The organism is Fructobacillus sp. ESL1117 (assembly GCF_058508565.1).
In genome coordinates this window covers 5,001-235,686 of record NZ_CP196385.1, presented here as the reverse complement: position 1 = coordinate 235,686, position 230,686 = coordinate 5,001, and the positions used below count along the sequence as shown (strand labels likewise).

Genomic DNA, 230,686 nt, shown 5'->3' with positions numbered 1-230,686 from the left:
TATTTGGCTGCACGCCATCATAGTTTTTACCAAAAGCATGGTTATGATCATAAATTTTAACATTTTCACCAATCAAGACGTTGTCACCAATTGTAATCAACTCTCTTGCATTATACGAGGGAGACTAATTCACTTCCGATATGATCTACTAATGATTTTAACTAGCCACAAATCTGTCTCCAGAGTAAATAATGGCATCATTTAATTCGTCAGCCTCCTTTTTCTGGGCGTTACCATCTGCGGCTTTAGTATCCAAACTGCCTCAATAGTGCATGATTAGCTTACCGCCAAAACCAAAAGCGGATAACTTTCCTTCCTAATTTAATTCAAGTCATAACTTTACCTATACACAAAGAAGAGCAAACGGAAAAAACGTTTGCTCTTCTTTTAAACTGCTTTAAATTAACGAAAAAAATCGAAGTTTTAATCAACTACACTTCTGATCATAAAGACTAATACTGTTTAAATATCAACTCTAATGACCTCTACTACCTGGTATCTGGCAAAGTTCAAATTAAAAATAATAATTTTATACTGAATTAAAACAAGTGCTTAAAAAATTTACCAATACTATCGAATACTGCTGAAACCGTATGGCCAATTGCAGCCAGCGCATGGCCAATTGCAGCCAGCGCATGGCCAATAGACTTTCCAACCGCACTAAATCCCTTAGCAATCGAATTGCCAATGTTGTTCAAAAATTTACCGACATGACCGACCGCTGAATTATCATGAGTATTCTTCGAATTATCATTTGAAGAATGATTTCCCTTCCCATCAGACGCTTTCGGTGCTTTTGAATTAGAAGTTGCTTCTTTTGTAGCATTATTAGTTTGTCCAGCAGTTGCTATGCTAGTAGCTGCTGACTGTGCTGCAGAAGTAGAATTTTTTCCAATTGGATTGTTAGCCACTATTGTTGACGCTTGGGAAGAAGAACGCCGAAGAATGGCTGAATCAACAGCCAAATTAGATTCATTAACATAGGTAGCAACATTACTATTACCACTAGTTATGGTACCGCCATTATCTGACGGCGCCGGTGTTGTTGTTGTCCCACCACCATTATTAGTGATTCCGCCATTATCTGACGGTACTGTTGGCGTTGTTGTTCCACCACCGTTATTAGTGGTGCCGCCGTTATCTGACGGTGCCGTTGGCGTTGTTGTTCCACCACCGTTATTAGTGGTGCCGCCGTTATCTGACGGTACCGTTGGCGTTGTTGTTCCACCGCCGTTATTAGTGGTACCGCCGTTATCTGACGGTGCCGTTGGTGTTGTTGTTCCACCACCATTATTAGTGGTGCCACCGTTATCTGACGGTGCCGTTGGCGTTGTTGTCCCACCACCGTTATTAGTGGTGCCGCCGTTATCTGACGGTACCGTTGGCGTTGTTGTTCCACCGCCGTTATTAGTGGTACCGCCGTTATCTGACGGTGCCGTTGGTGTTGTTCCACCACCATTATTAGTGGTGCCACCGTTATCTGACGGTGCCGTTGGCGTTGTTGTCCCACCACCGTTATTAGTGGTGCCGCCGTTATCTGACGGTGCCGTTGGCGTTGTTGTTCCACCACCGTTATTAGTGGTTCCGCCATTATCTGACGGTGCCGTTGGCGTTGTTGTCCCACCACCGTTATTAGTGGTGCCGCCGTTATCTGACGGTACCGTTGGCGTTGTTGTCCCACCACCATTAGACAAATTTCGAAGCAAAACACCTTCTGCTGTAAATTCGTAAAGTTGACCATCAATAGTTTGTAGGCCAGTCAGTGCATTTCCAGATCCAGGAGCAAAATAGTATTTCTGGTTATTAACCGTCTGCCAAGCTCCCTTAATTTGAGCACCTCCTGGTGAACTAAAGTATTGAATATTACCATCGATTGTATATAAACCAATCACAGGTAAACTATTATACTTCAAAATGAACTTTTGATTGCCGGCCGAATCAGTAATGTAATACCCATCAACAGTACTAGTTAGTGTATTTTGTAATACGATACTTTGGCCCGTTTGACCACTATATCTCAAATTTCCATTCGAATCTAACCAAGTATGGTTCTGCAATTCAATCCCATTCGACAAAAAGAAATACTTAATACCATTGATTTCTTGTTCGCCCGTCACCATATATCCATCGGTATTGAAATAATACCAATTACCGTCACGATCTTGAATAAAGCTATCCTTTGCTTGATAACCACTTAGTGAATAATAAACAATACCACCAGCAACTTTGTTAAATCCCGAAAGTGATTCCTGATTAAGCAACTGTTTCGGTAAGAACGCTGTGCCAGTTTGACTGATATTCAAATATTGGTTGCTAGACCAATCTTTTAAGGTGAAATAAGCACCACGACCTAGAATATTTGTACCATTCAAATATTTGGCTGACCATTGTGTTATTTTTTGGCTACCATCAATTGGAACACCGGTGGAGATTTGATTTTTTTCAAATAATTCAGGATAACGATTTTTTAAATCAGATAGGAAGGCCCCTCCGTATTTGGATTGATAATCAGAACCACTACTTTTGGTATTCGTAATATAAACCAAATTATTAAAAGTAGAATCAGTCAAAGGATTACCGTATTCATCAGTCCTAGTAACTGTTGTCGCTTCCTGTCCTGGCAAATTATAGACCTGGTTAGGCACCCAATCAGCCATTGCCTGTAAGCCTACCTGATGCAATGCTTCAATAGCCGAACGCAGTTGTTCAGCTGTACCGTATTTGGTGGGGTTTAGTGTGCCATCAGCATTGTCAAATCCCAAATCATAACGATCACTAAATGCATAACCATTTTTTACAATCGAGTCTAAGAAGCTTGCATCAGTACTTGAACGGTATTGAGGTGCAAATTCAAAACTAGTAATCCCCCAAGATTTGAATAAGTCAGCATTTGCCGCAATTTTAGCATTAGCAAATTCATCAATTTTTGTAGGCAGTGCTTGAAAGTTTGAAAAGCCTTCATAAACAACATTTGAATCTAATGCAGCATTTGAATGAAATGTTTTTCCATCAGTTGATGCTGACGTATCCGAACTAGTTCGAGCATCTTGATCAGCTGCTGCACCAACTGGCACCCAGACCGCCAAGTAGCCAGAAACTTGTGGGTCGCTGACACCGTAAATCCAAGATGAATCAAATACTAAATCACCATTTTCATTCGTCATCATAGTTGGTGCACTATCATCAGAATTATAAATTTGCAAACCATCTTTGGTTGAAAGCAAAGATGCTCGGAACAATTGATTTTTATGAGCGGCGCCCATATGCAAAACTACTTGTTCATTTTGCCCTAATTGAAGGTCCGGGTTGTTACTTATAATCACCCCCATACCATCCGTATGATTCGTGCTATCCTGATCAGTCTCATTAAGTAATCCCTGACCGAAACGAACGGTAGTTAAAACATCATTATGATTAATTGGCTGTTTAGTCAATGTGTCTACTACACCAACAGACGTTGTTTGACCACCCGCAACATACTTAATGCGATCCTTCAAAAGAGTCGTAATCGCATTATAATATGGTGTTTGTTCAGCCATGTACTGACCATCTTCTTGATATAAATCACCATAATAAACCCGCGGAACCGTGTCTTTATTTGTTAATAACATTGCATAACTAGCTGGAATGTTATACAAGGCATATTTTTTAACGGTTGACTCTTGATCTGCACGAAAAACTTCAAAAGCAGCTTTTAACTGACTGTCCGTTGGCATTAAACCGTTCGAGCCTGGATACAAGTCATTAATAATTTGAGCAATAATTGTCTGTGATTGACTATCATGTGACCGAACAAATGAATAATTTGGGACCACTTGATTTTCGGTATTATTAACCTCGCGATTAATGTTGTACCATGCTAAGAAGCGATCCATTCCAGCACGATTGTTTGGGTCTTTAGACAATGAAAACAGCAGTTGGACTTGAGACTTAAAGTCCATTGTTAATTGGTTACTACCCTGTTCACCAACATAATTGAAATCGTCATAACTCCAATCTTCCATAATCGAAAGATGCTTATTTGCTGACTGATCACTTTGGTTAGTACCATAGGCACTTTTCATGTAGTCGGCTGCAATCTGTAATAAATCAGCATCTACATTATCAACAGCATCAATCCGAATGCTATCGAAGTTGGCGTTACTATTATTGGCTGTAATTGTGCCAAAATTCATTAAATAATGTAACCAATTTAATTGTTCAGCTTGGACAACTGGATTGGAATTATCAATATCATTTGCTAGTAAAAACTCATAACCACCATTGGGATTGGCTCCTTCTGAATTAACAGCAGAAGTTTCGGGTGACTCATTTGTTTTACTGTTTACTCTAGAAGAATCCACATTATTTTGATTGGTTGGATTGCGATTCAAGTAACGATAATCAGAATTTGTATCCGGTGTTATATTGCTATTTTGATAAGCTAAGGTTCCGCCTTGAAAACCGGTACTGGGCATTTCACTGATTATATTCCAATTGGGCTGAGTAATAATAAACTGAGAAACTAGTTGTTTCAGCCAGTCCGTTGACTGATCACTACTAATTTTTTGCTCAATGGCTACCTGAATTTGATTAGCAGCCTGATTTAGCTCTTCTTGCGAATTTTTTAAAACGTTGACTGGATCACCCTGACCAATATGATTGCTTAACATAAAATTAATATAAGCTGCCTCAGTCTTAGCATCCGGCCACCAAGTCATCAATAGTGGACGACGATCATTGGTAGTTGATGATACCCATGTTTTTCCTTCTTGCAAAATATCTTTTGGTTGATACCACGAATTAGCAGTGATAAACCCATCAGTATTATCAATATCCTGGCGGTCAATTGCCGCAATTTGATTATGAACTGAAAATTCATTATTTTGTGAATTCAAGCCAATTGCAAATTGTTGTTGATTAGCAATAGTGGCATGACCATCAATTGCATCAAAAATATATTCAACACCATTAATCAAAACAGCAGAATCGCCACCTTTTTTCATAACGCCTGATGGTGCAAAATAGTAAGTTTTTCCATCAATGTTCTGTAATCCAGTTACATTCTTACCGGTTTGATCAAAATAATAAGTCGATCCATCATAATTGGTCACAAAGCCATTCTTAACTAATTTGAATTGCTGATCAAATCCAAATAACAAACCATCTACGTTTTGTGTCCCCGTAATAGCATTTCCTGAATTAGCTGCAAAATAATATGTGTCAGAACCAATCGTCTTTAATGTTCCCTTGACTTGCGCAGTGGTAGTTGGATCAAAGTATTGCAAATGCCCGTCAATCGTTTGTAATCCAACTACTGATTGACCAGTGGCATTTACAACAAAATGCTGCCGACCATCACTATCAGTTATATAGTGTCCATCTGTCCCGCCAGTCCAAACAGTTTTATTGATTGCATCCGTTACTGATTGAGTATTTGTTGTCTGCTGGGTATTGACATCATCAGCATGGGCAACGTTAGTGCCAATCGTTACAGCAATACTTCCTGCTAATGCAGCGACCCAAATCTTACCAGATTTGTACATTTTCTTTCTCATTTTAACCTCTTACATAAGTAAATATTTATTTTTAACTAATACCAACCAACAAAGTAAACATAATTACATAAAAAGGCTAGATTATCGTTGATTAAAAAAAATCTGAAAAACCGATAATCTAGCCTCAACAGTATTCAAAGAGCTTTGCAGTTTGTGATTTATTAATGAATATAAATTATTTTGAATAACTTATAGACCAACTGGCTGACTCATTTGTTCTCTAGTTCGCTCACCACTATTAGCATCATAATATGACCAGGTCTTATCTCCATTTTGGACCCATGCCCCTTTAATCTGGATTCCCTTTTCATCAAAATACAGTATCTGATTGTTAACTGTCTGTTGGCCGGTTAATCGAGCACCTGTTTTTTGATCATAATAAGACCAGGTATGATCTTGATTTTCAACCCAGTTTCCCTTCACTTGAATACCATTTAAATCAAAATAATACGTTTTATTATCGATTGTTTGCACACCAGTCAAGCGCTTACCTGTATCTAAGTCATAATACGAATTCGTACCATCAGGATTTTGGACCCAACTATTGAACTTAATTGAGCCAATCGATTGAGCATTTCCAACTTTTTCACCACTAGCCACGGAATAGTATGACCACGTATGATCCTGATTTTCAGCCCAGTTTCCCTTAATTTGGATACCGTTTTGATTAAAATACAGAGATTGATTGTTGATTTCTTGACTGCCGGTCACACGTTCACCATTCAAAGCATCATAATATGACCAAGAGCCATCACTATTTTCAACCCATGCTCCTCGAGCCTGAATGCCATCAGCATTGAAATGATAATATCGCTGATTGATCACCTGATCACCAGTTAAACGATTACCATTATTAGCATCATAGTATGACCAGGTGTTATCATCATTCTTGACCCAATTTCCTTTCACCTGAATGCCATCGTCATTAAAGTATACATGTTGCTGGTTAATCACTTGCTGACCAGTTAGTCGTACTCCTGTATTTGCGTCATAATAAGACCAGGTAGAATCGGCATTTTCAACCCAACGGCCTTTAACTTGAACGCCGTTATCTGTAAATAACAAGTGTTGATTGTCAATGATTTGAGCACCAGTTAATTTTTGACCATTGTTAGTGCCATAATATGACCAAGTTAAATCAGGATTTTGAATCCAGAAATTAAGATGTTGATTATCCATTGTTTGGCTAGTAGCTAAACACTCACCACTATTAATGTCGTAATATGACCAAGTATGGTCGCCATTATCAACCCAATTTCCTTTAACTTGAACACCATTTTTATCAAAATAAAGATGTTGACCATTAACAGTTTGTGCCCCTGTCAACCGATCACCACTATTTTCATCGTAGTATGACCAGGTTCCATCACCATTGCCGACCCAGGCACCTTTTATTTGAATACCATTATCATTAAAGTATAAATGTTGATGATTAATCAATTGCGCTCCAGTAACCCGTTGACCATTGGTAGCGTAATATGACCATGTTTTATCAGGATTTTCAACCCAACCCTCTAGGCGCTGCTGCAAATCAACTGGCACAGACTGAATTAACTGACCACTTTTTGCATCATAGTACGACCGATAGCCATCTACACGATTAACCCATTGCCCTTTAATTTGAACCCCATTTTCGTCAAAATATAATTCTTGTCCATCAATTTTTTGCTGGCCAAGCAAACGCTCACCAGTGTTTTTATCATAGTAAGACCAAGTTTCATCAGGATTTTCTGCAAATCCTCCTTTAACTTGAATACCATCATGGTTAAAGTAAACTTTCTGGCCATTGATTACCTGATTACCCGTCAATCGGTTTCCTGTCTTCACATCATTGTAAGACCAGGTACCATCACCGTTATCAATCCAACCAGTGGCTGTATAAATCAGAGATTTTGGAAGCGTTGTATCTGTTCCCGACAATTTGAAGTAAGCGTCGTTGCTCCAGTCCTTAAGAACATAGCCCATTCCACGACCCAAAATATTGGTACCGTTCATATATTTAGCTGACCACTGCTTAATCAATTCGTTAGAGGGAATTTCCGACATGTTTTTTTGTCCAATCAATCCGTCAACTTGATAATAATCGTAAGTTTGTGACTTGAATAGGTCAGGATACTTTTCTTTTAGTTCGTTTAAGAATTCTCCACCATACTTTTTCTGATATTCTCCCCCACCAACTGTGTTGGTAACATAAAGTTGTGTTGCGAATGGCAAATCAACGTTATTACCATAAACATTTGTTCGAGAAGCAGCTGTCACTTCTTCACCAGGTAAATTATAAATTTGGTTGTATACCATATCAGCCATTACCTGCATTCCAGATGCATGTAGTGCTTTAATAGCATTTCTTAAATCTTCATCAGTTCCATATTTAGTTGGTGCACCGAATCCCATATCATATCGATCAGAAAAGGCATAACCATTATCAATAGTTGAATCCAAAAATGTATGGTCTTCCGATGATCGGTATTGAGGTGCCATTTCAAAGTCCGTCACTCCCCAATCAACAAATTGTTGCGCATTTTTAGCAATTACCACATTTGTCATTTCATCATGATTGGTTGGTGCTGGTTGAAAGTTAGAAAAGCCTTCGTAAATCAAGTTTGAATAGAGAGCATCATTTCCATGAAAAACGGTATTATCAGTATTTTCACTAGTTGAAGGCTCAACTCGTACATCTTGATTTTCATCAGCACCAACAGGAACCCATACAGCAAGGTAGCCAGAAACCTGTGGGTTCAAGGTCCCAACAATTTTTGTATTAGCTTGACCGTTAATATCTTGATTTGAAAAAGTCAAGATTCCATTGTCATCCGTATATACAACTGGTGCATTTTCATCACTATCGTAAGTTTGAACGCCATCACTTGTCGTCAAAATTAATGGACGATAAGCCTGATTTTTATGAGCAGCACCCATATCCAAGGTAACTGTTTGGCCATCAGCAACCTTGACAGAAGAATCATTTCCAACAATGACACCGATACCTTCCGTTCGAGTTTCATTATCACCGGAATCTTGAACCGTTGATGCTCCCTTACCGAATCGAACACTCTTTAACAGTCCATTACTATCAACGCTCATCGTTTGGCCACCAGAAACGTACTTCTTTCGAGCCTCCATCAAAGACGTAATGGAATCATAATACATACTTTTATTTTGCATGTATTGACCATCGTCTTGATACAAATCACCATAATAAATTCTAGGAACTGTTTGAGCATTCGTTAACATTAGAGCATATGCACTAGGAACGTTGTATGCATTATATTTTTTGATGGTTGCTTTTTGATCATTATAGTATGTCTCTAAAGCAGTTTTATACTGATCCGTGGTGAAATTTGTCCAATCCGCCCCAGTTGAATCCCGAAGTGCATCACGAATTTGGTCTTGTATTCCGTTATCATGAGCGTGAACAAATGAATAATTAGGAATACTTGACTTAGTAGTATCTGAATGATCAGATACTAAAACGCCATGGTCATACTCCTGAATTAAATTAGAAAGAGAATTATTTTTTCCTGGACCATTAAATAATGATGATTGAATGTTTGATACAAATGGTGCTGTAATTAACCCATTGCCATCAATAGCTGTAGGACCACTAATATTGATTCCGCCTTCAACAATTGACAAGTGTTTATTTGCATTAAAATCGCTTTTAGTCAATTTATACAATAAACGTAAGTAATCAAACGTACGTTTATTAATATCATTGCCAATATTCATAACCGCATCAATTCTAATTCCATCAAAATTGGCATCACTATCATTATTTGTGATAGTTCCAAAATTCAAGACATAATGTAACCAATTTAAATCTTCAGCCTGAACAGCAGGATTGGAATTATCAACATCATTAGCCAGCAAAAATTCAAAGACATTATCAGCATTTCGATAATCTGAATTAGTCTGAGGAGTTAAAACACTATTACCGTATTTCAAGTAGCCATTTTGGAACCATTGATCTCCACCTTGCCCAGGGTATTCTGAATCAGAATTCCAAATAAATTGCTGCTTAACAAATGAAGGATGACTATCATCGCCACCAAATAGCAACGTATTTAACCAGTCTGTACTACCTTCTGACTTAATTCGCTTTTCAATGGCAATTTGTGCCTGAAAAGCGGCTTGATTTAAAATCGCCTGGTCCGTAAAAAGGCTATATTGAACCGTACTTGATAGCAAATTATTATTTTGCATGAATGTTAGATAATTAACTTCAACATTTTTATTAGGCCACCAATTCATAATGAAAGGACGGTATTCCCCCTCATTTGATGCTCGCCAGTTTTCACCATTATCTAAAATATACTTTGGTCGGTACCAAGTATCAGCCGTTAAAAAGCCATCAACTGTATTTGTATAATCTTTTGTATCGGTGCTATTAACTGCATTTTGCTGACTAGCCTCAGTTTTCGAGACACTATCGCTATTCGTAAACAAATAGGTTCCAATACCGCTATCATTAAAATAATAAGTAGCCCCATTTGTAACCACTTGTTTACTTTTTGCTTGTTCTCCCGTTGTTGGATCAAAATAAGTTAATTGTCCGTTGGTGCTAACCAAACCGCGTTTTGGACTATCATCTTGCTTTTGAGCAACACTGTCAACTGTACTAATGAGGTTGCCCTTTCCAGCATCAAAATAGTAGTTAACCCCGCCTAAATAGACTGATCCACCTTTCAGCTGAGCTCCCGTTATTTCATCAAAATATTGAATGTTTCCATTAATATTTTGCAGACCCCGAGCATAGCCGCCTGTACTAAGCTTATAAGCCCAAACAGTATTTCCATTCACACTGTCTTGGCAATAGGTACCACCATTTTGCGCAGTGATTTGATGTCCCTCACCTGAACCCGCATCAAAATAGTAAGCAACACCACTAATGTTTATAATTTTGCCTTTAACCTGCGTACCATCATCAAAATTAAAATACCGAAGTTGTCCTTGACTATCCTTATATAAGCCCATTATTGGAGCATTATTGACAAAGTATTTCCATGATTGTCCACTATCAGCAGTCACATATGTTCCATTAACCGGGAAATCTTTAACAAAACTAGCCTCCGATTGCGAAATTTCATCTGCCGACGGGTTAATTGAATTACCAGAACCAGCAGTTAAAAAAGCAGCGATTGCCACACCAGCAAAGAGCCAATTTTTTCCGGATTTATACATCTTTTTTCTCATCATTTAACCTTATACCCTCGCAGTTCACGAATAATTTCTTAACAAAAATCATTTTTTCACTTGTGACAAAGATATCATAACAAGGCATTAAAAATTTTTCTATAAAAAGCGCTATTTATTAATATAAAAAATTTTAAATTAATTTAATTTAAGTTTTATATTCATTTAATATACAATTTGTTGCTAAAATGCAATAAATTATTTCAAAAAGTTTATTCTATTCTAACTATTTAAGGGGTATTTTTCTTTTTCTGCACAAAAAAAGCCAAAACCGCTTTCAGCCTTGGCTTTTACATATTATCTATTTAAGGAGCTAGCGGGATTTGAACCCGCACACCGCCATAAGACGGCTCGACGGATTTCGAGTCCGCTGCAGTACCAGATTGTGCCATAGCTCCAAAATAATAGTGACATGAAGGTTGGTCCATGCCACTACGAGTATTTGTTTGTTTCAGATGATGCTTAAAGGCTTACTTACGACGCTTAGCAGCCTTTTCACGCTCAGCAGTGTTCAAGATGGCCTTACGGATTCGAACGTTTTCTGGCGTTACTTCAACGTATTCGTCATCATTCAAGAATTCCATTGATGCTTCCAAGTTCATCTCACGTGGAGTTTTGATTGAAGCAGTTTGGTCCTTGTTTGAAGAACGAACGTTTGATTGTGGCTTCATCTTTGTCACGTTGACAGAGATGTCGTTATCACGAGCATTCATACCGACAACCATTCCTTCATAGACGTCAACACCGGCGCCAACAAACATTTGACCACGATCTTCAACACCCATGATGGCGTAGTTAGTTGTTTGCCCTTGGTTGATTGAGACCAAGGCACCATTACGACGGCCTGGTTCCCAATTCTTAACCATTGGACGGTATTCAGCAAATGTGTGGTTATAGATACCATAACCGTGAGTAGCTGTCATAAATTCAGTGGCGTAACCAATCAAACCACGTGAAGGTGCCATATAAGTCAAACGAGTTTGACCGTTTCCGACAGCTTCCATATTTTGCATTTCACCCTTACGTTGGTTCAATGAGTCGATCACAGTTGATGAATATTCATCTGGTGTATCGATCTGGATTGATTCGTAAGGTTCAGTGGTTTGACCATCTTCCTCACGGAAAATAACTTGTGGACGTGAAGCTTGCAATTCGAAGCCTTCACGACGCATGTTTTCAATCAAGATGGAAAGGTGCAATTCACCACGTCCTGAGACCAACCAAGCACCAGCCTGGTCAGTGTCTTCAACACGCAAAGAAACATCAGTATGCAATTCGCGCAACAAACGATCTTCGATTTGGCGAGCGGTCACGAACTTCCCTTCACGACCAGCAAAGGGGCTGTCGTTTTGACGGAAAGTCATTTGCAATGTTGGTTCATCGATACGAAGCAATGGCAATTCATCGTGATGAGCTGGGTCAACAACTGTTTCACCGACTGAGATGTCTTCCATACCAGAAACGGCGATCAAATCACCGGCCTTTGCTTCTTGGATTTCAACTTGATCCAAAGCGATGAAACCAGAAAGCTTTGTAACACGGAAGTTTTGCGATGTACCGTCAAGCTTCAAAACATCAACGTTGTCACCAACTTTGATTGTTCCACGCTTAACACGACCGATACCAATACGACCAACGAAGTCATTATAGTCCAACATGGCAACTTGGAATTGCAATGGTTCGTCTGAGTTATCAACTGGAGCAGGAATCGTTTCGAAAACCGTCTTAAAGATTGGTTCCATTGTATGTTCTTGCTTTGAAACATCTGGATCAAATGAAGATGTTCCGTTCATTGCTGAAGCAAAGATAACCGGGAAGTCCAAGTCATCTTCATCAGCACCCAATTCAATGAACAAGTCCAAAACTTCATCAACGACTTCTTCGGGGCGGGCACCTGGTCGGTCAACCTTGTTAACAATCACGATTGGTGTCAAGTGTTGTTCAAAGGCCTTCTTCAAAACGAACCGAGTCTGAGGCATGGTTCCTTCAAAGGCATCAACGACGAGCAAAACCCCGTCAACCATTCCCATGATTCGTTCAACTTCTCCACCGAAATCGGCGTGGCCAGGGGTATCCAAGATGTTGATCTGCTTGTCGCCAACGCGAACGGCAGTGTTCTTAGACAAGATCGTGATTCCACGTTCTTTTTCAATATCGTTGGTATCCATCACACGGTCACCCAAAGATTCTTCCTTACGGGCGTCCAATGTGTCAGACTGCTTTAACAGTTCGTTGACCAACGTCGTCTTTCCGTGATCGACGTGGGCAATAATAGCGATATTACGAATATCTTCGCGAAGATTTGCCAATTTTATGTGCTCCTTTATCTTTGCTACTCACAAGAAAGACTAGGGATTGTCTCCCTAGTCTTTCACTATCTTGACTGACTCGCGATACGTCTTGGTTGTAGCGATTAATACTGTGTTTGATGATAGCATATTTAGCGGCCTTCCGTCAAGTGATTTGACCACGTAACGAAGCGTTTCGGCTAAGACCCGACCGGCTGCTAAATCCCATGGAGATAGCTTAGAGAAATACCCTGTTGCCTGTTGTAGCAACAAACGACTAAAGGAAATCCCAGCCGAACCCAAAACCCTATAAGCTAAGGCTTCAGAGGCAATGGTTGCATAGGGTTTTTCCCCGCAAATTAGGCGGCGACCGGATACAATCAAAATCGATTCTGCTAGTCCCAGGTCTGCTACCGGTGCTAATTTTTGGTCATTAACGAAGGCACCAATTGTCGGACCGCCATGGAAGACCTGATTGGTCATCACTTTGGCAATCCAGCCCAGTTTTGGCTCACCGTCAATATAAAGGGCCACCATAATGGCAAAATCAGTCTTTTCATGGACAAAATTCAGTGTGCCATCAATCGGGTCGATAAACCAGACATGACCAGCCATGGTTTCAGGTCGTTGCAGGTCCCCCTCTTCAGCCACAAATTGAGCATCGGAATCGATTGACCGAATATGGTCAAGCAACCATGCCTGGTTGGTGGTATCCAGGTTAGTAACGAGGTTGCGAAAATCGCCCTCTTTTTCACCAACGTGTAAATCTTGGTTCTTAGTTTCTCTGGCATCACGACCCAGTTCGACCAACCAGCGTCGCACTGTTTGATCAACCTGGATTAATTGATTGTTCGTCCACTCAGTCATTGACCAAAACCCGCCTAACTGGTTTTTCAGTCAGCTTCAGCGTCTGATAGATTGACCGACCAGTTTGTTGTTCAAAATCACGGTCAAAAGCCTTTTGTTCTGATTTTGATGGAATAACCGTCAAAAACTGGCGGTAAGCCGTTAAGAGGTATTCACGATCACAACCACCCTCATAAACCTGCAAAACGGCGTCAATCAAATTTGAAACCGCGATGATATCGTCCTGATTCCAATTGCCGTCAATTGGAAGCTGGTATTGCTCTGCCATAGAAAATCCTTTCAAATGCAAGATGAACATATCATCTACATTCTAACAAGCTTTCACTCCCCTTGCCAGCAAAGACGACTGATTTAACAAGCAACTTCCAAGCCCAACCAACGAAAAAAAAGGAAAGTCGAAGAGCAAAAGCCCGTTATCAACTGATTTCTGCTATACTAAAAGTTGATAAATTGTAAGTAGGAGTTAACCAACATGACAATTCGTTTCACCATGGACAAAATTACGCGAGACGGTGATCCCGTTCTACGTGACCAGGCTAAGGAAGTTCCTTTCCCACTCAGTCCTGAGCACCAACAACTCGCCAAAGATATGATGACTTACTTAGAAGTCTCACAAGACGAGGAAGAAAATGAAAAGTACGGTCTGCGCCCTGGCGTTGGCCTGGCTGCTCCACAAGTGGGGGAATCTTTGCAAATGACGGCCATCTTGATCCCATCTGCCGACCCAGCCGAAGATGTCGAAGACAAGCCATTCTTCAAAGGTGTTGTTTTTAACCCGGTCATTGTGTCTGAAACAGTTGGACGAGCTGCATTGGAAACCGGGGAAGGCTGCCTCTCAGTTGACGAGGATGTTCCTGGCTTTGTCCCCAGGTCAAAGAAGATTACCGTTCGCTACCAAGACGAATCTGGTCAAACTTTGACAAAGACACTGCGCAACTACCCTGCCATCGTCTTCCAGCATGAAATTGACCACTTACATGGTAAATTGTACTACGACCACATCAATCGTCAAGATCCATGGCACGTGGACGATTCAACAAAATACCTATAAAAGTAATGATCAATCAAAAAAGCCGACTCATCTGAGCCGGCTTTTTTTGATTGATCAAATTAAGACTAAAGATAGCTTAACTGCTTTTAAATTGTCTTATTTATCAAAAATTGATTTCTTCTTAGAAACCTTAGACCCCGAAGCATTAGCAAAGGCCTCTAGGGCAGCTTTCTGGTCCTTATTCAGTTTTGTTGGAACCACAACGTTGACCACAACGAATTGGTCGCCATAGCCGTTACCATGCAAACGGGCAACGCCCTCGCCCCCTAAGCGGAAACGACGTCCATTTTGCGTTCCAGCTGGAATCTTCAACTTAACTTCACCGTGAACGGTCTTAACGGGAATTTCAGCCCCCAAAGCCGCCGTGATAAAGTCAATATCTTGTTGAAGATAGATATCCGAGCCATCACGTTCAAAACCGTCCTTTGAAGCCGCAACGGAGAAGACCACGTACAAATCACCCTGCGGACCACCATTAACGCCGTCTTCACCTTGGCCAGACAAACGCATCTGCTGACCACTTTCAACGCCGGCAGGCACCTTTACCTTAACTTCGTGTTGTGAACGATCAGCCTGTGAACGCGTATACTTAACGTTCTTTTCAGTTCCAAAAACGGCTTCCTCAAAGGTCAAATGCATCCGATACTGGAGGTCGCGACCTTTCCGTGGTGCATTTGGATCCTGAAATCCACCACCAAACATCTGAGAGAAGATATCACCCAAATCAGAAAAGTCACCAAAACCACCTTGGGCACCACCAAAGCCGCCTTGACCTCCAAAGCCACCCTGGGCCCCAGCAGCACCATATTGGTCATACTGCTGGCGCTTTTGTGGATCACCGAGTATCTCAAAGGCTTCTTGCACTTCCTTATACTTATCTTCTGCCCCTGGTTCATGGTTCAAATCAGGGTGGTACTTCTTTGAAAGTTTGCGGTATGCTTTTTTAATTTCATCTTGACTAGCTGTTTTAGAAACTCCAAGACGATCGTAAAATTCAGTATTATTCACAAGCGGACTCCTTTGATTCAAATATGTACGGACCAAGCCATAGCCGGTCCATTTTATCAGTTTTCACTGGCAAAGAAAAGATTACTTCTTGTCATCTGGGTTAACTTCTTCGAAGTCACCATCAACTGTGTTGTCATCCTTTTGAGCACCTTCGGCACCACCCTGTGCTTCCTGGGCTTGTTGTGCTTGCTGGTACAACTTTGTTGCCAATTCAGTAGCTACCTTTTGCAAGTCGTCTGTCTTGGCCTTCAAATCAGTCAAGTCAGCGTCTTCAGCAGCAGCAGCTTCCTTAGCCTTCTTCAAGGCATCCAAGGCCTCTTGTGTTGGCTTTTTATCATCATCTGACAACTTGTCGCCAACTTCTTCCAAGGTCTTTTCAGTCTGGAAAATCAATTGGTCAGCGTTGTTACGCGTTTCAACCGCTTCCTTTTTCTTGTTGTCGGCTTCTTCGTTTGCCTTGGCGTCGTTCATCATCTTTTCGATTTCTTCGTCAGACAAACCACCGGCAGCTTGGATGGTGATCTTTTGTTCCTTTTGCGTTCCCAAATCCTTAGCAGAAACATTAACGATACCGTTACGATCAATGTCAAAGGTCACTTCGATTTGTGGGACGCCACGCTTTGCGGCAGGAATGTCAGACAATTGGAACCGACCCAAAGTCTTGTTGTCAGCAGCCATTGAACGTTCCCCTTGCAAAACGTGAATATCAACAGCTGGCTGATTGTCTTCTGCAGTTGAAAAGACTTGTGACTTTGAAGTTGGAATAGTCGTGTTACGATCAATCAACTTTGTGAAGACACCACCCATGGTTTCAATACCAAGTGACAAAGGTGTAACATCCAACAAAACAACGTCCTTAACATCCCCAGTAATCACACCACCTTGAACGGCGGCACCCAAGGCAACGGCTTCATCAGGGTTGATTGAGTGGTTTGGTTCCTTGCCAGTCATCTTCTTCACTGACTCTTGGACAGCAGGAATACGAGTTGAACCACCATTCAAAATCACTTCATCGATGTCATTAAAGGACAATCCCGCATCCTTCAAGGCGTTCATTACAGGAGCTTCGGCCTTCTTAACCAAATCAGCTGTCAATTCGTTAAACTTTGCCCGAGTCAAAGAAGTTTGCAAGTGCAAAGGTCCCTGGTCACCAGAAGCGATAAATGGCAAGTCAATTTGTGCTTCAGTTGCTGAAGACAAAGTCTTCTTAGCAGTTTCAGCGGCATCCTTCAATCGTTGCAAGGCCAACTTGTCTTGCTTCAAGTCGATGCCGTTTTCCTTCTTAAATTCGTCAGCCAAGTAATCGATAATCTTGGCATCGAAGTCATCACCACCAAGGTGTGTGTCACCGTTTGTTGACAAAACTTCAAAGACACCATCACCTAATTCAAGGACAGAAACATCAAATGTTCCGCCACCAAGGTCATAAACCAAGATTTTTTCATCCTTGTCTAACTTATCCATTCCATAAGCTAATGAGGCGGCTGTTGGCTCGTTGATGATTCGTTCAACTTCCAAACCAGCAATCTTACCAGCATCCTTGGTAGCTTGACGTTGGGCATCGTTAAAGTATGCAGGAACTGTAATAACAGCCTTGTCAACTTTTTCACCCAAGTAGTCTTCTGCATAGCCCTTGATATACTGCAAAATCATGGCTGAGATTTCTTGTGGTGTGTAGTCCTTACCATCAACGGTTACCTTGTAACCTTCTTCGCCCATGTGAGACTTAATTGATGAAATAGTGTCCGGATTTGTGATTGCTTGACGCTTTGCAACATCACCAACCTGGGTTTCCCCATTCTTAAAGGACACAACTGAAGGTGTCGTCCGACCACCATCAGGGTTCGTAATAATTTTTGGCTTGCCACCTTCCAAAACGGCAACAGCTGAGTTAGTAGTTCCTAAATCAATTCCGATAATTTTTGACATAGTATATCGACCCTTCCTATTTTTTAAATCATATTCTTAAACTTTTTAAGGTGTGGTGCCAAAGGGCTGAGTCACCAGATATTTACTGTTTAATATTATTGTGCAACCGCGACCATTGCTGGACGAATTACTCGATCTTGAAGGACATAGCCCTTTTGCAAGACTGTCGCCACTTGATCGGCCTTAATCTTACCTTCTGCTGGCACGGATTGAACACCCTGCATCGTATTTGGATCAAAGTCATCACCTACTTGACCGACCTCTTGAATGCCGTTGGTTGTCAACGCCTGCTTCAAAGTCTTTAAAGTGATTTCAACACCCTTGTGAATTTGTGCCACCTGGTCGTCATCTCCCACTTCAACAGCAAGGGCGCGCTCCAAGTTATCAACCACTGGCAAGATGGCTTCGGCTAATTTCTGACCATCATACTTGCGAATATTTTGAATTTCGCGAGCATTACGACTTTGGATGTTTTGAATTTCAGCCTGAGCGCGAAGTAATTCATCATCTTTTTTCTCAAGGGCTGCTTGCAAATCAGCTAATGGATCCACTGCTGGTTCCTCTTCTGATTTTGCTTGCGACTCTTCTGATTTGTCCTTTGCTTCTTCTTGAGTTTGGTCAGCGTCAGCAAACTCCTTTGCCTCTGTTGCTTCCTCAAAATCAGCTTGCTTCAAATCTTTTTCATCTTCAGACTTCGCCACGGGCGTTCCTCCTTTTGGTTAAACATATTCAAGTAATTTTGTATCTAATGCCTTGGCAAAGGTTGATAGTAACCTAGCAACCTTGGCATATGGCATCCGAATCGGACCTACTAATGCAATCACCCCGCCAGCATCGCCACCGACCGAAAACGGTGCGGCAAGAATAGCGTAGTCCTGCAAAAGAGATGTTGGCAACTCTTGACCCAAGCGAATCGTCACCGATTGTTTTTGTGTCACAGCCAATTGGCGCACCACCTCAGGCGAGTCAAACAACTCCAAGACCGACCGGGCTTCCTTCAGGTTCAAGTAGGCATCATCGGCAACCTCTAAGAGATTGAACCGACCACCAATGTGGACCTGCTCTTCAACTGACCGAGCCAAAACTTCGCCAAAGAGCTGCAGGAAGGCCGCTGGACTTTCAACATTCCGTGAAAGCGTAACCGGTAATTCCTCTGAGTTCATTAACGAAAGGACCTCTTGAACTGGTCTGCCGACCATTTGTGCATTGATATAGGCCACCATATCCGTTAAGGACGAGACGCTCATTTCCTTTGGTAGGCGAAAAGTTTGTGAAGTCACCTTGCCATCAGAAGTTGCCAGGACAGCCAAAACCTGCTGGCGTTCCAATTGAATCAACTGGAAGGACGAGATTTTTAGGTTAATGGCCTTTGGCTTTAGCACCAAGGCCGTTAGCCCCGTCATCTTTGCCAATTGTCGAGCTGTTTGGCCAAGTAAATCATCCAATTCGTGGAAATTACCACGAATTTGTTGAGCAATTAGCGCAACATCTTGTTTTGAAACTTGGTCGGCCACCATTAAGTGATCAAGGTAGTAACGGTAACCAGCCTTCGATGGAATTCGACCAGCGGAGGTATGAAGCTTCTTAATCAAATCGGCTTCCTCTAAAAAGCTCATCTCATTGCGAATCGTTGCTGGTGAAAATTCCAAGTTCAACTGGTCATGTAAGGTCTTAGACCCGACCGCTCGGGCGGTCTGGGTATATTCATAAATAATCGCCGCCAAAATTAATTGCTGTCGATCAGTTAGCATTAACCCAAACCTCCCTGCAATTTTGTTTAGCACTCAAAACTCTTAACTGCTAACAACTATATTATACAAAATATCAGAAAAAATGCAAACCCTTTTTAGCACTCTTTGTAAAAGAGTGCTAATTTTAGATAAAATCCCCTTCTATCAGGCTTACCAACAAATACTGTTATAGCAAAAAAAAGCAGATTAAAATTAATCTGCTTTTTCTTGAAAGTATTCACGTGTATTTTGTTGATCAATCAGCAACTGATCAATTAAACCTTCGGCGGAGTTGAACTTCACTTCATTTCGCAACTTTGCATACCACTGAACCTTCACCGGTTCCCCGTAAACTTCATCAGCAAAGTCAAAGAGGTTAATTTCCACCGTCACCGGCCGGTTTGGTTCAAAGGTTACATTACGGCCAATAGAGGCCATGCCGTCAACCCAGCGACCATCAACATAGGCGCTGACAGCATAGACACCGATACCAGGAAGAAATTCAACTTCTGGCGTCCAGATATTAATCGTTGGGAAGCCCAAGGTCCGTCCCCGTGCATCCCCATGAACAATCAGCCCGGTCGTCTCGTGGACACGGCCAAGACTTTTTGTTACGGCAGGCATGTCACCTGCTGCTAAGGCCAATCGAATCTGGCGCGAGGCCACCTTAGCAGCCGATTGGCCGAGAGTCTTTTTGGCAACGGTCAGAACATTAAAGCGACCAGCGGCAAATTCGGGCAAGTGGGCCATGTCAGCTTGGTATTCCTTCCTGCCATAGCGATGGTCAAAGCCCGCAACCACCGTATGAACCTGGAGGGGCAAGAGGATTTCTTTAATAAATTCTTCTGGATGAAGGGCCGAAAGGTGTGATGTCAATTGGAGGCAGTACACCCGATCAACGCCCAGCTTTCCAAGCAGCTGAACCTTCTGGTCCAATGGTGTTAAATCGTGCCAGGGTTGAGGCAGCTTTTTAAACACTAATCCCGGATAGGGACTATAGGTCAAAACGGCCAGTGGTAGTCCGTTTTCGTGCGCCACCCGCGCAGCTTCCTGGATTACCTTTTGGTGACCCAAATGGACCCCGTCAAAAAAGCCCATTGCCAGTACTTGCTTGCTAGTCAACTGGGGCAATTCTTTTAGTGGATAATGCAAAGATATTAATTCAGTCATGGGCATATTATAGCAGAGTTTTTACCAATACAATCACTTTGCTTCTTTCAATTTTGGGCAAAGAAGTAACGCGACCGCCAAACATTTTGGTCAGTATCAAAAGCGTAGACTGCCAGCAACCGGTCTTGGTCATATACTTGATAGTAACCAACATCATTTTGTGGCCAAGCACTGGCCGGAATTTTTTGACCATTCTTAACCGCAAAGATCTCCTCTTGGGTCAGCAACTTCTTTGGCCAAGTCAAAACGGACTCAAGTGAATGCACTTGGGTTACAATTTCAGGATAGTCCATCGCCAATAAGTCATCAAGCAAAACAGCCTGATCGATGGTAAAACCAGACCCAGCTGTCCGCTTCAAAGCCGTCATCGTCGCTGGCAATCCTAATTTTTGACCAAGGTCATAGGCTAAAGTCCGAATATAAGTTCCCTTTGAAACTTGAGCTAAGAAGTCCATTTGCTGGTAAGGTTGCCCCTCAACCCAGGTTAACGGACTAGTCTGGTCGAAGCGGTAAATCGTCGCCTCCCGCTTAGGCAGCTCAACCTTTTCTCCCGCTCGCGCATATTCATAGAGGCGCTTCCCGTTGACCTTGACCGCCGAATAAATTGGTGGAATCTGGATAATGTCCCCGGTCAAATCAGCTCGAGCGGTGTTGAGCTGACTCTGGTCAATGGCCGCTGTCAAAGGCTGCTGCACAACAACCGCCCCATCAGCATCCTGGCTCTCCGTTGCATAGCCAAAGGTAACCGTACCCGTATAGGTTTTTGGCCGACTTTGCAAAAGGTCAATTAACTTGGTTGCCTTCCCTAAGGCGACCACCAAAACGCCCTCGACGTTTGGATCCAAGGTCCCCGCGTGGCCAATTTTTTTCTGTCCGGTTATCCGCCGTAATCTCGCAACCACACCAAAGGAGGTCATTTCCTTTGGCTTATTGACGACCAGCAGACCGGATAGTTCGGGGTGTTTTTCTATTGCCATCATTGTGGCCTCCATTTGTGCAATTAAAAAACCGACCAAAGCACGAAATGATTTGAACCCCAAAATTTATCCAAATTTCGAGGTTCATCAGCAAAAGTGTCTTTTTAGTCGGTTCTTATTTTACCGATTTGCCCGGACCTTTTCAATGTAGTCCCGCAATTTTGCAAAGCCAATTTCTAATTGGTCTTGAGCCGTTGCATAAGAAATCCGGATATAAGCGTTCGCCTCTTTAAAGTGCGAGAATGCTACTCCAGGAATGACTGCAACCTTGCCTTCTGCGGCTAATTTTTCAGCAAAACTCCATCCATCCGTGCCAAAATCGGCCGGTATCTTAGCAAAGAGGTAAAAGGCTCCTTCAGGATCAACAACATCAAAACCAAGATCCTCTAAGGCCTGCTTGGCAAAGTCGCGCCGGTCTTGGTAACTTTCCTTCATATAATCCAACTCTGCTCGCGTCATCTGCAAGGCTGCTTCTGCTCCATCTTCAATAAAGGTTGGTACAGAGTAGGTCAAAGAGCCATGAACCTTTTGAATATATTGCATCACACTCGCCGGACCCAAAATAAAGCCAAAGCGGTACCCCGTCATGGCGTGCGACTTGGAAAGACCGTTAACCACTAGTGTTTGTTCTGGCAACAACTTACCAATCGAGTAATGATCACGACCATAAGTTAATTCAGAATAAATTTCATCAGAAATGACCCAAATTTGATGCTTCTTAAAACAAGCAGCCAGTTCCCCCAACTCTTCCTTTGAGTAAGTAACACCAGTTGGATTATTTGGATAGTTCAAGAGAATGGCACGAACTGGGACCGTTACTTGGGCCAACGCTTCATCAACAAGTGCTGGCGTCAATTTAAATTTATTTTTGGCTGTATCAATCGGTACCGCAACACCATCGGCCAGGCTCAACGAAGCAAAGTAAGAACCATAGGCTGGCTCTGGAATCAGCAATCCCTCACCTTTAGCAAGCAATGTTTTAAAGATTGCTTGCATGGCTTCCGTTACACCAACAGTCACGACAACATTATCAATACTTGGATAATCAAGGTCGTAACGATCCTTCATATAATCGAGAATTGCCTTACGGACCGCAGGTTCTCCCTGGGAATTGCCATAATGAGAACGATTGTTATTAATGGCGGTAATCGTGGCCTCCTTGACAACAGCTGGTGTATCAAAACCCGGCTCTCCAAAGGTCAAAAAGGTTAAGTCCTCAATTCCTGAAACTTGTTGTTGGAAGCCCAACAATTTATCGGGGGCGATTGAAACAACCGCCTGGTTGACTGGTAAAAGTGGTTCTGTCATTTTCCTGGTTCCTTTCGTCTTGCTGGTGAAAGCAGCCATTCGCATGGCATCCATCGCACACTTCAGTTTACACGAAAATGAATTTTTTTGAAAGTTTTTATGGCATGTTTATGAGATTTTTACTCATTTATCCTTTATAACTTAACACAAAAAGGAACTTGTCAATCAAGTTCCTCTTTGGTGTTTATATTTCGCCATGGTAGGGTCCGTCTCATCGATGGCAAAAACTGATTTTTTAATGAAAACCAAGGACTAATCCGCCAAGGCCTCCATATCTTCTGACAACGCCTCAGCAGTTGCTTGGGCTGCCCGTTGTTTGTCTACATATTTTTTTAGGCGCTGAAGACCTTCTTGCAATTGTGCCATATCGGCCGCGTAAGAAATCCGGATAAACTTCTGTGCTTCTTCAAAGAAGGAGAAACCGGCGCCGGGAATGACTGAAACCTTGGCCTGATGAGCTAAGTCTGTCGCGAAGGCCCAGCCATTTACACCCAAATCAGCTGGCAACTTGGCAAAGAGGTAAAAGGCTCCCATTGGCGCAACCAGTTCGAAGCCTAAATCTTCTAAGAACTTCTTAGCGTAGTCACGACGCCTTTGGTATTCAACCTTCATAAAGCTCAAGTCTTCCTTTGGAATTTGCAAGGCAGCAACCGCGCCGTCTTGGATAAAGGTTGGCACAGCAAAGACCAAGGGACCGTGCACCTTTTGAATTTGCTGGATTAATGTGCTTGGCCCCAGGATAAAGCCGAGTCGATAACCCGTCATGGCGTGCGACTTTGACAAACCGTTTACAACGATCGTTTGGTCAGGTAAGAGCTTGCCCATTGAATAGTGATCACCCTCATAAGTCAATTCTGAATAAATTTCGTCTGAAATCACCCAGAGGTCATGACGCTTGAAAGCTTCTGCTAGCTCTTCCAGCTCTGATTTTGTGTAAGTAACCCCGGTTGGATTATTAGGATAGTTAAAGAGAATGGCATGCACGTCCTCTTTCGTCTGAGCCATTGTTTCGTCAATCAAGGCGGGTGTCAATTTATAAGCGGTCTTAGCCGTGTCAATTGGAACAGCCGTGCCACCGGCCAAACTCAAAGCCGAGAAATAAGACCCATAGGCTGGGTCTGGAATCAAGAGGCCCTGACCAGGTGCAAGCAAGGTCTTAAAGATTGATTGCATCGCCTCTGTGACCCCAACAGTTACAATCACGTTATCAATACTTGGGTAATGAAGGTCATAGCGATCGGCCATATAGTCTAAGATAGCTGAGCGGAGCTTTGGCTCTCCCTGTGAATCACCATAGTGGGACCGGTCTTCCTCGATGGCTTGAATCGTTGCTTTCTTTACCGGCGCGGGCGTCGCAAAACCAGGTTCTCCAAAGGTTAACGAGACCAACCCTTCAATATTAGCAACGGAGTGTTGGAAGTCTAATAACTTGTCGGGTGTCAAGCTTAAAACAGCATTGTTTAATGGTTTTGGCATGGTGAAATCCTTTCAACTAATTCATTTTCCAAGTGGACCAACAACGGTCTTTCTTCTTAGTTTCTTAGTCTACACAAAGTGCTTGGCTTTTCATAGGTGATCAACATGAAACTATTGTAAGTTATCATGATTTTTAATCACTTTCTACTAGTCAGCGTAACAAAAGTGCATACAAAGAAAATAAAATTGCCTGTACTGGCGGATGCAAACATATTTTTTTAGCGTAGCATGCCCGCTGAAGTTGATTTTGCAAAGCAAACAAAAAAGGACCCGCTCATCGCAAGTCCTTTTTCAATCAAGTTTCCTTGACCTTAATCCTTCTTATGCAAGCCGCGAATCAACTCTTCAATATGATCACCATACTGAATTGAGTTATCCAAGACGAAATGCAATTCCGGAATTTTATAAACAGTTAGCCGCGCGCCTAATTCACGGCGAATCAAGCCTGAGGCGGCTTCTAAGCCAGCTTGAGCCTTTTTCCGATCCGAGGCGTAGTCTGACAAAATTGAGTAGTAAATCGTGGCGATTTGCAGGTCACCGGATACTTCCACAGAAGTTACCGTTACATCCTGAACTCGCGGATCATTCACTCGCTTTAAAATCAGATCAGTCACGTCTTTTTGAATTTCCTGGGCCAAACGCCCAGCGCGTTGTGCATTTGCCATCAAGACCTCCCATCAGTAAAGCTTACTTAGGCTTTACTTCTTCCATGATGTAAGCTTCGACTGCATCACCCGGTTGAATATCGTTGAACTTGTTGACAGTGAAACCAAATTCATAACCGAACTTCACTTCGTTAACCGCATCCTTACCACGTTGCAAAGAAGCTAATTGACCATCGTACATAACCGTGCCGTTGCGGATAATGCGAACCTTTGAATCCTTGGTGATCTTACCTTCCTCAACACTGGCACCAGCAATGGTACCAACCTTAGAAAACTTGAAGAGCTCCTTAACAACGATTTGGCCAATAACCTTTTCTTCATAGACGGGTTCAAGTTGGCCCTTCATTGCGGCCGTCACATCATCAATGGCGTCATAGATAACTGAGTAGAAACGCATATCAATTTTATCGTTATTAGCCTGCGACTTAGCAAACGGTGTTGGTCGAACATTGAAGCCTAAAATAATGGCACCAGAAGCTTCCGCCAAAGAAACATCTGATTCGTTGATTGCACCAACAGCAGAATGAACAACATCTACTCGAACGCCATCAACTTCAATCTTCTTCAATGAACCAGTCAAGGCTTCAACAGAGCCCTGGACATCGGCCTTCACAATCACTGGCACTGTCTTCATGGCCTTTTCAGCCATCGTGTTAAACAAAGTATCCAATGTAACAACAGAACCGGCATTACGGACTTCTTCACGAGCACGCTTTGCACGTTCTTCACCAGCGGCACGGGCAGTCTTTTCATCCGCCATGACGATAAAGCGGTCACCAGCCAAAGGCACTTCGTTCAAACCAGTGATTTGAACAGGTGTTGCTGGCTTAGCAGCAGCAATGTCTTGTCCCTTTTCGTTGGTCATCGTTCGAACACGACCATAGGTGTTTCCAACAACGATTGGATCACCCACATGGAGCGTTCCTTGTTGAATCAAAACAGTGGAAACAGGACCGCGGCCCTTATCCAAACGAGCTTCGATAACCGAACCACGAGCAGGTTGTGTTGGGTCAGCCTTCAATTCCAAAACATCAGCTTCCAACAAAATCATTTCCAGCAATTGGTCAACGTTTTGACCAAACTTAGCTGAAATCTGAACGAAGATGGTATCGCCACCATACTCTTCAGGAACCAAATCATAGGCCATCAACTCGTTCATGACTTGATCAGGGTTAGCCCCTTCCTTATCAATCTTGTTGACAGCAACAATCACCGGCGTACCAGCTGCCTTAGCATGGTTAATCGCTTCGATTGTCTGTGGTTGCACACCATCATCAGCAGCAACAACCAAAACCGTGATATCCGTCACGTTGGCACCACGAGCACGCATTTCCGTAAAGGCCGCGTGACCAGGAGTATCCAAGAAGGTAATTAACTTATCGTTCAAACGCGCTTGGTAGGCACCAATATGCTGCGTGATTCCGCCAGCTTCGCCAGCAGTCACGTTGGTCTTACGCAAGTAATCCAACAAAGTCGTCTTACCGTGATCAACGTGTCCCATGATGGTCACGACCGGCGCACGCGGTTCTAAGGCCTCTTCGTTAATCGTTTCATCATCGAAGAAGCGGTCGATGTCAGCTACATCCTCTTCTTCTTTTTGCTGAGCTTCAATGCCGTAATCAGCTGCCAAAACTTCAATGGTATCTTCATCCAATGATTGGTTTTGGTTCGTCACAACACCTAGTAAGAACAACTTCTTAATAATTTCAGTAGCGTCACGGTGCAAAAGCTTAGCCAAGTCCTGTACGTTCATGCCGACCTTGTATTCCAAAACTGCTGGCAATGGTTGTTCCTTACGAACGGTCACTGGCTTCTTTGGTGCTTGCTTAGCAGCAATTCGACGAGCCTTCTTTGAGCCATGTGGCTTGTCATTACGGCGTGGTGTTTGTTGACCAGTACCGTTAGTATTGCGCTTGCGCGTGTTATTTCGAGCAGAATTATTGCCTGAAGCAAGCGAACCACCAAAGCGGCCTTGGCCTGAATTGGCTTCCGTCTTAGCACCTGCAGCCGCTGGCTTCTTTGCTTCAACTGCAGGCTTTTTTGCTTCAACTGGTTTCTTAGCAGCTGGCTTTTTCTTTGCCTGTTGCTTTGCTTCTTGGACCTTCTTGTTTTCAGAAACGTATTCCTTCAAACTGTCATCTTTTTGAGCAGAATAGTTAATCTGCCCTTCCCGTGGCTTGGTTGACCATGACTTCTTTTCACGAATCATTGGCCGACCGGTATTATTGCTGCGGTTTTTGTTATTATTGCGACGATTTCCGCCCTGACCCTGCTGGCCATTACTTGGGCGATTGTTATTGTTGCTGCGGCGGTGTTGCTGACCACCTTCTTGTGTCTTTGGACGAGGCTGGTTTGAATTTTGCAGCTTAGCTTCATCTGATAATTTAGCGGCATGCCGACGCTGAGAAGCAGGCAATTCTTTTCGTTCTGGTACTGCCTGTTTGCGGGTCGGCCGGTTGGATCCTGAAAACTTTTTTTCTTCTGCCATTAATTCCGCTCCTTTTCTTCGAGTAATTGTTTGATTTTTTTCGCAAAGCCATTATTGGTAATCGCCATAATCGACCGATTTAAGCCAATTGCTTGGCTTAATTCATCCTTGGTGAAATCTTCAACCAAGGTCACCTGATAAAAGCTGGTTTTGTCCCGAAATTTCTTTTGCTGGCTGACACCACCATCTTTTGGGAAAAAGGCAACCTTCGCCTTTTGTCCTTGAATCGCAGTTAACGTGTCGTTGGTCCCGTAAACAAGACTTTTAGACATACGCGCCAAACCAAGTAAGTGTAAGACTTGTTCTTCTTCACTTTTCATTTTCAAATAACTCTTTTCGGGCTTGCTGATGGTCAACATAAGCAAAGAGTTCTTCATAAAAAGCCGGATCAATTGGCATTGAAAAGGCCTTTTCAAAGACGCGCTTTTCCTTTGCTTCCTTAGCAACCTCACGGTTTAAGGAAATATAGGCACCGCGACCGTTTTGTTTACCAGAGGGATCTAAGAAGACCTCCCCTTCCTTATTTTTAACGACCCGGACCAGGTCCTTTTTGGCAAACATTTCGCCAGTCACGATATCTTTTCTTAAGGGAACCTTCCGTGTTTTCATGAAAGAACCTCCTCTAATACTTAGTCTTCTTGGTCTGTTGCTGCCTGGTTGTCATCTGCTAGTTCAACAAGTGCCTGGTCAGCAATATCAGCCGTTTGGTTTGCTTCTGCCTTTTCAACTGCTAAGTCGCCGGCTTCACTTTCAGCTTTAATATCAATCTTAAAGCCAGTCAAACGGGCGGCCAAACGAGCGTTTTGCCCCTTCTTACCAATGGCCAATGACAATTGGTCGTCTGGTACAATCACAGTGACAGATTGCTCGTTGTTGGCATCAAAAATCACGTCCGTTACTTCGGCTGGGTTCAATGCATTGGCAATGTACTGGGCCTCGTCTTCCACCCACTCCACGATATCCATATGCTCGCCGCCCAATTCAGTCACAACGGCTTGCACACGAGCACCACGTTGTCCAACTAAGGCACCAACAGGGTCCAAATCAGCATCGTGCGTGTAAACAGCAATTTTTGAGCGATCACCTGCTTCACGGGCAATGGAAACAATTTCTACTGTACCATCATAAACTTCTGGTACTTCTTGTTCAAACAAACGTTTGACCAAATCAGGAGCCGTCCGTGAAACAAAGATTTGTGGTCCCTTTAAGGAATTATCAACCTTGTTTACCAAAACCTTGATGCGATCACGCATGCGGTAGGTTTCATTTGGCATTTGGTCACCCTGCGTCATCACGGCTTCCTGCTTACCTGGCAACATCACATACAAGAAACGGCTGTCTTGACGCTCAACCTCACCAGTGATGATTTCATCTTGATAATCTTGGTACTTATCATAAATTGCTTGACGAGTTGCCTCGCGCATTTTCTGCACGATCACCTGCTTAGCTGCCTGGGCAGCCATCCGGCCGAAATCCTTTGGTGTCACATCGAAACGAATTTCATCACCTGGTTCGTAGGCCTTGTTAATTTCCAAGGCTTCTGTCAAAGGGATTTCAGTATCGGGGTCGACCAAGTCGTCATCCAAAACAACCAGCTTGACCTGCTTAATGGTCATTTGGCCCTTCTTATCATCAAAAGTTGCTTCAACATTTTGAGCCGCGTTGTACTGTTTCTTGTAAGCGGCCTTCAAAGCATTTTCCAAAGCTTCTACAACAACCGCGCGGTCGATTCCACGTTCTTGTTCTAAGGCATCTAAGGCTTGTACTAATTCTTTACTCATTTGCTTTCTCCACTTTCAATTAGTTTAAAATTGAACGGCCACAATGGCTTTGGCAATTTCATCAAAGGTAACATCCAACTTTGCTTGATCACTTTGTAGTGACAAACCGTTTTCATTTAAATCAGTGATTTGACCGGTCCATTGCTTTTGACCATCCTTGGCCGCAAATAAAGCAACGGTCACTGCTAAATCGCCATCCTTCGCCCAGGCAAAGTGCCAAGGTTCAGCCAGGCTGCGGTCCATCCCAGGAGAAGCAATGTCTAACATATACTCACCCGGAACCGGATCAACTGCTACATCATCCAAGGCTTCGTTGACCAGCTGAGTAAACTCAGTAATCTGCGCCATGGAAATGTTTTGGTGGTCTGGTAAATCAACTAATACTTCGACTGTTTTTTGTCCACCAACCTTCTTGATGTTTAAATCCCAGAGCAAAAGTCCCTGTTTTTCAATGATCGGATTTAAAATTTCAAGCAAGGCTTGATTCTTTGCCTGTGCCATCCAAACTCCTTTTTAGTTTTCTGCCATAAAAAATGAGCCGGTCAAATCCCCCTGACCCGCTCATTTACAACCTCTATGTAAATTAACTTACCCATATCATAGCTGATTTTATTAGAAAAAGCAAGGCAGACACAAAAAAACCACAGCAAAGCTGTGGTTGAAAGGGTATTAAATTCTTACCAAGAAGCCTTACGAACACCAGGAATCTGGCCCTTGTGTGCTAATTGACGGAAGTTCAAACGTGACATACCAAATTCACGCATGTAACCGTGTGGGCGACCATCAATTTGGTCACGGTTGTGAAGACGAACAGGTGATGAATCCTTTGGCAAAGCTGCCAATCCGATGTAATCACCAGCAGCCTTCAAAGCAGCACGCTTGTCAGCGTACTTTGCTACCAAAGCTTCACGTTGCTTTGCCTTTGCAATCTTTGATTTCTTAGCCATTACTTGATCTCCTTGAATGTTACCACTTTACGAAGTTTTGGTGAGTACTTCTTCAACTCCAAACGGTCAGGCGTATTACGACGGTTCTTTGACGTCAAGTAAATACGCTCCCCAGTTTCATCATTGCCTAATACAACATGAATACGCATATTCCCTGCTCCTCGAATGTTAGATTTTTTTATAAAAATTATTTGCTTGTCAATACAAAATAATATTATACATAGAATTTAGACGGCTGTAAAGCCCATTTCTTAGATTTATCGAAATAATTCTAAGCTTAGAATTGACCTTGCAATGGTGGGACCACTTGCTTTTTACGGGAAACAACTCCTGGCAAGTCAATCACATCATTTTCAAGCTTGGCACCAAAGGCAGCCTCGATGGCTTCTGGAGCATCTCCAACATAAAGACCCTTTGAGTTTGAGTTCAAAATATCTGTAATTACAAACAAGAAGTCTTCATAGCCAGCGGCCTTGATTGCCTTTTCTAGGCCTTCCTTACGAGCCAAAACGTCGTCAATATCAACCGTATTAACCTGGCCAATGCGAAATTCATGTGAACCCATGGTAAAGGACTTGGCATCCCCTTCCAACAATTCTTCATCTGTCCGCGTTGACAAATCGGTACCAGCCTTCAACATCGCCAAACCATAGCCATCCAAGTCTTCGATACCAGCAATCTTAGCAAGTTCTGGCAAGGCCTTACGATCAACATCCGTTGTCGTTGGGCTCTTCAACAGTAAAGTATCTGAAATCAAACCAGAGGCCAACATTCCGGCGACCTTAGCAGGAATCGTTAAACCAGCTTGCAAGTATTCATAGTACAAAATTGTTGAAACAGAACCCCATGGCTTAGCCGTGATATACAACGGGGTGGCATTTTCAAAAGCAAACTTGTGATGATCGTAGATACCATAAACCTGGACGTCAGCCAAATTATCAACTGACTGTGCCGCTTCGTTGTGGTCAACCAAAACAACCTCTGCTGTTTGGGCCTTGTCAATAATTGGCAAAGCCGTCAAGCCAAAGTAATCCAACGCAAATTGCGTTTCGGCGTTAGGCTTTCCTTGCGCAACGGCTTGGGTTTCCAAACCTTGCTGTGCCAACAAATCAGCAGCACCCATTGCAGAAGCAACGGTGTCAGTATCTGGGTTCTTATGTCCAAAAACTTGAATCTTTGCCATGTCTTTTCACTCCTCTAGTGCCAATTCTTTTGGCAACTGTCAATACTTAGATTGTAACCCGAATGGGTTACATTTGACTAGTCATTTTCCTTTAAATTCAAAGGGAAAATAGCTGTCGCTTGCCCATCGCTCTTCACATCCAATAAAGCCTGACCATTGCTAGTCCGACTCGCTAATGAATGATCAGCTAATTGGATATCAAAGTCCTTTAAGTGGTCGGTTTCAATCCGCAAAGCCCCCTGGTTCGGATCAACAGCTGTCGCAGCAGCAATTTCATAAGAAACGGTCTTCCGTGGACTAAGCACTTGCAAGCCCTTGTTAGCTCGGTGGCCAAGGGTTATGTCGTCTAACAAGCTATACTTAAAGGTTCCCTGATTTGTTACCAAGGCCAAAAACTTATCTTGTGGTGCCAAGGCTAATACCGTAACCACGGTATCACCCTCGGTTAACTTGATGGCCTTCACCCCGGCGGTCCGAGCACCAACGACTGGCACATCGGCCAATTCAAAGCGCAGGGCCAAGCCAGTCTTTGCCAACACTAAGGCTTCTTTCTGATTGGTGACCAGCGCTGCTGTGACTACCCGTGCCGCTTCTGTTTTCAGTTTCATCACAGTTGCTGATTTCTTCTTGTAGGACTTTGGCACAAGGTCCTTAAGTAAACTCTGCTTGATAAAGCCATCATTGGAAGCAAGTAAGAAGGCTTGGTTGCTATCCGTTTCTGCAACCACATAGGCCTGGATAATACTTTCCTGGCTATCCCAGTTCGACAGCGCCTGCGAGAAGTGTTCTCCTGGTTCCTTCCACCTGTACTCCGCCAACTCATAAATTGGTCGGTAAATCAGGTTCCCAAAGTTCGTAAACATCAGCAAATGTTGGGTTGTGTTGGCCGTTTGATTCAAGACAACGGCGTCATCTTCGGCTAAGCCGTTTTCGGCAGCAGAGGCCTTGTAAGAACGCAATGATGACCGCTTCGCATAACCATTCTTTGAAACCAAGATGCGGACATCTTCATCTGGTACTGTCACTGCTGTGTCGATTACCAACGATTGGATTTCTTCTTCGATTTCCGTCAAGCGTGGGCTGGCATATTCCTTGGTGATGGCCTTCAATTCAGTGCGGATCACATCATGAAGCGCTTCTTCTTCATTCAGGATCTTTTCCAACATAGCAATCTTTTCAGCTAATGCCTTGTGTTCCTCTTCTAGCTGGGTCACATCAGTATTAGTCAACCGATATAACTGCAAAGCCACAATCGCTTCAGCCTGTTCCTTGGTGAATCGGTACTCCTTCACCAAGTTCTCCGTCGCATCCTTGCGGTTCTTCGAAGAGCGAATCGTTGCCACGACTTCATCGAGGATGGACAACATTCGAATCAGCCCCTCCACAATGTGTTGGCGGGCCTTGGCCTTTTTCAAGTCATAGGCTGACCGCTTGCGAACAACTTCTTTACGGAAGTCCAAAAAAGCGGTCAAACCGTCCTTCAAAGTCACTAAAACAGGACGTTGGTCATGAATGGCGACCATGTTGAAATTATACGAAATCTGCAAGTCCGTCTTCTTAAAGAGGTAGGTCAAGATTCCATCGGCCGAAGCATCCTTGGCCAACTCGATCACAATTGACATCCCCTCGCGGTCAGATTCGTCACGAACTTCAATAATGCCGGCAACTTCTTTGTTGGCACGAATCGCATCAATCTTAGCGACCAAGTTCGATTTCACGACTTCATACGGCAACTCCGTCACTTCAATCTTTTTCTTGCCACCCTTTAGACTAGAAACTGCCGTCTTCGCCCGGACAACAACCCGCCCTCGACCGGTCTTATAAGCCTGCTTAATGCCGTCGATTCCTTGAATAATCCCACCCGTTGGGAAATCAGGTCCCTTAACGTATCGCATCAAAGCTGACAATGGCGCATCGGGATGATCGAGCAAGTAAACCAACGCTTGGTTGATTTCCTTTAAGTTATGAGGGGGAATATCGGTCGCATAACCAGCCGAAATGCCAGTTGCTCCGTTGACGAAGAGATTTGGTACTCGAGATGGGAGTACCGTCGGCTCGTAGGTCGTATCATCAAAATTTAAGACCATTTCAACCGTATCCTGAGCTAAGTCTTTCAGAATTTCACCGGATAACTTCGTTAACCGCGACTCGGTATACCGCATCGCAGCGGCTGGGTCATTATCAACTGACCCGTTATTTCCGTTCATATCAATTAATGGTTCGCGGACCTTCCAATCCTGGGACAAGCGAACCATGGCCTCATAGATTGAGGAATCCCCGTGGGGGTGGAAGTTTCCCATCACGTTTCCGACTGATTTAGCCGACTTACGATATGGGTGGTCATAGGTATTTGAATCCTGGTCCATGGCGTACAAAATCCGTCGTTGAACCGGTTTGAGACCATCACGGATATCCGGAAGGGCACGTTCCTGGATGATATATTTTGAATATCGGCCAAAGCGCTCACCCATCACGGCTTCCAATGAAAGCTCAGTAATGCGGTCTGCCATACTGACAATCCCCACCTTTCTAAATTAGTTATTAAAACAAGTCTAAGTTCTCAACATGGTCTGCTGTTTTGCTTGCTGGGTTATCAGCCTTTTTTTTAGCTGCTTTTCCCTTAGCAACAATGACCTGGTCATTTTGTTCATCATCGGTACGATTATGACCAGCAATTGCCTGTTCGAAGACTTGGGCATTTGCTTCGTCACCACCGGCAACGTTATCCAAAATTGAGCCGTCTTCTTCCAGAGTAAACTGAACGTTGCTTTCAATCCATTGGCGCCGAGGGTCAACCTTATCACCCATCAACGTTGTGACCCGCTTTTCAGCCAAAACAGCGTCATCAATCTTAACCCGAATCAGTGTCCGCGATTCAGGGTCCATCGTTGTTTCCCAGAGTAATGGTGCATTCATTTCGCCCAAGCCCTTAAAACGAGTTAATTCGTACTTCACCTTAGCGGCTGCTGTGATTGTTGCCAATTCATCATTGGTCCATGCAAAAGAATCTTCCTTCTTGCCACGGTACTTCACTCGGTAAAGTGGTGGTAAGGCAATGTAGACACGCCCGGCCTCAATCAAAGGCCGCATGTACTTATAAAAGAAAGTCAGCAACAGGGTTTGAATGTGGGCCCCATCATCATCGGCATCGGTCATAATAATAATCTTATCAAAGGCCGCATTTTTAATATTAAAATCAGGGCCGACTCCGCCACCAATTGCATAAATCAGAGTCGAAAGTTCCTCATTTTTTAAGATGTCCGCCAATTTCGCCTTTTGGGTGTTTAAGACCTTACCACGCAAGGGCAAAATTGCCTGGAACTTACGATCCCGGCCTTGCTTAGCAGAGCCACCGGCTGAATCACCCTCAACTAAAAACAGTTCGTTCTTATCAGCGTTCTTTGACTGGGCTGGTGCTAACTTACCAGACAATAAACGGTCACGCTTACCTTTGGACTTACCTGTCCGGGATTCCTCACGGGCCTTACGAGCAGCCTCACGGGCTTCGCGAGCACGGAGTGCCTTACGGACAATCTTTTGACCAAAGTCACCGTTTTCCAGCAAAAAGCGCGACAGGGTTTCATTAACCACCCCATCCACAGCTGCCCGGGCCTCGGTTGTTCCTAATTTATCCTTTGTCTGTCCTTCAAATTGCAAAATTTCTTCTGGGACACGCAAAGAAATCACGGCCGACAATCCTTCTCTGACGTCTGAGCCTTCAAGGTTCTTATCCTTTTCCTTTAAGAGGTTAACCCGGCGGGCATACTCATTAAAGGCCTTAGTCCAGGCCGACCGAAAACCAACCTCGTGGGTTCCACCGTCCTGTGTCCGCACATTGTTAACAAAGGACAGCAGGGTTTCAGAGTAGCCATCGTTATATTGGGCAGCAACGTCGACCAAAATACCATCAGCTGTTCCCTCAAAGGTCATCACTGGACCTAAGCCCTCTTTTTCCTCATTTAAAAACTGAACAAAAGACTGCAGACCATGGTCATAGTGGTAAACTTCTTCGCGAACGGGCGTTACCCGCTTATCGGTCAGGGTAAACTTGACCCCTGACATCAAAAAGGCCGACTCTCGTAGGCGTTCAGCCAAAGTATCAAACTTAAAGACAGTGGTTGAAAAAATGCTTGCGTCCGGTTTAAACGTCACCGTTGTCCCGGTATGGTCCTTAGTGGGGCCTAAATCAATCAGGGTGCCAACTGGGTGGCCCCCATTTTCAAAACTTTCTTCAAAGCGGTGGCCATCGCGAACGATTGTCACCTTCAGATGTTCCGACAAGGCGTTCACAACAGAGGAACCAACACCGTGCAGGCCACCAGAAGTGGCATAACCACCCTGGCCAAACTTTCCACCAGCATGGAGAACCGTCAAAATCACTTCGGGCGTTGGTTTTCCAGAAGAGTGCATTCCAACCGGCATGCCACGGCCAAAATCACGAACAGTAATGGCATTATTTTCTTCAATTGTCACCGCAATATCGTTTCCGAAGTTCCCTAGGGCCTCATCAACGGCGTTGTCAACAATTTCATACACCAAATGATGGAGTCCACGTCCATCAGTCGATCCGATATACATACCGGGGCGTTTCCGAACTGCCTCCAATCCTTCTAAAATTTTAATTGAATCTGAGTCGTAGTGTGTTTGCTTTGCCACGGTCTTCTTCCTTCTCGTCATTTCGTCTAAGATAATGTATTCTGTTCAGTTAAAACAAGTAATGCTATTATCTTAGACAATCAATAATTATCATAGATTAAAATTTACAAACTGACAATAGGAAAAAAGAAAAGTTCTAAAGCCTAAAAACCAACCAAATCCCACCCGTCCTTTTCCCCTAGGGTTTCTCAGAAAAATTTAACCAGGAAAAATAAAATCCTATGGTAAAATGTAACGTGCTGTTTCTTTTTAGAAAAAAGGAGTTTTAAAAACTATGTTAAAAATCGCTTTCATCCTGGTCTTGGCCTATCTCTTAGGGTCAATGGTTCCAGGATATTGGTTAGGTAAGGTCTTTTACCATAAAGACATCCGAACCGAGGGCTCTGGTAACATCGGGACCACCAATGCCTTTCGAATTCTGGGCCCCGTTCCGGGAACGATTGTCTTATGTTTAGACATTCTTAAGGGCGCTTTGGCAGCGTCTTTGCCAGCACTCTTTGGCTGGCAGCACGTCAATGTGATGCTTGTTGGCCTTTTTGCTATCTTGGGACATACCTTCTCAATTTGGATTGGCTTCAAGGGTGGCAAGGCCGTGGCAGTGTCAGCCGGTGTCTTATCCGTTTATAATACCCCACTCTTTTTGATGGTTTGTACCATCTTTGTTACCTGCCTAATTCTCTTCTCCATGGTTTCGGTGGCCTCCATGGTCGGCTTTACCTTCGCCACTTGCATGTCCGTCTTTTACTATCACGATTGGATTTTATCGATTGTCGCCATCACCTTAACGATTTTTGTTTTCTACCGCCACCGTAAAAACATCGGTCGCATCTTTACGGGAACAGAATCAACGATTCCCTTCGGCCTGGTTTACTGGTTAAAGGCCCGTTAAAAATCAGTTTCCCTTAAAACTAAAAGGACGCCCTGCTCAGTACATCAAGACTGGCAGGACGTCCTTTTAACGTCTAATCATTTAACTGATAAGTAGCTGAATCACAATAGCCATTGACTAAGAACCAGCGGCCTCGAAAACCAACCATAGCAACTAGCAGCACTTCAATGGATTGTTCGCTTCACATCATAAACCGAGTGATCTGCTAACAAAGCATCGATTATGCCATTCAATTGAGCTAAGTTCGCTACTCCAATTGATGCTTGAACCTGCACCATGCCCCCCTTGGTTACATGTCCGTTGATTTCTTTGATAAAGCGAGTCTTGGCATTCAAAGACCGCAAAATGGCATTCAAAATACCCGGTTCATTTTCGGCATGAATGGTTAAATCAGCAGTGTAATCTGGTCGTTGACCATTGACATCTGCCCAAATAACATCCACCAATCGCTGACCCTTTTGCTGAGCTGCATGAATGTTTGGACAATCAAAACGATGGACGGCAATGCCCCGCCCTTGGGATATATAGCCCATCACGGGATCCCCCGGCACTGGTGTACAGCAACCAGACAAACGAACTAAAAGGTTATCAACTCCGGCAATGACCACGTCGGACTGCTTATCGCGGTCACGACTTTTTTGCTTCGGCACCTGAGGTTCCTTTTTAATAGCCTGGCCATCTTCCAATAAGCTTTTTTGCAGTTCTTCGGCATCCGCCGCCTCACGTTCTTCACGAACATGACGGGTCAGTTCCTTGGCAACTGCTAATCTTGAAATATCACCATAGCCAACAGCGGCCAACAAATCTTCACGAGTACCGGCCTGCATCGTTTCCGCCACGGCCGCAATTTGTTCATCGGTTACGAAACCAACTGGGTTAAAGTGCATTTCAAAAAGTGCACGTGAGATGGCTTCAAGGCCATTTTCAATATTATCGGCTCGGTCTTGCGACTTCAAGAAGTGCTTAATCTTGTGTCGCGCCTTACGCGTTGAAACCAAATCCAACCAGTCTCTTGAAGGACTCGCATTAGGGCCGGTCAAGATTTCCATAATGTCGCCATTTTGAATTTTGTAGTCCAATGGAACAATGCGGCCATTGGCCTTGGCCCCGGTCGTTTTAGTTCCCAAATTAGAGTGAATAGCAAAGGCCATGTCCAAAGGGCCGGCACCTTTTGGCAATTCATAAACATCGCCTGCGGGTGAAAAGGCATAAACCCGGTCAACGAAGAGATCGGCTTGAACCGAATCCATAAAGTCCTGGGCATCCGTTGCCGATTCCTGCAATTCCAAAATCCCCTGAATCACGTTCAAAGCCCGTTCGCTTTGGTCCTTGACATCGGCTGATTGGTTAGAAGTTCCGCCATGTTGCTTATAAGCCCAGTGGGCCGCAACCCCGAATTCAGCGACTTGGTGCATCGCATGGGTTCTGATTTGCACTTCCAAAGGTCTGCCAGAAGGACCAATCACCGTTGTATGCAACGACTGGTAGCCATTTGGCTTTGGCAAGGCAATATAATCCTTGAAACGTCCTGGAATTGGTGTCCAATGCGCATGAATAGCACCCAAAACGGCATAGGTATCAGGAATTGAGTTAGTTAAAACTCGAATAGCTGAAAGGTCATAAATTTCGCCAAATGACTTATGTTTGTCAACTAATTTGCGATAAATTGAATAAATATGCTTTGGCCGTCCATAAACGACAACATTTTGCAAACCGAGGTCATGAATACTGTCTTCAATCTTATCAACAGCGATTTGGATGGCCTTTAACCGTTCCTCACGCTTCATATCCATTTGACCAGCAATTTGATGGTAGGCGTCTGGTTCCAAAACTGCCAAGGAAAGGTCTTCCAATTCCCATTTAATTGCCGAAATTCCAAGTCGGTCAGCCAAAGGCGCATAAATTGAAAGCGTCTCATGGGCAATCCGGCGTTGCTTATCAGGGCGCAAAGCATCGAGGGTGCGCATATTGTGCAACCGATCGGCTAATTTGACGATAATGACCCGAATATCCTTTGCCATTGCTAAAAGTAACTTGCGATGGTTTTCGGCAAGTTGAACCTTGGAATCCTGGTACTTAATTTTTGAAATTTTGGTCACACCATCGACAATACGGCCGACAACAGGATCAAAGTGCTCCGTCACATCTTCCAAACTAACTGGTGTGTCTTCTACAATATCATGCAAAAAACCAGCCACAATTGTTGCTTCATCCATCTTTAACTCGGCCAAAATACCAGCAACTTGGATTGGATGAATAATGTAAGGTTCGCCAGAATGACGCCTTTGTTGGGCATGCAAATTCTTAGCCCAATCATAGGCCGCTTGCACCTTGACAACCTGGTCATCCGGCATGTAAGCCCTGACCATTTCCATGACATCATTGGCAGTGTATTCCTTGTACTTGGTCATTGAAAAAGACCTTCCTTTAAATCAAGATTACCCAGCAGCGGCCTGAGTTAGCTAAATGAAAAAAAGAACAATAGCTGTCCTTCTTTTTGGAAACGTGTTTAGGTATTCCCTATTATAAAATACTTTAACCTGGCAAACAAGCCTTTAGCCAGGAATCCAAACGATTGACCTGCTTGCTACCACCAATTAAAATCAGCATCATAATCATGGCCCATAAAGCCAATGAAAACAGCACTTGTCGCTACTCGACGGTCCCCATTCCACTAATTTTCGAACATTTAAAATAGCAGTATCTTTACATTTTTCACGAAATCGTCATCTGCCTTTCGTGCAAGTCTTTTTAAAAAGGAGTAAACTACTAGATTAGCAGATTATCAATTTTGACAGTCAAGGAGGTAATATATGACTGAATCTGATCGAGAAACACCTGATCAAGCGATTAACTGGCAACGAAATATTTGGATTGTTTGGCTCGCCGTTTTTATGACCGGCGTCGCTTTTTCTGAAGTCTTGCCATTTATGCCCTTGTACATCGATACATTGGGCCACTTTTCCAAATCAGAATTGACTTTTTACTCCGGTGCGGCTTTTGCCATCAACTTTTTAGTGACCGCTGTCGTCTCACCCATTTGGGGGCGAGTCGCCGATAAAAAAGGCCGCAAATTAATGATGATGCGGGCCGCCCTTGGCCTGGCAATTTCCCTCTTTTTAATGGGTTTTGCCCAAAACGTCTTTGAACTACTGGCTTTGCGAGCTTTACAGGGGGCATTAGGTGGCTTTGTGTCAAATGCCAACGCCCTCATTGCCACCCAGACACCTAAGGAAAAAGTAGGTCGTTCATTAGGAATTATCGTCACTGGCTTTACTGGTGGCCAGTTAATTGGTCCACTTTTCGGTGGTGCCATGGCTTCGGTCGTTTCTTACCAAACGCTCTTCCATATTACTGGTTTGATTCTGTTAATCGTTTTCTTCTTTATTTGGTTCTTGGTCGAAGAACGGCCAGTTGCTACAGGTCAAGAAGAAAATCCTGTCATCAAGGTTAGTTGGAAGACACTCCCCAAAAAAACACTCTTGGTCTCCCTGTTCTTGACCACCATGTTGATTCAAACCGTCAATATGTCGATTAACCCAATCGTGTCCCTCTTTGTTCGCGAAGTCGTGCACAACCAGGGCAGCGTCACCTTTATCGCTGGAATCGTGGCCGCTATGCCTGGTTTGGCCACAGTGATCTTTGCCCCAGTCTTTGGTCGCTTGGGTGATAAAATTGGGACCAAGTACCTGATTCAAGCCGGTTTCGTCATGGCCGTCTTCGCTTTTATCCCAACAGCTTTCGTTACTTCCGTCATCGGATTAATCCTCCTACGTTTTGCGGTTGGCATTTCGGATTCGACAATGTTACCCGCAATTCAAACATTGTTAACCAAGAATTCACCGGCCGGCATGGTTTCTCGGATTTTCTCCTATAACCAATCCTTCCAAGCAGTTGGATCCGTAATGGGCCCAATGCTAGGAGCTGCTATCGCCAACATCTTTGATTACCGTGCCATCTTTATTGTTTCAGCGGGCATCGTTGCCCTTAACGGCTTGCTTTTCTTCTTTAATGTCAACCGCAAGTATGACTTAAATTAACTTTTTTCAACCAGCAAAAAAGGCTGCCGAATCATTTTCGATTCAGTAGCCTTTTTATTGTCCTTCATTTTATTCTTGAAAATCAGCTGGGACAACCATCATTTCACTAGTAAACCGACCCATCGGCTGATAGTTGTGACGGTTTTTGAAAGCTAACGGTGCCGTTTTAATTAAAACGACCTTCTGATTTTTTTCGGTCAAAAAGATTTGTCCAGGACCGACAACCTGACCTTTCGTGTGTTTACCGATTCGCCAGGGGTGCAGTTTTTGACCGTGTTTGACTTGGTAATCACCAGACTTACCCTCAGTGACCATTACCCCATAAAGGATTTCAGTTGGATACTGATTACTTTTGCCCATCGCTATTCTCGCTTTCATACGGGACTACCTTGGCGCCCATTTCAAAGCGAGTTAAATCAATAGCTTTATCGGGGTGCAAGTGTAAGTCAAAGTCTGTATTTTTTGCTGCCATCGCCAATTTAGCCGTTTCATGCTGGCCCTTAATAGCAGCTAGGTATTGGCGGTCAGCTTCATTTAGCTGCCCAACCCAAGCTCGCACAATCATCCGGCCCAATGGAATGCCCAAAACCTTAGTCAGGTAAGCAATATGTCCGTATGGCATTGGCCGCAGCCAAGTATCCACGCGTAAGTCAGGCAAAGGAATTTTGCTGACCCAAGCATCCAAGTCGACGCGCCAAATAATTTGATACAGACCTGGACTCGCTAATACCAATCCATCCAGAAGAGCCGGATCAATCGCTTGGTCGAGAATGCGAACTTCACCAGGTCGGTGCTGCGTTACGACCAATGGGTGCTTTTCTTCGCCATCATAGAAGAAATTCAAGCTAAACTCCGATTGATGCTTTTCGGGTCCGCTCGGATGATGCTTTTCTTTCGGGAAAACAATCACGTGTTGACCCATTGCCTGCAATGCTTCAATCAATTTTTTACGATTACCTGGAACCAAAATAGCATGAGGTTGTTCCTTATCAACCACCGACATGACATCCGAAACTTCAAGAGGTTCCAAATACTGTTTATCTGACAGGTGTGGCAACAGAGTTGGATCCGCCGCATTGTTGTTCATGATAATCGTTTGATAATCCAATCGATGCAACTCGGACAGCGTCACGCTGGTCATATAACCAGCTGATGCCCCGTCCCCCATTCGAAAGGCCCCTGGCCCAATAATCAAAACCGACTGGGCGCAAATTGGTTCGGACTCATTTTCTTCTTCAAAGGTGGCAAAGAATTGCCGTGCATGCTCGGGAAATTCACCAGCAGATGGCTCCAAGGCCTTATAAGTTGGCTGGATATTATTTTGTCGCGCTAAGGTACGAATTGCTTGAAAATCAGTTTGCCAAAAACGGGCAATCAGGCCATCCGAAAGGCCAAATTTCTTCGCTCGTCGTAGTGCATCGGCATCAATTTTATCCTGGTCAACCGACCGCTCAATGTCGATTAGACGATTCAGTTGGTAAAAGTAAAACTCATCAATATTAGTTAATTCAGCCAGTTCATCGACTTCATAACCACGACGTAAGGCCTCAATTAAGAGCAAAACTCGGTTATCTTGCGGATGAATCAACTGTTGAATCAGTTCATCATCCGAGACATCGGCCATATATTTTGGGGAAAACGACCGGTTATTGAAGTGGGCCGAACGAATGGCCTTTTCCATCGCTTCCACAAATGTTCGACCAAATCCCAAAGCCGACCCAACTGATTTTTGCACTGAATTCAATTGACGATTAACTTTAATGCCCATCGCTTCCAGGTCACCAAAGGAGAAAACCGGCAACTTAACGACAATATGGTCCATCACCGGCTCCATAATCGCCGTTTTTTCATGGAAGGCATTTGGCAAATAGACCTCGGTAATTTTCTTGCCCATGGCCAGCTGCGCTGCTACCAGCATCACAGGATAACCGGTCATCACAGCCATCCGGTTCGCCAAATGATCAAGATAAGGCGAAACCTTAATTACATAAATTTCACCCGTCTTTTCATCAAGAGCAAACTGAACGTGTAACACACCACGAAGGCCAATTAAGTCAGCAATCGCAAAGGCTTGAATTCGCATTTGCTGCAAAATTTGATCGGAGACCGTCAAAACCGGCGCAACTGAGAGTGAGTCGGCCGTATGAATGCCAATTGGATCCATATCTTCAGAGGCTCCGACCTGAAGACAGTTACCATCACGGTCACGAACAACCAAGACAGAGACTTCTTTGAGACCATTAATTGCCTTAGCAATCAGCACCTCGTTAGTTAATGATTGACCCATGACCCGGTTAACAACGCGGTCAAAGTCATCCAAGCGCTCAACAATTTGTCTCGTCGTGCCCTGAACTGGGTTGTGTGCCCGAATGACCAAGGGCAATTCCAAATCGCGCAACATTTCATTCGCTTCTTCTTGGTTTTGCACCACGGCCGAGGCGGTAACACTTAGGCCTATTTCCTCAATTCGGTCAAAGAGTAAAGTCCCATCGTTAACCTCGTGCAGTTCGCTAGCCGCTAAACCAAGCGTTTGTGGCAAAACACCATCTGCTTCACGCCACTCAGAAACAACCTGGTCCCATAAACGCAACGCCCGCACACCACCAAAAAGCGGCATCACACCATCAATCTTTTGAGACTTAATAATTTTCTTTACGTTTTGGACAGTCAAAGTCCGTAAAAATCCGGTAGCCGCTGGTGATTCCAGGGCCAACGAATAGGGATTATCATCCAAAACTGTCACTGTATAACCAAGGCCATTTAAAATTGGCAAAACTTGGTAAATTGCGGCATCACTTTCGCCTTGGAGGCCAAAGTCTGTTTCGCCACCACCGATAAAAAGTACTTTTTTAACCGGCGTTTCAACTATTTTTTTGTACATAATCTGCTACCGTTTCAAAAAAATCCGCAAAGATTCCGTTGGCTTCAAGAGGACCAGGTGCCCCATCCGGAAAGAATTGCACAGAAAAGGCTGGATTGTCGCGCAAACGAATTCCTTGGATTGATCCATCAACCAGATCGCGGTGGGTCACAAAGAGTTTCTTGCCATCTAGTGAATGCTCATCAATCACATAGCCACGCCCCTGCCGGGCATAAAAAAGCTGTTGCGAGATAATTTCTTGGATCGGATGATTCATACCATGGTATTCAGCCGGTAAGGCTTGAATTTCAGCCCCATTGGCCAATGCCAGGAGCTCGTGTCCAAGACCAAGACCTAACAAAGGCATTTTCGTCTGTAAGACTCGAATCAAAGTCAGGACCGAATCAGGCAAATCCTCGGGATTACCAGGACCAGTTGATAAAATAATACCATCGGGGTCCAGTGTCAACACTTCATCAACCGTTGTTGTATAGGGCAGGACCGTCACATTGGCATCGTAGTCACCAAGGACTCGCAGAATCCCGTGTTTTAAACCAAAATCAATCACAATAATGTGAAAACCATGGCCAGGGTTGGCATAGGCCTTCGGGGTAGCCGTGTTTTGAACCTGTTTGTTTGTCAACACGGTGGCCACCAACTGGTCAACTGCGTGGTCATCGACAACATCAACAATTGTCGCTTTTTGCGGGCCCGTTTCGCGAAGGTGGCGGATTAACTTACGCGTATCGACCTCATACAGTCCCGGAATATTATGATGCTGCAAAAAGCGGTCCAGGTTCATCCGCCGCTGCCGATTAGTGGATACTTCCGCCAAATCGTGAACAACTACACCACGAATTTTGGGTGTAGTCGACTCATAGGCCTCCGCATGAATGCCATCGGCGCCAACAACTGGCATCGCAAAGACAATCATTTGCCCATCATAAATTGGATTTGTAATTGTTTCCTGATAGCCGGAGGTAGCGGTATCAAAAATAATCTCGCCAAAGGTTGTCGCTGGTGCGCCAAAGCCTTGGCCAGAGAAAACCGTTCCATCCTCTAAAATTAGGTGCCGTTCCATACTTTTTCTCTCATTATCTACTATTTTCGAAAAAATCAGGTTCTCTCCAGCCCTGATTTTCAAAGGCACGACGAACTAACTTGTCCTAATGGACAATTTCAACCGAGTCTTCCCCATCAAATTCCTTGACTTTTACCTTAATTTTTTCATTTTGGGCAGTTGGGATGTTTTTACCAACGAAATCAGCCCGGATTGGCAATTCGCGGTGACCGCGGTCAACCAAAACTGCCAAAGCAATCGCCTGAGGACGTCCAATTTGAATCAAAGCATCCAAAGCAGCACGAGTGGTCCGACCGGTAAAGAGCACGTCATCAACCAAGACAATGTTTTGATTGGCAATGTTGAGTTTTTCAGCTGGGTCCAAGCCCAAATCATCACCACTGTCCAGGTGATCATCACGGTAATTAGTGACATCAATCGCCATCACAGGAATTTGAACCTGTTCCAGTTGTTCCAAGCGGTCAGCAATCCGGTGGGCCAAGTACTCGCCACGAGTCTTAATCCCCACTAAAATGAGATTTTGACCACCCTTATTCCGTTCCAAAATTTCGTAAGTGATTCGAGTCAATGCTCGTTGCATCGAATCCTGGTCTAACACTACTTTATTTGCCATGTTTCGTCCTTTCTGTCGGGCCTATTAACACGATTAACTGATTTTTTCACCGATTATAAACCTTGGTTTTCACGCAATTCTTGCAATACCTGGTCAAACAGAGCCGGTAGTGCTGAATCAAATCGGAGTTCTTCTTGTGTCTTTGGTTGGGTCAGCACAAGCGTTTTTGCGTGAAGAAGCTGACCTGGTAATTTGATATTAAAAATCTTGTCCTGGTGACCATAAACACTATCGCCAACAACGGGATGACCAATGTAAGCCAGGTGCACCCGAATTTGATGCGTTCGACCGGTCTCTAATGCTAATTCTAACAGTGTATAACCGCCAAAACGCTCAATCACCTTGAAATGAGTCACGGCCTCACGGCCATCTCCAATCACGGCTTGTTTCTTACGATCCTTAGGATGACGACCGATTGGTGCATCAATCGTTCCTTCATTTTCCTCAAAGTTGCCCTTGACCAACGCATAGTAAATTCTTTGCGTTTTATGAGCCTTTAATTCAGCAGCTAAGGCATGGTGGGCTTGGTCATTTTTGGCCACCATCAGCAAACCAGAGGTATCACGATCAATCCGGTGAACAATACCAGGACGGAATTCACCGTTAATTGTTGATAAGGGGGCATGGTAGAGTAAAGCGTTCACCAAGGTTCCCCCAGAATGGCCTGGCGCTGGGTGGACAACCATCCCTTGCGGCTTATTCACAACCAATAAATCATCGTCTTCGTATACAATATCAAGGGGAATATTTTCTGCCTCAAGTGCCGTTTCTTTCACCGCTGGCGGGTTAATGCTAACAACATCGCCCTGCTTGACCACATAAGACCGTTTCACGGCTTGATGATTGACTAATACGAGTCCTGCTTTAATCCAGTTAGCCAGTGTTGACCGCGAATATGGTAGTTTTGCCTGTCCCAAAACGGCATCTAATCGGCCCTGTTCTTGATCAATTGTCAATGTGACCAGTGTTGTTTCAGCCATTTAGGCCATTCCTTTCAGCGCTTGCGCCATTCTCTTCGAAAGGTGATAGGCCCGTGGCCGACCGCCAATGACAATAATGAGTGCCTTTTGGTCAAAAAACCAATTAACTGCTGAGTCATTCAGGTTAATGACTTGTTTTTTCATCATCCAGGCACTACTAATCGTTAAGGTTTGATTTTCAAGTATGACTTTGCGTCCCAAAAAAGTCCATAGGCCAATCAAAATCATAAAAATGGTATAGGTTACCCACCACCAATTAATATTATAGAAAAGCTCACTAGCCCAAATAGGACTAATGATTAAAACGGATAGCCACATAATCCAAGCAATATTGGACCAGTCTGCCTTCGGTTGGTAAAAACCGCGAATAATACGCATGAAACGTTCTCCTTGTTCCGTATCTAAACATCTATTATTTTACCATTTACTGGTGCATTCTGGTATTGTTAGAATTGAAGAAAAGTCCCAGAAAGGATAAAAATGTGATTCGTTTAGCAATCGATGCTGCTTTCCAAAAGGACAGCCACCATGCCAGTGCTGGTCTTGTTCTCGTTCAAAATGGTCAACAATACCAAAAAAAAGTTCGCTTAGCGGACTGTGAGGATAACCACCAAGCTGAATTTTTAGCTTTACTTTGGGCAATTAAATCAGAATTAGCCATCCTCCAAGCCAGCCAACTTGTTGAAATCGTTTCGGATTCAAAAATTTTAGTCAGTTCCATGCAAAAAGGCTATGCCAAACACTACCAAAAAGAAGTCGATTTAATTTTAGCCCTCTTACCCAATCCTGATTTAACCTTTTACACATGGGTTGCAGATCGAAAAAATCAGGGGCCCCACTATCTGGCCCTCCAGGCCCTACAAGATTAAGGACACTATTAGTTTAAAAAAGTGAATTTAAGCCAAGATTATAGCTCAAAAAAACCGCCAATCAGCTGATTGACGGCTTTTTCTTTAATCATTAATAAGTAGTTGGTAGGCAAAGCGCTTTGTTGAAATATGTTCTGCTTCAAGCATATCAACTGAACCACGCTTTTCAAAGCCATTATTGGCAATCACCTTTTGCATAGGGAGATTCCCCGGATGGGTATCGATGCGAAAATCGCGGGCACCCCGTGCATAAAAGAATGAAATTAACGCCGTGAAAAAACGTGGTGTTAGTCGCTGGCCACGGAACTTATCCGACATCGCTACCCGATGGAGTGAGGCATAGTCGTGTTCGTGACCACTATCGGCCCAACTACCCTCTTTAATATCCGTGTAGAGTGGATCTTCCCCTTCAAAGGCAGCAGCGTATCCTGCCACCTCATCACCGACTACTAAGACAAAACCCTGTTGCGCATCCAAATCAGCTTGGATTGTCGCTTCATTCGGGTAATCGGATTGCCACTGGTCAATCCCCTGCTCCTTTAAATAACCTTTGGCGGTCTGCAAAATCGCAACGATTTCAGAGACATCACGAGCCTGTGCTCGTCGCATAAATACTGCTGGCATATGCGTAATATCGCGTACTAATATCAGTACGCTACTCCTTTCCAAATGTCATCAGGCATCAATTATAGCACAACAAATTTGGAAATAAAGTCTCTGAAAACAGATTTCTTGATGAATTTTTGCATGAACATTGCTAAACAAAAAAGCTCGATTACTCTGTGACTAATCGATCTTTTCTGTCCGGCTCCTCAAAAGACTTTTTCATTCAAAAACACAAATTTCAATCTAATTGCGTGAATTTTTTAATTTTATCGCAAACTGTGCCAATTACCCAATGTCATCGGGCTGTTTTTTGGTCAAACCAAATCCTGTTAAGACAGTTAACCAAACGGTCAAAATAAGTGCTTTCACCGACTGACGATTATTCACCTGCTGATTCGTTTGTGGTAAAACGCTAACCAAATTGGATTGGCTGAAGCTGCTACCAATTTCATTATTTGGAACTGGTAAGTCATTGTTATGAATCACCGGCTCCTGCTTTTGCGGGCTTTCACTGACATTGGTTTTTGTATCGTTATTTTCTGGAAAACCAAGGGGCAACTGTTTAGTTTGAGCAGTGACTTTTGTTTCTTCAACTGGCTGCAGCACTGAGGAAACCGGCTTTTGATCATTCCTTTTCACCAATGCCACCATGCTTTTCTTAGAGCTGCCTATTAGGTCGGCTGCTATCACCACTCCGCCAACTCTAGTGACCTTAGTGCCATCTTTAACAGGACTAATAGCCAACTTGGTGAGAGGAACCTTAGAATTAGTAGTTGCTTTAATCGCATCCAAAATAGCCTTTACAGTCTCATCAAGGTCTTGTTGGTTTTTTGCCTGGCTAATTTGCTGGTGCGCATGTGCAAGTATTTTTTGTAGTTGAGCCATAGCTGCTTCCTGTTCTTGTTGATTGGCCTTCAGGGCTGATCCAATGGTTGCTTGCTGCTTGTCACCTGCCTGATCAACTTGTCGCTCAGCTGCCTGAATTGCTGCTTGATCCGAGCGCTTTTCAGTCGCCACTGGTAGCGTTAAAGTATTCATCATCTGCCAGAATTTTGTTAATTGCTCAGCTAAATCCTGGACAGTCTTTGCCTGGACGACTGCTTGGTGAGCCTGCGCTAAGATGGCCCGTAACTGAGTGACAAGAGTTTGATAGGTTAATTTAACTGGTCTTGGTAGCAAGTCAATTTCCGCCTGCTTCTTTGCACCAGCCCAGTCAATTTGACGATGTGCTTGTTCCCGTATTTCACGCTCAAGCGTTAATGCGCTTGGCGCGGCAATCGAGACCAAGTCAGCCAAAGTTTCTCCCTGAATCTGATCAACTGCAGTATTCGTCTTGGCACCATTCAGCCGTTTCTTAGCAATAGTAATCACCTGATCAATGCGGTTTATTTGTTGCTGCAAATTAACCGGATCAACATTTTCAATCGCATTAAACTGCTTCTTCAAACCATCTCCAACAACTTGGATTACACTTTCAGCACGGTTAACTTCATTAACATCAATTGTCTGGAAAGAACGTAGCAGATTTGGTTGATTAACCGTTCCAATAGCCTCCAAGGCACTCTGTTTAATCGCTATCAGACCAGCATTCACCACAGCTTCATCTAATTTTTGCTTGGCCCGTTGAACGATTCGATCAATCGTGGCGGCTTGCTTTGCTACTGACTTAGCATCGACACCTGGCAACTTTTCAAAAATCTGTTTTTGCTCATTTGCTTTTTGGTGAAGATTATCCTTAGCTTTCTGCCGATCTGCCTTCGTCGGCTGCCGGAAAACCCATTGTATTTGTGGTGATTGAACCTTCTGAATCGCGTTCTTAATGCTTTGAACCACTTCCTTTAATTGGCGATGATTCTTGGCCAAGTTAATCGCCACCAGACCATCCTGGACAGCCCGGCTCACTACTTGCTGTTGCTGAGCTAACGCGGTTGGATCGACGCCTATAATTTGCCCAAAGTCCTGCATCCGGTTTTCCCCTGTCGCAGTTACATCTTGGCTCGCAGTTTGAATTTCATCTTTATTAACCGCTTGATCCTGCCAATTTTGCTGTGGCTGTTTTATATGGTTAACATCCTGCACCGCCTTGTTGAGAAGTACATGCAGATCGTGAACAGTTTCTACCTGATCAACTAAAGCCGAGTAACGCTGCACTATGTCCGCTAACAGTTCCTTTTGTATCATCAAACTTGATTGATCGACACCATCCAATTTTGCAAAATAATCAACCTTTTCTTTAGCTGCTAACAGTAATGTCTGCTTCGCATCTACTTTTTGATTTGCCCTAGCTAAACGGTATTCTGAGGCGATACTTGGCTGGGCTACTGACTGTATATCAGCTAAACTTTGCTTAACTGCTGCATCAAATTGATAGCGTACTTTGGCCTGCTGCATTAATGACTGGCCTGTCCGCAAAACATCAGCTAGTTGTTCCAACTGCTGTTTCAAGCTCTGCTGATCAACGTGCTCGATGGCCCAAAAATCTGCCCGCTTTGACTGGCTAGCAGCGGTAATTTTTTGCTCTGCCACGGCTCGCTCCCGGTCTGTCACTAGTTGATAAGCCGATAGCAAAACTGGATCGGCAACTAAATCAATCTTAGCCAACACCTGCTTTTGTACCGTCGTTAACTCTTGATTCACCTTAACTTGAGCTAAGTTCTTGTTGACTTGATCAAGGATGTGATCAATTTGCTGTTGCTGTTGCTCGAGGCTATCTGGGTCAACCTGGGCAATCTTAGCAAATCGTTCCTGCTTAGCACGGCCATATTGAATCAACATCTTTTCAATATCGATTTTATCAGCCACACTAACTGGTTGATAAGCCAACTTTAACGTTGGTTCGGCTACTTGACCCAAAGCACCTAATCCTGCTTGCAGAGCGGTATGCAACTGTCCTTGGTTTTCAACCGCTGACAGCATCAAAACTGCTGCCTTTCGAGCAGCTTTTAAAGCCGCCATTTGGCCCTTGTAACTATTAGGAACCACATTTTGCAGGCCAACAAAATATTTTTGTTTTTTCAAAAAGGCCTGATTGACAATGGCCAATGCTTGCTTCCGGTCAGCTTTGACAACTGGCCGGAATTCTACTTGAATAACCGGTTGGGCGACGTCTTGAATCCCCTGCAATCCAGTCACAAAGGCCCGGTTTAAATCAAACTTCGTCTTAGCCTCGGCAACTAAGTCCTTTGCTTGTGCCAAGGCTTGATCAATAGCCTGCTGTTGTTGGCTGAAACTTTCTTGGTCAACATGGACAATCGCAGTAAACTGGTCCTTTTTCAAAGTAGCTTGGTGTACCAGAATATCATCAAAAGCGGCTTTCTCATCCTGACTAACTGGTTGAAAAAGCGGGTGTAAGCCAGGTTGACTGATACGGGTAATCGCTTGCTCAGCATGGCTAAGCACCTGATTCAATGCCCCCTTCGTCGTCGCTTCGTCAATACTTTTTTTGCCTTGCTCACTAGCTTGGTTCAATAACTGCAATTGCTGGGTCAGGCTAGTTTGATCCACATGATTAATTTGACGGAAGGATTGTTGACACTTAGCCACAATCTGATTCAAATAATCCTTAGCCAACTTTTTGTCTGTAATTGAGGCTGGCTGAAGTTCTTCCAGAACATGTGGTGGTGCAATTTGACGAATTGCTGCCAGTCCCTGTTGGCAAGCAGTTTTCAGTTCCCCATCAGTCCGGGACTGATCGACGCTGTGATTGGCAAGTGCTTGCTCTTGGTCAACTAAAAGTTGCTGTTGGGCCAAACTTTCAGGATCAACTCCCACCAAAGCTGCAAATTTTTGTTTTTGATTCTCAGCGGCAATTTTCAATTGATTCTTGGCATCTGCTTGATCACTGACTTCAACTTGACGGTAACCAATTGTCTTCAGCGGATCAGCCACTTGATCAAAGTGCATTAATGTTGTCGCCAATTTTTGACGAAGGTCCTTCTTGTTTTTCGCACCTAACAGCAATTCCTGACCATTCGTTCTATTTTTTTCAATCAAGCTGACCTGCAGTGACAAATTCACTGGATCAACATGATCAATAGCTGTAAAAGTAGCTTTTTTGTTATTAGCTGCTTGATTTAGGACAAGAAAGGCTTGGTTTCGATCAGCTAAAGTGACTGGTTGGTAATCAAATTCTAATACTGGCCCGGCAACCTTAGCAAGCAACTCGAAGCCAGTCTTGACCGCCCGTTCGACTTCTCCTTGAACCGCTGCTCGAATAATGGCTAGCTGCGTTTGTGCAACGGTTTTTTGTACTGCTTCCACTTGCCGTTGAACACTCTTTTGTTCGCCGTGCTTGACAGCAAAAATAGCTTGTTTTTTAGCCTGACCAGCATAATTAATCGCCTGTTGTGCTAAATAACGGTTCATATCAGTAACCGGTTGGTAGTCTTTTTGAATTGACGGCTTTTTAACCCTTTGAATACGGTCAAGGTTAGTCGCCAAAGTCTTTCGGAAGCTGGCATTGGTTTTTGCTTGTTGCAATTCCTGTAATCCTGTTGCTAAAACCGAGTCAAGAACTAATTTCTGAGCCTCTAATCTCTCTTGATCAACATGGTTAATGGCTGCAAAATCAGCTTTTTTCTCTGTACAAGCATTTTGCAAGGTCCGTTGACCCAACAGGCGTTCTTCTGACGTAACCGGCTGGTATTGATTTAAAATTTTTGGCACTGCAACTAAATTAAGCGCCTTAGCTCCTTTATTGTAGGCATTCCGGATGTCTTTTTGAATCATTGATTGATTCAATTCGATTGTCGTGGCTTTCATAATGGTGTCTAACAGTTGCATTTGCTTAACCAAACTCATTGGATCAACATGCAAAATCTGCTTAAACTGCTTCTGCTTAGCTGAAACAATGTCTAAAAGTTTGCTATAAGCCTGACTCACAGCCTGAACATTGACCTCTTGGTAATCAAATTCCACCACTGGTTTGGCGACCGCCCTCACTGCGGTTAATGCCTGCTCGCTAGCCTTAGCAAAATCTCCCTTTGTCTTTGCTTGGTTAATCAATTGAGTTCCGGCTTTGAGAACCTCATCTAGAACCGACAGTTGTTGGTCCAGACTTTTTTGATCAACATGAGCAATTTTTTTGAAAGAGTCACGCTGACGTTGAGCTGCTTGCTCTAAGAAGGCAACTGATTGAGTTTTCTCAGCTGCTGTTACCTTCTGCAGCTCTCTTTGAATTGTTGGCTTGGCAACCGCGCGAATAGATTGGCAGATTCCTTGAAAACTCTGCTCAAATTCGCGGTTAGTTTCTGCCTGTTTTAATTGCACGATACCATTCGAAATTACCCGCTCCAATTCAGCTTGCTGTTTTGCCAGACTTCTTTGATCAACACCAATAATTTGATTGAAGAACTCGCTTTTTTCTTGCCCAATCTGTTGCAAAACCGCAAGCGCGTGACGAACGTCATTTGGACTAACTGGCTGATAATCAATCAACTTAGCTGGATTAGCGACCGCATTGATTTCTTTGAACGCGTTAACCATTATGCTAACTAGTTCCCGGTTTGTTTGAGCCTGCTGCAAAGAAATCATTGCTTTTTTCACTAGTTGATCAACAAAGTTGATCTGCTGATTTAAACTATCAGGTTCAACGTGCACTACTTTCTTAAAAAGTTGCTTTTTTTGTTGACCAGCAGCTGCCACTGCATCAATGGCACGTTGACGATCAGTTGCTGCAACTGCTTGAAATTCTTTGATTAGCTGTGGCTGTGCAACCCCGTCAATTGCCCGCAATGCTCTGTCGAGTGCTTGCTGCAATTCTCGCTTAATTTGTGCTGCACGGATAGCCATTAAGCCCCGGTTAATTTCCTCAGTCACCAACTTCTCTTGTCTGCGCAGACTCACTGAGTCTGTATGGGCAATTTCGCGAAACCGTTTTTTGGTCCCCCACCCCTTTTCTTGAAGAGCCACAACTGCAATCTTTACTTCATCAGGACTGACTGGTTGATAATCAATTTGCAATTCAGGCTTGGCCACATCATCAATGGCCTGTAGGCCATCCGCCAATGACCGAGCTAAGTCAGCTACTGTTTGAGCTTGACTGACCTGTTGCCGATAAACGGTTACTTCATGGTCAACCCTTTTTTCTTGTTCGTGTAAACTTTGTTGGTTAACATGAACAATCGCAGCAAATTCCTGTTTCTTTTTTTGCCCAGCCTGTACCAAAGTCAACCGAGCGTCCTCCTTGCTGGCTTGACTGACAAAAATTGCTCGCAATGCTTCGACATTTCGTAGTAAAACACGACGCACTGCTGGCACATCGGGCGCAAGACCAATCTCATTCTTTCCAGTCTGAGCAACTACTCCTACCTTGGCGAGCAAAGCTCGCTTTTGCTCTTGATTAAGCCTCTGGGCATTATTAATGCCGACCTTCGTTGAAAGTGCCTCTTGGTCAAGCTGTTGGTAAGCTAAATCACGATTTGTATTGAGTAATGCTGGAGGCAATGGTTGGTTTTGCGTTGCCTGATTTTGAATGACCATTAATTGGTCAAGGTGGTCTTTTTGCACCAGCTGAATTTCAGTAGTTGTTTGACCTTGGTCTAATTTCTGGTTGGCATCACTTACCACTGTTTGAATTTTTTGACCATAGTCAGCAGTCACTTGATCCAATAATTTTGGTTTCAAATGCTGAATCAAACTAAAGAGGTATTCTCCCTGCTTTTTGATTGTGGCAAAAGCAGCGCGCCGCTGACTATCTAGCGGTGATTGCTGGTCGAGATTTTCCTGAAAAACCGTTAATTGTGTTGGCCTCAATGGAATTGTTTCACCGTTGTTCAATGTCATTTCGCCGTGATAGTAAACCGTAAATGGACGATTATAAATAGCAAAATCCTGCCGGCTAGTTTTTTGACCCGCCGGATCCACTGACCGTACCAAACGGATCGATTGTACATTTTTACTGGGGTGAAAACCCTGATCATCGAGCAACACCTGGTGATCAAAATAGTCAATTACTCGGTCAAACCGCCCTGCTTGATCATAAAAATTTTGCCCATTCGACAATTTGATAACGCGGTGGTCAAGGTCTTGACCAGGAAGAACTTGTTCTTGGTGTGGAACTTCTGCCCATTCTTCAGAATGCCCAGCTACTTTCTTTGTATTCAAAACTTTTTCTTTATCAAAGAGTGAAATATAGGCCCGCCATGTTGGTACCTTTGATAAAGGTAACGGATGGACAGTTTTTTGATCGGCCCGTCGCAGTGCGATATCACGACCCAAATCCCCATTTTCACCATAATCATGGCTCGAGCGAGCAAGCATATCATTACTATCCATTAGGTTTAAAGACAGAAAAGCATGACCAGATTCTTGTGGGGGTAGCTGGTGTCGCGTCAAAATTTTATATGGACTATCGTCAGCATAAAGCTCCATATCCGCCAGCTGTTGCTGGTGTTGACCATCGGCATTGTAACGTTTTTTCATTTCTTGACTACTCATATTACCGGAGTAACGGTTTAAATCGAAGTTCAAGTAGCCATAAGCGCTACCCTGAATATTGCCAGCCCATGACAGTGTTTCCATAAAGAACTTCGTCAGTAAAATTTTTGCCTCAGTCACCGCACCGCTATAGTGATTCAATTCATCACCTCGAACCAGTAAGTAGAGTGCATTGGGATCCTCTTGATCGTTGACCTTGGTTGCTTTTGGATAAATTGTAATTGGATAAAACGGGCTATCTGAATTTTTAAAGGACAAATTAGTGCCGTATTTTTCATTTAGCTGACTAACTGTATTCCCTAAGACCAAATCGACAATAGAACCAATATTCCCACTAACTGGCAAGCCCAAACCTTGCGACAAAATTTTGCTCAACCCTGGGATCGTACTGACTAACCGGTCAATGCCTAATGTTGCATTAAAATTCATTTCCGCCGCAAAACGGCTACTGTCTAAGTTAAGGGTCTTCAGAAATTCATTTGGATCAACACCAGCTGGTACCGCTACACGTAAGTAAACTCCGTATTGACCCTGGTCGTAGTTATTTGTCAACTTATCATGAACCATACCAACACTGAGAACATTGGCAACGGCACTGAGGGTTGCCTGCAACATTTTATAATAACGTTCCGGATTTAAAGATGACTCATTTGAAGAATAAATATTGGCTGTTAATGGCATGCCGCCGCCCAAGACAAGAGCATTTTGATTTGGGAAATAACTCGTTCTCGATGCTTTCTGCTCTTCACCAAGTAATGACCTGACTTGATCCGTTAATTTTTGGGTATATGAGTCATCAACCATTAATCGCATTTGGGAAACATTCGAGTAGTCATTTTTAGCACTGCCCAACCCCAGTAACGAATTGTCTGGTTCACCAAAAATCATCTGGCCAGCTTTAGCAATGTGACGCTGGTCACTGTCTAACACGGCATCTCCACCGCCATTTAAATTCGGTTCGCTTGTTTTTAAAGATCTGACTAATTTTTCATAAGCATCAGTTGTTTGCTCATACAATGAAAGTAATGGTTGCTTGGCTAAATTAGTTTCTCCTAAGTCCTTTTCCTGATCTTTTGTATTGGATGGCTTTTGGTTCTGCTCTGGTCCTTGTTTATCTGACTCCAGTTCTATCTTATCCGTACTTTTTGTCGTAGCGGTTGCCCCTAAGGTTCTTCCCGGACCCTGGTGACGACTCTCAGGAAGACGTTGATCAAAGAGAAAATTAGTATGATCATCATTACCTTCAGCAGGCTCTTGGTTCTTTTGATTACTTTCTGTTCCGGAAACATTCATCCCCAAGTCAGCTTGATTCCAATCCTTCTTGGCAGCTTCCGGATACTTTTTTTGCTCCCGATTGTCATTGACTTGAATATTTTGTGCCGTCCGAACTTCTGCAGCATGGCCGTTAATTTGGTAATGGCCATCTACCACAGTTAAAACACTCGAAACGAAGATAGTCGATGCTACCAACCAGGCGTGCCGCGATTGATAGATTGTATACTTGTTATTGATATCCATTATTTGCTATTCCTTTACTTTATTTGCTTTTATTACAATTTGATTATATAAGCAGTTTGTATAAAATACAAATTGATAAAAGAAAGCGTTTTCTTTTAAAATATTAAAACAAAACTTTTGTTATCGTCTTGTTGGCATCCATAGTTAAGGAAGTCAGTCACTTAATTTTTATTTTTTATTAATTTAAATGAAGAAAATTAAAAAATAACAACAAAAAAAAGATTGTCATCTGACAATCTTTTTCACGGATTCTTTATTCTGATTTGGAATACTCTACTTTTTTTCAGCTTTCTTAGCCCAATACTGGAAGTAATCAACCCGCAACTGCCCGTTAAACAGTTTGCGCTTTTTCGTTGCTTTTTGGCCAAACACTTTTTCAAATGATAAATCAGAAGTTAAAATATACTTCGACCAGTAAGGCAAACGACTATAAACCGCTCCCATTTGCTGATAGAGACCCTCGGCTTCTTCGAGTTCCCCGAGTCGTTGACCGTATGGTGGGTTTGCTACTAAGACACCACGCTCTTCTTTTGTTTGCCAATCACCAGCAGCAAGGGTTTCAAAAGTAATGTCTTGCGACAAACCGGCATGCTTAGCGTTTTCTTGGGCAATTTTAACCATTCTCGGATCAATATCATAGCCGAAAATATTCAATGGCGTGTCGTAATCGGCCTGTTCTTCGGCCTCATCCCGAATCGTATCCGAAAGGCTATGATCAAACCAATCCATCTTTTCGATATCAAAGTCACGAGTCAGACCTGGTGCTAAGTTACGACCAATCAAAGCAGCCTCAATTGGAATTGTTCCAGAACCACAAGTTGGATCGACAAAGGGCAAGTCCTTCTTCCAATTGGTCAGGAGCACTAAGGCCGCTGCAAAGTTTTCCTTCAACGGTGCTGGTCCCTTTTCAACTCGGTAACCACGCTTAAAAAGCGACGGTCCGGTTGTATCCAAAGTCAACATGACTTCATCTTTAGTCACCATAACTTCCAATTGTGCAAAAAAGCCGGTTTCTGGCAGACGAGTTCGAACGTGAAAGGCTTCCTGCAAGCGGGAGACAATCGCTTTTTTCGTAATTGACTGGACATCTGGCACCGAGTGCAAGGCTGATTTTTGTGAACGACCGGCGACAGGAAATTCCGAATCATAATTGAGGTAATCTTCCATTGGCAAAGCTTTGATCCCCTCGAAAAGATCATCAAAAGTTGTCGCATGAAAGGAACCAATCACAATTTTCACTCGGTCGGCGGTCCGGAGCCATAAATTAGCCCGTAAAATATCGGCCTGAGTCCCTTCAAAGAAAACTCGGTAATTTTCAACCTGAACATCAAAGCCCAGGTCTTTTAATTCTTGGCCTAAGACAGACTCTAAGCCCGCTGCAACTGTTGCCATTAAACGATATTTCTTTTCCATCATTTTCCTTTTATAATATAAATACTATGATAATCAGTGAATTCTTTGCCCTGACAACTTACCTACCAAATCAAACCGAAGTGTTTGGCCAAGTCAAAGACGACCGCGACCAAATCAGGCCCTTAGCGCAATTACGCTTTTTCAACCAACAAAGCGAAGTCGCCTTCGTTGCTGGGAAAAAACCACTGACGCTTGGACAATTGCAAACGAGACTGAGTCAAGTCAGCCCAAAAACAAAACTTGTTTGTCTGGTCGACCAGACTGGTCCCAGGCCACTATTAGGCTTTCACCAGGATAACCTCGGTCGCTTAATTTTACAATAAAACCGACCGATTCTCAGCCTGTCCATTCGTTTTCAACCATTTAGAGGTCATCTAACTTATTAGAGGTCATCTAACTTAAAGCTTGGCACAATTGGTTGCTTTTTTTCAGGTTGATTTTGGCCCTGACCATTGGCAGGTCTTGCTTGATAAACCACACCACGACGCTTTTCTTTAGCAATTTGGACCGCCTGGGGCGAAGTTAAATTATCACGTTGCCAATTCACCAGAATAGCCTCAATATAACGCAAACTCCGAGCATTGTTGGCTACTGCTTCTTGAATCGCCAAGACCATCATGTTTGGATCGAAATGATCTTGGTCAAACCACTGAGCCACCGTTTGCATTTCCAATGGTGACAGATTGCGGCCAAATTCGCCCTGTAAAATCCGAACCACTTCTTGACGACTTTTTTCACCGGCCGAAACAACATTATTGGCTGGTCTAAGCCCCTGACCATTGAGCAGGCGTTCGTAAAGTGGTAAGAAATCATAAATTTCGCCCTGACGTCCTTGACCGACAACCTTCATTAAGCCTCGATCAACCATTGACATGAGCCGACTCACAACGGTTTTTTCTGTGGCCTTCATTATCCGGGCAACTACCTTCGGATCGGCCTGGTCACCTTGATCTTGAAGGCGTTTAACCTGCAAAAAAAGGACCAAGTCATCATTATCAAAACCCAAATCTTGATAATGCACTAATAAAGCGTTTTCAAGATTAGTGCTCCCAGCCTGCAAGAAGGCCTGTAATTTATTGTCCATCAAACCCTCCTCGTCAATCGTGACAAAAGCGCCCAAGAAACCCTTGGGCGCTTTTTTGTCTACTTTATGGACGCAAACGATGCGTCATCCGTGGAAATGGAATGGCTTCACGAATATGTTCTTCGCCAGTCACGAAGGTTACCATTCGTTCCAAACCAAGACCAAAACCTGAATGTGGTACAGAACCATATCTGCGCAAGTCTAAATACCAACCGTACTCATCCATGTCCAAACCTTCTTTTTCAATCTGAGCCTTCAAATAGTCGTAGTCAGTATCACGTTCCGATCCACCGATGATTTCACCATAGCCTTCTGGCGCCAACAAATCAGCGGAAATGACCACGTCATCACGATCTGGATGGCGCTTCATGTAAAAGGCCTTGATTGCCTTGGGAAAGTTGACAATAAAGACGGGCTTTTGAAAGTGGTTGGCCAAGAATGTTTCTTCAGGTGAACCAAAGTCAACACCCCATTCCACGTCAAAATCGTTTTCTTGCAACAACTTAATCGCATCATCATACGAAACACGTGGGAATGGTAACTGCGTATAAGAACGCAACAAGTCCTTGTCACGATTTAACAAGTCCAATTCCTGTTCATTTCTTTCCAAAACCTTTTCAATCAAGAAAGCAACATAGCGTTCCTGCAATTCCAAGGATTCATCCTGGTGCATAAAGGCCATTTCAGGCTCAATCATCCAGAATTCTGTTAAGTGGCGACGTGTCTTTGACTTTTCGGCACGAAAGGCAGGTCCAAAAGTAAAGACCCTTGAGAAGGCCATGGCACCCGCTTCAGCATACAACTGTCCCGTTTGTGATAGATAAGCTGATTGACCAAAGTAATCTGTCTCAAACAATTCGGTTGTTCCTTCAGGGGCAGACCCTGTCAGCAAAGGAGCATCCAACTTAATGAAACCTTCCTGGTTAAAGAATTCGTAAGTTGCTGCAATCAAGGTATTGCGGATTTTTAATGTGGCAAATGGCTTGATGTGGCGCAAGTAAAGGTGGCGTTCATCAAATAAAAATTCCGTACCATGTTCCTTGGGTGTGATTGGGTAATCATGGCTCTCACCAATGACTTCTAAGCCAGTAATGCTAATTTCGTAGCCAAATGATGACCGATCGTCTGCATGAATCTCACCGGTCACATACAATGATGTTTCCTGTTTCAAATCCTTGGCTAAATTAAACAATTCCTCTGAAACGTCAGCCTTGGCAACCACACCCTGGAAAAAAGCAGTTCCGTCACGCAATTGCAAAAAGGCCATCTTTCCTGACCCACGCTTTTGCCGTAACCAAGCACCAATTTTTACTGTTTGGCCGACATACTTCGGTGCATCAACAATTTGGATTGTTGGAATCGTTGTTTCACTCATAAATTATTCGGGCTAATGCCCGACTCCTCACATTTTACTTATTAACTTTATTATGATAAAAATTTTGACAGCCGTCAACTAGGACAAAAAACTACTGAACAAAAGCCATGATGCGGTCGAGGGCTTCATTAATTGTTTCTTGGTCTTGCGCATATGATAGGCGCAAATAGCCCGGCATTCCAAAACCTTCACCGGCCGGAATAGCAACGTGGGCCTGTTTTAAGAGCGTAGTAGCAAAATCAAGCGTTGACTTTAGGCCCAATTTGTCCAAAAGGTCTTGATCAACCTTAAAAAATAGGTAAAAGGCTCCTTCTGGTTTTTGCGCAACAGACAATCCTGGGATAGCTATCAGCTTAGCATATGTTTCATTTAAGCGACTTTCAAAGGTAGCCCGCATATCCTCAACCATCTTTTGGTCAACTGTTAGGGCAGCCAAGGCAGCGTATTGACTAACGGCGGCTGGATTAGAAGTCATATGACCCAAAAGCTTATTCATTTCGGCAATGATTTTTTCATCGGCAATTGTCCAACCAATACGCCAACCGGTCATCGAATAGGACTTTGAAACCCCATCGACAATAATCAAGCGCGAATTCTTGATTTTTTTCAAAGCTAAAGCTGAAGTAAACGTCTGCCCATTGTAAACCAATTGACCATAAATTTCATCAGACAAGAGGAAACTATCGTGAGCATCAGCCCAGTCCAAAAGAGCCAACACTTCGGCTCGGCTATAAACCTGCCCAGTTGGATTTGCAGGATTATTCAGGATAATCAACTTGACGGGTCCGGCTACATCATCGAGGTCTGCTGGCGTCAACTTCATCGCTGCCGTCTTAGGCTTCACGGTTGTGGCAACCCCACCCGCCAAACGAACCTGTTCAACGTAAGAAACCCAATAGGGTTCGGGCATGACAACTTGGTCACCAGGATTTAAGAGTACCTGCATGATCGTGTACAAAGACAACTTGGCACCGGAAGTAACCGTCACCTGGTTAGCCGACAAGGCCTGGCCCGTTTTCTTAGTTGTTTGTTCAGCAATGGCCTCTCTTAATGGCAAAATACCACCAACGGGCGTATAGAAAGAAGTTTGGCCGCCTTTGATAGCTGCAATCGCCGCTTCACTAATGGCCTTTGGCGTCGTAAAATCAGGCTCCCCAACACCAAGGTTAATCACGTCAATTCCTGCGGCCGCCATCTGCTTCGCCTGTTTAGAAACGGCCAATGTGGCTGAGGGTTGGACGGCTTGAGTCCGTTTTGAAAAATCACTTGCTTGCAACATCATTTTCTCCCTAAATTCCATTAATTGCCCGATAAACGGTGCCGGTCTTGTAATCCATTGTCAAATAGTTCATGTCACCATTTTGGCTCTCGTAGCTGATTTCCCAGACCAAAGTCTTTTGGTAAAGTGACAAGTTAGCCGAGTAAACCTTTTTTGGATTGTACTTGGCCTTAATCCGCTTTAATAAATCAGTCCGTGACAGGCCATTGCCAAAATCAAAAGTGGTCACAGTACCATGCTGCCCCTGAACGAGCGCCACCTTTTGTTGCCCAGCACTATCCTGACCAAGAACGGCATAAACCATGCCATTGCGATCATCCACCGTGACATTATGTAGGTTGGTCAATGCGGTTTTTTGGCTAACCGTTTTTTGCACATTTGATTCAGCCTTGGCCATTGGCTGTAACGCCATGTAGGCGTAAGCATAAATAGCACCGGCTACAATCAGGAAAATTGTCACCAAGACGATTAAAAATTTAACCCAAGAAAACCGTTTGGGCCGGGCCATTCTGACTCGTAAGTTATCGTGAACTTCCATAAAAATTCTTTCTCCGATTTGTCATAACTATTGTTTATTATAGCAAAAAAATAGCCAAGAAATTGGATAATATCCGAGCTCATGGCTATTTAATCGTTATTCTGCTGGTGAAAGTTCAGTTGCTTCCTTAACAGTCTTGGCATAAGCAATGACTCGTTGCATTGCCTCTTCTAATTTTTCAGTCGAAGTTGCGTAAGAAATACGAATATGCCCCTCTCCCCCAGTGCCAAAGACGGAACCTGGTATCGTCCCCACCTGAGCCTTTTCACCTAATTCATAAACGAAGGCTTCGTCATCTTGTGGTAAAAAATCAGGAATCTTAGCAAAAATATAAAAGGCGCCCTTTGGTGTTGGTGCCGTAAAGCCAGCCTCCTGCAAGCCAGCGAGGACAATGTCGCGGCGCTTTTGATAGGTATCGCGCATTTTCTTTGGCGCGTCTTTAGCTACCGTTAAGGCAGCCAGAGCACCAGCCATCATTGGTCCTGGTGCCGTCGTCACAACACCGGAATGCGCCAGGCCAACCATCTTCATCAAGGCCTTTGGACCGGCAATAAAACCAACCCGGTATCCAGTCATCGCATGTGACTTGGACAAGCCACTAATCAAGATCGTTTGTTCAGGAATATATCTTGTAATCGACTGGTGTGTCTGGCCATAGGTCAACTCAGCATAAATTTCATCCGACAAAACCAAGACGTCCGTCTTCTTGATAGCTGCAGCAAGTTCCTGGAGCTCTTTTTCATCATAGGTAACACCCGTTGGGTTACCAGGAAAGTTCAACACCAATCCCTTTGCTTCGGGGTGTTCTTGAATTGCCTTTTCAAACATTTCAGCCGTAAACAAGTAGGAAGGTGCCGTGTTGATTTCGACCACCTTCAAGCCAAGACGCAAGGCTTCAGCTTGGTAAAAGCAAAATGTTGGTGTTGGTACTAAAATCGTTTCGCCGCGGTTAAAGAGTGCGGACAATGAATCATAAATGGCTTCTGAAGCTCCGATAGTCACTGAAATTTCACTTTTTGGCTCATAAATCGGGCCAGACAAGCGTTCATGAATATAATCAGAAATGGCTTGACGTAAGGCTAAAGTTCCTTGTGAAGGCGCATAATGGGAGTCGTTATCATCAACTGCTTTTTTAACGGCTTCTTTGACGACATCCGGAACAGCAAAATCAGGCTCACCAAGGGTGAGTTTGATGATATCTGGAACTGCTGACAACTTAATGTCAACTGCTCTGATGGCCGCCGGTGGCACGATATCGAACAATTGGTTATACTGCTTCGACAAACTTTCTTTGACTTGAACCATGAAAACCACTCCTATTCTAAACAAATTTTTTTACATTGCTTTGCACAATTCTACCATATTATTAGAAAAAAATTAGAGAACTTTATCTAAACCAATCTCTAGTCCAAAAATTTCATTGACATTTCGAATCGAACGAGCAACACCAGTCATGAAAGACGAACGATTATTAGTTGATTGCTTTATTGTTAATGTTTCTCCAGCAGAACCAAAGACAACTGTTTCTTCGGCTAAGATACCTGGCAAACGCATCGCATGAATTGGCACTCCCTGACCTTGGTCACCACGGGCCAAGGCAGCCGAATGTGGAATAGCAGGTTCTTTTTGACGGGCAGAAACAATCAGATCAGCAGTCGCCTTTGCCGTCCCAGATGGTGCATCAACCTTATCCTCATGGTGAGCCTCGATAATTTCGGCAGCGGGCAAATATTTAGCCGCTTGGCCGGCAAATTGCATTAATAAGACTGCCGTCATTGAAAAATTAGGAACAACCAATGCCGATTGGTCGTTTTCCAAAGCCAACGCCCGTAATTTTTCCAAATCGTCTGCCTGTAAGCCAGACGTGCCCATCACCAAGTCAAAACCATGAGTTAAGGCGTATTGGCCATTTTCAAAGGCAGCTGCTGGATTGGTCACGTCAACCCAAACATCGGCACTGACATCAATGGCTGATAAGTCAGTAAAGGTTGGCACAGTCCTTGCTTGCTTTTGCGACTGTTGGTCCAATGCTTTTTTCGTCGTTAAGCGACCAGCCAATGAAAAATCGGCTTGTCCTTCAATCAGTTCTTCAATTGACTGACCCATTTTTCCTTGGGCTCCTGCGAGAAAGACGGTTTTCATGCGATAACTCCTTGTCGGCCTAATACGGCTTCTACTTCTGCTGTTTGCTGCTCAGTCAAAGGCAGCAATGGTAAACGTAACTGATTTTCAACCAAGCCCTGCTTAGCTAAGATGGCCTTCACAGGACTTGGCGATGGATGAGAGAACAAAACGTTCATCTTCGGCGTCAAAAAACGTTGATACTGACCTGCCAAGGCCACATCACCAGCCTCAAGAGCCGTAAAGAGCGCCTGCATTTCCCGGCCATAAAGGTGGGAGGCAACTGAAATTGTCCCGGCACAACCAACGGCCTTCGCTGCCAATGTTTGGCTATCTTCGCCAGTGTAAACGGCAAAGTCCTCTGGCGCTTGATTGACCAAAACGGCCAAATCGTCGATCGAAGTCACTTGCTTCACCGCATTAATATTTGGGTGATGGGCTAAGAACAAGACGGAATCATTTGTCATCGAAACGCTTGACCGACCAGGGATGTTATACAACATCAATGGTACTTGGCTGGCATTGGCAATTGCCGTGAAGTGGGCAATCATGCCATCCTGATCAGGCTTATTGTAGTAAGGCGTAACCGCTAAAATACCAGTCACACCCTCAATTTGGCTTGCAATTTCGGCTAAAGCCACAGACTCTGTCGTATTATTTGTGCCAACATTGGCAATCACAGGTCCTCGACCGTCCACGTACTGGGCAAAGTGACGGTATAAGGAAAGCCGTTCTTCCGTCGTTAACGTAGGTGACTCACCGGTCGTACCACCGATAACAAAGCCCTCCGTTCCTTCATTCAATAACTTGTCCGTTAAACGGTCCAAGGCCTCATAGTCAATTTCATTCTGACTGGTAAATGGGGTAATTAATGCGGTAATTAAATTTGCTGTCATCATCAAAAGCCATCCTCTCTCATCTCTAGCTATAGCGACTGCTTGCATCTCTTTAATCATTTTTTAACTGGCAAGCTGAAAAATCAGTTTACCTAGGTATTAGCTACTGGGCCATTTGCTGGTTAAAATAAGCAACCATCGCTTGAACACCAGCATTTATAGCTCGTTCATCGGGATTTAACCGGGCATCATGGAGGCTGTGTTCGGGATCTCCAACCCCAAGCCAAAACATCGTGCCTGGAAACTGCTGGAGTAAGAAGCCAAAGTCTTCGCCAGTCATTGCTGGTTGTGCTTCAACAAAGTCAACTTCCGGATTTTCTTCCATGAAAGCCATCAAGGCTGCCGTGGTCTTTGGATTATTTTCAACCGGATAGTAACCACCCTGAATGAGTTCCAAATTCATTTGAACATCACAGGCCGCGGCAATTCCCTCCGCAATCGCGCGGACCCGTTTTTGCATCAGCTCCAAGTCTGTTTGGGTAAAGGCCCGAATTGTGCCGGCCAACTTAGCTTCACCAGCAATAACGTTGCCAATGGTACCAGCGTGAAAGGAACCAATCGTCACGACCCCACCATGGATCGGATTAACATTACGGGAAACCACGGTTTGCACCTGATTGACAAAGGAGCAAGCGGCAAGCAAAGCATCCTTTGCTTGCTGTGGATAAGCCGCGTGACCACCCTGGCCAACAACTTGTAGATGAATCTCCGTTGTTCCAGCAAAGAGCGTCCCCATTTTGGTCGCAATCTGACCGGCAGGCAAAGCTGGCTGGTCATGCAAAGCGTAGAGCTCATCCGGTTTAAAATCACCCGTGAGCGCACCGGCTTCATACAAACGTTTACCCCCAGCCTCGGATTCCTCAGCCGGCTGAAAGATAAAAATGAGATTATCTTTCGGCTGATTTTTCGCAAAGTAAGCCAAAATTCCCAGTGCAACCGTCATATGAATATCGTGGCCACAGGCATGCATCACACCTGGATGCTTTGAAGCAAAGGGTAAGCCCGTTTCTTCCTTAATGGGTAAGGCATCAATATCAGCCCGGTAACCGATTGTTTTTTGCGGATGCGTCCCTGCTAAGCGAACTAGCAAGGCCGTTTCAACTTCCGGCACCTCTTTGATTGTTAAGAAGTCACTGGCAAAGGTGGCAATTGTTTTTTTCAAATATTGTTGCGTTTGCACCTCGTGCAAGGCCAACTCTGGAATGGCGTGTAAGTCACGCCGAACCTTCACTAAATTAATGGTTGAATCGGACATCAAAGCCTCCCTTTCATGGACCATGAAACTATCTCTCTAATCGGCTAAGGCGCGCGGCCAGCTCCCAGACCTTTGCAGCATCCCCCTTGTTTACAAATCGCGTAAGGCAGCAACCAAGGCCGTCTTTTGCTCAGTTTGAGCATCAATTTGCTTAATGACCCTAGCCGGTACACCGGCAACAACGGTTTTTTCAGGCACGTCTTCTGTCACGATCGCACCGGCGGCCACAACCGCTCCGGCACCAACTTGAACCCCTTCAATGACCACTGCGTTGGCACCAATCAAAGCCCCATCACCAACACGAACAGGTTCTGCTGAAGCAGGTTCAATCACACCCGCTAAGACGGCACCGGCACCAATGTGGCAGTTCCGGCCAACTTCAGCTCGGCCACCTAAGACAGCGCCCATATCAATCATTGAGCCGGCACCAATTTTGGCACCAATATTAATTATTGCCCCCATCATGACGACAACCTGGTCATCAATTTGAACTCGGTCACGAATCAAAGCTCCTGGTTCAATCCGGGCATTCAAGTGTTGAGTGTTCAACAGCGGCACCCCGGAGTTACGGGCAATTAATTCAACATGGTAGTCAGTAATGGCTGCTTGGTTGTCGTCCAAAATTGTTTGGATAACTTGCATATCACCAAAGACACTGCCAGTCTTCTCTCCAATAAAGGCTTGTACATCATTTGGCCATGTAATTTGAGTCAAATCACCCGCTAAGGTCACCTTGGCCGGTGTCTTCTTTTGAGAAGTTGCCAGATAGTTAATAATCGCTGCTGTGTCCATTTCAGTCATGTTTTGTTTTCCTTTTCCGGTTATTTTCTTTTTATTTAAATCCCATTGTTTCTTTCAGCCAAGCAAGGCGGGTTAATAAAATTAAGCATGCCCTACATACGCTTTTTTACCACTTACCAGGTAATTGGTAAGGCCGGTCATGGCTGGTTAAATCAGCTAGACTTTCGCCCCTAACTACCAGTTGTGAAAGGCCGTTTTCAACAAAAACCACGGCCGGTACAGGATTGCGGTTGTAACGAGAAGCCATGGAATAACCATAAGCACCTGTATTCAAAACAGCTACCAAGTCGCCTGGCTCAGTGACGGGCAACTCCTGGTCCTGAATCAAGACATCGCCTGACTCACAATACTTACCAACTAAGCGAACATGTTCTGCCGGCTTTCCGTGAACATTGTTGGCCAAGACTGCCTGGTAGTCGGCTTGGTAAAGAGCCGGACGAATGTTATCACCCATCCCCCCATCAACAGCCAAGTAAGTCCGAACACCCGGGATATCCTTTCGTGAACCGACGGTGTACAAACTGTAACCGGCCGGTCCGGCAATTGATCGACCCGGTTCAATCCAAATATCTGGTTGACGCATGCCCTTTTGAGCCGTTTGTTCCTGAACGCTGTTCAGCAATGCCAAAACGAGCTCTTCTGGTAAACGTGGCTGATCAGCATCCGTATAGGCGATTCCAAAGCCACCACCAAGGTCCAATACTTCTGGTTGGTAATCCCAAGAAGCACACAGGTCAACTAATTTCTGGCCGGCCAATTCAAAACCGTCTTCTTCAAAAATCTGAGAACCAATATGAGCCGATAAACCAAGGAGGTGCAAGCTTTGATCATTTTCAGCCAATTCATATGCCCGCTTAGCTTGACCGGATTCCAAATCAAAGCCAAACTTAGAATCAACTTGACCGGTTTGAATGTAATCGTGAGTGTGGGCTGAGACTCCTGGAACCACACGCAAGATGACGTTTTGCTGTCCCTTTCGGTCCGCCATTACCTGATGTAAAAGATCAAGTTCCAAAAAATTATCAATAATAATCGTGCCGACTCCGGATTCAACAGCAAAGGTTAAGTCAGAAAGTGACTTGTTATTCCCGTTATAGGAAACATTGTCCATCGGAAAACCCGCAGCCACCGCTGTAAAAATTTCACCGGCGGAAACCAGGTCTAGGTGCAGACCTTCTTCAGCAACCACCTGATACATTGCCTGACAAGCAAATGCTTTTGAAGCGTAGGCAACGGCTCCTTTTTGATCAGCTTGGTCAAAGGCCTTCTTAAAGGCGCGCATCTGCTTACGCATGGTCAATACGTCATAAACGTACAATGGCGTTTGATATTCCTTGGCCAAATCAGTGGCTAACACGCCACCAATGATGAGCTGGTCTTGGTCATTTACTTGCAAGTGGTTTGACATAAGAATCTTTCCTTCTTTTCTTTTTTCAATCAAAATATTATTAGGTGAAGCCTAGAGGTTTAATCAACCAGGTACCGTGCTAAGCGGTCTTGGAAGCCAATCGTGATTTCCCATGGATCAATTTCACAATAGTGGGAAAAAGCAATCAGCGTGTTTTCCTGGTCCCGATTTTTACCAATAAAAGTCACCTTAGTTCCAACCGGGACAGGTTCTTCAAGAGCAATCATTAGTTGGTCCATGGCTAACTTACCAACAATTGGCGCCTTTTGGCCATTAACCAAAACCTCAAAGCCAACAGCTTCTCTGGGTAGACCATCACCATAGCCGATTGGCAAAGTTGCAATCCATTGATCCTTGGTGGTTTGATAAGTAGCACCATAGGAAACGGAAGCACCGGCCGGCAGTTGTTTAATCATCACAACCTCGGATTCAAGCGTCAAGACCGGTTCTAGGTAGTTGTCAGGCTTTAGCACCCCTTCGGAGGGCTCGATACCATAGACCGAAGTCCCTGCTCGAATGACATCCATTGGCATCTGGTCAACCCGGTATAAGGCTGCAGCCGAATTAGCCAAGTGGACCATCGGTGGCATTGGCAGACCATCAGTGAGCTCGTGCCAAGTTGCCAACTGACCTTCAAAATATGTTGTGTCAACAGCATCAGCCGTGGCAAAGTGGGTCATAATGCCCTGGTAAAGTAAGAAATCAGCATCTTGTACATCGTCGATTGCTGCACTCAATTCTTCCCGGTCACGAAAACCAATCCGTCCCATGCCCGTATCAACCGCCAAGTTAACCGGAAGTTTAGGACCGCCAAGACGCAAATTTGCTTCGGCCCGTTTCAACGTTTCACGATCAGCAACTGTGGCAATAATTTGGTAATCGGCCATTAGTTGGGCAAAGTCAGGAGACGTGAGGCCCAAAACCAAGATTGGTTGGCAAAAGCCGGCTTTACGTAAGGCAATTGCCTCATCCATCACAGCCACCGCAAGGCCATCGGCACCGCCTTCAACGGCAGCCTGACTCATTTCTAACAAACCAAAGCCATAAGCATTGGCCTTCACCGTCATGAAAATAAAGTTGGCGTGACTACTTTCACGCATGACTTGCAAATTTTTGGCCACCGCTGCCTTTGAAATCAATAAACGACTTGGACGGTGATTAGCGACAACCATGTTAGCCTCCTTAGGCAATAAAAAAATCCAAACAACGGGGGTTCATCCCTGTCGTTTGGATTATTGTCTAAAAATAGTCACAAAAAAAACAGTTGAATAGCTCCCCGCTGCATTAGCAGCGACAGTCCAATAGCTCTTAACTATTGGCCCAGCAAAATGGCTTTAACCCCATCAGCTTCGGCAACCGCCCCTTTCACGAACATTGTTCGGTACTCTTGTTGGTTGCGACCTCTATTACTTATTAAGTTGCCATTAATATACATGAGATTTTTTCTCATGTCAACACTCCTAACAAAATAAATTATCTTTTTAACAAAAAAGACAGCCGAAAATGGCTGTCTTTTCTTAGTTTTATGAAAGATTTTTTTGATAAAAGTTCGCCTTTACCCGTTTATACCGACTATTAACAGTTGCCAATCGATCCGAAAGCGCCTTAACCTGGTCCTGGTTAAAAGAAGCAAGTAAAACGGACTTTTCTTGTTTTTGAAGGGCAATCAATAGTGGGGTGAGCGTGGTGACATCAACCCAGCGATGGGCCTGCGAAATCACGGCCACTGCCGGCACTTGCAAGCTTTGTTGCCAAATAGCCGACAAATATTCTGGCAGGACAATCAAAATCGACCGGGCCTCTTGACTGCTTTGCCGGACGGCCTTAATGAGGGGAGAAGAAAGGTCCTGAGCATAAACAACGTAGTCATCACCATACCGATCTGATAACTTATAATACCAATGCTTCAAAGCGGCATGATCCTCAACAATCAGAACTATGTGTTGAACCTTGGCTAAAATCAGCTGTCCAATTTGCTGGTCTTCGTTTCGGCTCGTGGTCAGCACCGTCGTTAATTGGTTATCCGTCGTCCCCTCGAATTCACTTTTTTCAGGCAAGAGAGCTCCTGGCGTCTGAGCGAGGAACGTTGCTAAATCATCCGGTAAATAAGACGAAACAACGAGGACTTTGTCGACCTGCTTTAAGAAATATTTTTGGTAAAGCAAGTCGTTCTTGACTTCAAAAATCAAGTTTTGAACAGCCGGTTCCTTTTGGAGATGCCACGAAATATGGGCCAGATATTCCTGGTGCGCCGATAACCAAGACAGTTTGGCTAATTTAGCCGTCAAATCAGCTTGTGTTAATTTGTGGTGAAAATTAGCTTCGGCTGCCAAATCAACTAAGTCCAACAAGCGATTCAAGACCGCCTTACCGGTTTTCACCAGACCAATTTCTTCCGCTTGGCCATCAATCTTGTTGCTGGCCTCTTCCCAGTTGTGAAGGGCTACTTTCCACTGGCCCTGGGTCTTCTTCGGTAGACTAGCAGCCAAATCAGCTAAGCGGGCTACTTGGTCTTGGTAGAAGCTCAAGGGCAACGTCAGACCAAAGCCCTCTTGAATAGCAGTCAAAAGCGCAATTGGCTTTTCCAGTATGGCTACGGGCCGATCCTGGTACTGGCTTGCCCTTTCCAGATTTTCCGAAGTGGCAAAAAATGCCGCAAAGGTCAAAAGAACAACATTCGCACGGGCCGCCTTGTCAAAGGCTTTGACAAAGGCCGGACCAGTTTCATCAGAACGAACGGCTGCTAAGCCAGGCTGATTTTGCACACCCTTTGGCAAGTCCACGAGGGCCAAGTCGGCACTTTCGGATAACCAAACGAGGACTCGTGCTTGCCAAAAGATACCGCCTTGCTTTTTAGCCGCCTCCAAAACTTTTTGAAACTTTTTCTCGTCCAGATAATCTCGTGGCGCATAGAGTTTTGCAATCGACAAGTTGGCTCCAGGTAGCCGATCCTGCAATTCTGCTAAAATGGTCTCCTGGTGGTTCAAGAGCGTAATGTCGTGAGCCAGTAGGTAGGTCGCTTGTTGGCGATTTTGATAAAAGAGTGGCAATAGATACGACAACGTTTTCCGAACTTCTGGTGGTGTTGTTAACTGCCAAACCGCTCGTTTCCGCTGCTGCAAAAAGCGCTGCACCTGGTCCATCACCTGACTCTGGTCTTTTTCGACCGCAAAACTAGGCCCTAAAGCGGCAGCTTTATCAGAAAGCGTCTTGGGATAAAGCAAGTTACCAGCCGGTTTGTTCCGGTTGGTAACTTTTTGGTGACCGGACTGGCGGCCCAAGTTCTCTATGCGTTCGGCTAAAAATTCCGGAGCCGAGGACCGGTCCTTCATGGCCATAGCCAAGAAATCCTGGCTTTGACGCAACAGGTTCCAATCCACACTCAAAAGTTCCTTCTTCGTCTTGTCAGGTAGGCCCTGCGCCTTGTGCCAAAGCGAGAGCATCAGATACGCCGTGGCCTCTGCATCAGCGTTGGCTCGGTGAGCCTGAACAAGAGGCAAATCGAGGTACTTTGTCAAATCAGACAAGCGATAGCCTGGGGCCGTTGGGTAAAGAATTTGGGCTAGTTGAACAGTATCGATTGCCATTAGGTCCAGTTCAGGCAAACCAACCCGGGCAAATTCGGCATTCAAATAAGGGTAATCAAAGTTCACGTTATGGGCAACAAAAACCTGATCCTTTAATAACCCGCGCAAAGAGGGAGCAAGTTCCTCAAAGAAGGGTGCATCCCGCACATCTTTTTGACTGATATGGGTTAATTGTTGAATTTTTTTATCGATTGTTTGTCCTGGATTCACGAATGAATCGAAGTGTTCGACAATCTTTTTATTTTTTACAAAGGTCATCCCGATTTGAATAATCCGCCCTCCTTTTTCAACGGAGGGGTTAGTGGTTTCCAAATCGACAATCACAAAGGCGGCTGATTTTTTCATCAGGACTCCTTTCTCATCTCGAGACCAAGACATAATTGGGCCCAAAACTGTCTTTTTTAGACCTAAATTTCATTTTGCTCTAGTAGTTATTTTACACTACTTAGCCCAGTGCGGTACAATATTAGCAGTAATTGGAGTCTTTTATATGGAAAAAAATCATGCCGGCTTTGGCCACTCACACGCCAAAGCCATTCTCATCGGCGACCATGCCGTTGTTTACCAACAACCGGCCGTTGCCATCCCCCTGTTAAATCTCGAAGTGACCGCCAGTGTGCAAGCGATTGCTAGCGGCCAAACGGTTATTTTAGGTGACCAAGCCTTTGACATTGCCAACCTTGGTGCTGATTTAGAAGGCTTACGCCAGTTAATAGTTGCCTTACTGGCCAACCTCGTCGAACCTGACCAGCCCTTCTTATTAGAGGTGCAATCACTCATCCCCCAAGAGCGGGGCTTTGGTGCTTCAGCCGCCCTGGCAACTGCCATTACCCGGGCCTTCTTTGATTGGACCGGGCAAGGCTTGAGCCAGGACCAACTGAATTTTTATACGAATTTAGCTGAAAGTATTTCCCACGGTTCACCTTCCGGCATTGATGCGGCCACAGTCTCGGCCGTTGAGCCCGTCTGGTTTCATCAGCAACAAATCGATTCCTTCCAGACAAATTTGGAAGCAACCCTTGTCCTTGCAGACACTGGCGTTCGTGGTCAAACTGTTCGAGCCGTTAATATCGTTAAGGACCAGCTCAAGAAAAATTATGAACCAACCTGGGGAGCCATTAACCATCTCGGACAGCTAGCTTTCTTGGTCAAAGAAGCTTTGGCCAATAACGATCCCAAAACTTTGGGCCAGCTCTTTACCGACGCCCACAAGGACCTACAAACCCTTCAAGTTTCACACCCCAAGCTCGATACCCTCGTCAATGCCGCACTAGCGGCAGACGCACTGGGTGCCAAATTAACCGGGTCTGGCATTGGTGGGGCCATGTTTGCTCTGGCAAAAAATAACGACCATGCACAAAAAATTGCGACCGCTCTCAAGCGGGCTGGTGCCAAGGAAACTTGGATTCAACCGCTGTCAGCAGCCCATTAAAAATCAGATTAAGGTCCCTCCTTGCTCAACTGCGTTTTTTCAAAACAAATAAGCACGGACCGTTTTTTAACTACTGATAAACCACTAATAAATTTAAATTTTACCAAGGAAAGCACTGTGACCGATAAAACAACTACTGCCAAAGCGCACACCAATATTGCTCTCATCAAATACTGGGGCAAAAAAGATAAGATACTCAACCTACCAACCACCTCATCATTGTCATTAACCCTGGATGAATTTTACACTGAGACCATGGTTACGGCCGGTAAAGAAGATACGTTGTTGATTAACAACATGATGCAGGACCCAACTCGGATCCACAACTTTCTCGACTTTTTACGTGAGGAAATTGAGGACTTTGGTCCCCTCACGGTTGTTTCCAAGAATACTGTTCCGACAGCTGCGGGTCTCGCCTCTTCGGCTTCATCCTTTGCAGCCTTGACAGCCGCCGTCGCTCGTTACCAAAACTGGGATTTGTCCTTAACTGACCTATCTCGCCTGGCGCGCCGTGGGTCTGGCTCAGCAACCCGGTCATTTTTCCCTGGTTTTGCCGTCTGGCACGAAGGACATGATAACCAGTCTTCTTTTGCCGAGGCATTACCGGCAACTGATTTACCAATTGCCCTGGTGGTTTGTGAAATCGCCGGAACTGTCAAAAAAGTTTCTTCTTCTGACGGCATGCTGCGGGCGATGACTTCACCCAAGTACTCAGAATGGGTTGAACAATCACATGTCCAATTTACGGCCATGCAGGAAGCCATTGCCAATCAGGATTTGCACAAAATTGGCGAACTAGCCGAAGAAAACGCCTTAGCCATGCATGAGTTAAATATTACGGCGACTGACCGGCGCTTCACTTACTTTAACCAAATGACTCTCGATGTTTTGGACTTCGTTAAGGCACTCCGGGCTGAAGGCTTCGTGGCCTATGCCACGATTGATGCCGGACCAAACGTTAAGATCATTACCAACCAAAATCAGGCTGAAACCATCAAAGACAAGCTTCAAGAAAAATTCCGCAAGTTGCGCCTCCAAATCGCAACACCGGGTCCGGGCATTAGCTTTGAAGACTAGAGGACGTCCACTATGAAAACAACCACCGTCAAAATTCCCGGCAAACTTTTTTTAGCCGGCGAATATGCTGTCACCGAACCCGGTCAACCGGCTCTTTTGGCTGCTATTGACCGTGGTTTAACCATTCATGTCGCAGAAACCGACCGCCTCATGCCGGGTTCCTTGGTTGTTCAATCGGACGCCCTGCCAGAACCACTCGTTTTGACCTGGGCTGCCTTAGCTGAACTGACAAAGGAAACAAATAGCTCATTTTTGGGGGCTTGGTCCTTTGTCAAGGCGGCTTTGGTCCTTTTCTACCAAGAGCACCTAGACCTTAAACTCACCGAGCAACCTGGTTTATCGTTGACCATTTCCTCGCAAATGGCGGTTGACCACAATAAGCTTGGTTTGGGTTCATCTGCTGCCGTTTCGGTCGCAATCATCAAGGGCTTGGTCGCTTACTTTAATCAAGAAGACAGCCTACAAGCAGTTTTCCGCCAAGCAGCCTTCGCCCACTACTTTATTCAAGGTTCAGGTTCCCTTGGCGATTTAGCATCGGCTACTTTTACCGGTGTGATTTTCTATCAGGCTCCTGACTGGCTGAAGCAAGTGGAAGCAACGACCCTCACCCTAGCTGATTTTTCCAAGCTCGACTGGTCGAAGCTCGCTATTAAGCCGCTTCCTTGGCCCCAAAATTGGCAAATTGGCATCGTTGCCACTTTCCAACCCGCTTCAACAAAAAAAGCGCTCGCCAAGGGCTTTTGGCAGACTGACTTTGCCCGTCAATCAAAAGAAGCTGTGACTCAGGCAGCCCTCGCGATTGAAAACCACGATTACCATGGTTTGCTACAAGGGCTCAAGAACAATCAGGACCTCTTGAAAAAGGCCTTGCCAACCGGCTACCTGACCCCTGCCCTTCGTCAATTTTTAACGCTCTTAGGACAAAGGAGCCTCGCCGGTAAGGTCTCTGGTGCCGGCTATGGCGACAATGGCTTTGTCATCTTTGAGAATGAAACTCAAGGACATGGTTTTCAACAAGCTAGCCAAGGAACCACCCTCCACCTTCTCTTACCAGCACTCTGGCAAGATTCCGTGTTACTGTGAAAGATTTTTAAGATGGCCACTACTCATTCAAACCGTAAAAACGAACACCTGTCGCTTGCAACCAAGTTTTGGCGAGACCAGGAAAACCCAGTAATCGGACCTGGCTTTGACGCTGTCCGTTGGGTTCCAGGACCCCTGAAAAACAGCGCGGTCGCTGACGTTCAAACAACCACTCAGATCCTCGGCGCAGACTTTACCTGGCCCTTTTATATTGAGGCCATGACTGGCGGATCTTCTGCTAGTACCAAGGTTAATGCTGATTTAGCCACCGTTGCCCAAAAAACGGGCTTAGCGATGGCAGTCGGTTCCCAATCCGTGGCCTTAAAGGATAGCAGTCAAGTTGAATCCTACCGGGTTGTTCGGCAAAATCATCCCGAAGGCTTTTTAATTGCCAACCTCGGCGCTGACCACCCCATTCAAAACGTCCAAGCGGCGATAGACATGATTGATGCCAATGCCATCGAGCTCCATGTCAATTTAGGCCAAGAATTGGCCATGGCGGAAGGTGACCGACGCTTTTACTGGATCGATAATTTGGCTACCGTGATTGCTAAATCGTCCGTACCCGTCATCATCAAGGAAGTTGGTTTTGGCATGGGCCCAGACCTCCTGAAACAGCTCTCAGCCCTCAAACCAGCGGCCATTAACGTCGGTGGTGCTAATGGAACGAATTTTGCCCAAATCGAGCAACGCCGTGACCGGCAAAATGAGAACACTTTAGATCTGAGTCCCTTCGGGCTCAGCACGGTTGAATCACTCTTGGCGGGGCAAAAGGCAGCGATTAATTCACCGTTAATTGCCACAGGTGGAATACAGACCATTAACGATGTTGTCACCGCCCTGATTTTAGGAGCAAAAACAACCTCATCTGCCGGTCACTTCCTGCAAGTCTTAATGACGGAGAGCCCCTCAGCCTTACAAAAAGAAATCACGAACTGGCAACAGGCCTTACCAGAACTAATGACCCTCTTGGGCGCCAAGACTGTTGCTGATCTCAGTCAAGTTCCACGGCTGTATCGAGCAGACCTACAAAATTTCTCTGACCAGCTTTAACAAAGCCAAACATCCTATTTTCAAGTAAAAAAGAAGTTAGCCGCAATATTTTTCGACTAACTTCTTTTTAATTTCATTATCTGTTATGAACAGGCTACCTAACTAATCTTAATTGCTAAATCGGCTAAAATTTGAGAATAGCGAAAACTGTTCAAACGGGCCGTTTAGATAACCCTGGTAGTTTTTCTCGTTAGTTTTAATTTTATTCTTGCACTGGACCCAGATAGCCCATCACTGGTACAATTCGAACAAAAAAGCCCCACCAATAATGGCAGAGCAACTCAGTTATTGCTTTTGTGTGAGCAAATCTAGCAAGCGCAAAACATCTGCTTGATTAACCAAGCGATGTTCGGCCACGTTATAAAACATTGGTTGATAACGAGCAATCTGTTGTAAATCATGCTGGTTGGTCGTGCTATATTGCACATCACAGGCATCTTCAATTCCAGCCAACGCTGGGAAATTAGCTGCACTCATAATCGATCCCATCACAGTATCGGCTGATTCATATTGCAAGGCCTCCAGATACTTTAAAACTTCCATTGAACCCCCTTCAGCCGTTATGCTTATTGAACGGGCTTATTCAGATATTCTTCAACATCGTCCCAGTGAGAAACTTCGTCCTTTACGCCAGTTGCTTCACTACCCTTATGCCAAGCAAAGTTTTGGTACCAGATACTGTGCTTTTCTTGGTTCAATGCCTTAATTTCAGCCATTTCATCAGGTGACAAAGCAAAGTCATCAATTTGACTATTAGCAATAATCCGCTCTTCGTGGGCAGACTTTGGAATCGTGATGGCCCCCATTTGGTAGTCAAAACGTAAAATCACCTGAGCAACTGATTTGGCATGGGCTTGCGCAATCTTTTCGACAACTGGGTTTGCGAGTGCTTCACCTCCACCCAATGGTCCCCAGGCTTCCATTGCCATCCCGATTCCGTTCATATAGGTGAAGAGTGATTCTTCTTGAACCAATGGGTTAAATTCCATTTGGTTGACTTGTGGCATCACGGTACCGGCTTCCAACAATTCCTGAATTTTTTCTTCGTTAAAGTTTGAAATTCCAATGGCACGAACTTTGCCTTCACGGTAAAGCTTTTCAACAGCGTGCCAAGTGTCGACATACTTGCCATCAACCGGCCAGTGAATCAACAATAGGTCCAAGTAAGTTAAACGCAATTGCTTCAATTGCTCTTCAAAGACTTTCAAAGTACTTTCATAGCCTTGGTCACCGTTAAAGACCTTGGTGGTAATAAACAAGTCCTTACGATTCAAACGGTTGTCCTTCAAGGCCTGTTGAATCCCATAACCAACACCTGCTTGGTTACCGTACTGCTTAGCTGTATCAATCAGCCGGTAACCATTTTTAATTGCTACCTGGACGGAATCGGCGGCCTCCTTATTAGAAGACTTCCAAACACCGAGACCAAAAACCGGCATTTCAACACCGTTAGCGAGCTTCGTTGTTTCTTGCAAAATTGACTTTTCCATTGAACAAATCCCCTCTTTTTTTTTACTTTTGTAACTACCCTTAGTGTAAATCAAAACCACCTCCAGTTTCAAACCGAAGTCAGTAATTCTGACTACATTCTGCGCAGATGAAGTCTTTTCAATCCAATTCAGCTATGATCATCATTACCAAAGAAGTGGCTGCTTCAATAATCATTTCCCTCACAAAACTGTAAAACGGTAACTGGCTAATTTTTTGACTACCAATGTTTTGGATTCGATCAATTACCGTAATAATCACTTTAAAATCAGCATTCCAAGGGGAATAGTATCATGATAATTTCCGTAACGGATACCTGGCTGTTCCTTTTTCAAGAATGTGCATCAACAGTTGGCCCACCATCAACACCCCCCACTTTGAACAGGACAGTCACACCTTCACTCGTTTCTGATCCTGATGTCATATCATCAACATCAATTCAAAGGATTTTTTATTAAAAAACATCCATTATTTAATGACCGAGTGTCCAACCGCCATCGAGCGTCACAACCGTGCCATTCATATAACTCGCTTGTGGGCTGGTTAGGTATAGGGTCAAATCAGCGACTTCCTGAGGGTCTGCCCAGCGCTGTGCTGGCGTCTGTTTGGCGACCTCTTGTGCCATCTTTCCCTCACCGGCAAAATCAGCTGCATTCATCGCAGTTTTAATCGCACCTGGAGCAATGGCATTCGCCCTGATGCCGTCTTTGGCATAATCAAAGGCCACCTGCTTCGTTAAACCAATCAGGGCATGTTTTGCCATGGTGTAAGCAGCCCCGCCGCCACCAGCCTGCAGACCGGCGATGGATGCCATATAAACCAAGATACCATGCCCTTGACGAATCATCTTTGGTAAAACAGCTTGTGTTAGAGCAATGGCCGGCTGCAGGTTAATTGAAAGAACTTGATCAATGGTTGCTTGGTCTTGATTTAGCAGTGGTTGAAAGCCATCCAAGACGCCGGCCGTATTCAAGAAGATATCAAAGGCTTCTACCCGCGCTGAAAGCTGATTTACCAAAGCGTCCAGTTCCTCTTTCTGGCCTAAATCCGCCTGAATTTTGGTTAACCGGTCTGACTCATAATCAATTTCTTGCACATCGACCGCCACAACTTCGGCACCAGCAGCTAAATAGGTCTTCATTTGGCAAAAACCGATGCCAGAAGCGGCACCGGTTAGGAATACTTTTTGATTGTGATAATTTTGTTCAATCATTATTTCTTTAAATTAACGACCTTTGACAAGGCGTAGATGACAATTCCACCAACAACCAAGGAAACTAACTCGCCCGGAACTAATGAAACATAGTAAGAAAGCCAGTTAGTCAGTAATGAAGCTGATGAGTGATCCGGAGCGAAGGCCCCGTGTGCGTGAATGGCAAAGGCAAACGTAAATTCTGCCGCCAAAATCCCCATTCCAATCGTCAAAACAACAATCGTTGAGATAATAATTTTGACCAATGGCTTTTGTACCTGACGAGTTAGCAAGTAAGTCAACCCGGTCATAATCACTGTCCCCAATGTTCCAAAGACCCAATCAATCCAGCCCAAAGGTGAAACCAGATTGGCAATCAAAACCCCTAAGCCAAGGGCAACAACATAGCGTTTATTCCAAGCTGCTAAATGGTTCAGCCCTTCGGATAAACGTAATTGGACAGGACCAAAGCCGATGGGGGCGACTAGCATTGTGATTGCCGCATAAAGGGCAGCCACAACGGCAGTTAGTGTGAGGCTTAACGCTTTGGAAGTTGATTTTTGGTTAAATTCGTTCATATTGTACTCCTAGTTTTGTTCAAGCGGGATGGTTGATGAACCGCTAATTGTTTGATTAGTGCCAATTTGCCAGCCGGTTAGCTGGCGCTTGACATGAAAAAGATTCGGTAAAATACCGAATCTTATCAAAAATATTCTAACGGATTGATGGGTAAATAAAGTCCTAGTTTTCGTCCATAAAATCCTTTAAGTGCTTTGACCGTGATGGGTGGCGCAACTTACGCAACGCCTTGGCCTCAATCTGACGGATACGTTCGCGGGTAACCCCGAAGACTCGCCCGACTTCTTCCAAAGTCCGTGTCCGTCCGTCTTCCAAACCGAAGCGCAAACGCAAGACGTTTTCTTCACGGTCAGTTAGCGTATCCAAAACAGACTCCAATTGGTCACGAAGCATCTCATAAGCAGCAGAATCTGCTGGCGAAACGGCTTCATTATCCTCAATGAAGTCACCCAAGTGGGAGTCATCCTCTTCACCAATTGGTGTTTCCAATGAAACAGGCTCTTGAGCAATCTTCAAGATTTCGCGAATCTTGTCAGCTGTCAAGTCCATTTCAGCTCCAATTTCTTCAGGGAGTGGTTCACGCCCCAAATCTTGCAGCAATTGGCGCTGAATTCGGATTAACTTATTAATCGTCTCAACCATGTGAACAGGGACTCGGATTGTCCGGGCCTGGTCGGCAATGGCACGTGTAATGGCCTGACGAATCCACCAGGTAGCATAAGTTGAAAACTTAAAGCCCTTAGTGTAATCAAACTTGTCTACAGCCTTCATCAAGCCCATGTTCCCTTCTTGAATCAAGTCCAAGAATTGCATACCACGGCCAACGTAACGCTTAGCGATGGAAACAACCAAACGCAAGTTCGCTTCCGCTAATTCCTGCTTGGCTTCTTCATCCCCAGCTTCAATTCGCTTAGACAATTCAATTTCTTCATCACCTTGCAAAAGGTTAACACGACCGATTTCCTTCAAATACATCCGGACAGGGTCATTAATTTTAATGCCAGAAGTATCTTCAGCGTTATCTAGTTCATCTTTCGATGGCTTGTTTTGCTTGGCTTGCAGAACTTCTGGTGCGGGCTCACCTTTTTCATCAACAATGGCAATACCAGCATCTTCAACCTTTTCCATCAAACGTTCGATGTTTTCAGTATCCAGGTGGAAAGGTTCCGCAATTTTTTCAGACAATTCACGGTATTGAATTTGCTTAGCCGGCTTGTATTCCTTCAATAATTCACGAACAGCCTTGTCATAGGCAGCCGACTTAATTGGGCCAGACTTCTTGGCTGGCTTTTTAACAGGTTGCTTGGCAATTTCAGCCGCCTCTTCAGGCGTCTTACCTTCAGCTAAGGCCAACAGTTCCGCTTTACGAGCTCGACCATGGTAAGCAATATGCTGCTCATCAAGGTAAGCTTTAATTTCGGAAATTTTACTTGAACTTGAAATTTTTGCCATTATATCTCCTATTGCTGGGAATACTTTCTTCTTAGGTTAATAAGCTCTGTCCCTAGTTGAATCAGAGCCATTTCATCGTGCTGATTTTTAGCTAAGGCAATCTTCTTATTTAACGCCTCAACTTGGCTTTCATAAGGAGCCTCTTTCATAATCACACGAAGATAGTCATTAACCGCATCCCGTTGAACTTCTAGTGTACCAAATTCTCGATCGATTGCCATCATTTTTTGGTTTAAATCAGGCTTTTGAACAAAGTCTAAAAAGCTGGCTAAATCAAAACTTTGCTGCCCCTGTTTCATATATGCTTCATACAGCATCATTAACAGTTGATATTCTGGATGGACAAAGGCAAAATCAGGCAACCCCTTGACCACATTCATGGCCACTGGTGACTTAATCATTGCCATTAAGAGTCCCTGCTCTGCCCGCTCCGTCCGGGTTAACCCAGCATTTAAATGCCCAGCTAAATCATCAGCAGAAGCTGTTTTGCTGGTTGGTGCGCCAAGAGCAGCTAACGATTCAAAGCCATCCGAATAATCCGGTTGCCATGCAGCATCCGCCCAGCTATTCTGATCAGTTTCAGGCTTTGGCCACTGCTTCTTTGATGGCGCCTGTTGAACAGCCTGTATCGGTCGATGAGCAATAAACTCCTGGAACTCTTGCCGGAGTGCCGCAAGGTCAGACCCATATTCTTCACTGAACTGCCGTAAAAAATAATCCTGTTCAACCGGACTTGCTGCAGCCAAAATCGGCCATGTCTCCTTTAAGAAATCGAGATACTGAGACTGATTTTCCAGGTTTTTACCATTTTTAGCTGCTTGAATCAAAAATTCAGTCGGTGTCAAAACGCTGTGGCCAAGATCTTGCTTTAAGACCTCTAACCCCTGGTCACGCCGGACCTCATCAGGGTCACGGCCATCCGGTAAAGAAACAACCCCAATTTCAACTTGAGGGGCAACTTGACGAATTAACGGTATCGAACGTTTAGCTGCCTTTTGGCCAGCCGCATCACCATCATAGACCAAGAGAATTTTATCCGTGATTTTACTTAAATCAGTCACATGGTGCTCGGTTAACGCCGTTCCCATTGTGGCAACGGCACCAGTTGCCCCTGCCAGAGCGGCCGAAATCACATCCATAAATCCTTCAAAAATCATGGCCGGTTGACCAGATCGAATAGCCGGTTTGGCTTGATCAAAATTATACAGCAAGTCTCCCTTATTAAAAAAGGGCGACTCTGGTGAGTTCATATACTTAGCTGGGTTATTCGGATCGAGTGACCGGCCCGAAAAGCCCCGAACCTGACCTCTAACATCCTTAATTGGCCAAACAATTCGATTATTAAAGCGGTCGCGGCTGATTTCACCATCCTGATCAATAAATAATTGACTTTCTAAGAGGAGCTTATCAGCCAAATTATGTTCCTTGGCATAAGCCAATAACACATTGTTCGCTGGGACAAAACCCAACCCATACCGTTTGATCGTCTCATCATCGAGCTGACGGTCATCATGCAGGTAAGCCAAAGCCTGTTCACCCGCTGTTGTATTTAACAGAATATGCGTATACAATCGCTCGGCGTTTTGATATAAATCGAAAATCGCGGCAAACTGTTCTTGTCGCGCCGACGGCTGACCCTGGTACTTATCTAAACCAGATAAGTTAAGATCCTTCGCCAAGGATAGGACAGCTTCCGGATAGCTATAACCATCTTTTTCCATTAAAAAAGAAAAAACGGTTCCCGAGCGTCCACAGGAGAAACAATGAAAAACCTGCTTTTTATCATCAACAAAGAGTGAAGGGCGCCGATCCTCGTGAAATGGGCAAGACCCGTTCCATTCGCGACCGCGCTTCACTAACTGGGTATAATTTTGAATGACATCGACGATGTTGGTTTGCGACCGAACTTCATCGATTACACTTTGTGGAATCCGTTCTGCCATAAGCCTCCTTCAAACTGGCAACTACGCCAGTCCGCACTTCTACCCAATACAATGTTGTCTACTATTATAGGAAGATTTCGAGTATTTGTCAAAGTTTTTTGTTCAAAAAAAGACCAGTTTAGCCCCCGATCTTCCTAGCTGTGACACAGGATTCACTGGATTAAATCAGCATTGATTTTCTCGTACCATTAGTGTTGACAGCCAAAAGCTTTCTTACTTGCCAAGCCACACGAGAGCATGATCGGGTTATAGCTATCAACATTTTTCGCCAAAATAAATTAACCAGTCTTTGTGTGTTAAAGTGGTTGGCCATATAATACAAGCTTTTGTTTCACTAATCGATCACTATCCGGAATAAAAAACGGTACCAGCAGTCCTGCTAACCCCCGAACGATATATTGTTGATCGACCATTTGAATTTGCTTAACAGCTTGAAAAGCATTAGGCAGGCCTTTTTTAAAATTTGTTTTTTAACATTGAGCGCTCCAGTGCCTAAAATAACCAGACTGCTCCTTTGATTAAGAGGACAAAAAAGTGTCCAGAAACTACTAGCAGTTGCCGCTAGCACCATACCTTCCGACCATCCCCCTGCTGATTGGTCGTGACTCAGCAGGGCCTCTTTACCATACACTCCGGTCTGATCACAACAAAAAAACCATCTTCACATAATGTGAGGACGGTTAACAAAGCAATTTTGCAAATTAATGCAAAACCGTAATCAAGAGGCCACCTAAGATCAAGATGATAGCGCCACCGATTCGGTTACCCATTTGGGCGAAGGCAATCAAGCCCATCCGGTCAGAAGCTGACAACACAGCAACGTTTCCGGTTCCACCCATTGAGTTGTTAATCATACCGGCTGAAACTGCTGATTCAACTGGGTACAAGCCAAAGAGCTTACCCAAAAGACCACCCGCAATTCCAATCGTTACGACTGAAACTAAAGCACAAACAACCAACTGCCATGACAAAGTGGCCAGCAACTTGTTCATATCCACCAAAGCTAATCCGATACCAGCCAACAAAGCTTGTGTTGTTGTCGAAACGATCAGATTTCCAAACATCACGGCTGATTCTTCGTAAAACTTAGGAACTAAGTTCAAAGCCTTGGCGACAATAACTGCTAAGATCAAAAATGCGAAAGCGTTAATACTTGGTACCAAAGCGTGTAACAAAGTACCAACCATGTAAAATGACAACGCCACCATCATTCCAACTAACATTTGTGAGTAGTTGAGGGCTGGGGCATCATTTTTCTTGTCGGCGGCCATGTCACCTGCTGTTTTCAACAATTGACCTTGACCATTCATCTTTGACTTGGCGGTAAACTTAACCAACAATGACGAACCGATAATGGCCATCAAGTTTGCCAGAACAACGGCTGGGAACAATTGGTTCAAGATTGTACCGGCTGAAACATGAAGGGCTGACCCATAAATGTTTGACAGTGGCACAATCCCGGCTCCAATTCCACCGGCCATCATTGGGAAGGCAACGTACAACGCTGTGTGATTAAAGCCAAGACCGAGCAATTGCCCAACAAAGCTAACCACAAAGAATGAAATAATCATTGCCCCAAAGGCTACTGGTAAGAAACGCACAGCTGATTTCAACAACAACTTACGGTCCATCTTCAAAATGGCTGAGGTAATCAAAGCCACGATATAGAACTCCAAGAAGTTGACATCAGAGACAAAGGTATGAATACTTGTTACGGCTTCCTTAGGCACAATCCCTGTACCGGCTAAGATCGAACCGGCAACAACGGCGAAGGCTGACCCTCCACCAAGGTATGAGCGCATGATTGGTAGGTTGTTTCCAACATAGAAGAAAACACCACCAAGCATAACTAAGGAAAACATCGCGCCAGCAATGTTATTTGGCAACAAACGTAGGCTCAAGACGGCTACCAACAAAATAGCCATCAGGATAAAGGCAACACCGCCAATACCCGCTACTTGAAACTTGCTTTCGATTTTTGAAAAGATTCCGGTGCCTTGCGACGCCTGTGATTCTTCAGACATTATAATCTCCTTTAGCAAAGCAACTTTTTAATAATACCACTCTTTAATTCAGATTTAAATAAAAAATGTATGTTTTTTTCACAAAAAAAGCAAACATAAGATTTGATTAGATTTGATTAGATTTATTTTAAATTATTAAGCAAAAACCGTAATAAAAAACCCAGCAATGACCAAAACGATGGCACCACCAATTCGATTTCCCATCTGTGCAAACGCAATCAAATTCATCCGGTTAGCGGCCGAAAGAACTGCAACATTACCGGTTCCGCCCATTGAATTGTTAACCAAACCAGCAGTTACAGCCGACTCAACTGGGTAGAGACCAAAGATTTTACCTAGGTAGCCCCCTGCTAATGCAATCGTTACGACTGAAACAATCACACAGATGGCCAATTGCCAAGTCACCGTCTTTAGTAAGGCGGACAAATCAAGTAAGGCCAATCCAACACCAGCCAATAATGCCTTGGTCAGTGTCTGCACAATTAGTTGACCAAAGAGGACTGCAGACTGTTCATAGTAAGTTGGTACCAAGTTACTAGCCTTAGCAGCAATTGCCACCAAAATCAGAAAGGCAAAGGCGTTGACGCTGGGCAGCAAATGGTGGAGCATCAAACCAATTAAATAGAAAGCCATGGCCACCATCATCCCCACCAATAGTCGGTTAAATTCAATTTTATTGGTCAGCGTCTCGGTAGATCGCATCTCACCCGGTGTCTTTAATAGATCGCCATGACCATTCCAAGTAGATTGCTCGGTATTTTTAACTAAGAGACCGGCACCGATAATAGCCAGCAAATTCGATAACACGAGGACTGGGAAAAGCTGCGATAAGATGGGACCGGCTGGTATTCCCAGCGCAGAACCATAAATGGTCGATAGCGGCACAATGCCAGCTCCCACACCACCGGCCATGACCGGGAAGGAAATATAGAGCGACGTATGCACGAATCCTAACCCTAATAACTGCCCCACCAGGCCAACGACGAAGAAATTAACGACCATTGCCAAGAAGGCAACTGGTAAAAACCGTACCGCTGATTTTAATAATAGTTGTCGGTCCATTTTTAAGATAGCCGAAATAATCAGCGACACAATATAAAATTCCAAAAAATTGGAGGTCGAAATAAAGTTGTGCACTGTGCCAATCGCGCTATTCGGTACCAAACCCAAGCCAGCGATAATAGCTGCGCCCACAGTGGCAAAAACCGATCCACCACCCAAATAGGACTTAAAAATTGGCAAATGACTACCAAGGTAGTACAGGGCGCCACCGAAAATAACCAGAGTGAACAGTGCCCCGCCCATATTATCGGGTAAGACATCCATCCAAAGAACCACAAATAATAAAAGGGTCATCAAAAAGAATGCTGTTCCCCCTAAACCAACGATTTTCAGCTTGGCTTCGAAATTCGAAAAGAAGCTGATAGCACCAAACGGTTGTCTATCTTTCTTCATCTACATTCTCCTGCAACAATGGCATCTGTTATCGTATCTAGAGGTATTTTATCATAATTTTATAAATTTAATCAATAAATTCAAAAAATACTTGATTAAATTCTTCAGGAATTTCTAAATGAGGCAAATGACCTGCTTTTTGGATAATTTTTAAATAAGACTGATGGTTCAATAGCTTTTCGAAATCATGGTAATAACCGATTTTACATAAAGGCGAAGCCCCACCAGCAACAAAAAGTGTTTTCAACGTACAATCAGCTAGGTCCTGGCGCCAATCTTCCAGCAAGTGGTTTTTCATCAAAGGATAGGCCAAATCAAAATCGAAAGGATTTTTCAGCTTATCTTCTTTCAACAAAGCTTTAAATTCTGGCGCAACCGGCACAGCGGTCAAGTGTTGTTTAATAAAGGTTTTAGACACTGTTCCAAAAGTCGACCAAGTCAGATTGCGGATGCCGGCCGTCCAGTTTCCTTCGTTGAGCAGCTTGGGGCTTTCATCAACAATAACCAACTGTTTCAACTTTTCTTGTCCAAATAGCGACAGATAGGCCCAAATAACCGATCCACCCATCGAGTGGCCAACCAAAGTCACTTGATCAATTTTTAATAATTCAAAGAGTTCCTGTAGATCAGCCGCTAGGCGAGAAACACGCAAGTTTTTCGTTGTTCGTTCCGATTGCCCGTGTGACCGCCAGTCCATGGTCACGACCCGGTAACCACGCGCTGTTAATCCTGGAATTTGATAAGACCATTCGGCTTGAATGCCTGAAAATCCCGACAGTAAAACTGCAACGGGACCAACCCCCGCTCGATCAGTGTAATTAATTTGAACACCATCACTCGTTGTAAAAAAAGCCATTTTCCCACATTCCTCTTTTCTTTTGCTTATGATGACAACAATCCCGATAAGCGACCAATAAAAATAGTTAAAATCAGATAATCTGCCGCCCCACCAATGCTCAAATTTTGTTCAATCATCGTTTGATTCAACGTCGTTAAGTATTTTTGACCGGCTGCTGTCTCAGCACCACCCAGGGTGAAAAATTCATCGACCCAGTCTTGCATTTGTTGAACAATTGCTTTCGTCTTGGCACGTTTAATCAGCGTCGAATCCTGTATTGCCCCCGCCAGTGCCATTAGCGTATCCAAAAGGCGATTTGTCATGGAGCCCGGCCGGTCCCGTAATGTCGGCAGACCAACCTGTGCTAACGCTTTCAGGCCGGCAGCAACCTCACCCCGAACTCCTGTTAACTGGTAAGTCCGGTATTGGTAGGAGCCAGCTGTTTCTGCTTGCCGGTCACTGGGGTTCGGGCTAACCAGGTCATTTTCTAAGATATTGGCGCTGATTTTTCGAACAAAATGTAAGACCTTGTGCAAGGTCGTTGCTTCTTTACCTTGAATTGCCAAGCCATAAGCGGCAATGAGAATCCCCAACGTAAAAATCGCACCCTTATGCGTATTCACCCCGTTTGTGGCCAGATACATGGCCTGTTCGGCTTCAACACCTGCTGGGCGCAGGAGCTTTAACAAATCGATTGCCTCCGCCTGACTACAGTCTTGTCCCAATTGAAAAGCCCGCTCAAAGTATGGCCTTAGTGCTACGGCTGAATCAACAAAGGTCATCACCGTCATGTCGTGATGGGCCCCAGCTGAAAGCGGGTCAACCAAACCTGGCTTTGGTGCTAAAACAACTTCTTGCAGACAAGCAGCAAGCGCTGCATCCGCCACAAAATCTTGCGACCATTTTGGCAAGATTAAATCAGTCACAAAATAATTTCTATACAACTGATTGCTAGCAGCCTGAACAGCAGCAAGCGAGTGACGCCCTTTTTTAGCGCAGACCTTGGCATCGTCATCACAAACCAGACAAGGCCGAGGAGATAAACCAAGGTCTCGGCGTGAAAATTGGTAGCTTTCCGCCGAATCAGTCATAACATCACAATCAAACAAACGGCCAAGAGCAAAGTTGTCCTCGAAGTGCACCAACTTCTGCTTCCATTTTTTTAGCTGGCCGTCTAGAACCAAAAAGGCCTCGGGACCGGTTATGCGCTGTTCATCCACATAAACTTTTTTAATGGCAGCATCCGCGCAAGCCCGCTGAATGACCTGCCAGCCAGCCATAAAAACTTGCTGAATCTTTGGACTATTTTTAATTGGGCCGGCGATATTTAGCTTCACCGCCAAAACAACCTGGTCAGGAAAATCAATCGCCAATTGTTGCTGTACGGCTGACCGCCACTCGCGATTAGTTAAAACTTGGTCTAAGGTAACTGCCTGACCATCGGCAAACAATTCAAGCATCTTCTTTCCTTCCAAACTGATTTCTATTGTCTATTCTAACAAAAACAACAAGCACCGACTGCAATAGAAAAGAGGGCCGGTTTCCCAGCCCTCGAATCTAACTGTTAATCTTGCACTTCCTTAATAACATCAATTAAAGTGCCATCACGATATTCAGCCAAGGCTACCACCCGGTCTTTGAAGGCCAGTGGCTTAGGTCGACCAACCAATTTCTCCGCGCGTTGTTGCAGCTCTTCAATTGAATAGATTGGCAGACCCGGCACCTTTGCCAGAGCGTCCTTTAAATCCTGACGTTTTGGATTAATCGCAACGCCAATTTCAGTCACCAAAACATCAATTGAATCACCCGGTGTAATCACCGTAGTGACCGCTGGAACGACCGTGGCAATCCGACCGCGGACCAAGGGAGCGGAGATAATCGTCAACTTAGCCGTTGCCGCATCCTGATGGCCACCGATTGCTCCGCGGATGACGCCATCGGAGCCTGACATCACGTTCACGTTAAAATCAGTATCGATTTCCAAGGCTGAAAGGATAGCCACATCCAACCTATCAACCATGGCGCCCTTGTTAGCCGGGTCAGCATACCATGATGCATCGATTTCCTGCTGATTAGGGCTCTCTCGCATCGAGAAAGCAGCCCCCTTGTCAAAGTCTTGAACGTCCATAACTTTAGCAACTAGGCCCTCTTGCAAGAGGTCAACCGTTGGCTTGGTAATGCCACCCAGAGCAAAGGATGCCTTAATTTGCTTTTCAAGCATTGACTGACGCAAAAAACGGGTCACGGCCAGCGCCGCTCCACCAGAACCAGTCTGAAAAGAAAAACCATCTTGGAAATATGGTGAGTGTGTGATAACTTCGTTCACCATTTTAGCAATTTGCAGTTCCTTTGGGTCCTTGGTAAAGCGGGTAGCCCCAGAACCAATCTTATCGGGGTCACCAACCTTGTCCACCTTGACCACATAATCAACCTGCGTTTGCTGAATGGAGGCCGGGGTATTGGGATAAGGCTTTAAATCATCTGTGATCAAAACTAATTTATTGGCATAACGGGCATCCATCAGGGCATAACCCAAAGAACCAAAGGCAGTTTCCCCATCCATTCCATTGGCATTCCCCATTTCATCAGCATTCGGCACACCTAAAAAGGCAACGTCGATTTGAATGTCACCGGACTCAATTGCCCGTGCTCGGTTTCCATGTGAGCGGAAAATCACAGGATTTTTAAGGGCGCCGTGGGAAATGGCATTCCCCAAGGTCCCCCGCATCCCAGAAGAAGTAATATTGGTGACCACACCCTTCTCGATTGCTTCCACCACAATATCATTCATCACATTCGTCAATGATGAAGGGGCTAACGAAAGATTTTGATAACCGGCATCAATAATTTCGCGCATCACCATGTTAAAGACAAAGTCACCTTCACGAAAATGGTGATGAAAAGAAATTGTCATGCCATCATGAACAGTATCATGGACAACCTGGTGAATTGAATCAACAACCTTACTAGGGCCAGTCTGTGCTTGCACCTTTGGTGCCACCCTTTGAATTGTTGGATGACCAAAGTCAACTGATTCAAAACCACCATCATGGTATTGGTTCAAAATTTCATCTGGAATTTCACGCTGAACTTTATTCTTCAATGTTATTTCCCTCCTGATCAACAAGGTGGTTTGCCTGCGCCAACGCCATTACTCGTTTTGCCCGTAACGCAACCGGTCGGTCAACCATCTGACCGTTAATGGCGATCACACCCGATCCCTTTTGTCGGGCAGCCTTAATGGCCATAATCACATTTTGTGCGTTAGCAATTTCCTTTTGACTTGGTTGATAAACTTGGTTCACTAAAGGAATCTGCCGCGGATTAATCACTGATTTGCCATCAAAACCAAGCTGATGAATCAGCTTGGTTTCCCGGATAAAGCCTTCCTCATCATCTAAGTTCGTAAAGACTGTATCAAAAGCTGCAATCCCTGCTGCTCGAGCGGCATGCAAAATAACATTGCGGGCGTACAATAATTCTTGACCATCCGGATAGCGGTGGGTCTTCATATCAGTCGTATAATCTTCGGCAGACAGTGCAATCCCAATCATTCGATCAGAAGCAGCAGCAATTTCATTGGCATTGACAACCCCCTTGGCCGATTCAATTGCGGCCATCAAGTTCGTCGAGCCAACTTCTTTGCCAAATTCCTGTTCTGCCGCCGCTACCAAGTTTTCAAGTTCTTGGACCATCTCAGCCGATTCCGTTTTTGGCAGACGAATCACGTCAATGCCGGCCTTGACCATCGCTTTAATGTCGTTTTGATAAAAGGGGGTATCCAAACCGTTGATGCGGACAACTCGTTCAGCATCACCGTAATCAAAACGGGATAATGCCTCATAAACTAGGTAACGGGCAGCATCTTTTTCAGGCAGTGAAACCGCGTCCTCCAAATCAAACATAATCGAGTCCGCCCCAAAGATTCCGGCATCCTTGATTAATCCCGGATTATTACCAGGAACGAACATCATGGTTCTTCGTAAACGCTCACTTGTAACCATTAGAGCACCTCCCACTGTGGCTGGTCAACTTGGTTCAAAGCCCGTTGACAAACAGTAATCGCCCGCGCTTTAATAACAGGATCTAAAGCCCCCTGGTCAACGACCTTAATGACAGCATTTTGAATATCATAGGCAGCAAACACTGCTTCAATTGTTGCTTGAATTTGATCTCCAAATTGCTTGGCGACAGCTGAAACCAAGTCAAATTCCAGGCCATTCGTGCCTTGACTGACCACGATTTGAACATCAGAAGATTCGAGCGTTCCTGCTAAGGCAGTTTTCTTAATTTCCATCGATTTTTTGTCCTTTCTTGATTCTTGCTTGTAAGTCGGTAAGGTGATTTTCGATAAAAGAGACACTCGACGCTGGTAACATATCAACTACCTCCTGAACCCGTCCAGCTGCAATCGCCCTTCTTACTGTTCGGGCACTAATGACTTGCTGACTACCTGCTGGTTCCAGCATTCTAGGCACCAGCACAAGTTGAACTTCTGGCGGCAAGACTTCTTCTAACGCCTGGTTATATTGACCCGTTGTTTGCGATAACGGTTCCGTGCCAACATAACGGCTTGTGATGGCCAGTGGTTTGGCAATTTGTTCTTTAAACAAAGTGGCATCGAGCCGAGTTTGATAAAAAACCCGCTGACTATCGTCTTTTAGAAAATAAGCCGGAAAAGATAGACTGGAGACCATGTAGGGGCCACCGGTTGCCACCACAATATTAGTTAAATCGCTCGTCCCTTCTTGAACTAAGCCCAATCGTTCTTCAGTCGTGAACAATGATTGGTCTTCCTCAACCACAAAAACATACACGAAGTCATTCTGCTGCGCCGCTTTTTCGATCAAGTACCGGTGTCCCTTGGTAAACGGATTGGCATTCAAAACAACCGCTGCTACCCGCATTGCTGAGGCTGGTTTTTTAGGTAGTGCTGCCCGAAAACTAGCGACATTGGGTAAGCCCTTTTCTAAAATCAGACCCGTATTCGTCTTCGCCAAAGTCGTAAAGCCAACATGGACAAAGCTTTGTTCATATTCCACTTTGGTGAAAACAAATAAATGAAAGATTCCTTCTTGCGCTAAAGTCGTTTCTAACATTGAAACCAAGCGATTAAACCGAGCTCCCTTGGAGGCACCAGCCGTCGAAACGGCCAAATATTTTAGCGTCTGCCCAGCAATCGAGCCAGTTCCAACCATTTGTTCTTGGTCATCATAGATTGCAAAGGTTTGATCGAGTCCAGCCAATTCTTGGTTGGAAAAGTTATCAAGGCCTTGACTGGTCAAAAACTGTTGCCAAGCTTTTTTCGTCGCTGGATTAGTCAAATAAATTTGTTGAATATTTTCCACGATTGTCGCCCCACCTTTTTCCCTGAGCTTGCTACTTTAATGTTCCTGTTTGGCAAAAACCAAGACCGCCTTTTCAACTGCTGCAACCACACCAGCATCAAAGACAGCGGGCACAATTTTTTCCGCCCTTGGCTGTTCGACCAAGTTAGCCAAGGCAGTCGCAACATGGAGCTGCAGTGCGATTGAAACTGATTTTAAATCAGTCGCCAAGAGGCCCTTAAACAGACCTGGAAAGGTCAAAATATTGTTCACCTGGTTAGCCCACTGAGAAGACCCAGTCGCAACCACAGCAGCACCACCCGTCTTGGCTTCCTCTGGTAAAATTTCAGGTACCGGATTGGCTAGCGCCAAAATAATGGCCTTGTCGGCCATCCGGCGAACTTGGTTAGTCGACAAAAGATGTTCATCTGACAGACCAATAAAGACGTCTTGTTGGTCGATAACATCATCTAAACTTTCCCCCTGGACTTGCTCAACTTGCTTTGCTAAATCGCGTTGAAAACGGTTATAAACTGAATTATCTGCTCGAATGACGCCATGAATGTCAACGAGCGTTTGCTTTTTTATTCCCGCAGCTAATAAGAGTTTGGCAGTCGCAACCCCGGCAGCACCGACACCATTGATCACTATTTTCAATTCTGTCAAGGGCTTGCCCACGACCTTAGCAGCGTTAATCAAAGCCGCCAGCACAACAATGGCCGTGCCAGTCTGGTCATCATGGTAAACAGGAATATCCAAAGCCTTTTGTAGTTGTTGCTCAATTTCAAAAACACGCGGTGCAGCAATGTCTTCCAAATGAATGCCTGCAAAGGATGGTGCCATTGCCTTAATTGTTGCCACAAATTCTTCGGTTGACACCTGGTTCAAAGCTAGCGGTATCGCATCAACACCAGCAAACTCTTTATAAATCAGTGCCTTCCCCTCAACAATTGGTAACCCAGCCCCAGGGCCAATATTTCCCAGCCCCAAAACGGCCGATCCATCGGTAATGACCGGTACTAATTTACCCGAAATGGTGTACTTCTTTTGGTCCGCCGGATGACGCTCAATTTGTTTGGCTAAAGCTGCCACCCCTGGCGTGTAAGCCTTGGCTAAATCAGTCGCATTCTTAATGGAAAAGGTCCCTTGAATCGTCAGGGCTCCTTGGTGGTGCTCATGAAGTGCAAAGACTTCATTCATATCTACCATATTGGCCTCCTCTGTTTTTGAAGACTTGAATTAAATCCTAAATTCATTTTAAATTGTGCATTGTCGATTGTAAAGAAAAACATTTAATATTTTTACAAATAAAATGTATAATTAATCTTTTTTCAATTTTTTAAGTTTTTTGCCATCTTTGAACTTATCTTACTTTTAAAATATTTGACACTTTAATTGTAAATATCTTGAATTTTGTAGTAGAATCAATTTAATGATTTCTTGTTTAAGCCAAAAATCACGGATTAAATTAAAGAAAATCAATAATAGAAGGAAAAGGATGACAATATGTCCGCAACGGATCCAAATTTACTGGCGCAAATTTCTGAAGACTACTATTTAAACAAGTTGTCCTTTGGTGAAATTTCGACCAAGTACGACGTTTCCCGGTACCTCATTAACAAGTACCTGACAGAAGCCGTGAAAACCGGTGTTGTGAAGATTGAAATTGCCACCTCTGCTAACCGTAATTCACAGTTAGAGCAAGTTTTTAAGGAAAAATTTCCAAACACAAATTGCTACATCATTCAAGATGACACCACGACCAGTGCCACTGAAGACCTGATTTCAAACTACGCAGCCAATCTAGTGGTCAAACACTTGGAAAATGGTCCCCATATCGTCGGTATGACTTGGGGTGACACGATGTACTCACTGATTGATGCCATCACGTCCAATCCCTTAGATCAGATTAAGTTTACCCAATTCGTCGGGGAAAACATGAAGTACAATTCCACGGCCGGTTCCGTACGCATCGTCGAACGGGCTGCCAAAAAGGTTGCCGGTGAATTCTTAACGCTCCCTGCTCCACTCTATTTAGCCGATGATGCTGTCCGCGATGGTCTGTATGAAGCCGTTTCAATCAAACAGACCATCGACTTGGCCAAACAAATGGATACAGTTTTGACTGGCATGGGCACAATTGCTTCGCTTGAATCCATCGCCATTTGGAACCAAAACATCAACCGTCTCTTCCCCAACGTTAAGTTAGGCGAAGTTGCGGGCATGATTTACGGTCGTCCATACGACATCAATGGCAATATCTTAAACGTTGGTTCCGACAAAGTCGTTGGTTTGGATATGAATTCTATCCTTGCAACACCAAAGCGAATTGGTGTGGTCCGTTCTAAGGCGAAATCAAAAGCAGCCCTTGGTGCCCTTCGTGGTGGCTTTTTAACTGACTTAGTGATGTCAGAATCGTTGGCATACCGAATTATCAACGAAGAAACTGAATAAATCATGACAAAGTCTATCCCAGTGGTAGGCTTTTTTACTGGACAATTATTCCAATGCACAAAAAAGGAGTGAAAACGAAATCGTTTTCACTCCTTTTTTTATGACTTTGTTTTTGTTTCAAAAAACTTTTGACAAACCAGGCCAAGCACAATACCAAAGAAGGCAAAGCCAATCCAACCAAAGCCGGCACCAGCACCAAAAATATGGGCCTGGTACCAACCGACGTGAGTCGTTGTCCCAACATTATAGGAAACTAGTCCGCCGAGGTCCTTAGCAAAAGGTGCGTTTGACAAGCCGTCAAACACAGCCGCAATCAACGTCAAGCCCAGTGCCCAACCGTAAAGAAAGCGGCCTTGACCAAGCCATGGTGACAGCAGGCTCAGTAGAATCAGCACAATCGCAATGGGGTAGAGGAACATCAAGATGGGCACAGCCCAAACAATAATCTTGTCGAGACCTAATGTTGCGACAATAAAGGCCAAGAGTGAGGCAAAAGCCAACCATCCCTTATAAGAGACCTTCGGCCAAACGCGGTTTAAATCGTGTGCAAAGGATGCTGTCAGACCCATGGCAGTGGTAAAAACAGCCAAAGTTCCCATCACAGCGATAAAGATTTGACCAAAGCGACCAAAATAATACAGCATCACATTGGTCAAAGCAACGGCACCGTTACTAGAAATCGGCATATGGGCTAAGGAAGTGGTTCCCAGCAATATCAACCCAATATAAACCACAGCCAAAACAACCATCGATAAGGTGCCAGTCTTAATGATGACCTTCGTGATTTCACCAGGCTTTTTGTAACCTAATTTTTGAATAGAGTGCACAATCGTCACCCCAAAAATCAGCGCTGCCATCGCATCAACCGTGTTGTAACCCTCAATAAAGGCCGGTGCAATCGCATTGCCTTGGTAGGCCGTCGTCACCATTTGGTGGGTGGAACCCATTGGTGCGATAATGGCCAAAATAAAGATAAATGCTAACATAACCAAGAAAATTGGGTTTAAGTAACGGCCAATAATATCCAATAGCTTCGTTGACTGAGTTGATGACCAATAAACGAGGATAAAGTAAATCAAGGTAAAGACAATCAGACCAATTTGTTGCTGACCCTTTGGCAGCCAATTAGCAAAGGAAAACGAATAAGCAACCGTTGCCGTTCGCGGCGCCACGATGATTGGTCCCAGGCAAAGCTGTAAGGCAACCAAGAAAATTGTGGCTGGTCTGTGTCCTAATGGTCGAATCAAATCAAAAACGGATTCAGACCGAGTAACGGCTAAAGCAACCAAAGCTAACAGCGGCAAGAGAACCGCACTCAGCAAAAAGCCAACCGTAGCCGGGCCCCATTGCGCACCTGCAACTTGTCCCAAGTGAACCGGGAAAATCAGGTTCCCGGATCCAAAGAACATTCCAAAAATCAATGAAAACAAGAGTAGCGCTTGTTTCCAACTAAGTTTCTTTTCCATTAATATTAAACTCCATTCATGGTTATCTAAACAACACAAGTTTTTTAGATAACAAAATACCTATCAATTTTACAAGAAAAAGTCTTGACTGGCTAGTAAAAAATTATTTTGAACTGCTTAAGAACACTAAAAAAAGACCAAAAATTGGTCTTTCAATTTTACAAAATTACTGGTTAATAATTTGGTCAATTTGTGCCAATTCATCAGCAGAAAAGTCCAAGTTTTTCGTAAATTCAAGGTTGTCCATCAAATGATCAACGGATGATGTTCCAATCACCACGGAAGCAACCCGCTTGTCTTGGAGCAACCAGGCCAATGACATTTGGCTCAGCGTCTGTTGGCGACCTTGGGCTAATTCATTGAGCGCCCGCAACTTAGCGGCCAAAGCATCGCGACCATTTTCAAACAAGAAACCATTCGTCTTGTGGATTGGGAAGTCCTCTGGTACACCGTTTAGATAACGATCGGTTAGCAAGCCCTCTGCCAATGGCCCATATGCAAAGAGTCCGGCATGGTGCTGGTCCAAGATATCCAGCAAGCCTGAGTTCTTTTGCTCCTGATTTAACATGTTATAAGAAACTTGGTTTCCGATGAAGGGTGTCTTCAGTTCCTTGAAGATTTCAGCAATGGCTTGCGTTTGTTCTGCGGTATAGTTGGACACCCCAACATACAGGGCCTTTCCCTGGCGAACCAAGGTATCTAAGGCCAGAGCAGTTTCTTCCAAGTTCGTATTTGGATCAAAACGATGAGCATAAAAAATGTCTACGTAATCCAAGTTCATCTTTTGCAGTGAGGTATCTAAGGCGTTAATCAACGTCTTTCGACCAGAAAATTCGCCCATTGGTCCAGGCCACATATGGTAACCAGCCTTCGTTGTAATCACCAATTCATTTCGGTAAGGCTTCAAATCTTGCTTGTAGACCTGGCCAAAAGTTTCTTCAGCGGTTCCGTTGTTGGGCCCGTAATTAAAGGCATTATCAAAAGAGAAAATCCCTTCATCAAAGGCTTTTAAAATGACTTTACGAGAATTTTCCAGTGGCTTGGTATCGCCAAGGTTACGCCACAGGCCAAAGGAAACGGCGGGGACAATCAAGCCAGAATCAGCGACTCGACGATAAGGCAACTTTTCATAACGATCTTCTGCTGCTTGGTAAACCATGTCTATTCCTCCAATACTGCTACTAACTGTTCTGCAATTTTCTGATGAGCTAACACATCAGGGTGGTAGGGTCGTGTCTGAATCCCCCACTGGTCCGCTCGAACAACGGTAAAGTTACTAAAGCGAGAAACTTCTGCCAAAACGATGTCCACAAAGGCACCATTCCAAGGGGTTAATAAATAAAAATTAGCACCATGGAACCGTTTTACTAATTCTAACAAATAGACGCGCAAACCAAAAGCGAATTCTTGGTCACTAGCGCCATAGTTAGCATCGTTTAGTCCGTAGGCCACGATCACTCGGTCCGTTGCCACCCGTCGGCGGCTAATGCCTTCACCGACTTGCCAGAGGGCATCAATGGCCTTTGGTTCCTGGAATGGCGCTCGGGCGGTCAACCCTGTTCCGCCATAGGCGATTCGGTTTAACGGACGGTCAAAGTGCTCGGCCACCAAAGCCGGAAACGATAACACCGGTTGGTGGTGGTCATGATTGGAACCGGACATTGATTCACCGGCAACAATTGAATCACCAACAAAAGTCAAATAAGGCTTTGTGACCGCACCATCCTTTGGCAAAACTGTCAAAAGATCTTCGTCACCTGACCAAACGAGATTGGTTAATACCAGGCCCGTCCGCCAAAAATCAACCTGCCCCGTCTCCCACTGGTCCAAAGTGAACTGGTAGTCGTGACCAGCCTGCAGATGAACGCTAACGTGGTCAGCAACGACCAAGAGGTCTTCTGATTTTTCACCGTCAATCGTCACCGTCCAAATCAAGTTAGGATAATGCTTTGCAAAAGTCAGTGTCAACGTCCCCTCATCTTGGGTTTTCACGGACAAATACGCACCATACTGTGAGGTCAATACCCCACCCTCTTCTAGCGCCGACCATTCCGGCGAGGCAAACTGTAATAAATCAGTTTTTATCATTCGGCATCCTCACGTTGATCTGGGCTCAACAAGACCTTGGCCATCGATTTGTGGGCAATCACTTGACCAATTGCTTCAGCAAAGAGCTTAGCCACTGTAATGACCGTCAATTTATCAAACTGCTTTTCAGCTGGAATTGGTACTGTATCAGCGACAATTACCCGATCAATCACTGACTCCTGAAGTTTCTGAGAAGCATCTCCTGATAAGACCGCGTGGGTTGCCAAGGCGTCAATTGTCTTTGCGCCCGCTTTTTGAACGGCAATGGCCGCCTTGACCGTTGCCTCACCAGTATCAATCATATCTGACAAAATGATGGCATGCTTCCCAGCAACGTTTCCAGTTACCGCGGCCTTCACCCGCGGATCCCGGTCTTGATCGACAATCGCCCATTGAGCGTGCAAGACTTCAGCCAATCGCTGAACTAATTTCAAAGTCGACGAACCAGAGGCAACCACGACAACATCCGGTCCAACCAAGCCTTGATCCTCGTAAAATTTGGCTTGGACAGGCATGGCAATTAGATGGTCAACAGGAATGTCGAAGAATCCCTGCACCTGACTGGTATGGAGGTCCATCGTCATGACGCGCTTAACACCTTGACTTTCCAACATATTGGCCATCAGGCGGGCAACAATTGGTTCTCGCGACCGCGTCTTGCGGTCTGAACGAGCGTAGCCAAGATAAGGAATAATCACGTTGATTGACTTGGCTGACGTTCGCTTTGCGGCATCGATAAAAATCATCAACTTAATAAAATTATCATTGACTGGTTCACTGATTGGTTGGACAACGTAAACGTCAATCCCGCGGATAGAATCCACGATTCTTTCATAAATCTCGTTGTCAGCAAAAGTCTGAATCTCTACAGGTGCAATAGGCGTGTGCAATTGTTTCGCAATCGCCTCAGTTAAAGCTGGGTTGGTACCCAAATCAAAGAGACGGTATTTCGGATTGGCGGTCATAAATACTCCAAAAAATTCAAGTTTGTTATGTTATTGACTGTGACCACTGCCAAAAGCAATCTGGTCGAAGACTTAATCTGCTTCTATTATACAAAAATTTATCGCAATTCGGGCATAAAATCAGTCGGCTTTAAATCAGCCATGCCAATCATTGGATTGGCCATGGCCTGTGTCAAAGTTGCCGCTGTCAACTCACTTTCGCCAACAACTTGGTCGGTAGCCAGTGACGCTTGAGCTGCTGATTTTTGCTGGGGGGAAGAAGTTAGTGATTGCTGGTCCATTTCGACAAGACTAGCAGTCACTGCTTGAGCCTGCGAGGCGAATTCCCGCTTAACTGCTGCTTCCTTAACTCTTTGCTTGGCCGGCTGACCACCACGAGTAGGAGATTGATGATGAGAACTAACCGGTTGACCGTCACCAGAAGTTAATCGTTCATCTAAATGAGACTCTTGGCTACCAGATTGTGCTCTTTGTTCAACACGGTCAACCGTTTCCCCCTGACGCTTCACTGTTCGTTGGTTATGGCGATCTGCCTGCAAGGCCTGGGTACCTTGGTGACCATTGTGCCGGTCGATCAGCAACCCCTGTAAGAAGGTTTGCCGAACCGGTACTGGGTGAGTGGCAGCGTAATCGTATGCACTGTAATCGCCCACCATGACCAAGGACTCCTTGGCCCTGGTAATGGCAGTATAGACTAAGTTTTGATTCAGCATGATTTTAAATTGACCGGTTAAAACCAAAATGACCAACTTGAACTCATTTCCTTGCGCCTTATGAATCGTTGTGGCATAAGCGAGGGTCAGCTGATTTAAAGTCTTACTGGTATACCAGACCTCTTGACCAGCAAAATCAACGACCAATGAATCAGCAGCTACGCCAGGTTCCTTCTTATAGTGGATGGCAATTACCTGGCCCATGTCGCCATTATAAATGTCTCGTTCCGAATCATTTTCCAACTGAAGAACCTTGTCGCCCAGGCGAAAGATAGTCTCCCCCTGTTGTAAGGTCTTTTGACCAGGCTTAACAGGGTTAAAGAGGTCCTGGGCAATTTGATTTAAAGCCAAGACACCGGCCGACGTCTTATACATCGGTGCCAAAACTTGGACCTGATTGGCCGTAAACCCCTTCTTAACCGCCGCCTGCAATACCTGACTAACAGCTCGTGGCACTTGGTCAGCTGTTGTTAAGAAAGTTGACCGGTCCAACTGATTTTCCTGAAAGTCCGGTGGTAAAATCCCAGCATTAATCGACTGGGCCAAAGTTGAAATACTGGAGCCCTTACCCTGACGGTAAATTCGTTCCAAGGCAATGTGTGGTACGGCCTGGCTTTGAATCAAATCATACAAGACGTTACCAGGACCAACGGAAGGCAATTGATCTGCATCCCCAACTAAGACGAGATGCATGTCCTTTGGCAGAGCAGCAAAAAGGCTTTCTGCCAAGGAAATATCCAGCATGGAGGCCTCATCAATGATTAAAAGGCCACCAGAAATCGGGTTATCGGCATCAAATTCGGCGTCATCGCCATCTGTAATACCGAGCAAGCGGTGAATGGTAGTCGCCTCATAACCCGTAATTTCGGTCATCCGCTTGGCCGCCCGACCTGTCGGCGAAGCCAGCCGGACACGATTTTGCTTAACCCAGTCTTTGTCGCGCCCTTGGCCTTTTGCCTGGTGGCGAACCAAAGCTTCCCAGGTCGCAACCAGCGTTTTCGTAACTGTTGTTTTACCTGTCCCCGGACCGCCTGTTAAAACAAAGACTTGGTTTGTCAAAGCTGCTTCAACCGCCCCCCGTTGGACCGCATCTAAGTTCAGGTTTTCTGGGACCACAAAGGTGGTATCAACCAAGTCCGGAGTCGTCAGAACGGCCGATTTAGCCTTTAATAGACTGTTGACCTTTGAGCTGACCAGGACTTCCGCTCCTTTTAAATCCGTTGGGCTGTAGTTACCGTCCTCATAGACCAACCGCTCTTGGCTCACCAAAGCCCCCAAGGCCTGGTCAATGGCCGCTTGCATGCCTGAGCCATTGTTCTGCAAGGTCGATTGGGCAGCAAAAAGCGCCTGGTCAACCGTTAGATAGGTATGACCAGCCGAGTAACAGGCATTTAAAATTCCAGCGTAGACACCGGCTTGAATCCTATCTGGATGATCGTCAGCAAAACCAGCCTGTTTAGCAATCGCGTCAACTTTTTTAAAGGGCAAACCATCAAATTCATATACTAAACGATAGGGGGTCTTCTGCAGAACTTCCTGTGCTTCCTCTCCATAATGATCAAAGAGCCGCCCCGCTACGTCTGCGGAAAGTCCAATTTGGTGACCAAGCAAAAATAGTTTCTCCAAGCCCAGGTTTTCCTGGAGCTTTTCGGCCAAATCAGCGGCAACTTTTGGCTTAACGATGCCCTTTAAAACACTCGAATCGGCCAAAATTAAGTCAATTGCATTCTGACCCAAGTGGTCAACGATTTTTTCCGCAGTTTTCTTCCCCACGCCCGGAAAATCACCGGATGCAAAAAAGGCCACAAGTCCTTTCTCATCCGCTGGCATCTGATTTTCATAGCGAGCGGCTTGGAACTGTTGACCATATTTTGGATGCGTCACTAGTTGCCCATAAAAGGCATAGGTCGAACCGGGTTTAACCGAGGCGAAGGTTCCGGTAACAATGATTTCTTCTTCGTCCCAGTCCTCTAAATCAGTCTCGTCAACCGTAACAGACAAAATCTTAAAGTAGGAATCACTGGCCGAAAAAATCACATTTTGCAAGGTAGCCGTTATTTGATTGTCCTCTCGAATTGTCCTTACCATTGCCCTTCACCATCTTATGTATCCGCTCCGATCAGAGCGGAACCAGTTTTAATTTGCCAAATGTTGGCCCGATTCCCCAACTTAAATAGTTGTACCGGCATCCTGGTCTTTATGCAAATAACTGGTTTCATTCCATTTTACCAAGTCAAAATCTTGGCCGTTCTTTGTTTCAATAATTGTCGTCGACGTATTCGACAGGCCACCCAAAGACCTAATTTGGTCACGAGGGATTCCCAGCAAGCTTGTCACCCCAAAAGTTAAAATCAGCCCATGGGCAACCACTAAAACGGCATCTTCTGGATGGTTGGCGATAATCTCTTGCATCATCTTTTGAAAACGAGTAACCGCCTTTGTATAGCCCTCACCGTTAAAGCCCTGGCCTTCAAAACGCTCCAAATGGTTCTTATAAACATAATAAGCTTCCGGATAGTTTTTCTGCACGTCCGCCATGGCCTGGCCTTCCCATTCGCCCAAGCCAACCTCAACGATGTTGGAATGCAAAGAAAGCCGTGGCTCTTTTGGCAAATCAGCCTGAATCCGTTCGGCAGTAACCTTCGCTCTTGGTAATGGTGAAGCGTAAACCCGGTCGATGTGCTTGTCTTTTAAGAAACCGGCAACCTTCTTCATATCCTCATAAGAACCAGGCAAAAGTGGAGAATCCCCCTGTGCCCCTTGAAAGCGCCGTTCCAAATTCCATTCAGTTTGCCCGTGACGGACGAAATAAAAAGTTGTCATGATTGCTTTTTTAATACCTGCCGGTCTTCTAATTCTTGTAAGTAGTAGCGATAAATCTTCACCACTTCGTCTTTATCTGTGCGAGCAAAGATGTCGACTGGGGCGGCAGCACCGGCTGACACCACAACCATCTTAAAGCCGGTCAAATCTTGATTAACGGTCACCTTCAGTCTAATTGATTGATCGACCGGAAGGTCTGGCTGCAATGGCCGCTTTAAAACAAATGCACCAGCATTGTTTGTCAAAAAGCCAAGATCCAATAAGGCAAATTTTTTAATTTGCGGATTAATTTCATATGTGCCATCGTGGGGGATGGTCACAGACTTTGCAAAAGCCATTGTTTTCTCCTTTAATAACTTTTATTTATTCAGCTAATTTCTTGACTGAGTTTGAGTCTGAGTAGGTCGAGCGAGCTACCAGTCCAGACTAGCTCCTCTGAATCACTACCCTTTCACGACAAAGTCAGTAACGCAATCCCTTCGGAAAAAAGTTTTTCAACTGACCATTAACAAACTTGGCCCAGCCTAGTCCGTTACCATTGGCCGTCATCAACACAAAACCCTTTTGCAGCTTCTCTTTTGTATTGATCACATCACCATGAATGTAGGTTGCCAAGTCGTTATGAGCATCGAGGTCATAAACCTGCTGACCCGCCTGGCTCGGATCAACTGCCAAAGCCAGGGCGTGGTCTGGTTCAAAACGATTCTTCTTTAGGGTTCCTAGGCACAAGCCAGCTCGCAAAACCTTTGTCTTACTCAAATCAGGGCAGTCAACTGGCAGCAAGAATACCCGATCACCAAACGTCCTTAGTCGACTTTCATCTAGGTCAAAGCCAGGCAACGATTCTTGAAAGAAATGTTCGATCAACGTCACATCGGCTTGAGACATCTTACTTGGTTTTTGTACCCTTGGCGGCTTAACGGGGCTTTCATCCTCCGCCAGCTCAGCCTTCTTCATCCGAGCCACAAAGTGACCCTCGCCAGGCAAATCTTGCGGCCATAAACGGGCAGTCTTTGCTAAATCAGGGTTGTCGTCAGCCCATTGTGGCCGCCCAGCCTGAATACCAGATCCGGCCGGCCGGTCAATCATCTCAATCGTAAATTCTGGATAGTGTTCAACCAACCAAGCGATTGTTTGTTCGTCCTCTTCTGGCGCGAAGGTACAAGTTGAATAAATCAGCTCACCACCAGGCCGAACCAGTTTCACCGCCGCTGTCAAAATTTCATGAGAGCGAATGGCACATTCCGTCGGATAATCAGCCGACCAGTATTGGATGGCATCATGATCCTTACGAAACATCCCTTCACCCGAGCAAGGGGCGTCGAGAAGCACCTTATCAAAGTATGCTGGTAAAGCCTTGGCAAGGTCGCTGGCATCCATCGATGAAACCACGGCATTTTTCACGCCAAACCGTTCAATATTTTCAGACAAAATTTTGGCTCGAGCAAAAAAAATTTCATTTGTCCATAATAATCCCAGGCCATTAAGTTGGCTAGCGATATGCGTTGACTTGCCACCAGGAGCGGCAGCCAAATCTAAAATTTTTTCACCCGGTTGTGCGTTGACTACTTCACCAACAAATTGAGCCGATGGCTCTTGTGAATAAACCAGGCCGGTTAAATGATCAATCCCTTTTCCAGCCACTTGACCAAAGTACCCCCATTGACCATATGGAACCTTCTTGGTCAGCGATAAATCTCTTGGTATCTGCTGGGCCTTCAAGGGGTTAATCCGAAAACCCTTCTGACCGGGTTCTTGGAGTGCCTGCAAAAAAGGCCCACTGGCGCTCCCGAGCAGGTCTTGGTATTTATCAATAAAGGCTTGCGGTAAGTCCATTGGGGCCTCTTTCTTTTACATGTGATTTGCACGGATTAACCAAATTGTCTACAAATACTTGGCATCCTCTACTTCATCCTGACTGGTCAAAATCTTTGGACCATCCTTGGTAATCGCCAATGTATGCTCGTATTGAGCTGACCATGAGCCATCCAAGGTACGCACCGTCCAACCATCTTCTGGCGTATCATCGGTTTCGACTTCCCAGCCACCCAAGTTGATCATTGGTTCAATGGTAATCACCATTCCTTCCTTAAGGCGCAAGCCATGACCTGGTTTGCCATAATGAGGCACCTGTGGGTCTTCATGCATCGTTGGACCAACCCCGTGACCAATATACTGGCGAACATCACCATAGCCATTCTGATTTTCAGTGTAGTCCTGAATGGCCCAACCAATATCACCAATTCGATTACCAATCACTGCCTGGTCAATACCCAGATACAGTGATTTTTTTGCAACTTCCATCAACTTTTTAACTTCGGGTGAAACATTGCCGACAGCGTATGTCCATGCTGAGTCGGAGACAGCTCCATCTAAGCCAACAACCGTATCAACTTTGACCAAGTCACCATCTTTTAATTTCAGGCCCTTACGAGGTAGACCATGAGCGACTTCGCTATTGACCGAAATCGTCGTTGCATACTTAAAGCCTTCAAAACCAATTTGCAGTGGCACACCACCATGATCTTCAATGTAAGCTTTACACTTTAATTCAATGTCCCAGGTATCAACGCCCGGCTTAATAAAGTCGCGCAACATCAAGTGCATTCCGGCAATAATTGCACCGGATTTCTTCATGGCCGCAATTTCTCGCGGTGACTTCAAACTAATCATCAGTTACCCCTTTTTTCCAATGTTAAACTATTTTCATTATATCATTTTCCGGACCCTTTTGAGTCCTTGTCGCTTTTGACATTTTTTTGTAATATTGGTTGACAATCTCTGGGCACTTGTCGATAATGGAGCTAAGAATAAGAAATAAAGGAGATACCGTTATGAAGAACTTTTTATTGGGCGCTTCCCTCTTTGGTAATGCCGCCCTCGCTTATCTTTTATTGAAGGATGACGATCGCATGGCTGACTTGAAAAAGAAGGCCAACGAATTCACTGAAGCTGGCAAACAAAAGGGAGAAGAACTCGTTTCCCTTGGCAAGCAAAAGGCCAGTGAACTTTCAGAAGCTGGCAAGCAAAAAGCCAGTGAGCTTTCAGAAGCTGGTAAGGAAAAAGCAGAGCAAGTAGAAACTGCTGCTGATGATTCTTTGGATGAACAATTGGCCAAGTTAAAGGAACGTGCCGGTATCAACCAAGCAAAATAAGCAGTAAAAAAGGAGCCCGAAACGGCTCCTTTTTTTGATGCTTACCAGAACTTCAACCAGTGATAAATCTTTTGCCACCAGTGTCCAAGATGATATGTTTGTTGATTGACCAGTTGAAGCGTCTGCTCCTTTGCACTTACCTCTGGTAAGAACTCGGCCTTCAGGGTTGGCTGAACAGTCAGGACTGTCGCCTGTTTCTTGGTAACAGTCGATTGCAGACGACTTGGTCTTTGGTAGCCCAATGCAGTCTGATTTTTGGTTAACCAAAAGGTCCTGTTTTGTCCGATAACTAGGCTTTGATGACCACCAGCCAAATTTTTATTTTTGAACTGATTTTTTGTTACCGCTTGCCCCTTTTGATAGGTAACAGGCGTGTAGTGATCGAGGACTTGGTTGACCACATCAATCGTATTTTGGTAGCGTTGTACCTGGTCCGTATAGCGACCAGCGCCAGAAACCACGGTGATAAATTCATGACCACTTTGATCTTTAATCAACCCAGTTAGCGCACCACCTGATGCCGGCGTCGAACCAGTCTTCAGCCCCTCAAAAGTCAGATTTTTAGAATTCGTCAGTTTTGACTTGATTTCTTGATCAAACTTGGCCCCCTCCGTCAGCTTAATCTTGGTTTCATTGGCCGATGGATGGTAAACCAAGCCCCGTTTCTCATAGTAAGAGCGAATCTTCGGATCTGCTCGAATCACTTGATAGGCTAAGATAGCCAGCTGTTTCACGGAAGCGGTGTTTTCTGCATCCGGATTGGCATCTTGAACTTGATAGTCAAAGGCGTCCTTGTTAACTTGACCTGCGGCATTGTACCACTTTGATCCAGTTAACTTCAAATCCTTTGCCCAGCCCTCAAGGGCCTGCTGCTGTGTCTGGTTTTGTTCTTTGGCAAAATCAGCCAAGGCCAAGGCCGCATCATTCGCACTGGAAGTAAACATTGCTGCAAAAAGCTCCCTGACAGCTAACTTTTGACCTACAGAGATTTCTAGGTGGGCGAAAGTTGCGGTATCCTTTTGTGACCAATCGGACTGCTGAGTGATCGTCACCAGACTGTCCCAGGTAAAGCGCTTCTGTTTTATTCCTTGCAAAATACCATAAGCGGTTAACATCTTACTTTGGGAGGCAATACCAATTTGTTTGTCAGCTCCCTTTTCACCAAGAACTTGTCCCGTTTGTGCGTCAACCACAATGGCATTTCTGGCAGCAACCTGAAGCGTCATCGGTAAAGCTGTCTGCTTTGGCCCAATAGATTGTATTTGAACGTTATTTTCTAATGCAACAACCGTTAGAAAGAGCGATAATATTAGCACCAAGATGGCACTAATGGCTGCCATCTTTTTTGGCGCTGTAAAATCAGTTCTAACTTGTTTCTGAAAAAGGGCTAATCGGGAAGACGGTCGGACAAGGGCAGCGTCTTCATCATGTTTATGCTTTCGTTTCCACATCATTTAATTCAATTTTTAGTGCGTACCGAAGAGACGGTCCCCTGCATCCCCAAGACCGGGAACAATGTAGCCATCCTCATTTAGGCCTTCATCAATCGAAGCCGTGTAGACATCAACATCAGGGTGGGCAGAAGTAACTGCTTGAATTCCTTCTGGTGATGAAACAAGGGTAATCAACTTAATCTGTTCAGCGCCGCGCTTTTTCAAAGCAGAAATCGCATCCTTAGCTGATCCACCAGTTGCTAACATTGGATCGACCAACAAAACTTCACGTTGGTCAATGTCTTCTGGCAGCTTAATGAAGTATTCTACCGGTTCCAATGTTTTTTCATCGCGGTACATCCCAATATGACCAACCTTAGCAGCCGGAATCAATTGCAAAATCCCATCAACCATACCCAAACCAGCACGTAAAATTGGCACAACGGCTAATTTCTTACCAGCTAATTGTTTCTTAGTTGTTTCTTGAATTGGTGTTTTTACCTGAACTTCTTCCAGTGGCAAGTCGCGACTGGCCTCATAGGTCAACAACATCGCCAATTCATCGACTAATGCTCGAAAGTCCTTTGTTCCGACCTTCTCATCGCGAATGATTGTCAACTTGTGTTGGATCAATGGATGGTTTACTTCAACGACTTGTCCCATGATTGTAACTCGCTTTCCAAATAAATGTGAATTTAACTCATATCCATTATAGCAAAAACTAGGCATTCACTTTAATCTTTTTAAAAATCAACAACCGAACTTTTTTCCGGTCTGATTTAAATTGAAAGGCCCCCTCTTTTTTTGTATAATAATAGAGTTCGCGCTTATAGTTTAACAGGATAAAACGGGGACCTCCTAAGTCTTTGCTCCCAGTTCGAGTCTGGGTAGGCGCATTAATGAATATTGATATATAGCTGTTTATAGCCATTATGATACAGTTTTGATACAGCGAACAAAAAACACACTCGATTAGGACAAATCGGGTGTGTTTTTTCTTGTCATATGGAAGCCGACACAACAGTGCCCACAAGATTATTATAAAAAAATAGCCAAGCAAAATGCTCGGCTATCTCTCGGACAGTTTTTGTTATTCAATAACTAAATTATATCATAACCACTAAATGGCGATTTATTTTGTTCGCCTTTCCTGAATAAGTTGTTCTAACTCATTGAGGTCGTCTTCTGTTGCTAACTTGCGAATGAACGATCGTGAATAGGTTCTATATGATAGATACTTTTTGTGTTCTTTGTTCTTTTCAGCCCAGCGCTTATTAGCTTCATTTTGTGCAGTCGTTGAACTCTCATAAACTGCAGGACGACCCATTTTTTTATCTGCCATTTACATCACCACCATTATTATTTTCATTACTAAAGTTATCAAAGCCAGTACGAATAATGTTAACCAAGTCTTTGTATTTCTTTTCATAACCATGTTAAGATAAGTGTACAGGAAAAGCCCTTGCGGGCTCTTGACTATCTAAGATATATAATCTTATTGATAAAGCCAATCAAAGTATTTGCAAAGTATAGGATAACCATTGACCCGGTAAGCCATATTAGCAAATGCTTTTTTGTTTCCTTTTTGCTTGACATACCTGGTCATTTGCTTATGAAAAAAGCAGCCACTGCTCTGGCTGCAGAAAAATCAAAATTATTCAGGGCGCAAGTTTGGTAACTTGGCCAAAAGAACTCGACCAATCAAGAGTACTAACAGGCCGTTGGCGATCATTTCAAAACCAGCGTTAAAGCCCAGAATACCAACTAACCAGGTAAACAGGTGAGCATGTGGAATGCCCATACCACTAACAGGAAAGAGCTTAAAGGCCACTGTCGTACTCGCAATTACTAAGGCGGTGTTCAAAAAAGATCCAAAAGCGCCAAGGAGGAAGAATCCCCACCATGGCGACCGGGCCTTTTTCAGCACTAAGAAAGCTAAGTAACCGGACAAAAGACCAACCATTAATCTTGGTACTAAAGCCGTCACTGGATTGGAAAAAATTAGTGAACCAATGGTTCCAGGGTGCATTAAATTGCGAATCCAAGACGTCATCCCCCAAAAGAGACCAACCACTAGCCCCGAACGTGGGCCAAGTACTAGACCCGCTAAAACGGCGGTCATCGGTACAATCGTGACCGAAGCACCAATAATGAAAGCTCCTAAAGGTAAGGAGCCTAAGAATGGCACGAAACTTTGTAATAGTACGATGGCCACAAAAACTGTTGTCGCCACAAAACGCTTCGTTTTCATTGTTGACATAACTGATTTTCTCCTCACTTTGGACGTCCCAGAAATTATACAGACTGCCCGAAAAGATGTCAACAATACGGTCTCATGTTGTTCCACTTAGAAAGTGATCAATAACCGGTTTAATCGTGGTGCATAGATGTCACCAAAACGGACAAAATGAAGTAAAACATAATAAAATTCATACCACTTGAACCGCTCTTGATAACCATCCTCGAGCGGATAAACGGCTTCATAAGCACTATAAAAGTCTTCATTAAAACCCGGAAAGACTTTCGAAACGGCCAAATCGTATTCACGATCACCGTAAAAAGAGTTTGGATCAATGAATACTGGCTGGTCATTGGTATCAAACATAAAATTCCCAGCCCACAAATCACCATGTAACAATGATGGTTCTACCTGGCAAACATGGTCATCTGCCAAAATCGTTTTTTTAAGATTTTCAAAGTGATCACCGCGTTGACTTAACCATAAGGCTTTCTTCTGTGCTAGAGCCATTAAAGGTTCTAGGCGTTGATGCACAAAAAATCCCCCCCAAGAGCTTGACCAAGCGTTATTCTTTGGAAAATAATCATGATCCGCATTAACTTCAAAACCAAAGGCTTTCCCTTTCACGTGATGAAGCTTAGCCAAAGCCTCTCCTAGGGCCGACTGATTGTTCGAACCGGCTTCAATCCAATTCATTAACAAGTAAGCACTTCCTTGGTTTTCTCCCTGCTTGATTACCTTTGGCACTTTGACCCACTCACTCAAAGCTTTCAAAGAAGTCACTTCGTGGTCAAAATAATGTCGGTCTTGATTAGGTTGAACCTTCAAAAAGTACCGCTTGTCACCCGAATAAAGTGAGTAGGTTGTGCTGGTATCGACACCATTAACCGGCTTTACGTCGTGGGGATTTTGCAAATTTAATCGGGTGATGAAATCCATGCTAATTTTACTAACTGCTGCCATCGTATCCTCCTAAATCAAATAAAAAAACAGCTTTCCATTAAAACGGAAAACTGTTTTTGAGAAAAAAGAGGCCTGTAAAGTCTGATCAGTAACTGGTAAAAATGTCTGCCACACAAATTCGACCATCAGGTTCCTCCTTTGTTGTTCGTGACTTAACTGTACCACATTTATTGCACTAGCAACACTCAATTTCACTAATTTAGTCTCACTGATCTGATCCATTCAAACGAATTTACATTAAATCAGCACCAGCAGCACGGTTAACAATCGTTTGACCATCTTCCATTGTTAGTCGGCCATCCTCATAAACTGTTTGCAGTAAATCTTGTCCTGGTGTATCGAGACTAACCGTGTGGATTCGGCCCTTTTCATCGGCCACAACCTTTTGCAAACCAGCCTTCGAGGCCTTTGACGGATCAGTCTTTGGCTGCTTTTGAATAACTAAATTCTGACCATCGGTCGTATGCGCATAGGCTGCCTTAATGGCAAAGCGTTCGGTATCACGAGTAAAGCCCTCTTGGAGCAAACCGCCACCAGAACCAACCACCAAATTATCCGTGGACCAACCATGTTTAATCAGCGCCTCGTACAATGCAATAATGGTCTCGGCCTTCATCCCATCTCCCTGAATCAAACCAACATTGTGCTTCAAAACTTTATAACCTTTATCGTTGGCTTCCGTACCAAAAATTTCGGCCAAAAGCTCCAAAACAGCTAAGTCGATTGTTTCGGGGTCGCCCGAATCAGGACGCAAAACCACCCGCCCAGCTCGGTTCTTAATCCGTTCCACCAATTGTTCAGACCCAATGACGTTCCGAACAAAATTAAAGGTATCGTAGGAATCAATCACAATTGAAACCAATGCGTCGTCTGGCGTACGATCCAATTGAGCATTGACATAGTTGAACTCTCCTTCACCAGGACCATAAGCAGTTGCCACCGAATGCTCCGTTGCCCAAATTGATAAGGCCCGACCCGCAACACCATACACATGCTCAAAGTAGTTTGAAGCCAAGAGGTTATCTGAGCCACGGAAGTGCAATAAGTGAGCAGCACCTCCTTGAGCGCCAGCCTCCACGCCTGTTGCGCCACGAAAACCAAAGTCGTTCACCATCAAGGGAAGCGAGGTCACGGTTCCCGTCTTCTCAACCAGTGGTAACAAACGCTTTTTGATATACATCGAATTGGTCGCAATCGTGGTTGGATACCAAACATGCATCAACAGTGATTCCAAAGCATTTAGTGAAGTAGCAAACCAATCACGAGTTGACTCCAACGTGAACAAGGCGTTTCCTGCAGGAACTTCCATCCCTTCTGGCAGAGCCTTAATTTTAACCGGGAAATAACCCAAATCACGGACCCTTTCCCAAACTTCGCGGTTAAAGTATTTCTTGGTTCCAAAGGTTTCTTCTGAAACCCGCTCCGCCACGTCAATCATCTCATCCGTCACCGGCGTTTGAAAGTAGTCATGCAGAATCATCGAGAGTCCAAACCAGGATACAGTTGGGTATTTGCCACCAATTCGAGCTTCCCCATAAGAATACAACTTATCGATGTTTTGTGGGTACTGTAAATGATGAGTCAACTTATAGGCGTCAGTTGCTAAAATCAAATTAATGGTCATGCTTCAATCTCCTTTAGTGGCGTATTAGCAAGTTCATTCGTAATATCTTGAAAATCAGCCTGCGACCGATATCGTAAAATCCGCCAATCATAATGAACATTGTCATGGATTTCATCAATATAGGGGGTAAATTCACCCTCAAGGGCTAAAATTAGGTAACCAGCAAAGGCCTTGGTAAAATCAGCTGAATTTGCCACAACTTTGACCAAGGTCTGGTCCGCAGTGAAGAAGCCAACGGCTAACTGATCGCCGGCCCAATTAGCCTCCAAAGCCCAACGTAGTGAAATCCAGTCCGAAAGGCTAATTCCTAGATTTAACAGGTAATCGGTTGTCAACCGAATATGAATCGGATGTTTTGACAAGTTAGCCTGATTGGCGTTCCCCAACTGATCCAAACAATGCGAAAAGTAAAGACAGAGCCGCTCCAAATCAGCGACTGCTAATTCCTTTTGTCCATCGGCGAAGGCTTGTAAATCACTCATTTGCAGACCAGTCGCTGCCCCAACTTGTTCGATACTTTGTTGACTTAATTGTTGTAAAATTCGAAAATTATTCATGGTTTTATTATAACAAGTTTTGACCAAAGAAAAAGCAGGTCGACGAACGTCGAACCTGCCTAAGAACTAATTTTTTACTGTTGCTTTTTCTTTTTCATCAATGATCGTAATACACCAATAACTGAAGGTAACAACGTCACCAAAACAATGCCCATAATAATCAATGAGAAATGTTCGCGGACGAAGGGAATGTTACCAAACAAAGCACCAGCACCGGTTGCAATGAAAGTCCATGAAAGCGCAGCAATCATAGTAAATTCAAGAAACTTACGAAAGTTGTACTTTGATAAACCAGCCACAGAAGGGACGAATGTTCGCACGATTGGAATATAGCGGCCTAAGATGATGGCCATCGCGCCTCGCTTCGCAAAGAATTGCTCAGCTTCTTCAATATATTTAGGCTTAATCATAATTGAAAACGGCCGGTGATTTAACAACTCGCGCCCGCCAGTTCGTAGAATCCAATAATTCATTGAATCACCGACAACAGAGGCAATAAAGAAAACCACCATAAAGACCCAATGATTCAAACCGGCTTCTTGGCCAGCTGGTGTCATTGAAATGGCACCAGCAGCAAACAACAGTGAATCACCTGGTAGAAATGGCAAAACCACTGCTCCAGTTTCAATCAAAACAATCACAAATAAAATCAAATAGGTCCAGATACCAAAGTGGGAAACCAAGTTTGCCAGGTGGACATCAATGTGCAAGGTAAAATCAATTATGCTACTCATTCTTTTCTCCGTTTTGTAAGGCCCAGCATCACGCTGTACTAGCCAGTGACATTCAACAAGCATAAGCCTATTGGGTGGTGGTTGTTGACAGGTTCTACTTTCTTACTAGGATACTGTTTTTTGGACTCAGCAACCATACCAATCAAATCTAAGCTTCTTCTGATTTATTTTCAGAATCCAAAGATAAAATTAGTCTCGTTTTTTCATCAAAACACGTTAAGCCTTTTTAAAGGCCTGGACAGTCGTAAAGACAATTAACCAGATAGTAGCGCCAATTGCGGGTACCATCGCACTTTGGTTAAAGAACAACGTCAGGTAAATCAGGACAAAGCCGATAATGGCAATTGGCACAAAGAACTTTGGCGCAATCATCAAGAAACCGTCCTTCAAGTAGTCGTTTGACTTACGGTACTGCCAGTAAGTTACCAGCGTCAACACATAAATCATGATAAACAAATCTGTTGAGGCAGAGGTAACGAAAGTAAAGGCATCCGAAATTTGTGGCAAAACGGCAATAATGGCAGAACAAGCCACCAAAGCTGCTGTAATCAAAACAGCATTAGCAGGCAACTTGTGCTTTGACATCTTGGTAAACGGCTTCAAGGCCTTGTTCTTTGATTCAACAGCCAATGAATAAAAGTTTCGTGAAGCTGAGAAAATCACAGAGTTCAAAGCAGAAGCAGCAGATGTCAAAACAACAAAGTTAACCAAAGCTGCAGCCCAGTTAACCCCAGCTAACTTAAAGACAACCACAAAGGGACTTTGGTTAGCTGGAATTTGTTGCCATGGATAGATAACCATGATGGTTGCCAAGGCGCCTAAGTAGAAAAACAAAATTCGGAAAGGAATTTGGTTAATTGCCTTTGGCAAAACCTTACGGGCATCCTTTGTTTCGGCTGCTGTCATTCCGATAAATTCCATTCCAACGAAAGCAAACATAACCATCTGGAAACTATTAATAAAGTTACCGACACCATTTGGCATCAGTGAGAAGTTACTAACCAAGTTGTTAACCGAAACTGGTCCTTGGCTCGTCTTAAAGCCGGTCAACAGCATGATAATTCCAGTAGCAATCAGTGACAAAATAGCCACAATCTTAATCATCGCAAACCAGAATTCAGCTTCACCATACAATGCTACCGCAATCAAATTAACTGAAGTTAAAATCACGAGAATCACAATTTGGATTAACCAAGCTGGCCATGATGGAAACCAAAATTGCACGTACTTTCCAATCGCTGTTAATTCGGCCATTCCCATGAAGGCAACGGTCAACCAATAAGACCAGGAAGCAAAAGTTCCAGTTTTCTTGCCCAAGTACTTAGACATGAAGGCAATAAACGTATGCTGGGTTGGGTCAGCATACAGCATTTCCCCAATCGCACGCATCACAACAAACATTAATAGGCCAATAACGGCATATGTCAGCAAAATTGCTGGTCCAGCAAAGTGAATCGAATCCCCGGCACCCATGAAAAGTCCGGTTCCAATCGTTCCACCGATGGCAATCAGCTGAACATGACGGTTACTGAGCCCTTTATCTCCCTCAAGAGCTCCGTTATTTTCTGAAGACATGATTTATCTCTTTTAATCCTTTAATTTTGCGTTTAAAAACACTCTTACAAACAACAAATCAATTCACTAGCGAGTGGCTTGATTGTTGGTGACTACATTACTCTTCTACTCGAGAGTAGTTGGCAACATCTTTTAAGACTAAGTCTTTAAAGGCGTCAGCCGACATCTTCTCTGTTGCTTGTTGACCATAGCGACGAACCGTAACCGTTTGGTTATCTTGTTCATCATCACCCAAGACCAACGTATATGGGACCTTTTTGGTTTGCGCTTCACGAATCAAATAGCCCATCTTAGCTTCCTTCGTTTCAACGTTGGCACGCAAGCCGGCTTCCTGCAGCCCTTGCTTAATCTGGTTGGCATAGGCACCATGAGCACCGTTGTTAACAGGAATAATTTGCACTTGCAAAGGTGCTAGCCAAGTTGGGAAAGCACCCTTATAGATTTCAATCAAGTAGGCCGTAAAGCGTTCCATCGTTCCAACAATACCACGATGGAGCATCACTGGCCGATGATTGTCTTGACCATCCTCACCAACATAAGTCAAATCAAAGCGTTCTGGCAACAAGAAGTCCAACTGGATGGTTGACAATGTTTCTTCACCACCCAAGGCCGTCTTGGTTTGAATGTCCAACTTAGGACCGTAAAAGGCCGCTTCACCTGGAGCTTCGAAATAATCCAAGCCCATGTCGTCCATGGCCCGCTTCAACTGCGCCTGTGACTTTTCCCACATTTCATCGTCATCAAAGTACTTGGCAGTGTTTTCAGGATCACGGTATGACAAACGGAAACGGTAATCCGTGATATTAAAGTCTTCGTAGACAGCCATTGTCATCTTCAAAATTGACTTGAATTCTTCTTCCAATTGGTCTGGTGCCACGAAAGTGTGCCCATCGTTCAAAGTCATTTCACGAACACGTGACAAACCAGTCAAGGCGCCAGACTTTTCATAACGGTGCATCATACCCAATTCAGCAATACGCAATGGCAAGTCGCGGTAAGAGCGTGGCTTGTGCTGGTAAACTGAAATGTGAGAAGGACAATTCATTGGACGCAATTCCAAGTACTCGCCATCCCCCATGTCCATTGGTGGGAACATGTCTTCACGGTAGTGATCCCAGTGACCCGAAGTCTTATACAAGTTCAAGTTTGACAAAACTGGTGTGTAAACATGCAAGTAATCGTTGGCCAATTCCTTGTCGACGATATAACGCTCCACTTGGCGGCGGATAGTTGCACCATTTGGCAACCAAACTGGTAACCCTGAGCCAACCTTTTGACTCGTAAAGAACAAATCTAAGTCACGCCCAATATTACGGTGATCACGTTCCTTGGCTTCAGCACGACGTTGCAAATCGGCTTCCAAATCTTCGGCATTCCAGAAGGCCGTTCCATAAACACGTTGCAAAACGGCGTTATCTGATTGACCACGCCAGTATGAACCGGCAACAGAAACCAACTTAAAGTGCTTAATCCAACCAGTTGATGGCACCAAACCACCACGGTCTAATTCAATATGTTCACCTTGAACAGCCACCGAAATCGGCTCGTCTTCAGGCAAATCATTAATCAATTCCACCTTATATGGGTCGTCCTTGAAAGTTTCCAAGGCTTCAGCACGAGTAATTTCATGTGACAAGATTGGCAAATCTTCTTTAACAATCTTCTTCATCATCGCTTCGATTTCTGGAAAATCTTCCACAGAAACTTGGTTTCCAGCACCGTTATCAGTATCGTAATAGAAACCATTTTCGATAAATGGTCCAACTCCGAAGTGTGCATGAGCAAACTTTGGCAAGCGACGCATTGCTTGAGCAAGCAAGTGCGCGGTCGAGTGACGCAGGATGTCCAATGATTCCTCGTCGGCGGTAGTGATTAATTGAAAATCACCACCCGCGGTCAGAGGATCATTCATCCCAACATAGTGTCCATTCAGCTTTGCTGAAACAGACTTTTTTGCCAATGACTTTGCAATGGAACTTGCAACATCAATGGGCTTGATGCCAGCTTCGTAAGACTTCTTAGCGCCATCAGGGAAATTTAATGTAATTTCTGCCATTATGATTGCCTTCTTTCTTTTTTCAATTGCTGATTTGGAAAATAAAACATAAAAAAACCCTTTGTGCGTTTGCACAAAGGGACGTGTCACCGTGGTACCACCCAATTTCCAGATAAAACCAATATCTGGGTCTTTGAGACAGCTAACGGTGTCATCCGGGTTAACTTTCAATTCCTACTCGCTAACCATTCAGAGGTAGTCAAAAAATTAGAGTCCTGCTTACTTCCACCAACCGTAAGCTCTCTATCAGGACTTGCTAACCTAAGTTATCCTCATCAGCAATTTCTATGATTAAATATAACACGACCAAAAAAAAATATCAATTATTTCGCATCAGCCAAAACCTGGGCCAGTGCCTGGCGGGCTTTGTCATCATGGTCCAAAATGCCATTATCATAAACGTTTTGCAAGGCTGCAACTTGGTCTTTATTCAATGCCATATCAAACATCCTCCTTGTATTTGTGACTATTATAAGATAAGAATTTTAAAATTACCAGTCTTTCAAATCAGCTTAGCTCTTCTTTTGTGCAAACAGAGCCACAGTAAATTTTGTATAATAGTACTAAATCTCATAGCCAAAGGAGGCAGACAATGCCTGCAGCAAATCTCACAGCCCAAGTCGTTTTTGCCACAATCACTGGCAACAACGAAGCCGTTGCCGATATTTTAGTTGAAGAACTTGAAAACCAAGGAGTTTTTGTTAAGAAAAGCGAAATCTCTCAAACCGAACCCGAAGAATTACAAAACTTTGATCTCGGTTTTGTTGTCCCTTACACATACGACGAGGGATCACTCCCCGATGAAGGCCTCGACTATTTTGATGACCTCGCTGACGTGGCCTTAACTGATTTTACCTATGCCTTAGCAGGTTCTGGTGACACCTTTTACGGTGACCTCTATTGCCTAGCACTTGACGCCTTTGATGAACAATTTCAAAAGACCGGTGCCAAGCGTGCCGGTGAATTAACCCGGATCAACCTCTATCCGAGTGACCAAGATCGCGAGAAATTATTAGCCTTGGTCCAGGCTGCATTAGCCCAGGTACAAAAATAAATAATTAAAAGCGTTCAAACGAATAGCACAGATTAAAAATTAACGAGCGCTTCACTCCTCTATTAGCAAGCAGCAAAAAAGGCAAGCCCAATCGGGCTTGCCTTTTTTAATTAGCCTTGAAAGTCAAAATTAGTCTTCAGCAGTTGTATAAACAGCCAAAACATCTTCGTTTTCTTCCAGTTCATCGACTAAACTATCCAACTTTTCACGATCTTCATCAGAAATCGCCATTGGGTTTTGCGCAATCATTGAAACTTCAGCATCAGCGAATTGATAACCAGCTTCTGTCAATGCAGCTTCGACAGTCTGGAAATCGCTTGGCTCTGTGTAAATCTCAAATGCTTCATCAGAAGTTTGTACATCTTCAGCGCCTGCTTCCAACGCCGCTTCCAAAATAGTGTCCTCATCCAAATCAGGGTTCTCTGAACGGTCAATCACCAAGTAACCCTTGCGGTCGAATTGGAAGGCAACTGAGCCAGAAGTCCCCAGTGATCCACCGAAGTGCTTGAATGAATTCCGTACAGAAGAAACTGTTCGGTTAATGTTATCAGTTGAAGCTTCAACCAAAACGGCCACTCCAGCTGTTCCATAACCTTCATAAGTTACTTCTTCGAACTTGGCACCACCGGCACCTGAAGCTTTGTCCAAAGCTCGTTGGATGTTATCCTTCGGCATGTTCGCTGCCTTAGCCTTGTCAACAACTAAACGCAATGAAGCGTTCATTTCGGGATCAGCACCGCCAGCCTTTGCTGCAACATATAAGTCGTGCGCAAGCTTTTGGAAAATTTTTCCACGCTTAGCATCTTGGGCGTTTTTACGACCTTGAATGTTATGCCATTTACTATGTCCTGACATTGTGTCTTCTCCTTAAAAAATTAAAATACAATTTATTGTAACAAAAATCGCATTGATTAACCAGAGAAAATTCGATTAGTAATCGTTTCCACCAAGAACCTCAAGGTAAGTCATCGCAGCAGATGAAATCAAGGCTGCTAAGATATCGTCCAAGTAAACGTTGACGGTATCGGTCCGATCGTTAATTTCACCGATCAAGCCAGGCTTTTCATCGTCCAAACGTCCATAATGCACCGTGGCTGCGGCTGAGAATTGTTGGGTAATGCCGATTGCCAAAATTTCATCGACATTGTGACCATTAGCATCACGCTGCAATCGGGCCTTCAATGGTTCTGAATCAGGCATCAAAACTGCTTGTTCATCCAAAAAAATGGCTGTCAAAATGATGTCGGCGACTTCATCCTTGTGCAACACCCGGTTAATCGCCTTATCGAGGGCATCCCCATCAACTTCATCATGAAACTTCTCAATCAAAAAGGTCTCTGTTCCTTCAAAAACGTCCTGCAACGTAACGCCACGGGCAATCAATTTCTCAATGGCTGCTTGTTGGAGTGCTTCTGTCATTTTTTATTTCTCCCCTTCAATCCTTGTTTTGATACAATTCAACGTTCAAAACGTTTTCAATGGCTGCTAGGTTATCGACAATATTGTCCTCTTGTCCTAATGGTAACTGATTTAGCGCCAAAAGGGTATAGGCATAGTCACCAACTGCGCGGTTTGATAATTCTTCGATGTTTAAGTCAAGCTCCCCGACGACCTTTGTAATTTGCCCAATCATATTTGGCACGTTATTGTGCAAAACGCCCAACCGATACTTAGTTGTAAAGGGTTCGTTAATATCTGGGTAGTTGACTGAATTCACAATATTGCCACTGGTCAAATAGTTGTCTAATTGTTTGGCTGCCATCAAGGCAGAAGTATCTTCTGCTTCAACCGTTGATCCACCAATGTGTGGCGTAATGATTACCTTGTCATGATCAAACAAGACATCACTACTAAAATCAGTAATAAACATCCGCAACTTATCAGCATTCAAAGCCTTCACCGCTGCCTCATCGTCGACAATGCCACCCCGGGAGAAGTTAATCAAAGCCGCATTTGTCTTCATTTCTGCCAATTTAGTGGCATCAATAAAGTGGTGGTTTTCTTTCGTATAAGGGATATGCACCGTGACAAAATCAGACTGCTGCAGGACCTCATCGACACTTTTGGCATGCGTAATATGCCGATCAACACGCCAAGCAGTATTAGCATTCAGTCCTGGATCATAACCAATGACCTTCATGCCAAAAGCCAAGGCGATATTAGCAACTTTCGATCCAACATTCCCAAGGCCAATGACGCCAAGCGTCTTTTCATACAGTTCCGTACCACGGTAACCACCCTTGTTGACTTCCGTGCGCAGTGAAACATCGCCCCCACGAACTTGGTTAGAAAAATTAATCGCCCCCACGATTGGTCGGGCTGCCATAATCAACGCGGCCACTGTTAATTCCTTGACAGCGTTGGCATTGCCACCGGGAGTATTAAAGACTGGAATGCCCCGTTTGGATAAATCAGTCACCGGAATATTATTAAAACCGGCTCCGGCACGAACAACGGCCTTAACTGAGTTTGGAATTTGCTCCTTGTGTAAGTCTTGGGAGCGCAACAAAAGACCATCGGGGTCCTGGTCACCGTTAATCTCATAACCATGATCCTTCAAATAGTCCAAACCGGTATGACTAATCGCGTTATACGTTTTAATGTTCATGATTTGTGTTCCCTCTCCGCTTTCTGCAAAAATGTAATCAATGCCTCGACAGCTGTCATCGGCTGGGCATTATACAAGGATGCCCGAAAACCACCAACCGAACGGTGACCGGCAAGGTTGTGCAGGCCCTCTTGATCAGCTTGCCAGCTGATTTTTCGATCTAAATCATTGTCTCCCGTTGTAAAGACAACGTTTGTTAAGGAGCGTTGCTGACCACAAACAGGGACTTGATAAAAATCAGACTGATCTAAATAATCATAAAGGCGCTTGGCCTTCTTTTGATTGTTTAAGTAAAGTTGCTTGACACCTCCCTGTTCAAAAACCCAATCCAAAACAAGGCTGAGGGCGTAAATACTAAAGACGGGCGGAGTGTTGTACATCGAGTCCTTGTCGATGTATGACTGGTAACGCATCATTGGGCCAACACCTTCAATTTTTTGCTCAGCAAGCCAATCTTTTTTAACGATGGCGAGCGTGACACCGGCAGGCCCCAAGTTCTTTTGGGCTCCGGCAAAAATGGCTGAAAAATCAGACACATCGTAAGGCTCAGCTAGAATATTAGAAGACATATCTGCCACCAAGTGTCCAGGAGTTTTAGGCAAGTTTTCTTGATGGTAAGTGCTACCTTCAATAGTATTGTTGGTGGTGATGTGGAGATAGTCATAGTCAGCAGCAGCAAAATCAGCTGGTAACTTTGGCAAAGAGCGGTAGTGGTCTGGCTTTGAGCTAGCGACAATTGTGGCTTCTTTGCCAACTGCTTGCGCGGCCTTGGCTGCCTTATTGGCAAAGTTACCGGAATCTAAAACCGCAATTTTGTTCTTCTGATTGGCCAGGTTGAGAGGGAGCATCTCAAACTGTAGAGATCCCCCACCTTGAATAAAGAGCACAGCGTAATCGTCTGGGATGTCCATCAATTGACGCAGGCGTTCTTCTGCATGATGAATAATCCCATCAAACTGGGAGCTACGATGAGAAATCTCTAAGATACTGTAATGCGAGTTTTCTTCCTTCTCCAAGTCTTCTCGAATCTGCTTAATCACCGAACTCGGCAGGACCCCTGGCCCAGCCGAAAAGTTATAACTACTCAACGTTTTTCCTCCTTCTGCACCAACAAAAAAACACAGGGCAGCTTCTAGCGCCCCGTGCCCAATACGGTCAAAATAAAAGAACTGAAAGACACACAGTAAACTTAAAAGTTCAGACGCCAGCGGCTGATTGTAGTCCATCAATCGTTGGTAAGTCCCATTACCTGCGGGCCTACTTCTCCTCGATTAGTATCCATTTTAAGAAAATTTTAATTAAAGTCAAGACTTGTAATTAGGACTTATCCAAGGTATAATTTTACTTGTTTGTTGCCGATGTGGCGGAACTGGCAGACGCGTACCGTTCAGGTCGGTATGGTGATTTCACCGTGCAGGTTCGATTCCTGTCATCGGCATAGAACAATGCTTTAAAACAAGCATTTCTAGCTTCAAGTGTACAAAAAATGTACAAAACAAATAAAAAACACCTCAAATCTTAATTGACTTGAGGTGTTTTTTATTTTTTCTTATTCTAGCTGCTCAATAGTTCCCACAAATTCATGACCACTACCAGCGCTTACTACTACATATTTGAGTTTTACTCTTTCTCCTTACACTGAAATTCAACCGAAAAAAAGGTGAAAAAACACAAAAGTGTAAATTTTATTTAAAAAGCAAAACAGTTTCCCACCAGAATTGCTTTTCTGTCGGGAAAATTCTATACTCATAACTGTTGTTCTTGTTAATTTTTCTAACATTTTTATCCAAGGACCGATTTTTGTTATTTTGCAAAAAAATAAAAACATTTCAAAGGAGTCCTTCTTTTTTATGATAACAGACCATTATTTACAAGCCTTTCTTTTCCTGCTGCCGATGGGCATTTTAGCCGGAATTGTCAGTACTACTGCAGGGCTGGCCTCTCTTGTTTCCTACCCCGCGCTTTTAGCAGTTGGGATTCCACCAATTTTTGCTGATGTTACCAACACCGCCGCCCTCGTGATGACTGGTTTTGGTTCCATGTTTTCTTCCAAAAAAGAATTAACCAGCCATAAAAAAGAATTGATTAAAATTTTTCCATTAACTATTTTAGGATCAATCTTTGGTGCTTGGCTACTCCTATCACAGCCCGCTTCCTATTTTTCTAAGATTGTTCCCTTCTTTGTCTTGCTTGCCGGTTTACTCCTTTTTTCACAAATCAATAAATCGAAGTCAAACCCGCTCAACTTGACTCGTGATGAATCAATGGAAAACGATGCCCATTCACCAGTCTATAAAACAGTGATTTCTGTCGCCATTCTGTTGGTTGGAATGTATTGTGGTTACTTCGGTGCGGCCGGTGGCGTGATGCTTTTAGCCATCCTTTCTGCCACGACCACGATGAACTTCTCATCCTACAATGCGGTCAAGAACGTTTCCCTTGGTGCATCAAACTTGATTGCAACCCTGATCTACGCCTTTTCTTCCCACATTTACTGGGGACTGGCACTACCAATGGGGATTGGCCTCTTCATCGGTGGCTATATCGGTCCAAAAATCGTCCGCGTTATTCCAGATAAGATATTAAAAATCATTGTTAGTATTTTAGCAGTCTTGCTAGCTATTGACCTCTTCGTGAAGGCTTATTTCTAAAAGTAAATCCGCATCATCCAAAAGAGTTGACCAACTACCGGTCAGCTCTTTTTGCTTTCTTCAAAACTCGCAAGATTCATTGGTGAAACCAACTATCAGACCTATAATCAATTTAGATAGTATGGTATAATTTCTTTATTGTATCTTTTAAAAATACAATAAGAGACACTACCTCTTAAATTCAACTAACCATCATACGCTTAGCATCGAAAGGAGTTTTCATGAAAGTATTAATTATTGGCGCAACAGGAATGGCAGGTTCCGCAACAGTTAAGGCAGCATTGGCTGCCGGCGATGAAGTCACTGCCAACGGTCGGTCAGCCGACAAACTTGCTGATTTGAAAAAGGAATTTCCAACCATTAGGACATTGCAAAAGGATGCCTTTGAATTAACACAAGATGATTTGGCAGCTTTTGACGTTGTCGTCGATTCTTTTTCAGCTCCAACCAAGGCTTTCTTGCAAATTGACCTGGCTGCCCACCTCGTTCACCTCGTCCGTGAACAAGAAAAGCCACGCCTGGCCTTTATTCTTGGTGCCGCTTCACTCCATACCGGAGATGACCGTCACCTCTTGCTTGACGATTTAAAGAAAATTCCAGGATCAGAAGAATGGGTGAGTGTACCAGCCAACCAGGTTCTCGAACTCGATTTTTTGAGAAGTGTTGAAAACGTTTCTTGGTTTGGAATTTCACCATCGATGGACTTCATTGCTGGCCCAGCCGATCCTAAGCCATTAATGGGACAAGATGATCTTTTGACCAATGATGAAGGAAAATCAGTGGTGACAAGTGCTACCCTGGCCAACGCCTTAGTGGCCGAATACCACGATCCAAAACATCCTAACCAACGTTTTACCATTGCTAACCACTAATCAATGATTTGTTAACAAAAAGGCCCCGAAATTTCAAATTTTCGGGGCCTTTTCAGCGTTCACAACATGTTCACGGTTATCATTATAGGATTAAGTTCGATTTCTAGTGAAAAAGCCCCGAAGCTGTTTCTGGCGGTGACCTTCAGCACTAGCATCTCGTTCTTGTGTATTCGTTTGCTCTGACTTCATAGGTTCTTTTGCGCTCGTTGAATCTAATTCTACAGATTCTTCTAAGTAATTTTTATCTGGTTCTGGTGTTGCAGTGGTCCCCTCAACAGCCTGGGTTGTTTTTCCCTGAGCCGAATCAATTAATTGCAAAGCATCTGGTGACTCTGACAATTTGTCAACTACCTGATTTTGATTCACCGCAACCCCTAACTGAGATAGTACAGATTCTTGCCGATCTTGCGTCAATGGGGGTAAATCACTCGGCACTAAAACTGGTCCTAATGGCGGCAAAGGTTGATCAGGTGCGACGTCTTGATTGGTAGCAGTGACGAACAGACTTTTTTCACCAGCAACTTTCTCTGGGTGCTGCTGGCCATCTGAATTACTGTCTTGCTTTTTCTTCATTGACGAATCACGGTTGACCTCACCGCCCCGAATTTGCTTTTTTTGCGTCTGCTCATCTTTTTTACGTTGCTTTTCTTCCTCACGGGCTGCTCGAATCCGTTTCAGCTTTTCCTGCCGACTTTCTGGCCATTCAGGATAAGCTAATTGCTGCAGAAGTTCTGTCTGAGGGCGGATAACCTGGATGGGACTAGCACTTTTCGCCAAAGAGTAGTGAACCAATAAACTGTCATTGGCATCCAGCAATCTTTCAATTTGTTCTGGTAGTGAGGACAAAAAGTCCGATAAATCAGCTGAATACCGGTCAATCCCTGCTGGCAAAACAAGCTGGTCGGGATTGGCAACAATTGCTTTTGCCCCTTTCACGGCCTGCCGGTATTGCAATGCCATCATGGAGGAAACCAAACCATAGCCAACAAATTCAACGTCCTTAGCACGAGCTTGCTTTTTGGCTTGATTGATCACTTTCAAGACTTCTTCATTATAAAAATCTTGGCAATGAAGCAAATCAGTCGCAAGGTACAAAACTGCCTGCGGTGATTTTTTCACCGCGTGAATTGGATAAGCTGTTTGACGAAATTCTGGTTCCGAAAGAATCACTCGCAGGGTTTTACTAGCCAACTGATTTGGCATATCCAGATACGCCCCGAGGAATTCGGTAATTTGCTGGTCCTGGTCGAAAAGCCAGCCAGCCACTTTTTCCGCCACCGTTACCTCATAAAAAGTAAAATCACCCGTCCCAGCCGACATTAAGTCTAATCGGTAGTGATCATAAATCCTTGGAACCTTTAAATCCAAAAAGTCGCCGTTTTGGTACTGGCTACTGATAACTTGATCCTTTTCGTCAAAAAAAGTCCAGTTCAAGTAGGCGTGCATTCGTTTGGAATTTTGCACCCGCCGAGTGGTTTGATAAATGCGACCCGGCTTCAATCGGGGTAAATCAGAAAAAGACTTATCCTGATAATAATTCGCTGCATCCGTCCATGAGGCAATGACTTGGCCAGAAGGCAAAAAGTGGTTCGTATAATGAACCTCATCCTCCTTGATAAAGTCAACAATTGCTCCCTGCAATTCATGAAGGGCCGTTTGCGGTTGCCAATAAATTTGATATTGCATTAACGCCAGCCCTCCTGTTTAATAACTTTGGCCTGTCGACCAATCTCTTTTTTCAAAAATTCAACCATCGCCTCTACTTGATCTTCATGATAACCGGGCATTTGCTCGCGATTAACGGCGACATGATGATGACGGAAATATTCCAATAGTTTTGGTAATGATTCCCCATCATATTCGTCCTGAGTCGTCGTAAAGAGCGAAACCTCACCATTACGCCAAGTCAATTGATCCAACGAATGCCAGAGTTTTTGATTTAAACGTTCAGTATCCGATCGATCAAGCCGACCGGTTAACAAATAGCGAACATCTAAAATCCAATCATGGTTAACACCGCTATGAGCAAAGTCCCCCTTGGCAGTGAAGGTTCCCAAATTGATAATTGGCTTAGCCAACACCAAGTGATCAGCAGCAACCTGACCCGCATAGTACATTGCTGCGTAAGAACCCATTGAATATCCAGCTAAAATCAGTTCGTCGTCTGTTACTCGCACTGCCTCTTGAGCGCTCCTGATTTTTTTCTTAATCAAGCCCTCGTATTCTTCATTGCCGACCATGAAAGCACCGCCTTGGGCTCTGGGATCCGTCAAAAGTAAGTATGGATAGCCCAAATCAGACAGTGGCCCCATCATCTCAAATCCTTCCACGTGAAGGCGAGTGCCGACGAAGAGCACAACCAGTGGCCCCTTTTTAGTGCCCGGGTTAAAGTAAGAAAGAACTTCCTGCCCATCCTCAGTCATATCCCGACTTCCACCAGGCAAAAAATACCCTAACCCGTGGCGAGACCGCCGTTGGTGCACATTATGCAGGTTCAGGGTTCCCTTGCCCTTGGCAAGCACGAGAATTTGATAATCCTGGTACGAAGCTGGCGCCTTAATCGCCGTCAATCGCCGCATTGCAGGTCCTTGAATCATCTGTAATTGCTGTAAATGACCATTATGGTAAAACACAAAACACAATGCTAATTCAGCATCCCCAGTCTGTTCGTAATCACAGTAGACAAGGTTCTCTTGTTCTGGCTGATAGTCCCCTGGAAAGGTTTTCAACGTGCCAATTTGCTGGTAGTCAGCGCCAAAATCGCCATCAATCGCCGTCGAAAACCGCCCCGACCGCTTGAGCTGCCAACGATAATTTTTGACCGGCAAAAATTGCGTTTCAGAGAAACGAGTTGGAAAACCAGCTTGTCCCAAATATAAATCACGAATAATTCGATCAGCCACCTCTGCTGGCTTTTTTTCCTGAAAATAAAATGCACCACGATCATCTAGCGCCTGCTGCAACTCCCGGTTGAAGCCAACGGTATTTCCCAAATAAATAACTCGATAAGCCGGCCACTCCCTGATTTGACGAGACAAAACAGTCGAATCAATCACGAAATCGGTCAACAAAACATATGTATAAGCTAAAAAACTGGGATCTTGTTGTCGAGCCAACAAGAAAGGTAAGTCCAAGCTAGTAGTATAATGCCAGTCCAAATTTTCGTTTTGAACTTGGTCGGTCCAATCCACTTCTCCAATTTGTAAAATTGACATCTGGGCCATCACGGTCCTCCTTCAAAAGTTATTCAATAGTTAGTTGTCCTTCATCGCATCAGCCAAGCTATTCCCGTTTAACTCAATTACCTTCTGACGGCTAACTTTTTGTTTAAAATCAGCGTAACTCAACCCGCCATTTAGCAGCTAAAGCGTCACTGGCATAGTCCGATTGAATCTTTAGCAAAGAATCCTGAACTCCCTGCCAATTTTGTTGATCCAAGAGCCAATTCAAACTCGTCACAATATCACTAACACTTTGAACGTGCTTTGTCTCTGGTGCCTGGTAGGCCGTTTGGGTTTTGGTCAGAGAAGGCAGCCCGTATGCCAAGGCTTGTGCTTGTAGCGACAAATCGACCTCATCGGCGAGATCAATCACGACCGATGCGGTTTGCAGATACTCCTGTCGCTTTTGAGGTGTCTGCCAATCAACTAGAACAAACTGAGCAGGCAACGTCTCTAACCGTTCGGGGGACAAAGTTTGGCTCTGCGCCAACTGACCTAATTTTGCGGTTAACAATTGCTGAAAGCCAACCTGCCACATATCATTTTCAACAATAATCACCAAATCATCATGCTCAATCGCCAAGTCAAAAAGTGTGGTAAAGATATGGTTGGCATAATCAACTGAAAGCGAACCCAAGCGCCAATAGCAAACAAAGTGCTTCTTTGGTACAGCATTTTTAGTCGCCAAATCAACAGAAAAGGGTCCCAAAACAAGCGGTTGGTGAACTAGGTTGAAAGCAGATGAAAGTGGCACTTGCCCCGTGACAGTTTCAAAAGACAACAGATCGTTTGGACCCAATTTTTGGCTAGTTTCAGCCCCGTAAAATGGATAGTCCAAGACTAAGACCCGCTGATTTCCTTTGATTTGCTGAGCAATGGCTAAATTTTTTACCGAAGGTTCGACCAGGAGGGTTTGGTCTGACAGCGATTGGAGATGCAAAACCACCAGTGATTCAATCAAGACCCCCATTTCAGTAAAAGTTTGCTCAGAACCGTCCGGTAACAGCGCCTTCACTTGACCGGTCTGACAGTCCTCTTTTGCAACAACCGCGCCACTTTGGCTAAGATAGTCAATCGTCTGCAATGATTCTTCTTGGTAGGTCAATACCCGTGAAACAAAGCCCCGATCATCAATCGTCAGTTGTTGCTCAAGTTGACCATTTTTCAGCAAATCAATGCGATCAATCAAATCTGCTTTGGGATAAGTAAAATAGATTGTCGCATAGTGGACTAAGTCAACCAAGACCACGATTCGGTCATACATGCGAACAAATTCAGCATTTTTTGGCCAAGTAAAATCAGTTAAATCAAGTGGCTGACGATCCTTTTGCGTTACTTGTTGCAATTCGTCATAGGCTGACCAATATTGAATGGCTTCAATCTGCGCCTGACCCAGCCAGGTTCTCAACCGTGGCAAGTAATTGGCAAAAATAACCGTCACCTGGTCTTCGGCACGCAAAAAGAGCTTGGTCAAAGCCAGACTACTATCAACTTCGTTTTTTGAGTTCGAATTTTCTTGCCAGGTGGGCAATAAGAATATGTTCAAGGTTTCTCTCCTTTATCAACCTCAAGCGAACAGTTCAACCTTATCTAAGGGAAGTCCCGCCTTCTTTAGTTTTTCGTGGTCACTTTTTGCCACCAATACACGGCTAACACCATATTTTTGTTTCGTTAAGACCATGACCAAATCAGGCCAGACATTTCCCTGTTCATCCAAAACACCCTGTGGCAGGGCCAGAGTTGACCCCGTTGGTGCTAAAACTAAACAACGGTCAACTGTACTAATTTGGACATCGCAGTGTCCCTGCTTTGCTATCACATGTTCCAAGTAATTCTCGGCAGAATCATAGTGGCGCTGCCTTTGATCAAGAACAAAGTTGCGCATCCCTTGAAAATAAAAGTCTTGGCAAACCAGCTGATCAAAGCCAACGTAAAAATCAGATTGAAGCAGTTGGCCATTACTAAAATATTGTTTGGCGAACAAACGGCCATTGCGTTGATAAATGTCTTTACGCTCGACTTGACCACCTGCGTTCTGCCAAGTCACGGCCTGCACGAGGCGGTTAGAATTGGCGAACCAGCGTACGTCCGCCACCAAGTGTCCAGCCACGGAGATACTCTTCGTCCAATCCTGATTGACAACTAATTGACCCTGGTTAGGAACTTTTAAATCATAAAACCAGAGTCCCTCACCAGCTACTTGATCGGCCAAATAACTTTGACTACAAAGGTCAAAAACTTGGTGTAATTCTAAGCCAAGATCACGGGCAATTTGAACAGCATCTTCATGTGGGGTTGCCAGCCAAAGTTCATCCAACTCACCAGCCAGCACTTGATTAATTTGCCAAGCAACTGCCTGCTGGTTTCTTTCATCAAAACTATTAATTAGTGCAGCTTTCATGCTAGTTCATCCTCCAATTCCACCCATTTTTCAGTAACCTTTTCTGTCAAAAATGGCCGGCAAGAAGCGATTGCACCAGCTGAAAGCCGATCGTAATCTTGGAAACAAGATAAAATAGCCTCCGCAAGCTGGACCACATTGTTGTTACGATCAGCATCGGTTGTTAAAAAATCAGCCAAATAACCATTTTCACCGGGATGGATCAATTCCTTAGCGCCAAAGTTATTTGCATAACTAGCAACTGGGAGGCCCTGACTTAATGCTTCCAGATAAGTCAAGCCAAATCCCTCAGAGTATGACGCGGAAACAAAAACATCATAACGCTGCAAATCCTTTGTCACATGCTGAGATAAACCAGCTAAGACAACGCGATTAGTCAAACCAAGATCCTTAATTTGCTTGGCTAATTTTTGCTGCTCGGCCCCGGCACCATAGATAGTCAAATTGACGTCATGACCACGTGCCACTAAAACGTGAACAGCATCAATAATTTGGTCAATGTGCTTTTCTTCATGCAAACGCGAGGCTGTCACCAAATTTAGTTTTTGATTCTTCCTGGTCTTTTTTTGGCCAAGACTCGTTACCCCACCAACGGGAATGGCATCTATCTTATCGAGGTTTTTCGCTGCGGTATAACCTTGCAAATCACTCTTTAGAGCCTCTTTTTGTGCCTTGGTTGCCACAACAACCGCATCATACTGGTCCAAATGATCCAATGTGTACTGATAAAAATTATTAAAAAGAATGTGCCCGTTCTCTTCACTCACCTTGTGGTTAGCATGAACCATGCCAACAATTTTCTGCGTCGAACCCGCTACTTTTTGTCGGACCAGGGCTTCATCATAGAATGTTCCCCGATCAATAAAATACGTATTTTGTCCAAAATGTACTTCAAGTTGATTTAAGAAAAAAGTCACTAACTCGTCAAAAGTCAAGAAATAGTAATTTTCCCCTAAGAAATTCGTCAGATGAATGTCCTGCATGATTTTTTCACCTGGCCCCTGTCGATACGACCACTCGACCTGATGTGTCCCCTTCGTCAAGGAAACATAAGCATCATCAACAATATAGATATTTTTTTCTGTATTAAAAATCTTATCGCGTAAACGACGAATTTGGTAATTACCGGAACTTTGAGTCGTAATCATGCGCTGCGTATCGGTTTGATCAATTAAAATCTTTTCGTGGCTCTTGTGCACTTCGTCAGCAGGCAAACCATTATCCAAGTAGTCAAAAGGGTCGGCAGCTAACAAAAAGTCATAAAGACCAATAACCTGATTTTCTGGTAAATGCCATTCACGCATATGAACATGCAAATCTTGCAGTAAATCAGTAAAGACAATTTTGAATGGTAATTGTCCCTTTAAAAAGCACTGGGCCCGATAGAATTGAGCATGTTCAACGCCCGAATTGCCGTGACCCATACCTTGGTTAAGAAAAAAATTCATAAAGACTCATACTGCTTTCATTCAGATTTTTGTTAAAATAATGGCAAGAAAGGGCTAACCAAGGACTCGGTTACCCCTTTAATGCACTTAATTAACGTTGTGCCAGAGCCTGAGCTGCTGTGATGATGGCTACCTTGACCACATCATCTTTAGAAGCACCCCTGGAAAGGTCTGAAACCGGCTTGGCCAGTCCTTGCAAAATTGGGCCAATCGCCTCAAACCCGCCCAAACGTTGGGCAATCTTATAGCCGATATTCCCCGCTTCCAAACTTGGAAAGACAAAGACATTCGCCTGACCAGCCACCGCTGAGTCGGGTGCCTTGGCATTAGCTACCTTTTCAACAACGGCTGCGTCAAATTGCAAATCGCCATCAATTTGTTCGGCTAATTCTGGTGCCAATTCCTTGGCTATCTTTGTCGCTTCCTGAACCTTTTCAACTTGGGCACCCTTAGCAGACCCCTTCGTTGAAAATGAAAGCATGGCCACCTTTGGCTTGATACCAAAAATCTTAGCAGTATGGGCTGATTGAATAGCTATTTGGGCCATCGTTTCAGCATCAATGTCGATATTAATGGCACAGTCAGCAAAGACAAAACGCTGATCTCCTTTTTGCATAATAAAGGCACCAGAAATTCGGCGCGAACCAGGAGCCGTCTTAATTAACTGGAGGGCTGGACGTACCGTATCACCAGTTGGATGCACTGCCCCAGAAACCATCCCCTCGGCAGCCCCCATTTGGACCAGCATCGTACCAAAGTAATTTTCATCTTGGAGCCACTTTTCAGCTGTTCTTTCATCCGTCTTGCCCTTACGGCGCTCAACTAAGGCCTTAATCATCTTGACGCGTTGATCTGCTGAAACGGTTTTGATATCAACAATTTCCACCTGGTTTAGACTTAATTGAAGTTTCTTTGAAAGGGCAACAATCGCCTCTTTTTCACCCAAAATAATTGGGTTGACCAAGTCTTCTTGGGCCAATTCAACGGCTGCTGTCAAAACCCGCTCGTCGGTTCCCTCAGGAAAGACCAGGCGAATTTTTTGGCCCTTAATTTCTGTTTTAAACTGATCGAAAAGTGACATATTTCTGCTCCCTTTTGTTCGTTAGTCTTTTCTAAAGTATACCAAAATTTCTTTCTTTTATTAGCCCTTTACGGGCAAATTTCAAACTTATTTCAACCAGTTAACAGGCACCTCTTGGTGCCTTTCTAAAAAGGCATTGGTCTTTGAAAATGGTTTAGAACCAAAGAAACCTCGATAGGCAGCCAATGGGCTTGGGTGTGGTGCCATTAAAATGAGGTGTTTTTCAGCATCGATTAAACGCGCTTTTTGCTGAGCTGGCTTCCCCCACAGGATGAAAACTTTTGGCCGTTGATCAGCACTCGCTGCCTTAATCGCTGCATCTGAAAGCTCTTCCCAGCCTTTTTTTTGATGGCTATTGGCTTGACCGGCAGCAACCGTCAAAACCGTATTTAACAGCAAAACACCTTGACTTGCCCATGTTGTTAAATCATGGCTTGACCGATTAAACCCGACATCACTGGCCAATTCTTTTAAGATATTACGCAATGACGGTGGCGCTGCTAAAGTATCAGGCACTGAAAAGGCCAGACCCTGGGCCTGACTTTCGCCATGATAGGGGTCTTGACCTAAAATAACTACTTTCGTTTGCGCTAACGGTGTCTTCTCAAAAGCCAAAAAAACGTTTTCACGCTGCGGATAAACTGGTTTTTGAGGATTTTGATAAATTTCATTTAAAAATGATTCGGCCCGGTGCTGATAGCCTATTGGCAAAAGAGGGGCTAAGGCCTGGTCCCAGTCAGTTTTGGTCAAAGAAAAATCAGCCATAGTGTATACTACTCCTAATAAGACATTTCATTAACACTGTACCAAAGAAAATGATGAGAGAAAACGCCACCTAAAACGTTTTTACCCAATCTTAAGGACTCTTTATGCTTAGCCGAGACAAACTACTTGATTTAAAAGAACAATACATGGCCGACCCACAGTCACTAGCCAAAATTGATGCGGTAATTCAAACTCTGACAGCCCTTGATTACCAACAGCTGCCACCGCACCAGCTCCCCAATCTTCTCGAAGATGTCAAATCCTTAAGTCGCCATCCAGAACGTCTCCTTCTTGATGACGCATTAGCACAGCTAAGGGAAACACTGATTGTCAACTACGGGCTCTGGTTTTTACCAAACACAGATTGGGTTCAGGATTTAGTCCGCTTCGCCGATTCTCGACCGATTGTTGAGTTAATGGCCGGTAATGCCGCACTTTCTGCTGCACTAAAAGCGCAAGGACATGTTGTGACAGCTGTCGATAATCTCGATTGGAGTGGACAGGATAATCAACGGCCTGTCCCCTGGACAGCCGTTAGCAAACAAGCTGCACTCACAGCCGTCAAAGAGAGTCTCCACAAAGCCGATGACCCAAATTCTAAACCAATTTTTGTGATGGCTTGGGCACCAGATACCAGTGATGATGACTGGCAAATTTTACAGTATCTGCGGAGCCAGTCCCAACCTTTTCACTTAATTGTCATTGGTGAAAAGAATGGTGCCACCAATTCAAAAAAATTCTGGCAAGAGGCTGATTTGGAATTAAATGCTGTTTTAAATCAGCATTATCGAGCCTTTGACATGATTCAAGATGCCGTTTATCTGGTACATTGATCAGTTAAGCAAGATAAAAATTTATTAATTTTAACAAAAAAGAAGGCCAAAGCCTTCTTTTTTTGATCGACCTAAGTCTGGAGACAATATCAATCTGATTTTTATAAAATTGGTGCCAGCAGCCTGGCGACATACTGTTTAAAGACCAGCCAACGGCCCTGTTGGGCAAAACTCGTCACCGTTTGCTCACTGGAAACAGTTAAATCCTGCTTAAAGACATGGGCAAGATGATGAGCTAAGTCAGAGTCGTATAGAAAGGCATTCACTTCGAAATTCAACTTAAAGGAACGAAAATCCAAATTAGCCGAACCAACAGAAGCCAAATGGTCATCAACCACCATCGTCTTAGCGTGCAAGAAACCATTTTGATAATAATAAATCTTAATTCCGTACTTAGCTAACTGCGCAGCATAGTACTGGGTAGCTCGATAAACAAAAGGGTGGTCTGGCATACAAGGGACCATAATTCGGACATCAACGCCCGAGTTAGCGGCAATTCGTAAAGCATCAAAGGTTGAATCATCGGGGATTAAATAAGGTGTTTGAATCCAGCAGCGTTTTTTGGCCAATTGGATTAAGCGGATATAGCCCATCTTAATTTGTTCGTCATCTGTTTCAGGACCGGAAGTCACAATTTGTAAGTTTGACTTGCCCTGCAACGCTAATGACAACGGTGGAAAGTAACAGTCTGACGTCACCGCCATCGGTCTCTTAGGATCAGAGGCGTTCCAATCCAACAAAAAATGAGCTTGAAGTGAGTAAACGCCCGAACCTGTCATTCGCAAGTGGGTATCGCGCCAATGGCCAAATTTTTTATCACGGCCAAGGTATTGGTCGCCAATATTAAAGCCACCAACATAGCCAATTTTACCATCAATCACCACGATTTTACGGTGATCACGAAAGTTCAGCTGAAAATCGATTAGTGTCAGTCGCCTTTTCAAGAAAGGCGCAGCATGACCGCCCGCCGCTCGCAAGGGTGCAAAGAACCGCTTGGTGGTTCCAAAAGATCCCAGGGCATCGTAAATTACGTGCACCTCAACACCGGCTCGAGCCCGTTCAACTAAAATATCTCTGATTTCATGACCCAGCTTGTCACTATAAAAAGTATAGAACTCAAGGTTAATATTTTTTTCTGCCTGCCTCAAATCCTCTTTTAAGTGGTCAAAGAAAGCCCGACCGGAAGTCAGGACTTTCACCCTATTTTTTGTTGCCAAGGAGGTTTGATTAATATTTTGAAACAGTGTCACCAAAGACTGGGCCTGAACTAAGGAAGCTTGCGTTTCGTTAAAATGCGGAACGAACCCCTCTCGTTTACCACGCTCATCGGCTTCTTGAATCAAATCGGCGATTTTTTCATTCATCGCCGATGTATCCTGGCCTTGATAGGCAAAAAGCCGGCGCTGTGATAGCTTCCGGCCCGCAAAAGAATAAATAATAAAACCAAGAACCGGAATTAAAATCAGCACCAAAATCCAAGCCCAAGTAGCGGCGATGTCTCTTGGTTCCCGAAATACCGTAATAACGGCAACGGTTGTATTAATCATTAAAAGTACTAATAGTGTTGTGAGCATCTGCTTGCCTTTATTTCACCCTGTGAAAGTCCGGTTTTGTACCAGCTGCTAGTCCTTAGTATTCCATCAAAGCAACAAACGGTACTTCGCCGGCTTCCATAATCTTCTCTCGACCGTGGAGGTCCTCTAATTCAATAATAAAGGCAACCCCGGCCACAACGCCACCTAATTCTTCCACAATCTTTCGGGTAGCATTGATGGTTCCACCAGTTGCTAAAAGGTCATCAACAATCAAGACCCGTTGCCCTGGTTGGATAGCATCCTCGTGAATTTCCAACTCATTAACACCACCGTACTCCAAAGTATAAGAAGCTGAGACGGCTTTACGGGGTAGCTTACCAGACTTACGCGCTGGTACAAAACCGATGCCCATGGCATAGGCCAATGGTGAACCAACAATGAAGCCCCGTGATTCTGGTCCAGCAATCAAGTCGACATCTAAGTCTTTGGCGAAGTCAACAATTTGATCAATTGCCTGCTGATAAGCTGGTCCATCACCCATCAATGGTGAGATGTCACGGAAAGAAACACCAGGTTCTGGATAATCTTCCACAGTGGCAACATAATCATGTAAATCAATTTTACTCATTTTTTATTTCCTCAAACCGGGTTCATTAACCGGCAAAATACCGCTGGTATGTGACAGAGTTTGCCAAGGGCTTTTTACTGGTACTTGGTAAACACAAAATGGTCCCTGCATTCATTTTAACAAAACCAAGGTCCAAAAAGACCTGAATCATTAATTTAAATTGCTTTTCTTGCATTGAAAGTTCGGATAATACAACTTCTAAATGCCCGATAATGTCCAAATTTTGGTGTCCGTACAAATATTTATATAATCTGGCAAAGTCTTGACTATTCGTTTGACCGATTACCTGGGCCAATGTTTTGGATGAATTTTTAACCGTAGCTTGTGCAGTCTGGGCTGTGTGGGCTACTTGCTTGTTAACCTGACGAACAGCTGGCCCCATTGGCGTAGGCTGACCTTGTTCCGTTGCGACAAAGGCTAAATCTTCCAGCATCAGCTGCAACCTAGTTTTACCGGCAAAGGTATTTACACCAACCTTACCTGCTAGTGTTGCCTGCCTTTTTTCTTGGGCTTCTTTCACCAACTCGGGCTGGTTGAAGGCCAAAGCTTCAACAAGGCCCCGCCCACCACGGAAATTCAGCTTCAAGTGTTGATTGAGCGCTCCCATTGATTGCACCGACTCTAACGGTACATCCTCAACAGCAATGACCGGCTGTGGGTTTCCTTGCCCAAATGGCTCAAGTAAGGCTAATTGCTGGTAAAAGTCAGGCGTTAAAAGACGTGGCTGCACAACCAAATTAACAGCCAATTTTTGATCAGCAAATTGCAGGTCGGCCCCATCTTGTTGAACCAAGCTTTGGACTACCGGCAATTCGTCCAGCACCATGCTCACTCCTAAAGCACCAGCATGACCACCGAAACTAGTAAAGTGATCACTATAGGCCTGCAAGAAGGTGTGCAAATCAAAGTCCCCAAAGGACCGACCAGAACCCTTGTAAACGCCATCAACGAGTGCAAGAACCACCACGGGCTTTTTCACTAATTCGGCCAAACGGGCAGCGACAATGCCAAGAATCCCCTGGTGCCAATCTTGACCGGCAATCAGTAAGATATTGTTCTGCTGATTTTTTTTGTCTAAAGCTTGCTCTTTTGCCTGGTCAAAAACAGTATCCACTAAAGTTCGGCGTTGATCATTGAGCTGTTCGACTTCCTTAGCAATTGCCTTAGCTCGGTCCGGGTCCTTTGTTAGCAAAAGTTCCAACCCTAACTGACCATTGGCTAGTCGACCAATTGCGTTTAACCGTGGCGCAATCTTGAAACCGATCGTCTCAGCTAAGATTGCTTGTCCCTTGGCATGTTTGGCACTCTTTAACAGTGCTGCTAAACCAGGTCTGGGATTTTCCTCAATTTGCTTAAGTCCCCAGGTCACAAAGGCTCGGTTTTCATCAGTCAAAGAAACCACATCGGCCACAGCCCCCATGGCAACCAAGTCCAAAAATTCTACTGGTAAGTCTTCCAACGATTCAGCGGGTTGGCCATCGGCTAAAATTGCCTGGGCAACCTTAAAAGCAACCCCCGCTCCTGATAAATCAGTAAAAGGATAGTTTCCCTCTGGATGACGTGGGTGGATGATCGCATAGGCCTCAGGCAAGGTTTCTGGCAGTGCGTGATGGTCAGTCACGACCACATCAATGCCAGCACCTTGCGCCCAAGCAATCGCCTCGTGCCCACCCACACCGTTATCAACGGTGATAATCAAACTTGCACCGGTTTCTTCAACTAAGCGTTGATATGTCTTCAGATTAGGCCCATACCCATCTTCAAATCGGTTTGGAATGTAGGGGGTGACTTCTGCACCAAGCGAGGTTAATGTTTCCACCATAATCGCGGTACTCGTGATGCCATCGACATCATAGTCACCGTACACCAATATTGGTTCGGCAGTAAACACCGCTTCTTGAATCCGCTCCACTGCTTTTTCCATATCGAAAAATTCGTTTGGATCATGAATACTTTGAAAATCAGGGTGCAAAAAAGCTTGGGCCTCTTTAACATCCTTGATGCCGTTTTGCACCAAAAAACCTGCTGTAACTGGGTTTAAGTGTAATTGTTCCTGTAACCATTGGCTACTTGTTTGATTCGGTTGGTCTAACAACCGCCAATTACTTGGTACCATGCTGCTCCTTCTTGAATGGGACATCAACCACGTCGAAGTCACGGGCAACATAGGTATTTGGGAACAAATGCTTCACATCGCTTATGAACTTCTTTAATAATGGGCCAATATAGCGGGCAGAGATGTGGACTAAGACTAATTTGCCAATATGACTGTCAAGTGCGAGGTTAGCCGCATCACGAGAGGTGGAATGTCCATGTGCCCGTGCTAATTTACTTTCTTCTTTACTTTGACCATAGGTTGATTCGTGGACCAAAACATCTGCACCTTGTGCCAAAATCTTGGCTTGGTCGTTTGGAAGTGTATCCAAAATAAAGGTCACGACCCGGCCCGGCTGGGCTGGGCCAAGATAATCCTGACCGTTAATCACACGACCATCGTCCAAGGTAACTGTTTCGCCAGCCTTTAAGCGGCCATAAACAGGACCGGCCGGAATTTGATCAGCCTTTACCTTATCAATCAGCAACTCTCCTGGATGTGCTTTTTCTTCCACCCGAAAACCCCAGGCCTCAATTCGGTGCTTCAAGGGAGCCGCGACCACTCGGAAGGTTTCATCTTCAAAGATCGTTCCGACCTCAATTTCCACATAGTGAACTGGATAAGACAAGTGCGTATCTGAAATTCGTAAAGCCGTTTGAACAAAAGACTTCAAACCCTTGGGGCCATAAATCGTCAGTGGTTCACTTTTATCGGCACCCTGAAAAGACCGGGAGGACAATAAACCAGGTAAACCGAAGATATGGTCGCCATGCAAATGGGAAATAAAAATTTTTTCAATCTTTCGCGGGCGAATTGTTGTTTGCAAAATTTGGTGCTGGGTCGCTTCCCCAACATCAAAAAGCCACACAGCATTCCGTTCATCAAGCAGCTTCAAAGCAATGCTAGCCACATTGCGAAATTTAGATGGTTGGCCCGAGCCGGTTCCTAAAAATTCCAGTTCCATCGGTCTTGTCCTTTATCCTCTATTCGATCTACCGATGCTTACTAGTACAAATTAATCATCTGCTAATTCACTCTTAATATCATCCAATAGGTCGCGTTCTTCATTTTTAAATACCCGATTTTCTAACAAATCAGGTCGACGCAAGTATGTCTTTTTTAACGCTTCTTTCAACCGCCATTCAGCGATTTTACCGTGGTTTCCAGAAGTTAAGACTTCTGGTACGCTTAGCCCTCGAAAGTCGGCTGGTCGCGTGTATTGTGGGTATTCTAGCAAGCCATCAGCGAATGAATCACCTGCTGCCGATTCGGCATTGCCCAAGACATGGGGTAAAAAGCGCACCGTTGCATCAATCATAACCATCGAGGCTAGCTCCCCACCAGTTAACACATAATCACCCAGTGAAAGTTCCTCATCTACCAAGGTCTTGATTCGTTCATCATAGCCTTCATAATGACCGGCAATAAAAGTTAAATGGTCATAGTTCGCCAATCGCTTTGCATCCGTGTGGTCAAACTTCTTTCCAGCCGGATCCAACAAGATGACATGCCCAGCACTTTTTTCAGGACTATTTTCCTTGACAGCTTCTAAGGCATCAAAAATCGGTTGGGGCGTCAGTAACATGCCAGCCCCACCACCGAAGGGATAGTCGTCAACATTATTATGTTTGTTTGTCGTATAATCACGAAAGTCGGTCACGGCAAAATCAAGGTCACCACGGTCGATGGCCTTGCCGATAATTGATTGACGCATCGGTGCAAACATATCTGGAAAAAGGCTTAAAACATCAATTTTCATCGTCAAATAGCCCTTCCAAGACATCAATGGTAATCAGCTTATCAGCCACATTGACTTCTTTTACGACGTCATCGATCACCGGAATTAAGCCATCTTTGCCTTTGGGACGCTTCATAATCCAAACATCGTTGGCTCCGGTCGTCATAATTTCTTTGATTTCACCCATAGTTTGCCCGTTTAAGTCGACGACGGTGCAGCCAATGATTTCGTTGTAGTAATACTCCCCATCGTCAAGGTCAGCGCGGTCTGCTTCATCAACAAAGATGTCCTGGCCCTTAAAAATTTCAACCTGGTTAATATTATCAACACCCTCAAAGGTGACCAACCACATACCCTTATGAACCCGGGCCTTGGCAATCGTTTCCTTGACATATTTTCCCCGGTCCAAACGATAAATAGCTTGGCCCTTTTGAAAGCGGTCGTCCGCAAAATCCGTAATGGCTTTGATTTTTAACTCACCACGAATGCCGTGTGTATTGACAATCGTTCCAATTTTAAAGTAATTTTTTGTTTCCATACTCTCTATTATAGCAAAGCTTTGCTTATCTTAGCTTGTTCAAAAAGAAAAAAAACTACCAAATGAACTTTGGTAGTTTCCACTTTAAAAACCAGTTTGTCTTAAACCAATTCCAACAAATCAGCCTTCTTAGCTGATGCTGGGTAGTCGATACCCTGGGCGTCCAAGTATGCCTTAATTTCGGCAACCTTGTTCTTAGCCGTTGGCTTTTCAGATGAAGCAGCCGCAGCTGGCTTAGCAGCTACCGCTTTCTTTGTCTTAGCAGGCTTTTCAGAAGCTGCAGCAGCCTTTTGTTCAGCATACTTAGCCATGATTCCAGCCTTTGACAACAAATTACGAGCTGTATCAGATGGTTGTGCACCATTTGCCAACCAAGCCAAGATCTTAGCTTCGTCCAACTTTACTTCTGCTGGAACAGTAATTGGGTTATAAGTTCCCACTGTTTCGATAAAACGACCGTCACGTGGTGAACGTGAGTCAGCGATAACAACGCGGTAGAATGGACGCTTCTTAGCACCCATCCGCTTCAAGCGAATTTTAACTGCCATAATATAATTCCTCCGTATTTCTTTACTTCTCTATTATGCCAAATATAAAAAACGATGTCAAGTGTTTTTACTTGACATCGTTTTTTAAAATCCAAATAACTGATTTTTAAGCTTCAAAACCTTCTGCTAAAGCAGCTGGGTAATACTTCCGAACCAATTCAGCTTCAGCTTTTGATAATTCTGGGAAAGCTTCATCAGCTCCCAAGTCTTCGTGATAGCGACGGTCACGTGGTGACAATCCACCACGGGCCTTTTCGACTAAGACAGGCACGCCATCAAAGCTTGGCACCGTTTCCACTACCTCTTCACGATCCTTCAAGTCTAGCTGTGAGACCATCAAGATCAAACGTAAGTCTAAGTGTAAATCAGCTAAAACGTTCTTCTGATCAGCCGTCAAATACAGCGTCATGGCTGCTTCGGCATTCTTACCAACCAAGCCATCAGTTCGAGCAGCTTCGATTGCCTTGTTCGCTGCCGAACGCAATGTAAAGACTGTTTCCCACTTGACCATCATGTCTTCAGTTTCTGGCAAATCCTTTACCGTTGGCATGTCTTGCAAGTAAGCGTATTTCGTGTTGGTATGTGGGATATATGACCAGATTTCTTCAGCTGTGTGTGGCAAAACTGGCACCATTAACTTCGTTAAGGCCGTCAAAATTTCATAGAAGACAGATTGCATTGAACGACGCAAAGCGGAATCCGGCGCTTCAACATAAACCACATCCTTGGCGACATCCAAATAAAAGGCCGATAAGTCAACATTAATAAAGTTAATCAACCGAGAGTAAATTTCATTGAGACGGTAGTTATCGTAACTATCCTTCAAATCTGCTACCAAGTTATTCAACAATACCGTTGCATATTGGTCATGGGCAGCACGGTCTGCAAAGGCAACTTGGTCAGTTTCATAATCAAAGTCAGCTGTGTTTGCCAACAAAAAGCGCATAGTATTGCGAATCTTACGGTAAGAATCAGCAACTTGCTTCAAAATTTCATCTGAAACCGGCATATCCTGGGACGTATCAACTGAGATAGTCCACAAACGCAAAATTTCAACACCAAATTTGTTCCCAACATCCAATGGTGAAATCGTGTTTCCCAATGACTTTGACATCTTGTTGCCCTTACCATCCAAAGTAAAGCCTTGTGATAGCAAGTTCTTGTAAGGCGCCTGGCCCGTTACAGCCACAGAAGTAATCAATGAAGAGTTAAACCAACCACGGTACTGGTCAGATCCTTCCAAATACAAATCAGCAGGATAGTCCAATTGAGGACGTTGCCGCATCACCCCATTCCAAGAAGAACCGGAATCAAACCAAACGTCCATGATATCTTCTTCCTTCTTGAAGTGGCCATTTGGTGAATGTTCGTTCGTATAACCTTCTGGCAACAAGTCCTTAGCTTCACGTTCAAACCAAACATTTGAACCGTGCTTTTCAACCAATTGGGCAACATGTTCAATAATATCAGCATCCAAAATCGCTGTTCCATCTTCTGCATAAAAGATTGGTAATGGCACCCCCCAAACACGTTGACGAGAAATGACCCAGTCTCCACGACCAGCAATCATGTTATGCAAGCGCTTTTGACCCCAAGCTGGGAAGAAGTTAACCCCATCAATTTGGTCCAAAATATCTTTTCGGAAATTATCAATTGAAGCAAACCATTGCGGCACAGCTCGCCAAATAATTGGCTTCTTTGTTCGCCAATCAAATGGATATGAGTGAGTAATCTTTTCCTTAGCCAAGAACAACCCGGCATCCGTCAACTTAGTGATAACCGTGCCAGTGACATCATCATAGAACCGACCTTCAAAATCGGGGCCCGCATTCTTGGTCATGTTTCCCTTTTCGTCAACCGTCACAACAACATCTAAGCCGTATTCCTTTGAAACATTGTAATCATCTTCACCAAAGCCTGGAGCCGTGTGGACCAAACCAGTTCCAGAATCCAAAGTAACATGGTCGGCATTCATAACCACTTCTTCAGCATCAGCGTCCCAAGGATGGTAAGCCGTAATCTTATCCAAGTCTTGGCCCTTATATGAATCCAAAACTTCGTAATCTTCCCAGCCAAACTTTGGTGCAACCGTTTCCAGCAATTCCTTGGCTACAACATACTTCTTGTCTTGACCAGTTGGCTTCACCAATACATAGTCAAAATCAGGGCCCAGGGTAATTCCACGTGAAGCAGTAACCGTAAATGGTGTCGTGGTCCAAACAACCAAGTAAGTGTCGCCATCCAAGATTCCCTTGCCATCCTTAACGCGATTCGCATAGAACAATGAAGTTGACTTGATGTCGTGATATTCAATTTCGGCTTCCGCCAAAGCTGATTCGGATGACCATGACCAATAGACAGGTTTAGCTCCCTGGAAAATGTAGCCCTTCTTGGCCATCGTGCCAAAGACGCGTAACTGTGCGGCTTCGAATTCAGGTTGCAAAGTGATATATGGGTGATCCCAATCAGCCATAATCCCCAAACGCTTAAAGTCATTGCGCTGCTTGTCAACTTGCTCCAAAGCAAAATCCTTGGCCAGGTTGCGCCATTCACTCTTTGGCATTGACTTACGATCATGACCAGCCTTTGTTAGCTGCTGTTCAATTGGCAAACCGTGTGTATCCCAGCCAGGAACGTAAGGTGCATAGTAGCCGTTCATGTTCTTGTAGCGGACAATAATGTCCTTAGTAATCTTATTCAAGGCGTGACCCAAGTGAATGTTACCATTGGCGTATGGAGGGCCATCATGCAAGTTAAAATGTGGCTTTTGCTCGTTTTGTGCCAGTCGTTGTTCATAGAGGTTGTCATCATACCAACCTTGTTGCCGTTCTGGCTCCGTTGTTGGCAAAGAGCCTCGCATCGGAAATGCTGTTTTTCCTAAATTCAATGTGTCTTTATACTTCATAAGAGACTCCTTTCAATAAACGAAAAAACGTCCTGTGCCCAAAAATTTGGGACAACAGGACGTTTTTTACGTGGTACCACCTATCTTCCGCTAACCATCGGTTAACGCTCTAACTGGCGATAACGGGCCAAGCCGTCAAACTTACTCTTAGTTCAGTTTGATTAAGGGTAAGGGATGTAAAAAAGCTGAGGGAATGACCATCTTACACCAGACATGGCTCGCTAACAATATCAACTTTTTCAAACTGGCTTACACCGTTAATAAATCATTTTTACTTTGGTTGCCCATTTTCAGGAAAAACGACCACTGTTGGATCTGCAACTTCCGCTTCTACCTCAACTGTTTCACTTTCAGCAGGCTTCTCCCCTTCACTAGGTTCGATTGGACCTTTAGCAAAACTTGGGACTTCTTTAATGTCGGTTGGCAACGGCTTTTCTTCAGTACTATCCTGACTAGTTGGTGCTGAAACGACTGCTTTCGAGGCAGGATTCAACCAATCGTTCGTTTCAGCCAAAACCTTTTCCGATAATTCAGAAGCAGGTAACTTGTCAACTGCCTGTGATAATTGTCCCTGCTCAAGCAAAGCTTTTTGTTGGTCAATCAGTGACAGGAATGATTGCCGGAAACTATCAACTCGCTGACGCAAGCGGTTTTGTTCGTCAATTAAATCAACATTCTCTTGCGCCAAACGGGCAGATTCAGCTTCAGCTTTTTGATGGGCTTCATCAACAATTTGCTTGGCTTCATCTTGAGCATGGGTCAATTGCGACTTCACTTCAGATTCCGTCTCAGAGCGCAAACGTGAGGCAGCGCTTTGGGCAAACATGATTGATTCGTTCACTTGATCACGTTCACCTTCGAGCTCATCAATACGGTTTTGTTGCTGACGATTTTGTTGTTGTAATTTCTCAAAATCAGCCAATAAGGTACGGTAATCATTATTGACTTCATCCAAGAAAGAATCAACTTCGCGTGCGACATATGCCCGTGATCCCTTTCTAGTGAATTCATGGTTTAAAATCTCATCTGGTGTTAATGCCATCTTATCTCTCTGCCTCCCGAATTCATCTCATCGATGAATAATATTAAAAACTGCTTTGATTTTATCCTTTTTGCTCTGCCCTGACAAGCTTTCTAAGCAAATTCTTCCATATTTTCTCACTGAAATCACATCTTTTAGGGAAATTTGCCGATCAACCTGATCACTAACAGTCCAATTAACTTGCACAGAGCCACTGGTAACTAAAGCTTGTGCTTTTGCACGTGCCAGTTTGAATGCAGCTGCTACAACCACATCAAGACGCAACGAGTTGACTAAGAGAAATTGATCTTGGCCATCTTCTTCCTTTTGAAAGGCGTGCTCGAAGCTAATTGTTTGCCAGTCGGTCTTAACCTTGCCAATGCGACCAATCTCTTGGCGAATAAAGCCGACTAATGGCTGGTCAACCGCTAATTGAACTTGCCCTGCATCTTCTTTAACCACGATATCGCCAAAGCCTGACCGATCGAGTCCGGTGTGTACAAGTGCACCTAGGATGTCTTTATGGCGCAGGCTGACAAACTTAACCGGAAAGGTCAATTCTAACAAAACTAGTTGAAAGTCACTTTCCTCAACCTCATAAAAATCAGGCGCAATCACGATTCGCTTTGATTCAGCTTGGTCAAAAATCCCGTCTTCCAACATTTTTAGGCCTGCATGCTGATTCACCAGCGTTTGCACAATGTAGCGCTGTCGCGGATTTAAAAATTTGGTCAGAACTAATCGATAGTCGATTTCTGCCTGATTTACCCAGTCGAGGGCTTGCTTCACAAAATCGCCCTCACTTTCGTGAAAGTGCTGGGCGATAGCCTGCTGATTACTCATTTAAAAGAACCATGCCAAGGCATATTGTGCCAAATCCAAGACGATAAAAGCGATTAATGGTCGCAAATCTAAGATGCCAATTGGTTTGATAAAAGAGAACCATGACAAATATGGCGTCACAATTTTCCCTAATTCACGGCCAAACCATGTGTTATAAGCACCTGGAAACCATGACATCAAAACATAGACAATCAGTGCATAAGAATAAATCTTAAGCAGCCACGCAATAATCGTGACTAGTAGTAGTCCAAACATAAATATTAATACCGACCTTGATTATCAAGGTTTTCACTCATAGAGCCTGCTACTTCATAAGTTGAAGGTGTCAACAAGAAAATTTTCTCACCAACTCGTTCCATCGAACCCGAAACAGCATAGACAGCGCCGCCAATATAATCTAAAATTCGCATTGCTTGTTCCTCTTCCAACTGGGAAAAGTTAACAATCACAGCATCACCTTCAATCACTTGACTGGCAATTGCTCGTGAATCAGCGTAAACCTTTGGTTCAAAAAGAGCAATGCGACCTTGCGCAACTCCAGCAGCTCCAGTTTGATTCTGATTTTTAAATGCGGTCATTTGCTTGTTTGCTGCAGGCTTTTGCTTTTGAACAGGTTGTTGCTCAGGTGCCTCTTCATAGCTCTCTTCTTCATAATAATCATCATCGCCCGAAAAAAGGCGCTTAATCCCATCAAATGCCATTAGTCAATCCCCCTTATCGTTTCTTGAAGAATGGTGGCTGATCATCATCTTCGTTTGACAAGTCTAAATCAATATTTTGGTTAACCGGCTCAACGGGATCAAAAGCTTTCTTTTGAACGCCATCGAACTGACCTGTTTGGTTACTTGGCCGTTTGCTAGTCGTGATATCCCAATTTTCAAAGGGATCATCCTTACCAGGCACGCTCTGATTTAAAGACTGGTCTTGACCAGTTCGAGCAAAAAGACCATTTTGCTCTGACTCATTTGTTGATTTGTCTTGTTGAACGGAACGTTTGAGGGGTTTGACACCACCCGCTTGCAAACCGGTCGCAATCACCGTAATTCGAATTGAATCGCCTAAGTCTTCGTCAACAGAAGTTCCAAAAATAACGTTAACGTCGCGACCGGCTTCTTGGTTAATCACATCAGCAGCAGTCTGAGCTTCGTACAATGACAAATCAGGACCACCGGTGATGTTCAACAAAACATCTTCAGCACCAGACATATCAACTTCGAGTAATGGTGAAGAAATGGCAGCCTTCGTTGCATCACTTGCACGGGATTCACCATTGGCAACCCCAACACCCATCAAAGCTGGTCCAGCATCTTGCATAACTGTTTTCACATCGGCAAAATCCAAGTTAATGAAACCAGGATTGGTAATCAACTCTGAAATACCACGAACACCTTGGGCAACAACGTCATCGACAATCTGAAAGGCTTCCGACAATGGTGTCTTCAAATCGATGCGGTCCTTGAGCTTTTCGTTTGTAATCACAATCAAAGAATCAACGGATTCAGATAAGGCTTGTAACCCTTCTACCGCATACTTTGATCGCTTTGGCCCTTCCCATGAAAATGGGCGAGTAACAACAGCGACCGTCAAGGCCCCCATTTCTTTAGCCGCCTTAGCGACGATTGGAGCAGCACCATTTCCGGTTCCACCACCCATTCCGGCTGTCACAACAACCATATCGGCACCCTCTAGGGCTGATTTAATTTCTTCTTCAGATTCTTCAGCTGCCTTGGCACCACGCTCAGGATTTGAGCCGGCACCAAGTCCACCAGTTAATTTCGGTCCAATTTGAACCTTTTGACGAGCCTTTGATTTATCTAAGGCCTGGACATCAGTATTGGCAACAATAAAGTCAACCCCTTGGATGCCTTCGTCAATCATATGGTTGACCGCATTAGATCCACCACCACCAACACCAATGACCTTGATGATAGCGCCGGCTTGATCCTGCGTTTCGTCGATTGTAAAATCCATGAAAGTTACTCCTTTGGGAATGTTTTATTCGTTGTCGTCTGGTTCTGCAAACAAGGAAGCGAGCGTTGACTTTACTCGTGAAAATACTCCTGGTTTCTTTTCAGCTGGATCGAGGTAAACCCCTTCCTCGCCTTGTGCTTCAATGACATCATTATCACCATCGTCAACCAAGTGATAATGGCTGGCTTGGTCCTTTGCCGCTTCTTCCACCTGTTGTCCCATCAGGACTGCCTTGATTTCCAAGGCTAAGTTACTTTGGAAAGCTTGATGGGAAGCATAGGCAAGGGCTCGGGCGAAGCTCGGATGACGCAAGCCAATTTGTGTTGGCTGTGCAACCTGAACATTTGAACCAAAATGTTCTTGAGCCTTAGCAAGAACTCCAGGTGTTGCTGCGTTGCCACCAGTAATGAGAAAACCACCCGGTAATTCTTCAGCACCAATGGCTTGTAACTGCTGGTCTAGACGATCAAAAATTTGGTCGTAACGCGCTGCCATAATTTCAGACAGATACTGTTCGTCAACCGCCTTTTTTTCCGTTAAGCCAACGGCATTCACATAAAATTGCTGCTTAGCCGATGCCTGGTAAGGGTCGGCTGACCCATATTTTTTCTTAACAGATTCAGCCTCATCAACACTAATACCAAGAACTGTCGAGATATCCTTAGTAACCTGGATACCACCCTCATAATCCACGGTCATATACTTTACCTTGTGATCATGGACGACAGAAGCAGTTGACTGGCCACCAGCTAAATCAATTAGAATCGCGCCAAAGTCTTGTTCAGCGTCATTTAGAAAAGCGGGTGCCAAAGCAATTGGTGCTAAAACCAGTGACTGCATCTGTAAACCAGCCTTTTTAACAGCGGTCTTAATCGTGTCAACGACTTTACTTGGTGCCAAATAAGCTAGTCCTTGGACTTCCAAACGAACACCAATCATATCGGTTGGATCTTTAATACCATCAAAACCATCAACAATAAATTCGTTTGGTAAGAATTCAACAACCGTTTGGTCTTGAACTGAAAGCGAATCGAGGGCTTGATGTGTCACATTGACGACATCTTGATTCGTAATTTGTTTATTTTGATTTTCAATCGAAACGAGCCCGGTCACCGTTTGGATGTCCACATGGTTAGCTGGTAAGCCAACAACCACCTCGTTAACTTCAATATTTGCCTTTGCAGCAGCCTGTGAAACTGCTTGTGAAATGGCCTCAGCCGTTTGGTTGATGTCAACAATCACGCCACGGCGTAAACCAGCACCAGGGGCACTGCCCGTAGCAATGACGTTGAAGCGACCATTTTCGCTTTGGGCAACGACCACTTTAACCATGGTTGTCCCGATATCTAATCCAACTATCACGCCATCTTGGGTCATGCAAATCTCCCCTTTTTTAATAAAAATTTAGAAACTAAACCTAAAAATAATCTTATCATATTATACCTTACTCTGGTAGGGCTTAGAGCCAATTTATGAGCAAGTTTTTTCATTATGAACCGTTATATGGATATGAGTATGATCCATATTGCAAATCAACAATCCCAACTGTCGACATTTGCGCTGCAATCCCAGCATAATATTGCATTTTATCGGCCAATGTATTCTGAGTTGCATAAACCGTATTGCCGTCATTCATTGACAATACTAGTTTATCGCTATTATTTGTATCTGGTGCAAATTTAATCTCGCCAATATCCTGACGTATTGGTTTATCCAAAGAAGAAACTGCCCTAGCAACCCTTTTAATCCGGGTCACAGAAGAAAAATCAGTATAGACGGGTCCCTGACCATCAACTTGGTTGATTTTGCTTTGATTTCCGGCTGAATCGAGTTGATACCATTGTTCACCCTTCTTTAGAAAACCGGCATTAATTTTCTCACCTGCTTCAATTGAAACCGTGCTCTTTGTTAATGAAATTTTCACCTGCGAAATTTTATCGTTACTTCTTTTTAGTTTTTGTTCTAAAAAAGTTTCTTGAAAGAAAACTTGGTAACGGTAATCACCGGGCTTAATCCCCACTTCTTTTTCAATTGTCTCAGATGGGATATTGCCAGCATCAACATTAACTGTCGTAATTTTCACCCAAGGTTGCCAAATCATTAAAATGGTTGCGATTGCTGCCAAAAAAATAAAGGACACGGTGGCACTGGTCCATCTGGGATTCATTCGCATTGTCATTTTAATTCTTTGCAAGGCAATTACTCCTAGTCTTTGATGACTGATTTGATCAAGCGATAGAACCGGTCACCGGCATCGGTGATCCCAACAGCTGCTGCTTGAGCCTTCATGGCTTCTGCCTGTTGGTCGTTTAATAGCAAAGCATCCGCAGCCTTGACCAAGGATTGGCCATTAAAATCAGGTTCCTTAATCGACAAAGCAGCTCCCGCTTCCACCAAGGCACTCGCATTTTTAGTTTGGTGGTCACCCGTCACAAACGGCGATGGCACCAAAATAGCTGGTAGACCAAGAGCCGTTAATTCGGCAATCGATGTTGCCCCTGCCCGAGAAACCAAAACATCCGCCTTTTTCATCACAGCTGGCATGTTATCAATATAAGGCAAAACCTTAATATGATCGCCAAGTGTCAGGCCCCGCTCTTGCAACAAGCGGTTAAAGTTATCAATTCGCTTTGGTCCGGCAACCAAGACAACCTGGTAAGGACGGTCATTGAATGTTGAAATCGCATCAAGAGTCGCTAAGTTAATGGCTGGTGCACCTTGTGACCCCCCAAAAATCAACAACGTCTTTTTGTCATCCTCTAATCCATAACTCGTCCATGAAAAATCAGATTGAAGGTTCGCAACTTCCTGAGCTCTGGGATTACCAATCACCGCTGTTTTATCAACCGGGAACTGGTCCTTAGCTGCTTCAAATCCCAGTCCAATTTTGGTTGCATTTTTAGCCAAAAACTTGTTGGTCACACCAGCAACTGAGTTTTGCTCATGAATGACCGTTGGGATGCCCATTTGTTGGGCAGCATATAAAACAGCACCGGAAACATAACCACCAGTACCAACAACGACATCCGGCTGAAAGTTCTTTAAAATTTTCTTAGCAGCAGCAGTGGCCTTCAAAAATAAATAAATCGTTTTAAAATTGGTTAACGAGAGCGAACGCGAAAAACCTTGGACTTCCAATTGCATAAAAGGCAAGTTTGTCTTTGGCACGATCTGCTTTTCAACCCCACGGAAAGAACCAATATACAAAAATTCGGCTTCCGGTTCCTTTTTCTCAATGATTTTGGCCAAAGCTAAGGCCGGATAAATATGGCCTCCCGTTCCACCACCTGATAACACTACTTTCATCTTTGCTCTCCTTACCCAATCTGCAAACTATTTTTTAAGGCTTGTTCGTAAGCATCCCCACGAATTTCAAAATTAGGATATTGATCCCAAGAAGCGGCGGCTGGTGAAAAGAGAACTACTTCTCCCGGCTTTGCCATTTGGACAGCCAATGGTGCCGCTTCTTCGACCGATTTGACAACCGTTACCGGTAAATTCAAAGAATTGGCCAAAGCCTTCACCTTATCGTGCGTTTCCCCAAAGGCAATTACCTGACGAACATGCTTTAGGTCTGGGGCCAAGCGAGACAAGTCATCCCCACGGTCTAGTCCCCCGGCCAGCCAAACAACTGGCTGGTGAAAGGCAGATAAGGCGGCTTGCGTCGCTTCAATATCAGTTGCCTTCGAATCGTTATAATACAAGACACCCTGCTTTTTAAACAAGAATTCCAACCGGTGCTTAACGCCCGAAAAGGTCTGCAAAACATCAACGATGCCTGCTGGGTCAGCACCCGCAACCGTTGCTGCCGCGGCTGCCGCTAAAACATTTTCCAAATTAGGTTGGCCAACAAGCTTAACATCTTTGAAAGGCATTAGTGTTTGTCCTGCAAAAATGAGATCATCGCCACGTTGATGAGCATAGGCCGCTTGGTCTTGATCATCAAAGAGCAATACCTGAGCTGCTGTCTTACTTTCAATTAGTGGCGTATCTGGTCCCTGCCCATTTAAAATCAGAATCTGATCAGGCCGCTGGTTCTCTGTGACGTGAATCTTTGCCGCTAAGTAAGCCGTTCTCGTATGATGGAAGTCTAGATGGTTTGCAAAGACATTGGTAACCACGGCAATATCAGGCTGAATCATTGGAATCCCAACTAATTGGAAAGAAGACAATTCTAAGACAAGCGTATCTTCCTGCTTCATCGGACCAATAACCTGACAAACTGGCGTTCCAATATTACCAGCAACAACGACTTTCCCCTGTTTTGGATCGGCTTGCAGCATCTTGCCCAAAAGCGTTGTGGTCGTCGTCTTCCCGTTTGAACCGGTAACAACAATCAAACGTCCAGTAAAAGTCGACAAGGCAACAGCAACTTCAGTCAAAATCGGGATCTTCAACCGCTCCGCTTTTGCTAGCAATGGTTGTTCATAATGGATACCTGGATTTTTAACGACAAAATCAGTTCCTTCGGCCAAAGATTCTGCTTGGTCGTTTTCCAAAAAGACAACACCGGCAGCTTGCAAGGCTTTAAAATCAGCGTCTTCTTCAATTTTGTCCCGATTGGCAACTGTGACTTGTGCACCAAGTTCTACTAGACGCTTGGCAGCGGCCTTCCCTGATTTGGCCCAACCCAACACTAATACTTGTTTGTTTTTAAAATTTAACTCTGCCATACCCTTCTCCTTTTTTCTTGAACACACAATGCTGATTTTTTATGTACAGTGGTTAACGCTATTAACCACTTTTAAATGCTAGTAAAAAATGAAAACAGCCAAAATGGCCAAAACTAATCCAACTGACCAAAAGGCAATATCAATTTGCCACTCCGACCAACCAAATTTTTCAAAGGAGTGGTGAATTGGCGCCATTGGAAAGACTCGCTTATGGAAAAAGTGATAAGAAAATGTCTGAATAATAACAGACAAAGTTTCAATCACGAAGACCAAACCAATAATTAACAGTGAAATCACAGCATGCAGCAAGATCGATTCAACTGCCAAACCAGCCCCCAAGGCGAGCGAACCCGTATCGCCCATAAAAATCTTAGCCTTTGGTAAATTGAAAATCAAAAAGCCAACTAACGTTCCAATCAAAATCAGGTTAAAGGAAACCATCGCCCAATCAGCGGCCCAATAAGCCATGACTGCATAGGCACCGTAAGCAATAATGGCTAACCCACCCAAAAGGCCGTCAAGACCGTCGGTTAGGTTTGTTGCATTCGACCAGCCTACTAACCAGAACCAGATAAAGATGACATAGAAATAGCCCAAATAAACAACACCAACAACTGGTAAGTTAATAACGGCTGGCACCTTTAAGGCCCAAAGCAAGAACATCACCACCACGGCCGATAGCGTTTGTGACGCTAATTTTGGCTTAAAAGCAAAGCCATCATCGGCATGCTTCAGCAGTTTCAAAACATCATCGACAGCACCAATTAAGGCAAATGAACCAATCGCTACTGAAAGAGTCAAAACTGTCGTAAAAGCAGTTGAATTTTCATAGGTCCTTGGCAAACAAAAAGCAACGATGATTGCCACCGAGACGAAGACGGCTCCTCCCAATGATGGTGTACCGGCCTTTTGCTGGTGGTCTGGGCCCAAGACCCGAATGACGGCCTGTTCCTTACTTTGCTTTAATTTTTTGATCACCATTGGCATCAAAAGTGCTGTGATAGCCATTCCCAAGAGGAATTCTAGTACAACTGACATTACGTTCTCTCCTTAAAGTTGACGCTAATTTTACTTTGACCAGTCACCGCTGTACCGGCCGTCACGCTTTGCTTCTCGCCATAACCAGACCCTGTTAAGGACATTTTGACTTTTGCTAGATAGCCCCAAGACAAAACATCATTTTTCGTCCAAGAGCTAAAATCAGGAACAGTGACTGCACCGCTTGCCGTCAAGAAGACGCGCTGACCCTTAATGGCATCCTGATTTCCTTTAATTGATTGCGCCGAGATGGTACCACTTGAACCCAAAGTTGTTACAGACAGGCCCGCATTTTGTAGTGTCTGCTCAGCTTGGCTAATCGACAAGCCCTTCACGTCAGGAACTGTGACCTGGTTGGTCTTTGACTTAACACTATCATCCCCATCGTTTAGTGCCTGAAGTATCACTGGTCGAAAGACATTGTTCAATGTAATTTGAATGTTGGCATCTGGGAAAACCTGTGGCTGGCGAACCGCTATATACATAATATACTTTGGATTTTGTTCAGGCACAATTGCCATCACCGAATGAATATCATTTGTTAACCCATCCAGGTACTTTCCATTCTCGGAAATCTGTGCGGTTCCGGTTTTAGCAGCAACCTGATAACCAACATCTGACAAACTATATTGTTTAGCCGTTCCATCATCGGCATTGACAACCCCGGCCATTAAAGACAAAACTTGCTTGGCAGTACTTGCTGAAATGGGATTAGCGACCTGAGTCGTCTTGCCCTGGTAAACAACTTTCCCCGTCTCCGGATTGGTGACTCGGTCAACCAGGTAAGGTTTAATTTCCTTTCCCCCATTGGCAATGGCTGTATAAGCCTGAAGGAGCTGGGCCGGGGTTACCCGAATAGCTTGACCATAGGCCGTGTTAGCCTGATCAATTGGTTGTTCAAAAGACATTGACCCGGCTTCTTCGTTTGGTAAATCCATCCCAGTCTTTTTCAAAAAACGGAACTTATTGATATAAGATTTCCAAGTGCTAGCACCAAGAGCCTGTTCCAAATGCGCAAAACCAACGTTTGACGACCGTTCATAGGCTTGGCGGTAAGTTAAAGTACCCTCATTATTGCCAAAGGCATCGACCACCTTTTGGCCATTAATATCATAGGTTCCAGATTGATAAGTATCATTTGGATGCCACTTGCCTTCTTGAATAGTAGCCGCCAGCGTAATAGTCTTCATCGTGGAACCCGGTTCAAAGGACCCTTGATTAACCAAGTTTTCCCAAGCAGATGAGAGCCCATCCTGCGTGTTGGGATCGAAATTTGGCCGTTGCGTAGCGGCCACAATCTTACCCGTTTTTGCTTCCATCAAAACCGCTACAGCCGACTTAGCCTTTGTGCCAGCAAAGAGAACGTCCATTCGGTTTTCAAGCGTGGCCTGCAACTTTTCATTCAACGTTAAGGTCACATTGTTCCCATTTTCAACCTGATTCTTTTTAGAAGTCTCATTCTGATTTCCAAGAGCAGTCTGGACACCATCTTTACCTCGTAAGGTATTGTTTTTAAAAGCCTCGATTCCCAAAATTCCACCCAGTATTCGCGTACCGGCAGAATTTATCGTTGAATTTGTTAAACCAATAATATGGGAGGCCATACGGTTATTCGGATAATACCGAGATGGCTGGGAATTAAACTTAATGCCAGTTAAATTTAAAGCCTTAATTTTATTATAAGTATCGACACTGAGGTTTTTCGCCTTAGGACCAAATTCGACTTGAAGCTTGTCAGAGGTCAACTGAGCATATAAGTCATCATAGCTGATGCCAAGAATACCACTAAGTTTCTGTGCCGTATCTTTCTTGTCAATCACATAGTCAGGCTTGCCTGTTTTCGTTACTTGCTTTTTATCCAAAACAGCATACATATCATAAACAGTCGAATTATCCGCCAGGACTTGACCATCCGAATCCAAAATTTGCCCACGAGTAGCCGGCACAGTTTCCTTTTGCATAAAGGCCAATCGAGTGGCAGCAGTTAGGTTATGGTGATTGACCACCTTAAAACCAGCAATCTGAAAAAGACGACCACCCATGATTAAAATAACACAGAAAGCCCCCACAAAAAGGAGGCCACCGAAACGTTTACCATTCCGTGTTATTTTTTTCCCGAGTTGTCGTCTTTTCTTCTGCTTCATCTGCTTACTGGTTTACATTCCGAACGTTATTAGTACTCTGTTCCATATTAGCTGATTGGGCAACCTTTTCCAAGTTGTCACGATTCGTTTTTGATTGAATGTCACCACGATAAGAGTCGTTTTCTTCTTTCACGTTGGTGACCTTCTGGGAGATCTGTTCATTTTGAGCATCGACTCGTTGCATGGTCACAGTTGTTGCCACTGTTCCCATCATTAACAGTAAGACAATCCCGGCCATAAAAATAACCAAGCCACGTTCGCGTTTTGTCCAGACGGCTGCCTGGTAGCGTTTTTTGGTCCGAACTTTTTTGGCAGACGGTGTGACGGGCTGCTCAGGTAAGGCAGTCGCCAAATTTTGATAGCGATAAGCGTTTTGTGCCATTTTTGAACTCCTTTACTAGTAACTTTGCCAAACAAAAATCATCACATTGCTGATTGAAAGCGTTAAGAACCTTCGCGCTTCAAGCGGACAATGCCTCTTAATTGCGCCGAAGCAGATCGATGATTTTCAGTTTGCTCTTCTTCACTTGGCTTAATCGCCTTACGTGTCAATAATTCATAGTCTGCCTGCATTTGTTCAGGCAAAAGTGGCAAACCACGTGGTAAATCAGGTGTGGCTGCCTTCTCACGAAACATCTGCTTAATCAACCGGTCTTCTTGCGACTGGAACGAAATTGCTGAAATTCGTCCATGAACAGCCAAAAGGTCTAAGGCCTGCGTCAATGAGTCTTCAAGAGCCCCTAATTCATCATTAACGGCCACTCTCAAAGCTTGAAAGGTCCGCTTGGCCGGATGGCCCCCATGACGTCTAGCTGGTGCTGGAATCGCCTCTTTAATGATTTCAACTAGATCAAAGGTGGTTTCAATCGGCTTTATTTCCCGCGCTTGTTCAATCTTGCGAGCGATGGCTTTACCAAAGCGATCTTCCCCGTAACGAGTCAAAACTCGGACCAAATCTGAAAAAGGCCAATCATTGACAATTACCTTTGCTGTTAAGTCCTGACGACGATCCATGCGCATATCCAATGGTGCATCATGGTTATAAGAAAATCCTCGGTCACCTTGGTCAAACTGAACGGAAGACACGCCCAAATCGTACAAAACACCATCAACTTGGTCGACACCAAGGTCATTTAGGCTTTGCTTCAATGTGCGAAAATTTTGGAAAACCAAAACTAACTGACCATCAGCAATTTCTCGTTCATACTGCTTTTGATTATGTAAGATGGCGGTCTGATCTTGGTCAAAGGAATAAAGGGTCCCAGTGGTCAATTCTTTGAGAATTTCTCCAGTGTGACCCCCACCACCCAAAGTTGCATCGACGTAAATTCCGTCTGGCTTGACCGCCAGCAATGCAACCGCCTCTTTTTGGAGGACCGTTACGTGTTCAAATGCCATTTTAATGTCCTCCTGTTTCACACTACTCTCGTTCATTTTTTTGGTTCACGTTCAATAAATAACCTTAAAAATCAAAGTCAACCAATCCTTCAGCAATTTCATCAAAGTTTTCAGCAGTATCCTCGGTATAGGCCTGCCAATTTTCCTTTGACCAAATTTCAAAAGAATCACCGGCGCCCGTCACAACCACTTCTTTATCGATCTGGGCATAGTCTTGCAGGTTACCATCAACAATGATGCGCCCCTGCTTATCAAACTCTGCTTCTTTAGCGCCGGCTAAAACAAAACGCTTAAAGGCCCGGGCTTCTTTTTTCCCAAGCGGCAAAGTGTTTAATTGTTCCTCTAAGTTTTGCCAAACCGACATCGGCATGGCCCGTAAGGCATGTTCCATCCATCGGACAATCACGAAAGATTCACCCAATTGATTTCGAAACTTAACAGGGATGGTGAGCCGACCCTTGGAGTCTAAATTATGTGAAGATTCCCCCATGAACATCGGCGCACCCTCCTTTCTTAAAGATAACTTAACAATAATTTACCACATTCCCCCACATTCCTCCACTCTTCTCGTAATTTTTTTAAAATGTTGGTAATAAAAAAAGCTTAAACCCTAAAAAATTAGGATTTAAGCTTAGTGGGGAATCGACCCTATCTTTTTAAAATCACAGCTAGAACACACAAGGCAAGCATCAAAATAATCCCAAGTATGCCAGTCGCCTGCCAATACCGATGGCAAAAGAAAGCCAGTCGTTGGCGGTGCCACAAAGCAATCGAATTCCAAATTGCCCCAATTAACAGCCATACAACTAAAATAGCTAACAAATCAGATCGATAAAAGGCCGCACCCCAAGTCAAATGTGCGAAAACAAAAGTCGGAATGACAGCAAGGTCCAAGACACCAATTTTTGGAAAAGCGCGATAAAAAAGTCGCCACAAAATAATTAAAAAGAAAATGGCTAACCAAATTGCAGGCCAATAAAACCACATCATAACATTCACCTCTTTGTCAACTTTACCAAGGTCAGTTGAGAATTTCAATTTCTTTCATCTATATGTTATGATACATTTAAATTACTCAGGAGAATGTTGCTACCAATCATGGCCAAGAAAAAAGCAAAGAAAAAAGTAAGTCAAACACCCGTTCAAAAAAATGCAAACGTTGATACCGAACTGCAAGATGAAGTTATCCGTCAATTAAATAAACGACCAATCCCAAAGGTTGAAAAGAAAAAGAAGAGTAAGTTCCAGATTTGGACTTGGATCATGTCAATCTTTATGGTGATTGTCATGGCCGGTTCCGTTATCTATGCCGCCATCGCTGCCATTGGCCACTAAAAAAAAAATAAAAAAAACGCCGACTAATTGCTATGGTCGGCGTTTTTTACGTTAAATAATTTTATTCAACAGATAGCAAGAATGGATAAAGGTCCTGACCACCGTCATGAACTTCGCATTCCAAGTCTTCATCAAGGTCATCAACTGCTTCGGTCAAAGCCTTGATATCTTTCTTTTTTGCATCCTTACCAGTAATGATCGTGACAATTTCACTATCATCGTCTAACATCTTCGCTAAAGTATCCTTGGCTGTTTCCACTAACTTTTGGCCAACGACAACTATTTCGCCATCAACCATTCCTAGCCAATCACCTTTTTTAATGGTTTGACCATGCAACGTTGTATCACGAACCGAATGAGTAATCTGGCCAGAAACAACTGTTGCTAACTGTTCAGTCATGGCTGCTTGATTATCCGTTACCGAAACCGTCGGGTTGTAGCCCAACATTGCTGTTAAGCCTTGCTGAATCGTCCGTGACTTCACTACTTCAACTGGCACATCAACCAAGTCTTTCGCCTGGTCAGCCGCCAAGAAAATATTCGAGTTATTTGGCAAAATGATTGCTGCCTTTGCTTGTGACTTTTCAATGGCTTCGACAAAATCAGCCGTTGAAGGATTCATCGTTTGACCACCGGTAATCACCTGGTACACGCCCAAAGACTCAAATAATTGTGCTACGCCATCACCAGCTGCTACTGCAAAAACCGCTACATCAGGGGCCGGCTTTTGTTCTTGTGTAACCTGTTGGTTCTTTCGGTCTTCTTTTTCTTGTTCATCGATGACGGCCTGCTGTTGATCACGCATGTTATCAACCTTGACCTTGACCAATGAGCCAAATTCACCACCCCAATGAATAATCGCACCGGGATCCTCAGTATGAACGTGAACCTTGACAACATCTTCGTCATTGATGACCAAGAGTGAGTCACCCTTGTCAGCGATGTAATCATAAAAAGTTTGGTAGTCGAATGGCTTTTCAACCGTTGTTCCCTTACCAATTTCAACCATGACCTCCGTACAGTAACCGTACTGAATGTCTTCTGGCCGTAACGATTCATTTGCTTGGGCACCCGCATGCAACTTTGAAACCATCTGATCAAGTTCGGCGTTATCAGGCGTCTGTAAATTTTCTTCTGAAATTGTACCCGAAATTACTTCAGCAAAAGCTGACAAAACCAAAACAAGACCCTGGCCACCAGAGTCGACTACACCAACTTCTTTCAAAACAGGCAAAAGGTCAGGTGTCTTGTCTAAAGCCACTTGAGCAGCGTGGGCGACCTGATCCATCATCGTTGGTAAATCATCACCAGCATTGGCCGCTTGATCAGCAGCAGCCGCAGATTCACGAATTACCGTTAAGATAGTACCTTCTGTTGGCTTCATCACTGATTTATAAGCGACTTGAGCAGCCATCATCAAAGCATCGGCCAAATCTCGGGCTGAAAGGTTATCCTGATCAGCCAAAGAATCGGCCATGCCGCGGAATATTTGTGACAAGATCACGCCAGAATTACCACGAGCCCCCATTAAAAGGCCTTTCGCTGTGGCCTTGGCTAAGGCCCCAACCGTTTCTTCCTGGGCATCACGCTCGTATTGCGCACCTGAAGCCATTGACATGGCCATATTGGTCCCTGTATCTCCGTCAGGAACGGGAAAAACGTTTAACTTGTTAATGTTCTCCGCATTCGCAGTCAACTTGGCCGCGGCGGCATTGACCATCTTGCCATAATCGGCAGCAGTGATAGTCATTATTTTTTCTGCAGTCATCTTCTTTTCAATCCTTGGTTTCAATTCCTTGGACAATCACGTTAACTTCGGGTACATGAATTCCCAAATAACTATCCAAATAATACTTGACCTTGCGTTGAACCGACGTGGAAATCTCTGCTAACTTCATGCCATAACGCACAACAATATAAACATCCACAATAACGCCAGCGGCCGTTTGCGAAACAACAACACCGCGACCATAATTTTCCCGGTTCAAAATTTGGTTCATACCATCACGCAAAGTCGCCCGTGAAGCCATGCCAACCACACCAGGGTTGGCAATTGTGGCCCCACCAACAACCGACGCGATTACGTCGTTTTCAATTTTGATTTCACCATTTTGAGTTTGAATCTTAATTGCCATCACGTTGTTGTGGGGCAAAAAGCCCCACGTTCCTTTCTGTTTACGATAACCCTATTCTACCATGTTCTAAGAAAAGGTTCTAATCTGCGCACCAGTGGCTTGAGCGTCATTTATCATAATCCCTATCGATGGTAAACATCAGCTGCCAAAAGACTGAGCTTAGTCATCATCAACTGATAATAAAAAAACCACCCTCAAGTGGTGGTTTTTAAACACGTTCAATTGAGCCGTTCTTCAATCCGGCCTTCAAAGTACGTGCCGTTAAGTAAACTTTCTTAGGTGCGGAACCGTTAATCTTAACAGTAACCTTTTGCAAGTTTGGCTTCCAGCTACGACGACTTGAATTCAAGGCGTGTGAACGTTGATTACCAAAACGGGTGCGTGCACCAGTAATTGCATCTTTTGCCATGTCTGACCCTCCTATCCGAGCCGAGGTATTGTTCATGCTCTTCTTATCAACAATACAATATTTTACCAGAATAAAAGGCCTTTAGCAAGAGCAGAAGTCAATTTAACCATCGGTTCAACCTCAAATTCAAAAGCAATTCGCTCTATACGTGCCTTTTACCCACTTTTTATCTAGAAAATTACTTACACTAAAGCTTTTCCCTAGTCCATAATAACGAATTCCAGCACTAAAGGCAAAGCAAATTATAAACTTTGCTGATTTATATTCGACCAATTTGTACAAAATCACTATGTTAGTAAAATTCGCTTGCAACAAAACTCTTTGCCCCAGCTCATAGGCTCATCAGCAAAAAATATAAAAAGGTGCCGACACAATTATTGCCGCCACCTCTATCAAAATCAATTTTTACAATTATGCGTACTTTTGCAAAATTTGAGCTAATTGCTCCTTGTTATGGAAACCGGTAATCCGTTCAACGGCTTGACCATCCTTTGTCACGACCAAAGTTGGAATTGCACGAATACCGAAGTTTGCAGCAGTTTCCTTGTTTTCATCAACATCAACTTTATAAAAGTTAATATTCTTAGTAGCATCTTCATCAGACAAAGCATCTAAAACGGGTGATTGCATCTTGCAAGGACCACACCAAGTTGCCCAAAAATCCGTAATGGCAACGCCAGTGGCGGTTTCTTTTTCGAAATTTGCATCAGTAATTGCTGTTACAGCCATTTACTTACCTCCATCTTTACTCTGAGTAACGATCATGATTCCACTGTCAAAAGACAAGTGGACCAATTCATCAATAAATTCATTTGATGACCACATTATAGCCTTACTTTCTTTCTGTGTCAAGGTATACTTCGCATCAATGATTTCCAAATTATCAACTATACCCAATGGCATAAAGCCTAGATATTTCATACCTTTAATGTGCTGAACCACCTTTTCCCCAGGCAACAAATAAGAAACAACATTCTGCTGATCAACCAGGGCAACCCGTTCCACTAAATTTGGCAAATCAATCTCTTGTGCCAATTCAGTAAAGCCAGCCATTGCTGGAAAAGTTAAATTAGCTAAAAGATGGTCGAGACGGCCACCAGTTGCTCCATAAACTCTGATTTCATCTGCACCGAGACTAGCTGCAGCCTTGATGGCTAGCTGCGTATCAGTAAAGTCTTTTTCCGGAGGAAAACGATAGACATGGTTAGCTTCCAAATGACTGGTAACTTCCTCAAACTCATCTTTTGTCAAAGAATCAAAGTCGCCAACCACCGTTTGAAAGTCCATTCCAGCCTGCATTAAGTACCAAGCGCCACGATCAGCACCCAACCACTGCCCTTCTTGCTCAAAAATATCATCAGGCCAAAATTCAGTCGGACCCCCAGCTAAGATATTAATTCGCATTCAATTACCCTTTCTTTTCGAAAAAAGCCAAGCAAAAATTTGCTTAGCCCATTTTAGATTATTATTTAATAAACTGTCTGTTTTACTTAGTTAAATCCAGCAACTTAGCAACTTTAGCAGCTGGATCCTTCTTATCGTAGACATATGAACCAGCAACGAAAACATTTGCACCGGCAGCGGCCGTCAAAGCAATCGTTTTATCGTTAATGCCACCATCAACTTCGATATCGTAGTCCAAACCATTATCTTGCTTATAAATAGACAATTCCTTAATCTTTTCAACCATTTCTGGCAAGAAGGCCTGACCGCCAAAACCAGGATTAACCGTCATTACTAAGACCTGGTCGACCATTGTTAAGACAGGAATAATAGCTGACACCGGTGTTCCGGGATTAATCACCACCTCTGCCTTCACACCAGCAGCTTTAATCATTTGTAAAACACGGTGAATATGTGGCGTCGCTTCCACGTGAACTCCAATTAAGTCAGCACCAGCCTCAGCCAATTCTTCAACATGGTTTTCTGGGTGGACAGCCATCAAATGGACATCCAAGAACAAATCAGTTTGCGGGCGTAATTGCTTTACCCAAGCTGGACCATAAGCCATCGATGGAACAAATGAACCGTCCATCAAGTCGATGTGCAAATACTTTGCACCAGCCTTTTCCACCAAGGCGACATCTGCGCCTAACTTGGTGACATCCGAACTCAAAATTGATGGAGCAATAATTCCTGCCATGTTTTCCTCTTTTCCTCAGCGCTCGGCATGTTGAGAATTCATTGCCAAATTAGCAATTATCCCCTTTACTGACGCCATTTTTGGCTCGTCTTTTGATAGACTGGCCGTTTCCCTTTAATAATTTGATAAAACAGTTCGTAACTATTATACCGTGCTTGTGAAATACTGCCAAGGGCAACCCCCTCTTTCACCGCACAACCAGGTTCATTGATATGCGAGCAAGTCCGAAAGCGGCACTGGCCACTGACCGCTTTTATCTCAGGAAAGTAATTTCCTAATTCTTCAACCGGAAAGTCAAAGACTTCATAGGATGAAAATCCTGGCGTGTCAGCAATCAAAGCCTCAAAAGCTGGGACTAAAATTAACGAAACTTGTCGAGTTGTATGTTTTCCACGCGAGAGCGCTTTTGAAACAACCCCCGTCTCTAACTGCAATTCTGGTGCCAAAGTGTTTAGTAGCGTTGATTTACCCGCTCCTGTTTGACCCATCGCCACCACAACCTGTTTTTTCAAAATTGGCTGGAAAGCGGCAGCAACATCATCATCGGAGGCGATGACATCATAACCAATCGCACGATATTCGGCTAAGGTTGCCTCAAAATCTTGTCGATCAGTCGAATCGAGCAAGTCCATCTTGGAAAAATAGAGGACAGGTTTCACGAAAGCGGCCTCAAGCGCTACCAATTGCCGATCCAACAAATTTTGAGAAAAGGCTGGTTCAACAACCGAAGTCACAACAATGGCTAAATCAACATTAGCAATGGGTGGTCGCACCAAAGCATTTTTCCGATCATGTAACGCCCAAATAAAACCCTCGCCGTTTTCCGATTCAAAATCAGCAAAATCGCCGACTAGGGGGCGGTGGTTTTTTTGACGAAATTGTCCGCGTGCTCGCGTGCGTTCGACAACCCCATCATCCATCATGATGTCATAGTAACCGGCCAACGACCGAATAATCCGTCCTGTTTTCATACGCTTAGTATAGCATATTTTTAAAAATTCCAGTGAACACCACAAACCAAATTCTAACAAAAAAAGAAAAACATCAAATTTGTGTTAAGTTTGATTTTTAATCAAAAAAGCCACTAAAAAGCGGCTTTTTATCATCACTGTTATGCCAAAATTCAAGCTAATGGTTATTGGACGAAGGTGATGAGGAGGAACTCGAGGACGAAGACGAAGAAGAGTTCGATGAATTATTATTCGAATTATTACTATTATTGTTGCTATTCGTACTATTTTCCTGGCCAGCAGAAATCGTCAAGGTTAGCGTTTTATCGGAAGTAATCTGCGAACCAGCTGGTATATCTTGGGCAATTACCTGACCACTTGTTTGGCTCGAATTTGTAAAGTTAAAACTGAGCTGAATCCGGTTCGAATTTGCCCAGTTCATTGCATCACTTTGGTTCTTACCAACCAGGTTTGGCACTTGAACCTTACTTGGACCAGTTGAAACCGTTAAAGTGATTGTCGTTGAACTAGGATCAACAGCGGTAAAGGCCGCAGCCGATTGGGAAATGACTTCCCCACTCGGAACATCAGAACTAGCTTGGCTTTTTCGCTTAACGGTGAAGCCTTGACCACTTAGCTGCGCCGCTGCTTCGCCATAGCTCCAACCACTATAGTCGGCTAGAGTGACCTTATTCGCACCAGAGGAAACCACCAAAGAAACGGAAGTTCCCTTTTTTAGGTAGGCGCCCGATCCAGGTTTCGTCTTCATCACTTGGCCACTAGTAACCGTCTTGGACGACGCATAAGTTGGACTGGACACCGTCAATCCAGCATCAGAAAGCTTGCTTTCAGCTTGGTTTACAGACATATTGGTAACATCCGGCATAGTGACATAGTTATTTTTAAAATAACTTGCCCCACCAAAGCTAGCCAACAACAAGACTAGCATTACTAAGGAAACAACCCACTTTTTGGCCGACTTGTACTTAACACCATTTTTGGACAAAACCTGACGAACAAACTTTGGCATCCGATCAACTTGCATGGCAATTTCTTTGATCGACATTCCCTGCTTAGCATAATCAATAATTTGATCAGTGACCGATTTTCCTTCTTCGGGATCTTTTAAAATATCAGGGTCAGCCACATAGGGGCGATCTGCTAAATCAGTATCAACTAAACGCGTCTCATCAGAGGTTTCTGGCACGTACCGACTCTCTTTGGAGCGTCTTTTCGACAACGAAGTTTTAAGGTCAGCGGCCATATCTTCAGCCGAAAAATAGCGGTCTACTGGATTTTTAGCAGTTGCCCGCAAAATAACATTTTCTAATGGCTGGGGAACCTGGCTATCAAAATCGCGCACAAAAGGCATTGGCATGTTCCCATGCTTATAAGCCACTTGTTCTGGCGTATCACCTTGATAAGGCACTTGGTTCGTCAACAGTTCATACAAAATAACACCCAGCGCATAAATATCGGATTGGGCAGAGGCATGCTGACCGATGGGCAGTTCCGGCGCCAGGTAATGAATTGAGCCGATCACCGTGTGTACCTGAGTCAACGACTCTGATTTTTTGGCCGTTGCAATCCCAAAATCGGTAATCTTCACTTGCCCTTGTCGATCAATCAAGATGTTTTGTGGTTTCAAATCACGATGAATAATACCAGCACGATGGGCAGCTGCCACTGCATCCAAGATTTGTTCCATGATATCAACAACCTTGTGATAAGGGATTGGAAAATGCGCCTGCGTGTAATCCTTCAAATCCATCCCATCGACATATTCCATCACCAAATAAGAAGAGCCATCAAACTCACCGGCATCATAAACCTGGACAATATGGTCGTTGACCAAAGCTGTTGCTGCTTTTGCCTCACGTTGAAAGCGTTCAACAGCGTCTGGTTGGTCCTTGATGTCCAATCGAATCATCTTCAACGTAACATCACGGTTTAAATAAGTGTCAAAAGCTTGGTAGACATTGGCCATGCCACCACCACCCAGAGGGTGCACTACACGGTAGCGGTGATCAATCATCGTTCCTTGTTCCATTAGTTTTGCCTCCCTGTTTGTTGTGGCATTTCTTGGTCAGTATCTGATTGTTGACGAACATCGGCATACGCCTTGGCCGCCATTTGTTGGTTTGGATTCGTTAAATCTGTCACCAGCAATGCCGTAATATTATCCGGTGCCTGGCGCGCATTGGCCGCCTTCATTAGCGCCCGGATTCGTTCGGTTAGGTCTAAGACAGACCCCAATGGCGGCTCATTTCCTGGCCGGTGGCGTCCTGGTTGGAGCAATTTGACCTGGTCTTCAATTGAAAGAACCTTGGCCAGACCATCGGAGGTCAAATAAAGCCAATCATCTTTTTTAGGGACAAAAGTTGTCCATTCAAGGTCAACTTTTTGATTGACCCCCAAATAGCGGGTTAAAGAATTGGCTTCGGGTAGGCTTTCATCATAAATTTGACCACTATCCCGCTTAATTTCATTCCGCAGGGTGTGATCAAAAGTCAACAATTCAGCCTTTTTCCCCCGCAAGAAATAAGCCCGAGAATCACCTGCATTTGCAACTAAAATTTTTCCCGGCAAGCAAGCAGCCAAAACCACTGTTGTCGCCATATTGTTAACCCGAGGATTTTTTTGTCCTGCTAACAAAATAGCGCGATTGGCCAAGGCGGCTTGATGCACCAACCAGGCCTTCACACTTTCTGGATCGGTCATGTTCCTTTTTTGCCAAGCAGTACCAAGGGTTTCCACCACAATTTGGCTGGCCTGCTTAGAACCCGGATTAGAGGCAACACCATCAGCGACAACCACTAAGGCTTCGCCTGATTGATTATAAAAGGCGCCCACTGCGTCTTGATTATCGACCCGAGTAGGGCCTTTTTCGCTGATATAAGCAATTGCCATCGTATCTAATCCTTCCTTTGAAGGGTAGCTACGAAAAAGCCGTCCGTTTCGTAGTCATCTGGATAGATTTTCAACACATCCTCTACCCGATCATCCTTCAACTTTTTATCGGTTGGTGTCTTCAACAAGGTAAAATCAGGATTTTCAGCTAAAAAGCGTTCAATCACGCCATCGTTTTCCTGATTTAAAATCGTACAAGTACTATAAACCAAACGGCCGCCTGGCGCTAATCGCTTTGCGGTCGCATTTAAAATCGAAAGCTGTAAGTCAGCGAGGTGCAAAACATCTTCAAGCGACTTTTCATAGCGAATTTCTGGTTTCCGGCGCAAGAGCCCTAAGCCAGAACAAGGTGCATCGACCAAAATTCGATCAAAGTCTTGGTCCAACTTTTCTGGCACCTGTCGAGCATCCAAAGCTTTTGCCTCAACCCGGTCAGCTAAACCAAGGCGTTTCGCATTGGCTTTAATCAACTTAACCTTGTGATCGTGGATATCTAAGGCCAAAACTTTGGCATCCCCCGATAAATACTGGGCAATCTGGGTCGTCTTGCCACCAGGAGCAGCCGCCGCATCCAAAACCAAATGAACGGATTCATCAATGGCTAGTGCCTCAACCGGCAACATGGCGGATTCATCTTGAATCGTAATCAGACCTTCAATAAAGGCTTTAGAAGAAGCCACATGACCACCAGTGACGACTAGTGCATCGGCAGCCACAGCAGAATCTGAAACAAAGAGACCTTCGGCCACCAAACTTGCCTTTGCATCAGCAATCGTTGTCTTCGCCGTATTAACTCGGACAGACTGGGCCGGTGCTTCATTCAAAGAGGCCAAAATACTCTTGGTCTTATCTTCCCCGACTTGATCCAATAAGGCTTTCACCAGCCAAACGGGTAACGAATAGGAAATCGATAAACGTTCGATTGGATCTGCAATTTTACTTTCATCAAGAAGACCCGTGCGGTCCATATTATGCAAAATAGCCGTGACAAACTTAGCTGTCCCAGCATTTCCAAGGGTCTTAGCCACTTCAATGCTTTCGTTGAAAATGGCATGCTTAGGAATTTTGTCTAGTTTATGCCATTGGAACAATGCCGTCAAGAGCAATTCCTTGACCCATGGTTCTAATTTTTTCCCTTTCACAAAGGGGGCCAACCAGTACTCCAACAATAAGCGGTACTGAATAGTCCCATAAACGAGCGTGGTCAAAAGCCCCTTATCAACTGCTTTAAGCTGATGGCTCTTGATCATTTGGTTCAACTGTAGGTTGGAATACGCACCGTTTTTAATTTTAGCTAGGGTAACAACCGCTAGTAAACGGGGATTTTGACTACTTTTTACTTGATTAGGCATTAACTTCCTCAACGGTGACCCACTGGTCGCCCACTGCATATTTTTGACCGGCACCATTCAAATAGGCGGTAACGGCCATCACACTCTTGCCGGCTGGCTGCAGACCCTCTATTGCTAACTGCGTGCCATCAGCGGCCGCAATCACCAGGTGTTTCTTATCTTTTTTGGTAATCACGCCCGGCTTCGCTGCTGTTTTTTCAGCCAAGGGGGTCGTCTCCACCAGCTTAAAACGTTCACCGCCAACCACGGCATGGGCCGGATGAGTTGGATACAAAGCACGAATATGGCAATTTAACTGTTCAGCAGTCTCTTTTTCAAAGTTTAGGTTTTGCTGATTACGACTGATATTTGGTGAAAAGCTGACCTGGTCAGGGTCTTGGGGTTTTGCTTGGGCTGTTCCGGCTGCCAATTTTGGTAAATTAGCCAAAACTAACGGTGCCGCAACAGCACTCAACTTATCAAACATGGTGCCAACATTATCAGTTGCCTCAATCGGTACCTTGACCACATCAATCACATCACCAGCATCCATTTTCTTGACCATGTACATCAATGAGACGCCGGTTTCTCGGTCACCATTCATGATTGCGTAATGAACTGGTGCACCACCACGGTACTTTGGCAGCAAGGAAGCATGGGCGTTTACCGCCGCTACCTTGGCCGCCTCCAGTAACTTTTCTGGCAGAAATTGTCCAAAAGCAGCCGTTACGATAAAATCAGGTGCCAGCTTTATCAACTCAGTCATTTCAGCTGATCCACTGATTTTTTCTGGCTGCAAGACTGGTAAAGCATGGGCTAAGGCAGCCGTCTTTACCGGACTTGGGGTCAACTTTTGCTTACGCCCCTGTGGGCGATCCGGCTGAGTCACCACAGCCAAAACATCATATTGGGGATCAGCCACTAAGGCCTCTAAAATTGGGACAGCAAATTGGGGTGTTCCCATAAAGACAACGCGATTGGTCATTAACTTCCTCACTAGTTCTGCCGACCAGAATGCCGGCACTTTCATTTATTATAACAAATTCAATCAAAAGACTCATTGACGCTAGCAAAATGCCGATTAAGCACGGTTTATATGGCAGCAAAGCGCCTTACCAAGCCCACCTGTCTCCTCCTTACATAAAGGTAACTGGGTCACGCTTGACCGAAAGTTGGAAGCCGGCTTCCGCCTTTTGTGACCGGTCAACCAAGTCACGCAGCAAGGCATCTGCCTCATGGGGCTTCTTCAGTTTGAGCAGAATCTGGAAATAGTAGCGTCCCTTTAGCTTGGCGATGGCTTGGGGTGATGGCCCCAGCATCAAAACATCCTCTGGCAACTTTTTTCTCAACCAAAGACCGATTTTGGCACTCTGGACCGCCACCAGGTTTTCATCAGGGTGCGAACTCTGAATCTGAATCGTGTAGTAGTAGGGTGGAAATTCACCCGCATGGCGGATAGCCATTTCTTGCCGGTAAAAGCCTTCGTAATCATGGTGCTTTGCAAATGTCAGCGCGTAATGCTTGGGATTAAACGTTTGAATCACAACCTCTCCCGCCCGATTACCTCGACCGGCTCGGCCGGCAACCTGGGTAAGGAGTTCAAAGGTTTTTTCACTAGCACGAAAATCAGGTAAGCCCAGACCCGTATCGGCATTTAAAACGCCAACTAGCGTAACATCCTCAAAGTCCAAGCCTTTGGCTACCATTTGTGTCCCCAACAAAATTTGTGCTTTTTTAGCTCCAAAATCAGCCAAGGCTTGCGCCATGGCCCCCTTCTTCTTGGTGGTATCCTGGTCCAAGCGAATGACCGGGTATTCCGGGAGCACACGGCCCAATTCTTCTTGGACCTTCTCAGTCCCTGTCCCATAGTAGCGGATGCGCTTGGACCCGCAACTTGGACAAATATGTGGGATTGGTGCTTGAAAGTCACAGTAATGACACTTAAGGGTTTTCGTATCCATGTGCAGAGTCATGGCCAAGTTACAATTGGGGTCTTTAGGTACGTAGCCACAATCCCGGCACATTACAAAGGATGAAAAGCCGCGCCGGTTCAGTAACAAAACCGCTTGTTCCCCACGAGCCAAATGATCTTTCAACTTTTCCAAGAGTTCGGTTGAAAAATTGGTATCCCCTTTTTGAACAACTGTCTGTCGCATATCAACAATCTTAACCGGTGGCAACGTGGCCGCTGCCGCAGCCCGTTTTGTTAGCGTCAGCAACCGATAAACACCTTTTTGTGCTCGTGCCCGGCTTTCCAGTGAAGGCGTTGCCGAACCTAAAACAACGGGCGCCTGATGATAGGCACCACGCCACAGGGCCACATCACGGGCAGAATAATGCGGATTTTCACTCTGACTATAGGAAGTTTCATGTTCCTCATCAACGATAATCAAGCCTAAATGAGAAAGTGGTGCAAAGACCGCTGACCGGGCCCCAACCACCACCTTGACCTGACCGGATTGAATTCGCCGCCATTCATCATAGCGTTCCCCGGCAGACAAAGCAGAATGAAGGACTGCAGTTGCATCCCCAAAACGGTCGGCCACCCGTTTTTGCATTTGCGGCGTCAATGCGATTTCGGGAACTAAGAAAAGAACTTGTTTCCCCTGGTCAATCGCCTTTTGCGCTGCCTGGAGGTAAACCTCGGTCTTCCCAGAACCGGTAATCCCCTCAAGCAAAAAGGTCGTCTTTTCCTTGGACGTAATGGCTGCCGTCACGGCATCGTAGGCTTTCTGCTGATCTTCATTTAACACCTTAACCGCTTCAATTTTACCAGAGGCCATCGCTCCTGGACGCCTTTTTTGCTCAACCTGGCGCTTCACCAACCAACCATTTTTAACACCCGTCGTCAATGTTGCCGCAGCAACGTCCACTTGAGCCAACCAATCGCGCTTCGTAAAGGTTTCACCAAGGTGGTCCAGGCAAAAAGCCAACAAAGTAGCCTGACTTTTAGCTGATTGACGCAGCGTTTCTTTCGCATGATCCAATCGGTCCTGGTCACTGGTTACCTGATAGGCCAGTTCCGTTTTAATCCGGCCCTTATTTTCAATCACCGTTTCAATTGATAATTGACCTGCGGCCGCTAGCTGGCGTATCCGCCGCCATTCCTTAGCCGAAAAGTCTTTGGTTTTGACCAAGCGCTCCACTTGACCATCGAAGTAAGCCAGGCGGTCGGCGGGCAACAAGTCTGAATGGGCCCGTAAGCGTTTTTTATAAGATGCCTTTAGAGCGGTTGGCAACATCAGGGCCAAAAAAGAGACTTGGAATGAAAAATTAGTTTGCGCCAATTCATCGGACAAAGCCAGCATTTCCTGGTTGAGAACCGGATGGTCATCCAAGACAGTCAAAATATCCTTAACTTGGTCAACGGCTAAATCAGTTGGCAAGTCAACATCAGTTTTTAACACATAACCCAAAACCGAACGGTGACCAAAGGCGACCAAAACACGCACACCGGGTTGCACTGCAGCTTGAATTTCATCAGGAATTAAATAAGTATACGGCCGATTCGTTTGCTGGGTGGGAACATCCACCACCACCTGTGCATACCTGAGTGCCATCGCGGGTCACCTCCTCTTCTGTCATGTTTTCAATCGTTTACTAGCAATCAATAAAGCTGGAATAAAAAAAGACCCGAAACGTTCAGGGCCCTTGTTTTAAACCTTGGTCAAATTGATGCCAACTTTATCTTCAATAATTTCCAAAGCCTGCATATAACGGGCATAATAGCCTGCCGGATCATCGGGTCCTCCCCGACGATCCAAGGCCACTGCCAAGTCAGCATAGCCATAATCCGCAATCACCTGCCAGAGGTGACGGTCAAATTCGGCACTTTCAATTGGATCTGCGCCGTTCAAAACAGCTACCGTTGGTGGAATGACCAAAATTAGGTCTAATTTTTCTTCATGAATGGTATTTTCAAATAGTGGTAACAATTGGGCCAAATCAGCTTTGGGTAACCACTCTCTCGCTTCCACCATGGTCACCATCGCATCTGTATCAAAGAAAGTCAAGCCGTTATTGGCCGGCGAATTAATCTCGGCCGAATTGGCATCGTATTGTCCTTGAATAATCCGTGAATAATCCTTTAAAAGTAATTCACTATCAAAGACATTTGACTTTTCCTGGTAAGTTCGTGAAAACTCTACCGAAAAAGGCGAATTCGATGTTCGCGCTAAGCGCCTGGTTAAAGTTGATTTACCCGTTTGTGGTGCCCCAACGACCAAAATCTTTTTAGCAAAATGGCGCCGAAAAACACGGTTAATAAAGTCCCAGTTGCCTAGGGGGTCCTTACGAACAGCTGTTGCCGACACCTTCAAAATGGTCCGATCCATTAATGAAACACGAAAATGCCCATCTTTTGGCAACATCTTTTCGAGCATTTCCTTATATTCTGCTTCACCTGTATATAGCGTAATCTGTGCCTCAGGGTTCACAATATTTCGGCGAATCGTTGCGGTCAACCGGTCTGTCCATTCCTGCCAACCATTAGGCATCTGAGGGATATCATCTTCATTGATGTAATCAACCTTGATGTTGTCTTCATCATTGAAGGCCTCCCGTAAGTAACGGAACCGCTTTTCAACCGGCAAACCGATTTGATCCCCACGATCACCTGTGTAACCAGAAGTAATCACAACGACCCCATCATTCAGGGCTGCGGCCTTATAAATTTCGGCTTGGTGCCCAATGTGCATCGGTGCCAAGGTTCCAAAAAAAACCCCAATTCGGTCACCTGTTAAGTTTGCTTTAACTAAGTTTTTTTTGACCATCAGTCTTCCTAACATCTATTTTATCAAACACTTCACTGGCAAAATCAGCCAGTGCATACTAATTTTATTATACCAAAGATGGTCATAGAAAGGCAATTTTATCGACATTTCATCCACTCATTCACCCTCTTTAACCTAAAACATCAAAAAAGACAACATCGGCCTACAGACCATTGCTGTCTCTTGAATTTATCGTATCGTTTATTGATTTTAATCAAACTGATGCGCTGACCATCTCCGAGAAAAGTTGATGTAACCGAGGGTCATCAGACAGTTCCGGGTGAAATGACGTTGCCAAAATATTACCATGTTTAACGGCAATAATCCGGTCGCCATCAATCTTTGCCAATACTTCAACGTCAGTTGCAACCTGCTTTAAGTATGGAGCTCGGATAAAGATACCGGGAAATGGCTGATCAAAACCAGCTACATCGATATTAGCCTGGAAGCTATCTTTCTGCCGGCCAAAACCATTCCGCTCCACTTCACCTTTAATACCGGCTAAGGCATCTGGGCGGGATAAGAGTACCAAACCAGCACAGCCCTCGCTTGACCGTAATTGATCCAGTTTCTTTCATGACAATACATCCTCCACAACCTATTCTAATAAAAAGATTAAAAAATAAATTTCCAAAATCAGTAAAACCGAACTATTGGATAGAATGATTATACCATAAAGGGTATTAGTCTTAATGTTATTATTATTACACATTCATTTAAGCAAAATAGAAACATTTCCTACATTAAAAATGGCAAAAAAATTAAAAATAGCCAAATGTAACTGAAATTCGATTGAAATTTCTAGTTTGAATTGAAATAATCCTTTTTATTTACAAAATTATTGGTTATTTTTCTATTTTTAACCTTTTTTGCAACAAATAAAGACCAAAATAATACAATTTATTCCTTTTTCCCCTGTATTTAGTTCTGCAGTGAATTTAACAAAATCATGCCAAGAGGAAAAAACAATAGTATCCATCAAAATTGATCAAAGGAAAAGCACCCAACGTTACCATTTTGACACTGATAAACATGCAGTTGATTGCTAAGTCGACAGCGAGTACTATCATTAATAGAAGTCTCAAATAAGCCCATGAACCAAAAAAGGAATGGCCCATTCAGAGCAATTTCTTTATTTTTTTCGATTAACAAATCTAGTCCATAACCAGCTTAGAACCATTAAGATTGCAAAACCAGCCACATTAACGATCAAACTATTCAGCCAGCCAAGCAAAGATTGACCGGGCGAAAATAAGTTCACTAATAAAATATAAATAATATTGAGAGCGGTAACCAGAACAATCGCGGCTGATCGTGGATAAAGGATGGTCAGTTCGGTTATTTTATTTCTCATGTCGTATTATTCCTAAAAAAGATAATCAATACAATTAAAAGCATGGTCCAGAGCATGCGAACCAGGTGATGGTGGTAGTTAATTTTACCACTCAAAAAGCCACGGTAGAATGTTAGTCCCTGTAGTGAAACTAAAATCAAAATACTACTGATTTGAAAAAACAGGTGGTGGGCAAAAAGAGCGATAAGGATCAAGACAATATTTAAAAGCAGGTTAATGCCATGCCAAAACTTTTTTTGACTCTTTTCCAAACAAAGCGATTGAATAGAAGCCACAATCATTAATAGCGCGTACAACCCTAGTAAAATTCGAGCAATTATTGCCAACTCCGCTCACCCACCTCTACATTACGTTGGCTTTAGTCTAAAGTATCTCAATTAATTTAGCAATTTTATTGATTGATTTTTGATAGCGTTAACGATCTACCACTATAATGCCAACAAAAAAAAACGCCTGAATAGGCGTTTTCACTCATTTTTCGTCAGCTTTTTCACGACTTTCGTGCGATGATTTGACGAACTTTGATTGCTTTTCTAGGCGTTCATCCTGGCGCTTAGCATCTTCAACTTTACGGGCATCCGCCGCTTCAAATTCATGCTTTTTTTCCATAATGATATCCCCCAATTATGCTTATTGACCTTCGAAATTTTTCTTTTCGTTCTCGAATTCCTCGTTGTCGTAGCGAGCATCCTTGTGCTTGGCATCCTCAACACGAGTGTTTGCCTTCTCTTCATGGGCTTCAGCGGCGTGTTCTTGAGCCTGCTTACTTTTTGCCTCTTCAAAAGATTCGCGGTTCTCTTTTGAACCATCACGTAATGTTGCCATCCTTAATTCCCCCTTTTCAATATATTACGATTATAATACTATCGTGACAAATTTTAAAGACAAATGTTAAAAAGATCCAAGTATTTATTTTTCCGACCACGCCCACAGAAAATCAGCCGCACAATAACTTAATCTGGATTCCAATAGAAAGACTTCTATCACTGCCAAACTAACATTTTATTTAGAATACGCTCAAGCTTTAATTTTTCCGATACTTTTTAACCACCCAGTCAACCAACATCGAAAAAACGGTCATAACGGCGAGCCCCAAGTAGAGTGAGACCCAATAGGATATTGGCTCTTGAGGAGAAATCAAAGACCCAATCAACACGAAAAAAAATTCCAAAACTGCGACAAAGAAGGTCGCAAAAGTTCGACCGAACAGCAAATTTTTGCCAATAAAGATTAAAAAATAATAAACAACCACTCTTTAATCGCTTTTTATTAGAAAAATATAAAAACAAATGATAAACTTAACCTTAGAAAAGTATCGAATAGTGTCTGAAGACAATTAGGGGGGGAAAATTAAAATGGCAAGTGAAAAATCCGCATTTATCTTGGTTTCAATGCTCGTAATCTTAGCACAGGCGCTGATCGTTAAATTTAGTTTGAATATCTGGATCCAATTGATCATCCCCCTGACTTACTCCATCATTCTTGTGATCTGCTTTTTCTTCGTTTTCAAGAGCGATAATTGGATTGCCTTTACCGCACTTTTATTAGCAGGCAATCTCACCCTCTTGGCCACTGCCAAGCACACAACACCTCTTTACTAAATATTCCAAATCAGAATAATCGAAGCATCACTAAATAAGCAGATAAAAAGGTCGAAACAATCTCGTTTCGACCTTTTTATTGTGGATAAACCAAGTGAAACTTTTCCAGGACAATTGGTGACTGATTTTCTCGGAATACTTTGCCTTCCTCTTGGTAGGCGGCAGTAAAAAAATCGTGGTGTACCTGGCGCCAATAGGCTAATGAACGGTCCCCTTCGCCCTCTTGATAGGCATGTTGGGCGTTAACATCCAGGTACTGTTCAATTGTGACAGCATCATTTTTAATAATGCCAACGGGCTGATTCTGCCCATCTAAAATAACATCATACGCGCCAAAAGCAGGTAACGGCTCTTCTTCGTATAAGTCGTAAGCACTCGCAGTGGCCGTTTTAACGCCTTTCAGGACCAATTGAGCGAGATCGTCAGCCGCCGCGCCAAATTGAAAACTAGATTGTAATCGGGCTCCCAACGGAATCACCCCTTCGTCTTTAGCCTGTTGAAAAAATGCAGCTGGTGTCATTTCCTTGTCCTTTTCTAATCTTAAAATTTAAACATTCTTGCTCTCATTGTACCAATTAAATATCTGCCGGTTGCAATCAAAAAGTCAAGAGCAACAACCACGACCGGCAAAAATTGTCACTTCTCTCAATGCTACAATAATGACGAAAAATTAAAGGAGATGACAATGCTTAGTTACCAGCGCCAAACCGAAATCAGAAAACTGGCCGAAAACGCCCATCAGAAAATCATGGACCAAAACATCGACAATGAAAATCTGGCCACCTATTTTAAATCCATTGGCTTAGCCGTAATCAATGCTGATTTATCCGCCTTAAAGACAACCGCCTACATTCTGTATAACATGGATAAAAATCAGCCACAGTTTGTCGTTGAAAACGCCTTAAACCATCGCGACTGGATTTATATGCTAGCAAAGGAACTCGGCCAACTCATTTTAGGTTGGAACTATCAGGTTAACCAAGACAATCACCAGGTAACCGAACAAATCAATCAAAAAGCTGATCAAGTCGACGGTATCGCTATCTTAGACTATCCCTTTGCAGACGATGAATCTCAGCACCAAGTAAACAGGATCAACGAAGCAGATGCTGATTTCTTTGCAGAACATTTCTTAGTTCCTGATGAAACAGCCCAGCCACTCTTACAGAACCTCAATTGGTCATCCCTGACCACTGCCCAACTAATTCAAAAATTTTCATTAATCTACTTTATCAATGATCAAATCGCTCGCAATCGTCTAATCACTTTAATCCAGGAGGTTTATTCAGCCAAATGACCCAAACTAAAAGAAGTCAATTAAAAGAACAAATTATTAATCCAGTGGTCGTCCCCTTTGACGACCAAACCTTACTTGCACAAAAACAAGCAGAATTACTGCGTAGCCATGTTATTAACAATGATACCGCCTCAGCCATCCAAGGGCAGCTGGTGAAGGAACTCAAATCCAAGGCCGCCATGCGGCGCTGGCTCATCGTTTCCATTAGCCTCTACTTTGCACTAGTGACTGTTACCATTTTAGGCATTACGATCTTTTTAGCCGACATTGTCGCCATTAAGGTGCAAAATTATCTGATTACCGGTCTCTTCACCAATCTCATCGGTCTGCTGGTCATCATTTACCGCTACGCTTTTGCCGATACTTCTAAACTCATTCATGATTTGTGGACGTTAACCAGGTAGTTAATGGTGGCAACTTTTGTTGAACTCCCATCATGATTACCAATTTTCTTTTGCCGATATCAGATAATCAAACTAGATAACCCGTATGCCTCCTACATGGATAAAAACGGAGGACATTTTTGAAGAACACAGTCATAACAAAATATTTGTCATTCAGTCACAAGTATTCAGCTACAACCATTTTTATGGGACAGCCCTTAGTACCATGTTCTACTAAAAAATGCACGGAACATATTCCCGTACACCGATGAATTTTTCTCCAATAAACTGCTTTCAAATTGCTAAATGAACTTCATTTTCAGAATAAAGAACTGCCTCACCGCTCAGCTTAGTTCGCTTCCCCTCATAATCACAGTGCAGGACACCAGATCGCGGTGAAGCCTGGTAAGCAACTAATTGGTGCTTACCTAATCGTTCTGACCAATAAGGTGCGATATGGCAATGACCACTGCCGCAGACAGGGTCTTCGTTAATTCCTAGCTTAGGCGCAAATGACCGTGATACGCAATCATACTCGTCATCCACAATAGCCGTAGCATGTTGGGCCATGCCAGCTAATTTTTTTAATTTTTCCATATCTGGATCCATCCCGGCAATTGCCGTTCCATTTGGAAAGACACAGACCAAATCACGACCAAGGTAAGCAGCATCTGGCCGAGTACCATAGGCTTCGGTCATAGCTTCTGTTACTGGGACTGCCTTCAAATCGTAAGTGGGAAAATCCATCTCATACAGATTATCCCTCTTTGTCACTTTTAAATCACCACTCATGGTATTGAAAACTACGGACTGCCCGTCTTTTGGAGCTGCCTTTTGGAAAACTAAGAAGCCGGTCGCCAAAGTAGCATGACCACAAAGGTCAATCTCACCAGCTGGTGAGAACCACCGCAAATCGTAGTGCTTATCGTCTTTTTTAACGGCAAAGGCTGTTTCAGAAAGCTTATTTTCCATGGCAATATTTTGCATCATTTGATCACTGGGAAAATGATCAACAAAGAGGACTGCCGCTGGATTACCTTTAAAAATCTCACTTGCAAACGCATCAACAACATAACTTTTTACCATGGCTGTTCCTCTTCCAAACACAATTAGAATTCCTTTAATTTGCATCATTCTAGCACAGTTAAACTGATTTAACAGACATTACCTCAGCTTTCCTGACATCAACTAATCGTGTGTTCGGATTCCTGCCAGCGAAATGCTTCTGTCATTCAGTCCAAAAAACGGTCCGCAAAGCAAATATGCGGGCCGCTGTGTTGTGAAGAATATTTTACCTGAAAAACGGCTGTCAATATCTCTTATTTTTTGCTGACGAACCAACCCGTCATCGCAATTAGAGCAAATAAAATCCAATAATATCTTGCCAAAAACTCCCAACCATTATTAATTGGTCGATGTTGCCATTCGCGCCATCGGTGATTTTCGTGCCAGTCTTTGTCGGCTTCATCTTCCTCAAAAAATTTTTTAGCACGGTCTTTCACTGAATTGGTTAATGTTGATGATTGTTGCTGGCCAAATAGGACCTCTTCGACCGGTACTTGAAAGTAATCGGCAACAGATTGAATTTTGGCCAAATCTGGTGTGACCTCCCCAGTTTCCCACTTTGAAATTGTTTGCCTAGTGACATACAATTCGTTGGCCAAGCTTTCTTGAGATAAGTTATGTGCTTTTCTCAAAGATAATAGGTTTTCATTAAAGGTAAATTCCATTGTGCCTCTCTCTTTCATTTCCATTAATCCTAGTATACTAATTTACTAAGAAAGCACTAGCAAAAGCGATTAATATTTGTGCAATTTTAACGGGCATTTAGTCAATTACCAAGCGCATCGCCTAATATGGCAGGCTTTTGCTGACTATTGAGAAAAAGGTTTTTCGTCTTAATCAAAAAAACCGCCACCCTCAAGGGCAGCGGTTTTCGGTCAAACTAATTTAATTAAAGAGGTAAGAATACTTACCGTATCCTTCTTTTTCCAGGTCTTCCTTGGGAACAAAGCGCAAGGCTGCAGAATTGATGCAGTAGCGCAAGCCGCCTTGGTCAACTGGGCCGTCATTAAAGACATGGCCAAGGTGTGAGTTGGCTTCGCCGGAACGAACTTCCGTCCGTGTCATTCCAAAGGAATTATCAGTTGATTCATTCAAATCAGCATCATCAATTCCTTTGGTAAAGGATGGCCAACCGCAACCAGAATCATACTTGTCGGTTGACGAAAAAAGTGGTTCACCGGAAACAACATCAACAAAAATGCCATCGTTCCACCACTGATCATACTTACCAGTGAAGGCCCGTTCAGTAGCCGCATTTTGCGTTACATCGTACTGTTCAGGTGTTAAGCGTTGCTTTAATTCTTCTTGATTATACTTTGCCATGACTATTTGTCCCCCCAATACTTTGCTTGATAGTTATGTCGGGGTGCCATCATTGCTGCTTCACGCAATGGGTCCTTCTTGTAGAAGTCTTGGTGGTATTCCTCGGCCTCATAAAATGGCTTAGCATCCTCGATTGACGTCACGATGGGCTTATCGAATCGACCTGATTCGTTCAATTCCTTCTTCGACTCCTCAGCAATTTGACGCTGCTCAGGTGAGTTAACGAAGATTACTGGACGGTAAGAATCACCACGATCAGCAAACTGTCCAGTTGCATCGGTTGGGTCAGCTACTTGCCAATAAAGTTCAACCAAGTCCTTATATGAGAAATTATCAGGATCAAACCAAATCTTGACTGCTTCAGTATGGCCGGTAGTATGAGAACAAACTTCCTCGTAGGTTGGGTTTGCCACGTGGCCACCGGTGTAGCCGGAACGAACCTTTTCGATTCCTGGTAACGAGTCAAATGGCTCGACCATACACCAAAAACATCCTCCAGCAAAAATTGCTGTATCTTGTGACATTGAAATTACCTCCTACCTAACATTGTAAACAGTAACGAAAAATAGTCAATGGTATAGTTGTGTTTTTATGAATTTAAAGTCGATCTTCAATCCATTGCCAAACTTCATCTTTTCCTGATTTAGTAACGGATGAAAAAAATTGAAAATCAGAATTCTCATCATCAAAATCAACTGCCTTTTTGATAATTGACTCAGATTGGTTTAATTTTCCACGAGCAATCTTGTCAGCCTTAGTTGCTACTAAGAGGACTGGAATATTGTAATAAGCCAACCAATTGTACATCATGATGTCCTCTTCGCTTGGCTTATGGCGCGCGTCAACCAAAGAAATCACGCCACGTAGCTGCTTACGAGAACTAATATAGGTCTCAATCATCTGGCCAAAGGCTTCCCGCTTTTTTTTGGAAACTTTTGCATAACCATAACCAGGAACATCAACAAAGTAGAGTTGCCCCTCCACATCGTAAAAGTTCAATGTTTGAGTTTTGCCAGGCTGACCTGACGTTCGGGCAAAATTTTTACGATTAATCAGGGTATTCGTTAATGATGACTTGCCAACATTCGACCGACCAACCAAGGCAAATTCAGCCCGACCGTCCGTTGGATATTGGCTTGGTGAGACCGCTGACATCACCATTTCAACGTTATGAACGTCCATACTTAGTCCTTTTCATCTTTCTTCAAAACCAGATTAGGCGCCTTACCAGACGTTACAGACGCCTTAGTGATTACGACCTTTTCAATATCATTACGGCTTGGAATATCAAACATCGTATCCTTCATGACGTTTTCAATAATTGAACGCAAACCACGGGCACCAGTACCACGTTCGATGGCCAAATTAGCCATCGCCGACAGGGCAGCCGGCTGGAATTCTAACTCCACATCATCCAATCCAAGCAGTGCCTGGTACTGCTTAACCAAGGCGTTCTTTGGCTGTGTCAAGATATGGGTCAAATCCTCGACCGTCAACTCATCTAAGACCGTGATAATGGGCAAACGACCAATAAATTCTGGAATCAAACCAAACTTTGTCAGATCTTCCGGTTCAACATTTTTCAAAACATTGGGCTGATCCAAGGCCTTAGCTTGGTCAGTTGTACTTGAACCAAAGCCAATTACTCGGCTGCCCAAACGTTCCTTAATCAATGTATCTAGACCAGCAAAGGCCCCACCGACGATAAAGAGAATGTTGGTGGTATCAACTTGGATTAGCTCCTGTTGTGGGTGCTTTCGGCCGCCTTGTGGTGGCACGGAAGCAATCGTTCCTTCCAACATCTTCAGCAACGCCTGTTGAACGCCTTCGCCTGAAACATCACGGGTAATCGAAACGTTTTCTGATTTTTTAGCAATCTTATCAATTTCATCGACATAGATGATTCCACGTTGAGCAGATTCAACATCAAAATCAGCAGCCTGCAAAAGCTTGAGCAAGATGTTTTCGACGTCTTCACCAACGTAACCGGCTTCCGTCAACGTCGTTGCATCGGCAATGGCAAACGGAACTTGCAAAATCTTCGCCAATGACTGCGCCAAATAAGTCTTTCCTGACCCAGTTGGTCCTAGCAAAGCGATGTTTGACTTTTGTAATTCAACATCTGTCGTCTTCAAAGCGTTTTCATTAACACGCTTGTAGTGGTTATAGACAGCCACTGCCAAAGTCTTCTTGGCATCTTCTTGGCCAATCACGTAATCGTTCAAATTTTCAACGATTTCCTTTGGTGTGGGTAAAGTCAGCTGCTCAGACTGTTGGTCCACTCGCATCTCTTCTTGGATAATTTGATCAGCCAATGCGATGCACTCATTACAAATATATAATCCATCAGGACCAGCGACTAGTTTCTTGACTTCATCAGCATCCTTACCACAAAAAGAGCAGTGGACTGGAGTGGTTTCATTGGGTGTTTGGACCATAGTATCCCCCTCGATATCGTCTTTCTTCGGCATTAGCACTCGCTTGCCGGCTTGTTCAACAAGAACAGCTGCCTAAAGTAGTAGAGTAGGCTATGTAAGAAAAAAAGCCCAACCGGGCTCTTTTTAGTGGCTTACTTTGCCTTGGCAGATGAAACAATCTTGTCAACGACTGCCTTCATAGCAATGTCGTGCTTCAACAAATCATCTGACAATGATTGCTTAACTTGTTCTTCTGAAATATTGTATTGATCAGCCAATGACTTAACTTCGGCAGCAACTTCATCAGCGCTTGGATCAATCTTTTCGGCCTTAACAATCGCTTCCAAAACCAAGTTTGTCTTGACGCGGTTGTCAGCACCTTCTTCAAATTGCTTGTGGAATGATTCCTGAGTTTGACCAGAAATCTGGAAGAACATTTCTGGTGAAATGCCTTGTTGTTGCAATTGAGCCAAGTATTGTTGCATTTGACGATCAACGTCTTCGTGAATCATCTCTTCTGGCAGCTTGCCACCAACAACTTCAGCATTGTCAACTGCAGCTTGCACAGCAGCATCTTCGAAAGCATCCTTAGCTGCTTCGTCACGTGCTTCTTGCAAGTTCTTCTTTGTCTTTTCCTTCAATTCAGCCAAAGTTTCAACGTCTTCATCAACGTCCTTGGCGAATTCGTCATCCAAATCAGGCAATGACTTGCGCTTGATTTCGTGAAGCTTGACTTCAAACAAAGCTTCCTTGCCAGCCAAGTCCTTAGCTTGATATTCTTCGGGGAAAGTAACCTTAACGTCAACATCGTCGCCGGCTACGTGACCAACCAATTGGTCTTCAAACCCTGGGATAAATGAACCTGAGCCCAATTCCAAAGAATAATCCTTAGCTTGTCCACCATCAAAGTGGTCACCGTCAACAGAACCGTCAAAGTCAATGACAACAGTGTCGCCATTTTCAGCCTTTGTGCCGGCTTCTTGCAAAACCAATTCAGCTTGGTTTTCTTGTTGGCGCTTAATTTCAGCATCAACTTCTTCATCTGATACAGTGGCGTCTTGCTTTTCCACAGACAAACCAGTGTAATCACCCAACTTGATTTCAGGGGCAACGGCTACTTCAGCCTTCATTTGCCAGTCAGCACCCTTGTCCATTGAAACTGGAATGATGTCGGGGCGACCAACAACTGTGATGCCTTGTTCAGCAACAGCTGCATCATAAGCGGCTGGCAAAACGATATCCATGACATCTTGGTACAATGCTTCTTCACCAAACTTTTGCATGAACAATGACATTGGTACCTTACCCTTACGGAATCCGGGTACGGCAATTTGATTCTTGTTCTTGTCAAATGCTGGCTTCAAGGCCTTTTGTACATCAGCTTGAGCAATTGAAAATTCTAGTGTACCGCGGTTTGCATCCGCAGCAGCTGTCCATTTAGACATGTTAAATCCTCCAAAAATAAGTTCTATATAATTTTAGACCAAATGACTGATTTTATCAAGGCCGGCGACCAAGATGCTGATGGCGGTTAGCAAGGAATAGCAATGATTGATTGGCCTTCCACCAACTTCTACTCAAAAACTAGACCAAAAAATGCGCTGCCTAAATATTTTTCAACTCTGCTTAACTAACCAACGCTTGCCCAATGGCGGATTCTTCTATCATTTTTAACACAAAAACTGCGATTGCTTGAATCGCGACTTTGTTTAATATTTTTCCCTTTTGATCCAGACAATAAATTTTCTTGCCCTCATCATTCAACAAATTCACCCTCAACACCCGAGTCCATGTTACCAAAGACATTTAAATCAAAGACGCGATCAAATTCTTCTACGTTGTCGGGATAATCGTTGCTGCCCTCGATGGCCAAGACTTCCATGCCGTGATTGAAGTAAATGCGTACACTCCACTGAGTCCCATCCATCACGCTTTCATCCACGTACTTTTCCTCCCAACTACCAACCCGAAGGTCCTTCATGGCCTGAAAGAAATCCATCTTGGCCATCAATCGCTGACTTTTAAAGTTTAAATCATCAGTTTCATCCGTCCCCATTTTGACAAAATAACTAGAAGCGATGAGGTCATCCCCAACCACAGTAAAGGTGTTATTCTGTTGCCCCCACATGTAGTCACCAGTAATAACCTCCATCTTATCAATCGTCTCAATTTTATGATTAAAGCCAGTTTCACGCAGGTCAGTTTCCATTAAGGGATAGGATCCCCCATGGGAAATCAGTTCCGCTTTTTTCTCAATCAAATGCTCGTAAACCTGGTCTAATGCCATTATTTTTCCGTCAGTCCGTAACAACTCTTCTGGTGTCAAACCCACAAAGCTCCGACGTGATTGACGCATCTTTTGCCAGTAATTTTGAATTTCTTCGATTTCACTAACCAGGTCATCGTTTTCATGACGATGGTTATATTCATGAAAAAAATCTTCTACTCTCATCTCACTAACTCCCTCAACTCTCTCTAAATCGAATTAGGTTCATTATATGAAAATCAAAAAACGGTGCTTTTATTTTTTACATGCAAAGCGGTTACATTTCAAAGACAATTATTATTAACCAAAATAAAAAGCCAGACAAAAGTCTGACTTTGATTCCGTGTCATTAGTAAACAAGATTGAACTTTCAGAACGTGTAGCACTTTACTAATTTTTATTCAGGCAAATTAGCTAAGTCAACAATGGCTTGACCATAGATTCCCATTGAACGCACAAGGTCATCAACCAAGGCAAATTCTCCAACTTGGTGCATCGTATCTGGTGAATCGGGGAACAAAGCACCAAAGGCTACTCCGCGCTCCATCAACCGACCATAGGTGCCACCACCAATTACTTGGTCATGTGCTTTTAGACCAGTTTGCTCGTGGTAAATGCTCAACAAAGTTTTTACGACTGGATCCTCAGGCGAAACGTAGTGTGGCACTTGAGCATGACCACCAATCTTAGCTAAATAATCCCAGGCTGGCATTGCCTTTGCCAACTTTTCCTCGATGAATGCTGGTTCGATTCCCTTTGGATAGCGGAAGTTAAAGTTAATGTAAACACCCTCTTCCAAATCGAACTTTTGAATTCCAACGTTCATTGACAAGGCACCCATCACATCGTCAACATGGTTGACACCTAATTTTTGACCAGTTGGATCATCGTGTGACAAGTCCCCCAAGTAAGCAAGGAAGTGAGCAGCTGTGCCCCCAAAGTCATATTGCATCAAGAATTTTGCCAAGTAAGTTCCGGCGTTTTCACCCGTCTCAGGCAAAGAACCGTGGACCTGCTTACCAAAGACCTCAAAGGACAACTGCCCCCCGTCTGTGGTCACGATTCCAGATACCTGGGAATTATCAGTCAAGAAGGCTGCAAAATCAGCTTCAACCTGATCAGTGGCAAGGCCTGCTACAGCAGCGCGAGCAACACCTGGTACCATGTTCGTCCGAATCCCTGACTCAAATGAGAGCAACTGAGCAGCATCCCCGTTAGTTGCTTTCGAAGTGATATTCACCTGCAAGTTTCCTTTTTCACCGTTAATAATTGGGTATTCGGCATCAGGCGAAAAACCATAGGCGGGTGCCGGTTCAACCTCGAAGTAGCGCGTCATTCCAGTCCAATCGTTTTCCTCATCAGTACCGAAAATCAAGCGAACACGACGCTTCAATGGCAAGTTTAAATCACGAATCATCTTAAACCCATAATAAGCAGCCAAACCAGGTCCCTTATCATCAGAAGCCCCACGGGCAATCACTTTACCGTCTTCAATAACGGGATCAAAAGGGTCCGTTTCCCAACCTTCACCAGCAGGCATGACGTCCACGTGAGAAAGCAAAGCGACATATTCATCAGCATCCTTTGGACCAATTTCAATGTAACCAGCTAAGTTATCAATGTTCTTAGTCGTGAAGCCGTCTCGGTCGGCCAAGGTCAAAATGTGAACCAGCGCATCCTTTGGACCGGGTCCTAACGGTGCATCCGCCGTCTTCTTGCTATCGTCACGAACAGAAGGAATTTTCAAAAATTCCTTCAAATCAGCCAAGTAAGCCTGTTCTTCTTCCTTAGCTTTTGCCTGCCAATCAATCATCAAAGACCTCCTTGTGGGAAGTGACCAAAGTCGCTCTCACCTTTTTCATTATTTTCTCATTAAGTTATTTTCATTATACACATCTTAGGCGTAAAATGCTTAGCAGAGAGGTGAAAAATGATTAAATTAACTGAGAAAATCGTGCAAGAAGTCATTCAAGTTCGACCACGCCAATCACATAAAGGTACTTTTGGCAAAATTTTAATCGTCGCGGGTAACCAAGACCTAGGCGGGGCAGCCATTATGAACGCCCAGGCCGCCGTCTTTGGCGGCGCTGGTTTAGTCACGGTGGCAACCGACCCCGTTAATAAAACAGCCCTTCACGCCCGCTTGCCCGAGGCTATGGTCGTTGACTACCATCAGGACCTATCAAATTTAATTGCCGGTGTGGACGTTGTCCTCATTGGTTCTGGTTTAGGAAATGAATTAACCATTTTAAAGCAAGTCCTAAAAGAGCTCACCGACAAGCATAAGGTTATTTTAGATGGATCAGCCTTGACCATGATGGCACAGGAAAACCTGCCCCTACCACAGGGACAAATTATCCTAACGCCCCATCAAATGGAATGGCAACGTTTTGGTCAAGTGGCCATCGCTGACCAAGCAAAAGAAGACAATAACTGGGAGGCCCTTGTTGCCATGAATCCTGAACCAATTTTGGTTTTGAAGTCTGACCAGACTCAGGTATACTTGGAAAATGAGCTTTACCAACTGACTGTTGGTGGCCCCTACCAGGCAACCGGTGGCATGGGTGATACGCTCGCCGGCATCATTGCAGCCTTTGTTGCACAATTTCAAGACACAAAGAAAGCCGTTTTGGCAGCCGTCTACAGTCATTCAGCGATTGCAGAGCGTTTAGCAGAGACGGCCTACGTAACCTTGCCAACCGAAATTGCTCAGGCCCTCCCTGCCTTTATGAAGGAAATGGCCGACCATAACCCGCCCTTGTAACCAGCAAAGTGGGCTTACCCTCAACCAAAATCAGCAAAGGATACTGAGACCTAATGAAATTTATTTCGTGGAATATCGACTCCATTAACGCCGCCGTCGAACACAGTTCAGACCGTGGCAAGATGACCTGGGACGTTTTATCTAATTTGGCTGCCGCAAAGCCTGATGTCCTCGCCATCCAGGAAACAAAACTGAAAGAGTCCGGCTTAACGAAAAAGCACTTAGCCGCCCTGACTGAACTCTTCCCGGATTATCACTTTTACACCAACTCATCAACAGCCAGAAAATCCTACGCTGGTACCATGATGATTGCTAAAGAAGAGCCAATTGCCGTTGACTACCCAACGATTGGTGCTCCTGGTGAAATGGACCAAGAAGGACGAATCGTCACCCTTGAATACAAGGAATTCTTTGTTTCGACGGTCTACACACCCAATGCCGGTTCAAAATTAGACCGACTGGAGGATCGTCAGGCGTGGGATGATGCTTACCGGGACTATATTGATGATTTAAATGTGAAAAAACCTGTCATTTTTTCTGGTGATTTTAATGTTGCCCACGAAGAGATTGACCTCAAGCACCCAAGTACCAACCATCATTCTGCTGGCTTTACAGACGAGGAACGCCAAAAGTTCACCTTGTTACTAAATGCCGGTTACACCGATATCATGCGCGCCAAGAACCCTGGGCAAGCAGGTATCTATACATGGTGGGCACAACGGGTGAAAACATCTAAGATTAACAACTCTGGTTGGCGGATTGACTATTACTTGGTTTCAAACCGGATTGCTGATAAGGTTCAAGCAATCAAGGTCGTCGATACCGGTGCTAGACAGGACCATGCTCCAATTGAATTAACCATCGACTGATAACAATAAAGCAGACTCCATGATTGGAATCTGCTTTTTTACATTTTGTTTAGGCGCCTTTGTCAATCGGTTATCAAAACTCACCAAAATGCTAAGACAACTCCTACGGGTAGGGGCTAATCCTTTCTCAGGATACTTGGGGTTATGGTTTTAAAAACCATAGTCACTGTACCCTCGCCAGGATTGCCACCAACTGCACTTGCTTAGATACCAATACTATGGCAGCAAAGCTGCTATCCTGCGGTTTATAGGGAACTAACTCGTTAAACTATTGATTGAAAAATTTATTTAAAAAAATGGTACGCCGTTACTAACCGCTTAAACAGCACAGTTAACACACTTTATTGATTACGAACATATTCTTTTAGGACCTGATTTCCAAAAAGCTCACTTTGGTAAATCAAAATCTCCGCACAAGCCAAAGAATCCTCTAGCGCATTATGGTGGTGGTCCAAACGAATGTTCAAAGCAGCAGAAACCGTGTTGAGTTTATGGTTTTGCAAATCAGGCAAGAGGCGACGCGAGGTTTGCACAGTATCCAACAGTTGATAATGAGCTTCTGGCAGGCCGTAATAGTCTAAGCAGGCCCGTAAAACCGAGGCATCAAAATTGGCATTATGCGCCACCACGAGTTTTTCTTCAGTAAATAACGGCGCAATTGTTGGCCAAATTTCTGCAAATGTGGGCGCATTGACAACGTCCTTTGGATAAATGCCATGAATTTGCGAATTTCGCGCTGAAAATGGCGTTGGTGATTTAATTAAAGAATAAAATTGGTCCACCACCTGGTTGTCACGAACGACAACCAAAGCAAGTGAAACAGCTGAATGGCGCTGGTTGTTGGCTGTTTCAAAATCAAAAGCGACAAAATTCATTAGAACAGTAACTCCATTTTTACAAGGTTGGCCTGGCGGCCAGACCGTAATTCAATTGGCTCAGGTTCCTCACCGACTTCTGTGAAACCAAGCTTTTTGTACAAATGACGAGCAACCTGATTTTCCAGGTCGACATCTAACCACAGACGGTCATAACCAGCCTCTTCGGCCCAAACGACCATCGCTGCCAGCGTTGATTGGCCCAGTCCGTGGCCCTGAAAGGCGGCCAAAATCGCCAAACCAACTTCACCATCGGCAATTGAAGCCATACCGATGGCAACCGCGTCACCGCCTTCTTCATCTCCCAATGGTTTAGCCCAGATCAACCAGGTCTTAGCGGGTCGGTCATCATTTTTCAAATCAGCTGCAGCAACTGCCGATTGATCAGACGCTGCTAATGAATCACGAACTTCAGCTAATTCAAAAGTATCTGATTCCTGTTTAAGCTGAGTCAATAAATCTTGGGCAGCTTGAGCCTGTTGCAGGTCCAAGCCAAGCATTGAGTACTCATAGTGGTCAAATTGTGCTGCAATCATCCGTGTAAGTCCTCCTCAATTTGCGTGGCTTGGCCCACCCCCAAAACCGCAATTTGACGGCCAGAGTCTGTGCCAACCATGCGGGTAAAGGTCATTTCTAAGCGATCATTTGGCAAAAGATCCGCCATGTACTGGGGCCACTCAATTAACGTGACACCATCAGTACCCAGATAGTCTTCAAATCCCTGGTCGGCTGCGCCCATATTTTCAAGACGATAAGCGTCAAAATGATAAAGGGGAATCCGACCTTCTTCATAAGTATTCAAGATATTAAAAGTCGGACTTTTAACCCGACTCGTAATGCCCAAGGCCTGAGCCAATCCCTGGGTAAAGGTCGTCTTACCGGCACCTAAGTCGCCTTTTAGCGTCACTACCAGGCCGGGGTAAACGAGTTTGGCTAATTGCTCGGCCAACGCCTGGGTTTCTTTTGGATTGTTCGTCTGATAGCTTTTCATATTCCATATTATAACACTGTCATTTAGCTGAACACTGGGCACTTTGTTGGTTTTGTGTCCTGATTTTAAAAATTTCTTGTCAGTCCCCTAGTTGATAGGAGTACAATAAAAATAATCAAAAGAATTGAAAGGATTTTTACGAATGTCAAAAACAACTTTATTTCAAGTTGGCACGATGCAGCTTCTTGCTAACGGCCTCTTAGACGGGACAATGTCCATCCACGACCTCCTGCAACACGGTGACTTTGGAATTGGTACTGGTCAGGGCCTCGATGGCGAACTGATTATCTTAGATGGTCAAGCCTACCACACCTTGGTTTCTGGCAAATCTGAAACCCCAGATGAAAGCTTCAGTTCCCCATTTGCTGCTGCTCACCATGGTGATTTTCAAGATTTTGGAACAGCGGAAAGTGCTGATTTGGAAGTCGTTTTGCAAAATGCCATCGACAAATTACAGGCACAAAATCAGTTTGCAGCTTTCTTGGTCGAAGGTGAATTTGAAACCATGACGACTCGCTCAGCTGCTGGTAGCCAGAAGCCATATCCGTCCCTAACCGAAGCCGCTGAAAAGCAACAGGTTTTCCATGGTTCAAAGGTCTCGGGTCGACTTCTTTCCTACTATGCTCCGGCCATCTATCAAGGCGTGACCGTAGCTGGATTCCATTCCCACTTCCTTTCTAACGACCACGACCTTGCTGGCCATGTTTTAACCGGAAAAGTTTTGTCAGCCACCGTTAAGGTCCAAAAATTCGATACTATCGAACAGGTCTTACCAACTGAAAACCCTGATTTTAAGGCCGCTGATTTAACTGACTTGACCATGGTTCACAAAGCCATCGAAGCAGCTGAATAAGTTCCCTAAAAGACATGTAAATCAATAAAAAAGCAGTTGCCGTGGCAACTGCTTTTTTTATTTTTACTTATGAATAAACATCGCATCCCCAAAGGAGAAGAAGCGATATTGAGCCTCAACTGCATGACGATATGCATTCAAAATGTTCTCCCGACCAGTAAAAGCTGCAACCAACATCACCAACGTCGACTTTGGCAAATGGAAGTTCGTGATAAAGGCATCAACAACCCGCCACTGATAACCAGGTTTAATAAAGATCTCCGTCCAACCAGAATCAGCCTGAAGTTGACCATCAAATTTTGAACCAATCGTTTCCAACGTTCGAATTGACGTCGTCCCGGTAGCAACGATCCGCCCACCCTGCTTGCGAACCTTATTCAACGTGGCTGCTGCTTCAGCGCTCAATTGATAAAATTCAGAATGCATCTGATGGTCTTCAATATTTTCCTCTTCCACTGGTCGGAAGGTTCCCAAACCAACGTGCAAGGTCAATTCCACTAATTCAACGCCCTTTGCAGCAACCTTTTGCAGCAATTCTGGTGTCCAGTGCAGGCCGGCAGTGGGGGCCGCAGCCGAGCCATCAACCTTGGAGTAAACAGTTTGATAGCGCTCTTGGTCTGCCAATTTTTCCTTAATGTAGGGTGGCAAGGGCATTTCCCCCAACTCGTTCAAACGTTCCATAAAAATGCCAGCATAGGAAAACTCAACATAGCGACCACCATGTTCCAATTCGCCAACAATCGTCGCCGTCATCACGGGATTTTCTGGATCATCACCAAAAACGATCGTTGAACCAATTGGTGATTTTTTAGCTGGTTTGACCAAAGTTTCCCAGACATCTCCATGGTCTTGACGCAATAATAGGACTTCAGCATGGCCACCTGTTTCTGGGCGAATCCCGTGTAACCGGGCTGGCAAAACTCGTGAATTATTCATCACTAAAGCATCGCCTGGGTTCAAATAGTCCAAAATGTCATAAAAATGTCGGTCCTCATAGGCCCCCGTTTTTGCATTCAACACTAAGAGCCGGGAAGTATCGCGTTGTTTTAATGGTGTTTGCGCAATTAATTCTTGGGGCAAGTCGTAGTCAAAATCTGATAATTGATAGTGCTTTTCTTCTGTCATAAATCTCTTTTAAATTCTTTTATTCATCAGCCAGCAGGCTGATAGCGTTCATACTTTTGAGCAAAATATACTCTGGTCCAAAGACTTGGCCGATCAAAGACGAGCAAATCAGTCTTTTGGTTGGGGCATCGGCCGACCCAGATGCTGGTAGGCTGCTTTTGTCACTACCCGGCCTCTTGGAGTTCGACGAATAAAGCCCAACTGCAAGAGGTACGGCTCCACCATCGACTCCAAAGTATCGGCTTCTTCGCCAATATTAGCAGCAATGGTTGAAAGGCCCACTGGCCCACCATGATAGAAATCCATCATCGCATTTAGTAACTTGTGGTCTGTATCATCGAGGCCTTTTTGATCAACCCGTAGCTTATCTAGAGCTGTTTCCACCAAGTCCGTATCAATTGCTTCTTTTCCAGCAACCTGAGCAAAGTCCCGCACCCGCTTCAACAACCGATTGGCAATTCGCGGTGTTCCTCGTGACCGCGAGGCGACGGCATAGGCACCTTCCTTGGTGATTGGTGCCTCGAAGATATCAGCCGTCCGAACTACAATTTGCTGCAAATCTTCAGGTTGATAATATTCGAGCGAATTAATAATCCCAAAGCGATCACGCAAAGGCTTGGAAAGCATCCCGGGCCGAGTCGTTGCACCGACTAATGTAAACGGTGGTAAAGGAAAATGAACGGCTCTGGCAGTCGGTCCCTGGCCCACCATGATATCAATAAAGTAATCTTCCATGGCAGAATACAGCATTTCCTCAATCGTCGTTGGCAGGCGGTGGATTTCATCAATAAAAAGCACATCCCCCGGCTCGAGCCCATTGAGCAAGGCAACCAAATCGCCACCTTTTTCAATCGCTGGCCCAGAGGCTGTCTTCAGATGCACGCCCAATTCATTGGCAATAATCATTGCCAAGGTCGTCTTGCCTAATCCTGGCGGTCCAAAGAGTAGAACATGGTCAAGGGCTTCTTCACGCATCTTGGCAGCTTGGAGGTAAACCGCCAACTCCTCTTTTAATGACTTTTGACCAATATATTCCCGTAGGTACTTGGGTCGCAAGGAGAGCTCATCTTGCTGTTCCCTGGCGTTTTCTGCCGCATCACGCAGCAATGCATCCGTCTCATTTTGGCCTTCAAACCAAGTATTAAATTGTGGGTTTTCATCACTCATATCATTACTATTATAGCGCATTTGCTCGCCTCCTTTCCTACTTGCTTAGCAAAATAAAAGACGGCCAATTCTGGTCGTCTTCTCAAAGCAAAGATCTTACTGCTTTAGCCAAGCCGGTAACGCCTTGACTAACTTTTCTAGAGCCCGACCTCGGTGTGAAATCAGGTTCTTCTCAGCCACCGTTAATTGGGCAAAAGTCTTCTGTAGTGGTTCATAATAAAAAATCGGATCGTAACCAAATTTGTTGTCGCCAATTTCTGTCTCCGTGATTTGCCCATCGACATGGCCACTAACAACTAAAGATTCTTTACCAGGACCAATCAGTTCGAGTACGGTCGTGAATTGTGCTTGACGTTCCTGCCCGCCTTTTCCAGCTAACTTAGCCAAAACTTTAGCATTATTTGCATCATCATCGTGATCACCCGCATAGCGAGCCGAATAAACCCCTGGTTCGCCTTTTAAGGCTGCAACCGTTAACCCAGAGTCATCGGCTATGATATAGTCATCTGGATAGACAATCGCAAGAGCAGTCGTCTTTTTATGAACGTTTTCTGCAAAAGTTTTGCCATCTTCAATAATTTCAGGAACCTCATCCAAGTCCTCTAAAGATAAAATATCCCAGTCCAAATCCAGCTTGGCCAAGGCCTCCTTTATTTCTTGAACCTTATGGGCGTTGCCAGTTGCGATAATTAAGCGCGTCATCTTTGCTCCTTCTTTGACAAAATCAAGGTCATTTTTTTCTAACAGATGGTCATCTGTTTGCTGGTTACTAATGCTGCAATCAGTCCGTTGCTGGTAGATTCAGGTGGGTAAAATGCCAATCGTGTTTTGAACCCAACCATTGCTCGGCTATAGTTGAAAAAGTTGAAACCGGACCCGTTGTATATAGTTGGTATTGCTTGTTTTCTGGCCGAGCGGCCGGGTCGCTATCAGCCACCAAGTCCTGTTCTTTCAAAAGAACCGCTAATTTTTGCGCTGTGGCGACACCAGGATCAACCAGCGTTACCTCTGGTAGGGCCTGCTGAATGACATCGGCCAATAGCGGAAAGTGCGTGCAGCCAAGCACCAACGTGTCGATACCAGCCTCTTTGAGGGGCTGCAAATGTTCTTTAACAATTTCAGCTACCTCAGCATCTTGATAGCGGTTTTGTTCAACAAATTGGACAAAATCAGGCTCCGCCTGTGCAAAAACCTGACTACCCGGCGCCGCTGACTGAATTTCGGCCTGGTACTGACCTGAATCAACAGTTCCTTCAGTCGCAATCACACCAATTTTCTTCGTTTTGCTTGACAAAACGGCCGACTGGACACCAGAATCAATCACACCAATGACAGGAATTGTCAAGTCTTCTTGTAAGCCGGGCAAGGCGCAAGCAGTTGCTGTATTGCAGGCAATCACCAGCGCCTTAATGTCATGGGTTTCAAGCAAATAGTCAGCAATTTGTCTAGTAAAATCAGCGACTTCCTCTGATTCACGAGGACCGTAAGGCATTCTGGCTGTATCGCCAACATAAACGATAGCTTCTGCTGGCATGGATTGGACGGCAGCCTTTAAGACCGTTAAGCCGCCAACACCAGAGTCCATCATGCCAATTTTTTTTGTATTTTTCTTCATAATAATCCTATTATCTTCCCTTCAAAACAAATTGCAAGCCTTTGCCCCCGTTTAATCTGTCTTTTGCTATAATAACGGAAGAAAGGAATCTTTACTTATGTCAAATGCTCATTCTCAATCAAATAACGGTACAAATCAGACTGTTAGCGCTTTTGCCCCACTGCTCTTACGTGATGCCCTTTTGGCTAATATCTTAACCGATGATTATGCCAACATTACCTATTGGGCTGGTAAAGAGTTGGCCCGACAGTTTCCCGTGGAAACAAGTGCTGATTTACCAGCCTTCTTTGAAAAGGCCGCTTTTGGCGATTTAACAATCAAATACCAAAGCGATGACCAACAGCAATGGCTTCTTTCTGGTACCATGGTTGAAGACCGGCTGGCAACGAACCACCAAGCTGATTTTTCATTGGAAACCGGCTTCTTAGCACAACAACTTGAACTGCAAGAAGAAGTTGTTGCGGAAGGCACCTTCCAGGTTTCTGCTCGACAACAGATAGTAACGGTAAGAATTTTAACTGATATGTCTCATAAGATAAGCTCTTTAACCTCTTCGGAACAGGTTGCACTTCGTGACCGCTTCTTAGACAGAAGCGAAGAAATCGCCACTGAAGACATTGATACCGCCGAAACAATCACCGTTGATCGCCAAAGCACACCCGATGATGAACCAGCAATCCAAATCGGTGAAGTTGATCAGGCCGCATCAGAAGCCCCCGTTGAGGTCGAGCCAGCAGCATCTGCAGCATCCATTCAGTTAGAGCCAACGACATCGGTCGCTGCAGTGGCGACTGATTCAGTAGTATCCACAGCTCCGATTGAGATCACAGAACCAACGAGCGAACCAACCGACAGCCAGGTAGCCGATACACTTTCGGTCGAGCAGTCGATTACCAATTCATTATTGGCTTTTAGTCAAGAGCGACGCCAAAAGCTTAGCCAAAAAAATGATTCAAGCTTGAACTAATAAACCATTAACAAAAATAAAGAAAAGAACAGCAGCCCCAACAATTTTGCGGGTTGCTGTTCTTTTTAGTAAGCCAAAGCTAGTTAACCTTAGCCTTCCTTATTTTGACGACGCGTATTCCGGCGATCTTGACGAAGTTCGATTCGACGATCCATTTGACGCTTACGCTTAATCTTATTCTTAATTTGACGCTTATAGCCAGGCTTGATGTTCTTCTTCTTTTTCTTGACCATCCCAACCATTTCAGGGTCCAACTTATTAGTTGTTGCATGGCGCTGTGTCCGGGCCTTTCGATCCTTGACCGCCACGACTTCATCCCCACGAATCTGCTTATGAGCAAACTCGATACCGATTTTTTCCAACTCGGCAATGCGGTCTTCTTCATCAGGTCCATAAAGGGTCACAGCCGTTCCAGCCAGCCCATTGCGTCCCGTTCGACCAACACGGTGAACGAAGAATTCTAATTCGTCTGGCACACCATCATTAATGACATGCGAAACCCCTTCAATATCAATCCCACGAGCAGCTAGATCAGTCGCAACGACATATTGGTAATCCAGGTGCAAGACGCCCTTCATCGTTCGCCTTCGCTCACGTGGTGGAATATCGCCATGAATTTCGGCAACTTTGAGACCTCGGCCACGCAAATGTGCTGCTAATTCCTTAGCTCGTTCCTTCGTATTGGCGAAAATCAACGCCAAATAAGGATTGAAAATCGTCAGCAACTTATCGATAACCTCTTCCTTGTCCTTGGACTTAGTTGGCACCAACCAGTTGTCGATGGTATCGGCAATCGTCGCTTCCGTTGGAATTGTTTGGAAATCCGGATTGTCCAAATACTTCTTTAAGAACGGCTTCAACTTTTCTGGCATCGTTGCTGAAAAGACCAACGTTTGCAGGTCTTTTGGCATCGCACCGGCCAAGAAATCAACTTCGTTTAAGAAGCCCATATCAAGTGTCATATCCGCTTCGTCGACAACCAAAGTCCGCACCTGGTTAACAACCAAGGCCCCACTTTGAACCAAATCCTTTAACCGTCCCGGCGTTCCAACGACAATTTGCGCTTGGTGTTTTTCTAACTGGCGAACTTGGCGGGCCTTATCCGTCCCACCAACATATTCGGCAATAGAAACCTTCACCAATTCCATCTTTTCCGCAAATTCACGGGCAGCCTTTGCAATCTGAGCAGCCAATTCCCGTGATGGTGTCGTAATCACCACCTGGGTTTGATTCAATTCTGGTTGCAAGGCGTTAAAAATGGGTACCAAGAAAGTATGCGTCTTCCCAGACCCCGTCTGTGACTGACCGACAACATCCCCACCACGCAGGATTGTTGGAATCAAGCGCGCCTGGATAGGCGTTGGCTGGTCAAAACCAATCGCCTTTAAAGCCGAAAGGACTTCCGGCTTTAAATTGTATTCACCAAATTGTTGGTTTGTGTTTTTCATGTAAAATCCTTTAAATTTAATCGGCTTAGTCTGCCTTTAAAGCGCTATCAACTCGGTCAATCACCTTTTGAATATCCGCTTCATTATAAGCCCAGGCACCTGCAGCCATGGGATGTCCCCCACCATCAAAGTCTTGGGCAATGGTATTAATGATAACTGACCGAGAACGCAAGCGAACCCGGTAATCACCATTTTCTTGTTCTTCAAAGATGGCCCAGGCCTTCACCTTGTCAATCCGTGACGGAATGGAAACGACAAAAGAAGTCCCTGCATTACCAAGGTCAAAGCTATCAATCACATCCCGCTTTAGAATCACGTAGCCAAAGCCAGATGGTAACAAGTTAATATGTTGCATCACATAACCCGAAAACTTCACAGCATTTTCTGATAAAGTCGTCATCGCGTTATAAATTTTTTGATAGTCAAAGCCGTAGGTAATCAACTCACCGGCCACATCAAAGGTTTCTTGATCTAATGAATACATAAAGCGGCCGGTATCACCGATAATGCCGATATAAAGGTACCGAGCGGCCTTTTTTGTCATCTTCAAACCCTTGTCAGCCAAAGCTTGATAGAATTGATAAATTAGAACAGAGGTCGCTGAGGCTTCGTCTTCAACCCACTGCCAATCACCGTAAGGTTCCACATTGGGATGGTGGTCGATTTTGACAATTTCCAATCCATTGCGCCAACGTTGGTCATCGATGCGGGGGTCATTGGCGGTATCACAAACAATTACCAAAGCCTTCTTGTAAGCTGAATCAGGAATTTCATCAGCTAAAGGCTGACCATCCCCAATCCAAGCTAAACCAGGAATTTCTTTTCCAACGGCATAAATCTTTTTTTCAGGAAACGAAGCCTGCAAAATTGCTTGCAAGCCCAATTGTGACCCATAAGCATCCGGATCAGGTCGTTGGTGCCGATGAATAATAATAGTATCGTAACGTTTAATTTGTTCTAAAATATCTTCGTGAATTTTGGCCATATGCGCCCTTTCAACTCTTATTACTATCCTTTATTATACCGTAAATGTGAAATTCATTGTCAGGCATTTCAAATCAGCATAACTGACTGATTTGACCAATTAATCATCAAAAAGCGATAACGATTGAAAGGATTGTGGGCTGACATTGGAAAAAGTTAGCCCCAGCAAGCGAATGGCAAAGTCATCTGGATAAAGGTCATCAAAGATTGATTGTGCCTTTCTTGCCAAGAAATCAGGATCAAGCTGAAACGGATTTGCCTGTGTAATCGACCTGGTCAGCGTCTTAAAATCATCATCACGGACCTTAATATTCAATGTTCGACCAACCAAGTGTTTAGCCTCCATGTTCGTCACAACCTTTGTGGCCAAGCCCTTAAAGGTCGCCAAAACAGCCGAACGGTCATGAAGCGGAAATTCAAACGTCCCCTCTTTTCCGACCGATTGCCGAATTCGATGGTCCTTTACCTGACCAAAGTGCGTTGCCCGCGCTTGCCAATAAAGTTGGTCACCAAAGGAACCAAAGTGTACCCGTAATTCGTCTTGACTCAAGGCCCGTAAATCTGCGCCCGTTTTAATTCCTAATTTTGCAAACTTTTCCTGTGCTTTCTGACCAACACCACGAAAGTCCTTAATAGGTAAGGCCGCCACGAAGTCCATTGCGACATCAGCACCAATGACCGTGACCCCATTCGGTTTGTGGTGCTCGGAACCAAGTTTGGCTAATACTTTATTATAGGAAACCCCGACCGAACACGTTAGCTTCGTTTCCTGCCAAATTCTATGCCTTAACTCGGCGGCCAATGTTGCGCTCGCCATTGGGCTTTGACTAACGTCTAAGTATGCTTCATCCAGTGCGACTGGTTCCACCTTATCAGTGAATTCGGCAAAAACTTCATGAATTTGAGCTGACACTGACCGGTACTTATCAAAATCAGGAGCAACGAAAACGGCATTAGGACAAAGTCGCTTTGCTTCAGTTGACCCCATGGCTGAATGAACGCCGGCCTTTCTGGCAATGTAGTTGGCGGTTGCCACGACCCCATGACCGTGATGTAAATCAGGATCACGACCGATGATTAGCGGCACCTTCTTTAAAGCAGGGTTGTCACGCATTTCAACTTGAGCATAAAAAGCATCCAAATCGACATGCAAAATTTTTCGGTCATCAACCGCTTGCAAAAATTCAGCCATGCCAGTCCCCCCTCTTTTCAAAACTGATTTTTTTAAAAAGAAAAAGCCTCCACTATGTGGAAGCTTGTTGCCGTAATCACTTGACGTCGAGACGACGTTCCTTGATACGAGCGGCCTTTCCTTGCAAGGCACGCAAGTAGTACAACTTTGCGCGACGTACACGGCCCAAACGAGTTACTTCAATCTTATCAACCCGTGGTGAGTGCAATGGGAACGTACGTTCCACACCAACACCAGAAGAAATCTTACGAACAGTATAAGTAGCTTGGATACCAGTACCCTTACGCTTGATAACAACTCCTTCAAAGAGCTGAACACGTTCGCGAGTTCCTTCAACAATTCGTGCGTGGACACGAACTGAATCACCAGCGCGGAATTCAGGAATATCTGTCCGCAATTGGGTTGAAGTCAACTTTTCTAAAATGTTATTTTGACGCATAGTCATTCTCCTAATCGCTAATCTTACACTCGTCCTTAGACTAACGCACAGCGGATTACCGTTAATTACGGCTTATAGCCAATAGTCAGTATAACAAAAAAGGAAGGACCCTGTAAAGGGTAATCAGAAAAATTACCCGAACATGGTTCCTCCCTGGCTGATAAAAACGAATCTAGTTCGATAATTGCGCTTAGATGAATAGAAGCTAACTTTATTTTTGTTTGCCAACTAAACGTCTTCAGTAAAATTAAGCCTGAATTTTTTCTTCCATCACAGCTTCAAAGGTTTGTAACTTCGCATCCGCTTCAACCTGTGAATCAGCGACAACGCCAAGATAAAGTTTCAACTTTGGTTCCGTTCCAGATGGGCGCAGTGCAATCCATGAACCATCCGCTAACCAATACTTTAAGACATTGGCCTTAGGCTGTGGCAACTTTTTCTCTGCTCCAGCTCGATCAATCTGGGTCTGATTAGCAAAGTCTTGTGTCGCCAGAACTAACTGATCACCAACCGTTGCCAACCTTTGGTTGCGGAACTTAGTCATCAAAGCAGCCATTTCCTCGTGACCATTGATACCAGGAAAATCAAAGGCAACAGTCTTTTCCTCAAAGTAACCATATTGGTCGTATAGTTCCTTCAAACCATCAGCAAAACTTTGGCCCTTTTCCTTATAATAAGCAGCCATTTCGGCAAACAAAACCAAGGCCTGAATGGCATCCTTATCATGGGCAAAAGGCTTCACAAGGTAACCAAATGATTCTTCAAAGCCGAAGAGGTACGTATAATCCTTCTTTTCTTCAAAACGGTCAATCATGGCGGCAATATACTTAAAGCCGGTCAACACGTCTAAGGTAGCAACGCCGTAGTTCTTAGCAATTTCGCTAGCAAAGCGTGATGAAACAATCGATGTTACAATAGCACCATTTTCTGGTAATGTCTGATTTTTCTTTTTAGCTGCTAACAAGTAGTTGACCATCAAACCAGCAATTTGGTTACCAGATAAGACTTGGTATGAGCCATCTGCTAAACGTACAGCAGCCCCCATCCGATCAGCATCGGGGTCCGTTGCAACAACCAAATCAGCTGCTTGCTTCTTGGCGTATTCAATCGCCAATGACAAGGCAGCAGGGTCTTCTGGATTTGGCTTTTTAACCGTTTTGAAATCCCCATCGAGCTCTGCCTGTTCCTTGACAATCGTGTAATTGGTAAAACCTGCTTGCTGTAATGCTTTTTCGCCAATATATTGACCAGTTCCATGCAAAGGGGTGTAGACAAATTTCAAGTCTGCCCCCTCTTTTTGAATCAAATTCTGATCAACGGAAACTGTTTTAACTTCTGCCAAATAAGCATTATCCAACTCATCATCGACTACTTGAACATTGGCTTCTGTTTCATCTTGTGCAATAGTAAACCCATTTTCGACTGCTGCCATCCCATCAATAACGGCCTGGACAGCTTGGGGAACCATTTGACCACCATCGGCACCGTAAACCTTATACCCGTTATCCTGCTTCGGATTGTGTGAGGCCGTAATCATAATACCAGCAAAGGCCTTTAAATGACGGACTGAAAATGATAATTCAGGTGTCGGACGTAATGATGAGAAGCGGTAAACTTTAATCCCGTGTGCTGATAGCACGCGACTGGCTACTTGAGCAAATTCTTTTGAGTGGTGACGAGAGTCAAAGGCGATGACTACCCCCGCTTTTTTTGCTGCAGACCCACTTTGATCAATGTAAGCAGCTAATGCTTCCGTCACCAAGGCAACCATCACAACATTAATGCGGTTGGTTCCAACCCCCATTTGACCACGCATACCAGCAGTCCCAAATGGTAAGTTTTGATAGAAGGCATCTTCTTGTTCAGCTGGACTCAATTGCTTTAGTTCAGCAGCTAAATCAGCAGGTAGGTCTGCTTGTTGCCAACGGGCTAAGGTATCTTGATAAGTCATTCTTAAAGTTCCTCTTCCTTTTCTCGACTAGATTTTGTGATTAAACTAATAATAATTTGCCGAAACCTGGGTGACCGGATCACTGCCAGCACAAAGACGGCAGCCAGGACAATCACGGTGATGGTCACTTCTCTTGGCAACTGTAAGTGACCAAAGTAATAACCGATTGTCACCATGGTCAATGCCCAGAGGCAGGATGCCAGAACAGACATCCGAAAGTAAGTCGCAAACCGTAACTTCAAACGATGAGCAGATAGCGGGACAATAGTTCTGACAAAAGGAACAAATCGGCCCAAAATAATAAAGATTAACCAACGTTTCGGATTTAAATTAGACGAAATTTTTTCGGCAAAATCACCGTTTACGTGGCGAGCGACCAAGGGAATTTTATCAATCTGCTTAATTACCCAAGCACCGAACCAATAATTAATTGTGTCTCCGATCATCGAGGCAGTCGCAAAAATCACCACCAACAAGGCAAATTCAACCAAAGAGTGATGGCGGCCAGCAAACCCCGCAGCCGTCATGACCAACGCATCGGCCGGAATAAACCCTGTGACAATTCCCCCAGTTTCAATCAAAATCAAAAAAAACAGAATCGACAATTCAATTACAGAAAAATTGGCATTCGCAGAACTAATATGCGTCAACCAATCCGACACAGCAGCAAAAGCTAGAACCATACAATCAGGGTACTCCTTTAGGAAAAAAGTCTGTCTGAGTATCGCTACTAGTCAACGCTTTGGGTACATGAATCCGCCCTACCAGCTAGCAAGATACTCATGAATCAGCAAATAATAGTCAGTAGAAGTTAATCCTGATATTATCTCGATAAAATTAAGGCTAGATAAAACACAGCCTACGTCTATCATACGCTATTTCCCCTGTTAAGTCTGCTTACAAAGCGTAAAAAAGCTAGAAAAATCAAGGTGCAATCAGACTAATTGTTAAGCATTCGCTCGCTAAATCATCCACTTTTTCTATTATAACAACTCTTTATAACAAAACTTATGCCAAATGAGCATAAATTTTTCAACCAAAATGGACTACAATGACGGCGAAAAGTGGCAGAACAAAACACCAGGCGGCCGACTGAAAAACGCTCTATTTGCTCACTTTTTATAGTAATTAATTTCCTTTTAAAAGCACTTTTATCAAGGTTTTAAAAAGTTTCTTTTTTCACTTGACAAAACTTTGTGCAAATATTATTATGTATGTGTAAGTTGTTACAAGGAATTACTCATTGGAGGATAACAGAACATGGAAGCCTTAGTATTAACTGATAAGAAGAAGTTGGAATTGAAGGACATCGAAAAGCCTGTCTTGAAGCCAGATGAAGTTTTGATTCACACTGCCTTTGCTGGTATCTGTGGAACTGATCATGCTTTGTATGCTGGTGAACCAGGATCAGCCGATGCTGTCCCACCAATCGTTTTGGGACACGAAAACTCAGGTGTTGTTAAGGAAATCGGTTCTGCTGTTACCAACGTTAAGGTTGGCGACCGCGTTTCAGTTGACCCTAACATTTACTGTGGACAATGTAAGTTCTGCCACACTGGCCGTCCTGAATTGTGCGAAAACTTGTCAGCGATTGGTGTAACTCGTGATGGTGGTTTCGAAGAATACTTCGCAGCCCCTGCATCAGTTGTTTACCCAATCCCTGACAACGTTGACTTAAAATCAGCAGCGATTGTTGAACCAATTTCATGTGCCATCCACGGCATGAAGTTGTTGAAGCCATCACCATACCAAAAGGCTTTGGTTATTGGAGACGGGTTCATGGGCGAATTGTTCGTGCAAATCTTGCAAGCATACGGTATCCACCAAGTTGACCTGGCCGGAATCGTTGATGAAAAGTTGAAGATGAACAAGGATTTGTTCAACGTTAAGAACACATACAACACTAAGAACGGCGACAAGATCCCTGCTGGAGAATATGACGTTGTTATCGAAGCCGTTGGTATGCCACAAACACAAGAATCAGCCATCGAATCAGCTGCTCGTGGCGGTCAAGTTTTGATGTTCGGTGTTGGTGGACCTGACGCTAAGTTCGAAATGAACACTTACGAAGTCTTCCAAAAGGAATTGACTATCCAAGGTTCATTCATTAACCCTAACGCATTCGAAGACTCATTGGCATTGCTTTCATCTGGTAAGTTGAACGTTAAGCCATTGTTGTCACACGAATTGGATTACAACCAAGTTGACGATTTTGTTAACGGTCGCTTAGGCGTTGTTTCTAAGGCCGTTGTTAAAATCGGTGGTGAAGAGGCCTAAATTTTATGAATAATGCAAAGCGGACAATTTCTTGGACCGCTGCCCTCAGTTACTTTGCCTTCTCATTGGTAATTAACTCAATGGGTAACGTGCTAACAATTGTTACCAGTCAAAAAATTCATCCGTCAATTTTGGGTTCTGCCTATTGGACAGCTGCTCAAAATGGATTAAACCACTCATTGCATGGTAATAGTGCAACACTATCCATCGTGTTCTTTGTGGTCGGTATGTTAATCGCTGTTTTGAACATGGTTTTGGAGCACCGCATTGATATCAAGCGCTTCCTTGGAAACTTAGCTTTCATGGTTCCTTTCTCGGCCTTGATCTCTGTCTTTGCAAGTGCCTTTTCAAAGCTCTTGCCAGAAGCACATAGTTGGCCAATGATTGCCTTCTATATTTTCTTAAACTTCTTCGGTGTTTCCTTAATTGCGATTGCCATTTCAATTTATCAGCGGACCAACATCGTTTTGCACCCTGCTGATGATTTGATGCAGGTTCTTCGATTCAAGTATTTCAAGGGTAATGCCGGTATTGCCATGTGGGTTTCTTATATTCCACCTACCATTATTGGTGTTATCGCCTTGATTATGGTTCCTGATTTTACCAACTATGGAATTGGAACTATCTTCGCCTTCCTTTTCCAGGGAAGTATCACTGGATGGGCAGACACACGTATCTTTAGCAAGTTAAAGCACCAGGGAATCGCTATCGACTAAGATAGTCTCCCCCAATTGAAAGGACGGGTTATATGATGGCCTTTACTGATTATTTTGACGATATTCAACACGTTGGAATTCCAACAACCGACTTGGACCGCGCTGAAAAGTTCTGGACAGGCATCGGTTTTGAAAAGACCGGTGACTTTAAGGAAGGTGGCCCAGTTAAATTCTTTAAGTACGGTCACCTCGTTATTGAAACGTGGTTGTCTGATGAAGGAACCGGCAAGCCCGGTTCAATCAACCACATCTCAATGAACACTTCTAATGCTGATGCAGCCTTTGTAGCAGCAAAGGAACAGGGATTAGATTTGATTGATTCAGAAGTACAACATCTTCCCTTCTGGGATAACGGTATCAAGTTCTTTAATGTTCGCACCCCAGATGGTGTAACATTGGAATTCTGTGAAATCGTCAAGGATTAATTCATCATTCAAGAGCCTCAACTACCAAATAGTAGTTGAGGCTTTTTTGTATCTTCTATTTGCTATTGACGACAGCTGAAAGTCACCATTACTTCTATTTAAGCTTTTAAGAACCCTTCAACCCACTTTTTCTTTCACACAAGTAAAAAAGGCTATACGCCCATTTCTAACTCCATATACCACGTTAATGGTTCGTTGGTTGTTGTCCATTAAAGCGCGCAACAAAAAAGTCCGCTACATTTCTGTAGCAGACTTCTCAACATCATTTATTTTATGCCTCTGATTTTAATTCAGCAACATATTGATAGGCTTCTTGGCCAGCCAAACCACCATCGCCAACAGCAGTCGTGATTTGGCGCAAATCCTTAGCACGAACGTCTCCAGCAGCAAAGATTCCTGGAACGGCAGTTGCCATCTTGTCATCCGTCTTAATCCAACCGCGGTCATCAGTAATCCCCAAATTTTCAAATACCTGAGTATTTGGCTTGAGGCCAACGTAGATGAAGATTCCACTTTGGTCAACAACCCGGTCCTCACCAGTCTGATTGTTATGAAGCTTCAGCTGCGAAACAGCCTCACTATCGCCTTCAATGGCTGTGACTTCAGTATTCCAAACAAAGTGCATGTTTTCCTGTTTCTTTGCTCGTTGCTGCAAGATTGGCTGTGCCTTTAACTTACTATCGCGAACATAAACCGTGACATCCTTAACCACATTGGCCAAGTACAGTCCTTCCTCGACAGCGGAATCACCACCACCGACAACGGCAACACTTTCACCCTTAAAGAAGGCACCATCGCAGACAGCACAGTATGAGACACCTTTGCCTTGGTATTCTTCCTCGCCGTCAACACCCAAGTGAATGTGTTCGGATCCAGTCGCAACAATCAAAGCTGGTGCTTGAAAATCGCCCATATCAGTATGGACCAATTTTTCATTTTTAGCTAAAATTTCCACACCAGTAATCATACCAAATGAGTATTCGGCGCCAAACTGTGTTGACGAAGCATACATTTTTTCGGCCAAATCAGGACCCATAATACTGTTATAACCAGGATAATTTTCAACTTCAGCAGTATTATTCATCTGCCCACCATAAATCCCCTGGTCAAGCATTACAGTCTTTAAGTCCGCCCGTGAGGCATAAGTAGCGGCAGTCATTCCGGCTGGGCCAGCACCAATGATGATGACATCATATTGCTTGACTTCTGTCATGAGAAACGGAACCTCCTTTTTTATTATGACGTCTATTGTACCTTGAATCGGTTCTTTTGTCTAATTTTAACCAACAAAAAAGAGGTATACCACCTCTTTTGTTTTTGCTAAATTTTACAACTTAGCTGCAAGTTCTTTAATATAAGCGCGGAGCTGATCCTTTGTTTGTGGATGCTTCAAGCCAAATTCAATATTAGTTTCCAAGAAACCAATCTTAGAACCAATATCATAACGGTCACCCTTGAATTCATGAGCGTAAACATGCTGACGATTATTTAATGAATCAATGGCATCGGTCAATTGAATTTCGCCACCCTTACCAGGCTTTGTTTTTTCTAATTCTTCAAAAATTTCAGGCGTCAACAAGTAGCGACCAATGATTGCCAAATCAGAAGGGGCATCTTCAGGCTGAGGCTTTTCAACGAATGACTTAACCCGGTATAGGCCGTCTTCTTTTACCTTTGCGGCAGGATCAATAACACCGTATTCGGATACTTGATCATGGGGCACTTCCAAAACTGCCAAAGTTGATTCGCCAGTTTCATGATAGCGGTCAATCAACTGCTTCGTCAATGGCACTTCATCTTGCATCAAATCGTCACCCAAAAGAACAACGAATGGTTCATCACCAATGAAGTCCTTGGCTGTTAAAATGGCATCACCCAAGCCCTTTGGATGTGATTGACGAATGAAGTACATGTTGATATCGGTTGTTTCTTCGACAACCTTCAATAATTCCAACTTGTTCTTTTCGCGCAAATTGTTTTCCAATTCTGGGTTTGAATCAAAGTGATCTTCGATTGAACGCTTGGACTTTCCATCGACGACAACAATATCTTCGATTCCAGAAGCAATGGCTTCACGAACAATATATTCAATCGTTGGTGTGTCAACAATTGGTAACATTTCCTTAGCCAAAGCCTTTGTGGCTGGCAAGAAACGAGTTCCCAAACCAGCGGCCGGGATAATGGCTTTACGTACAGGTTTCATACTTTCCTACTTTCATTAATGACGTCAAAGGCGCCGAAGTATTCCACTGCTATTATAACAAATATATGGTCAATCTTCAGCTTTTAATGGACGAGTCATCAGTAATTTAATTTGGTCTTCAATTTGAGCCTCTTCGTATAAGACCTGATACAAAGCGGTCGTAATGGGCAAATCGAGTTGATGGGTCTGTTGGTACTCATAAACCGCCTTAACAGTATTTACCCCTTCAATGACCATGCCCATCTCTTCTTGGACCTGATTTAACGACTGACCATGGCCCATGGCAAAGCCAGCACGGTAATTGCGTGAATTGGGTGACATTCCCGTCACAATTAAATCACCAATTCCGGCTAAGCCAAGAAAAGTCTCCGGCTTAGCCCCCATTTTTTGACCAACGCTACGCATTTCAACCAAGCCACGTGTTAGAAGGGCTGCCTGAGCATTGACGCCATAGCCTAAACCAACGAGCATTCCAGAACCCAAAGCAATAATATTTTTTAATGCTCCACCTAACTCTGATCCCAATAAATCATGGTTAGTATAAGGCCGAAAATTCTCACTGGCTAATGTTTCCTGTAAAACCGCCGTAGCAGCTTCGTCAGTCCCACCAATAGAAACTGCAGTCAAATCACCCTTAATCACATCTTCAGCATGTGACGGGCCAGAAATAACAGCTAGAGATGAATAATTCTCACTCGGAACAACTTCCTCAATCATTTGCGAAATCCGTAGGTGCGTCCCCTGTTCCAAGCCCTTGGTCGCATGAGCCAAAATTACTTGCTGATCCAAATTTTGTAAAACCTCTGCTAATTGGGAACCAACAGAGCGAATCGCCTTCGTTGGTACCACCATTAAAACAACATCTGCATCCGCCACAGCGACTTGCATATCAGCAACCGCTAATAACTTCTCTGACAAAGTTGCGCCAGGTAAATAATGGTCATTTTGGTGACGCTGGTTAATTTCATCAACCTGGTCCACACGGTGTGACCAGATATTAACAACTACGTTGTTTTTCGCCATTGTATTGGCGAGGGCGGTCCCCCAGGAACCAGCGCCTAAAACAGCGACTTTAGTCATGCTTTTTTGCCTCTTCGTCTTCTTTTTCATTAACTTGCATTGCGGCATTCATCCGCTTTTCAAGTGTCTCTAAGGCATCATAGCCCATGTTCTGCGTCCGGAACTTAACAGCCGCTGCATCAATAACGGAAGCAGTATTTCGCCCTGGTGTAACCGGTACAACCATCTTTTTAATATTGACTCCTAGAATATCTAAGGTATCAGCCTCATTTCCTAACCGATCAAAATTCTCTTCGCCAATTTTACCGTTTGATAAGTGAATATTAAGCATAATTGAAGCATGGGAACGGACCGAAACCGCACCGTAGACTTGTTGAACATCAATAATACCAACACCACGAACTTCCATCAAGTTCCGTAAAACTTCTGATGGTTGTCCAATCAAGCGCTGTTCATCCTCTTGGTGAATATCAACACGGTCATCAGCAACCAATCGCGCTTTCCCCTGTTGAATCAATTCCAAAGCGGATTCAGTTTTTCCAATTCCAGCATCACCAGTAATCAAAACCCCTAATCCGTGGACATCAATCAAAACGCCATGGACAGACTGCCGTGGCGCTAACTCGCCCCCTAGGTAGTAAGTCATGTTTGATAAAATTTGTGATGAAGTCAATCGCGTATTTAAAATTGGAATCTGAGCTTCTTCTGCTGCTTGCTTCAATTCATCCGCAATTGGCAAATCAGTCGAAACCACAAAGGCTGGCGTCTGTTTAGAGGCCATTTTTCGATAAACCATCAATAATTCGTCATGGCTCATTCGATTTGAAAAAGAAGTTTCAGTGATACCCAACAACTGCACCCGTTCAGGAGCATAGTAAGTAAAGTACCCCGTCATTTCCAAGCCTGGCCTAGAAATATCAGCAGTAGTAATCACTCGATTTAAATAATCATGACCTGCTACAATTGTTAATCGTGTGTTATCAACTAAATCTTTAACTGTTACGGTTGCTTGCGCCATTTTTTACCTCCGCACCGAAATCTTCGTTTGACCCATGAATAAGAAATTAGCTAAGGTCAACAATATTGCAACCAGCATTGCCCAACCAAAAGAGGCAAAGGCAAAACCATGAATAATATGCGCTGTTAATTCTAGCAGCACTGTATTAATAATTAATAAAAAGAATCCTAACGAAATGATGACTAATGGTAGTGAAACAAAGACCAAGATGGGCTTGATCAAGCGATTCAATAAGGCGAGTAGCACTGCTGCCACAAAAGCGGTCGTCATGTTCGCCAAAACAAAACCACTTGGGAACAGCAACGCACAGGCCAAAAAGACAGCCATGTTAATCGCCGCTTGCATGATAAAACGCATAGGCCCTCCTTTAGTAAATTTATTTCCTACCCCTATTATAACAAAGTTTCCTACCACAAAAAAAGGAACCCAAAGGGTCCCTTTTTCGATCAAATTAAATAAAGTAGTTATAACCTGGGTTCAATTCAATAATCTTACCCGTACGCTTATAAACAATCCATTCAGCGATGTCAGTCGTATAATCACCAATTCGCTTGATGTAGCCGGCAATGACCAAATAGTCCGCTGCTGAATCAACCAATTCAGAGTCTTCCTTCATGCCATTGACGGAATCAGTTCGAATCTGAGCCGCTGCATTCGACAATTGGTGGTTCTTAGTCGCGATATTTTCAGCACCCAAGGCATCGTTCTTCACGTAGTAGCCCATGACTTCTGAAACCATTGAAGCAACCAATTCACCCATTTCACCCAACTGCTTTTCAACAGCCTTCATGTGCTTCGTTCCCTTAACGCGGATAGTTGACGTAGCAATGTTTCGTGCCTGATCACCCATTCGCTCCAAAACAGAAACAGCCTTTAAAATCGTTACGATTTCACGCAAATCAGTGGTCACCGGTTGGTACAAAGCAATCATTTCAAATGACTTCTTTTCCAAAGCGGCTTCCCGTTCGTTAATCTTGTAATCATGATCAATGATCTTGTGGGCACCATCGCGATCGTGCTTAATAAAGGACTGAACAGATTCCTGAATGGTCTTGGCAACCTGTTCACCCATTTCCGTAAAAGAAGTATCCAAATCAGCTAATTCTTCATCAAATAATCGACGCATGACAAATTCCTTTCATGTAACCTGTTTCTCTCTAATAACAGTAGGGCATTTTAAAAGCAAAGATATTTTTTGAACAGCCTGAACGATGGGCTTCACCAACCAATCATCCAGTCACTTTTTATCCAAAGCGACCAGAAATATAATCGGCAGTTTCCTTTTTCTCGGGCTCCAAGAAAATCTTACGAGTGTCCCCATATTCGACCAAGTTTCCACTAAGGAAGAAAGCCGTCTTATCAGAAATTCGTGAAGCTTGTGATAAGGAATGAGTCACAATAATCATGGCATATTGGTCACGGAGTGACAACAAGGTTTCTTCAATGTTGTGTGAAGAAACAGGATCCAAAGCCGATGTTGGTTCATCAAGCAACAACACATCTGGCTTTGTGGCCAAAACACGAGCAATTGAAACACGTTGTTGTTGTCCACCCGAAAGTCCAAGTGCTGATTTATTCAATTCATCCTTAACTTCATCCCAGATAGAGGCTGCCTTCAACGACTCCTCTACTGCCTGGTCCAAAGTCTTCTTATCCTTCACTCCAGCTAAACGTAAGCCAAAGGCCACGTTATCGTAGATAGAGAATGGAAACGGATTTGGCTGTTGGAAAACCATTCCAACGCGCTTACGCAAATCAACGGTATCCGTTGTTGGCGCATAGATATCCTTCCCAAGAAGGTTGAAAGAACCCGTCACAGTGACGTTTTCTTCCAAATCATGCATCCGGTTTAAGGCTCGCAAGTAAGTCGTTTTACCTGATCCAGAAGGTCCAATCAAGGCAGTCACACCTTTGTTGGCAAAATCCAAATCAATCCCATGTAGGGCTTCCTTGTTTCCATACCAGAGCTTGACGTTACGAGTTTGTAAGATTGTTTCGCTTTGTTTTGTCATCCAAAATTACCTGAAATATAATCGTTGGTCAATTCCACCTTAGGACGGGTAAAGATTTTACGAGTCAAATCATATTCAATTACCTTACCTTGGTGTATAAAGGCCGTGTAGTCAGAAATCCGGGCTGCTTGCTGCATGTTGTGCGTAACGATAATAATCGTGTAGTTTTTCTTCAACTCCAACAAAGTATCTTCAAACTTAGCTGAAGAAATTGGATCTAAGGCTGATGATGGCTCATCGAGCAATAAGATATCAGGCTTTAGAGCCAAGGCACGGGCAATCACCAATCGTTGGGCTTGTCCACCTGACAATGAAAGCGCTGATTTATTCAATTCATCTTTAACTTGGTCCCACAGAGCAGCTTGCTTTAGCGTTGTTTCCACAATCTCATCGAGCTGAGCCTTGGTGTACTTACCGCGACGAGTCAATGGGAAAGTAATATTATCATAAATTGACTTAGCAAAAGGATTTGGTCGTTGAAAAACCATTCCAATGTGACGACGCATTTCGTAAACATCAATATCTTTTGAGTTGATGTCCAATCCACGGTACCAAATATGACCGGTAACATTGGCCACCCCATCGTTCATTCGGTTCAACGAACGCAAAAGGGTTGACTTCCCTGATCCAGATGCTCCAATCAAAGAGGTAATCTTGTAACGTTCAAAACGCAAATCCCCTTCACTTAGAGAAAGGTTATCGCCATACCTTACTTGCAAGTTTTCAGTTGAAAGGGCAATTTCATGCTTATTATCCTCCATTGGAATAATATAGCGTTCTGGTGCCTTTTCAGGAATAAAATCTGATACTGGCTTTAATTCTTGACTCTTATCTGTCATGCTAACCTCACGATTTTGTCAACTTCTTATAAAGAAGTGTTCCCAAGCGACGTGCACTAAAGTTAAAGAGCAATACCACGATAATCAAAACCGCTGATGCTCCCGCTGACACAAGTGACAAATCCGGCATAATTCCTTCCGAATTGATTTTCCAAATGTGCACGGCTAAAGTTTCGGCTGGTCGGAATGGTGACAATGGTGATGCCAAGTTGAATGGGTTCCAGTCACCAAAGTCCAATGAAGGTGCTGATTGACCAGCTGTAAAGATCAATGCCGCAGCTTCACCAAAGACACGTCCCGCAGAAATAACAACCCCAGTCACAATCGATGGTACAGCTGCTGGCAAGATAATGTGAATGACTGTTTCAAATCGTGAAAGACCTAAAGCCGCCCCAGCTTCACGTTGCAGATTTGGAATCTGACTCAAAGACGTTTCAATAGAGCGAGTCAGGATTGGCAAATTAAAGAATGTCAATGCGATTGCTCCAGAAATAATGGAAAAACCAAGCTTCAACTTCACAACGAAGATCAAAAAACCAAACAAACCAACAACAACAGACGGCAATGATGACATCACTTCAATTGCGGTACGAACCATCGATGTCCAAATCGTTGGCTTGGCATATTCATTCAAGTAAATAGCCGCCCCAAGAGCGATCGGGAATGAAATCAGCATGGCCAAAATCAAGAGGTAGAAGGAATTGAACAATTGAATGCCAATTCCCCCACCAGCTTCGAATGACCGAGCTTGTGCAGTTAAGAAGTGCCATGACAAATGAGGCAATCCTCGAACCAAGATAAAGGCCAGCATTGCTGCTAGCACCAACGCTACTGAACCAGCGATTGCATAAATCACGGTTGTAGCAATTTTATCAGCAGTTTTTGCGTTCATTACTTCAGTTCTCCTTTTCGACCAATCCAGCGAATCAAGAGGTTAAAGACGAGAGACATCAGAAGTAAGATCATTGCTAATGACCACAAGACGTTGTTTTGCAACGTGCCCATGACTGTGTTTCCAATCCCCATCGTCAAAACGGAGGTCAAGGTTGCTGCTGGTGACACCAGAGAACCCGGCATCTTAGCCGCATTTCCGATTACCATTTGAACAGCCAAAGCTTCACCGAAGGCACGCGCCATTCCGAAAACAATTGCTGTCAAGATTCCTGGCGTTGCTGCTCGCAAAATCACCTTGTAAATCATCTGCCAACGTGTCGCTCCAATTGCCAAGGCTGACTCACGATAATAACGAGGCACACCCTTTAAAGAATCGACCGTCATTGATGTAATGGTTGGTAAAATCATGACAAACAAGACAATCGTTCCAGACAAGATTCCAAGACCCGTTCCGCCAAAAATTGAGCGGACGGCTGGGACCACAACAGTCAAACCAATAACACCATAAACAACGGAAGGAATTCCAACCAACAATTCGATGACTGGTTGCATAATGCGCGAACCACGTTTCTTGGCAATTTCAGTCATAAAGACCGCTGTTCCAATCGCAAATGGTGTCGCAATAATAGCGGCCAGAATTGTTACCGCCAGGGAACCAGTAATAAGCGGTAATGCGCCTATTCCTGGCTGACCCGTCTTAGGGTCAACAACACTCGGATTCCAATTCGTTCCAAAGAGAAACTTACTAACTGAAACTTTATTGGTCGTAAAGGTGGCTAACCCCCGAGTGATTACAAAGCCGAAAATTAAGACAACCACCGCAGTGATTAGAATTAAGGCAAGAGCCGAAATAAACTTTCCAAATCGATCTTGCTTGGTTGACAACGAAGTTTTTTTAATTTTTTCGGTAATAAGATCCATTGTCTGCCTTACCCCTTCTGCTTAGCGGTAATGTTACCATGCAGGTCACGTTCAATCTTCATATTTGAGTTTGAAATGTAACCCAACTTTGGCACGTACGTTTTCTGTACAAAATCTGAATTAAAGAAATCCAAGAACTTAGCAACTTCACCAGTTGGCTTGCCATGCGTGTAAATGTGTTCATATGACCAGATTGGGTAAGCCCCATCTTCAACATTGGTATCGGTAGGTGCGACACCATTGATACTTGCCCGAACAACATCGTTTGACTTATAAGCAAAGGCAACGTAAGAGATAGCTCCCGGAGTGCTCTTAACAATTGACAAGACCATTCCTGATGAATCTTGTTCTTGTGCCGAGGCACTCTTTTTGCCACCCATGGCCCACTTTTCAAAAGCGGCCCGAGTTCCGGAACCAGCGGCACGGTTAACAAGCACGATTGGCATGTTCTTTCCGCCCAGTTCACTCCAATTTTTAATTTTACCGGTAAAGATATCGGTTAACTGTGCTAGTGTCAAATTTGTGACACCAGCTTGCTTATTAATGATTGGCGCAATTCCAACGATTGCGACTCGATGATCAACTAAATTCTTTGTATCAATCCCCTTCTTTTCTTCAGCGAAGAGATCTGAATTCCCGAGGGAAACAGCCCCTTGCGCTATTTGCGACAGACCCGTACCACTTCCGCCACCTTGAACGGTAATGGAGACACCAGGGTGAGAACGTTGATAGTCCTCCCCAGCGGCTTCAACCAATGGTTGCAGTGCAGTTGAGCCAACTGCAGTAATGGGTGCGGTGTTGGCTTGCTTGTCTCGGTTTTGATAGGCAATTCCCAAGATGATGGCAAGTACAACGACGACAGAGGCCACTATCCATGACCCGCGATGCGATCTTTGCATGATTCCTCTTCTCCCAACTGGGTGCAAAAGATTATCCTACAACAACAAGTGTCCATTCCAAACTAATTTAAATAATTTGTGTGAAAATAAATCATTCACTTCAGTTAAGAACAAACACATTATAACAAAAAAAAGCGTTCTACAACGCTTTTTAATATTAATTTATTATTACTATTTCTAAATAATTGGTTCGTCAGTAAGCCCGTCGTTATCGTGATTTTCTGCACTTTTGCTATCACTTTCATCAGGGCCAGCAGCAACAGCTGGTTCATCGCCAATGCCATAAGCATTCCGCACTTGTGTGTAGATATCTTCCTTCAGAGCAACGTGCTCAGGGTCATCCAAATATTCCTTGGCCTTTTCGCGACCTTGGCCAATTCGTTCCCCATTATAGGCATACCATGCACCAGCCTTATCAATAATATCTTGATCAACAGCCAAATCAAGAATTTCACCAGTTTGTGAGATTCCCTTTCCATACATGATATCCACTTCAGCAACCTTAAAGGGTGGCGCAACCTTATTTTTCACGACCTTGACCTTGGTCAAGTTACCAGTAACATCGGAACCGTCTTTAATTTGAGTTGAACGACGAACCTCTAATCGAATCGTTGAGTAGAACTTCAAAGCTCGGCCACCTGGCGTTGTTTCGGGGTTTCCAAACATTACGCCAACTTTTTCACGGATTTGGTTAATAAAGATAGCAATTGTTCCCGTCCGGTTCAACGTTCCAGCTAGCTTTCGTAAGGCTTGCGACATCAACCGTGCCTGCAAACCAACGTGGGCATCCCCCATCTCACCTTCAATTTCTACACGGGGAACCAGGGCAGCAACGGAATCGACCACGACCATGTCGACGGCGCCAGATTGAACCAAGGCATCAGCAATTTCCAATCCTTGTTCACCAGTATCTGGCTGTGACAACAGCAACTCATCCTTTTTAACACCTAAAGCTTCAGCATACTTTACGTCCAAAGCGTTTTCGGCATCAATATAGGCAGCAGTGCCACCATTTTTTTGAATTTCAGCTACTGCATGCAAAGCAATCGTCGTCTTACCTGATGATTCAGGCCCATAAACTTCAATAATTCGTCCCTTTGGGTAGCCCCCAACTCCTAAGGCAACATCCAATTTGACGGACCCAGAAGGTGAGGTCTCTACCTGCGTTAAGGCATTATCGCCCAACGTCATGATCGAACCTTTTCCAAAGTTTTTTTCAATTTTCTTTAAAGCTTCATTTAAGGCAGCCTGACGGCCATCCTTCTTGTTATCATCGCTTGTCTTTTTTGCAACCATGCTTGATACTCCTTCAATGTCTATCAACAGTGTACGGACTTTTTCAACAAAATGCAAGGGTTTTGCGAACATTTGTTCGCGTTGTTTTTGTCTCTATTTTATTGGACGAAAAAAGCGCTTATAGCGCTTATAATCCGTCTGCAAAAACCGAGCGGCTTTTCCAGAAATATTCAATTCCTGAATAGATTGTAAAGCAAACGGCAATATACAAGAGCACTTGCCCGATTGGGAAGTCAACAAGGGCGAATGGCCAATCCTTCAAGTAAAGGAAGAAAATAGCAAACATCTGGGAAAATGTTTTAATCTTGCCAGGCCAGGCAGCAGCCATGACCGTTCCGTTATTTTCAACAACTAGAGTCCGTAGACCAGTGACCGCTAATTCCCGGATAACAATAACTGCAGTAATCCAGGCAGGAACTTGATGAAAAGCAGTCAGGTAAATCAAAGCAGTCATAACCAGAAGTTTATCAGCTAACGGATCAAAGAATTTACCGAAATTCGTAACCAAGTGCTTACGACGAGCAATTTGCCCATCTAAGAAATCAGTAATGCAAGCCACGGCAAAGACGATTGCTGCCAAGACCCATGAAAGGGTCAGGCCTATCTCAGCATTCAAAATTGTTGAACCCTTTGAGTAAATCAAAAGGAACATGAAAACTGGAATCAAGATGATTCGAAAGACCGTTAGTTTATTTGGTAGGTTCATTTTGTTCTCACTTATTCAAATTCAAGACAACGTTCCAGGTCGTTGGAGCTGGATTGGTTGGCAAGTTTGGCAAATCAATGTGTTGGTTGTTAATCGTTAAGTTCACGTGGCTCACTTGTGAAACTTGAATATTGACAATAGCCGTATTGGCTGGCACTTCAACACTTTTTTCATCAGTTTGATTCAACCAAGCGTTGTATAAGACCTTACCGGTTCCGTCAGTTACCTTAAACATCGAACCACCATTTTGACCTTTGGCTACAATAGTATGCGTATTAGCCAGTTGCCCACCTACAGTATAGGTGGTCGTCAACTGGGCGGTATTGGTGGTTGCAGTCCCGAGGTTAATGCCACTGTTCGCACTTGAGGAGGATACCATTGCTGACGATGATGACTGTGGTACCGATGACGATGCAACCTCAACTTGGTTACCACCGTTAGACGAATTGGAACCTGAACTGGCCCGTGTAACCACAAACCAAGCAACCAACAAAACGGCAACAACGATAATTGCAAGCCAAATTCTTGGAATAAAGCCACGGAAACGTGACTTAAAGGCCTCTGAATTATTAACCCCAGCTCGAACGACGCCATCTTCATCACGGTGTGCATGGGATAAATCACTAATTACCTGTGGATCAAATTCAACTTCATCAAAAAGTTCATCCGGGTTTAAACCAACAGCTGCTGCAAATTGCTTAGCAAATGCCCGAGCATAAAATTGACCAGGTAAAACATCCTGGTCACCATCTTCAATTGCTTGTAAGAAGCGAGGTTGAATTTTGGTCATCTCGGCCAACTGGTCGATTGTATAACCTTTTTCCAATCGTGCTTCTCGTAACTGTTGACTAACTTCGCTTGCTAAATATTCAGCCATTTTTTCTCTTACTTTTCTAATACTAAGCGAGTCAAACGACCACCTTCAAAAAGCCGTTTGCCGCACTGGACAACATCATCTAAGCAAAAACGTTCTACTAAGTTCATTTTATCAAATAGCGATACCCCATACAAGGCCAAATCCTCGTCTAAACCAAGGCGGTCTGGACGATTTTGACTAGTCAAAGTTTGCCCAGCCAAAGCTTTTTTTAGCCGGGTAAAATCAGTCTGGCTTTCAGCTAAAATTGTGGGCGCTTCTGCTAGACGTTTCAGCAAATATTCTTGAACCTGGTCTTGATTTTCACCATCTGCAAAGAACGTTAAATATTGGTAGGGACCAAAATTACTGTACTCATAATCAAAATCATCACCGAAAATTCCCTTTTCATAAGCATCTTGAAACCACACTGTCTGATCACCAAATACCAAGTCCAAGGCGAGTTCACCTAATAAAATTTCTTTAACACGGTCAATTCCTGAAATATCCGTAGGACGACTTGGTAAGCGAAGACCATAGGCCCCCTTTGCCAGCGATAAGCCTTGCTTCTTTTCCAGTGCAAAGGCTGCCTGTTCTGCCAACTCTTCTTTTGGTACAGAGACAGTTTCTGCCTGACTATTGATGTGACCTTGTTGACCTTTAATAAAGGCCATTAATTCATTGGTATCAAAATCGCCAACAACGGTCAACACTAAGTTTTTTGGTTGGTAAAAGCCAGCATGTATTTGATAGAGCAAATCAGGAGTGATTGCTTGCAAACTGTCCTTTGTTCCTGCAATATCTTGACTTAACGCTGATTTTGGGTACAGTAGTCCGATAATTCCCTGGTACAACTGCCAAGCAGGATCATCCTGATAAAGTTTAATTTCTTCTTCAATAATCCCCCGCTCACGCACAACTTTTTCTTCCGTAAAATAAGGCTCTTGCACAAAATTCATTAGCCAAGCCAAATTTTCTAAGATGTGACTAGTGGCCGTAAAATAATATGTTGTTTGGTTTGGACCGGTAAAGGCATTGGCGTCAGCCCCCAACTCCGTAAAGCGAATTAAAGCATCACCATCTTTTTTATCAAAGATTTTATGTTCTAAAAAGTGTGCAGTACCGGCTGGAATTGTGATTTGCTGGTCATCGGCAAAGCGCATTGCCGTCGTTAACGAACCAAAACGAGCAGTTAAGGCGGCCAAAAATTGGTGATAACCAGACTTTTTAATCAGGTTAACCGTCAACCCCTCTGTCGTTTGAAAAACGATTGGCCGTTCTTCATAATCAATCATTTCCAAAAGATTCCCTCTTTCCCCCAGGCGCTTGAACAAAGCGACTTTGCAAGATTAAATTCTGAGCAAGATCCTGCACGTCAGCTACCGATACCTGGTCAATTTTGGTTAGAAAATCAGTCATGCCCGCTTCGGCCTGACGCAAGAAGCGACCAACTTGACGCTCCGCTAGGTAAGCCTGGGAATCTTGGCGGATTAAGTACTCATTTTTCAAGCTTTGCTTGGCATTGTCAAGCATTTCTGCTGTAATTTGGCCAGCGGTCAGTTTCTGCAGTTGAACCTGAATCAGGTCTTCAACCAGGTCAACTTGGTCAAAATCAAAACCAGCCACCACGGTCAAGACGGACAAGTCCGGCTGAAAACGTGACAAAATATTATAAGCTAAACTATTTTTTTCGCGAACCTCAGTAAAAAGCAAACTAGCTGGACTAGCACCAAAGATGGTGTTCAATACCAAAGTGGCATAATAGCGTGAACCATTGTCTTGTAAAGACAGACCTTCCACCTGATAATTTTGCACCAAAACAGCCTGTTGCCAATCTGCTTTTTTCACAAGTTTTTTTTGACCAGCAACTAACAATTCAGGAATCTGCGCTGAATCATTTTGGTCAATAGAACCCTTTTCCTCACGACCGAAGTCTGTCCAAGGCCAAGCAGATAATTTTTCTGTCAATTGGTTAAATTCTAAGTCGCCGACAACCGAAATCACGACTTGATTTTCAGCTAAAAGTTCTCGCTGCTGCTGTTGAACACCCTCTAAAGTCAATTGGTCCAATTCCTCAAGCGACCCTAAGATTGATTCTTGCACAGCAGCATCCGCAAAGGTCAGTTCACGCGCCTGGTCCAAAGCAAAGGCCACCTTATCGTCTTGACGACTTAAAATAGCTTGCTTCAAATTCTGCCGTTCTTGGTCAAAAGTTGCCTGTGCCTGAGGACTTTGCCAGTCAAAATCAAAGAGCATGGCTTGCAAAAAATTTAAAACTTGATCTAAAAGCTGCTTTGAATTTGGTAACAATCCTGGCTTGATAAACTGAATCGAAACCGTTAGCAAATCCAAATCACCGAGTGTGGCCACCTTTGTCTGAAAGTTGGCACCAAAGGCATCAATCATCGCCAAAGATACCGCTCGCTGGTCTGGAAAACCTTTTGAAGAGACTGCCATCAAATAGGACAAGAGTGCCCGTTTAGTTGCAATGGTTTTCTTAGCCTTAGTCGCAAAGGTCACGTTGACATGAATTGTTTTAAATTGCCCTGTTGGCTGGTAAACCAGCTTGACGCCAGGCGCCACAATCGTCTTTTTTATCATATAACTATCTTACTCGGTTTTACCCAAAGAAAAAACGCCCGTAGGCGTTTTTAATACTTTCTCAATTAATTTTGCGCAAACCACTTATTTTCCAAAGCAGAAACAAAACCATTCTTGGTTAACTTCGTCAATTCCCGATTAACCGCTGCCTTGAGTTCAACATCGCCCTTACGGAATCCAACAACATCTTCTGTCTCTGGGAAGCCACCCTTTAAGATCTCATAATCTGCTGGGTTGGCTTGGTGATTAATGTAATAGCGGGCATAGTCCTCATCAACTAACAAGCCATCAATTCGGTTAGCATTTAAATCAGTAAAGGCCTTGTCAAAGGTATCATACTCAATTGGCTTTTGCCCCTTAATGTACTGCTTCAAGACCTTTGGCTGATCGTTCAATGACGACTCACCAGAAGACCCGGTTTGAACACCCAAGATTTTACCGGACATATCGGCGAACTTATTAATACCCTGACCCTTCTTAACAACAACAGAAAGAGCTACCTTGTGGTAAACCTGTGAAAAAGCTACCTGCTTTGCCCGGGCAGGTGTCTTGGTATAACCGTTCCAAATAGCATCGATGTTTCCAGTGTTTAACTCGGTTTCCTTCATGGACCAGTCAATTGGTTGCCAATTAACCTTGATGCCCAAATCAGAAAAAACCTTATCGGCTAAGTCAATATCAAATCCTTCTAACTTGCCAGAAGAATCCCGGAAACCCATTGGAACAAAGGTATCATCCAAACCAATCGTAATCACTTTTTCCTGTTGAATCTTGGTCCAATTATCCTTGGTATTAGCATCATTATCTGTCTTTGGTTTAGAAAGAAAGGCAGCACAACCAGCCACTACGGCAAGAAAGACCACAATCACAGCTGTATTAACAATGACTTTCTTTTTCATCGTAATCATTAGCGTTGGACCTCCTTTTCAAAGTCAAAGACTGTATCCGCCACCTTATCAGCAAACGGCAGATCGTGAGTCACGACTAATTGGGTAACACCAGCCTTTTTCAAGGCCAGCAATACTTGGCTTACCTGTTCCGTGGTTTTTTCATCCAAACCTGAGGTTGGTTCATCGTAAGCAATAATTTGTGGATCCATCGCAAGTGCCCGAGCAATCCCTACCCGCTGCTTTTGACCACCAGACAGCTGGTAAGGATATAAGTCCGCTTGCTCAGTCAAACCCAAAGTTGAAAGCAACTCATTAGCCCTTTCATTTGCTTGCTGCTCGGACATCTTCTTAACCGTCATTGGTGCCAAAGTTAAATTCTTCTTAACCGTCAAATGTGGGAATAAATTAAAGTCCTGAAAAATCAGACCAATCTGGGCTGCTAAAGCGGGATCGCCAACTTGATAGGTCTGGCCATTCAAATCAATTTCACCAGCACTAGCATCCTCTAAACCGGTTAGGGTCTTAATAAAAGTTGTTTTACCGGAACCAGAGGGTCCCACTACTACCAGGATTTCACCATCATCCATCTTCAGTGATAAATCTTTAAAAATCACATTATCGCCATAGGCTTTTGTCAAATTTTTAATCGCAATCATGGTCTTACCTCCAAGCACTCAAACGCTTCTCACTACGGCGTAGGGCAACCGTAACGACTGCTACCATGGCCAAGTACATCAAGCCGACAATTAAGTATGGTACTAATGAAACGTCCCGACTGGCTGCAATTGAACCGGCTCGCAAGATATCACCCAGTCCAATCACATAAATCAAAGAGGTATCCTTAACTAGGTTAACAACCTCATTTCCAAATGATGGCACAACAATTTTAATCACTTGTGGCAAGATAATCTTGAAAAAAGTTTGAACCTTATTCAAGCCCAAGACTTGAGCGGCATCGAATTGACCCTGTGGGATAGCTTGAAGGCCGCCACGAAAAATTTCTGCCAGGTAAGCTGCATAGTTAATAATAAAGGCAAAGGCCGCGGCATCAAACCGTGAGAAGGAAATGCCGACCATAGCCAAACCATAATAAATAAAAATCAGCTGCAATAAAAGAGGCGTTCCCCGCATCAGCCAAATATAGCCATTCACCAACCAACGCACGCTAAAGTATGGTGACCGCATTGCCAAGGAAACTAAAATTCCCAATGGAATTGACCCAACAATCGTAATAAAGAAGACCCCCAGGGTCATTTGTAAGCCAGTGGCAATGCTTGGTAGTATTTCAAAAAAATATTTCATCAGGATTTCCCCACTTTCACTATTAAACTATTAAAACGATGGGAAATAAAAAAGCCCCCTAAGTGCACAGCACTTAGAGGGCGAATAGACGCGGTCCCACCTCATCGTTGTTTCTCTATTACTAAAAAAACCTCGTGGTGTTAGTTTCCTAACAACCAGTGCGATAACGGACACAACCGATGCTACCTACTTAAAGTTCAATAGCACACTCCTAGGTGTGGTTCACCAACAATTCTTGCTTACTCTCAATTGCCGTAAGCTTCCTGAAAAGAATTTGTTAGTTACTCGTCTAGTCAACGTTTTAATTGAAGTCATTATAACCCTGGCCCGGTAAAAAAAGCAAGTTTAAATTAATCTTTGATACAAAGACCAGGTCGGATAATAACCTAAAGCTGCTAGGACTAAGTTCAAAGTCGCCGTTGGCAAAACATCTTGAATGATAAAAGCAAAGGGTGACAAATTAGCAATGTTAATCATCGACCCGGCAAAATAAGTTACCACAAGATAAGCCAATAGGCCAACTAATAGCAGGAGCATCCCAGACATTAAGCGTTCATCAAAATAAGGATGCAACTTATCCATCAAGATCGTGGCGGCTAAAAAGGCAACCGTATAAGTACCAATAATGCCCGTGTAATAAACATCAAAAAGTAAGCCAAACACGACTACATAGAAATAATAAGGCACAAAGGTTGTGGCCTCAAATTGAATGGCATAGAAAAACCAAATCAACGTGAGCGTTGGAATGATATGAAACGGTGGATGGAGTAGAAAAGTGCCAAACGAAGACATAATATTTCCATCAATGAAAAACAGAAGAAGTAAAATTAGCGGATACACAATCCGAAATCGAATAAATTGCCAACCTGCCATATTATGACCCTACCTTTGTTTTGGCCACTAAAACAGTACTCAAACTGCTCAAATCAGAGCTCGATTGAATATAAATCTTACGTGATAGACCGTAATCATCGGTCGTGACCTTTGCCACCTTACCGATCAGAATCCCAGACGGCATTGATCCACCTAATCCTGAAGTCACAACCTTATCACCAGGGTTAATCGTCTGACTCTCAGTGACTTGCCCCATAATGAGTAACTTCTGGTCCGCATCATAGTCAGTAATAATACCATTGACATCGCCTTGACTACCGTTAACAGTGATTGCAAAGCGATTTGTATCCTCGCTCGTATCAGAAATCAGCGTCACCTTCGAATTGACCGTATTCACTTCTGAAATACGACCGATCAAGCCAGAATCACCAAGGACAGGCATGCCCTTTTTCAATCCTGATTTGGCCCCCTTATTAATCACAAGCTGTGATTGCCAAGTAGTCGGCGAGCGAGCAATCGTCACGGCAGAAATTGTTTCATAATCCGTCAACGTTGCTTTCAAGCCAAGCTGCTTCTTCAACGACTTATTTTCCTCTTCCAAGGTTTGCATCTTAACCTGGTTTTGCGCGTACCCGTCTAACTTAGCCTTCAATTTTTGATTTTCGTCAAATGTTGACATCAAATTTGAAATTGAATTAGCCCGTGTCCCAATGGCATTGGTTGGCACGGCAATCAGGCGTGAAACACCACCAGTGATATCATTAACTGCGCGCTGAAAAAAAGGTGGCGTATTGGTTTTACTGGCCCACCAATTTGATCCGGTAATCAAGCCAACAATAACCATGACTGAAATCATTAAGATTACAGCCGTTTTGGATGAAAATAACTTACGCATGGAATAATCCTTTTCACACCAACTGCCTAGAAAAGAAAAGCGCAGCGCAAGCGCTACGCTTTTTGGCAGTTTACCTGACCTGTCTTATTAGTTTCGTTGCAAAACGTCCAAAGACTTCAATGACTCACCAACACCCTTGACAACAGCATCCAAAGGATCTTCCGCCACAATGACGGGAACCTTCGTCACTTCTTCAATCAAGGTTGACAAACCGCGTAACTGTGCTCCACCACCGGTTAAGACCATTCCATGGTCAATCACATCGGCAGAAATTTCAGGCTGTGTTGATTCCAAAGTTTCCCGAATTGAGTTAACTACTTCGTTAATTGGATCTTGGATTGCAGTGGCCACGTCATAAGCCGAAACTTCAATGGTTTTTGGCAATCCAGTCAACAAGTCGCGGCCACGAGCCGTTGTTGGTTCCATCATTTTGGCATCTTCCAAAGAAACAGTCCCAACTTCAATCTTCAAACGTTCTGCAGTTGCTTCACCAATTGCCAAATTGTTATTATTGCGGACAAATGATGAAATTGCTTCGTTGAGCTTGTCACCCGCAAAACGAGTTGAACGAGCCGCAACAATACCACCAAGTGAAATTGTTGCAACATCCGTGGTCCCACCACCAAGATCAACAACCATTGAACCTGTTGGTTCCATCACTGGTAAGCCAGCACCAATTGCAGCCGCAAATGGCTCTTCGATGACATAAGCGTCACGCGCACCAGCGACACGGGCAGCATCAATGACTGCACGACGTTCAACTGCCGTAATCCGAGCAGGTACTCCAAGTGTCACGTATGGCTTACCAACGCGACCTCCGAGTGCCTTCGTCAAGTAATAAGAAATCATGGCAACTGTCGTGTCATAATCAGCAATCACGCCATCGCGCATTGGACGAATAGCTGCGATACTTGCAGGCGTCCGGCCAAGCATGTCGAGGGCTTCAGAGCCGACGGCAATCACTTCTTGCGTTTCAGTGTTACGTGCAACAACTGAAGGTTCACGTAAAACGATTCCCTTTCCTTCGACGTATACATAAGTATTTGTCGTTCCTAAGTCAATACCAACGTTATGTTGTCCAAATGATAATGCCACGATTTTGCCTCTCAATTAAAGTCGACACCCGAAAAAAGCGAGCCCGGCCATTTTTAATATAGTTTACTTAAATATTATTGTAGCATATTTTAATCGCTACAACAGTCTATTTTGCCTGAATATACGTCACTTTTCCTGATCTTTGGGCGATTCCCTTCACTGTGTTTTGATAAGGAAAAGCAGACCAGGCTTTTTGAAACGCCGGAAAGGTTTCGGGATCAACATCAAAATGATCAATTTTTCCATCTTTTAAATCTATTAAAGCTTGTACAAAATCCATTAGTCACCCCTTTTTACTGCTTATATTCTTTCAAAAAATTAGCAACTTGCTGATCAGCAATTTCCCATGCGTTTTGACCATCAATCCATTGTAACCCCGGAATTTGATGACGCCAATAGGTTAATTGTCGTTTGGCATAGCGCCGAGAATTTTGTTGGATAGTTGCGACAGCTTCTAAAAGACTCTGCTGTCCCTCAAAAAAAGGATAAAGTTCAGCATAACCGATACCACGGCCGGCCTGCAAACTCAATCCACCACGGTCATAGAGCCCTTTGGCTTCTCTTTCAAGTCCTTGATCCATCATCAGCTGAACGCGCTGATTAATACGGTCATATAAGACCTCTCTTGGCCAATCTAAGGCCAAAATAAGGGGGGTATAGTCTGGGCGTTTGGGGCGCTTAACTTGACCGTGACACGCGATTTGGATTGCGCGAATGACCCGCTCTTTATTTTGTAGATCAACTCGAGCCAATAACTTTTCGTCAGCCACTTGCCTCAATTTAATTTGCAGTTCCTCTAAAGGCTTTTCCTGATCTGCTCGAACTTCTTCTTCATCAGATTGAGCAAAGTCCAATGACTGAAAACCTAGCAGTGCTTTGACATAAAAACCAGTTCCCCCAACCACAATTGGGACTCGTCCTGATTTAACCGTTTCTAAAATTGCCTGATCTGCTAATGATATGAAATCAGCCACTGAAAAATCAGCAGCTTGATCGACCACATCAAGCAAATAATGAGGAATCCCCCCACGTTCTTGAAACGGTGTTTTGGCTGTACCAATATTGAGTTCTTGGTATACCTGCAAAGAATCAGCCGAAATAATATTACCGTGATATTTTTTAGCTAGCCGGATTGCCAAATCTGATTTACCAGAAGCAGTCGGGCCTGCAATTACAATTACTGGGATTGCCATATTCCACCTCCATTTTACAAATAGGGATTTACAAAGTCTTTTATTTCAACGATAATATTAAGAAAAGATAGAAAGGAGATTGAGGATGAAAAAAGATTTTAAACTCGGATTGGCAACAGGCGTACTTGGTTCAGTCCTAGCCGTTCTTTCAGCTGGCTTTGGCTACAAAAAATTAGTCCAAGAACCACAGGAACAAGAACAAGAAAACTATGAAGAGGTTTCCCGTGCTGCAATTCGAAAATCAGTTGCCGCTCACCAATCTCGCTTCTAATAGTTACTAAAAAAGAATCGCTAAGCGATTCTTTTTTTTAGCTCTTTTTTTGCTCCGTCACTTGACGATAACCGCCAGCCATCAAGAAAATTTGACTTTTAGCCATCCCTTCTTTGCGGAGGTGACGGGCAACAGAGCTCGCCCCAGATAACGTATCACCGTACAAATAAACTGGCATATCCTGGCGCAAACCAGACTTTCCCTGTGAAAAAGTTAATGCTGGCATGTTTCGAGCTCCCCTTAAGTGATTACGCTTATAGGGTTCCTTATCACGAACATCAACCAATTGACCATGGTTTTCTGCCTGCTGTGCCATAAAATCTTCTGCCTTTAAAACAGTCCCCCGTTGCTTGGCCATGATTCGCGTACCAAAAGTACTAACCACGTAAAAAACAAACCAGATAACTAAAACCCAGGTGATAACAAGCAAGATATTCATGAAAATGCACTCCAATGCTAAATGATAATACTGCCATTATACCTGATAATAGAACAGGAAGAAAATCTATTTTAAAAAAAGGATTGACTGTTGATTACCAATCTAAAGTTAGTTCAATCAACGAGACAACAATAAGATATAAAAAAATGGAAAACCTTTTTAGATTTTCCATCCTATTATTTTATTCAACAGAAAACAGTTGGTTCAATGATTGTACAGCCTGATTTTCAAACAAAGTCTTGCCGTGCTCCGACAAAACAGCTTCATTCAGCTTCGTATAACGGCCAAATTCAACAATCGTTGCCGACAAAGTATTATATTCAGCAGCTGTCAACGACATCTTTGTTGAATCTAATACTAAGTAATAATGACCTTTGTAAAAATAAGCACTATTATCACCAGTAAACTTTTCCAAACGATCTGAAAGCGACAAAAGCAAATCAAAATCGGCTAGTTCAACAACATCAACATGACCGTCAACACTCTTTTTAATAGCATCCTTTTCATCATCGTGGTCCATCAAAGCCATCTTTTGTTCAAAAGAAACATCGTCAATGGCTTCTTGATTAACAATTTCTGAAGCATCATCACTACGTTCACCAACAATGTTTGCCAATAAATCATTTAAAGCATCTTGATCATCAAGACGAGAAATAAATAGTTCTAACCCATTTTGATTAGGCAAGACTTGAAAAGAAACTTTATCATTATCAACAAAATCCTCTTCTGTATCGATTTCAGACAGAATATTATAAAAGAAAGATTCAATTTTATTCCGATCGCTAAGCAAATCGCGAACGGAAGTTCCACGGTCTTGAAGGTCCTCATTTTCAATCATGACCCGAATAGTGTTATCGTTAATTCGTTCCATTTCCATAAGTATTCACCTCAACTTTGATTAACTTCAATGCCAAACCAAAGCATCCTGTTACTATTTACTATATTTTAAACTGTATATAAATAAAAAACAACAGAGGAACTGATATTTACCAATTCCCCTGTTGTATTTATATGTATCGGCATCGCGTCGTCCTATCCTCGCAGCCAGCGTTCCGGCAACTACTTTCGGCGCTATAGAGCTTAACTTCTGTGTTCGAGATGGGTACAGGTGGTTCCTCTATGCCATCAACACGACACCTTTGAGCTTTTACACTCAAAACTAAATAATCCTTACTCTTCTTTTCCTAAATTTACCTTTACTCATTGACTCTTTGGTTAAGTCCTCGACCGATTAGTACTAGTCCGCTCAACGCATCACTGCGCTTCCACTTCTAGCCTATCTACCTCATCATCTCTGAGGGGTCTTACTCTATTGTTTAGATGGGAAATCTCATCTCGAGGCGAGTTTCACACTTAGATGCTTTCAGCGTTTATCTCATCCATACGTAGCTACCCAGCAATGCCTTTGGCAAAACAACTGGTACACCAGCGGTATGTCCATCCCGGTCCTCTCGT

206 protein-coding genes, 3 tRNA genes, 2 rRNA genes, 1 riboswitch and 2 other annotated features (1 of these 214 running past the window's edge) are annotated in these 230,686 nt (G+C 44.0%); of the genes, 29 read left to right on the top strand and 182 right to left on the bottom strand.

Annotated elements, in window-relative coordinates:
• Positions 1-539 precede the first annotated feature (539 nt).
• The 6 genes from ACSYSH_RS01065 to ACSYSH_RS01040 all read right to left on the bottom strand — a co-directional run bounded on the left by ACSYSH_RS01065 (position 540) and on the right by ACSYSH_RS01040 (position 14,153).
• On the bottom strand, positions 540-5,537 hold the full coding sequence (locus ACSYSH_RS01065) for a glycoside hydrolase family 70 protein (RefSeq protein ID WP_491702588.1): 4,998 nt from the start codon (positions 5,535-5,537) through the stop codon (positions 540-542).
• Between the two features lie 189 nt (positions 5,538-5,726).
• Positions 5,727-10,733 carry a glycoside hydrolase family 70 protein gene (locus tag ACSYSH_RS01060; RefSeq protein ID WP_491702589.1) on the bottom strand — a complete coding sequence of 1,669 codons (5,007 nt, stop codon included), beginning with the start codon at positions 10,731-10,733 and terminating at the stop codon, positions 5,727-5,729.
• A 305-nt stretch (positions 10,734-11,038) separates the two neighbouring features.
• Positions 11,039-11,128: transfer RNA gene (locus ACSYSH_RS01055), tRNA-Ser, on the bottom strand.
• A 72-nt stretch (positions 11,129-11,200) separates the two neighbouring features.
• Positions 11,201-13,039, bottom strand: a complete 1,839-nt coding sequence (typA, locus tag ACSYSH_RS01050; protein WP_252774042.1) for a translational GTPase TypA — start codon at positions 13,037-13,039, stop codon at positions 11,201-11,203.
• Between the two features lie 54 nt (positions 13,040-13,093).
• Positions 13,094-13,885, bottom strand: coding sequence for an inositol monophosphatase family protein (locus tag ACSYSH_RS01045; protein WP_252774043.1), 792 nt, complete (start codon positions 13,883-13,885; stop codon positions 13,094-13,096).
• Positions 13,878-14,153, bottom strand: a complete 276-nt coding sequence (locus ACSYSH_RS01040) for a UPF0223 family protein (RefSeq protein ID WP_489816455.1) — start codon at positions 14,151-14,153, stop codon at positions 13,878-13,880. The genes ACSYSH_RS01045 and ACSYSH_RS01040 overlap by 8 nt, the downstream gene beginning before the upstream one ends.
• A 204-nt stretch (positions 14,154-14,357) precedes the next feature.
• Here ACSYSH_RS01040 and def point away from each other — a divergent pair, with 204 nt between their 5' ends.
• The gene (gene def, locus ACSYSH_RS01035) at positions 14,358-14,936 is read left to right on the top strand and encodes a peptide deformylase (protein ID WP_489816454.1); all 579 of its coding nucleotides are present in this window, start codon (positions 14,358-14,360) and stop codon (positions 14,934-14,936) included.
• A 96-nt stretch (positions 14,937-15,032) separates the two neighbouring features.
• Here def and ACSYSH_RS01030 read toward each other — a convergent pair whose 3' ends face one another.
• The 19 genes from ACSYSH_RS01030 to parE form a co-directional block, all read right to left on the bottom strand.
• The gene (locus ACSYSH_RS01030; protein ID WP_491702590.1) at positions 15,033-15,944 is read right to left on the bottom strand and encodes a DnaJ C-terminal domain-containing protein; all 912 of its coding nucleotides are present in this window, start codon (positions 15,942-15,944) and stop codon (positions 15,033-15,035) included.
• A gap of 81 nt (positions 15,945-16,025) precedes the next feature.
• Complete coding sequence (gene dnaK / locus ACSYSH_RS01025; RefSeq protein ID WP_489816452.1) at positions 16,026-17,873, bottom strand: molecular chaperone DnaK; 1,848 nt, start codon at positions 17,871-17,873, stop codon at positions 16,026-16,028.
• 95 nt (positions 17,874-17,968) lie between these two features.
• Positions 17,969-18,574 (bottom strand): nucleotide exchange factor GrpE, encoded by a 606-nt coding sequence (grpE, locus tag ACSYSH_RS01020; protein WP_489816451.1) that lies wholly within the window; start codon positions 18,572-18,574, stop codon positions 17,969-17,971.
• 18 nt (positions 18,575-18,592) lie between these two features.
• On the bottom strand, positions 18,593-19,624 hold the full coding sequence (gene hrcA / locus ACSYSH_RS01015) for a heat-inducible transcriptional repressor HrcA (RefSeq protein WP_489816450.1): 1,032 nt from the start codon (positions 19,622-19,624) through the stop codon (positions 18,593-18,595).
• A gap of 192 nt (positions 19,625-19,816) precedes the next feature.
• On the bottom strand, positions 19,817-20,773 hold the full coding sequence (ribF, locus tag ACSYSH_RS01010; protein ID WP_491702591.1) for a riboflavin biosynthesis protein RibF: 957 nt from the start codon (positions 20,771-20,773) through the stop codon (positions 19,817-19,819).
• A 47-nt stretch (positions 20,774-20,820) separates the two neighbouring features.
• A complete protein-coding gene (gene truB, locus ACSYSH_RS01005; RefSeq protein ID WP_491702634.1) occupies positions 20,821-21,744 on the bottom strand; it encodes a tRNA pseudouridine(55) synthase TruB in 924 nt (307 codons plus the stop codon).
• A gap of 126 nt (positions 21,745-21,870) precedes the next feature.
• Positions 21,871-23,058 (bottom strand): aminotransferase class I/II-fold pyridoxal phosphate-dependent enzyme, encoded by a 1,188-nt coding sequence (locus ACSYSH_RS01000; RefSeq protein ID WP_491702592.1) that lies wholly within the window; start codon positions 23,056-23,058, stop codon positions 21,871-21,873.
• Between the two features lie 252 nt (positions 23,059-23,310).
• Positions 23,311-24,534: an aminotransferase class I/II-fold pyridoxal phosphate-dependent enzyme gene (locus ACSYSH_RS00995; RefSeq protein WP_491702593.1), complete on the bottom strand. Its 1,224-nt coding sequence runs from the start codon at positions 24,532-24,534 to the stop codon at positions 23,311-23,313.
• 311 nt (positions 24,535-24,845) lie between these two features.
• The gene (gene rbfA, locus ACSYSH_RS00990; RefSeq protein WP_047974837.1) at positions 24,846-25,199 is read right to left on the bottom strand and encodes a 30S ribosome-binding factor RbfA; all 354 of its coding nucleotides are present in this window, start codon (positions 25,197-25,199) and stop codon (positions 24,846-24,848) included.
• Between the two features lie 22 nt (positions 25,200-25,221).
• Entirely contained in the window at positions 25,222-27,687 is a 2,466-nt protein-coding gene (gene infB / locus ACSYSH_RS00985) for a translation initiation factor IF-2 (RefSeq protein WP_252774054.1), read from the bottom strand.
• The gene (locus ACSYSH_RS00980) at positions 27,687-28,007 is read right to left on the bottom strand and encodes a L7Ae/L30e/S12e/Gadd45 family ribosomal protein (protein WP_252774055.1); all 321 of its coding nucleotides are present in this window, start codon (positions 28,005-28,007) and stop codon (positions 27,687-27,689) included. The genes infB and ACSYSH_RS00980 overlap by 1 nt, the downstream gene beginning before the upstream one ends.
• Complete coding sequence (gene rnpM, locus ACSYSH_RS00975; protein ID WP_047974834.1) at positions 27,997-28,296, bottom strand: RNase P modulator RnpM; 300 nt, start codon at positions 28,294-28,296, stop codon at positions 27,997-27,999. The genes ACSYSH_RS00980 and rnpM overlap by 11 nt, the downstream gene beginning before the upstream one ends.
• A gap of 20 nt (positions 28,297-28,316) precedes the next feature.
• Entirely contained in the window at positions 28,317-29,468 is a 1,152-nt protein-coding gene (gene nusA, locus ACSYSH_RS00970; protein WP_489816446.1) for a transcription termination factor NusA, read from the bottom strand.
• A gap of 24 nt (positions 29,469-29,492) precedes the next feature.
• Entirely contained in the window at positions 29,493-29,969 is a 477-nt protein-coding gene (gene rimP / locus ACSYSH_RS00965) for a ribosome maturation factor RimP (protein ID WP_252774057.1), read from the bottom strand.
• A 176-nt stretch (positions 29,970-30,145) separates the two neighbouring features.
• Positions 30,146-30,415, bottom strand: a complete 270-nt coding sequence (rpsN, locus tag ACSYSH_RS00960; protein WP_047974832.1) for a 30S ribosomal protein S14 — start codon at positions 30,413-30,415, stop codon at positions 30,146-30,148.
• Positions 30,415-30,564, bottom strand: a complete 150-nt coding sequence (gene rpmG, locus ACSYSH_RS00955) for a 50S ribosomal protein L33 (RefSeq protein WP_002815032.1) — start codon at positions 30,562-30,564, stop codon at positions 30,415-30,417. Before rpmG ends, rpsN begins: the two co-directional genes overlap by 1 nt.
• 128 nt (positions 30,565-30,692) lie before the next feature.
• On the bottom strand, positions 30,693-31,598 hold the full coding sequence (locus tag ACSYSH_RS00950; RefSeq protein ID WP_489816445.1) for a manganese-dependent inorganic pyrophosphatase: 906 nt from the start codon (positions 31,596-31,598) through the stop codon (positions 30,693-30,695).
• Between the two features lie 77 nt (positions 31,599-31,675).
• Positions 31,676-34,108 (bottom strand): DNA topoisomerase IV subunit A, encoded by a 2,433-nt coding sequence (parC, locus tag ACSYSH_RS00945; RefSeq protein WP_491702594.1) that lies wholly within the window; start codon positions 34,106-34,108, stop codon positions 31,676-31,678.
• Positions 34,109-34,139: 31 nt separating this feature from the next.
• On the bottom strand, positions 34,140-36,254 hold the full coding sequence (parE, locus tag ACSYSH_RS00940) for a DNA topoisomerase IV subunit B (RefSeq protein WP_491702595.1): 2,115 nt from the start codon (positions 36,252-36,254) through the stop codon (positions 34,140-34,142).
• Between the two features lie 274 nt (positions 36,255-36,528).
• On the opposite strand from parE, the gene plsY reads away from it, so the two are divergent.
• The gene (plsY, locus tag ACSYSH_RS00935; protein ID WP_252774061.1) at positions 36,529-37,143 is read left to right on the top strand and encodes a glycerol-3-phosphate 1-O-acyltransferase PlsY; all 615 of its coding nucleotides are present in this window, start codon (positions 36,529-36,531) and stop codon (positions 37,141-37,143) included.
• 164 nt (positions 37,144-37,307) lie between these two features.
• Here plsY and ACSYSH_RS00930 read toward each other — a convergent pair whose 3' ends face one another.
• A complete protein-coding gene (locus ACSYSH_RS00930) occupies positions 37,308-39,554 on the bottom strand; it encodes a RelA/SpoT family protein (RefSeq protein ID WP_491702596.1) in 2,247 nt (748 codons plus the stop codon).
• A 402-nt stretch (positions 39,555-39,956) separates the two neighbouring features.
• Here ACSYSH_RS00930 and ACSYSH_RS00925 point away from each other — a divergent pair, with 402 nt between their 5' ends.
• On the top strand, positions 39,957-41,183 hold the full coding sequence (locus tag ACSYSH_RS00925; protein ID WP_491702597.1) for an MFS transporter: 1,227 nt from the start codon (positions 39,957-39,959) through the stop codon (positions 41,181-41,183).
• 69 nt (positions 41,184-41,252) lie between these two features.
• Here ACSYSH_RS00925 and ACSYSH_RS00920 read toward each other — a convergent pair whose 3' ends face one another.
• From ACSYSH_RS00920 to ACSYSH_RS00895, 6 genes are all read right to left on the bottom strand, one after another.
• Positions 41,253-41,543, bottom strand: coding sequence for a DUF7671 family protein (locus ACSYSH_RS00920; protein WP_252774064.1), 291 nt, complete (start codon positions 41,541-41,543; stop codon positions 41,253-41,255).
• On the bottom strand, positions 41,530-44,064 hold the full coding sequence (locus ACSYSH_RS00915) for an ATP-binding protein (RefSeq protein WP_491702599.1): 2,535 nt from the start codon (positions 44,062-44,064) through the stop codon (positions 41,530-41,532). Before ACSYSH_RS00915 ends, ACSYSH_RS00920 begins: the two co-directional genes overlap by 14 nt.
• Positions 44,045-45,124 carry a carbamoyl phosphate synthase small subunit gene (locus ACSYSH_RS00910; protein WP_252774066.1) on the bottom strand — a complete coding sequence of 360 codons (1,080 nt, stop codon included), beginning with the start codon at positions 45,122-45,124 and terminating at the stop codon, positions 44,045-44,047. The genes ACSYSH_RS00915 and ACSYSH_RS00910 overlap by 20 nt, the downstream gene beginning before the upstream one ends.
• An 85-nt stretch (positions 45,125-45,209) precedes the next feature.
• Entirely contained in the window at positions 45,210-45,737 is a 528-nt protein-coding gene (gene pyrR, locus ACSYSH_RS00905) for a bifunctional pyr operon transcriptional regulator/uracil phosphoribosyltransferase PyrR (RefSeq protein ID WP_047974823.1), read from the bottom strand.
• A 53-nt stretch (positions 45,738-45,790) separates the two neighbouring features.
• A complete protein-coding gene (locus ACSYSH_RS00900; RefSeq protein WP_491702600.1) occupies positions 45,791-46,717 on the bottom strand; it encodes an RluA family pseudouridine synthase in 927 nt (308 codons plus the stop codon).
• Entirely contained in the window at positions 46,718-47,095 is a 378-nt protein-coding gene (locus ACSYSH_RS00895) for an EbsA family protein (RefSeq protein ID WP_489816435.1), read from the bottom strand. It abuts the gene before it with no gap.
• A 104-nt stretch (positions 47,096-47,199) separates the two neighbouring features.
• Between ACSYSH_RS00895 and ACSYSH_RS00890 the strand changes: the two genes are divergently transcribed.
• Positions 47,200-47,586, top strand: a complete 387-nt coding sequence (locus ACSYSH_RS00890; protein WP_491702601.1) for an RNase H family protein — start codon at positions 47,200-47,202, stop codon at positions 47,584-47,586.
• An 84-nt stretch (positions 47,587-47,670) separates the two neighbouring features.
• Here ACSYSH_RS00890 and ACSYSH_RS00885 read toward each other — a convergent pair whose 3' ends face one another.
• The 3 genes from ACSYSH_RS00885 to ACSYSH_RS00875 all read right to left on the bottom strand — a co-directional run bounded on the left by ACSYSH_RS00885 (position 47,671) and on the right by ACSYSH_RS00875 (position 58,560).
• Entirely contained in the window at positions 47,671-48,195 is a 525-nt protein-coding gene (locus ACSYSH_RS00885; protein ID WP_489816433.1) for a GNAT family N-acetyltransferase, read from the bottom strand.
• Between the two features lie 282 nt (positions 48,196-48,477).
• Complete coding sequence (locus ACSYSH_RS00880; RefSeq protein ID WP_491702603.1) at positions 48,478-57,147, bottom strand: hypothetical protein; 8,670 nt, start codon at positions 57,145-57,147, stop codon at positions 48,478-48,480.
• Positions 57,148-57,420: 273 nt separating this feature from the next.
• On the bottom strand, positions 57,421-58,560 hold the full coding sequence (locus tag ACSYSH_RS00875) for a THUMP domain-containing class I SAM-dependent RNA methyltransferase (protein WP_491702635.1): 1,140 nt from the start codon (positions 58,558-58,560) through the stop codon (positions 57,421-57,423).
• Positions 58,561-58,586: 26 nt separating this feature from the next.
• Between ACSYSH_RS00875 and ACSYSH_RS00870 the strand changes: the two genes are divergently transcribed.
• Positions 58,587-58,883, top strand: a complete 297-nt coding sequence (locus ACSYSH_RS00870; protein ID WP_491702604.1) for a hypothetical protein — start codon at positions 58,587-58,589, stop codon at positions 58,881-58,883.
• A gap of 59 nt (positions 58,884-58,942) precedes the next feature.
• On the opposite strand, the gene ACSYSH_RS00865 is transcribed toward ACSYSH_RS00870, so the two are convergent.
• The 12 genes from ACSYSH_RS00865 to ACSYSH_RS00810 form a co-directional block, all read right to left on the bottom strand.
• Positions 58,943-59,644 (bottom strand): DnaD domain-containing protein, encoded by a 702-nt coding sequence (locus tag ACSYSH_RS00865; RefSeq protein ID WP_491702605.1) that lies wholly within the window; start codon positions 59,642-59,644, stop codon positions 58,943-58,945.
• Positions 59,645-59,708: 64 nt separating this feature from the next.
• Positions 59,709-61,019, bottom strand: coding sequence for an asparagine--tRNA ligase (gene asnS, locus ACSYSH_RS00860; RefSeq protein WP_252774081.1), 1,311 nt, complete (start codon positions 61,017-61,019; stop codon positions 59,709-59,711).
• A 91-nt stretch (positions 61,020-61,110) separates the two neighbouring features.
• A complete protein-coding gene (locus ACSYSH_RS00855) occupies positions 61,111-62,298 on the bottom strand; it encodes a pyridoxal phosphate-dependent aminotransferase (protein ID WP_491702636.1) in 1,188 nt (395 codons plus the stop codon).
• Between the two features lie 10 nt (positions 62,299-62,308).
• Entirely contained in the window at positions 62,309-62,836 is a 528-nt protein-coding gene (locus ACSYSH_RS00850) for a hypothetical protein (protein ID WP_491702606.1), read from the bottom strand.
• A 96-nt stretch (positions 62,837-62,932) separates the two neighbouring features.
• Positions 62,933-64,141 carry an aminotransferase class I/II-fold pyridoxal phosphate-dependent enzyme gene (locus ACSYSH_RS00845; protein WP_491702607.1) on the bottom strand — a complete coding sequence of 403 codons (1,209 nt, stop codon included), beginning with the start codon at positions 64,139-64,141 and terminating at the stop codon, positions 62,933-62,935.
• 72 nt (positions 64,142-64,213) lie between these two features.
• The gene (dapB, locus tag ACSYSH_RS00840; protein ID WP_491702608.1) at positions 64,214-64,978 is read right to left on the bottom strand and encodes a 4-hydroxy-tetrahydrodipicolinate reductase; all 765 of its coding nucleotides are present in this window, start codon (positions 64,976-64,978) and stop codon (positions 64,214-64,216) included.
• Positions 64,975-65,856: a 4-hydroxy-tetrahydrodipicolinate synthase gene (gene dapA / locus ACSYSH_RS00835; RefSeq protein ID WP_252774086.1), complete on the bottom strand. Its 882-nt coding sequence runs from the start codon at positions 65,854-65,856 to the stop codon at positions 64,975-64,977. The genes dapB and dapA overlap by 4 nt, the downstream gene beginning before the upstream one ends.
• 100 nt (positions 65,857-65,956) lie before the next feature.
• Positions 65,957-67,108, bottom strand: coding sequence for an N-acetyldiaminopimelate deacetylase (locus tag ACSYSH_RS00830; RefSeq protein ID WP_491702609.1), 1,152 nt, complete (start codon positions 67,106-67,108; stop codon positions 65,957-65,959).
• Positions 67,109-67,198: 90 nt separating this feature from the next.
• Positions 67,199-67,909, bottom strand: a complete 711-nt coding sequence (gene dapD / locus ACSYSH_RS00825; protein WP_252774088.1) for a 2,3,4,5-tetrahydropyridine-2,6-dicarboxylate N-acetyltransferase — start codon at positions 67,907-67,909, stop codon at positions 67,199-67,201.
• 106 nt (positions 67,910-68,015) lie between these two features.
• Positions 68,016-69,317 (bottom strand): diaminopimelate decarboxylase, encoded by a 1,302-nt coding sequence (gene lysA / locus ACSYSH_RS00820; protein WP_491702610.1) that lies wholly within the window; start codon positions 69,315-69,317, stop codon positions 68,016-68,018.
• Between the two features lie 59 nt (positions 69,318-69,376).
• A complete protein-coding gene (gene alr, locus ACSYSH_RS00815; RefSeq protein ID WP_489816424.1) occupies positions 69,377-70,489 on the bottom strand; it encodes an alanine racemase in 1,113 nt (370 codons plus the stop codon).
• An 89-nt stretch (positions 70,490-70,578) separates the two neighbouring features.
• Positions 70,579-70,731, bottom strand: a riboswitch (Lysine riboswitch).
• 109 nt (positions 70,732-70,840) lie between these two features.
• Complete coding sequence (locus ACSYSH_RS00810; protein ID WP_491702611.1) at positions 70,841-73,249, bottom strand: exonuclease domain-containing protein; 2,409 nt, start codon at positions 73,247-73,249, stop codon at positions 70,841-70,843.
• 145 nt (positions 73,250-73,394) lie between these two features.
• Here ACSYSH_RS00810 and mvk point away from each other — a divergent pair, with 145 nt between their 5' ends.
• The 4 genes from mvk (at position 73,395) to fni (ending at position 77,549) form a co-directional block, all read left to right on the top strand.
• Positions 73,395-74,336 (top strand): mevalonate kinase, encoded by a 942-nt coding sequence (gene mvk / locus ACSYSH_RS00805; protein WP_252774092.1) that lies wholly within the window; start codon positions 73,395-73,397, stop codon positions 74,334-74,336.
• A 117-nt stretch (positions 74,337-74,453) separates the two neighbouring features.
• Positions 74,454-75,413 (top strand): diphosphomevalonate decarboxylase, encoded by a 960-nt coding sequence (gene mvaD, locus ACSYSH_RS00800; RefSeq protein WP_491702612.1) that lies wholly within the window; start codon positions 74,454-74,456, stop codon positions 75,411-75,413.
• A gap of 12 nt (positions 75,414-75,425) precedes the next feature.
• A complete protein-coding gene (locus tag ACSYSH_RS00795) occupies positions 75,426-76,496 on the top strand; it encodes a phosphomevalonate kinase (protein ID WP_491702613.1) in 1,071 nt (356 codons plus the stop codon).
• Positions 76,497-76,508: 12 nt separating this feature from the next.
• The gene (gene fni, locus ACSYSH_RS00790; RefSeq protein ID WP_491702614.1) at positions 76,509-77,549 is read left to right on the top strand and encodes a type 2 isopentenyl-diphosphate Delta-isomerase; all 1,041 of its coding nucleotides are present in this window, start codon (positions 76,509-76,511) and stop codon (positions 77,547-77,549) included.
• Positions 77,550-77,834: 285 nt separating this feature from the next.
• On the opposite strand, the gene ACSYSH_RS00785 is transcribed toward fni, so the two are convergent.
• The 15 genes from ACSYSH_RS00785 to ACSYSH_RS00715 all read right to left on the bottom strand — a co-directional run bounded on the left by ACSYSH_RS00785 (position 77,835) and on the right by ACSYSH_RS00715 (position 95,056).
• Positions 77,835-78,092: a hypothetical protein gene (locus ACSYSH_RS00785; protein WP_491702615.1), complete on the bottom strand. Its 258-nt coding sequence runs from the start codon at positions 78,090-78,092 to the stop codon at positions 77,835-77,837.
• A gap of 23 nt (positions 78,093-78,115) precedes the next feature.
• Complete coding sequence (locus ACSYSH_RS00780; RefSeq protein WP_491702616.1) at positions 78,116-79,039, bottom strand: aldo/keto reductase; 924 nt, start codon at positions 79,037-79,039, stop codon at positions 78,116-78,118.
• Between the two features lie 470 nt (positions 79,040-79,509).
• The gene (locus ACSYSH_RS00775) at positions 79,510-80,250 is read right to left on the bottom strand and encodes a 3-oxoacyl-ACP reductase (protein WP_489816417.1); all 741 of its coding nucleotides are present in this window, start codon (positions 80,248-80,250) and stop codon (positions 79,510-79,512) included.
• The gene (locus ACSYSH_RS00770) at positions 80,250-80,807 is read right to left on the bottom strand and encodes a QueT transporter family protein (RefSeq protein WP_491702617.1); all 558 of its coding nucleotides are present in this window, start codon (positions 80,805-80,807) and stop codon (positions 80,250-80,252) included. Before ACSYSH_RS00770 ends, ACSYSH_RS00775 begins: the two co-directional genes overlap by 1 nt.
• 163 nt (positions 80,808-80,970) lie before the next feature.
• Complete coding sequence (rpoD, locus tag ACSYSH_RS00765; protein ID WP_181014002.1) at positions 80,971-82,260, bottom strand: RNA polymerase sigma factor RpoD; 1,290 nt, start codon at positions 82,258-82,260, stop codon at positions 80,971-80,973.
• A gap of 8 nt (positions 82,261-82,268) precedes the next feature.
• Positions 82,269-84,203 carry a DNA primase gene (gene dnaG / locus ACSYSH_RS00760; protein WP_491702618.1) on the bottom strand — a complete coding sequence of 645 codons (1,935 nt, stop codon included), beginning with the start codon at positions 84,201-84,203 and terminating at the stop codon, positions 82,269-82,271.
• Positions 84,204-84,904: 701 nt separating this feature from the next.
• Positions 84,905-86,227 carry a 2-hydroxycarboxylate transporter family protein gene (locus ACSYSH_RS00755; RefSeq protein WP_489816414.1) on the bottom strand — a complete coding sequence of 441 codons (1,323 nt, stop codon included), beginning with the start codon at positions 86,225-86,227 and terminating at the stop codon, positions 84,905-84,907.
• 135 nt (positions 86,228-86,362) lie between these two features.
• The gene (locus ACSYSH_RS00750) at positions 86,363-87,682 is read right to left on the bottom strand and encodes a 2-hydroxycarboxylate transporter family protein (protein WP_489816413.1); all 1,320 of its coding nucleotides are present in this window, start codon (positions 87,680-87,682) and stop codon (positions 86,363-86,365) included.
• Positions 87,683-87,749: 67 nt separating this feature from the next.
• Positions 87,750-88,538, bottom strand: a complete 789-nt coding sequence (locus ACSYSH_RS00745) for an alpha/beta fold hydrolase (protein ID WP_489816412.1) — start codon at positions 88,536-88,538, stop codon at positions 87,750-87,752.
• A gap of 26 nt (positions 88,539-88,564) precedes the next feature.
• Positions 88,565-89,980, bottom strand: a complete 1,416-nt coding sequence (gene citG, locus ACSYSH_RS00740) for a triphosphoribosyl-dephospho-CoA synthase CitG (protein ID WP_491702619.1) — start codon at positions 89,978-89,980, stop codon at positions 88,565-88,567.
• Positions 89,981-90,084: 104 nt separating this feature from the next.
• On the bottom strand, positions 90,085-91,623 hold the full coding sequence (citF, locus tag ACSYSH_RS00735) for a citrate lyase subunit alpha (protein ID WP_491702620.1): 1,539 nt from the start codon (positions 91,621-91,623) through the stop codon (positions 90,085-90,087).
• Positions 91,613-92,524, bottom strand: a complete 912-nt coding sequence (gene citE / locus ACSYSH_RS00730) for a citrate (pro-3S)-lyase subunit beta (RefSeq protein WP_491702621.1) — start codon at positions 92,522-92,524, stop codon at positions 91,613-91,615. The genes citF and citE overlap by 11 nt, the downstream gene beginning before the upstream one ends.
• Positions 92,524-92,817 (bottom strand): citrate lyase acyl carrier protein, encoded by a 294-nt coding sequence (gene citD / locus ACSYSH_RS00725; protein ID WP_252774107.1) that lies wholly within the window; start codon positions 92,815-92,817, stop codon positions 92,524-92,526. Before citD ends, citE begins: the two co-directional genes overlap by 1 nt.
• A complete protein-coding gene (gene citC, locus ACSYSH_RS00720) occupies positions 92,807-93,871 on the bottom strand; it encodes a [citrate (pro-3S)-lyase] ligase (protein WP_491702637.1) in 1,065 nt (354 codons plus the stop codon). The genes citD and citC overlap by 11 nt, the downstream gene beginning before the upstream one ends.
• Before the next feature lie 33 nt (positions 93,872-93,904).
• Complete coding sequence (locus ACSYSH_RS00715) at positions 93,905-95,056, bottom strand: NAD(P)-dependent malic enzyme (RefSeq protein WP_491702622.1); 1,152 nt, start codon at positions 95,054-95,056, stop codon at positions 93,905-93,907.
• Positions 95,057-95,353: 297 nt separating this feature from the next.
• Here ACSYSH_RS00715 and ACSYSH_RS00710 point away from each other — a divergent pair, with 297 nt between their 5' ends.
• Complete coding sequence (locus tag ACSYSH_RS00710) at positions 95,354-96,301, top strand: sugar-binding transcriptional regulator (protein WP_252774109.1); 948 nt, start codon at positions 95,354-95,356, stop codon at positions 96,299-96,301.
• A gap of 98 nt (positions 96,302-96,399) precedes the next feature.
• On the opposite strand, the gene brnQ is transcribed toward ACSYSH_RS00710, so the two are convergent.
• From brnQ to map, 9 genes are all read right to left on the bottom strand, one after another.
• Positions 96,400-97,767 carry a branched-chain amino acid transport system II carrier protein gene (gene brnQ / locus ACSYSH_RS00705; protein ID WP_491702623.1) on the bottom strand — a complete coding sequence of 456 codons (1,368 nt, stop codon included), beginning with the start codon at positions 97,765-97,767 and terminating at the stop codon, positions 96,400-96,402.
• Between the two features lie 166 nt (positions 97,768-97,933).
• Positions 97,934-98,926: an aldo/keto reductase gene (locus ACSYSH_RS00700; protein ID WP_489816405.1), complete on the bottom strand. Its 993-nt coding sequence runs from the start codon at positions 98,924-98,926 to the stop codon at positions 97,934-97,936.
• A gap of 2 nt (positions 98,927-98,928) precedes the next feature.
• Positions 98,929-99,855 (bottom strand): SGNH/GDSL hydrolase family protein, encoded by a 927-nt coding sequence (locus ACSYSH_RS00695; RefSeq protein ID WP_491702624.1) that lies wholly within the window; start codon positions 99,853-99,855, stop codon positions 98,929-98,931.
• Positions 99,852-100,820 carry a ribose-phosphate diphosphokinase gene (locus ACSYSH_RS00690; protein WP_491702625.1) on the bottom strand — a complete coding sequence of 323 codons (969 nt, stop codon included), beginning with the start codon at positions 100,818-100,820 and terminating at the stop codon, positions 99,852-99,854. The genes ACSYSH_RS00695 and ACSYSH_RS00690 overlap by 4 nt, the downstream gene beginning before the upstream one ends.
• A gap of 98 nt (positions 100,821-100,918) precedes the next feature.
• A complete protein-coding gene (gene recD2, locus ACSYSH_RS00685) occupies positions 100,919-103,621 on the bottom strand; it encodes an SF1B family DNA helicase RecD2 (protein ID WP_491702626.1) in 2,703 nt (900 codons plus the stop codon).
• 81 nt (positions 103,622-103,702) lie between these two features.
• Complete coding sequence (locus ACSYSH_RS00680) at positions 103,703-104,356, bottom strand: histidine phosphatase family protein (protein ID WP_491702627.1); 654 nt, start codon at positions 104,354-104,356, stop codon at positions 103,703-103,705.
• The gene (locus tag ACSYSH_RS00675) at positions 104,353-104,694 is read right to left on the bottom strand and encodes a DUF1831 domain-containing protein (RefSeq protein WP_252774116.1); all 342 of its coding nucleotides are present in this window, start codon (positions 104,692-104,694) and stop codon (positions 104,353-104,355) included. Before ACSYSH_RS00675 ends, ACSYSH_RS00680 begins: the two co-directional genes overlap by 4 nt.
• 124 nt (positions 104,695-104,818) lie before the next feature.
• Complete coding sequence (locus ACSYSH_RS00670) at positions 104,819-106,192, bottom strand: RsmF rRNA methyltransferase first C-terminal domain-containing protein (protein ID WP_489816401.1); 1,374 nt, start codon at positions 106,190-106,192, stop codon at positions 104,819-104,821.
• 48 nt (positions 106,193-106,240) lie between these two features.
• Positions 106,241-107,029 (bottom strand): type I methionyl aminopeptidase, encoded by a 789-nt coding sequence (map, locus tag ACSYSH_RS00665; protein ID WP_047974386.1) that lies wholly within the window; start codon positions 107,027-107,029, stop codon positions 106,241-106,243.
• Between the two features lie 161 nt (positions 107,030-107,190).
• On the opposite strand from map, the gene ACSYSH_RS00660 reads away from it, so the two are divergent.
• Positions 107,191-107,511, top strand: coding sequence for a hypothetical protein (locus ACSYSH_RS00660; protein ID WP_489816400.1), 321 nt, complete (start codon positions 107,191-107,193; stop codon positions 107,509-107,511).
• A 41-nt stretch (positions 107,512-107,552) separates the two neighbouring features.
• Here the strand turns inward: ACSYSH_RS00660 and ACSYSH_RS00655 are convergent, their stop codons facing one another.
• Positions 107,553-108,851, bottom strand: coding sequence for a D-alanyl-D-alanine carboxypeptidase family protein (locus tag ACSYSH_RS00655; RefSeq protein ID WP_489816399.1), 1,299 nt, complete (start codon positions 108,849-108,851; stop codon positions 107,553-107,555).
• Between the two features lie 126 nt (positions 108,852-108,977).
• A complete protein-coding gene (upp, locus tag ACSYSH_RS00650; RefSeq protein ID WP_489816398.1) occupies positions 108,978-109,607 on the bottom strand; it encodes a uracil phosphoribosyltransferase in 630 nt (209 codons plus the stop codon).
• Positions 109,608-109,767: 160 nt separating this feature from the next.
• Here upp and ACSYSH_RS00645 point away from each other — a divergent pair.
• Positions 109,768-109,840, top strand: a tRNA-Arg gene (locus ACSYSH_RS00645).
• Between the two features lie 236 nt (positions 109,841-110,076).
• Here the strand turns inward: ACSYSH_RS00645 and ACSYSH_RS00640 are convergent.
• The 8 genes from ACSYSH_RS00640 to thrS form a co-directional block, all read right to left on the bottom strand.
• On the bottom strand, positions 110,077-110,286 hold the full coding sequence (locus ACSYSH_RS00640) for a hypothetical protein (protein WP_252774121.1): 210 nt from the start codon (positions 110,284-110,286) through the stop codon (positions 110,077-110,079).
• A 312-nt stretch (positions 110,287-110,598) separates the two neighbouring features.
• Positions 110,599-111,204, bottom strand: coding sequence for an ECF transporter S component (locus tag ACSYSH_RS00635; RefSeq protein ID WP_489816397.1), 606 nt, complete (start codon positions 111,202-111,204; stop codon positions 110,599-110,601).
• Between the two features lie 87 nt (positions 111,205-111,291).
• Complete coding sequence (locus ACSYSH_RS00630) at positions 111,292-112,146, bottom strand: fructosamine kinase family protein (RefSeq protein ID WP_489816396.1); 855 nt, start codon at positions 112,144-112,146, stop codon at positions 111,292-111,294.
• A gap of 232 nt (positions 112,147-112,378) precedes the next feature.
• Positions 112,379-113,770, bottom strand: a complete 1,392-nt coding sequence (locus ACSYSH_RS00625; protein WP_491702628.1) for a nicotinate phosphoribosyltransferase — start codon at positions 113,768-113,770, stop codon at positions 112,379-112,381.
• Entirely contained in the window at positions 113,767-114,327 is a 561-nt protein-coding gene (locus ACSYSH_RS00620) for an XRE family transcriptional regulator (protein ID WP_489816395.1), read from the bottom strand. The genes ACSYSH_RS00625 and ACSYSH_RS00620 overlap by 4 nt, the downstream gene beginning before the upstream one ends.
• A 74-nt stretch (positions 114,328-114,401) precedes the next feature.
• Entirely contained in the window at positions 114,402-115,061 is a 660-nt protein-coding gene (locus tag ACSYSH_RS00615) for a VTT domain-containing protein (protein ID WP_252774127.1), read from the bottom strand.
• Between the two features lie 216 nt (positions 115,062-115,277).
• Complete coding sequence (locus ACSYSH_RS00610) at positions 115,278-116,636, bottom strand: amino acid permease (RefSeq protein ID WP_252774128.1); 1,359 nt, start codon at positions 116,634-116,636, stop codon at positions 115,278-115,280.
• 97 nt (positions 116,637-116,733) lie between these two features.
• The gene (gene thrS / locus ACSYSH_RS00605; protein WP_252774129.1) at positions 116,734-118,692 is read right to left on the bottom strand and encodes a threonine--tRNA ligase; all 1,959 of its coding nucleotides are present in this window, start codon (positions 118,690-118,692) and stop codon (positions 116,734-116,736) included.
• Positions 118,693-118,766: 74 nt separating this feature from the next.
• Positions 118,767-118,980 (bottom strand) — a binding site (T-box leader).
• Between the two features lie 304 nt (positions 118,981-119,284).
• Between thrS and ACSYSH_RS00600 the strand changes: the two genes are divergently transcribed.
• The gene (locus tag ACSYSH_RS00600; protein ID WP_489816393.1) at positions 119,285-119,746 is read left to right on the top strand and encodes a flavodoxin domain-containing protein; all 462 of its coding nucleotides are present in this window, start codon (positions 119,285-119,287) and stop codon (positions 119,744-119,746) included.
• Positions 119,747-119,875: 129 nt separating this feature from the next.
• Here the strand turns inward: ACSYSH_RS00600 and ACSYSH_RS00595 are convergent, their stop codons facing one another.
• The 4 genes from ACSYSH_RS00595 to serC all read right to left on the bottom strand — a co-directional run bounded on the left by ACSYSH_RS00595 (position 119,876) and on the right by serC (position 123,442).
• On the bottom strand, positions 119,876-120,601 hold the full coding sequence (locus tag ACSYSH_RS00595) for a YebC/PmpR family DNA-binding transcriptional regulator (protein WP_252774131.1): 726 nt from the start codon (positions 120,599-120,601) through the stop codon (positions 119,876-119,878).
• Positions 120,602-120,676: 75 nt separating this feature from the next.
• Positions 120,677-121,165 (bottom strand): phosphatidylglycerophosphatase A family protein, encoded by a 489-nt coding sequence (locus tag ACSYSH_RS00590; protein WP_252774132.1) that lies wholly within the window; start codon positions 121,163-121,165, stop codon positions 120,677-120,679.
• Positions 121,166-121,181: 16 nt separating this feature from the next.
• The gene (locus ACSYSH_RS00585) at positions 121,182-122,357 is read right to left on the bottom strand and encodes a 3-phosphoglycerate dehydrogenase family protein (RefSeq protein ID WP_491702638.1); all 1,176 of its coding nucleotides are present in this window, start codon (positions 122,355-122,357) and stop codon (positions 121,182-121,184) included.
• On the bottom strand, positions 122,351-123,442 hold the full coding sequence (gene serC, locus ACSYSH_RS00580) for a 3-phosphoserine/phosphohydroxythreonine transaminase (RefSeq protein ID WP_491702629.1): 1,092 nt from the start codon (positions 123,440-123,442) through the stop codon (positions 122,351-122,353). The genes ACSYSH_RS00585 and serC overlap by 7 nt, the downstream gene beginning before the upstream one ends.
• A gap of 266 nt (positions 123,443-123,708) precedes the next feature.
• Between serC and ACSYSH_RS00575 the strand changes: the two genes are divergently transcribed.
• The 3 genes from ACSYSH_RS00575 to ACSYSH_RS00565 all read left to right on the top strand — a co-directional run bounded on the left by ACSYSH_RS00575 (position 123,709) and on the right by ACSYSH_RS00565 (position 125,877).
• Positions 123,709-123,792 (top strand) — tRNA-Leu (locus ACSYSH_RS00575).
• A 412-nt stretch (positions 123,793-124,204) separates the two neighbouring features.
• Complete coding sequence (locus tag ACSYSH_RS00570) at positions 124,205-125,005, top strand: sulfite exporter TauE/SafE family protein (RefSeq protein WP_491702630.1); 801 nt, start codon at positions 124,205-124,207, stop codon at positions 125,003-125,005.
• Positions 125,006-125,226: 221 nt separating this feature from the next.
• Positions 125,227-125,877: an NAD(P)-dependent oxidoreductase gene (locus ACSYSH_RS00565; protein WP_489816391.1), complete on the top strand. Its 651-nt coding sequence runs from the start codon at positions 125,227-125,229 to the stop codon at positions 125,875-125,877.
• Positions 125,878-125,967: 90 nt separating this feature from the next.
• Here ACSYSH_RS00565 and asp3 read toward each other — a convergent pair whose 3' ends face one another.
• From asp3 to ACSYSH_RS00530, 7 genes are all read right to left on the bottom strand, one after another.
• Positions 125,968-127,563: an accessory Sec system protein Asp3 gene (asp3, locus tag ACSYSH_RS00560; RefSeq protein WP_489816390.1), complete on the bottom strand. Its 1,596-nt coding sequence runs from the start codon at positions 127,561-127,563 to the stop codon at positions 125,968-125,970.
• On the bottom strand, positions 127,563-129,101 hold the full coding sequence (gene asp2 / locus ACSYSH_RS00555) for an accessory Sec system protein Asp2 (RefSeq protein WP_489816389.1): 1,539 nt from the start codon (positions 129,099-129,101) through the stop codon (positions 127,563-127,565). Before asp2 ends, asp3 begins: the two co-directional genes overlap by 1 nt.
• A gap of 109 nt (positions 129,102-129,210) precedes the next feature.
• A complete protein-coding gene (asp1, locus tag ACSYSH_RS00550; protein ID WP_489816388.1) occupies positions 129,211-130,644 on the bottom strand; it encodes an accessory Sec system glycosyltransferase Asp1 in 1,434 nt (477 codons plus the stop codon).
• A gap of 21 nt (positions 130,645-130,665) precedes the next feature.
• Complete coding sequence (locus tag ACSYSH_RS00545; RefSeq protein WP_489816387.1) at positions 130,666-131,499, bottom strand: glycosyltransferase; 834 nt, start codon at positions 131,497-131,499, stop codon at positions 130,666-130,668.
• Positions 131,496-132,947, bottom strand: a complete 1,452-nt coding sequence (locus tag ACSYSH_RS00540) for a glycosyltransferase (RefSeq protein WP_489816386.1) — start codon at positions 132,945-132,947, stop codon at positions 131,496-131,498. The genes ACSYSH_RS00545 and ACSYSH_RS00540 overlap by 4 nt, the downstream gene beginning before the upstream one ends.
• A gap of 91 nt (positions 132,948-133,038) precedes the next feature.
• Entirely contained in the window at positions 133,039-134,028 is a 990-nt protein-coding gene (gene pta, locus ACSYSH_RS00535) for a phosphate acetyltransferase (RefSeq protein WP_489816385.1), read from the bottom strand.
• A gap of 87 nt (positions 134,029-134,115) precedes the next feature.
• Positions 134,116-134,793 (bottom strand): uracil-DNA glycosylase, encoded by a 678-nt coding sequence (locus tag ACSYSH_RS00530; protein WP_489816384.1) that lies wholly within the window; start codon positions 134,791-134,793, stop codon positions 134,116-134,118.
• 104 nt (positions 134,794-134,897) lie between these two features.
• Here ACSYSH_RS00530 and ACSYSH_RS00525 point away from each other — a divergent pair, with 104 nt between their 5' ends.
• Positions 134,898-135,626 (top strand): SAM-dependent methyltransferase, encoded by a 729-nt coding sequence (locus ACSYSH_RS00525; protein ID WP_491702088.1) that lies wholly within the window; start codon positions 134,898-134,900, stop codon positions 135,624-135,626.
• A 101-nt stretch (positions 135,627-135,727) separates the two neighbouring features.
• Here the strand turns inward: ACSYSH_RS00525 and cls are convergent, their stop codons facing one another.
• From cls to ACSYSH_RS00410, 23 genes are all read right to left on the bottom strand, one after another.
• The gene (gene cls / locus ACSYSH_RS00520; protein WP_491702089.1) at positions 135,728-137,200 is read right to left on the bottom strand and encodes a cardiolipin synthase; all 1,473 of its coding nucleotides are present in this window, start codon (positions 137,198-137,200) and stop codon (positions 135,728-135,730) included.
• A gap of 55 nt (positions 137,201-137,255) precedes the next feature.
• On the bottom strand, positions 137,256-137,789 hold the full coding sequence (locus ACSYSH_RS00515) for an adenine phosphoribosyltransferase (RefSeq protein ID WP_489816381.1): 534 nt from the start codon (positions 137,787-137,789) through the stop codon (positions 137,256-137,258).
• Between the two features lie 25 nt (positions 137,790-137,814).
• Complete coding sequence (gene recJ, locus ACSYSH_RS00510; protein WP_491702090.1) at positions 137,815-139,905, bottom strand: single-stranded-DNA-specific exonuclease RecJ; 2,091 nt, start codon at positions 139,903-139,905, stop codon at positions 137,815-137,817.
• Positions 139,892-140,848, bottom strand: coding sequence for a ribonuclease Z (gene rnz, locus ACSYSH_RS00505; RefSeq protein ID WP_489816379.1), 957 nt, complete (start codon positions 140,846-140,848; stop codon positions 139,892-139,894). The genes recJ and rnz overlap by 14 nt, the downstream gene beginning before the upstream one ends.
• A gap of 51 nt (positions 140,849-140,899) precedes the next feature.
• The gene (trmD, locus tag ACSYSH_RS00500; protein ID WP_491702091.1) at positions 140,900-141,643 is read right to left on the bottom strand and encodes a tRNA (guanosine(37)-N1)-methyltransferase TrmD; all 744 of its coding nucleotides are present in this window, start codon (positions 141,641-141,643) and stop codon (positions 140,900-140,902) included.
• Positions 141,633-142,160, bottom strand: coding sequence for a ribosome maturation factor RimM (rimM, locus tag ACSYSH_RS00495; RefSeq protein WP_252774147.1), 528 nt, complete (start codon positions 142,158-142,160; stop codon positions 141,633-141,635). Before rimM ends, trmD begins: the two co-directional genes overlap by 11 nt.
• A 101-nt stretch (positions 142,161-142,261) precedes the next feature.
• Complete coding sequence (gene rpsP, locus ACSYSH_RS00490; RefSeq protein ID WP_491702092.1) at positions 142,262-142,708, bottom strand: 30S ribosomal protein S16; 447 nt, start codon at positions 142,706-142,708, stop codon at positions 142,262-142,264.
• A gap of 106 nt (positions 142,709-142,814) precedes the next feature.
• The gene (ileS, locus tag ACSYSH_RS00485) at positions 142,815-145,613 is read right to left on the bottom strand and encodes an isoleucine--tRNA ligase (protein WP_489816377.1); all 2,799 of its coding nucleotides are present in this window, start codon (positions 145,611-145,613) and stop codon (positions 142,815-142,817) included.
• A 271-nt stretch (positions 145,614-145,884) separates the two neighbouring features.
• On the bottom strand, positions 145,885-146,655 hold the full coding sequence (locus tag ACSYSH_RS00480) for a DivIVA domain-containing protein (RefSeq protein WP_252774150.1): 771 nt from the start codon (positions 146,653-146,655) through the stop codon (positions 145,885-145,887).
• Between the two features lie 27 nt (positions 146,656-146,682).
• Complete coding sequence (locus ACSYSH_RS00475; protein WP_489816376.1) at positions 146,683-147,477, bottom strand: YlmH family RNA-binding protein; 795 nt, start codon at positions 147,475-147,477, stop codon at positions 146,683-146,685.
• Positions 147,478-147,732 carry a YggT family protein gene (locus ACSYSH_RS00470; RefSeq protein WP_047974355.1) on the bottom strand — a complete coding sequence of 85 codons (255 nt, stop codon included), beginning with the start codon at positions 147,730-147,732 and terminating at the stop codon, positions 147,478-147,480.
• Positions 147,733-147,737: 5 nt separating this feature from the next.
• Complete coding sequence (locus tag ACSYSH_RS00465; protein ID WP_252774152.1) at positions 147,738-148,178, bottom strand: cell division protein SepF; 441 nt, start codon at positions 148,176-148,178, stop codon at positions 147,738-147,740.
• Positions 148,179-148,191: 13 nt separating this feature from the next.
• Complete coding sequence (gene ftsZ, locus ACSYSH_RS00460; protein ID WP_489816375.1) at positions 148,192-149,448, bottom strand: cell division protein FtsZ; 1,257 nt, start codon at positions 149,446-149,448, stop codon at positions 148,192-148,194.
• A gap of 24 nt (positions 149,449-149,472) precedes the next feature.
• Positions 149,473-150,825, bottom strand: coding sequence for a cell division protein FtsA (ftsA, locus tag ACSYSH_RS00455; RefSeq protein ID WP_489816374.1), 1,353 nt, complete (start codon positions 150,823-150,825; stop codon positions 149,473-149,475).
• 112 nt (positions 150,826-150,937) lie between these two features.
• Positions 150,938-151,642 (bottom strand): cell division protein FtsQ/DivIB, encoded by a 705-nt coding sequence (locus ACSYSH_RS00450; RefSeq protein ID WP_491706150.1) that lies wholly within the window; start codon positions 151,640-151,642, stop codon positions 150,938-150,940.
• An 11-nt stretch (positions 151,643-151,653) separates the two neighbouring features.
• On the bottom strand, positions 151,654-152,754 hold the full coding sequence (murG, locus tag ACSYSH_RS00445) for an undecaprenyldiphospho-muramoylpentapeptide beta-N-acetylglucosaminyltransferase (protein WP_489816372.1): 1,101 nt from the start codon (positions 152,752-152,754) through the stop codon (positions 151,654-151,656).
• 11 nt (positions 152,755-152,765) lie between these two features.
• Complete coding sequence (gene murD / locus ACSYSH_RS00440) at positions 152,766-154,121, bottom strand: UDP-N-acetylmuramoyl-L-alanine--D-glutamate ligase (RefSeq protein ID WP_489816371.1); 1,356 nt, start codon at positions 154,119-154,121, stop codon at positions 152,766-152,768.
• Between the two features lie 78 nt (positions 154,122-154,199).
• Positions 154,200-155,159, bottom strand: coding sequence for a phospho-N-acetylmuramoyl-pentapeptide-transferase (mraY, locus tag ACSYSH_RS00435; RefSeq protein WP_489816370.1), 960 nt, complete (start codon positions 155,157-155,159; stop codon positions 154,200-154,202).
• Positions 155,159-157,303: a peptidoglycan D,D-transpeptidase FtsI family protein gene (locus ACSYSH_RS00430; protein ID WP_491702094.1), complete on the bottom strand. Its 2,145-nt coding sequence runs from the start codon at positions 157,301-157,303 to the stop codon at positions 155,159-155,161. Before ACSYSH_RS00430 ends, mraY begins: the two co-directional genes overlap by 1 nt.
• A 4-nt stretch (positions 157,304-157,307) precedes the next feature.
• The gene (locus ACSYSH_RS00425) at positions 157,308-157,685 is read right to left on the bottom strand and encodes a cell division protein FtsL (protein WP_252774160.1); all 378 of its coding nucleotides are present in this window, start codon (positions 157,683-157,685) and stop codon (positions 157,308-157,310) included.
• Positions 157,686-157,747: 62 nt separating this feature from the next.
• On the bottom strand, positions 157,748-158,701 hold the full coding sequence (rsmH, locus tag ACSYSH_RS00420; protein ID WP_489816368.1) for a 16S rRNA (cytosine(1402)-N(4))-methyltransferase RsmH: 954 nt from the start codon (positions 158,699-158,701) through the stop codon (positions 157,748-157,750).
• Positions 158,702-158,765: 64 nt separating this feature from the next.
• The gene (mraZ, locus tag ACSYSH_RS00415) at positions 158,766-159,197 is read right to left on the bottom strand and encodes a division/cell wall cluster transcriptional repressor MraZ (protein ID WP_252774162.1); all 432 of its coding nucleotides are present in this window, start codon (positions 159,195-159,197) and stop codon (positions 158,766-158,768) included.
• A 152-nt stretch (positions 159,198-159,349) separates the two neighbouring features.
• Entirely contained in the window at positions 159,350-159,691 is a 342-nt protein-coding gene (locus tag ACSYSH_RS00410) for a hypothetical protein (protein WP_252774163.1), read from the bottom strand.
• A 93-nt stretch (positions 159,692-159,784) separates the two neighbouring features.
• On the opposite strand from ACSYSH_RS00410, the gene ACSYSH_RS00405 reads away from it, so the two are divergent.
• A complete protein-coding gene (locus ACSYSH_RS00405) occupies positions 159,785-160,036 on the top strand; it encodes a DUF4044 domain-containing protein (protein ID WP_489816366.1) in 252 nt (83 codons plus the stop codon).
• 61 nt (positions 160,037-160,097) lie between these two features.
• On the opposite strand, the gene ACSYSH_RS00400 is transcribed toward ACSYSH_RS00405, so the two are convergent.
• From ACSYSH_RS00400 to ACSYSH_RS00325, 16 genes are all read right to left on the bottom strand, one after another.
• Positions 160,098-161,804, bottom strand: coding sequence for a DAK2 domain-containing protein (locus ACSYSH_RS00400; protein ID WP_489816365.1), 1,707 nt, complete (start codon positions 161,802-161,804; stop codon positions 160,098-160,100).
• A 7-nt stretch (positions 161,805-161,811) separates the two neighbouring features.
• A complete protein-coding gene (locus ACSYSH_RS00395) occupies positions 161,812-162,171 on the bottom strand; it encodes an Asp23/Gls24 family envelope stress response protein (RefSeq protein WP_252774166.1) in 360 nt (119 codons plus the stop codon).
• A 208-nt stretch (positions 162,172-162,379) separates the two neighbouring features.
• Positions 162,380-162,580 carry a 50S ribosomal protein L28 gene (gene rpmB, locus ACSYSH_RS00390; RefSeq protein ID WP_047974341.1) on the bottom strand — a complete coding sequence of 67 codons (201 nt, stop codon included), beginning with the start codon at positions 162,578-162,580 and terminating at the stop codon, positions 162,380-162,382.
• Positions 162,581-162,991: 411 nt separating this feature from the next.
• A complete protein-coding gene (gene trxA, locus ACSYSH_RS00385) occupies positions 162,992-163,309 on the bottom strand; it encodes a thioredoxin (protein WP_047974340.1) in 318 nt (105 codons plus the stop codon).
• Positions 163,310-163,984 carry a thiamine diphosphokinase gene (locus tag ACSYSH_RS00380; protein WP_252774168.1) on the bottom strand — a complete coding sequence of 225 codons (675 nt, stop codon included), beginning with the start codon at positions 163,982-163,984 and terminating at the stop codon, positions 163,310-163,312.
• 82 nt (positions 163,985-164,066) lie between these two features.
• Positions 164,067-164,723 (bottom strand): ribulose-phosphate 3-epimerase, encoded by a 657-nt coding sequence (gene rpe / locus ACSYSH_RS00375; protein ID WP_491702095.1) that lies wholly within the window; start codon positions 164,721-164,723, stop codon positions 164,067-164,069.
• Positions 164,724-164,788: 65 nt separating this feature from the next.
• A complete protein-coding gene (gene rsgA, locus ACSYSH_RS00370) occupies positions 164,789-165,694 on the bottom strand; it encodes a ribosome small subunit-dependent GTPase A (protein WP_252774170.1) in 906 nt (301 codons plus the stop codon).
• Positions 165,695-165,851: 157 nt separating this feature from the next.
• The gene (pknB, locus tag ACSYSH_RS00365) at positions 165,852-167,723 is read right to left on the bottom strand and encodes a Stk1 family PASTA domain-containing Ser/Thr kinase (RefSeq protein ID WP_491702096.1); all 1,872 of its coding nucleotides are present in this window, start codon (positions 167,721-167,723) and stop codon (positions 165,852-165,854) included.
• Complete coding sequence (locus ACSYSH_RS00360; protein ID WP_489816361.1) at positions 167,723-168,583, bottom strand: PP2C family protein-serine/threonine phosphatase; 861 nt, start codon at positions 168,581-168,583, stop codon at positions 167,723-167,725. The genes pknB and ACSYSH_RS00360 overlap by 1 nt, the downstream gene beginning before the upstream one ends.
• A 5-nt stretch (positions 168,584-168,588) precedes the next feature.
• Entirely contained in the window at positions 168,589-169,935 is a 1,347-nt protein-coding gene (gene rsmB / locus ACSYSH_RS00355) for a 16S rRNA (cytosine(967)-C(5))-methyltransferase RsmB (RefSeq protein WP_491702097.1), read from the bottom strand.
• Positions 169,928-170,899 (bottom strand): methionyl-tRNA formyltransferase, encoded by a 972-nt coding sequence (gene fmt, locus ACSYSH_RS00350; RefSeq protein WP_491702098.1) that lies wholly within the window; start codon positions 170,897-170,899, stop codon positions 169,928-169,930. The genes rsmB and fmt overlap by 8 nt, the downstream gene beginning before the upstream one ends.
• 151 nt (positions 170,900-171,050) lie before the next feature.
• The gene (gene priA, locus ACSYSH_RS00345; protein WP_491702099.1) at positions 171,051-173,474 is read right to left on the bottom strand and encodes a primosomal protein N'; all 2,424 of its coding nucleotides are present in this window, start codon (positions 173,472-173,474) and stop codon (positions 171,051-171,053) included.
• A 96-nt stretch (positions 173,475-173,570) separates the two neighbouring features.
• Positions 173,571-174,686 carry an AAA family ATPase gene (locus tag ACSYSH_RS00340; protein ID WP_489816357.1) on the bottom strand — a complete coding sequence of 372 codons (1,116 nt, stop codon included), beginning with the start codon at positions 174,684-174,686 and terminating at the stop codon, positions 173,571-173,573.
• A 214-nt stretch (positions 174,687-174,900) separates the two neighbouring features.
• Positions 174,901-175,218, bottom strand: coding sequence for a pyridoxal 5'-phosphate synthase glutaminase subunit PdxT (pdxT, locus tag ACSYSH_RS00335; protein ID WP_491702100.1), 318 nt, complete (start codon positions 175,216-175,218; stop codon positions 174,901-174,903).
• A 1,293-nt stretch (positions 175,219-176,511) separates the two neighbouring features.
• Positions 176,512-176,649 carry a hypothetical protein gene (locus ACSYSH_RS00330; protein WP_252774178.1) on the bottom strand — a complete coding sequence of 46 codons (138 nt, stop codon included), beginning with the start codon at positions 176,647-176,649 and terminating at the stop codon, positions 176,512-176,514.
• A gap of 21 nt (positions 176,650-176,670) precedes the next feature.
• Complete coding sequence (locus tag ACSYSH_RS00325; RefSeq protein ID WP_252774179.1) at positions 176,671-176,865, bottom strand: hypothetical protein; 195 nt, start codon at positions 176,863-176,865, stop codon at positions 176,671-176,673.
• A gap of 530 nt (positions 176,866-177,395) precedes the next feature.
• Between ACSYSH_RS00325 and ACSYSH_RS00320 the strand changes: the two genes are divergently transcribed.
• Positions 177,396-177,641: a hypothetical protein gene (locus ACSYSH_RS00320; RefSeq protein WP_252774180.1), complete on the top strand. Its 246-nt coding sequence runs from the start codon at positions 177,396-177,398 to the stop codon at positions 177,639-177,641.
• A gap of 76 nt (positions 177,642-177,717) precedes the next feature.
• Here ACSYSH_RS00320 and ACSYSH_RS00315 read toward each other — a convergent pair whose 3' ends face one another.
• Positions 177,718-178,161, bottom strand: a complete 444-nt coding sequence (locus ACSYSH_RS00315) for an ASCH domain-containing protein (RefSeq protein WP_489816354.1) — start codon at positions 178,159-178,161, stop codon at positions 177,718-177,720.
• A gap of 165 nt (positions 178,162-178,326) precedes the next feature.
• Here ACSYSH_RS00315 and ACSYSH_RS00310 point away from each other — a divergent pair, with 165 nt between their 5' ends.
• Together ACSYSH_RS00310 and ACSYSH_RS00305 are read left to right on the top strand one after the other, a co-directional pair.
• Positions 178,327-178,938 (top strand): hypothetical protein, encoded by a 612-nt coding sequence (locus tag ACSYSH_RS00310; protein WP_489816353.1) that lies wholly within the window; start codon positions 178,327-178,329, stop codon positions 178,936-178,938.
• A complete protein-coding gene (locus ACSYSH_RS00305; RefSeq protein WP_489816352.1) occupies positions 178,935-179,342 on the top strand; it encodes a hypothetical protein in 408 nt (135 codons plus the stop codon). Before ACSYSH_RS00310 ends, ACSYSH_RS00305 begins: the two co-directional genes overlap by 4 nt.
• A 273-nt stretch (positions 179,343-179,615) precedes the next feature.
• Here ACSYSH_RS00305 and ACSYSH_RS00300 read toward each other — a convergent pair whose 3' ends face one another.
• From ACSYSH_RS00300 to pepV, 9 genes are all read right to left on the bottom strand, one after another.
• On the bottom strand, positions 179,616-180,407 hold the full coding sequence (locus ACSYSH_RS00300) for a PhzF family phenazine biosynthesis protein (RefSeq protein WP_491702101.1): 792 nt from the start codon (positions 180,405-180,407) through the stop codon (positions 179,616-179,618).
• A 233-nt stretch (positions 180,408-180,640) separates the two neighbouring features.
• On the bottom strand, positions 180,641-181,051 hold the full coding sequence (locus tag ACSYSH_RS00295) for a helix-turn-helix transcriptional regulator (protein WP_252774185.1): 411 nt from the start codon (positions 181,049-181,051) through the stop codon (positions 180,641-180,643).
• Between the two features lie 220 nt (positions 181,052-181,271).
• On the bottom strand, positions 181,272-181,709 hold the full coding sequence (gene msrB / locus ACSYSH_RS00290) for a peptide-methionine (R)-S-oxide reductase MsrB (RefSeq protein ID WP_252774186.1): 438 nt from the start codon (positions 181,707-181,709) through the stop codon (positions 181,272-181,274).
• Positions 181,710-181,711: 2 nt separating this feature from the next.
• Positions 181,712-182,233 carry a peptide-methionine (S)-S-oxide reductase MsrA gene (gene msrA, locus ACSYSH_RS00285; protein ID WP_491702102.1) on the bottom strand — a complete coding sequence of 174 codons (522 nt, stop codon included), beginning with the start codon at positions 182,231-182,233 and terminating at the stop codon, positions 181,712-181,714.
• Positions 182,234-182,306: 73 nt separating this feature from the next.
• A complete protein-coding gene (gene yihA, locus ACSYSH_RS00280; RefSeq protein WP_489816349.1) occupies positions 182,307-182,891 on the bottom strand; it encodes a ribosome biogenesis GTP-binding protein YihA/YsxC in 585 nt (194 codons plus the stop codon).
• A 2-nt stretch (positions 182,892-182,893) separates the two neighbouring features.
• Entirely contained in the window at positions 182,894-184,147 is a 1,254-nt protein-coding gene (clpX, locus tag ACSYSH_RS00275) for an ATP-dependent Clp protease ATP-binding subunit ClpX (RefSeq protein ID WP_489816536.1), read from the bottom strand.
• A gap of 131 nt (positions 184,148-184,278) precedes the next feature.
• A complete protein-coding gene (tig, locus tag ACSYSH_RS00270) occupies positions 184,279-185,571 on the bottom strand; it encodes a trigger factor (RefSeq protein WP_252774189.1) in 1,293 nt (430 codons plus the stop codon).
• 311 nt (positions 185,572-185,882) lie between these two features.
• Positions 185,883-186,578 carry a hypothetical protein gene (locus tag ACSYSH_RS00265; RefSeq protein WP_491702103.1) on the bottom strand — a complete coding sequence of 232 codons (696 nt, stop codon included), beginning with the start codon at positions 186,576-186,578 and terminating at the stop codon, positions 185,883-185,885.
• A 211-nt stretch (positions 186,579-186,789) separates the two neighbouring features.
• On the bottom strand, positions 186,790-188,208 hold the full coding sequence (gene pepV / locus ACSYSH_RS00260) for a dipeptidase PepV (protein ID WP_491702104.1): 1,419 nt from the start codon (positions 188,206-188,208) through the stop codon (positions 186,790-186,792).
• Positions 188,209-188,322: 114 nt separating this feature from the next.
• Between pepV and ACSYSH_RS00255 the strand changes: the two genes are divergently transcribed.
• Positions 188,323-189,156: an NAD(P)H-hydrate dehydratase gene (locus ACSYSH_RS00255; protein WP_491702105.1), complete on the top strand. Its 834-nt coding sequence runs from the start codon at positions 188,323-188,325 to the stop codon at positions 189,154-189,156.
• A gap of 53 nt (positions 189,157-189,209) precedes the next feature.
• Complete coding sequence (locus tag ACSYSH_RS00250; RefSeq protein WP_252774194.1) at positions 189,210-190,025, top strand: exodeoxyribonuclease III; 816 nt, start codon at positions 189,210-189,212, stop codon at positions 190,023-190,025.
• A 341-nt stretch (positions 190,026-190,366) separates the two neighbouring features.
• Here the strand turns inward: ACSYSH_RS00250 and ACSYSH_RS00245 are convergent, their stop codons facing one another.
• The 3 genes from ACSYSH_RS00245 to tsaE are packed head-to-tail and all read right to left on the bottom strand — an operon-like array spanning position 190,367 to position 191,891.
• Positions 190,367-190,900 (bottom strand): 3'-5' exonuclease, encoded by a 534-nt coding sequence (locus ACSYSH_RS00245; RefSeq protein WP_252774195.1) that lies wholly within the window; start codon positions 190,898-190,900, stop codon positions 190,367-190,369.
• Positions 190,900-191,436 (bottom strand): GNAT family N-acetyltransferase, encoded by a 537-nt coding sequence (locus ACSYSH_RS00240; protein ID WP_489816345.1) that lies wholly within the window; start codon positions 191,434-191,436, stop codon positions 190,900-190,902. Before ACSYSH_RS00240 ends, ACSYSH_RS00245 begins: the two co-directional genes overlap by 1 nt.
• Positions 191,433-191,891, bottom strand: coding sequence for a tRNA (adenosine(37)-N6)-threonylcarbamoyltransferase complex ATPase subunit type 1 TsaE (gene tsaE / locus ACSYSH_RS00235; RefSeq protein ID WP_252774197.1), 459 nt, complete (start codon positions 191,889-191,891; stop codon positions 191,433-191,435). Before tsaE ends, ACSYSH_RS00240 begins: the two co-directional genes overlap by 4 nt.
• Positions 191,892-192,033: 142 nt before the next feature.
• Here tsaE and budA point away from each other — a divergent pair, with 142 nt between their 5' ends.
• Positions 192,034-192,744 (top strand): acetolactate decarboxylase, encoded by a 711-nt coding sequence (budA, locus tag ACSYSH_RS00230; protein WP_489816344.1) that lies wholly within the window; start codon positions 192,034-192,036, stop codon positions 192,742-192,744.
• A 63-nt stretch (positions 192,745-192,807) separates the two neighbouring features.
• On the opposite strand, the gene queA is transcribed toward budA, so the two are convergent.
• The 4 genes from queA to murI all read right to left on the bottom strand — a co-directional run bounded on the left by queA (position 192,808) and on the right by murI (position 196,651).
• Positions 192,808-193,869, bottom strand: a complete 1,062-nt coding sequence (gene queA, locus ACSYSH_RS00225) for a tRNA preQ1(34) S-adenosylmethionine ribosyltransferase-isomerase QueA (RefSeq protein ID WP_252774199.1) — start codon at positions 193,867-193,869, stop codon at positions 192,808-192,810.
• A gap of 108 nt (positions 193,870-193,977) precedes the next feature.
• The gene (gene ruvB / locus ACSYSH_RS00220; RefSeq protein WP_489816535.1) at positions 193,978-195,036 is read right to left on the bottom strand and encodes a Holliday junction branch migration DNA helicase RuvB; all 1,059 of its coding nucleotides are present in this window, start codon (positions 195,034-195,036) and stop codon (positions 193,978-193,980) included.
• Positions 195,037-195,132: 96 nt separating this feature from the next.
• Positions 195,133-195,738 carry an XTP/dITP diphosphatase gene (locus tag ACSYSH_RS00215; protein WP_491702106.1) on the bottom strand — a complete coding sequence of 202 codons (606 nt, stop codon included), beginning with the start codon at positions 195,736-195,738 and terminating at the stop codon, positions 195,133-195,135.
• A 79-nt stretch (positions 195,739-195,817) separates the two neighbouring features.
• Complete coding sequence (murI, locus tag ACSYSH_RS00210; protein WP_489816342.1) at positions 195,818-196,651, bottom strand: glutamate racemase; 834 nt, start codon at positions 196,649-196,651, stop codon at positions 195,818-195,820.
• Between the two features lie 97 nt (positions 196,652-196,748).
• On the opposite strand from murI, the gene ACSYSH_RS00205 reads away from it, so the two are divergent.
• Entirely contained in the window at positions 196,749-197,618 is an 870-nt protein-coding gene (locus ACSYSH_RS00205) for a YslB family protein (RefSeq protein ID WP_491702107.1), read from the top strand.
• Positions 197,619-197,707: 89 nt separating this feature from the next.
• Here the strand turns inward: ACSYSH_RS00205 and ACSYSH_RS00200 are convergent, their stop codons facing one another.
• The 6 genes from ACSYSH_RS00200 to ACSYSH_RS00175 form a co-directional block, all read right to left on the bottom strand.
• Entirely contained in the window at positions 197,708-199,066 is a 1,359-nt protein-coding gene (locus tag ACSYSH_RS00200; RefSeq protein WP_252774203.1) for a DEAD/DEAH box helicase, read from the bottom strand.
• Positions 199,067-199,091: 25 nt separating this feature from the next.
• On the bottom strand, positions 199,092-200,051 hold the full coding sequence (locus ACSYSH_RS00195) for a DHH family phosphoesterase (RefSeq protein WP_491702108.1): 960 nt from the start codon (positions 200,049-200,051) through the stop codon (positions 199,092-199,094).
• A gap of 99 nt (positions 200,052-200,150) precedes the next feature.
• Positions 200,151-201,242, bottom strand: coding sequence for a DNA polymerase IV (gene dinB / locus ACSYSH_RS00190; protein ID WP_252774205.1), 1,092 nt, complete (start codon positions 201,240-201,242; stop codon positions 200,151-200,153).
• 76 nt (positions 201,243-201,318) lie between these two features.
• Positions 201,319-201,681: a 50S ribosomal protein L19 gene (rplS, locus tag ACSYSH_RS00185; protein ID WP_491702109.1), complete on the bottom strand. Its 363-nt coding sequence runs from the start codon at positions 201,679-201,681 to the stop codon at positions 201,319-201,321.
• A 247-nt stretch (positions 201,682-201,928) separates the two neighbouring features.
• Positions 201,929-203,632 carry a phospho-sugar mutase gene (locus ACSYSH_RS00180; RefSeq protein WP_491702110.1) on the bottom strand — a complete coding sequence of 568 codons (1,704 nt, stop codon included), beginning with the start codon at positions 203,630-203,632 and terminating at the stop codon, positions 201,929-201,931.
• A 2-nt stretch (positions 203,633-203,634) separates the two neighbouring features.
• Positions 203,635-204,315: a DedA family protein gene (locus ACSYSH_RS00175; RefSeq protein ID WP_491702111.1), complete on the bottom strand. Its 681-nt coding sequence runs from the start codon at positions 204,313-204,315 to the stop codon at positions 203,635-203,637.
• 577 nt (positions 204,316-204,892) lie between these two features.
• On the opposite strand from ACSYSH_RS00175, the gene ACSYSH_RS00170 reads away from it, so the two are divergent.
• From ACSYSH_RS00170 to ACSYSH_RS00160, 3 genes are read left to right on the top strand one after another with little or no spacing between them, the layout of a single operon-like run.
• Positions 204,893-205,909, top strand: coding sequence for a zinc-dependent alcohol dehydrogenase family protein (locus tag ACSYSH_RS00170; protein ID WP_252774208.1), 1,017 nt, complete (start codon positions 204,893-204,895; stop codon positions 205,907-205,909).
• A gap of 5 nt (positions 205,910-205,914) precedes the next feature.
• Positions 205,915-206,625: a DUF6198 family protein gene (locus tag ACSYSH_RS00165; protein ID WP_252774209.1), complete on the top strand. Its 711-nt coding sequence runs from the start codon at positions 205,915-205,917 to the stop codon at positions 206,623-206,625.
• A 35-nt stretch (positions 206,626-206,660) separates the two neighbouring features.
• Entirely contained in the window at positions 206,661-207,050 is a 390-nt protein-coding gene (locus tag ACSYSH_RS00160; RefSeq protein ID WP_252774409.1) for a VOC family protein, read from the top strand.
• Positions 207,051-207,321: 271 nt separating this feature from the next.
• Here ACSYSH_RS00160 and trxB read toward each other — a convergent pair whose 3' ends face one another.
• From trxB to miaA, 24 genes are all read right to left on the bottom strand, one after another.
• Positions 207,322-208,263 carry a thioredoxin-disulfide reductase gene (gene trxB, locus ACSYSH_RS00155; RefSeq protein ID WP_252774210.1) on the bottom strand — a complete coding sequence of 314 codons (942 nt, stop codon included), beginning with the start codon at positions 208,261-208,263 and terminating at the stop codon, positions 207,322-207,324.
• Between the two features lie 114 nt (positions 208,264-208,377).
• Positions 208,378-209,253 carry a UTP--glucose-1-phosphate uridylyltransferase GalU gene (galU, locus tag ACSYSH_RS00150; RefSeq protein ID WP_252774211.1) on the bottom strand — a complete coding sequence of 292 codons (876 nt, stop codon included), beginning with the start codon at positions 209,251-209,253 and terminating at the stop codon, positions 208,378-208,380.
• 69 nt (positions 209,254-209,322) lie between these two features.
• Positions 209,323-210,333: an NAD(P)H-dependent glycerol-3-phosphate dehydrogenase gene (locus ACSYSH_RS00145; protein ID WP_491702112.1), complete on the bottom strand. Its 1,011-nt coding sequence runs from the start codon at positions 210,331-210,333 to the stop codon at positions 209,323-209,325.
• The gene (hprK, locus tag ACSYSH_RS00140) at positions 210,326-211,291 is read right to left on the bottom strand and encodes an HPr(Ser) kinase/phosphatase (RefSeq protein ID WP_252774213.1); all 966 of its coding nucleotides are present in this window, start codon (positions 211,289-211,291) and stop codon (positions 210,326-210,328) included. Before hprK ends, ACSYSH_RS00145 begins: the two co-directional genes overlap by 8 nt.
• Before the next feature lie 3 nt (positions 211,292-211,294).
• Positions 211,295-211,648 carry a phage holin family protein gene (locus ACSYSH_RS00135; protein ID WP_252774214.1) on the bottom strand — a complete coding sequence of 118 codons (354 nt, stop codon included), beginning with the start codon at positions 211,646-211,648 and terminating at the stop codon, positions 211,295-211,297.
• 94 nt (positions 211,649-211,742) lie between these two features.
• On the bottom strand, positions 211,743-212,417 hold the full coding sequence (gene phoU, locus ACSYSH_RS00130; protein ID WP_047974873.1) for a phosphate signaling complex protein PhoU: 675 nt from the start codon (positions 212,415-212,417) through the stop codon (positions 211,743-211,745).
• 118 nt (positions 212,418-212,535) lie between these two features.
• Complete coding sequence (pstB, locus tag ACSYSH_RS00125) at positions 212,536-213,303, bottom strand: phosphate ABC transporter ATP-binding protein PstB (protein ID WP_252774215.1); 768 nt, start codon at positions 213,301-213,303, stop codon at positions 212,536-212,538.
• Positions 213,300-214,064, bottom strand: coding sequence for a phosphate ABC transporter ATP-binding protein PstB (gene pstB / locus ACSYSH_RS00120; RefSeq protein ID WP_420842371.1), 765 nt, complete (start codon positions 214,062-214,064; stop codon positions 213,300-213,302). The genes pstB (ACSYSH_RS00125) and pstB (ACSYSH_RS00120) overlap by 4 nt, the downstream gene beginning before the upstream one ends.
• Positions 214,065-214,149: 85 nt before the next feature.
• The gene (gene pstA, locus ACSYSH_RS00115) at positions 214,150-215,034 is read right to left on the bottom strand and encodes a phosphate ABC transporter permease PstA (protein ID WP_252774217.1); all 885 of its coding nucleotides are present in this window, start codon (positions 215,032-215,034) and stop codon (positions 214,150-214,152) included.
• Positions 215,034-215,957: a phosphate ABC transporter permease subunit PstC gene (pstC, locus tag ACSYSH_RS00110; RefSeq protein WP_252774218.1), complete on the bottom strand. Its 924-nt coding sequence runs from the start codon at positions 215,955-215,957 to the stop codon at positions 215,034-215,036. Before pstC ends, pstA begins: the two co-directional genes overlap by 1 nt.
• An 8-nt stretch (positions 215,958-215,965) precedes the next feature.
• Entirely contained in the window at positions 215,966-216,856 is an 891-nt protein-coding gene (locus tag ACSYSH_RS00105) for a phosphate ABC transporter substrate-binding protein PstS family protein (RefSeq protein ID WP_252774219.1), read from the bottom strand.
• Between the two features lie 177 nt (positions 216,857-217,033).
• Positions 217,034-218,152: a recombinase RecA gene (recA, locus tag ACSYSH_RS00100; protein ID WP_252774220.1), complete on the bottom strand. Its 1,119-nt coding sequence runs from the start codon at positions 218,150-218,152 to the stop codon at positions 217,034-217,036.
• 127 nt (positions 218,153-218,279) lie between these two features.
• Positions 218,280-218,858, bottom strand: coding sequence for a CDP-diacylglycerol--glycerol-3-phosphate 3-phosphatidyltransferase (gene pgsA / locus ACSYSH_RS00095; RefSeq protein WP_491702113.1), 579 nt, complete (start codon positions 218,856-218,858; stop codon positions 218,280-218,282).
• Between the two features lie 7 nt (positions 218,859-218,865).
• On the bottom strand, positions 218,866-219,735 hold the full coding sequence (locus ACSYSH_RS00090; RefSeq protein ID WP_491702114.1) for a helix-turn-helix domain-containing protein: 870 nt from the start codon (positions 219,733-219,735) through the stop codon (positions 218,866-218,868).
• Positions 219,736-219,743: 8 nt separating this feature from the next.
• Positions 219,744-221,006 (bottom strand): EF-P 5-aminopentanol modification-associated protein YfmH, encoded by a 1,263-nt coding sequence (gene yfmH, locus ACSYSH_RS00085; protein ID WP_491702115.1) that lies wholly within the window; start codon positions 221,004-221,006, stop codon positions 219,744-219,746.
• Complete coding sequence (locus tag ACSYSH_RS00080; RefSeq protein WP_491702116.1) at positions 220,999-222,312, bottom strand: M16 family metallopeptidase; 1,314 nt, start codon at positions 222,310-222,312, stop codon at positions 220,999-221,001. Before ACSYSH_RS00080 ends, yfmH begins: the two co-directional genes overlap by 8 nt.
• 65 nt (positions 222,313-222,377) lie before the next feature.
• Positions 222,378-223,220 carry an amino acid ABC transporter substrate-binding protein gene (locus ACSYSH_RS00075; protein ID WP_489816333.1) on the bottom strand — a complete coding sequence of 281 codons (843 nt, stop codon included), beginning with the start codon at positions 223,218-223,220 and terminating at the stop codon, positions 222,378-222,380.
• A complete protein-coding gene (locus ACSYSH_RS00070) occupies positions 223,220-223,858 on the bottom strand; it encodes an amino acid ABC transporter ATP-binding protein (protein ID WP_252774226.1) in 639 nt (212 codons plus the stop codon). The genes ACSYSH_RS00075 and ACSYSH_RS00070 overlap by 1 nt, the downstream gene beginning before the upstream one ends.
• Positions 223,859-223,862: 4 nt before the next feature.
• A complete protein-coding gene (locus tag ACSYSH_RS00065; protein WP_252774227.1) occupies positions 223,863-224,504 on the bottom strand; it encodes an amino acid ABC transporter permease in 642 nt (213 codons plus the stop codon).
• A 73-nt stretch (positions 224,505-224,577) separates the two neighbouring features.
• Positions 224,578-224,810 (bottom strand) — a binding site (T-box leader).
• A gap of 39 nt (positions 224,811-224,849) precedes the next feature.
• The gene (gene mreD, locus ACSYSH_RS00060; protein ID WP_252774228.1) at positions 224,850-225,377 is read right to left on the bottom strand and encodes a rod shape-determining protein MreD; all 528 of its coding nucleotides are present in this window, start codon (positions 225,375-225,377) and stop codon (positions 224,850-224,852) included.
• Between the two features lies 1 nt (position 225,378).
• A complete protein-coding gene (gene mreC, locus ACSYSH_RS00055; RefSeq protein WP_252774229.1) occupies positions 225,379-226,233 on the bottom strand; it encodes a rod shape-determining protein MreC in 855 nt (284 codons plus the stop codon).
• Positions 226,234-226,320: 87 nt separating this feature from the next.
• The gene (locus ACSYSH_RS00050; protein ID WP_489816332.1) at positions 226,321-227,328 is read right to left on the bottom strand and encodes a rod shape-determining protein; all 1,008 of its coding nucleotides are present in this window, start codon (positions 227,326-227,328) and stop codon (positions 226,321-226,323) included.
• 106 nt (positions 227,329-227,434) lie between these two features.
• A complete protein-coding gene (ykzS, locus tag ACSYSH_RS00045) occupies positions 227,435-227,608 on the bottom strand; it encodes a protein YkzS (RefSeq protein ID WP_489816331.1) in 174 nt (57 codons plus the stop codon).
• A 13-nt stretch (positions 227,609-227,621) separates the two neighbouring features.
• Positions 227,622-228,521 carry a tRNA (adenosine(37)-N6)-dimethylallyltransferase MiaA gene (gene miaA, locus ACSYSH_RS00040; RefSeq protein WP_491702117.1) on the bottom strand — a complete coding sequence of 300 codons (900 nt, stop codon included), beginning with the start codon at positions 228,519-228,521 and terminating at the stop codon, positions 227,622-227,624.
• Between the two features lie 85 nt (positions 228,522-228,606).
• Here miaA and ACSYSH_RS00035 point away from each other — a divergent pair, with 85 nt between their 5' ends.
• Positions 228,607-228,792 carry a DUF3042 family protein gene (locus ACSYSH_RS00035; RefSeq protein WP_252774233.1) on the top strand — a complete coding sequence of 62 codons (186 nt, stop codon included), beginning with the start codon at positions 228,607-228,609 and terminating at the stop codon, positions 228,790-228,792.
• A 37-nt stretch (positions 228,793-228,829) separates the two neighbouring features.
• Here ACSYSH_RS00035 and ACSYSH_RS00030 read toward each other — a convergent pair whose 3' ends face one another.
• The 4 genes from ACSYSH_RS00030 to ACSYSH_RS00015 all read right to left on the bottom strand — a co-directional run.
• Positions 228,830-229,231, bottom strand: a complete 402-nt coding sequence (locus ACSYSH_RS00030) for a rhodanese-like domain-containing protein (RefSeq protein WP_252774234.1) — start codon at positions 229,229-229,231, stop codon at positions 228,830-228,832.
• 181 nt (positions 229,232-229,412) lie between these two features.
• On the bottom strand, positions 229,413-230,108 hold the full coding sequence (locus tag ACSYSH_RS00025) for an adaptor protein MecA (protein ID WP_491702118.1): 696 nt from the start codon (positions 230,106-230,108) through the stop codon (positions 229,413-229,415).
• 142 nt (positions 230,109-230,250) lie between these two features.
• Positions 230,251-230,367, bottom strand: a 5S ribosomal RNA gene (gene rrf / locus ACSYSH_RS00020).
• Between the two features lie 75 nt (positions 230,368-230,442).
• A 23S ribosomal RNA gene (locus ACSYSH_RS00015) occupies positions 230,443-230,686 on the bottom strand (it continues 2,668 nt past the right edge of the window).

Bases quoted from the DNA above. Each gene is read 5' to 3' on its own strand.
- ACSYSH_RS01065 (WP_491702588.1), bottom strand. From the start codon at position 5,537: ATGAGAAAGAAAATGTACAAATCTGGTAAGATTTGGGTCGCTGCATTA.
- ACSYSH_RS01060 (WP_491702589.1), bottom strand. From the start codon at position 10,733: ATGATGAGAAAAAAGATGTATAAATCCGGAAAAAATTGGCTCTTTGCT.
- ACSYSH_RS01045 (WP_252774043.1), bottom strand. From the start codon at position 13,885: ATGACTGAGTGGACGAACAATCAATTAATCCAGGTTGATCAAACAGTG.
- ACSYSH_RS01040 (WP_489816455.1), bottom strand. From the start codon at position 14,153: ATGGCAGAGCAATACCAGCTTCCAATTGACGGCAATTGGAATCAGGAC.
- def (WP_489816454.1), top strand. From the start codon at position 14,358: ATGACAATTCGTTTCACCATGGACAAAATTACGCGAGACGGTGATCCC.
- dnaK (WP_489816452.1), bottom strand. From the start codon at position 17,873: ATGTCAAAAATTATCGGAATTGATTTAGGAACTACTAACTCAGCTGTT.
- hrcA (WP_489816450.1), bottom strand. From the start codon at position 19,624: ATGCTAACTGATCGACAGCAATTAATTTTGGCGGCGATTATTTATGAA.
- ribF (WP_491702591.1), bottom strand. From the start codon at position 20,773: ATGACTGAATTAATATCTTTGCATTATCCACTAAAAGAATTGCCCCAG.
- ACSYSH_RS01000 (WP_491702592.1), bottom strand. From the start codon at position 23,058: ATGACAGAACCACTTTTACCAGTCAACCAGGCGGTTGTTTCAATCGCC.
- ACSYSH_RS00995 (WP_491702593.1), bottom strand. From the start codon at position 24,534: ATGCCAAAACCATTAAACAATGCTGTTTTAAGCTTGACACCCGACAAG.
- rbfA (WP_047974837.1), bottom strand. From the start codon at position 25,199: ATGGCAAATGCACAACGCGCTGGGCGTTTGGCCCAGGAAATTCAAAAA.
- infB (WP_252774054.1), bottom strand. From the start codon at position 27,687: ATGGCAGAAGAAAAAAAGTTTTCAGGATCCAACCGGCCGACCCGCAAA.
- ACSYSH_RS00980 (WP_252774055.1), bottom strand. From the start codon at position 28,007: ATGAAAAGTGAAGAAGAACAAGTCTTACACTTACTTGGTTTGGCGCGT.
- rnpM (WP_047974834.1), bottom strand. From the start codon at position 28,296: ATGAAAACACGGAAGGTTCCCTTAAGAAAAGATATCGTGACTGGCGAA.
- nusA (WP_489816446.1), bottom strand. From the start codon at position 29,468: ATGAGTAAAGAATTAGTACAAGCCTTAGATGCCTTAGAACAAGAACGT.
- rimP (WP_252774057.1), bottom strand. From the start codon at position 29,969: ATGGCACAGGCAAAGAATCAAGCCTTGCTTGAAATTTTAAATCCGATC.
- rpsN (WP_047974832.1), bottom strand. From the start codon at position 30,415: ATGGCTAAGAAATCAAAGATTGCAAAGGCAAAGCAACGTGAAGCTTTG.
- rpmG (WP_002815032.1), bottom strand. From the start codon at position 30,564: ATGCGTATTCATGTTGTATTAGGCAATGATGAAACTGGGGAGCGTATT.
- ACSYSH_RS00950 (WP_489816445.1), bottom strand. From the start codon at position 31,598: ATGGCAAAGATTCAAGTTTTTGGACATAAGAACCCAGATACTGACACC.
- parC (WP_491702594.1), bottom strand. From the start codon at position 34,108: ATGGCAGACCGCATTACTGAGCTTTCATTGGAAGCCGTGATGGGTGAG.
- plsY (WP_252774061.1), top strand. From the start codon at position 36,529: ATGTTAAAAATCGCTTTCATCCTGGTCTTGGCCTATCTCTTAGGGTCA.
- ACSYSH_RS00930 (WP_491702596.1), bottom strand. From the start codon at position 39,554: ATGACCAAGTACAAGGAATACACTGCCAATGATGTCATGGAAATGGTC.
- ACSYSH_RS00925 (WP_491702597.1), top strand. From the start codon at position 39,957: ATGACTGAATCTGATCGAGAAACACCTGATCAAGCGATTAACTGGCAA.
- ACSYSH_RS00920 (WP_252774064.1), bottom strand. From the start codon at position 41,543: ATGGGCAAAAGTAATCAGTATCCAACTGAAATCCTTTATGGGGTAATG.
- ACSYSH_RS00915 (WP_491702599.1), bottom strand. From the start codon at position 44,064: ATGTACAAAAAAATAGTTGAAACGCCGGTTAAAAAAGTACTTTTTATC.
- ACSYSH_RS00910 (WP_252774066.1), bottom strand. From the start codon at position 45,124: ATGGAACGGCACCTAATTTTAGAGGATGGAACGGTTTTCTCTGGCCAA.
- pyrR (WP_047974823.1), bottom strand. From the start codon at position 45,737: ATGGCAAATAAAGTAGTGTTAGACCAGGATTCGATGCAACGAGCATTG.
- ACSYSH_RS00900 (WP_491702600.1), bottom strand. From the start codon at position 46,717: ATGGCTGAAACAACACTGGTCACATTGACAATTGATCAAGAACAGGGC.
- ACSYSH_RS00895 (WP_489816435.1), bottom strand. From the start codon at position 47,095: ATGCGTATTATTCGCGGTTTTTACCAACCGAAGGCAGACTGGTCCAAT.
- ACSYSH_RS00885 (WP_489816433.1), bottom strand. From the start codon at position 48,195: ATGCGACGAGCACAGGCTCGTGATGTCTCTGAAATCGTTGCGATTTTG.
- ACSYSH_RS00880 (WP_491702603.1), bottom strand. From the start codon at position 57,147: ATGGATATCAATAACAAGTATACAATCTATCAATCGCGGCACGCCTGG.
- ACSYSH_RS00875 (WP_491702635.1), bottom strand. From the start codon at position 58,560: ATGGAAAAGAAATATCGTTTAATGGCAACAGTTGCAGCGGGCTTAGAG.
- ACSYSH_RS00870 (WP_491702604.1), top strand. From the start codon at position 58,587: ATGATAATCAGTGAATTCTTTGCCCTGACAACTTACCTACCAAATCAA.
- ACSYSH_RS00865 (WP_491702605.1), bottom strand. From the start codon at position 59,644: ATGGACAATAAATTACAGGCCTTCTTGCAGGCTGGGAGCACTAATCTT.
- asnS (WP_252774081.1), bottom strand. From the start codon at position 61,019: ATGAGTGAAACAACGATTCCAACAATCCAAATTGTTGATGCACCGAAG.
- ACSYSH_RS00855 (WP_491702636.1), bottom strand. From the start codon at position 62,298: ATGTTGCAAGCAAGTGATTTTTCAAAACGGACTCAAGCCGTCCAACCC.
- ACSYSH_RS00850 (WP_491702606.1), bottom strand. From the start codon at position 62,836: ATGGAAGTTCACGATAACTTACGAGTCAGAATGGCCCGGCCCAAACGG.
- ACSYSH_RS00845 (WP_491702607.1), bottom strand. From the start codon at position 64,141: ATGGTTCAAGTCAAAGAAAGTTTGTCGAAGCAGTATAACCAATTGTTC.
- dapB (WP_491702608.1), bottom strand. From the start codon at position 64,978: ATGAAAACCGTCTTTCTCGCAGGAGCCCAAGGAAAAATGGGTCAGTCA.
- dapA (WP_252774086.1), bottom strand. From the start codon at position 65,856: ATGATGACAGCAAATTTAATTACCGCATTAATTACCCCATTTACCAGT.
- ACSYSH_RS00830 (WP_491702609.1), bottom strand. From the start codon at position 67,108: ATGTCCGATTCAACCATTAATTTAGTGAAGGTTCGGCGTGACTTACAC.
- dapD (WP_252774088.1), bottom strand. From the start codon at position 67,909: ATGACTGAAATGGACACAGCAGCGATTATTAACTATCTGGCAACTTCT.
- lysA (WP_491702610.1), bottom strand. From the start codon at position 69,317: ATGTCAAACCACTTGCAAGTAAATGACCAAGACCAGCTCATCATTGGT.
- alr (WP_489816424.1), bottom strand. From the start codon at position 70,489: ATGGTTGTCGCTAATCACCGTCCAAGTCGTTTATTGATTTCAAAGGCA.
- ACSYSH_RS00810 (WP_491702611.1), bottom strand. From the start codon at position 73,249: ATGAAAAAATCAGCCGCCTTTGTGATTGTCGATTTGGAAACCACTAAC.
- mvk (WP_252774092.1), top strand. From the start codon at position 73,395: ATGGAAAAAAATCATGCCGGCTTTGGCCACTCACACGCCAAAGCCATT.
- ACSYSH_RS00795 (WP_491702613.1), top strand. From the start codon at position 75,426: ATGAAAACAACCACCGTCAAAATTCCCGGCAAACTTTTTTTAGCCGGC.
- fni (WP_491702614.1), top strand. From the start codon at position 76,509: ATGGCCACTACTCATTCAAACCGTAAAAACGAACACCTGTCGCTTGCA.
- ACSYSH_RS00785 (WP_491702615.1), bottom strand. From the start codon at position 78,092: ATGGAAGTTTTAAAGTATCTGGAGGCCTTGCAATATGAATCAGCCGAT.
- ACSYSH_RS00780 (WP_491702616.1), bottom strand. From the start codon at position 79,039: ATGGAAAAGTCAATTTTGCAAGAAACAACGAAGCTCGCTAACGGTGTT.
- ACSYSH_RS00775 (WP_489816417.1), bottom strand. From the start codon at position 80,250: ATGATTGAACAAAATTATCACAATCAAAAAGTATTCCTAACCGGTGCC.
- ACSYSH_RS00770 (WP_491702617.1), bottom strand. From the start codon at position 80,807: ATGAACGAATTTAACCAAAAATCAACTTCCAAAGCGTTAAGCCTCACA.
- rpoD (WP_181014002.1), bottom strand. From the start codon at position 82,260: ATGGCAAAAATTTCAAGTTCAAGTAAAATTTCCGAAATTAAAGCTTAC.
- dnaG (WP_491702618.1), bottom strand. From the start codon at position 84,203: ATGGCAGAACGGATTCCACAAAGTGTAATCGATGAAGTTCGGTCGCAA.
- ACSYSH_RS00755 (WP_489816414.1), bottom strand. From the start codon at position 86,227: ATGTCTGAAGAATCACAGGCGTCGCAAGGCACCGGAATCTTTTCAAAA.
- ACSYSH_RS00750 (WP_489816413.1), bottom strand. From the start codon at position 87,682: ATGAAGAAAGATAGACAACCGTTTGGTGCTATCAGCTTCTTTTCGAAT.
- ACSYSH_RS00745 (WP_489816412.1), bottom strand. From the start codon at position 88,538: ATGGCTTTTTTTACAACGAGTGATGGTGTTCAAATTAATTACACTGAT.
- citG (WP_491702619.1), bottom strand. From the start codon at position 89,980: ATGCTTGAATTGTTTGCCGATGGTCAGGCAGTTACCTTAGACCAAGTT.
- citE (WP_491702621.1), bottom strand. From the start codon at position 92,524: ATGGTTACAAGTGAGCGTTTACGAAGAACCATGATGTTCGTTCCTGGT.
- citD (WP_252774107.1), bottom strand. From the start codon at position 92,817: ATGGAAATTAAGAAAACTGCCTTAGCAGGAACGCTCGAATCTTCTGAT.
- ACSYSH_RS00715 (WP_491702622.1), bottom strand. From the start codon at position 95,056: ATGGTAGATATGAATGAAGTCTTTGCACTTCATGAGCACCACCAAGGA.
- ACSYSH_RS00710 (WP_252774109.1), top strand. From the start codon at position 95,354: ATGTCCGCAACGGATCCAAATTTACTGGCGCAAATTTCTGAAGACTAC.
- brnQ (WP_491702623.1), bottom strand. From the start codon at position 97,767: ATGGAAAAGAAACTTAGTTGGAAACAAGCGCTACTCTTGTTTTCATTG.
- ACSYSH_RS00700 (WP_489816405.1), bottom strand. From the start codon at position 98,926: ATGGTTTACCAAGCAGCAGAAGATCGTTATGAAAAGTTGCCTTATCGT.
- ACSYSH_RS00695 (WP_491702624.1), bottom strand. From the start codon at position 99,855: ATGATAAAAACTGATTTATTACAGTTTGCCTCGCCGGAATGGTCGGCG.
- ACSYSH_RS00690 (WP_491702625.1), bottom strand. From the start codon at position 100,820: ATGACCGCCAATCCGAAATACCGTCTCTTTGATTTGGGTACCAACCCA.
- recD2 (WP_491702626.1), bottom strand. From the start codon at position 103,621: ATGGTAAGGACAATTCGAGAGGACAATCAAATAACGGCTACCTTGCAA.
- ACSYSH_RS00680 (WP_491702627.1), bottom strand. From the start codon at position 104,356: ATGACAACTTTTTATTTCGTCCGTCACGGGCAAACTGAATGGAATTTG.
- ACSYSH_RS00675 (WP_252774116.1), bottom strand. From the start codon at position 104,694: ATGGCTTTTGCAAAGTCTGTGACCATCCCCCACGATGGCACATATGAA.
- ACSYSH_RS00670 (WP_489816401.1), bottom strand. From the start codon at position 106,192: ATGGACTTACCGCAAGCCTTTATTGATAAATACCAAGACCTGCTCGGG.
- map (WP_047974386.1), bottom strand. From the start codon at position 107,029: ATGATTAGTTTGAAGTCACCGCGAGAAATTGCGGCCATGAAGAAATCC.
- ACSYSH_RS00660 (WP_489816400.1), top strand. From the start codon at position 107,191: ATGAAGAACTTTTTATTGGGCGCTTCCCTCTTTGGTAATGCCGCCCTC.
- ACSYSH_RS00655 (WP_489816399.1), bottom strand. From the start codon at position 108,851: ATGGCAGCCATTAGTGCCATCTTGGTGCTAATATTATCGCTCTTTCTA.
- upp (WP_489816398.1), bottom strand. From the start codon at position 109,607: ATGGGACAAGTCGTTGAAGTAAACCATCCATTGATCCAACACAAGTTG.
- ACSYSH_RS00640 (WP_252774121.1), bottom strand. From the start codon at position 110,286: ATGGCAGATAAAAAAATGGGTCGTCCTGCAGTTTATGAGAGTTCAACG.
- ACSYSH_RS00635 (WP_489816397.1), bottom strand. From the start codon at position 111,204: ATGTCAACAATGAAAACGAAGCGTTTTGTGGCGACAACAGTTTTTGTG.
- ACSYSH_RS00630 (WP_489816396.1), bottom strand. From the start codon at position 112,146: ATGGCAGCAGTTAGTAAAATTAGCATGGATTTCATCACCCGATTAAAT.
- ACSYSH_RS00625 (WP_491702628.1), bottom strand. From the start codon at position 113,770: ATGACCATTAATTTGATTTTAGCAACTGACGCCTATAAGTTGACTCAT.
- ACSYSH_RS00620 (WP_489816395.1), bottom strand. From the start codon at position 114,327: ATGAATAATTTTCGAATTTTACAACAATTAAGTCAACAAAGTATCGAA.
- ACSYSH_RS00615 (WP_252774127.1), bottom strand. From the start codon at position 115,061: ATGAGTAGCATAATTGATTTTACCTTGCACATTGATGTCCACCTGGCA.
- ACSYSH_RS00610 (WP_252774128.1), bottom strand. From the start codon at position 116,636: ATGTCTTCAGAAAATAACGGAGCTCTTGAGGGAGATAAAGGGCTCAGT.
- thrS (WP_252774129.1), bottom strand. From the start codon at position 118,692: ATGGCAGAAATTACATTAAATTTCCCTGATGGCGCTAAGAAGTCTTAC.
- ACSYSH_RS00600 (WP_489816393.1), top strand. From the start codon at position 119,285: ATGCCTGCAGCAAATCTCACAGCCCAAGTCGTTTTTGCCACAATCACT.
- ACSYSH_RS00595 (WP_252774131.1), bottom strand. From the start codon at position 120,601: ATGTCAGGACATAGTAAATGGCATAACATTCAAGGTCGTAAAAACGCC.
- ACSYSH_RS00590 (WP_252774132.1), bottom strand. From the start codon at position 121,165: ATGACAGAAGCACTCCAACAAGCAGCCATTGAGAAATTGATTGCCCGT.
- ACSYSH_RS00570 (WP_491702630.1), top strand. From the start codon at position 124,205: ATGATAACAGACCATTATTTACAAGCCTTTCTTTTCCTGCTGCCGATG.
- ACSYSH_RS00565 (WP_489816391.1), top strand. From the start codon at position 125,227: ATGAAAGTATTAATTATTGGCGCAACAGGAATGGCAGGTTCCGCAACA.
- asp3 (WP_489816390.1), bottom strand. From the start codon at position 127,563: ATGCAATATCAAATTTATTGGCAACCGCAAACGGCCCTTCATGAATTG.
- asp2 (WP_489816389.1), bottom strand. From the start codon at position 129,101: ATGGCCCAGATGTCAATTTTACAAATTGGAGAAGTGGATTGGACCGAC.
- ACSYSH_RS00545 (WP_489816387.1), bottom strand. From the start codon at position 131,499: ATGAAAGCTGCACTAATTAATAGTTTTGATGAAAGAAACCAGCAGGCA.
- ACSYSH_RS00540 (WP_489816386.1), bottom strand. From the start codon at position 132,947: ATGAATTTTTTTCTTAACCAAGGTATGGGTCACGGCAATTCGGGCGTT.
- pta (WP_489816385.1), bottom strand. From the start codon at position 134,028: ATGTCACTTTTCGATCAGTTTAAAACAGAAATTAAGGGCCAAAAAATT.
- ACSYSH_RS00530 (WP_489816384.1), bottom strand. From the start codon at position 134,793: ATGGCTGATTTTTCTTTGACCAAAACTGACTGGGACCAGGCCTTAGCC.
- ACSYSH_RS00525 (WP_491702088.1), top strand. From the start codon at position 134,898: ATGCTTAGCCGAGACAAACTACTTGATTTAAAAGAACAATACATGGCC.
- cls (WP_491702089.1), bottom strand. From the start codon at position 137,200: ATGCTCACAACACTATTAGTACTTTTAATGATTAATACAACCGTTGCC.
- ACSYSH_RS00515 (WP_489816381.1), bottom strand. From the start codon at position 137,789: ATGAGTAAAATTGATTTACATGATTATGTTGCCACTGTGGAAGATTAT.
- recJ (WP_491702090.1), bottom strand. From the start codon at position 139,905: ATGGTACCAAGTAATTGGCGGTTGTTAGACCAACCGAATCAAACAAGT.
- rnz (WP_489816379.1), bottom strand. From the start codon at position 140,848: ATGGAACTGGAATTTTTAGGAACCGGCTCGGGCCAACCATCTAAATTT.
- trmD (WP_491702091.1), bottom strand. From the start codon at position 141,643: ATGAAAATTGATGTTTTAAGCCTTTTTCCAGATATGTTTGCACCGATG.
- rimM (WP_252774147.1), bottom strand. From the start codon at position 142,160: ATGGAAACAAAAAATTACTTTAAAATTGGAACGATTGTCAATACACAC.
- rpsP (WP_491702092.1), bottom strand. From the start codon at position 142,708: ATGGCAGTTAAAATTCGCTTGAAGCGGATGGGTGCTAAGAAGCGTCCA.
- ileS (WP_489816377.1), bottom strand. From the start codon at position 145,613: ATGAAGTATAAAGACACATTGAATTTAGGAAAAACAGCATTTCCGATG.
- ACSYSH_RS00480 (WP_252774150.1), bottom strand. From the start codon at position 146,655: ATGGCATTAACACCAGATGAGATTTTAAACCATGAATTCACTAGAAAG.
- ACSYSH_RS00475 (WP_489816376.1), bottom strand. From the start codon at position 147,477: ATGAGTAATCAGCAGGCTATCGCCCAGCACTTTCACGAAAGTGAGGGC.
- ACSYSH_RS00470 (WP_047974355.1), bottom strand. From the start codon at position 147,732: ATGTTTGGACTACTACTAGTCACGATTATTGCGTGGCTGCTTAAGATT.
- ACSYSH_RS00465 (WP_252774152.1), bottom strand. From the start codon at position 148,178: ATGGCATTTGATGGGATTAAGCGCCTTTTTTCGGGCGATGATGATTAT.
- ftsZ (WP_489816375.1), bottom strand. From the start codon at position 149,448: ATGGATTTTACAATCGACGAAACGCAGGATCAAGCCGGCGCTATCATC.
- ftsA (WP_489816374.1), bottom strand. From the start codon at position 150,825: ATGACCCAAGATGGCGTGATAGTTGGATTAGATATCGGGACAACCATG.
- murG (WP_489816372.1), bottom strand. From the start codon at position 152,754: ATGAAAGTAGTGTTATCAGGTGGTGGAACGGGAGGCCATATTTATCCG.
- murD (WP_489816371.1), bottom strand. From the start codon at position 154,121: ATGGCAGAGTTAAATTTTAAAAACAAACAAGTATTAGTGTTGGGTTGG.
- mraY (WP_489816370.1), bottom strand. From the start codon at position 155,159: ATGTCAGTTGTACTAGAATTCCTCTTGGGAATGGCTATCACAGCACTT.
- ACSYSH_RS00430 (WP_491702094.1), bottom strand. From the start codon at position 157,303: ATGAAGCAGAAGAAAAGACGACAACTCGGGAAAAAAATAACACGGAAT.
- ACSYSH_RS00425 (WP_252774160.1), bottom strand. From the start codon at position 157,685: ATGGCACAAAACGCTTATCGCTATCAAAATTTGGCGACTGCCTTACCT.
- rsmH (WP_489816368.1), bottom strand. From the start codon at position 158,701: ATGGCATTTGAACACGTAACGGTCCTCCAAAAAGAGGCGGTTGCATTG.
- mraZ (WP_252774162.1), bottom strand. From the start codon at position 159,197: ATGTTCATGGGGGAATCTTCACATAATTTAGACTCCAAGGGTCGGCTC.
- ACSYSH_RS00410 (WP_252774163.1), bottom strand. From the start codon at position 159,691: ATGATGTGGTTTTATTGGCCTGCAATTTGGTTAGCCATTTTCTTTTTA.
- ACSYSH_RS00405 (WP_489816366.1), top strand. From the start codon at position 159,785: ATGTTGCTACCAATCATGGCCAAGAAAAAAGCAAAGAAAAAAGTAAGT.
- ACSYSH_RS00400 (WP_489816365.1), bottom strand. From the start codon at position 161,804: ATGACTGCAGAAAAAATAATGACTATCACTGCTGCCGATTATGGCAAG.
- ACSYSH_RS00395 (WP_252774166.1), bottom strand. From the start codon at position 162,171: ATGGCAATTAAGATTCAAACTCAAAATGGTGAAATCAAAATTGAAAAC.
- rpmB (WP_047974341.1), bottom strand. From the start codon at position 162,580: ATGGCAAAAGATGCAATTACTGGTGCACGCACCCGTTTTGGTAATCAA.
- trxA (WP_047974340.1), bottom strand. From the start codon at position 163,309: ATGGCTGTAACAGCAATTACTGATGCAAATTTCGAAAAAGAAACCGCC.
- ACSYSH_RS00380 (WP_252774168.1), bottom strand. From the start codon at position 163,984: ATGCGAATTAATATCTTAGCTGGGGGTCCGACTGAATTTTGGCCTGAT.
- rpe (WP_491702095.1), bottom strand. From the start codon at position 164,723: ATGGCAGGAATTATTGCTCCATCAATTTTGAGTTCGGATGTCACCAAG.
- rsgA (WP_252774170.1), bottom strand. From the start codon at position 165,694: ATGAAAACAGGACGGATTATTCGGTCGTTGGCCGGTTACTATGACATC.
- pknB (WP_491702096.1), bottom strand. From the start codon at position 167,723: ATGGAACAAGGAACGATGATTGATCACCGCTACCGTGTAGTGCACCCT.
- ACSYSH_RS00360 (WP_489816361.1), bottom strand. From the start codon at position 168,583: ATGGCAATTGCTTATATCAGCGAAAAAGGCCCTACTCGGGTCGATAAT.
- rsmB (WP_491702097.1), bottom strand. From the start codon at position 169,935: ATGCCTAATCAAGTAAAAAGTAGTCAAAATCCCCGTTTACTAGCGGTT.
- fmt (WP_491702098.1), bottom strand. From the start codon at position 170,899: ATGACCAATCGCGTTGTCTTTATGGGAACACCCCAATTTGCTGTCCCA.
- priA (WP_491702099.1), bottom strand. From the start codon at position 173,474: ATGGCACTCAGGTATGCACAGGTGGTGGTGGATGTTCCCACCCAGCAA.
- ACSYSH_RS00340 (WP_489816357.1), bottom strand. From the start codon at position 174,686: ATGGTCAAAAAAAACTTAGTTAAAGCAAACTTAACAGGTGACCGAATT.
- ACSYSH_RS00330 (WP_252774178.1), bottom strand. From the start codon at position 176,649: ATGGAAAAAAAGCATGAATTTGAAGCGGCGGATGCCCGTAAAGTTGAA.
- ACSYSH_RS00325 (WP_252774179.1), bottom strand. From the start codon at position 176,865: ATGGCAACATTACGTGATGGTTCAAAAGAGAACCGCGAATCTTTTGAA.
- ACSYSH_RS00320 (WP_252774180.1), top strand. From the start codon at position 177,396: ATGGCAAGTGAAAAATCCGCATTTATCTTGGTTTCAATGCTCGTAATC.
- ACSYSH_RS00315 (WP_489816354.1), bottom strand. From the start codon at position 178,161: ATGACACCAGCTGCATTTTTTCAACAGGCTAAAGACGAAGGGGTGATT.
- ACSYSH_RS00310 (WP_489816353.1), top strand. From the start codon at position 178,327: ATGCTTAGTTACCAGCGCCAAACCGAAATCAGAAAACTGGCCGAAAAC.
- ACSYSH_RS00305 (WP_489816352.1), top strand. From the start codon at position 178,935: ATGACCCAAACTAAAAGAAGTCAATTAAAAGAACAAATTATTAATCCA.
- ACSYSH_RS00300 (WP_491702101.1), bottom strand. From the start codon at position 180,407: ATGGTAAAAAGTTATGTTGTTGATGCGTTTGCAAGTGAGATTTTTAAA.
- ACSYSH_RS00295 (WP_252774185.1), bottom strand. From the start codon at position 181,051: ATGGAATTTACCTTTAATGAAAACCTATTATCTTTGAGAAAAGCACAT.
- msrB (WP_252774186.1), bottom strand. From the start codon at position 181,709: ATGGCAAAGTATAATCAAGAAGAATTAAAGCAACGCTTAACACCTGAA.
- msrA (WP_491702102.1), bottom strand. From the start codon at position 182,233: ATGTCACAAGATACAGCAATTTTTGCTGGAGGATGTTTTTGGTGTATG.
- yihA (WP_489816349.1), bottom strand. From the start codon at position 182,891: ATGGACGTTCATAACGTTGAAATGGTGATGTCAGCGGTCTCACCAAGC.
- clpX (WP_489816536.1), bottom strand. From the start codon at position 184,147: ATGGTCCAAACACCCAATGAAACCACTCCAGTCCACTGCTCTTTTTGT.
- tig (WP_252774189.1), bottom strand. From the start codon at position 185,571: ATGTCTAAATGGACAGCTGCTGCGGATGCAAACCGCGGTACACTAGAA.
- ACSYSH_RS00265 (WP_491702103.1), bottom strand. From the start codon at position 186,578: ATGAGAGTAGAAGATTTTTTTCATGAATATAACCATCGTCATGAAAAC.
- ACSYSH_RS00255 (WP_491702105.1), top strand. From the start codon at position 188,323: ATGATTAAATTAACTGAGAAAATCGTGCAAGAAGTCATTCAAGTTCGA.
- ACSYSH_RS00250 (WP_252774194.1), top strand. From the start codon at position 189,210: ATGAAATTTATTTCGTGGAATATCGACTCCATTAACGCCGCCGTCGAA.
- ACSYSH_RS00245 (WP_252774195.1), bottom strand. From the start codon at position 190,900: ATGAATTTTGTCGCTTTTGATTTTGAAACAGCCAACAACCAGCGCCAT.
- ACSYSH_RS00240 (WP_489816345.1), bottom strand. From the start codon at position 191,436: ATGATTGCAGCACAATTTGACCACTATGAGTACTCAATGCTTGGCTTG.
- tsaE (WP_252774197.1), bottom strand. From the start codon at position 191,891: ATGAAAAGCTATCAGACGAACAATCCAAAAGAAACCCAGGCGTTGGCC.
- budA (WP_489816344.1), top strand. From the start codon at position 192,034: ATGTCAAAAACAACTTTATTTCAAGTTGGCACGATGCAGCTTCTTGCT.
- queA (WP_252774199.1), bottom strand. From the start codon at position 193,869: ATGACAGAAGAAAAGCACTATCAATTATCAGATTTTGACTACGACTTG.
- ruvB (WP_489816535.1), bottom strand. From the start codon at position 195,036: ATGAGTGATGAAAACCCACAATTTAATACTTGGTTTGAAGGCCAAAAT.
- ACSYSH_RS00215 (WP_491702106.1), bottom strand. From the start codon at position 195,738: ATGACGCGCTTAATTATCGCAACTGGCAACGCCCATAAGGTTCAAGAA.
- murI (WP_489816342.1), bottom strand. From the start codon at position 196,651: ATGAAGAAAAATACAAAAAAAATTGGCATGATGGACTCTGGTGTTGGC.
- ACSYSH_RS00205 (WP_491702107.1), top strand. From the start codon at position 196,749: ATGTCAAATGCTCATTCTCAATCAAATAACGGTACAAATCAGACTGTT.
- ACSYSH_RS00200 (WP_252774203.1), bottom strand. From the start codon at position 199,066: ATGAAAAACACAAACCAACAATTTGGTGAATACAATTTAAAGCCGGAA.
- ACSYSH_RS00195 (WP_491702108.1), bottom strand. From the start codon at position 200,051: ATGGCCAAAATTCACGAAGATATTTTAGAACAAATTAAACGTTACGAT.
- dinB (WP_252774205.1), bottom strand. From the start codon at position 201,242: ATGGCTGAATTTTTGCAAGCGGTTGATGACCGAAAAATTTTGCATGTC.
- rplS (WP_491702109.1), bottom strand. From the start codon at position 201,681: ATGCGTCAAAATAACATTTTAGAAAAGTTGACTTCAACCCAATTGCGG.
- ACSYSH_RS00180 (WP_491702110.1), bottom strand. From the start codon at position 203,632: ATGACTTATCAAGATACCTTAGCCCGTTGGCAACAAGCAGACCTACCT.
- ACSYSH_RS00175 (WP_491702111.1), bottom strand. From the start codon at position 204,315: ATGGTTCTAGCTTTTGCTGCTGTGTCGGATTGGTTGACGCATATTAGT.
- ACSYSH_RS00170 (WP_252774208.1), top strand. From the start codon at position 204,893: ATGGAAGCCTTAGTATTAACTGATAAGAAGAAGTTGGAATTGAAGGAC.
- ACSYSH_RS00165 (WP_252774209.1), top strand. From the start codon at position 205,915: ATGAATAATGCAAAGCGGACAATTTCTTGGACCGCTGCCCTCAGTTAC.
- ACSYSH_RS00160 (WP_252774409.1), top strand. From the start codon at position 206,661: ATGGCCTTTACTGATTATTTTGACGATATTCAACACGTTGGAATTCCA.
- trxB (WP_252774210.1), bottom strand. From the start codon at position 208,263: ATGACAGAAGTCAAGCAATATGATGTCATCATCATTGGTGCTGGCCCA.
- galU (WP_252774211.1), bottom strand. From the start codon at position 209,253: ATGAAACCTGTACGTAAAGCCATTATCCCGGCCGCTGGTTTGGGAACT.
- ACSYSH_RS00145 (WP_491702112.1), bottom strand. From the start codon at position 210,333: ATGACTAAAGTCGCTGTTTTAGGCGCTGGTTCCTGGGGGACCGCCCTC.
- hprK (WP_252774213.1), bottom strand. From the start codon at position 211,291: ATGGCGCAAGCAACCGTAACAGTTAAAGATTTAGTTGATAACACACGA.
- ACSYSH_RS00135 (WP_252774214.1), bottom strand. From the start codon at position 211,648: ATGCGTTTTATCATGCAAGCGGCGATTAACATGGCTGTCTTTTTGGCC.
- phoU (WP_047974873.1), bottom strand. From the start codon at position 212,417: ATGCGTCGATTATTTGATGAAGAATTAGCTGATTTGGATACTTCTTTT.
- pstB (WP_252774215.1), bottom strand. From the start codon at position 213,303: ATGACAAAACAAAGCGAAACAATCTTACAAACTCGTAACGTCAAGCTC.
- pstB (WP_420842371.1), bottom strand. From the start codon at position 214,064: ATGGAGGATAATAAGCATGAAATTGCCCTTTCAACTGAAAACTTGCAA.
- pstA (WP_252774217.1), bottom strand. From the start codon at position 215,034: ATGAACGCAAAAACTGCTGATAAAATTGCTACAACCGTGATTTATGCA.
- pstC (WP_252774218.1), bottom strand. From the start codon at position 215,957: ATGGATCTTATTACCGAAAAAATTAAAAAAACTTCGTTGTCAACCAAG.
- ACSYSH_RS00105 (WP_252774219.1), bottom strand. From the start codon at position 216,856: ATGCAAAGATCGCATCGCGGGTCATGGATAGTGGCCTCTGTCGTCGTT.
- recA (WP_252774220.1), bottom strand. From the start codon at position 218,152: ATGGTTGCAAAAAAGACAAGCGATGATAACAAGAAGGATGGCCGTCAG.
- pgsA (WP_491702113.1), bottom strand. From the start codon at position 218,858: ATGAACCTACCAAATAAACTAACGGTCTTTCGAATCATCTTGATTCCA.
- ACSYSH_RS00090 (WP_491702114.1), bottom strand. From the start codon at position 219,735: ATGGCTGAATATTTAGCAAGCGAAGTTAGTCAACAGTTACGAGAAGCA.
- yfmH (WP_491702115.1), bottom strand. From the start codon at position 221,006: ATGATTGATTATGAAGAACGGCCAATCGTTTTTCAAACGACAGAGGGG.
- ACSYSH_RS00080 (WP_491702116.1), bottom strand. From the start codon at position 222,312: ATGATAAAAAAGACGATTGTGGCGCCTGGCGTCAAGCTGGTTTACCAG.
- ACSYSH_RS00075 (WP_489816333.1), bottom strand. From the start codon at position 223,220: ATGATTACGATGAAAAAGAAAGTCATTGTTAATACAGCTGTGATTGTG.
- ACSYSH_RS00070 (WP_252774226.1), bottom strand. From the start codon at position 223,858: ATGATTGCGATTAAAAATTTGACAAAAGCCTATGGCGATAATGTGATT.
- ACSYSH_RS00065 (WP_252774227.1), bottom strand. From the start codon at position 224,504: ATGAAATATTTTTTTGAAATACTACCAAGCATTGCCACTGGCTTACAA.
- mreD (WP_252774228.1), bottom strand. From the start codon at position 225,377: ATGGCAGGTTGGCAATTTATTCGATTTCGGATTGTGTATCCGCTAATT.
- mreC (WP_252774229.1), bottom strand. From the start codon at position 226,233: ATGCGTAAGTTATTTTCATCCAAAACGGCTGTAATCTTAATGATTTCA.
- ykzS (WP_489816331.1), bottom strand. From the start codon at position 227,608: ATGGATTTTGTACAAGCTTTAATAGATTTAAAAGATGGAAAAATTGAT.
- miaA (WP_491702117.1), bottom strand. From the start codon at position 228,521: ATGGCAATCCCAGTAATTGTAATTGCAGGCCCGACTGCTTCTGGTAAA.
- ACSYSH_RS00035 (WP_252774233.1), top strand. From the start codon at position 228,607: ATGAAAAAAGATTTTAAACTCGGATTGGCAACAGGCGTACTTGGTTCA.
- ACSYSH_RS00030 (WP_252774234.1), bottom strand. From the start codon at position 229,231: ATGAATATCTTGCTTGTTATCACCTGGGTTTTAGTTATCTGGTTTGTT.
- ACSYSH_RS00025 (WP_491702118.1), bottom strand. From the start codon at position 230,108: ATGGAAATGGAACGAATTAACGATAACACTATTCGGGTCATGATTGAA.